The following is a 206,281-nucleotide window of genomic DNA, read 5'->3' on the forward strand; positions in this document are numbered from 1 at the left end:
TGAAGTACAGGTGGTTAGCGAAGCAGCTGGCTTCTTTGTGCTGGATGAGGTCCCTGACTGCGAAACACTGTGGATGCTGGCAACCGGTACAGCGATTGGCCCTTATTTATCGATTCTGCAACTGGGCAAAGATTTAGATCGCTTCAAAAATCTGGTCCTGGTTCACGCCGCACGTTATGCCGCCGACTTAAGCTATTTGCCACTGATGCAAGAACTGGAAAAACGCTACGAAGGGAAACTGCGCATTCAGACGGTTGTCAGTCGGGAAACAGCAGCGGGTTCGCTCACCGGACGGATACCGGCATTAATTGAAAGCGGTGAACTGGAAAAGGCAGTTGGCTTGCCGATGGATAAAGAAACCAGCCATGTGATGCTGTGTGGTAATCCGCAAATGGTGCGCGATACACAACAGCTGCTGAAAGAGACCCGGCAGATGACGAAACATTTACGTCGTCGACCGGGCCATATGACAGCGGAGCATTACTGGTAAGCGGTTACTTGTCGATAAACGGCACGATCAGCAGGTCTGCCGTCGACTTGTTGATCACACCGCGATAGGCAGGCATCAGACGATTGATAAACGAGTGGTGATGACCACAAATCAACAAGTCACATTGCTCATGCTGAATAACCTTCACCAGTGATTCCGGCATCTCACCCTGCTCAATTCTGAGTTTTGTCTTAGGCCACTGTATATTTTTCGTCAATTTATACAGTTTGTTATCAGTATTATTTTTCAATAGCAGAAGGATATCTTCTGTCTCAGGGAAATATACGCCGGGATACAATTCGCTAAGACCATCATCAATGTGAATTAAGGTCAGGTGGGCATCATTATGTCTGGCGATCTCCAGGGCTTTGTTCACCAGTATTGCGTCTTCTTCATTCCCGGAAACAGCAACAGCAATATGTTTATAAGCCATGATTTACTCCTTCAAAAATTGATTCCATCAAGACACTGAACGCAGTGATAATTCAAAGATAATCATCTCAGCCTGGCACGAGAAAGTGAAGGAAGCGTCCAGCTCTACCTGCTTATCAACATCTTTGATCTGGTAAGCCACGCTGACCCCGTCATCTGCAGAAGACGCGGCAGTGGCACGCTCTCTCAATTTTGCCATAAAGGATTCTGCTTCTTCGCGGTTGGCAAACAAGCGTGACACTTTACTGGTACAGTTGTCATTATCGATAACAGTACCAATATCAATTGCGCATCCTTTAGTACTGCATTTATCCACGACATCTTTCATAGTGTACCTCTGAATATTCGCCTCTCTATCGAGTTCCTTTAAAGAATAATGCGTCGCCATGGGAATAACAAACAAGTAATGAATTTATCATTTACCATTTTTTTTGATATCGATTAAGGTATTTTGTGGAGGCGTTTTTTCCGGGATTGTTGCTGTGTTGAAAATAACAATCCCGGCTATAAAATAATAATATGAGATATATTATCGCTTAGCGGCTTGATTCTTGATCAGCTTTAAACTTCACTTCCTGGGTATCTTTACCGAATTTATTTTCCCCTTGTGTACCCACAAAAGCGCCAAGATCGATAAGCATCATCACCAGAATCAGTGTCGGGATAAATCGTCCAACTGCCCATTGCCAGACGCCCGGCAACATCGCCCAGTTTCCAGCCAGAAGCATCCACGCCACAATCATTAAAAAAGCCCATGCGCCGGAACGCCCACGATCATGCAAGCGCTTCACAGTTACTGCAGCTGTTGGCCAAAGCAGGCACACTAGGCAAAACGCCGCCGTCTGAATATCGAGTAAATTTTTACTCGCCAGCGAGAACAGAACCAGCATGCCAACAAACCACAGGCCAATCCAGATCCAGAAATCACGGCGTCCAATACGCCCTTTAAATGAGAATAACCACTGCTGTAGGGTCATGTAAGTTCCTTGATGATAGTCTTTTCCAGGATTTTACCCTTTTGACAAGGCCGACAGATATCGATTTAATCGAACACAGACAAAACGAAAGGTATGACAGATGAAGCCCGGATGTGCGCTATTTTTACTTTTTTTCTCCACCATAACCGCAAGCGTTGCGGCACTGGCGGATACGCCATCCCAGTCGAAAGCTGCACCTTACCTGCTTGCAGGCGCTCCGACTTTCGATCTCTCCATCAGTCAGTTTCGTGAAAATTTTAATCGTCAGAATCCCCCCCTTCCCCTGAATGAATTCCGTGCCATCGACAGCAGTCGCGACAAAGCCAATCTGACACGAGCAGCCAGTAAAATTAACGAAAATTTGTATGCGTCCACGGCACTGGAGCACGGCACGTTAAAAATTAAAAGTATGCAAATTACCTGGTTACCGATTCAGGGGCCGGATCAAAAATCGGCAAAAGCGAAAGCCCTGGAATACATGGCTGCGTTAATTCGCAGTGTTGCACCACTAATGACTAAAGAACAGAGTCAGAAAAAACTGCAACAATTGCTAAGCGCAGGCAAAAGTAAACGTTACTACGCCGAAACCGAAGGTGCGATCCGCTATGTTGTAGCAGATAACGGCGAAAAGGGGCTGACCTTCGCTGTTGAACCGATTAAGCTGGCGCTATCTGAATCGCTTGAAGGTTTGAATAAATGACAAAAAGCAAAGCCTTTGTGCCGATGAATCTCTATACTGTTTCACAGACCTGCTGCCCTGCGGGGTGGCCATCTTCCTTTATTCGCTTATAAGCGTGGAGAATTAAAATGCGACATCCTTTAGTGATGGGTAACTGGAAACTGAACGGCAGCCGCCACATGGTTCACGAGCTGGTTTCTAACCTGCGTAAAGAGCTGGCAGGTGTTGCTGGCTGTGCGGTTGCAATCGCACCACCGGAAATGTACATCGATATGGCGAAGCGCGAAGCTGAAGGCAGTCACATCATGTTGGGTGCGCAGAACGTGGATCTGAACCTGTCTGGTGCGTTCACCGGTGAAACCTCTGCTGCAATGCTGAAAGACATTGGCGCACAGTACATCATTATCGGTCACTCTGAACGTCGTACTTACCACAAAGAATCCGACGAACTGATCGCAAAAAAATTTGCTGTACTGAAAGAACAGGGTCTGACTCCGGTACTGTGCATCGGTGAAACCGAAGCGGAAAATGAAGCGGGCAAAACTGAAGAAGTTTGTGCACGCCAGATCGACGCGGTACTGAAAACGCAGGGTGCTGCCGCATTCGAAGGCGCGGTAATCGCTTACGAACCAGTATGGGCAATCGGTACTGGCAAATCTGCAACTCCGGCGCAGGCACAGGCTGTTCACAAATTCATCCGTGACCACATCGCTAAAGTTGACGCTAACATCGCTGAACAAGTGATTATCCAGTACGGCGGTTCTGTAAATGCGTCTAATGCTGCAGAACTGTTCGCTCAGCCGGATATCGACGGCGCGCTGGTGGGTGGTGCTTCTCTGAAAGCTGACGCCTTCGCAGTGATCGTTAAAGCTGCCGAGGCGGCTAAACAGGCTTAAGCCTGACAAGTGCCGGATATCATATCCGGCACTTAACTCTCCTCAACGCCTCGCGTTAACGCAAAATCTCACACTGATGATCCTGAATTTCTTCGGACGAAGCACGATTCAGCACCAGTAAATTTCGTCGTGTTGCCAGTAGAACAAACGAATTATCACTCTGGCGGGCCATCGCCAGTGCGTAGCTTCCCATATGTTTCCGGGCCTCCGGGACTTCTTCCGCCAGCATCATAAACGGACTACGTTGTACCAGTTCGCTTTCTGTTACCCGACGCGCCAGGTATTCATGTCCACGCAACCCACCAGGCAGCGGTAACCAGCGGCTGCTAATGTTCGCCAGATTGTTATCCAGTTGTTCGCGCACATCCGGGCGTAAACAAGAGAGATGAATATGAAAATGGTTTTGCGTACGCCCGGTACGGGAGTTAATCGCCAGTGAAACTGCGCGGTCGGGGATCGGCTTGCCGTATTTCTCGCTCATAAAACCACGCACCTGCCAGGCCAGCCAGAAGAAATTAGGCGTTCCAGGATCTGTAAGTAACGGGCTTTCCGTTCCGTTAATTCGGTACGTTGGCATCAGCAAATATTGCAACGGTCCGTTCCGGTCTTTAAAGACGACGTACCCTGCCTCCGGCTTCACTTTTGCACACGGGGCCGGATTTTGATTCTGCAATTGATTTGGTACACATTGCTCAAGAACAATCTTACGTAACGCGTCCGATTCTCCTGTGAATTGCCAGTAATAAACACCAGCAGCTGTGGCAATAGCTATCATCACCAAAAAAAGAAAGCGTGCTTTTTTCATCACTTTTTCCGTGTATCTCAAAGAGATGCAAGGGTAGCGCAAAATCGTGTCAAATAAAAAACCCGGTGCACAGGGCTACCGGGCTTTGGTCTTTTCAGCAAAATTAACGCTTACTGATTTGGTCAAACGTGCCACCGTTAGAGAAATGCTCTTTTTGCGCTTTCGTCCAGCCGCCGAACTCTTCATCAATGGTGAATAACTTCAGCTTTGGAAACGCATTTTCGTACTTTTTCGCCACCTCAGAATCACGCGGACGATAGTAATTTTTGGCGGCAATTTCCTGGCCTTCTGGCGAGTAGAGATATTTCAAATAGGCTTCCGCGACTTCTTTGGTGCCTTTTTTCTCCACCACTTTATCGACAACCGACACCGTTGGCTCTGCGAGGATCGACTCACTCGGCGTAACGATTTCGAATTTATCTTTCCCCAGTTCATTCGCCGCCAGCAGAGCTTCGTTTTCCCAGGCAATCAGCACGTCGCCAATACCACGTTCTACGAAGGTGTTAGTAGAGCCACGTGCGCCAGAGTCCAGTACTTCGACGTTTTTATACAGTGCCCGGACAAAATCCTGCGCTTTGGCCTGATCGTTGTTATTGTGGTGCAGAGCGTATCCCCACGCCGCCAGGTAGTTCCAGCGTGCGCCACCAGAACTCTTCGGATTAGGCGTGATCACCGAGACTCCGGGTTTGATCAGATCATTCCAGTCATGAATTTGTTTGGGATTACCTTTACGTACCAGAAAGACGATGGTGGAGGTGTACGGCGCGGAGTTATCCGGTAAGCGTTTAATCCAGTTTTGATCAATACGACCACGTTCCGCGATGGCGTCCACGTCGTAAGCCAGCGCCAGTGTGACGACATCAGCCTCGATACCATTAATCACTGACGTCGCTTGCTTGCCTGAACCACCATGGGACTGGCGGATCACCACATTGTCGCCGGTTTGCTGTTTCCAGTGGGCGCTAAATGCTTTGTTGTACTGTTCGTACAGTTCACGCGTCGGATCATACGAAACGTTAAGTAATTGAATATCCTTTGCCAGAACACTGCTCGCTGCCAGTAATAAAGTTAACCCTACGACCCACTTGTTCATCACCCGGCTCTCTTATGTTGTGTTGTGATGAGCCAAGCGTGCCAGAAAGAGATTCAAACATTAAAGAATAAAAAAAGATTGGCTATAACGAATATGAATATAAAGAGCTATTAAAAAAGGCGGAATAAAATCCGCCTTTTCCATGCCAAAAAACGTTTAGTACAGTTTTTTCGCACACTCCAGCCAGTCACCTTTGAACGGACGCTTCATGTTTTCGATAGCATCAATGATGTCATGGTGAACCAGTTGTTCGTTCTGAATACCTACGCAGCGACCACCGTAGCCAGCCAGCAGCAGCTCGATAGCGTAAGCGCCCATACGGGAAGCCAGAATACGGTCGTAAGGTACCGGAGAACCGCCACGCTGAATGTGGCCCAACACGGTTGCGCGAGTTTCACGACCGGTTTCTTTTTCAATGAAGTGTGCCAGTTCGTCCACATCGCACATGTGCTCAGTGATCGCCACAATTGCGTGTTTTTTACCTTTGGCGATACCGGCTTTAATTTCGTTTACCAGATCTTCACGGCTGAACTCAACTTCCGGTACAACAACGAATTCACAACCACCAGCAATAGCAGCTGCCAGAGTCAGATCGCCACAATAACGGCCCATCACTTCCACCACGGAAATACGCTGGTGAGAAGAGGAAGTGTCACGCAGGCGGTCGATAGCTTCTACAACCGTACTCAGGGCAGTGAAGAAGCCGATAGTGTAGTCAGTACCTTTGATATCGTTGTCGATGGTGCCAGGCAGACCGATGCACGGGAAGCCCATTTCAGTCAGACGCATTGCCCCCATGTAAGAACCGTCACCACCGATAACAACCAGCGCGTCGATACCACGTTTTTTCAGGTTTTCGATAGCCACCGCACGGATGTTTTCGTCGCGGAATTCCGGGAAGCGCGCGGAGCCCAGGAAAGTACCACCGCGGTTGATCATGTCGGACACACTGTAACGGTCAAGCTGAACCATACGGTCTTCATACAGACCCAGATAGCCGTCATAAATCCCCATGACTTCCAGACCTTCCGAAAGCGCCGCACGCACGACACCACGGATTGCTGCGTTCATGCCAGGCGCATCACCGCCGCTTGTCAACACACCGATTTTCTTAATCATGACTACCTCTGAACTTTGGAATGCAAAATGAAATCTGTTGCCGGAAGTCGATTCTGCACATCGAACACCTAACGAATATGCAGATAGTATAACAACCACTCCTTGCTGAATTGATTCAGGTCAGGCCAAATGGCGGTAATTTATACACAAAATGCGGGTCTGGCTCTCTTTTCGCATGCATTATGACAGCTCAAACCGTTTACCCTCCCTGGGTACGACGGAACAAGGATCCTGATGAATAATGACATCTGAGCCTGGGAAACGCCGTAAAATAGCCTGCTCCACCTGATCCGCCACCATATGTGCCTGAACCAAAGGCAGAGAGTCTTCCATTTCCAAATGAATCTGAATAAAGCGGGTCGGCCCTGACTGCCGCGTGCGAAGATCGTGAGCGCCGCTGACACCCGGCCAGGAAGTCACGATATCAATAATTTCTTGTCGTTCGTCATCGGGCAAAGCACGATCCAGCAATGACTGTACCGCCTCGTATCCCATACGTAACGCACTATATAAAATATAGATGCCAATACCCAAAGCAAACAGGGCATCTGCGCTATGCCAGCCATACCAGGACAGGGCAAGTGCCAGCAAAATCGCGCCATTCATCATAACATCAGACTGATAATGAAGCATATCCGCCCGTACCGCCTGACTTTGTGTCCGGCGAACCACCCAACGCTGAAACGAGACAAGGAGGATGGTGCAAACTAACGCGACGATTGTGACAATAATACCAACGCCAGGATCATTCATCGGTGTTGGCGAAATCAGATGCTGGATCCCGGTTAAAAACAGAAACAACGCTGAACCAGAGATAAACATACTTTGTGCCAACGCCGCCAAAGATTCCGCTTTACCATGTCCAAATGAGTGATTGTCATCGGCTGGTTGCAGTGAGTAACGCACGACCAATAAGTTAGTTAATGACGCGCCGATATCCACCAGCGAGTCCACCAGCGCGGCAAGAATACTCACCGAACCGGTATACCACCACGCAAAAATTTTAATCAGCAATAGCAGCGAAGCCATCGCTGTCGCAGCTATTGCTGCCCGACTGACTAGTCGTCCATAAGATTGATTCATAACTACTCCCGCTATCGACTGACGGTAGTATAACGGATACAAATCATCCGCAATGCATCAAACATCGGGTAAATTGGAGTCAAAAAAAACCCCCACATCATGTGGGGGAAGACAGGGATGGTGTCTATGGCAAGGAAAACAGGGTTTACTACTGGGAACGTGAGTTGCTACTACTCAATAACTTCAACGATGAATCTTTTTTAAATTGCGTCACGTCACGCAGTTGTTCAATTCGTTGTTGATGCTTTTCATTTAAAACCGCTTGCTGCTCAGGCGTTAACAGGTGATACATCTGATTGCGAACCTTTGCCATTTCAACCTGGCGGGCAACCTGTTGTTGTGCCATCTTTTCAGCCTGAGCACGTACAGCGTTTTCATCAAATTTTTCTGCGGTGACAAGGCGGTGCATTGTCTCCACTTCGCTAACATTTACAGGAGGCTGGTCGTGCCGGGCACGTTGCATCAGATCTCGCATCTGTTGACGCTGATGTTCGGTTAAACTTATGCCGTCGAACATATGGCTCTGCGTACTGCGCTGTGCAAGTTCTTCACCCGGATGCCAGTTATCGCCTGTAACGACTTCAGCAGCGTGGCTTAAAGAACTGAGTGCCAGCGTTGAGGCCATGACGGCAGCGGTAACTATGCGCATCATTTGCTCCCAAAATCTTTTCTGTCGCGATTCAACGATAGAGAGTTTACGATTCAGGCTGCAAACATGCGTCAGGGGGTGTAAAACAACGTAAAGTCATGGATTAGCGTCGTCTGATGACGTAATTTCTGCCTCGGAGGTACTTAAACAATGAATAAAATTCTGTTAGTTGATGATGACCGAGAGCTGACTTCCCTGTTAAAGGAACTGCTCGAAATGGAAGGCTTCAATGTGGTTGTTGCCCATGACGGGGAACAAGCACTCGAACTTCTGGACGACAGCATTGATTTACTTTTGCTTGACGTGATGATGCCGAAGAAAAATGGCATTGATACCCTTAAAGCACTTCGCCAGACACACCAGACTCCCGTCATTATGCTGACCGCTCGTGGCAGCGAACTTGATCGCGTCCTCGGCCTTGAGCTGGGCGCAGATGACTATCTCCCGAAACCGTTCAATGATCGTGAACTGGTTGCGCGGATCCGCGCGATCCTGCGTCGTTCGCACTGGAGCGAACAACAACAAAACAATGACAATAGTTCCCCAACCCTGGAAGTAGACGCCTTAAGTCTCAACCCTGGTCGCCAGGAGGCCAGCTTCGACGGGCAAACGCTGGAGTTGACTGGCACTGAATTTACCCTGCTCTACTTACTGGCACAGCATCTGGGTCAGGTGGTTTCCCGTGAACATTTAAGCCAGGAAGTGCTGGGCAAGCGCCTGACGCCTTTCGACCGCGCTATCGATATGCATATCTCTAACCTGCGTCGTAAGCTGCCGGATCGTAAAGACGGTCACCCGTGGTTTAAAACCTTGCGTGGTCGCGGCTATCTGATGGTTTCTGCTTCATGATAGGCAGCTTAACCGCGCGCATCTTCGCCATCTTCTGGCTGACGCTGGCGCTGGTGTTGATGTTGGTTTTGATGTTACCCAAGCTCGATTCACGCCAGATGACCGAGCTTCTGGATAGCGAACAGCGTCAGGGGCTGATGATTGAGCAGCATGTCGAAGCAGAACTGGCGAACGATCCACCGAACGATTTAATGTGGTGGCGGCGTCTCTTCCGGGCCATTGATAAGTGGGCACCGCCAGGCCAGCGTTTGTTACTGGTAACTACGGAAGGCCGCGTGATCGGCGCTGAACGCAGCGAAATGCAGATCATTCGCAACTTTATTGGCCAGGCCGATAACGCTGATCACCCGCAAAAGAAAAAGTATGGCCGCGTGGAACTGGTCGGTCCGTTCTCCGTGCGTGATGGCGAAGATAATTACCAACTGTATCTGATTCGTCCGGCCAGCAGTTCTCAATCCGATTTCATTAACTTACTGTTTGACCGCCCGCTATTACTGCTGATTGTTACTATGTTGGTCAGTACACCGTTGCTGTTGTGGTTGGCCTGGAGTCTGGCAAAACCGGCGCGTAAGCTGAAAAACGCTGCCGATGAAGTTGCCCAGGGGAACTTACGCCAGCACCCGGAACTGGAAGCGGGGCCACAGGAATTCCTTGCCGCAGGTGCCAGTTTTAACCAGATGGTCACCGCGCTGGAGCGCATGATGACCTCTCAGCAGCGTCTGCTTTCTGATATCTCTCACGAGCTACGCACCCCGCTGACGCGTCTGCAACTGGGTACGGCGTTACTGCGCCGTCGTAGTGGTGAAAGCAAGGAACTGGAGCGTATTGAAACCGAAGCCCAGCGTCTGGACAGCATGATCAACGACCTGTTGGTGATGTCACGTAATCAGCAGAAAAACGCGCTGGTGAGCGAGACATTGAAAGCTAACCAGTTGTGGGGTGAAGTGCTGGATAACGCGGCGTTCGAAGCGGAACAAATGGGCAAGTCGTTTACGGTTAACTTCCCGCCTGGGCCGTGGCCTCTGTATGGCAACCCGAACGCTCTGGAAAGTGCGCTGGAAAACATTGTTCGTAATGCTCTGCGTTATTCCCATACGAAGATTGAAGTGGGCTTTGCGGTAGATAAAGATGGCATCACCATTACGGTGGACGACGATGGTCCTGGCGTTAGCCCGGAAGATCGCGAGCAGATTTTCCGTCCGTTCTATCGCACCGATGAAGCGCGCGATCGTGAATCTGGCGGTACAGGTCTTGGGCTGGCGATTGTCGAAACCGCCATCCAGCAGCATCGTGGCTGGGTTAAAGCGGAAGACAGCCCGCTGGGTGGTTTACGACTGGTGATTTGGTTGCCGCTGTATAAGCGGAGTTAACCGCACAGGGCAGCTTTTGTAGCCGGATAAGGCGTTTACGCCGCATCCGGCATCATGTCTTATTTTCCCCACAACCGCCGTGAAAAATCTTCGATTTTGCCGCTCAGTCGGCGCTTCTGCATCGTCCGCGTCCAGCTTTTCGATAACCCGGCAGCGGAGAGTAAACGGTGATACTGCTCGTCATCAAACGGCATATGCCATGCGATAGCAGCAGCCTCCTGCACGGTCACATCGCTGACACGGGAAACCAACTCCAGCGGCGCGTCCGCAGACACTTTCCCCGGTGCAATCACACTATACAACCAGCCCACTTTACCCGTATTTTGCATCAACTGTGCTATGTCACTGATATCAAAATGGTAATTGAGTTTATAGCAAGGCGAACGCGGCTGGCTGACCTGAATTAATGCCTCTCCCCAGCGGAAAATATCGCCAATATAAACATTGCTTTCCGTCAGACCGTCGGTTGAGAGGTTTTCACCAAACGCAGGCGCAACAAACAAATCTGCCTGTTCAGGAAATTCCCGCGCCCAGTAGAGATAATGCTCGCGAGGATAATGACACAGCGCCCTGTCTGGCCCACCGTGAACGATTTTCTCTGCCTGCTCGTCACCTTCCAGCCCCAGCTCTGTAAGCATCAATTCGCCATCAACCTGGATTTTGGCAATTGCGCTGGGTTTGCCTTCGGGATAAGCCTGAATCTTGCCTGTGTACACATCAACCGGATAATGCATCTGTTTTCTCCTTCGCAGATACAAAAAAGCGAGCCATCAGACTCGCTTCTCACAGGCGTTTATGCAACCTTATTTTTTAGCAGCGAAACGCGTCGCAGCTTCGTCCCAGTTCACCACGTTCCAGAATTCTTTGATGTAGTCCGGGCGGCGGTTCTGGAATTTCAGGTAGTAAGCGTGTTCCCACACATCCAGGCCCAGGATCGGGAAGCCGGAAGCGCCAGAAATAGCTTCGCCCATCAGCGGGGAGTCCTGGTTAGCAGTAGAAACCACCGCCAGCTTATCGCCTTTCAGCACCAGCCATGCCCAGCCGGAACCAAAGCGGGAAGCTGCCGCTTTTTCAAATTCTGCTTTGAAGTTATCTACGGAACCGAAATCACGTTCGATAGCCGCTTTCAGGTCGCCCTGCAGAGTGGTGCCTTTTTTCAGACCTTTCCAGAACAGGCTGTGGTTAGCGTGACCGCCAGCGTTGTTGCGCAGCACGGTTTTTTTGTCTGCTGGCAGCTGGTCCAGTTTGGTGATCAGCTCTTCAACCGGCAGGTTGGCAAATTCTGGCAGGCTTTCCAGCGCCGCATTGGCGTTGTTGACGTAGGTCTGATGGTGTTTGGTGTGGTGGATTTCCATGGTCTGCTTATCGAAATGCGGTTCCAGGGCATCGTAAGCATACGGCAGGGATGGCAGGGTATAGCTCATATTCTTCTCCAGTTGTGTCGGGCGGTCGATTGTTAACGCCGCGTAAGCAGTTGGTTCATTATAGTTAATTAAATGGTATTGAAAATGATTATCAATGCCGTACTTTTCGTAAGGATATGGTTTTGCAGGAAAATGCCTGAGATGTGAGCCAAATCACCCACTTAATGCGCTGATTGCCAGCAAATCATCATCAGCGGCAACAGGCGAAAGGTTAAAGGTATGCGCGATTTTTACACTCATCACGTCGGAAGGGTGACACGACGATAAAAATGATGAGGATTTCAAAATGAGCAACGCGATTACGATGGGGATATTGTGGCATTTGATTGGTGCGGCCAGCGCAGCCTGTTTTTACGCCCCGTTCAAACAAGTAAAAAAGTGGTCATGGGAAACCATGTGGTCGGTAGGTGGTGTGGTTTCATGGATTATCCTGCCGTGGCTGATCAGCGCCCTGTTACTACCTGATTTCTGGGCGTATTACAGCTCGTTTAGCCTCTCAACCCTGCTGCCTGTCTTTCTGTTCGGCGCAATGTGGGGGATTGGCAATATCAATTACGGCCTAACCATGCGCTATCTCGGCATGTCGATGGGGATTGGTATTGCCATTGGTATCACGTTGATTGTTGGTACGCTGATGACGCCAATTATCAACGGCAATTTCGATGTTTTGATCAATACCGAAGGCGGACGCATGACATTGCTCGGCGTTCTGGTGGCGCTGATTGGCGTAGGAATTGTGACTCGCGCCGGGCAGTTGAAAGAGCGCAAAATGGGCATTAAAGCCGAAGAGTTCAACCTGAAAAAAGGGCTGGTACTGGCGGTGATGTGCGGCATTTTCTCTGCCGGGATGTCCTTTGCGATGAACGCCGCAAAACCGATGCATGAAGCCGCTGCCGCACTAGGCGTCGATCCACTGTATGTCGCTCTGCCAAGCTATGTTGTCATCATGGGCGGTGGCGCAATTATCAACCTCGGTTTCTGTTTTATTCGTCTGGCGAAAGTGAAAGATTTGTCGCTAAAAGCCGACTTTTCGCTGGCAAAACCGCTCATCATTCAAAACGTATTGCTATCGGCGCTTGGCGGTTTGATGTGGTATCTGCAATTCTTTTTCTATGCCTGGGGACACGCGCGCATTCCGGCACAATATGACTATATCAGTTGGATGCTGCATATGAGTTTCTACGTGCTGTGCGGTGGAATTGTGGGTCTGGTATTGAAAGAGTGGAAAGATGCCGGACGTCGCCCGATTAGCGTACTGAGCCTCGGTTGCGTGGTGATTATCATCGCCGCCAATATCGTGGGTATGGGGATGGCGAGCTAAACTTTTTGCGCACTGAGATGACGCCACTGGCTGGGCGTCATCCCGGTTTCGCGAGTAAATACCACTGAAAAGTAGTTACTGTCTTCAAACCCACACTGCATTGCAATCTCACCAATCAGTAACCGACTATGTTGCAAAAGATACTGAGCATGGCAAATCCGTACCTGTCGTAAATACTGGTTAATTGTCATCCCCGTCTGCTGGCGAAATTGTTGTCTGAGTACCCGCTCGCTGCATGATTCTTGCTGACAAAACCTCTCCAGCACAAAAGGACGTTCAAGGCTTGCTGCCAGCACGGTTATCAATTTATCCAGCAACGTTTCATGGGCGCTGATTGGCAGATTGTCGCTGGCATAACGATATCGTTGCAGGGTCATCACCAGTTGCCCAAAAAGCAGTTCCGCCATGTTGTTGGCGTGTGCGTCGCGGTGCGTGCTCTCATGTTCCAGTTGGCTGATAACCTGTCGCGCCTGCCCCATGCCAAGGCTTCCCAGCCGCCAGTGAGGGCAATGTTTCGTACCAGAAAAGCCCGGAATAGCGCTTTGCCAGTCGAGATTTAGTGTTAGCCGCTCCGGGCAGTAGATGATGTTTTGTAAAACCAGGTCGTTGACGGAAGTATAGGAGTGGCGATCATCAGCATGAATATAAAACAAATCACCACGGGTAATGCGGTAAGGCCGACCATTCAGCACATGCAAGCCGTTTCCGCGCCATACCAGCACCAGTTCACAAAATTCATGAGTATGTTCTGCAAAAACATCCTGCGGATAGCGATCAGCCACAGCAACAGCTTGTTCGTCATCAGCAAAAAAGTCTTTTTTCAGCAAAGTTAATTGAGTCGCCACCGTTTCTCCCTGGTCTGGTTCCTTGTGCATTATTCGCAATCAGGTGGCGAAATACGTTGATTCTATTCGCGTTACTGCAGAGAAGCGTCGCGCCCCTGGCGAATCTCACGCGGTGACCAGCCAAACTCTCGGCGAAACAGCGTCGAAAAGTGATTACTGTCAGCAAATCCGCAACTAAAGGCGATGTGGGTAACGCTGTCATCACTGTGGCGCAGCAAATGCCGGGCCTTCACCAGACGCAGACGATTAAGATAGCGTTGCGGGGTCAGTCCGGTGTGCTGTTTAAGCTGGCGATGCAACGTGCGTAACGAAAGCGCAAAGCGATCAGCAATTGCTTCCCAACTAACCGCTTCTGCAAAGTGATCTTCAAGCCAGGCAATCAAATGATTAAGGCGTGCATCGGTATTCTCATCACCTTCCAGCAGACTGTTTTTGCGTAGCGCCACCAGCAGCTGCATAAATAAGATTTCGCGATTTGCCACGGTCGATAAATCCTGCCCGGCACTGACTTGTTCCAGCCGGGTAATCAACTGACGCACCTGTTGTAACGTGTGCTGATCAATACGCCAGTGTGAGGGGTAATGCCCATTGCACTCCTGCGGCAATAACTGATGTAGCCCTGCCAGAAAGCGGAATTTATCTGGCGAACGGTATAGCACATTTGTCAGATTTAGATTATCGGTGTGTTCGTACATATGTCTGTCACTATCGCGAATAAAACAGACCATACCGCCACTGATGGTATAGGGCTGCCCGTTCAACACATGAATACCGGTGCCATGTTCAACAATCACAATTTCATGAAAATCATGGTGATGTTCAGGAAAAGCACCTTGCGGTAACCGTGGTTCGATCGCCACTGATACCTCTTGTGCCGGGAAAAAATCAACGCTATGTAATTTCGTCATAATGATTTCCTGATGTGACTATCTCTGCCTGAATGGTAATCAAGCACCGATAACCCCACCTTAAATTTTCGACATAAAAGCGCGTAAATCCGGTCAATTTTTGAAGATATATCAGGAAAATTCGCGAATTGCGGCGAGCGTCACATCCGCTAAAAACGGCAAAATGTGAGAAGTATCACCCTTACCTTTGCCATGTTGCCAATGGCACATTTTCCTGTCAGTAACGAGAAGGTAGCGAATTCAGGCGCTTTTTAGACTGGGCGTAATGAAATTCAGCAGGATCACATTATGACCTTTCGCAATTGTGTCGCCGTCGATCTCGGCGCATCCAGTGGGCGCGTGATGCTGGCGCGTTACGAGCGTGAATCCCGCAGTCTGATGCTGCGTGAAATTCATCGTTTTAACAATGGGCTGCATAGCCAGAACGGTTATGTCACCTGGGATGTGGATAGCCTGGAAAGTGCCATTCGCCTTGGATTAAACAAGGTGTGCGAGGAAGGGATTCGTATCGATAGCATTGGGATTGATACCTGGGGCGTGGACTTTGTGCTGCTTGACCAACGGGGGCAGCGCGTGGGCCTGCCCGTTGCTTATCGCGATAGCCGCACCCATGGTCTGATGGCGCTGGCACAACAGCAACCCGGCAAACGCGATATTTATCAACGTAGCGGTATCCAGTTTTTGCCTTTCAATACGCTTTATCAACTGCGTGCGCTGACGGAGCAACAACCTGAACTTATTCCACACATTGCCCACGCTCTGCTGATGCCGGATTACTTCAGTTATCGACTGACCGGCAAGATGAACTGGGAATACACCAACGCCACAACCACACAACTGGTCAATATCAACAGCGACGACTGGGACGAAACGCTACTGGCGTGGAGCGGGGCCAACAAAGCCTGGTTTGGTCGCCCGACGCATCCGGGTAATGTCATTGGTCACTGGATTTGCCCGCAAGGTAATGCAATTCCTGTCGTCGCCGTTGCCAGCCATGATACCGCCAGCGCGGTTATCGCCTCGCCGTTAAACGGTTCCCGCGCTGCGTATCTCTCTTCTGGCACCTGGTCATTGATGGGCTTCGAAAGCCAGACACCATTCACCAATGACACGGCGCTGGCAGCCAACATCACCAATGAAGGTGGGGCGGAAGGTCGCTATCGGGTGCTGAAAAATATTATGGGGCTTTGGCTGCTTCAACGAGTGCTTCAGGAGCGGCAAATCAACGATCTTCCGGCGCTTATCGCCGCGACACAGGCACTCCCGGCCTGCCGTTTTATCATCAATCCCAATGACGATCGCTTTATTAATCCTGACGAGATGTGCAGCGAAATTCAGGCTGCGTGTCGGGAAACGGCGCAACCGATCCCGGAAAGTGATGCTGATCTGGCGCGCTGTATTTTCGACAGTCTGGCGCTGCTATATGCCGATGTGTTGCATGAGCTGGCGCAGCTGCGCGGTGAAGATTTCTCGCAACTGCATATTGTCGGCGGCGGCTGCCAGAACACGCTACTCAATCAGTTATGTGCCGATGCCTGCGGTATTCGGGTGATTGCCGGGCCTGTTGAAGCCTCGACGCTCGGCAATATCGGCATCCAGTTAATGACGCTGGATGAACTCAACAATGTGGATGATTTCCGTCAGGTCGTCAGCACCACCGCGAATCTGACCACCTTTACCCCTAATCCTGACAGTGAAATTGCCCACTATGTGGCGCGGATTCACTCTACACGACAGACAAAGGAGCTTTGCGCATGACCACTCAACTGGAACAGGCCTGGGAGCTGGCGAAACAGCGTTTCGCGGCGGTGGGGATTGATGTCGAGGAGGCGCTGCGCCAACTTGATCGTTTACCCGTTTCAATGCACTGCTGGCAAGGCGATGATGTTTCCGGTTTTGAAAACCCGGAAGGTTCGCTGACCGGGGGGATTCAGGCCACAGGTAATTATCCGGGCAAAGCGCGTAATGCCAGTGAGCTACGTGCCGATCTGGAACAGGCTATGCGGCTGATTCCGGGGCCGAAACGGCTGAATTTACATGCCATCTATCTGGAATCAGACACGCCAGTCGCGCGCGACCAAATCAAACCAGAGCACTTCAAAAACTGGGTTGAATGGGCGAAAGCCAATCAGCTCGGTCTGGATTTTAACCCCTCCTGTTTTTCGCATCCGCTAAGCGCCGATGGCTTTACGCTTTCCCATGCCGACGACAGCATTCGCCAGTTCTGGATTGATCACTGCAAGGCCAGCCGCCGTGTTTCAGCCTATTTTGGCGAGCAACTCGGCACACCGTCGGTGATGAACATCTGGATCCCGGATGGCATGAAAGATATCACCGTTGACCGTCTCGCCCCGCGCCAGCGTTTACTGGCAGCACTGGATGAAGTGATCAGCGAGAAGCTGGATCCTGCGCACCATATCGACGCCGTTGAGAGCAAATTGTTTGGTATTGGCGCGGAGAGCTACACGGTTGGCTCCAATGAGTTTTACATGGGGTATGCCACCAGCCGCCAGACGGCGCTGTGCCTGGATGCCGGACATTTCCACCCAACTGAAGTGATTTCCGACAAGATTTCCGCCGCCATGCTGTATGTGCCGCAGTTGCTGCTGCACGTCAGCCGTCCGGTTCGCTGGGACAGCGATCACGTAGTGCTACTGGATGATGAAACTCAGGCGATTGCCAGTGAGATTGTTCGTCACGATCTGTTCGACCGGGTACATATCGGCCTGGATTTCTTTGATGCCTCTATCAACCGCATTGCCGCGTGGGTTATTGGTACGCGCAATATGAAAAAAGCCCTGCTACGTGCGTTGCTGGAACCTACCACTGAACTGCGCAAGCTGGAAGCAGCGGGTGATTACACTGCGCGTCTGGCGCTACTGGAAGAACAAAAATCATTGCCATGGCAGGCAGTCTGGGAAATGTATTGCCAACGTCACGATACCCCAGTGGGTAGCGAATGGCTGGAAAGCGTGCGGGCTTATGAGAAAGCGATTTTGAGCCAGCGTGGGTAAACACTGCCGGATGCGGCGCGAGCGCCTTATCCGGCCTACGGGTCGTGCATCCGACAACACCGAATTTACAGGAACACAGAACATGCAAAACATTACCCAGTCCTGGTTTGTCCAGGGAATGATCAAAGCCACCACCGACGCCTGGCTGAAAGGCTGGGACGAGCGCAACGGCGGCAATCTGACGCTGCGCCTGGATGACGCCGATATCGCACCGTATCACGACAACTTTCATGCACAACCGCGCTATATCCCGCTCAGCCAGCCCATGCCTTTACTGGCAAATACACCGTTTATTGTCACCGGCTCCGGCAAATTCTTCCGCAACGTCCAGCTTGATCCTGCGGCTAACTTAGGCGTCGTAAAAGTCGACAGCGACGGCGCGGGCTACCACATTCTCTGGGGGCTAACTCACGAAGCCGTTCCAACCTCTGAACTTCCCGCTCACTTCCTTTCCCACTGCGAACGCATCAAAGCCACCAACGGTAAAGATCGGGTGATCATGCACTGCCATGCCACCAACCTGATCGCCCTCACCTATGTGCTGGAAAACGACACCGCGGTCTTCACCCGCCAACTGTGGGAAGGCAGCACCGAGTGTCTGGTAGTGTTCCCGGATGGCGTCGGCATTTTGCCGTGGATGGTGCCCGGCACGGACGAAATCGGCCAGGCGACCGCACAGGAAATGCAAAAACATTCACTGGTGTTGTGGCCCTTCCACGGTGTGTTCGGTTCCGGACCGACGCTGGATGAAGCCTTTGGTTTGATAGATACCGCAGAGAAATCAGCGGAGGTGTTAGTCAAAATTTACTCGATGGGCGGTATGAAGCAGACCATTACCCGCGAAGAGCTGATTGCACTCGGTGAGCGTTTTGGCGTTACGCCACTGGCCAGTGCGCTGGCACTTTAATATCCCGACAGATATCCGGCGGTGTGGGAAACGTCGCCGGACAGATGGATTTGAACTTAAGGAGAGTCCTTATGAGTTTTATGTTGGCATTACCGAAAATTAGCCTGCATGGTGCTGGGGCAATTGGCGATATGGTAAATCTGGTTGCAAATAAACAGTGGGGAAAAGCACTGATCGTTACCGATGGGCAACTGGTTAAGTTGGGATTACTGGACAGCCTGTTTGCCGCACTGGATCAACACGAAATGTCTTATCACTTATTTGATGAGGTATTTCCTAACCCCACCGAAGAACTGGTGCAAAAAGGCTACGCTGCATTTCAGGATGCCGCATGTGACTACATTATTGCTTTCGGTGGCGGTAGCCCAATTGATACTGCAAAAGCCGTAAAAATCCTTACCGCTAATCCCGCGCCTTCTACGGCGTACTCTGGTGTGGGTAAAGTGACAAACCCCGGCGTACCGCTGGTGGCAATCAATACGACTGCCGGAACAGCTGCTGAGATGACCAGCAATGCAGTGATCATCGACACCGCGCGGCAGGTAAAAGAGGTCATTATTGACCCGAATATCATTCCAGATATTGCGGTGGATGATGCCAGTGTAATGCTGGAGATCCCGACCTCTGTTACCGCCGCCACGGGTATGGATGCACTGACTCACGCAGTTGAAGCCTATGTTTCTGTTGGTGCACATCCATTAACCGACGCTAACGCACTGGAAGCTATCCGTTTGATTACGCTGTGGCTGCCAAAAGCGGTAGATAATGGTCATAATCTGGAAGCCCGTGAACAAATGGCATTCGCCCAGTACCTGGCAGGTATGGCATTTAACAGTGCGGGTCTGGGCCTTGTTCACGCACTGGCGCATCAACCTGGCGCTACCCACAACCTGCCGCATGGTGTGTGCAATGCTATCTTGTTGCCAGTTATTGAAAACTTTAACCGCCCGAATGCCATTGCACGCTTTGCTCGCATTGCTCAGGCGATGGGTGTCGATACGCGTGATATGAGTGAAGAAGCGGCAAGTATTGAAGTAATTAATGCTATCCGCACATTAAGCCATCGCGTGGGTATTCCGGCAGGATTCAGCCAACTTGGCATCACCAAAGAAGATATTGAAGGCTGGTTAGATAAAGCCCTGGCTGACCCGTGCGCGCCATGTAACCCGCGTACCGCCAGCCGCAACGAGGTGCGCGAGCTGTATCTGGAGGCATTATGATCCGTAAGGCATTTGTGATGCAGGTTAACCCCGATGCTCACGAAGAGTATCAGCATCGGCATAATCCTATCTGGCCAGAACTGGAAGCAGTGTTGAAATCTCACGGCGCGCATAACTACGCCATCTACCTCGACAAAGCGCGTAATCTGCTGTTTGCCACAGTAGAAATTGAATCTGAAGAGCGCTGGAATGCGGTTGCCAGTACTGATGTTTGCCAACGTTGGTGGAAATACATGACCGACGTCATGCCCGCTAACCCGAATAACAGCCCGGTGAGTAGCGAACTGCAAGAAGTGTTTTATCTGCCGTAATTGCCTAATGTGCCGGAGACGCCTTCGGCACAATATTTTTAATTTCGATTTGAAAAATTAAACATATTACATCTCCCGGTAAGTTATATTTCCCTGATACATTGTGAGTAAATCATAAAAAATAATGAATAACCCATTAATAATTCATGTGGTTTATTTAAATAACCATTATGTGCATTACTCCGCAAATTTGACCTTACACTCTGTCTCAAATTGTCATTGTTTACCGACATATCGCCTCTCATCACTTAATCGCTCCACCATTACAATTGATTAAAATATATTTTATGGAGTTCGATTAATGGCTGCTCTTACTGCAAGCTGTATTGACCTGAATATTCAGGGCAATGACACTTATTCCATTCTGAAGCAGTTGGCGACAATGGCGTTACAAAACGGTTTTATCACCGACTCACACCAGTTCCTGCAAACCCTGCTGCTGCGCGAAAAAATGCACTCCACCGGTTTTGGTTCTGGTGTCGCCGTGCCGCACGGTAAAAGCGTCTGCGTTAAACAACCGTTCGTGTTATTCGCCCGCAAAGCGCAGGCCATTGACTGGAAAGCCAGCGATGGCGAAGACGTCAATTGCTGGATCTGCCTCGGCGTACCGCAAAGTGGCGAAGAGGATCAGGTCAAAATCATCGGCACACTGTGTCGCAAAATTATCCACCAGGATTTTATCAACCAACTGCGACAGGGCGACGCCGACCAGGTGCTTGCTTTGTTAAATCAAACCCTCAGCTCATAAGGAAGTGGCTATGGAGTCATCCTTACGTATTGTCGCGATCACCAACTGCCCCGCCGGGATCGCTCACACCTACATGGTGGCGGAAGCCCTGGAACAGAAAGCCCGTTCTCTCGGCCATACCATTAAAGTGGAAACTCAAGGGTCAAGCGGCGTTGAAAACCGCTTATCCTGCGAAGAGATTGCCGCTGCCGATTATGTCATTCTCGCTACCGGGCGTGGCCTGAGCGGCGACGATCGCGCACGGTTTGCCGGGAAAAAAGTTTATGAGATTGCCATCTCCCAGGCGCTGAAAAATATCGACCATATTTTCAGTGAGTTACCGACAAACTCGCAGCTTTTTGCCGCAGATAGCGGCGTGAAGCTCGGCAAACAGGAAGGGCAAAGTGGCAGCGTGATGAGCCACCTGATGGCGGGCGTCTCTGCGGCGCTGCCGTTTGTCATCGGTGGTGGTATCCTGGTGGCGCTTGCCAACATGCTGGTGCAGTTCGGTTTGCCGTATACCGATATGTCGAAAGGCGCGCCGTCGTTTACCTGGGTGGTTGAATCCATCGGTTATCTCGGCTTCACCTTTATGATCCCCATCATGGGCGCTTATATTGCCTCGTCGATTGCCGATAAACCGGCTTTCGCTCCGGCTTTTCTGGTTTGTTATCTGGCAAACGACAAAGCCCTACTCGGCACCCAGTCGGGTGCGGGATTCCTCGGCGCGGTGGTGCTGGGGCTGGCGATTGGCTATTTCGTCTTCTGGTTCCGTAAAGTCCGTCTCGGCAAAGCGTTACAACCGCTGCTCGGTTCCATGCTTATCCCGTTCGTTACTCTGCTGGTTTTTGGCGTACTGACTTACTACGTTATCGGACCGGTGATGTCCGACCTCATGGGCGGGCTGCTGCACTTCCTGAACACCATTCCTCCGTCAATGAAGTTTGCGGCGGCGTTTCTGGTCGGTGCGATGCTGGCGTTCGATATGGGCGGCCCCATTAACAAAACCGCCTGGTTCTTCTGCTTCTCACTGCTGGAAAAACACATTTACGACTGGTACGCCATCGTCGGCGTTGTCGCGCAACAGGAGCTTGTCCATGAACATTGAGTTACTGCAACAGTTGTGCGAAGTCAGCGGCGATGAACAAGAAGTTCGCGACATTCTGATAAACACGCTGGAACCCTGCGTGAATGAAATCACCTTTGATGGTCTGGGCAGCTTTGTTGCCCGTAAGGGGAATAAAGGGCCGAAAGTTGCCGTTGTCGGGCATATGGATGAAGTCGGCTTTATGGTCACCCACATCGACAAGAGCGGTTTTCTGCGTTTTACCACCATTGGCGGCTGGTGGAATCAGTCGATGCTCAACCACCGGGTAACCATACGTACACACAAGGGAGTGAAAATCCCTGGTGTGATTGGTTCCGTCGCGCCTCATGCGTTAACCGAAAAGCAAAAGCAACAACCGCTGTCATTTGATGAGATGTTCATTGATATTGGCGCAAACAGTCGCGAAGAAGCGGAAAAACGTGGCGTGGAAATTGGCGATTTTATTAGCCCGGAAGCCAATTTTGCCTGCTGGGGCGAAGATAAAGTGGTCGGCAAGGCGTTGGATAACCGCATCGGCTGCGCAATGATGGCCGAGCTACTACAGACAGTAAATAACCCCGAAATTACGCTGTATGGCGTTGGCAGTGTGGAAGAAGAAGTTGGGCTACGCGGGGCACAAACCTCGGCTGAACACATTAAACCGGATGTGGTGATCGTGCTGGATACCGCTGTCTCCGAGGTTATGTTTGACCTGAAGATTGATAACAGTCCCAGGCCTACCTCATTTCTGACATTCTGTAATAATGGTGATCGTTTATGTAGCTGGGTGAGGGTAGAGAAGGTGGCATTTGGTGGTCAGGTGACTTTTACCGGACAACCCACTACAGCGACCAGGGAGGTTACAATTGAGGCTCACACAGAGAATTATATATATACCTACACCTTTACCCTCAACAGATGGTTCGTTAATAAAAAGGTTACGCAGAATTGGGAAGACGCTAAAACAACATGTAATGGCGACGGTTCGTTGCCTCTTATTAAGGATTTAACTTCTGCTACTGAGCCTGGAAGGGACGGAGAGAGAATGATTGGTAATTTGTTCGGTGAGTGGGGGAGTACAATGGTTATTTGGGGGGATATTCGTACACCTGTATGGACCAGTGAAATAATGCCAAATTCATTCAGTGATAACATTGCATCAGAGCATTTGGGTAATGGAAGGTTGCTAGAACGAAATAAAAATAATTTTGGAGATGTGGTTTGCCGTATTGACTTGTAAGGTCATTCAGGTTAAGCCGCATACGCGGCTTAACCAACACAATCCCAAAAACCAACATCAAAAACACTTAACGCAGGTTATTATAATCACTCACCAATTCATTGTATTGGTTCAATGCTGCCGGATAAGAGTCCTCCACCATCCAACCTGATGCTGGGTCCTGAAGCAGATCTTTATCGCTATCAGAGTACGGGACGTTATCTCTGACGCGGCGAACATATTTTTTAGCTGCCAGTTGGAACTCACCCGCTGAATTAATAAAGGAGAATTCCATACCGCCTTTATCCGCTTCTTTAGCCTGAGACACCAACGTTTCCAGATCTACAACTTTCTTCATTACGGTATCAGTATCAAATTTATCTTGCGAAATTGTACGGTTAATCTGTTTTGCTGAAGTCATGACGGCCAGAGAATAGTAGTTAAATGTTTTACCTTCTCTTTGTTCGATGTTTTTCAGTTGGGCAAGCTGACGTCGGTCATTACTTTCTTCAATCGCTTCACGGTAAAATTCAGCAACCGGCTGGAAGGTTTCAATATTCTTTAACAGTGTCTGGTGTAGCGCTTTTCCTTTCACAAACGCATCGTCTTTATAATTTTCCTGGGTATAATATTTATCCATTTCATTAATGGTATTACCCAGCGCGACAGCGGCAGTAATATAATTCGTAGCAATGCCATCAATCGGCTCCAGCGCCGGTGTTAATGCCGCAACACGTTTCATCCCTTTTTCACAGCCAGCAATGTTCAGTTCCTGAATGCCATAAATGCCGTAAACAATGCTCTCTTTCCCTGTCGGACCCTGTTTGAAATCTTTCAGCCAGTCAGCGTAACGCGCCAGACTCCGCTGAACGGGGATCTGTAAATCATTAAAGCATTTGATATAGACATTCATTTTTTCACTGTAGACCGCTTCTACATCCACCACCGGTTGCGCAGGCATTTCCACTTTAGCCTCGACTTTTACGGCAGGCACGGCATCAGATTTGGCATCAGGCGCGGGGGCGGCGGGTTGGCTTTTAGCGGGAGGTGGGGTTTCTGTTTCGGCTTTTTTATCATCGCATCCGGAAAGACCAAGAGCCATGATGGCGACAACGATAGCTGAAGATAACAAATTCCTTTTCATTTATTTGCCTTAGAAATAATTAATAGAGCGGTTATTTTAAAGATAAAACGCCATTATCACCATAAACAATTCAGTGATATAAATAGCGATTATATTTATTGAATAAATAATATTATTAAATTAATTTTGTTCATCGCTGGATGAATTTTTATCTTCGTCCAGCGATTTAACACGTTAAATGTTTTCCCTCACAATGGATAATTAAGCGCTTTTATAAATACACTACATTCCATAACGCTCAGCAATAGCAGCATGTTTCTCTTCATTCGCCCCGGCTTCTTTGGCAAGACGCCACCAGCACAACGGATGTTCCCAGTCAGCGGTCAATTCGTGCAAGGTCTTATCGATATCACCTTTAGAAACTGAACGTGGCGCACTGATAACAAAATAGAATGCGGGAAGTGGCTGCGCATCTTCACCCTGATGACTGTCCGTTAACGTATAGTCGTCATTACTGTTGCTCCAGTAGTACCAGTTTCGTTCACGGAGCGCCTCACGGAAAGTATTAAACTCTTCTTCACCAGGCATAACGCCTTCGCAGAACCAGGACTCGCCGTACTCGGTCGGGATAATGGTTTTCAGGCACCCATAAAGTGGCGTGAAATTCTTCTGCTCTTCTTCGTCTTCGGGGCGGGTGTTCAACATTTCTGCATCGAATACCACAACCTCATCAACATGTTGCGGATAATCGGTGCGGTAAGTCGGCTCAATGATCCTTGCTGTTACTGGCCCAATACGTTGAGCATAGTAATAGCGGTATTCATAATTTTCCCGGAAGCGGATGTTTAACAGCCCCCATTTTTCGTCAATAAAACCTTCGCCTTCCGTGAACTCGATTTCCAGTTCAGCGGCAATAGCACGAACCAGATCCCATTGTTGCAGGATGCTGGCGGTCGCCATGATATCCCACTGGAGATTGCGAATATCGTCTTCACGACTAATCATAAGCTGCTGCAATTGCTGTAAATAATCCAGCTTCCGCTCCCAGGCTTCCTGTTTTTGTGCCGCCCAGCCGCACATGTGATAAACGCCAACCCACTCGCGCCCTTTTTCGTTTTGCAGCAACTGTTGCCCAATTGCCTCCAGTGCAACCCAGTCTTCCTGCTGGTTAATCACCCGCGCACGGAACCACAGCGCCATATGTAGCAGACCCGCCTGTTCATACAGCTTCGCCAGGTGCTCGATCGCCTGCTGATCGCCACGGTTAAGCAAGAGATCCAGTAGATCAAAGCACAGGCCGTTATCTTCCTGAAGATGGCTTTCAACATGGCGTTGCAGAAGTTCAATCGACTCATTAAGCGCATTGCAGGCGTTTAACGCATTGACCAGTTTACCCAGCAATTCCGCATCATCTGGCGTGTTCAGATAAGCGCGACGGAATATCTCGACGTCTTTTTCGGGATCTGGCTGTGTTTCTTCATCGCTGTTTTCAGGTACTTCTACAACCGGACGAGCAAGCAACTCCGCTTCTTTGGCGGCAATTTTTTCGCTAAGTTCGAGAAACTCGCGATCAACGCCCAGTAATGCGCGTAATTTTGGCATGTGCTGCTGGGCCAGTTTCATCGCCATTTTGGCCACCCAGACGGATTCGCGCTCCAGCGCCAGAGTGATTTGCAGTTTTGCCAGATTCACCACTTTGCGGTGCGCCCCGGCCTGCGAACGTTGCTCCAGCATTTTTTGGATGATGCGTGCCAGCTGCCAGTGATTTCTCTGCGGATGGCGAGGAAGCAGTACGGTAATAATCTTCACCCACATACCCCACGAATAGGGGGTCAGATCTGTCCAACGAGGCAGTTCCTCCCAGACCTCTTCGTCCTGCCCACATAACGCCATGATGTACAGTTTTTTGAGGTGATAACTGATGCGGTCACGGCCCCAGTAATCGTTCTCTTTTGCCAGTTCATCAATCACTTCACGAGCCTCATCGTAGCGCTGAAGGGCAACCAAAATATCGGCGCGTGTTGCCAGCAGCGCTTCTAAATATTCACTCCCCGATGCTTTCACCGCCTCGATTTGCCTGTCGATATAAACCAACGCCTCTTCTGTTTTGTTGGAATCCACCATTGCACTGGCATATTCGCAGGATAAACACATAAAACAGCTCCAGGTCGGATCAATGCGCGCGATGGTTTCCTCACATACTGCCATGCGTTCATTCGCCCAGCCTGGTGCGTCAATATTTTCGTAGCAGGCTGATAAATCCTGGGTAACGCAGATAGATTGCGGGCAATCTTTCGCCTCTTCCCGATGCGCTTTTTCAAACAGCGCTACCACGTCTGGCAGCACCTTTTCACCTTCTTCATAGTTAGTCAGGCGATGACGCATTTCCCAGTGACCAATAAATATTTTCAGCCACGGATTTTTGGCGACTTGATTCAGTGCTTTCATTTCCGGCAATAGCGAATCGCATTTTTCTATTTGTAGGTGCAAAACACTTTCTGAAAAATCATCAATAAGCTGCGGAATATATTCTTGCCCGGCATCACGCAACTCTTGACTATATTTGTTGTACCACTCCCATGTATCCATTTTATTTTCCTTGATTAATTAAGACAGGAATAACCTGAGTAAAATCTTCCAGTGCCTGGTGTAAATCCCACTGCTGTTCTTTATTACCGCTGGAGCACAAAATCACTTTCAGCGATTTTAATAAGCGTAATGCCGCTGCGGGCTGTTGCTGGTGTTGTAATGCCGTCACCAGTTGCATGATGCAAGGGTTATTAAGGTTGATGTATAAACTTGAGGTTTTCGTTTTTTGGATTTGTGAAGTAAATTGCCGCGCCAGCATTAACGCTGCAGTGCTGATGCGTTTATCTGCGTCATCCTGTTCGAGAATTTGTTTTAATTCTGCTTCGCGGTCTGGCGTGACCACTAACGGTAAAACGGCGGGTTCGAAGCGGGAGATAATTAATTGCTCGCCATCGCAGAGATGCTCTTCCAGATAAGCCACCTGCTCTTCGGGTAATTCTGCCAGGCTGAACAACTGCTCATTGCCCGTTTGCGTACCGACTTCGATAATCCGGCAGTGATATAACAGCGCCCAGCGACGTAAAAATGGCACGACGGCATAGCGATCGCCACGGGCAACGGGCCGTTGCAGAATGTGGAACAACATCTCTTCAAAACCGCCGTCGCGGCTTAACAGAATATGAATGCTGTTATTAACGCGTAAATCCTTCGCCAGCAGCGCACCTTTTGACGTTGGCACCTGCAGGCGGTCTTTGAGTAAATCAAACAGACGATCATCACACAAGGCCGCACCCAGCAACGCTTCGTTGTGGCGCATTAATACACGCCGCCAGATTTCTGGCTGGTTTTGCGCGAGATCGGACAAACCTGAAATCAGCGCCTCTTTTAGCGCCTCCTGTACCGCAACCCAGGTTTCATCCCGCTGGAGATCTTCCCGGCTCGCCGTCGGCGTTAGTTTCGATGACTCAATCACGCCGCCCATAAATCCGGCCCAGGGAGGTAACAACTCACGCGCTTCATCATCCAGTAACATACCGCGCAAAAACAGCGACAGGTTGCGGTTATCGCTGGTGCCGTAGGTTGCGCCATCCTGAATCCATAAAATCCCAACCGCGTCGCTCATCCCCACGGGCACCACCGGAATGGTGCAAATCGGTTCGAAGGAGGATTCAAACTGTGCGGCAAAGGCGAGATTTTTACGCTGTACCAGCGCGCGGTGCATGGTTACGCCTTCGGGGGCAACTTCACGCCACGGTGGTTGCAGTTTATTCACCGGCTCGCTGGCATCACCGACATAGACTGGTTCGTGCAGCAATATGCAGTAGCGGGAAAGAACGCGGTTCAGCAGATTATTACTCGCCAGATGGCTGTACTCTTCTTTGAGCGTCAGAATCACCTGCGTTCCCGGCGCCGAAGACTGATGCGGCGTAACGGTGTATTTTTGCCCGTCGGTAGAGTGGTATTTCCAGCTCTGATCCGGCGTTTGCCAGGATGTGGTCAACACCGTGACCTCTTTCGCCAACACAAAGGCCGACAAAAAACCGAGGCCGAACATACCAATTAAACCGGTGTTGTCATCCTGCTGGCGCAACATTCGGGTATAACCGACGCCAACCGTGGCAAGAAAGCCATGAATTTCACTTTCAGTGAGGCCAGCGCCAGTATCGCTAATGATGATAGTGGACTTCGCCACGTCTGCCACTACACGAATTTGGTTATCCTTTGGCGCATCGGGCTGCTCAATCCTGCGGCGCACGATCGCATCATGGCCGTTCTGCACCAGCTCGCGCACGGCAACCACGGGAGTGGAGTAAAGATGCTTACTGAGCACCTCAATTAAGCCGTTTAAATTAACTTCTGTAGAATATGAACTGCCAGGTAACTGTAATGTACTCATTTTTCAATACTCATAATCCATCACCTACTATTGAAAATACATTGCTGTTTTTTACAACCGGTGCAAGGTTTGTTATTTCATTCACTCATCGAAAACATTTATTTATTGACGCGATGATTAAAACAAAATGTCTTATATAAATAATGATTAATTCTTAAAGGATTAATGCGACTGGAGTATATCGATATAAACCGGAGTTAACGAGATAATTTCTTGTGGTGAAATTATTATTTAAATGCTGAATAATATATTGAGGATTATTTAATAGAAAAATAAAACCGCAATCCAGAATCAGAATTGCGGTATTTCTTTAATTATGAATCAATCGCTGCGGATGAGTATAAACCGTTGCCCGACCCGGCTTACAAAAGCCCACCAGCGTCAAATTACAGCGCTCAGCCACTTCTACGGCAAGTGTGGTCGCGGCAGACACCGCAAACAAAATCTCTACGCCACACATCGCCGACTTTTGCACCATTTCATAACTGGCACGGCTGGAAACCAGCACCGCACCTTGCTGCCAGCTTTCCCCTTCTTGCGCCCGGCGGCCTAACAGTTTGTCCAGCGCCACATGGCGACCCACGTCTTCATGCCCGCCGACCAGTTCGCCAGATGGCAACATCCATGCAGCGGCGTGAGTACAACCAGTCAGTTGCCCCACTGGCTGGAAATCATTGAGATGACGTAATGCATCATCCAGTTTGTTGAGATCAAACGTCTGGGTGAATGGCAGCGGCTGCACCGGTTTACCGATGTCATTAAGTTGCTCCACGCCGCATACGCCACAGCCCGTACGCCCCGCCAGCGCCCGGCGACGTTCCTTCAACCCCATAAAGCGGCGGCTGGAAAGCTCAATTTGCACTTCCAGACCATTACAGGAAGGAACAACATCCATGCCGAAGATATCGCGTGGACTTTCGATAATCCCCTCGGAAAGCGAAAAACCGAGCGCAAAGTATTCAAGGTCTTTGGGCGACGCCATCATCACCACATGCGAAATACCGTTGTAGACCAGCGCAACGGGAACTTCTTCCGCCACCTCATCTAACCGTGGATGTTGTAAATCGTCACGCCGCCATAACTCAATTTGACGAACACCTGTGATATTTGTCACATTTTTGATTTCTTTTTGCTGTGTTTTTTTCACTTTCTCTTAACCAGATAAGAACACACACACCAACATTATGGTATTCTGTTACAAACCCTTCCTGGATGGAGGGAAATTGAGCCAATTCTGGACCTTTGCGGCCCCTTCCGCAAAGAAAAATAACTCCCACTCCCTGCACACTCAGCAAGCGAATGTAAATGGGACGTGACAATGTCGAAACAAGGAGCAATCCATGCAGGTCAGCAGAAGGCAGTTCTTTAAGATCTGCGCTGGCGGTATGGCAGGCACCACGGCAGCGGCACTGGGTTTTGCACCCAGCGTAGCACTCGCGGAAACCCGGCAGTATAAACTGCTGCGCACCCGCGAAACCCGTAATACCTGCACCTATTGTTCCGTAGGCTGTGGGCTGTTGATGTACAGCCTCGGTGACGGAGCAAAAAACGCCAAAGCATCTATCTTCCATATCGAAGGTGACCCGGATCACCCGGTCAACCGCGGTGCACTTTGTCCGAAAGGCGCTGGCCTGGTGGATTTCATCCACTCCGAAAGCCGTCTGAAGTTCCCGGAATACCGTGCGCCAGGTTCTGATAAATGGCAGCAAATCAGTTGGGAAGAGGCGTTTGATCGCATTGCCAAACTGATGAAAGAAGACCGCGATGCTAACTACATTGCGCAAAACGCCGAAGGCGTGACTGTTAACCGCTGGCTCTCCACCGGGATGCTGTGTGCTTCCGCGTCGAGTAACGAAACCGGCTATTTAACGCAAAAATTCTCCCGCGCGCTGGGTATGCTCGCGGTCGACAACCAGGCGCGTGTCTGACACGGACCAACGGTAGCAAGTCTTGCTCCAACATTTGGTCGCGGTGCGATGACCAACCACTGGGTCGACATCAAGAACGCCAACCTCGTCGTGGTGATGGGCGGTAACGCCGCTGAAGCTCACCCGGTCGGGTTCCGCTGGGCGATGGAAGCCAAAATTCACAACGGCGCGAAGCTGATTGTGATCGATCCTCGCTTTACGCGTACGGCGGCGGTGGCTGACTACTATGCCCCTATTCGTTCCGGTACTGACATTGCTTTCCTGTCAGGCGTATTGCTGTACCTGCTGAACAATGAAAAATTCAACCGCGAATACACCGAAGCCTATACCAACGCCAGCCTGATCGTGCGTGAGGATTACGGCTTTGAAGATGGCCTGTTCACCGGCTACGACGCGGAAAAACGCAAGTACGATAAATCCTCCTGGACCTACGAGCTGGACGAAAACGGCTTCGCCAAACGCGATACCACGCTGCAACATCCGCGCTGCGTGTGGAACTTGCTGAAACAGCACGTTTCCCGTTATACGCCAGATGTGGTTGAAAACATCTGTGGTACGCCGAAAGACGCGTTCCTGAAAGTCTGCGAATACATCGCCGAAACCAGTGCTCACGATAAAACTGCCTCGTTCCTTTACGCGCTCGGCTGGACGCAACACTCCGTTGGTGCGCAAAACATTCGAACGATGGCGATGATCCAGCTGCTGCTCGGCAATATGGGGATGGCAGGCGGCGGCGTTAACGCCCTGCGCGGTCACTCCAACATTCAGGGGCTGACGGACCTGGGGCTGCTGTCGCAGAGCCTGCCAGGTTACATGACGCTGCCAAGCGAGAAGCAGACCGATCTGCAAACCTACCTTGCCGCCAACACGCCGAAACCGCTGCTGGAAGGCCAGGTTAACTACTGGGGCAATTACCCGAAATTCTTCGTCTCCATGATGAAGGCCTTCTTTGGTGATAAAGCGACGGCAGAAAACAGCTGGGGCTTTGACTGGTTGCCGAAGTGGGATAAAGGCTACGACGTCCTGCAATACTTCGAGATGATGAAAGAGGGCAAGGTCAATGGCTATATCTGCCAGGGCTTTAACCCGGTTGCCTCATTCCCGAACAAAAACAAAGTGATCGGTTGTCTGTCGAAACTGAAGTTCCTCGTGACCATCGACCCGCTGAACACTGAAACCTCCAACTTCTGGCAGAACCACGGTGAGCTGAACGAAGTGGACTCGTCGAAGATCCAGACCGAAGTGTTCCGTCTGCCATCGACCTGCTTCGCGGAAGAGAACGGTTCAATCGTTAACTCCGGTCGCTGGTTGCAGTGGCACTGGAAAGGTGCGGACGCCCCGGGGATTGCGCTGACTGATGGCGAGATCCTCTCCGGTATCTTCCTGCGCTTGCGCAAGATGTACGCCGAACAGGGTGGCGCGAACCCGGACCAGGTGCTGAACATGACCTGGAACTACGCCATTCCGCATGAGCCATCTTCAGAAGAAGTGGCGATGGAGAGCAACGGCAAAGCGCTGGCCGATATTACCGATCCGGCAACCGGTGCGGTTATCGTCAAGAAAGGCCAACAACTCAGCTCGTTCGCTCAACTGCGCGATGACGGCACCACCTCCTGTGGCTGCTGGATTTTCGCCGGTAGCTGGACGCCAGAAGGTAACCAGATGGCACGCCGTGATAACGCCGATCCGTCTGGCCTCGGTAACACGCTGGGCTGGGCATGGGCATGGCCGCTTAACCGCCGCATTCTGTATAACCGCGCCTCCGCAGATCCGCAGGGTAACCCGTGGGATCCGAAGCGTCAGTTGCTGAAATGGGACGGCACCAAATGGACCGGCTGGGATATTCCGGACTACAGCGCAGCGCCTCCGGGCAGTGGCGTCGGGCCGTTTATCATGCAGCAGGAAGGCATGGGGCGTCTGTTTGCCCTCGATAAGATGGCGGAAGGTCCGTTCCCGGAACACTACGAGCCGTTTGAAACGCCGCTGGGAACTAACCCGCTGCATCCAAACGTTATCTCGAACCCGGCTGCACGTATCTTTAAAGACGACGCCGAAGCATTGGGTAAAGCCGATAAGTTCCCGTATGTCGGAACCACCTATCGTCTGACCGAGCACTTCCACTACTGGACCAAACACGCGCTGTTGAACGCGATTTTGCAACCAGAGCAGTTTGTGGAAATCGGGGAGTCGCTGGCGAATAAACTTGGCATTGCCCAGGGCGATACCGTGAAAGTCTCCTCCAACCGTGGCTATATCAAAGCCAAAGCGGTGGTGACCAAACGTATTCGCACGCTGAAAGCGAACGGCAAAGATATCGATACCATCGGTATTCCGATTCACTGGGGCTATGAAGGTGTTGCGAAAAAAGGCTTTATTGCCAACACGTTAACGCCATTCGTCGGTGATGCGAACACGCAGACGCCGGAGTTTAAGTCCTTCCTTGTGAATGTGGAAAAGGTGTAACGGAGACGACATATGGCTTATCAATCTCAAGATATCATTCGTCGTTCCGCGACTAACGGTCTGACCCCCGCGCCTCAGGCGCGGGACTTCCAGGAAGAAGTGGCGAAACTCATCGACGTCACCACCTGTATCGGCTGTAAAGCCTGTCAGGTGGCGTGTTCAGAGTGGAACGACATTCGCGATACCGTCGGCAATAACCTTGGGGTGTACGACAACCCCAATGATTTAAGCGCCAAATCGTGGACGGTGATGCGCTTCTCGGAAGTGGAGCAGAACGACAAACTGGAATGGCTGATCCGTAAAGACGGCTGTATGCACTGTTCCGATCCAGGCTGCCTGAAAGCGTGTCCGGCGGAAGGGGCAATTATTCAGTATGCCAACGGTATCGTCGACTTCCAGTCTGAGCAGTGCATTGGTTGCGGTTATTGCATTGCGGGCTGTCCGTTCGACATTCCGCGCCTCAACCCGGAAGACAACCGCGTTTACAAATGTACGCTGTGCGTTGACCGCGTGGTGGTTGGGCAAGAACCGGCCTGTGTGAAAACCTGCCCGACGGGTGCGATTCACTTCGGTACGAAAGAGTCGATGAAAACGCTGGCGAGCGAGCGCGTGGCTGAGCTGAAAACCCGTGGTTACGACAATGCGGGTCTGTACGATCCGGCAGGCGTGGGTGGTACACACGTTATGTACGTGCTGCACCATGCTGACAAGCCGAATCTGTATCATGGCTTGCCGGAGAACCCGGAAATCAGCGAAACCGTGAAATTCTGGAAAGGCATCTGGAAACCGCTCGCAGCTGTTGGCTTTGCGGCTACCTTCGCAGCCAGTATCTTCCACTACGTGGGTGTCGGTCCGAACCGTGCGGATGAGGAAGAGAATAATCTGCACGAAGAGAAAGACGAGGAGCGCAAATGAAACGACGTGACACCATCGTGCGCTACACCGCGCCGGAACGTATCAACCACTGGATCACCGCCTTCTGCTTCATCCTGGCGGCGGTGAGCGGGCTGGGCTTTTTGTTCCCTTCCTTCAACTGGTTGATGCAAATCATGGGCACACCGCAGCTGGCGCGAATTCTGCACCCGTTTGTCGGCGTGGTTATGTTTGCCTCGTTCATCATCATGTTTTTCCGTTACTGGCATCACAACCTAATCAATCGGGATGATATCTTTTGGGCGAAGAATATTCGTAAGATCGTCGTCAACGAGGAAGTAGGTGACACCGGGCGTTATAACTTCGGTCAGAAATGCGTTTTCTGGGCGGCGATTATTTTCCTGGTTCTGCTGCTGGTGAGCGGCGTGATTATCTGGCGTCCTTATTTTGCGCCTGCTTTCTCAATCCCGGTGATCCGATTCGCGTTAATGCTGCATTCATTTGCCGCAGTGGCGTTAATTGTGGTTATCATGGTGCATATCTACGCCGCCCTTTGGGTGAAAGGCACGATTACCGCCATGGTGGAAGGATGGGTTACCAGCGCCTGGGCGAAGAAACATCACCCGCGCTGGTACCGTGAGGTCCGCAAGACAACGGAAAAGAAAGCTGAATGAGTATTCGCATAATCCCGCAAGATGAGCTGGGTTCGAGCGAGAAACGTACGGCGGATATGATTCCGCCGTTATTGTTCCCTCGGCTCAAGAATTTATACAACCGCCGCGCCGAACGTCTGCGCGAGCTGGCAGAAAATAATCCGCTGGGTGATTACCTGCGCTTTGCTGCGCTTATCGCCCACGCCCAGGAAGTGGTGCTGTACGACCATCCGCTGGAGATGGATCTGACCGCGCGCATTAAAGAAGCCAGCGCACAAGGCAAGCCACCGCTGGATATTCACGTTTTGCCGCGTGATAAGCACTGGCAAAAGCTGCTGATGGCAATGATTGCTGAGCTGAAACCTGAAATGAGCGGCCCGGCGCTGGCAGTGATTGAGAATCTGGAGAAGGCATCAAGCCAGGAGCTGGAAGATATGGCCAGCGCGCTGTTCGCCTCTGATTTCTCGTCCGTCAGCAGCGATAAAGCGCCATTTATCTGGGCTGCACTGTCACTCTACTGGGCGCAGATGGCCAATCTGATCCCGGGCAAAGCCCGCGCTGAATACGGCGAGCAACGTCAATATTGCCCGGTTTGTGGTTCTATGCCGGTGTCCAGCATGGTGCAAATTGGCACTACTCAGGGTCTGCGTTACCTGCACTGCAACCTGTGTGAAACTGAATGGCACGTAGTGCGCGTAAAATGCAGCAACTGTGAACAGAGCGGCAAACTGCATTACTGGTCGCTGGATGACGAACAGGCTGCGATTAAAGCCGAAAGCTGCGATGACTGTGGCACTTACCTGAAGATTCTTTATCAGGAAAAAGAGCCGAAAGTTGAAGCCGTGGCAGATGACCTCGCCTCTCTGGTACTGGATGCGCGAATGGAGCAAGAAGGCTACGCCCGCAGTTCCATTAACCCGTTCCTGTTTCCGGGTGAAGGGGAGTAATCTCTGACGTTTTCCGGGTGACGCAGGTCGCCCGGATTACAGTTCATAGGGTGTGATTACACCTGCTATTCCCGCAAAATCTCTCGTATTTCGCGTTACCAATTCAAGACCATGCCGCCAGTGCCTGTTTGACCTCGTTTTTCCCTCCAACACAGCGATAAAGTTATTGGTATGTCACTGATGACAAGCGTAGGATTGCCTGATGCGCTACGCTTATCAGGCCTACCAATAAACTGCAATATATTAAATTTTCACGACTTTGTAGGACGGATAAGGCGTTCACGCCGCATCCGGCATGTACAACGCGCACTTTGTCAGTAATCTGATTGGTATCATTTTTGCCATTACCATTCTTCGCGCAGTTTACGCTGATATTCGACACCATCTTCCTCACACCCTTGCCAGATGCCAGGAACACTGGTTCTTGCTGTTTGCGATTGATTTACCAAGTATTGATCTACCGCTTCCCGTAATAGCTCCGCACGAGGAAGATTACGCTGCACCTCGAGATCATCTAGTTGCTTAATCAACTCATTCGATAAATCGAGTAAAATTCTGCTCATATCCATACCTGCCAGAGGGTTCATAAATATTTAACCAATATCATTTTTGAATCTATGGAGAGAAAAGTACCCTTGTCGAATCTTTAAAGAAAGCGCATTTACGCATCACTTTTTATTTTTGTGAGGCGTTTTCCAGATACAATGTAATAGTTGCAGTTATTATAAGTTCAAATAAAACAATCTTGTATTAATACCAGAATAAGGGCATCTGGTTTTTATATTCATGAATATAAAAATTTTTGTCATTCCTTATGCTCCTTACACTGATCATCAACACCAACTACCTCCCCCTTTTGCCTGCCTCCCTTTGCCTTACACACCGGAAATTGCTGCCTCTCCAGATATTGCTCTACCGCTTCGCGTAAAATTGCGGACCGTGAAACCTTACGCCAGCCCCGAAGCTTGTTCAGCCGTTTAATTGCCTCTTCTGATAAATGAAGAAAAACCGTATTCATCGCCATTGCCACCACCTTACATATATTACGCATTAATGTATGTGCGAAAATTACGCCGAAAAATTAATTAACGAAAGCGGATTTTTGCATGTTGTTTCACTTTTGCGAGACGATATCCAAAGATAATGTAACAGTTGCAGTTATTTCAATTGTTACTCAAAAATGGTTTAGTTATAGTCCAGGATTGTTTATTACTTTTAATTAAGCGGGGGCACATCTACAGAAAAGAAACAACAAATAATAAGGATGAATTATGGGTGCTATAAATATTTTATATTCAAGAATATTTTTTTGATTGGGTCTTCATTTGCTTCATCAGGATGGTGTACCCGAAAAAAGTCAGCAGCTTTACCGCACCCGGGTTTAAGGTGAAATCTACCATTCATAACTGACCGGTCAGTGCCGCACCAACCGGTCTTTAATTGTTAGTAGTAGTAAATTTGTGGATAACAGTCCGGGAACCAGACGATTCCTTCCGGATCATCCCCCTGCATTACCCGATGACATTGGCGTCGATCATCAGCGCGACGGCGAAGCATAGTATAGAGTCGCTTCCATTCATGATCTCCCGGTGTACTGTAGTTTACCCGACACTCCATTGAAGGATGACGCCATTTACCTGTGTGTTGGGATCCCTGAATGCTTATGCGGCTTCGCTTTACCATTACGACCCCGGTCTTTACGCGTATTAAATGTGGACATTTTTAGTCTCCTGTTAAGAGTTCTAAAAATGTGCTTCCTTAAAATAGTTCATCATTTCCCCTTAATTCGCATAGCGTGCTTTTGCACGAATTTCCGATACGCGGGGACCATTATGATAGCGTCGATGCCCACACATCCAACAAGAACACATACAGGGAGTACGAAAGCAAACACCTGATGCTTTTTTGCTTCCGTCGCCTGCTGTGCGATAACGACGGCGGATTTTTTTTAATCGCGCCATATGATGGCGACGTTCAGCACGATTTCGGGTCATAACAAAACTCCTGAACAGGCGGCACTATGCCGCTTTCATAGGAGTTCTGAATGCTGGTGCTTTCTGTGTGGCATAACCATGCCTCTAACGGTTAAGTGCTTGCAGCACATGTTGCGGATCATTGGCAATCGCTCGCAGCAAAGCCTTTGCAGTCAAGTAAAACGCCCCTTACTCCTCTTCGTTCCCGCCCTCTTCATACGGGCCAAATGGCTTCGCGGGCAAAACGATATACGTCCCTTCAAACACCGCGCCCGGCGTATCGTTGCCAAAGATTTCGACCTGCATCTGCACCCGTGCTTTTCGTCCGCGCGCCAGACGGTCGAGATCGCCGCTTAAGGCACCGAGGTCGGCTACCGCATGAGGTTTGCCGCTAATCGGCTTGCTGTAGCGGATATGCGCATCCGCCAGAATAATCGTTCCGCCGAGGTGGCGTTCGCGCAGCATCAGCCAGATAAGTCCCCAACCAGTGAGTGTTGCCAGCGAGAATAAACTCCCGGCAAACAGCGTGTGGTGTGGATTCTGATTGCCGGTTTCCGGCATGGTGGTGATAAATTTTTGCCCGGTATATTGCTGAATGCGCACGCCCATTTTTTCACTAAGCGGGATGTGTTCATACCACGCCTGTTGCAGCTGCGCGCACCAGTCGCCGCGATGCAGAATATCATCCAGAGTGGCGACGGGTTTAATCATCAAAAAATGACGAATCGGCGTGGTGGTTGGTGTGGTGATTTCTCCCTGATTAACGAACCCCAGCTTGGCGAAAAACTCCACCGCGTCTTCACGGGCGCTACAGGTCACGCGCTTAACGCCTTCCTGACGCGCCACCGACTCCAGGGTCATCGCCATCAGCGTTCCTAACCCTTTGTCCTGCACGTCGGGATGAACGGCCATAAAACGGATGGACGCTTCATTATCGGCATTAATATAGAGCCGCCCTACCGCCACCAGATTACCCTGCTCGTCGACGACCATCTGGTGATGCGCCATCGCATCCCACGCGTCGCGTTCCGAACCTTTTGGTTGATGCAGGGGCTTACGCAACATTTCCCAGCGAAACTGATAGTAACGCTCTAATTCTTCTTCTGTTTGTGGAACCCGAAGGTGATACATAGCGATACTCTCTCTTGTTTCCCGTGACAACCCTGGAAGCTGGCTCATACCTGCAACCAGAATGTCACGGGGCCATCATTGACCAGCGATACCTGCATATCGGCAGCGAAGCGTCCTGTTTGCGTGTTCATCTCTTGCTGACGGCAGCGTTCGACGAAATAGTCATATAACGCCTCTGCGCGATCCGGTGATGCGCCTTTTGAGAAGCTTGGGCGCATCCCCCGTTCGGTATCTGCGGCGAGGGTAAACTGGGAAACCACCAGCACACTGCCGCCCGCCTGTTGCACGTTGAGGTTCATCTTGCCTTCGGCATCGCTAAAGATGCGATAGCCGAGCACACGCTCGCACAGACGGTTTGCTTTCTGTTCGTCGTCATCCTTTTCGACACCCAATAATACCAAAAGTCCCGCGCCAATTTCGCCCGTCACTTCTCCCTCCACGGTGACGCTGGCACGGGTTACGCGTTGAATTAATGCAATCATGGTTCGTCGTCTTCTTCTTGTTCAGCTGCTTGTTTTAGTTTGCGGTATTCCCCGAGAGTGACAGTAATTTCCGCGCCAAGCAAGACGATACACCATGTCCAGTAGACCCAGACAAAGAGAATGGGGATCACCGCCAGCACACCATAAATGAGCTGATATGACGGGAACATGGTGATATAAAGCGCGAAACCTTTCTTTCCTGCTTCGAACAGGAGTGCGGCGACAAACGCGCCGACAATCGCGTCGCGGTTAGGTACGCGGATGGTAGGAACAATGCTGTACAGCAACCAGAAGGAGATCCACGACAACAGCAGCGGAAAAATGCGCAGCACATTGTCGATGACCGTATTGAGATCGCTCGCCCAACGCAGGGAGAGCAGATAGGAACTGATCGCCAGACTGGCCCCCGCCAACAGCGGCCCTAACGTCAGGATCATCCAGTACACAGCAAAAGAGTAAATTTTTGGCCGTACCCGTTTACTTCGCCAGATGGCATTCAATGCGCTATCAATGGAATACATCAACAATAACGCCGTGACGATCAGGCCACATGCCCCGACGGCGGTCATCTTGTTGGAATTGGCAACAAACTGTTCGATATATTGCTGGATAACGTCGCCAGTGGCAGGGAGAAAGTTGGCAAAAATAAAGTGACGTAGCTGGATACTAACGTCTGAGAACATGGGAAAAGCGGCGAAAAGCGCAAAAACAACGGCAACCAGCGGCACTAATGAGAGTAACGACACATAGGCAAGATTACCTGCCAGGGTTGTCATGTTGTCCTCATCAATGCGTTGCCAGAGTAGTTTCAGCCAGGCCCATAGCGGACGGGTATGATGCCTGGCTTTTTCATGGATGGTTTTTAGCATAACAACTTCGCGAAATAGTCCGGGATGGTGGTTTTATCTTTCACCAGAATGCTGGTAATGCCCAGCTGATTAGCTCCTTCTATATTATCGGCGTTGTCATCAAAAAAGACCGTATCGCTGGGGGAAAAACCTTCCAGCTGCAATACATGCTGGTAAATTCGCGCTTCAGGTTTGCGCATCCCCAGATCTTGCGACAGATAGATATGGTCAGCAGCAGCACGGATTTCCGGGTATTCTTCCGGCCAGAAGGTGGTATGCAGGCGGTTGGTATTGGAAAGCACCACCACACGATGACCCTGCTCACGCAGTTTATGCATGATGGCGATCACTTCCGGGCGCAGCGCGACAAACACCGCCTGCCAGCCGTGGGAAAACTGCTCATAGCTTAGCGGTAGAGCCATCTCATGACACAGCGCCTCTGCGAACGCTTCGTCGCTAATTTCCCCACGCTCATGCTGATGAAACGCCTCACCCATGTGGAAACTCTTCTTAAGCGTAGCCAGTGGAACACGCGTTAAATCGCTCCAGGTTCCCAGCACACGGTTGAAGTCGATATCGACAATGACATTACCTAAATCAAAGATATAGAGCATTTTTGCCTCCTTTCACACCATAAGAAATTAACTGTAGCGGGAAAGGCGAAGTTTGGCTATGCAGTCAGGCATGAAGGCTTGCAAGTGGTCACAGAAAATTAATGGTTGCCGTTTCACTATATTCTCAATAATTCGTGTCGCAGCACATGCAACTTGAAGGATGACGAGTATCAGTGATGGCTTTATATATAATGCTGTCATTAAGAGTTCTTTTTAAGAAATCACATATTTACTTCATGAATTAATATTATTAATACATTCAAATAGAAAATACATCCAAAAAAATAAATTCTCAATGAAATTAAAAAATATTCAGCGTATTATTTCTCCACCATAAAATAAGGATACATACCATGGAAAAGAAATTTTATATTGACTGGGATAATGAAATATCCCGGGAAGAATTTATTAAAAATATATTATCCGATGAAGATCTGCCCAAAATCCGCTCTCTGATTATTGGCCGTTGGGGAGAGTGCTGGGATGAGGAAAGTTGCCAACCGATAATCGACATGTTTGTTGAACACGCTGAACGCTTTGCTCATCTTGAGTCCCTGTATATCGGCGATATGGAAAGTGATGAGTGTGAGATTTCGTGGATAAAACAAGGCGATTATTCTCGTCTGTATGCCGCACTGCCGAACCTCAAAAAGCTGACGATTAAAGGTACTCAAGACCTGGAACTGGGAGAAATCGCCCACGACAAACTGGAGCACCTGGAAATCATCTCTGGCGGTGCGCCATGTGGCGTGTTCGCGCCATTGCAAAACTCTCAGCTGCCTGCGTTAAAAACACTTATCGTTTATATTGGCATTGAGAATTATGGTTTTGATGCGTCTCTGGATAGCGTGATGAATCTGGCGTCGAAATCACTTTTCCCGAGCCTGACGCATCTTGGTCTGGTGAACAGCGAAGAGCAAAACGAAATCGTCCGCCGCGTGCTGGAGAGCGACATTCTGCCACAACTGGAAGTGCTGGCACTTTCCTGCGGTACACTCACCGATGAAGGCGCGGAGCATCTTCTCAAACATGCCGATCGCCTTAGCCATCTGAAACTGCTGGATTTGTATCATCATTACCTGACAACAGAGATGCAGAAAAAACTGCAAAAAACACTGACATGTACTGTTGAATTATCAGAAGCGCTAACGCCTGAAGTCTATGATGACGAAGTTTATATGCACCCGATGTTTACCGAATAAATGAAATTTATTGGGAGAGAGTCATCTCTCCCATTATTTATCACAGAAAAGGAATTCTTCGTGATTACGCTAATTGGTCATCCTGAAAGCAAACGCACATTTTATTTTTGCCAGGCAGCGTCACGCTTACAGGAACATATCAACGTGGTGAACTATGATCAAGCGCTTACCCTGCCGCTAAATAAAGGCATGGTAAAAATCGATCCCCCCTTACATCAGGAAACAGATATTCGCTTAATTAATACGGTTAGCCAAAACTATATTACTTTTTTACAAAAAATGGCTAACCGAAGGGAAATCCGTTTTATTAACTCACCAGAAAGTATTATTCATCTTCTGGATAAACGCCACTGTAAACAACGATTAATCGAGCACGCGATCCCGACACCGCCGATATTCGCGGATGGTGTCCGTAGCTACGATCAACTGATCGCCTGTATGCGCAGCGAAAAGGTTTATCGCGTGTTTATTAAGCCGAATTTCGGATCAGGGGCCGCTGGGGTGCTGGCATTGAGTTTACATCCCGGCGATAACCGTCAGGTGCTTTATTGCGCCATCCAGGTTGCAGGTAACAGACTGGTGAACAGTAAACACATTATCCGCTATGAAAACAGCGATGATATTACGTTGATTGTGAATACTATTTTGCAACAAGACAATATTATCGAACGCTGGCTGGCAAAAGCCAGGGTGGGCAATAAAAGCTACGATTTACGCATAGTGTACGTTAATGGCGAAATCGTCTGGCGGGTTGTCAGAACATCATCACAGCCGATCACCAATTTACATTTACAAAATGAAGCTATCCGTTTTGCCGATCTTAATTTACCCGCAAAAAAAGTGGCTGAAATTGACACCCTTTGTCTCAACGCAATGAAACTCTACCCGGACGTACACATTGCCGGGCTTGACGTATTACTCACGCAAAAGTTAACACCCTATATTATCGAAATTAACGGCCAGGGCGATCTTATTTATCAGGACACCTGCGAACAAAACAAAATTTATCAACGCCAGATTCAGGTAATGAGAGAACACCATGTATAACGTAACAGACGAAGTACCGGAAAATACCCGCACGGCAATCCATTCCTGCGATGGCGAAATCAATTTAAATGATCTGATTGTCAGGGGAGCCAATGTCTTGTTTGTGGTGATTGACTCCCTGCGTTTTGATATTGCGTTTCAGGAACAAGAGGCGGGAAATACACCAAATATTAACCGCTATGGTCGCTGGATAAAGTGTGAAGCCGCTGGCAATTTTACCTGGCCTTCGCATCATTCGATGTTCTCTGGTTTTATGCCTAAGCCGCTGGAAGCTGCACCTGGTCATTCAATGCTCTTTTTCCCCAAAGATATTGGTTTAGGTCGTTTAGGGCCAAAAAATGCGTTCGCGTTCAGCGAAGAGACGTGGATTAAAGGGCTGGAAAACAAAGGTTACCGCACTATATGCGTTGGTGGCGTCTCCTTTTTTAATAACCGTTCAGGGATGGGGAAAGTGTTCCCGGCGATGTTTAAAGAGAGTTACTGGTATCCTAATTTCTCCTGCACGGTGAAAGAGAGCATGGATAATCAGCTCACCTTAATTAACAAAAAGGTGAACGCTGAACAGCCGCTGATGATGTATATCAATATCGACACCATTCATTATCCGAATCATTTTTATATTGAAAATGCCAAACCTGGCGATACGGTAGAAACTCACGCCGCTGCCCTGCATTATATTGATGCGAGAATCGAAAAACTTTTCGACACCTTCCGGCAAACCGGAAGAGAGACGTTAGTTATTCTCTGTTCCGATCATGGCACCTGCTACGGGGAAGACGGTAAATATTTCCACAGTTTTAACCATCCGATTGTGAATACCGTACCCTATTTTCACTTTGTGTTAGATGGCAAAACCCATGAATAATGAATCGATTTATCAGCAATATATGTACAGTTACCCGCATAAGACCGCTTATCGGGAATTAAACAATATTGCTTTTGCAGATATGAAGTCGCGTATTTACGAGCACAAAACACATCTCTATATTCATATGCCTTTTTGCCAGAGCCGCTGCGGGTTTTGTAATCTTTTTACCTGCACGGGAGCAAACAATGCCTTTATCGACAACTACATAGAGGCGATTATTGTCCAGGCCCGGCAAATGCAACTTGCGCCTGTAGACTGGGCCAGTTTTACCATTGGCGGCGGTACGCCACTGCTGCTTAATGTCGGGCAGCTGTGGCGGTTGTTTTGCGGGGTGTTTGACGAATTACAGGTCGATACGCAGATTTTTAAGGCCATTGAAACATCGCCTTCCGATACCACCGCCGAAAAGGTCGCGTTATTGCGCCAGCTTGCGGTAAGACGCGTCAGTATTGGTGTTCAGAGTTTTAACGATCTGGAACTTGCCACATTACACCGCCGCCATAGCGCGGTAAATGCCCATCGGGCGCTGGAGCTACTGCGCAGGGGTAATTTCCCGATAATCAATATTGATATTATTTACGGTATTCCTGGTCAAACAGCTGCAAGTTTAATGGCGTCGCTTAATCAGGCATTAGATTATCAGCCTGACGAACTTTTTTTGTACCCGCTGTATAACATGCCGCGTCAGCCGGAAATGTATAGCCTCTATATTGAAGCCCGCGATCGCTTATTGCATGAAGGTTATACGCAAACGTCAATGCGCCGTTTTGTGCGGGTGAATAATGAGTCGACGGCTGAAAGTTGTGGCTTTGAAAATTCGCTGGCACTTGGCGCGGGCGGGCGCAGTTATCTTGGCAATTTACATTACTGCACGCCGTGGTCGCAAAACCAGTCCGCATCGCGACAAATTGTCGCGGATTTTATCGCCCGGCCAGATAAAACCCAAATTCACCACGGCTATGTCCTTTCACAAGCAGAAATGAAGCGGCGTTTTATTATCAAGAATCTCTTTTTCTATAAAGGACTTTCGTTAAGCGATTATCAGCACCAGTTCTTCTCTGAGGTATTAAGCGATTTTCCCCTGCTGGGAGATTTCATCAAACAAGATTACTGCCACCAGCAGGATAACCGCATTCTGCTCACCGTGCAGGGTTTAGCGCTTTCGGACCAGCTTGGCCCGCAGTTTATTTCCCCGGAAGTTCACAGTCTGGAGACGCATAAACGATGACGCTCAAGCAGATCCAGACGCTGATTTATCGCGGCGAGATAAAGTCGTGTAATTATCGCTGTGGTTATTGCCCTTTTCATAAACAAGACCGCAATGATAAACAGCAGGATGAAGCGGCATTATGGCACATGGTTGAACATTTACCGACGCTGGGTTCACCGTTAAATGTATTTATTACGCCCTACGGCGAAGCATTGCGTTATCGATATTATATGGCGGCGATGGCACAAATAAGCCGTTATTCCCATGTACAGGCGGTGGGTATTCAGACCAACGCCTCTTTTAATTTATCTGCGTTAATTGCGGCTTTTCAGCAGCATCAGGGCGATTTGGCAAAGCTGCGGCTGTGGTGTTCATTTCATCCTTCCCAGGTCAGTAAAGACGTTTTCCTTAAACAGATACTGGCAATTAAGGACGCGGGCATTACCTGTTCTGTGGGGGCCGTCGCCAGCGTAACCGACTATGACGCATTGCAGTGGTTACGCGCGCATCTTCTTCCCGATATCTATTTCTGGCTAAACGCCAATGAGCGCGATAAAAGGCCCACCAGCGACGAAAGAAATAGCCAGTTTCAGTTGCTGGACCCGCTTTATCATCTGGAAACCAGCCTCTGGCCTGCGAATGTCGAGTTTTGTCTCGGCGGTAAACAGAGCGTATTTATGAATGCTGATGGCGATCTCTTCGCCTGTAATATCAGTAAAATTAAGATTGGCAATTTATATCAGCAGCAACTTTCAACTCCGGCTTGTATGTCCAGGCACTGTCACTGTTATCTGGCTTATCATCTGCGTGAGGATATTCCGGCCCTCTCACAATTAGACGCTGAACGCTGCTTTCGGATCTTCTCGTTATGATCTGCCGGTTAATTGCGCTCGATTTAGACGGCACATTGCTGAACAGCAAAAAGATGATTTCCCCTGCGTCTATTTCGGCACTGCAAAGCGCCCAACAGACAGGTGTGAAGATTATCCTCGCCACCGGGCGTTCGCACAGCGAAGCCCTGCCTTATTACCAACAATTGCAGTTAACCGAGCCGATGATTTGCTGTAACGGCAGCTATCTTTATCATCCGCGCCAGCAGCAAATATTACGTCCGCTGGCGCTTGATATCCACAAGGTGGAACAACTACGACTCTGGTTTTCACAACAAATATTGCAGCCACATATTTATACGTACGATGATTTTGTTTTGCAGATTAGCCTGATACACCGCAAGACTTCGTTATTGCGCCAGACAGAGGAGTTTGCCCGGCAAGAACTATCGCTGAACTGTAGTTGGTCCTGGCATCACCAACTGGATATTACTCAGGCGGGGTGCGATAAAGGCAAAAGTCTGCTCTGGTATGCCCAGCAGCAAAATATCGCGCTGGATGAAATTATTGCCTTTGGCGACAACGATAATGATGCGGGAATGTTGCAGATGGTTGGGAAAGGTATTGCGATGGGCAATGGCAGCGTTCTGGCAAAAGCCTGCGCTGACTGCGTTATCGGTCACAACAACACAGATGCTATTGCGGATTTTCTTGATGCACAGGGTTTCAGATGACGCCTGATAAGATGCTTGCGCATCTTATCAGGCCTACAAAAGCAAAAAACCTGCCATCGCTGGCAGGTTTTTTATGACTTATAAACGAAATTAATCGTCTTTCGGTGCGCGGTTGGCGCGACGACGATCGTTTTCCGTCAGGTGACGTTTACGAATACGGATAGAGGTCGGCGTCACTTCTACCAGTTCATCATCATCGATGAACTCCAGCGCTTGTTCCAGCGTCATGCGGATAGGCGGAACCAGAACAACGGCTTCGTCAGTACCGGAAGCACGCATGTTGGTCAGTTTCTTACCGGTCAGACAGTTTACAGTCAGGTCGTTAGAACGGCTGTGAATACCGATAATCTGACCTTCGTAAACTTCGGCACCGTGACCGAGGAACAGCTTACCGCGATCCTGCAGACCGAACAGCGCGAACGCTACCGCTTTACCCTGACCGTTAGAGATCAGCACGCCGTTCTGACGCTGACCCACTTCACCCGGACGTACGTCGTCATAGTGGCTGAAGGTGGAGTACAACAGACCCGTACCAGAGGTCATGGTCATGAACTCAGAACGGAAGCCAATCAGACCACGGCTTGGGATCACGTAGTCGAGACGTACGCGGCCTTTACCGTCTGGATTCATGTTTTTCAGGTCGCCTTTACGTTCGCCCAGCGCCTGCATCACAGAACCCTGATGCTGTTCTTCAACGTCCAGAGTCACGTTTTCATACGGCTCTTGTTTACGACCGTCGATTTCACGGAAGATAACTTTCGGACGGGATACCGCCAGTTCGAAACCTTCACGACGCATGTTTTCGATCAGAACAGACAGGTGCAGTTCGCCACGACCAGAAACGCGGAACGCATCGGCGTCTTCAGTTTCTTCTACGCGCAGCGCAACGTTGTGTACCAGTTCTTTGTTCAGACGATCCAGGATCTGACGAGACGTTACGAACTTACCTTCTTTACCGCAGAACGGCGAGGTGTTAACGCAGAAGAACATAGAAACGGTCGGCTCATCAACGGAGAGTGCCGGCAGCGCTTCAACGTTTTGCGTGTCGCAAACGGTGTCAGAAATGTTCAGTTCGCCCAGGCCCGTGATCGCCACGATATCGCCAGCTTCCGCCAGATCGGTTTCGATACGTTCCAGACCGAGGTGGCCCAGCACTTTACCGACTTTCGCGTTGCGGGTTTTGCCTTCGCTATCGATGATAGTAACTTGCTGGTTCGGCTTCACTTTACCGCGCTTGATGCGGCCAATGCCGATAACGCCAACATAGCTGTTGTAATCGAGCTGAGAAATCTGCATCTGGAACGGACCGTCAAGGTCAACGTCCGGCGCAGGAACGTGGTCAACAATTGCCTGATACAGCGGGGTCATGTCTTCCGCCATATCTTCGTGGTCCAGACCCGCGATACCGTTCAGCGCAGAAGCGTAAACGATCGGGAAGTCCAGCTGCTCGTCGGTCGCGTCGAGGTTAACGAACAGGTCGAATACCTGATCCACAACCCAGTCAGGACGCGCGCCAGGGCGGTCAACTTTGTTGATAACAACAATTGGCTTCAGGCCGTAAGCAAACGCTTTTTTGGTTACGAAGCGCGTTTGCGGCATCGGGCCGTCAAATGCGTCAACCACCAGCAGCACTGAGTCTACCATGGACATTACACGTTCAACTTCACCACCGAAGTCGGCGTGCCCCGGAGTATCAACGATGTTGATACGGTAATCATTCCATTTGATAGCGGTGTTTTTCGCGAGGATGGTAATCCCACGCTCTTTCTCCAAATCGTTGGAGTCCATCACGCGCTCTTGGGTTTCGGCACGAGAGTCGAACGTACCAGATTGTTGGAGCAGCTTGTCTACCAGGGTGGTTTTACCATGGTCTACGTGCGCGATGATGGCGATATTACGCAATTTTTCGATCACAACTTTGCCTCAGGCATTAGAAATAGCGCGTTATTGTACACGGATTAATCGCACTACAAAACAGGATCACAAACATCCTCCGCAAACAAGTATTGCAGAGTCCCTTTGTGATCGCTTTCACGGAGCATAAAAAGGGTTATCCAAAGGTCATTGCACCAATATGGTGCTTAATGTTTCCATTGAAGCACTATATTGGTGCAACATTCACATCGTGGTGCAGCCCTTTTGCACGATGGTGCGCATGATAACGCCTTTTAGGGGCAATTTAAAAGTTGGCACAGATTTCGCTTTATCTTTTTTACGGCGACACGGCCAAAATAATTGCAGATTTCGTTACCACGACGACCATGACCAATCCAGGAGAGTTAAAGTATGTCCGCTGAACACGTACTGACGATGCTGAACGAGCACGAAGTGAAGTTTGTTGATTTGCGCTTCACCGATACCAAAGGTAAAGAACAGCACGTCACTATCCCTGCTCATCAGGTGAATGCTGAATTCTTCGAAGAAGGCAAAATGTTTGACGGCTCCTCGATTGGCGGCTGGAAAGGCATTAACGAATCCGACATGGTGCTGATGCCAGACGCATCCACCGCAGTGATTGACCCGTTCTTCGCGGACTCTACCCTGATTATCCGTTGCGATATCCTTGAACCAGGCACCCTGCAAGGCTATGACCGTGACCCGCGTTCTATCGCGAAGCGCGCTGAAGATTACCTGCGCTCTACTGGTATTGCCGACACCGTACTGTTCGGGCCAGAACCTGAATTCTTCCTGTTCGATGACATCCGTTTCGGCGCGTCTATCTCCGGTTCTCATGTTGCCATCGACGATATCGAAGGTGCATGGAACTCCTCCACCAAATATGAAGGTGGTAACAAAGGTCACCGTCCGGCAGTGAAAGGCGGTTACTTCCCGGTTCCGCCAGTAGACTCGGCTCAGGATATCCGTTCTGAAATGTGTCTGGTGATGGAACAGATGGGTCTGGTGGTCGAAGCCCATCACCACGAAGTAGCGACTGCTGGTCAGAACGAAGTGGCAACCCGCTTCAATACCATGACCAAAAAAGCTGACGAAATTCAGATCTACAAATATGTTGTGCACAACGTGGCGCACCGCTTCGGTAAAACCGCGACCTTTATGCCAAAACCGATGTTCGGTGATAACGGCTCCGGTATGCACTGCCACATGTCACTGTCTAAAAACGGCGTCAACCTGTTTGCGGGCGACAAATATGCAGGTCTGTCTGAGCAGGCGCTGTACTACATTGGCGGCGTAATCAAACACGCTAAAGCGATTAACGCCCTGGCAAACCCGACCACCAACTCTTACAAGCGTCTGGTCCCGGGCTACGAAGCACCAGTAATGCTGGCTTACTCTGCGCGTAACCGTTCTGCATCTATCCGTATTCCAGTGGTTTCTTCTCCGAAAGCACGTCGTATCGAAGTCCGTTTCCCGGATCCGGCGGCTAACCCGTACCTGTGCTTTGCTGCCCTGCTGATGGCCGGTCTTGATGGTATCAAGAACAAGATCCACCCAGGCGAAGCCATGGACAAAAACCTGTATGACCTGCCGCCAGAAGAAGCGAAAGAGATCCCACAGGTTGCAGGCTCTCTGGAAGAAGCACTGAACGAACTGGATCTGGACCGCGAGTTCCTGAAAGCCGGTGGCGTGTTCACTGACGAAGCCATTGATGCGTACATCGCTCTGCGTCGCGAAGAAAATGACCGCGTGCGTATGACTCCGCATCCGGTAGAGTTTGAGCTGTACTACAGCGTCTAATAGTTGAAGTTGTACTACCCGGCGCAACAACGCCGGGATTGAGTTGCCGTGGAAACTTTCAGCCCATCTCTGCATGGGCTTTTTTCTCCATAACTTCTTTGATGCTTCGCGCTTTTTATCCGTAAAAAGCTATAATGCACTAAAATGGTGCAACCTGTTCAGGAGACTGCTTTATGGCAACAGGCACGCAGCCCGATGCTGGGCAGATCCTCAACTCGCTGATTAACAGTATTTTGTTAATTGATGACAACCTGGCGATCCATTACGCCAACCCCGCCGCGCAACAACTGCTCGCCCAAAGCTCCCGCAAATTGTTTGGTACGCCGTTACCGGAACTGTTGAGCTACTTCTCATTAAATATCGAGCTGATGCAAGAAAGTCTGGAGGCGGGGCAAGGTTTTACCGATAACGAAGTGACGCTGGTGATCGACGGTCGCTCGCATATCCTTTCTGTGACGGCCCAGCGTATGCCGGACGGCATGATCCTGCTGGAGATGGCACCGATGGATAACCAGCGCCGCTTAAGTCAGGAACAGCTACAGCACGCCCAGCAGGTTGCTGCCCGTGATTTAGTGCGCGGCCTGGCGCATGAGATTAAAAATCCGCTTGGCGGTTTACGTGGTGCAGCGCAGTTGCTCAGCAAAGCATTACCTGACCCGTCACTGCTGGAATATACCAAAGTGATTATTGAACAGGCGGATCGGCTGCGAAATCTGGTCGACCGTCTGTTGGGGCCGCAACTGCCCGGTACGCGTGTCACCGAAAGTATTCACAAAGTGGCTGAACGCGTGGTGACGCTGGTGTCGATGGAACTGCCGGACAATGTGCGGTTGATTCGTGATTACGACCCCAGCCTACCGGAACTGGCGCACGACCCGGATCAAATTGAACAGGTATTGCTGAATATTGTGCGCAATGCACTACAGGCGCTGGGGCCAGAAGGTGGTGAAATCATTCTGCGTACCCGCACCGCGTTTCAACTGACCTTACACGGCGAGCGCTATCGGCTGGCGGCGCGGATTGATGTGGAAGATAACGGGCCAGGCATTCCGCCTCATTTGCAGGATACGCTGTTTTACCCGATGGTCAGCGGTCGCGAAGGTGGCACTGGGCTTGGCTTATCCATCGCCCGTAATTTGATTGATCAGCATTCAGGCAAAATTGAATTTACCAGTTGGCCAGGTCATACCGAGTTCTCGGTTTACCTGCCTATCAGGAAATAAAGGTGACGTTTATGCAACGAGGGATAGTCTGGGTAGTCGATGACGATAGTTCCATCCGTTGGGTGCTTGAACGTGCGCTCGCTGGAGCGGGTTTAACCTGTACGACATTTGAGAACGGCGCGGAAGTACTGGAGGCGCTGGCGAGCAAAACACCGGATGTACTGCTGTCGGATATCCGTATGCCGGGAATGGACGGGCTGGCGCTGCTCAAGCAGATTAAACAGCGCCATCCGATGCTTCCGGTCATCATTATGACCGCACATTCCGATCTGGATGCTGCCGTCAGCGCCTATCAACAAGGGGCGTTTGATTATCTGCCCAAACCGTTTGATATCGACGAAGCCGTGGCGCTGGTTGAGCGCGCCATCAGCCATTATCAGGAACAGCAGCAACCGCGTAATGTTCAGCTTAACGGCCCGACGACCGATATCATCGGCGAAGCGCCAGCCATGCAGGACGTGTTCCGGATTATCGGTCGGCTTTCACGTTCTTCTATTAGCGTGCTGATTAACGGCGAATCCGGCACCGGTAAAGAACTGGTCGCTCATGCCCTGCATCGCCACAGTCCTCGAGCCAAAGCGCCGTTTATCGCGCTGAATATGGCGGCTATCCCGAAGGATTTGATCGAATCAGAACTGTTCGGTCACGAGAAAGGCGCGTTTACCGGCGCGAATACTATTCGTCAGGGGCGTTTTGAACAGGCCGATGGCGGCACGTTATTCCTCGATGAAATTGGCGATATGCCGCTGGATGTGCAGACGCGTTTGCTGCGCGTACTGGCAGATGGTCAGTTTTATCGCGTTGGCGGCTATGCGCCGGTGAAAGTAGATGTGCGGATTATCGCTGCCACTCACCAGAATCTTGAACAGCGGGTGCAGGAAGGCAAGTTCCGTGAGGATCTGTTCCACCGCCTGAACGTCATCCGCGTTCATCTGCCGCCGCTGCGCGAACGTCGGGAAGATATTCCCCGTCTGGCACGCCATTTTTTACAGGTTGCCGCGCGAGAGCTGGGCGTAGAAGCGAAGTTGCTGCATCCGGAAACCGAAGCCGCGCTGACGCGTCTGGCGTGGCCAGGCAACGTGCGCCAGCTGGAAAACACCTGTCGCTGGCTAACGGTGATGGCTGCCGGACAGGAAGTGTTGATTCAGGATTTGCCTGGCGAACTGTTTGAATCAAACGTACCGGAAAGCACTTCACACATGCAGCCGGACAGTTGGGCAACGCTGTTAGCACAGTGGGCAGACAGAGCGCTGCGTTCCGGTCATCAAAACCTGCTTTCCGAAGCACAGCCAGAGCTGGAACGGACGTTACTGACGACCGCGTTGCGACATACGCAGGGGCATAAACAGGAAGCTGCGCGGCTACTTGGCTGGGGACGTAACACCCTGACGCGGAAGTTAAAAGAGCTGGGGATGGAGTGATTCACAGCTTGTGTGTAAAGATTGATTATTGAGCGCAAATTGCTGGTATTTTGCACTTTACTGTTCCGATAAGTTCAGTATGATCTTGCCCGGAAAACGGGGAGAGTCATTATGCTGGAATCAATAATTAATCTCGTATCGAGTGGCGCAGTTGACAGCCACACACCACAAACTGCTGTTGCTGCCGTGCTGTGTGCCGCGATGATTGGGCTGTTTAGCTAAAACCGGATGCGGCGTGAACGCCTTATCCGGCCTGTAAATCGTGCAAATTCAAAATATTGCAACTTCCGTTCAGGCCTGATAAGCGTGGCGCATCAGCTTCAAGGGCTGGGATTCCAGCCCTTGTTCGTGTTAATCCCAGCTCAGAATAACTTTCCCTGACTGACCTGAACGCATAGCGTCAAAACCCTTCTGGAAATCATCGATGGAGAAACGATGGGTAATGATCGGCGAGAGATCGAGGCCAGACTGAATCAGCGCCGCCATCTTGTACCAGGTTTCAAACATCTCACGCCCGTAAATGCCTTTGATGAACAAGCCCTTAAAGATCACTTTTGTCCAGTCGATAGACATATCAGACGGCGGAATACCCAGCATTGCAATACGACCGCCGTGGTTCATGGTGTCCAGCATAGTGCGGAACGCCGCTGGCGCACCAGACATCTCCAGACCGACATCAAAGCCTTCGGTCATGCCCAGTTCTGCCATCACATCTTTGAGGTTTTCTTTAGCGACGTTAACCGCGCGAGTAATGCCCATTTTGCGCGCCAGCTCAAGGCGATATTCGTTAACGTCAGTGATCACTACGTTACGTGCGCCAACGTGTTTCGCCACCGCCGCAGCCATAATACCTATCGGACCTGCACCAGAAACCAGTACATCCTCACCAACCAGATCGAACGACAGCGCCGTGTGCACGGCATTACCGAACGGATCAAAAATGGATGCTAAATCGTCGGAGATATTGTCAGGGATTTTGAAGGCGTTGAATGCCGGGATCACCAGATATTCAGCGAAACAGCCCGGACGGTTTACACCCACACCAATGGTGTTACGGCACAGATGAGTACGACCAGCACGACAGTTACGGCAATGGCCACAGGTGATATGGCCTTCGCCGGATACACGATCGCCAATCTTAAAGCCTTTCACTTCCTGACCGATGCCGACTACTTCACCGACATATTCATGACCAACAACCATCGGTACCGGGATAGTTTTTTGCGACCACTCATCCCAGTTGTAGATGTGAACGTCGGTCCCGCAGATGGCTGTTTTACGGATTTTAATTAGCAGATCGTTATGACCCAGTTCCGGCTCAGGAACGTCGGTCATCCAGATACCTTCTTCCGCTTTCAGTTTGGATAACGCTTTCATCTCACATCCTCAGGCGATAACGCCCAGTTGTTTACCAATGCGCGTGAACGCCGCAACAGCACGCGTGATTTGCTCAGGGGTATGCGCCGCAGACATCTGGGTACGAATACGCGCCTGACCTTTCGGAACGACCGGATAGAAGAAACCGGTGACGTAAATGCCCTCTTTTTGCAGCTCTCGGGCAAATTTCTGCGCCACTACTGCATCACCAAGCATGACCGGAATAATGGCGTGATCGGCTCCCGCCAGGGTAAAGCCCGCTGCCGACATTTGCTCACGGAACTGACGCGCATTCGCCCACAGGCGATCACGCAGTTCACTGCCCGCTTCAACCATCTCCAGCACTTTAATGGATGCGGCGACAATAGCCGGTGCCAGTGAGTTAGAGAACAAATACGGACGAGAACGCTGGCGCAGCCACTCAACCACTTCTTTACGCGCCGCAGTATAACCACCAGAAGCCCCGCCCAGTGCTTTACCCAGCGTACCGGTGATAATATCGACACGGCCCATCACATCGCAGTATTCATGGGAGCCACGTCCGTTTTCACCGACAAAACCAACGGCGTGCGAGTCATCAACCATCACCAGTGCATCGTATTTATCTGCCAGATCACACACACCTTTCAGGTTGGCAATCACACCATCCATCGAGAACACGCCATCGGTAGCAATCAGTACATGACGGGCACCGGCTTCACGCGCTTCTTTCAGGCATGCTTCCAGCTCTTGCATATTGTTGTTGGCGTAGCGATAGCGTTTAGCTTTGCACAGACGCACACCGTCAATAATAGAAGCGTGGTTCAGCGCGTCGGAAATAATGGCGTCTTCCGCGCCCAGTAACGTTTCAAAAAGACCGCCATTAGCATCGAAACAGGAAGAGTAGAGAATCGCATCTTCCATACCGAGGAATGCAGCCAGCTTCTGCTCCAGTTCTTTGTGGCTGTCCTGAGTACCACAAATAAATCGCACCGAAGCCATACCAAAACCATGAGAATCCATTCCCGCTTTTGCTGCCGCAATCAGTTCCGGGTGGTTTGCCAGCCCCAGGTAGTTATTGGCACAAAAGTTAATGACGTGGCTACCATCCGCCACAGTGATATCCGCTTGTTGAGCGGATGTGATAATGCGCTCTTCTTTAAACAATCCTTCCGCACGAGCGGTTTCCAGATCGTTGGCTAACTGATGATAAAAATCTCCACGCATCGCGATTCTCCAGACTGGGCAAATTTCAGCACATATTACCGAAAGCCATAGGTTGATACGAGATGAAGCATTTGTACTTGTCAAAAAATAAGCATAAATCACGCTCAGGCATACCACTTTCGGTGAATGGCTGTAGCCAGCGCCGTGTAGTGATATGATAGAAGTATTCGTGTCTGAGATTGTCTCTGACTCCACAATTCGAAGGTTACAGTTATGATCATCGTTACCGGCGGCGCGGGCTTTATCGGCAGCAACATCGTTAAAGCCCTGAATGACAAAGGCATCACCGATATTCTGGTGGTGGACAACCTGAAAGATGGCACCAAGTTTGTGAACCTGGTGGATCTGAATATCGCGGACTATATGGATAAGGAAGACTTCCTGATCCAGATTATGGCTGGCGAAGAGTTCGGCGATGTCGAAGCGATTTTCCACGAAGGCGCGTGCTCTTCCACCACCGAGTGGGACGGCAAGTATATGATGGATAACAACTATCAATACTCCAAAGAGCTGCTGCACTACTGCCTGGAGCGAGAAATCCCGTTCCTGTACGCTTCTTCCGCAGCCACTTACGGCGGACGCACCTCCGACTTTATTGAATCCCGTGAATACGAAAAACCGCTGAACGTCTACGGTTATTCGAAGTTCCTGTTTGATGAATATGTTCGCCAAATCCTGCCAGAAGCAAACTCACAGATTGTTGGCTTCCGCTATTTCAACGTTTATGGGCCGCGTGAAGGCCATAAAGGCAGCATGGCGAGCGTCGCTTTCCATCTCAACACCCAGCTCAACAACGGTGAATCGCCGAAACTGTTCGAAGGTAGCGAGAACTTTAAACGCGACTTCGTCTACGTGGGTGATGTGGCCGATGTGAATCTGTGGTTCCTGGAAAATGGCGTATCCGGCATCTTCAACCTCGGTACCGGTCGTGCAGAATCCTTCCAGGCAGTAGCGGATGCTACGCTTGCTTATCACAAGAAAGGCCAGATCGAATACATTCCGTTCCCGGATAAACTTAAAGGTCGCTATCAGGCGTTCACGCAGGCAGATCTGACGAATCTGCGCGCGGCGGGTTACGATAAACCGTTCAAAACCGTTGCCGAAGGCGTAACGGAATATATGGCCTGGCTGAATCGCGACGCATAAGAGCTCTGCATGAAAATACTGGTGATCGGCCCGTCTTGGGTTGGCGACATGATGATGTCGCAAAGTCTCTATCGCACGCTCCAGGCGCGCTATCCCCAGGCGATAATCGACGTGATGGCACCGGCATGGTGCCGTCCGTTATTATCGCGGATGCCGGAAGTTAACGAAGCTATCCCTATGCCTCTCGGTCACGGTTCGCTGGAAATCGGCGAACGCCGCAAACTGGGTCTTAGTCTTCGTGAAAAGCGCTATGACCGCGCCTATGTCTTACCCAACTCCTTCAAATCCGCATTAGTGCCTTTCTTCGCGGGGATTCCTCATCGCACCGGCTGGCGCGGCGAGATGCGCTACGGTTTACTCAACGATGTACGCGTGCTCGATAAAGAAGCCTGGCCGCTAATGGTGGAACGCTATGTGGCGCTGGCCTATGACAAAGGCATTATGCGTACAGCGCAAGATCTGCCGCAGCCATTGTTATGGCCGCAGTTGCAGGTGAGCGAAGGCGAGAAATCGTATACCTGCAATCAATTTTCGCTCTCATCAGAACGTCCGATGATTGGCTTTTGCCCGGGCGCGGAGTTTGGTCCGGCGAAACGCTGGCCACACTACCACTATGCAGAGCTGGCAAAGCAGCTCATTGATGAAGGCTATCAGGTAGTTCTGTTTGGCTCGGCGAAAGATCATGAGGCGGGCAATGAGATTCTTGCCGCTCTGAATAACGAGCAGCAGGCGTGGTGTCGGAATCTGGCGGGGGAAACACAGCTTGATCAAGCGGTTATCCTGATTGCAGCCTGTAAGGCCATTGTCACTAACGATTCTGGTCTGATGCACGTTGCGGCGGCGCTTAATCGTCCGCTGGTCGCCCTGTATGGTCCGAGTAGCCCGGATTTCACACCGCCGCTATCCCATAAAGCGCGCGTGATCCGCCTGATTACCGGCTATCACAAAGTCCGTAAAGGTGACGCTGAGGAGGGTTATCACCAGAGCTTGATCGATATTACTCCCCAGCGCGTACTGGAAGAACTCAACGCGCTATTGTTACAAGAGGAAGCCTGACGAATGCGGGTTCTGATCGTTAAAACATCGTCGATGGGCGATGTTCTCCATACGCTGCCCGCACTCACTGATGCCCAGCAGGTAATCCCGGGGATTAAGTTTGACTGGGTGGTGGAAGAAGGATTTGCACAAATTCCTTCCTGGCACGCCGCCGTTGAGCGGGTTATTCCTGTGGCAATACGCCGCTGGCGTAAAGCGTGGTTCTCGGCTCCCATAAAAACAGAACGGAAAGCGTTTCGTGAGGCACTACAAGCAGAAAACTATGACGCAGTTATCGACGCCCAGGGGTTGGTAAAAAGCGCGGCGCTGGTGACGCGTCTGGCGCATGGCGTAAAGCATGGAATGGACTGGCAAACCGCTCGCGAACCACTGGCAAGCTTGTTTTACAATCGTAAGCATCATATTGCAAAACAGCAGCACGCCGTAGAGCGAACCCGGGAGTTGTTCGCCAAAAGTCTGGGCTATAGCAAACCGCAGACTCAGGGCGATTATGCCATTGCGCAGCATTTCCTGGCTAACCCGCCAACGGACGCTGGGGAATATGCCGTATTTCTTCATGCAACAACCCGTGATGATAAACACTGGCCGGAGGAACACTGGCGAGAGTTGATTAGTTTGCTGGCTGATTCAGGGATTCGCATTAAACTTCCGTGGGGCGCGCCGCATGAAGAAGAGCGGGCAAAAAGACTGGCGGAAGGATTTGATTATGTCGACGTATTGCCGAAGATGAGTCTGGAAGGCGTTGCTCGTGTGCTGGCTGGGGCTAAATTTGTTGTGTCAGTCGATACAGGGTTAAGCCATTTAACTGCAGCACTGGATAGACCGAATATCACGGTTTATGGACCAACCGATCCGGGATTAATTGGCGGATATGGGAAGAATCAGGTGGTATGTAGGGCGCCAGATAAAGATCTTGCTTATCTGACTGCAGAAACGGTATTTAATAAAATCAATTCCTGATTAATACGTTATATATTATTTAAGATGGTGGAGAAGCAATGTTAACAGCCTCGCTGGCGCTACGTAATAAAGAAAACTGGAAACCGCACTGGAATAAAGCGTTGGTATTCCTCTTTATTGCAACCTTTTTCCTTGATGGTATAACCCGTTATAAACACATCATATCTATACTAATGATTATTACGGTAATCTATCAAGTTTCCCGTGCTCCAGGAACATTTAAAGTACTCTATAAAAATAATCTTTTTTATAGTATCCTGGTACTATCACTCATTCTTTTATATGCTACTTTCATATCACCTGATCTGAAAATTAGTTTTAAAGAATTCAGTAATACGGTGCTTAAAGGATTTTTGGCATATAGTTTACTTATACCCGCATTATTAAAAGATGAAGATAATGAAAACATCGGTAAAATTGTACTATACTCATTAGTTACCGGACTTGGGTTACGTTGTCTTGTTGAACTTATTCTTTATATTCAGGATTATAATAAAGGAATAATGCCATTTTCCACCTATGAACACCGTAGTATTTCCGATTCAATGGTGTTTCTGTTTCCAGCATTATTAAACCTTTGGCTTATCAAGAAAACCTCTTATAAAATAGCATTCGTAATTTTTAGTGGAGTTTTCTTATTTCTGCTATTAGGAACGCTGTCTCGTGGTGCATGGCTGGCAGTATTCATAGTGACTCTGCTATGGTTAATCTTAAATCGTCAGTGGAAATTATTGATGCTGACTTCCATCGTTATTTCTGTTGCCGCAGCAGGTGTATTTACCTATAAAGGTGGTCATGCCGGTAAAGACAGGCTTATTTATAAACTTCAACAGACCGACAGTTCGTCTCGCTATACTAATGGTACTCAAGGTACGGCGTGGACATTAATTATGGAAAATCCGCTTAATGGATATGGCTACGGCGATGATATTTACCATGCAATATATAATAAGCGTGTCGTAGATTTTCCGTCATGGAAGTTCAGGCAATCCATTGGACCACACAACGTTGTTTTGTCAATTTGGTTTGCAGCAGGTTTAGCTGGACTACTCGCTTTACTTTATCTGTATGGCTCTATTATCAAAGAAACAGCTAATGCAACATTTAAAAAAGTTGTGGTCACTCCTTATAATGGTCAATTGCTACTATTCTTAACGTTCATCGGTTTTTATATTATTCGAGGTAACTTCGAAGAAGTTGATCTTAAACCAATTGGTTTGATTGTTGGTTTACTGTTAGCAATGCGGAATAAATAAAAAAAGCCTGCCTGACATTAAATTCAGGCAGGCTCTTCAAATCCAATAATTTTTAACCAAACCAGTCTTGTATTTGTGCTTCAAAACGCTGAGTAACATGTTCCCAGCTATATTTTGAGAAAACAAAATTTCTGGCATTTTTAGCAATTTGAGCTCTGTCAACATCAGCCAAAACTCGCTTAATATCCGCGAGAATACTTTCAGATGTCATAGGCTCTGCAAGGTGATAGCCTGTAATTCCTTCCAGAACAAACTCACTGATACCACCTTTTTGACTGGCAAGTACAGGTTTACCTGCCGCCATCGCTTCAACAGCTACCATACAAAAAGCTTCTTCTACCTGAGAAGGCACAACAACTAAATCTGCTAAACGGTAATAGTTATGCATCTGCTCTGGTGGCTGTCCACCCGCCATAATGCATTGCGCTCCAATAGCTTTCGCTGCATCCAGAACTTTTTTCTGATATTCAGCTTTTTCGCCTTTTTTACTGGCAAATGGATCTCCGACAATCACCAGTTTGAGGTTATCTTGTATCTTATTCAGCTGATTAAAAGCCTCCATAAGCATCAGGCAACCTTTATCTGGTGATATTCTTCCTGCAAATAATAACACGGTATCATTCGCATCAATGTTAAGTTTCTGTCTCAAATCTTCAGTATTATTTTGTTCATACGATTCAGAACAAAAACCATTAGGCACAATAGCAATATTTGCATCAGGCATTTTTTCCGAATAGAAATCGAACAGAAACTGGCTAGGAACAATTATCTTTGTATTTTTGTCTAACTGACCAGGCTCGAAAGCATTATGAAGATGCATAACTAGCTGCGCTTGAGGACTTCTGCTACGAATCTGTTTATACAGCTTCATGCTATTGTGGATAACAATAACAGAGTCTTTCGGATCAGTGTTTTTAGGTTGGGTATTTAAAATGCGCTGAGAATATGGCACAGGATCAAGTCGAGTCCACTTTTGGAAAAGACGTTTATAGACTCGACTAAAACCAATGTAGTGAATATCACAATGATCATTTACTTTTGTGTAGGTTGGGTAACCTTCGTTTCGAATGCAGGCGATAGTTACTGGAATAGAAAGTCTTTTTGCGACCTGATAAATCCATGTTTCAACCGCTGCAGCTCCTTTTGGCGGTATAGAAAATATTGGTGTGACGGTAAATATTATTTTTTTAATCATTATTAGCCAACTCCAATATAATTTATAACACGTAATAAATACATATAAAGTATTAGCTTATTTTTTCATAAACACACGGCTCTTCAATTTCGGATATTTTCATATAGGGAATAATATCATATTGAATTGCAGTATCATCAGATAAGTTATAAATATTGATATCTTCTATATTTTCACGCATAAAACGGAAGAATGGTAAAATCTTGAATAAATCCCGACTCAACTCAGAGGGCATAGGATTCTTATCTTCATCATAGAAACGCGAACAGCTACCCGTTAAATCAAGGCCTGAACAGATAATACGAGCATACTTCAGCGAATAGGCTATTTGGATTGCAGCAAAAGCAACGGTATGGCATGAACAATAACCAAGGTTAATATCCTTGCAAAAGCCAACAAGACGACCTTTTTTAGAAAAAGGTACAGAGATCAGGAGCTCTTTATGAATTCGGCTCAAAATATTAAACTTAATCTTCTTTATCAATCCACCTTTTTCTCTGCGGTAAAATGAACGTAGTACCAGACAGTTTTGAAGGATGTACCGTTTATCTTCTTCAGAAGCATGTTCATAAACGTCAACATTTACGATGGTATTACGACTTCTCTGGCTAAATTTATAAAAATCATCACGTCGTTGATGTAAAAAGCGAACATCAGTAAGTACATAAATATAGGGAATAATATTATGACTTAATAGATATTGCGCAGAACCATTGACAGCAATAACATCCCTTGTCTGCAGCACTGACAATGGTGTTTTTTGCGATGTGGGGCCGGAAAGAAAAATAATAACATCATCAGACGTTTTACTTTCTATCAGGTTTTCAACATCTTTTTTGTCAATGTATCTAATATTCTTCATGATAAACCTGTGAAATAAGAACTCCGCATAGAAATGTCCTGACGAAGACGTTTAAATGTAAGACTTTTACTTTATCGTGCTGGCTTTCCTTTCAAACGCCGCATAAGATTACGTATTTTTTTACGATAAACTAAAAGATAATAACCGAGATCTTTAATCTCATTCTTAATATCATAATGTCGTTCTAAATCAATACGATCTTTCGCTTTACGTTGTGCAGATGCACGTTTTCCTGAGAGATCAATAATGCGTACTTCACCATTTTCAATAATAAAATTACCACGGTGAGGATCACCAGATACCATACCGTGTTCGTGCAATGAACGGATTGATTGTTGAATTTTATTTTTTAACGTTTCATCAATATCGGGGATATCACACAACTCTACGCCATCGATATATTCGATAATCATGATATAAGTATGGACAAAACGTAATGTTTTCCGTTCTGCTAACAAATAGAAATCATTGAGAGAATGTAGCCCCTCGTTACGCACTTTTTGAGTTTGCTCAAAAAGGCGTTCATAATAATCTCCCTTTAAAAGAGATTTAAAGAAACGTTCGTTGCGTTTAACTTTAGGAGAAAAAACTTTAAGTATCAATTTACCGTAATCGGTATCAATAAGCATGACTTTTGTATCATCTATAGAACGAAAAACTTTGATGATATTAATATCATAAGAAAGAAAGTCATTTAATACATTGAGATACTTTGAATTATTTTCATCGGTAAAAACAACTAAATCTTTGATTTTATTCTTCTGAATCATGTTAAACCAGTTAAATGTTATTTACGGTAATATTTTCGGTAAAGATAACACACTCCTGCAATGAGTCCTGAGATATAATGATGTTGCACTAACAGATGTTTATATCTTTTTTTGAATTCAATAATTGATTTTGCATCTCGTGGTGAGTCATCTTTCCAGGGGGATCTTTCTAAAGCTATTTTATAGTATTTTACCGATGGATAAATTGCCCATTTGTGCCACGGCTTGGTGGCCCCAGTATAGTGAATAAGAAGAGTATTCTCTTTTATCAACTCTTTATACTTTTGATGCGTTTTATCTTTTAACTCACTTTTTATTGTATAAATAGTGTTAAATTTACGTGGCAGGAATATTGTCATCCCTTTTAGTAGGACATTCATAACGTCCTGGTCAGGATACTTATAAATGCTATCTTTACTCATAAGAATAGACAGTGCTTTTTCGGTTAGTTTTGCTTCTGTCCATTTTTTTAGGTCTAAGTAAACGACACCAGAATTAAAATACTGCCCCCGAAGTTCAGGATCAGATAATCTGACTACCGCCTTTTCCTGCATTGGGTCAACATCCCTGACGACTGCAGCCACAGCTCCATTAAACTCTAAATGCAATAGTTGACTAATATCTCCCTTACAAACTACATCGGCATCAAGATAAAGCAAACGATTAAGTGTTATTCCCAATAATTGAAAAGCAAATAAACGGAAGTACATTGCTCTTGACCAGACTTGTGTACAAGGCAAGCACTGAAGATTATCAGTATTTATTCTATAAAGTGTGATTCTTAATTGGTATTGCTCAGCAAGTTTCTCGACTTTTTGAAAGAAATCGTCGCTATAAACATCAGCAATAATATAAAAATCAAGATTAACATGTCGATTATTGATGACAATTGAAGTAATGGATACACCTACAGCATCAAGATAATTTGCATCGACACCATAGGCAACATTTAAACTTTCAGCAGTATTTTCATCAATAAGCCTAAAATCCCAAGCTTTAACTTTATCTATCTCTATGGCAGGAAATGAGTCCACAAGGCTATCCTTATATCATTACTTTATAGTTTCCCAGTTTTAATGCTTTATCTTTTCAATAAAATAAAAAAGATAGTTGCTAAATCCTTTTAGATATCTATGCTTTTTAAGCATATGTTTTGCGCTATATCTTAATTGATTGCTATTATTCGGTTTCAGCAATGCCGTATTCTTCCATGGCGAAGCATTTTTTGCCTCCATAAAGGCTTGTGATACAGGATAATCCCAGGCCCAATCATGCCAGGGCTTGGTTGGCCCGATATAATGGATAAAAATAGTGTCGTTGGTTACTGGGTTTATAAAGCTTTCTTTTAGTTGATAATTTAAGCTAAACTGGGTGTTATATTTAATATCAGCAAAAATAAGTTTATCTGCCAGCAACATATTTAATACATCCTGATCAGGATGTGTTATTTTTTTGATTATTTCTGACTCATTTAGCATTGCAATGGCTCGTGCAGAAACCTGCTGAGCCGCCCATTGGGCAGTATTAATCAATAAAAAACCGGAGTTAAAGTAACCTTTAGCAATTCCCGCAACACCTAACGAATGGGCGCGTTTTTCCCACCAGTCAGCTTGCCCTTCTGTAACAACCATTGCAACTTTATCGTCAGGAAATGAGAATTTAATTAGTGGCTCAATAGTCCCCTGACAAATAATATCTGCATCCAGATAAAGAACTTTGGGTGCTTTATTAAAAAAGTAATCTGCGATAACAAAACGAAAATAAATAGCGTGAGTCCAGTTCTTGGTGCAGGGTAATGAACGGAGTCGATCGCCATTAATTAAATATATCTTAATTCTTGTTTTATATTGTCTTGCAAGAGCATCGAAATATTTGCGATCGTCATCACCGAAATAATCAGTAAAAATATGAAAGCATAATCGATTTCCTTCATTATACTTTAATATTGAAGCAATCGAAATTCCGCATCCAAAAAGAAAATTTTTGTCAGTCCCATAAGCGATATCCAGACAAAAATTTTCTGCTTCTATTTTATGATTATAATCAATAACCGAATTGAGAAATTCAGTTTCCTGGAAAAAAACCTGCTGCATTATTTCCTCCGGGAAATAACAGAAATAATTATCTTTTGCAATCTGTCGTAATATTTCGTCTGATAAAATTTATCAATCGACGCCGGAATTTTTTCATGTGAGATGTGAATTTCACCGGCTATGTATTTATTGAGAAGAGCGACAAAACCGGTCATATCACCCGGATGATATAAATGACCATTAACATCAGGCTGAATGATATCAGCAGGCCCGGAGACACAATCTGCACTGATACAAGGGATCCCCCACGACAAAGCTTCAAGTAGGGTCATTGGGAAACCTTCAAAAGATGACGTGAGTAATAATGCACTCACTTTTTTAATATCTTGCTGAACTAATTTCCAGGGATGTTGTTGCCAACCATACCAGACAATTCGATCATCAATATTTAATTCTCTACCATAAGCCTGGCATTTTTCGAAATCGGAGCCATCTCCTAATACATGAAGCTTCCAGTCACCTTGCACTTGTGATAAGCCATCAAGCAGATCTTTTACGCGCTTTTGGCCTTCAAATTTCATGCGCCCAACATATATGAATGTTGCCGTTTCGCCTTCCCCGGGTGCAGGAATGACTGAATTTTTCGCCTCGACGGGATTAAAAATAACGTTTATTGTCGATTCTGGTACACCCCGGCTAATCATTTGCTGTTTAATACCAGAGCTGATGGCTAAATGATAGTCGGCACAGGTGATATATTCAGCATGTTTTTTATGATCTAAAGAAAAATGCGGCCATGAAAATACAGGTACATCAATCCCCGATTTTTTACGAGCTTTAGCCGCATACAAACACGAGATCACGTCAATACAAATAACAACATCTGGCTGATAATCCTGAAGCCATTTGCTTAAAGCATGAATATGTTTCGCGCGACGCAAAAAACCTAAGCGAATATTGGAAAATGAACACGAGTACTTAATACCTTCCAGCCATCCCTTATCCATTTTGTCATTACGACAAAAGAAAAACATTTCACTTTGGATATGTTGTTGCCTGAAGGTAGTAATAACATCACGAATGACTGTTTCCATGCCGCCAAATCCAGAAACAGCTTCGCCAATAAATGCTATTTTCATTGAAACTCTCATGAATTGAGTAAAACTTACTGTTTTAACGGTTTTATTTTTCTATAAAATCAGAAACAATTGTTGACATCATTTTATCAGGGCTGAATTTATATAAACTATCATAATCCATTGGTTTAACAGGTGAGTTAATAAAATACTCTAACTTATCCCAATCATCATGACCCATTATAAAAAAGCGAGATTCACTATAGATTTCTGAACTAAGTATATTTATATTATTAGTAATTAATTTTTTATTGAAAAATAGTGCCTCAAGTATACGAAGAGTCCAGCCAGATTGGTTTTCTTTAGTTATATCAATAATGATATTAGCATTTAAAGTTCTTTTAATATTCTCTTCATAAGGTAATTGTTTTTCAATCAAATACTTTGAAGTCGGAGATGATGTCTTATCTTTGACAACATTAAAATCTAGCTTACATCCTAGTGTTGTTAATCTATCGGCTAATTCATTAATTATTTGAAGACGTCCTTTATCACGACCAAGAAAAAAACATATTGGTTGACTGTTATTTTTGTCAGATAAACTATAATTTCTAATTTCATCCATTCCTATAGGAAAAAATTGTTCTATTGCCTTGATCTTTTCATTCCCTATAAACCTATGTTCAAAATCATATATAACATCGAAATAAGTAGCGTTATCAAAAATAAAATCTTCACTAACAGTATTTCTTAGAAGCAAAACTTTATGACAGTTAATATTTTTTAATATTTGTTTGTTGATACCTTTATTAACAACGCTGTCATTAATGATAATTATGTCATCTTTTTTAATATCATTGAGGTAACGCTTGATGAATAATCGTCCAAGCCATGTATTGTCCATCCCTATTTTTGAGATTTTCTTATTAATCCAGTTGTATTTTTTTGGAGTTGTTATGTTTTTTATCTTGTACTTTTTTTTCAAGTACTGGATCATCTTTAATTCATAATCTGCAACCCAATTTATAAAATAAATAGTCATAATAAAGTTAGTTCCAGTACATACTGATAAATATTTTTATAATCCTTTGCGTTGTGTTCGCTCTTTAATATGCTCGGCCTTAACACTTGCCATGTTCAATAAATTCTGTTCAAGAGACAATATGTTACGTAAACGCATCCCAAAATAAACCTTCATAAATCGCCAGATATCTCTCTGCGTCAGACCAATATTCATTGATGAGAAATATAAACCAATCAAATCTTTATCCCGCCAACGACGTGGTACTTTTGCCCGTATCTGCGCGCGATGCAGGTCTATTACCGAAATTTTTAACTCATCTTCCCGGCCAGTAAATGGCAAATGGAGTAAAAAGTGGCAGATATAACAATCACGGTGATTAATCCCTGCTGCATGCATTTTGCGCACCATGGTTGCCACACGCGCGATCAGTATACGCTTAATATGTACATCAGGCGGGTTGACCGCCCAATCTGCACAATAATCTTCAAGGCTAATCGTGGGAGTGAGATCTTCGGTGATAATAAATGATGTGCGAGTTAATGGATTTAACCCTTTTTCACCAAACCCTATTCCGTGCATCGTATCAACACCGACATCATGCAGTCGATGAATAGCGTGCCACTCTCTGTCTGCGCCTAAAACGGGCATCCGCAATGAGAGCAGGTTTTTTATAATTTCTTTTAAAGTCGTCCCTTTGTGCCACTTGAGGAAATAGCTTTTCCCGGCCAGTTCAAAGCGTAATGTGCGACGCGTCTCGAGTTCACGAAAGACCTCGCCATTCAGTTTTTTAACTTCTGCAAAGGCATCTTTACCACGCCAGAGTGTGGCAAGTGGCTCTTTTAATTCAACCATCTAAACCACCTGTAATGATATCTGCCGCTTTCTCCGGCAAGCTATACAAATCCTGAGTATCGGCGTAATACCGAGCATTCTCCGCCCAGGCCATGCGCAATGGAGATTGAGTTAACGCTTTACGTAAAACGTCATTTAATTGTTCCTGGGAGAAAGGTTCAGCGATGACCGTTCCACAATTAGCATCCGCAATATAATGTGCGTACCCACATACCGCTGTTGTTAAAACAGGTAATCCAGCAGTGATCGCTTCAAGAAGAACGATACCCGCGGCTTCCTGATAAGCGGGATGCAGTAATAAATCAGCGGCTGCCATTAATTCTGACACATCATTGCGACCGGAGAAGAAATGCACATTACTACGCACACCGAGTTTTTCTGCCAGCGCTTCAAATTTACGTGGTTTATCCTGGCCAACAACAAACAACAACGTATTATGGCGTAACGATTCTGGTAACGATGCCAAAGCTTCAATTGAGCGATCCACACCTTTACGGCCAAAATCTGATCCAACCTGTAGCAATAAGTTTTGTTGTTCAGTTATGCCATTTTTCTGGCGATATATTTCACGACTGTTTGGGATTTGCGCGCTGTATTTTCTGTCCGGGTAGATACCAGGTGGAAGAATTTGAAAACGTTCAGATTCAGTTTGGTAATGCTTCTGGAAATCGGCAATTTGCTTATCCGTCAGCATCATGAGTTTTGTCGGTTTACCATGTTCGAACGTCGCTCGCTCAAATGCAGCATAATGGCGATAGCGTGATGTTAAACGATAGAAAAAACCTTTTTCTTGCGCAACTTTCTCGGCGTAACAAACATCAGCGGCAAAATAAACATCCAACCCTGGCATCTTATTAAATCCAACAACGCGATCAGCGGGATGTGCCTTCAGATGGTTTTGAACCCAGGCATAATATTCTGCATTACGTCCATGGTTAGTATGGGATTTAACCGGTACGCGAATAAGCTCAAATGCTTCCGGGCAATCGCCTTCCCACGACTGTGTATATACCCGAACATGGTGGCCCCGTGCGGCAACTGTTGACGCTATACGCATAAAGTCACGCTGTAGCCCACCAAATGGAAAATATTTATATAAGCAAAATGCCACGATCATAATTGTGCATTCCTGTCAGCTGAAGGTGCATCTTCTGGCAACAGCTTTTCCGTAGCGGCAATGACATCCTCCGCTGGAATAACAGAAAGATATTTTTTGTTGCGGTCAAGTTCGTGCCGGGTCGGCATTTTCTGATAATTCCCCGCCCAGAACTGAATAATATTATCGGTCCATGGACGCCAGAATACATGATCAGTGGCCCCAAACAGGCTAATAACTGGCGTCTTCACAGCCGCCGCAATATGCCCCGGCGCAGAATCCACACCAATAAAGAGCACTGCATGATCAATTAATGCGCCCAGTTCAGGAAAACGTGTTTTACCGGCAAGGCCGGTAATAGGTTTTGTTTGGCAGCCTCGTGCAATTTCATCTACGCAAGCGAGATCATCTGCCGAAGGGCCACAAGTCAGCACAACCTGATAACCACGATGTTGCAACGCATCGATAACCATAGAAAATTTATCGTTGTCCCAGCACTTAAATATCTGTCGGGCTGTCGGCTGGATAACGACGTAATGATCTTTCACGCCCAGTGCATCTAATTCCTGGCGCATTTTCTTCCAGCAATCATCAGCATAACTCATTGTTGTTTCAGTATAAAAATCGGTAATACCTAATGGCTCAAGGACCGACAAATTACGCTCAACAATATGTGTACCGTGTATAGGCGCTAAGTGTGTAAAGCTTTTTTTCCAAATGCCATGCTGCCGATGACCATAAAGCTGCGATATTTTCATACGAGCAGGTAAACAACGTACCAGCAGGGCCACCATCCACTGATCCGTAAGATTAATGACCAGGTCGTAATTATTCGCACGCAGAGTTTTTATCAGTGAAAGTGCATTTTTAATTTTATCGAATGTTCCCGCACCTTTATTGCTTATACCATAGAGTGCATTAATTTCTGGGTTTTCAGATAAAATCGGAATTGTATCCTGGTAAAGCAGCATATCGATTTTTGCGTCGGGATAATTCTGCTTGAGTGTACTGATTACAGGAGTAGTTAATAACATATCTCCGTGATATCGCATCTTTATGACCAGGATTTTTCGAAATGGCTTTTCCACTAGCGACTCTTTTGTGTGATTGTCTGGTTAAGTTAAGCAGAAAAAAGCACGCTACCGCCCCAGGCTCAACAGCTACCCGAATACTGATAACGCACTTACTTTGACACGCTAGTGTATCATTTCTTTCGCAGCAATCCGACCCGAATGATTTTTATACACAAAATATATTTTAATTATAAAAATCATATAGATAAAATTCCGCATACAGCGAATCCAGATATTGTCGATGTAAAGTTGCAACCCTGGCTGAAATTCAATGAATCGCATAAGAATACAAAAAAACTGAAGATCTAGCGGCAGATCAGCTCAAACAGAGGCTAATTAAGTCAAAAACAGGAAAAGTAATGGCAAACCCGGTGCTAAATACATAGAATCCCCAGCACATCCATAAGTCAGCTATTTATTATGCTTGAATTGCTTTACACCGCCCTTCTCTACCTTATTCAGCCACTGATCTGGATACGGCTCTGGGTGCGCGGACGTAAGGCTCCGGCCTATCGAAAACGCTGGGGTGAACGTTACGGTTTTTACCGCCATCCGCTAAAACCAGGCGGCATTATGCTGCACTCCGTCTCCGTCGGTGAAACTCTGGCGGCGATCCCGTTGGTGCGCGCGCTGCGTCATCGTTATCCTGATTTACCGATTACCGTTACAACCATGACGCCAACCGGTTCGGAACGCGTACAATCTGCGTTCGGTAAGGATGTTCAGCACGTTTATCTGCCTTACGATCTGCCCGATGCGCTTAATCGTTTCCTGAATAAAGTCGACCCCAAACTGGTGTTGATTATGGAAACCGAGCTATGGCCTAACCTGATTGCGGCGCTACATAAACGTAAAATTCCGTTGGTGATCGCTAACGCGCGACTCTCTGCCCGCTCTGCCGCAGGTTATGCCAAATTGGGCAAATTCGTCCGTCGCTTGCTACGTCGAATTACGCTGATTGCCGCCCAAAATGAAGAAGATGGTGCACGTTTTGTGGCGCTGGGTGCAAAAAATAATCAGGTGACCATCACTGGTAGCCTGAAATTCGATATCTCTGTCACGCCGCAGTTGGCTGCCAAAGCAGTAACGCTGCGCCGCCAGTGGGCACCTCATCGCCCGGTATGGATTGCCACCAGCACTCACGAAGGTGAAGAAAGTGTGGTCATTGCCGCACATCAGGCGCTATTACAGCAATTCCCGAATTTATTGCTCATCCTGGTACCACGTCATCCGGAACGCTTCCCGGATGCGATTAACCTTGTCCGCCAGGCTGGACTAAGCTATATCACACGCTCTTCAGGGGAAGTCCCCTCCACCAGCACGCAGGTTGTGGTTGGCGATACGATGGGCGAGTTGATGTTACTGTATGGCATTGCCGATCTCGCCTTTGTTGGCGGTTCACTGGTTGAACGTGGTGGGCATAATCCGCTGGAAGCTGCCGCACACGCTATTCCGGTATTGATGGGGCCGCATACTTTTAACTTTAAAGACATTTGCGCGCGGCTGGAACAGGCAAGCGGGCTGATTACCGTCACCGATGCCACTACGCTTGCAAAAGAGGTTTCCTCTTTACTCACCGACGCCGATTACCGTAGTTTCTATGGCCGTCATGCCGTTGAAGTGCTGTATCAAAACCAGGGCGCGCTACAGCGTCTGCTTCAACTGCTGGAACCTTACCTGCCACCGAAAACGCATTGAGGTTGTTATGCAAAAACGGGCGATTTATCCGGGTACTTTCGATCCCATTACCAATGGTCATATCGATATCGTGACGCGCGCCACGCAAATGTTCGATCACGTTATTCTGGCGATTGCCGCCAGCCCCAGTAAAAAACCGATGTTTACTCTGGAAGAGCGTGTGGCGTTGGCACAGCACGCAACTGCGAATCTGGGAAACGTGGAAGTGGTCGGATTTAGTGATTTGATGGCTAACTTCGCCCGTAATCAACACGCTACGGTGCTGATTCGTGGCCTGCGTGCGGTGGCGGATTTTGAATATGAAATGCAGCTGGCGCATATGAATCGCCACTTAATGCCGGAACTGGAAAGTGTGTTTCTGATGCCTTCGAAAGAGTGGTCGTTTATCTCTTCATCGTTGGTGAAAGAGGTGGCGCGCCATCAGGGCGATGTCACCCATTTCCTGCCAGAGAATGTCCATCAGGCATTGATGGCAAAATTAGCGTAGCGTTTATGCCGGATGGTATGCCATCCGGCGCGCATCAATTACTTCTGGCACTGCCGACAATAAAACGTTGCCCGCTGCGCATGTTTCGTCGCCACAATCGGCGTACCGCACACCCGACACGGCTCGCCTTTTCGCCCGTAAACCTGCAATTCCTGAGCGAAATAGCCCGGTTTACCATCACTTTGCAGAAAATCTTTCAGCGTTGTACCGCCCTGCTCAATCGAACGCAGCAACACCGCTTTAATCACCCGAGCTAACAATTCACACTCCGCCAGCGACAGTGATGACGCCAGCCGATCCGGATGGATCCCCGCCGCAAACAGAGATTCGCTGGCATAGATATTCCCTACCCCTACCACCAGCTTGTTATCCATCAGCCACGGTTTAATCGCCGTTTTTTTCTTCGCGCACTTCTGATGCAGGTACTCACCGTTGAAATCGTCACTAAGCGGCTCCGGTCCAAGATGGGCCAGCACGTTGTGCCCTTCCAGCTCTTTGGTCCACAGCCAGGCACCAAAGCGGCGCGGATCGGTGTAGCGTAGCACTTTGCCGTTGCTCATCACCAAATCAACATGGTCATGCTTTTCAGGGGGAAGCTCTTCTGGAAGGATACGCAGGCTGCCAGACATCCCTAAATGAATGATAATCCAGCCCTCAGGCAGCTCCAGCAGCAGATATTTAGCCCGGCGCTGCACGCTAAGCACTGGTTGGTCGCTTAAACGGTAGATCTCTTCCGAAACCGGCCAGCGCAGGCGTCCGTTGCGCACCACCGCATGAAGAATGGTTGCACCAACGAGATGCGGTTCTATGCCGCGGCGGCTGGTTTCAACTTCGGGTAATTCAGGCATAGCATCTCCAGGAATCAACAGATGCAGTCAATATGGGGGCAAGCAGATAACAAAAAACCCCGCCGGAGCGAGGTTTTTCGTTACATCAAAGCGAGAATTATTTGATTTTCGCTTCTTTGTAGATCACGTGCTGGCGAACAACTGGATCGAATTTTTTCAGTTCCAGTTTTTCCGGCTTAGTACGTTTGTTCTTCGTAGTGGTATAGAAGTGACCAGTACCAGCAGAAGAAACCAGCTTGATTTTCTCACGAATACCTTTAGCCATGATTTATTTCCTCTAAGTACTTAGTACTTTTCGCCACGGGCACGCAGTTCAGCCAGAACTGTATCGATGCCTTTTTTATCGATTACACGCATACCTTTAGCAGATACGCGCAGGGTGACAAAACGCTTCTCGCTCTCAACCCAGAAACGGTGAGAGTGCAGGTTCGGCAGGAAACGGCGTTTAGTCGCGTTCAGTGCGTGGGAACGGTTGTTACCGGTCACCGGACGCTTGCCAGTAACTTGGCAGACTCGGGACATGTCTATTCTCCAAAAATCAAATTAGCTCGAGCTTCGTATGGGGTATTGGCGCCTCGTCAGGCTTTACAGCCCGGTCATCGCAGTTCTATGTGAACTCTCGATTGCCAGGCCCAAATGCCAAACCCGAGATTCTCAAAGGTGGCGTAGTATACGCTGACTCAGCGATGTGCTCAAGTCCCGAACAGACAAAGATCCCGAAGGATCGCGCATAGCGGGTTAAATCCAGCCGCGTTCGGCAAAAGAAACATACTCTCCACGCCCAATCACGATATGGTCGAGCACGCGTAAATCCATGAACTGACAACTTTTTATTATCCGTTCGGTAATGAGTTTATCCGCTTTACTGGGTTCAGCACAACCCGAAGGGTGATTATGTGCAAGGATCAGCGCCGAGGCGTTTATTTTTATCGCTTCGCGGATAATTTCCCGAGGATGGACTTCAACATGGTTTAGCGTGCCGGAAAAAAGACGGCTATGCGTTATAACCCTGTGTTGGGAGTCGAGAAAGATCACCATAAAGATCTCCCGCTCCTCGCCCGTGAGCTGGCTTTGTAAAAATTCCCTCGTCATCTCCGGGCTGAGTAAAGGGCTTTCTTCACGCATCCGCACGTTGTAGTAACGCCGCGCCAGTTCAGCAATCCCCTTTAACTGGGCAAATTTCGCCACACCAATTCCATGAACGCCACTAAACTGTTCATATTCAGAGGTTAACAAGCCATAAAGAGAGCCGAAATTCTCCAGCATCTCTTTTGCCAGGGTTAATACATCTTTACCGCGCGTTCCGGTACGCAGAAATAGCGCCAGCAGCTCGACATCCGTTAAGGCGCTAATACCAAACTTCAGCATTTTTTCGCGCGGCATCAACAGCTGTGCATTGTTTTTCACCTTCACCTCCTTTGTGGTGCTCGCATCCTGTCATAGCCGTTCCGTTAAATCGACGGCCAGTTTTCAATCCTGGAAAGCGCCTCGCAAAGTGATTCTCAGGTGAAGGCACGACAACAAAAGTATTGTGATAAAATCGCCAACTTCTGGTGTCACCCAACAGGAAAAATCATCATGAGCCTGGCCGGTAAAAAAATCGTTCTCGGCGTTAGCGGCGGCATTGCTGCCTATAAAACCCCTGAACTGGTGCGTCGTTTGCGCGATCGCGGAGCAGACGTCCGCGTAGTCATGACCGAAGCGGCAAAAGCCTTTATCACCCCACTTAGCTTGCAGGCGGTTTCTGGTTACCCCGTTTCCGATAGTCTGCTGGATCCAGCAGCCGAGGCGGCTATGGGTCATATTGAGCTGGGTAAATGGGCTGATTTAGTGATTCTCGCCCCAGCCACCGCTGATTTGATTGCCCGCGTAGCTGCCGGGATGGCGAATGATCTGGTGTCAACGATTTGCCTGGCTACGCCTGCGCCTGTTGCCGTACTGCCAGCCATGAACCAGCAGATGTACCGTGCCGCCGCCACCCAGCATAATTTAGAGGTGCTTGCCTCGCGTGGTTTGCTCATCTGGGGGCCAGACAGCGGCAGTCAGGCTTGTGGTGATATCGGCCCGGGGCGAATGCTCGATCCATTAACCATTGTGGATATGGCGGTAGCCCATTTTTCGCCCGTCAACGACCTGAAACATCTGAACATTATGATTACCGCCGGTCCGACGCGTGAACCGCTTGACCCGGTGCGTTATATCTCTAATCACAGCTCCGGCAAGATGGGGTTTGCTATCGCTGCTGCTGCTGCCCGTCGTGGCGCGAACGTCACGCTGGTATCAGGTCCGGTTTCGCTACCGACGCCACCGTTTGTTAAACGTGTTGATGTAATGACTGCGCTGGAAATGGAAGCCGCCGTAAATGCTTCTGTACAGCAGCAAAATATTTTTATCGGTTGCGCCGCCGTGGCCGATTATCGCGCCGCTACAGTGGCCCCTGAAAAAATCAAAAAGCAGGCCACGCAGGGTGATGAATTAACAATAAAAATGGTTAAAAACCCCGATATCGTCGCTGGTGTTGCCGCACTAAAAGACCATCGACCCTACGTCGTTGGATTTGCCGCCGAAACAAATAATGTGGAAGAATACGCCCGGCAAAAACGTATCCGTAAAAACCTTGATCTGATCTGTGCGAACGATGTTTCCCAGCCAACTCAAGGATTTAACAGCGACAGCAACGCATTACACCTTTTCTGGCAGGACGGAGATAAAGTTTTACCGCTTGAGCGCAAAGAGCTCCTTGGCCAATTATTACTCGACGAGATCGTGACCCGTTATGATGAAAAAAATCGACGTTAAGATTCTGGACCCGCGCGTTGGGAAGGAATTTCCACTCCCGACTTATGCCACCTCTGGCTCTGCCGGACTTGACCTGCGTGCCTGTCTCGACGACGCCGTAGAACTGGCACCGGGTGCCACTACTCTGGTTCCGACCGGGCTGGCGATTCATATTGCCGATCCTTCACTGGCGGCAATGATGCTGCCGCGTTCCGGATTGGGACATAAGCACGGTATCGTGCTCGGTAACCTGGTAGGATTGATCGATTCTGACTATCAGGGCCAGTTGATGATCTCTGTGTGGAACCGTGGTCAGGACAGCTTCACCATTCAACCTGGCGAACGTATCGCCCAAATGATTTTTGTTCCGGTAGTACAGGCTGAATTTAATCTGGTGGAAGATTTCGACGCCACCGACCGCGGTGAAGGCGGCTTTGGTCACTCTGGTCGTCAGTAACACATACGCATCCGAATAACGTCATAACATAGCCGCAAACATTTCGTTTGCGGTCATAGCGTGGGTGCCGCCTGGCAAGTGCTTATTTTCAGGGGTATTTTGTAACATGGCAGAAAAACAAACTGCGAAAAGGAACCGTCGCGAAGAAATACTTCAGTCTCTGGCGCTGATGCTGGAATCCAGCGATGGAAGCCAACGTATCACGACGGCAAAACTGGCCGCCTCTGTCGGCGTTTCCGAAGCGGCACTGTATCGCCACTTCCCCAGTAAGACCCGCATGTTCGATAGCCTGATTGAGTTTATCGAAGATAGCCTGATTACTCGCATCAATCTGATTCTGAAAGATGAGAAGGACACCACAGCGCGCCTGCGTCTGATCGTGTTGTTGCTCCTCGGTTTTGGTGAGCGTAATCCTGGCCTGACCCGAATCCTTACCGGGCATGCGCTGATGTTTGAACAAGACCGCCTGCAAGGGCGCATCAACCAACTGTTCGAGCGTATTGAAGCGCAGTTGCGTCAGGTATTGCGTGAAAAGAGAATGCGTGAGGGTGAAGGTTACACCACCGATGAAACACTGCTGGCAAGCCAGTTGCTGGCATTTTGTGAAGGTATGCTGTCACGCTTTGTCCGCAGCGAATTTAAATACCGCCCGACAGATGATTTTGACGCCCGCTGGCCGCTGATTGCCGCGCAGTTGCAGTAATTCTCCCAAACGTTCAGGCAGAAACGTCTGCCTGACGCTTTTCTTACCATACCACCAGCATTCGCTTTACACCCTCCCTCGCCTGTTTAAAACCCTCATCCTCAGGATTGATTTGCAATAACCAGTTTATTCTTCCCTGCAAAGCATAAAGATACGCCGTTGCCTGTGCATGAAGATCGCCAGAAGAATCAAGCTCACCACGACGACTAAGATGCGAAATGACGCCATATTTTTGGCACAAATGTACTTCCTGACGCAGTGCCCTCCGCGCTTCGCGGGCGAGTTGTGGTTTGTGATTAACAACAATCCCGGTTACTTGCTGGCGCTTACAGGCCGCGACCAGGCAGCTTTTGCGTTGATTGAGGTTCAGGCCCAGCTCCGCTAACAATCCGCACACTTTATTTTTAACCAGGCGGGCATTGAAGTGACCGGAAAAGGTCATGTCATCGCAGTAGCGGGTGTAGGTAATTCCCCGAGCCTGACACCATTCCCCTATGCGCTCATCAAAACGGCACATCACAAGATTGGAAATGGCAGGCGAAGTTGGTGCCCCCTGCGGTAACGCGTCGTTATAGCAACAAAGCCAGGTCAGCATGGTTACCACATTGCGTGGCAACTGGGCCTGGCGAAACACACGCCAGACCTGTAACCAGCTAATGCTATCGAAAAAGTTTTCGATATCGAGTTTCAGGATCTGCGGCTGTTGGCAGTGAGGCTGCGCATTGCTGACGATTGGGCAACCCGGCCGGTAGGCGGTAGCAAAAGAGGAAAGTGGAAATTGTGAAAGGACGTTCTTAAGAATGTTGCGCTGTACGGTTTTGAGCAAGTAATCAGGGGCTAACACCAGCCGCTGACCACCGTGGCGTTTAGAAAGAATAATGCGTCGGTAATGGCGTCCGGCATGATTACTGAGCGCATACAGCCGCTGTATTTCTTTATCGGCGCTCCAGCCCGGCGAGCCGAACAAATCGAGCGCCAGAAGGGTTATCCGGGTAGCATCCATTCCACTCTCCACATCACGGCGGCCAAAAGAGGCGCCAACAGCGGCAATACCATCAAACTATCCCGAAGGCGCGTAACTGTACTGAGCGCGTCAGCGCGACGTACGCGAAGCGTACTTAAGTACAATGAAGCGGCTTTGGGTATATAGACAAACTACTGGCGTTAAGTCGGCGACTCGCCGACCCTCCCGGCACAAAAGGCCGGAAACGCTATTGCCACTGCTGGCGAAAGCAGATTAACACGATATCTTAAAGCGCATCACGCTGTGCACAGCAAAAACCCTGCACAGCGCATATTTTTAAACGCCAAACTCTTCGCGATAGGCCTTAACCGCCGCCAGATGTTCCGCCATTTCCGGCTTCTCTTCCAGGTAAGCAATCAGGTCTTTCAGGGTGATGATAGAGATCACTTTGCAGTTGTAATCACGCTCAACTTCCTGAATCGCCGAAATCTCGCCGCGCCCTCGTTCCTGACGATCGAGCGAAATCAACACGCCAGCAAGCGTCGCGCCATTGGCCTGAATAATTTCCATCGACTCGCGAATCGCCGTTCCGGCGGTGATCACATCATCCACCAGCATTACGCGTCCTTGTAACGCGCTACCGACCAGATTGCCGCCTTCACCGTGGTCTTTTGCTTCTTTGCGGTTAAAGCAGTACGGCAGATCCAGGTCATGATGCTCCGCCAGCGCCACAGCGGTAGTGGTGGCAATTGGGATCCCTTTGTAAGCAGGGCCAAACAGCAGATCGAACTCAATGCCGGAATCCACTAACGCTTCAGCGTAAAAACGGCCTAACAGTGCCAGATCGCGCCCGGTATTAAACAGCCCGGCGTTGAAGAAATAGGGGCTTTTGCGCCCGGACTTCAGCGTAAACTCGCCAAACTTTAACACCTGCTTGCTAAGCGCAAATTCAATAAACTGGCGCTGATATGGTTTCATGCCTTCGCTCCTCATCTTACTTTTCTACAGACAAAAAAAAGGCGACTCATCAGTCGCCTTAAAAATCAGTTTGCCAGCGCCGCCTTCTGCGTCGCTACAATGGATTCGATTCCCCCTCGGGCCAGCGCCAACAAGGTGAGTAGCTCTTCATGGGTAAACGGCTCGCCTTCTGCCGTTCCCTGAACTTCAATGATGCGCCCGTCTTCGGTCATCACCACGTTCATGTCCGTTTCAGCGGCAGAGTCTTCAACGTATTCCAGATCGCAAACCGCTTCGCCGTTCACAATACCAACAGAAACCGCGGCTACCATCCCTTTCATCGGGTTGGTTTTCAGCTTGCCATTTTCAACCAGTTTATTCAGGGCATCGGCCAGTGCAACACAAGCACCGGTAATCGAAGCGGTACGCGTGCCACCATCAGCCTGAAGCACGTCGCAGTCCAGCGTAATGGTGAACTCACCCAGCGCTTTCAAATCTACTGCCGCGCGAAGAGCACGGGCGATCAGACGCTGGATTTCCATTGTGCGTCCCCCCTGCTTACCTTTCGCCGCTTCACGGGCATTACGGGTATGAGTAGAACGCGGCAGCATACCGTATTCTGCGGTGATCCAGCCCTGGCCCTGACCTTTCAGGAAGCGCGGCACGCCTTCTTCAATAGAGGCGGTACACAACACTTTGGTATCGCCAAATTCGACCAGCACCGAGCCTTCTGCATGTTTTGTATAGTTACGAGTCAGGGTAACGGGACGCACCTGATTATTGCTACGGCCTGCTGGACGCATATTGAAATCTCCGGCTTGAAACAAATGTGGCTGCGCATTATACGGACTTCCGGCGGTTATTCCTATCCTGACAAGGCATCGATGGCTATAATCCTTCCACCTCTCCTTTTATAAACAGGAACGTCTATGATCCGCAGTATGACCGCCTACGCCCGGCGTGAAATCAAGGGTGAATGGGGGAGCGCAACCTGGGAAATGCGCTCGGTAAACCAGCGTTATCTGGAAACTTACTTTCGTCTGCCGGAGCAGTTCCGTAGCCTTGAACCTGTCGTTCGCGAGCGTATCCGTTCTCGCCTGACGCGCGGTAAAGTGGAATGTACCCTGCGCTATGAGCCCGATGTCAGCGCGCAAGGTGAGCTGATCCTCAACGAAAAACTGGCTAAACAGCTGGTAACTGCCGCGAACTGGGTAAAAATGCAGAGTGACGAAGGGGAAATCAACCCGGTTGATATTCTCCGCTGGCCAGGCGTGATGGCGGCCCAGGAACAGGATCTCGACGCGATTGCCGCTGAAATTCTCGCGGCGCTGGATGGTACGCTGGACGACTTTATCATCGCGCGCGAAACCGAAGGTCAGGCGCTGAAAGCATTGATCGAGCAGCGTCTGGAAGGCGTGACCGCCGAAGTGGTCAAAGTCCGCGCCCACATGCCGGAAATCCTGCAATGGCAGCGTGAGCGTCTGGTGGCTAAGCTGGAAGACGCCCAGGTGCAACTGGAAAACAACCGTCTGGAGCAGGAGTTGGTTCTGCTGGCACAACGAATTGACGTTGCCGAAGAGTTGGACCGCCTCGAAGCGCATGTTAAAGAGACCTACAACATTCTGAAGAAAAAAGAAGCCGTTGGTCGTCGTCTGGACTTTATGATGCAGGAGTTCAACCGCGAGTCGAACACCCTGGCCTCGAAGTCTATCAATGCCGAAGTGACTAACTCCGCCATTGAGCTGAAAGTGTTGATCGAGCAGATGCGCGAGCAAATCCAGAATATTGAGTAAACAACATATCTCCGTAGGCCGTTGTAAATTACAGCGGCGCTACGCATATAGTTTCGTCCTCACGTTTAATTACTCCATACTTTTTCTAATGCATTTTACTTATCACAAAATCAGAAAAATGCATTCACACTACAGAAAATAGCAATTTCACATAACTACAAATTATCCATTCATTCTCACCTTAAAAAATCTCAATCGTGACAGTGCGCGCAAATCGTTACTCTTCCGTGCAGTAAATCAGGGGGAGTCCATGCTGTTACACATTTTGTATTTGGTCGGCATTACCGCCGAAGCGATGACGGGGGCGCTGGCGGCCGGACGGCGGCGCATGGATACATTTGGCGTAATTATTATTGCGACTGCTACCGCAATTGGCGGAGGGTCCGTGCGCGATATTCTGCTGGGCCATTATCCGCTCGGCTGGGTCAAACACCCGGAATATGTGATTATCGTCGCTACTGCTGCGGTGTTAACCACTATCTTTGCTCCCGTGATGCCTTACTTACGCAAAGTCTTTCTGGTGCTCGATGCGCTCGGGCTGGTGGTCTTTTCTATCATCGGCGCACAGGTTGCACTGGATATGGGCCATGGTCCTGTCATTGCAGTTGTCGCTGCTGTAACCACTGGTGTGTTTGGTGGTGTACTGCGCGATATGTTCTGTAAACGCATCCCGCTGGTATTCCAGAAAGAATTATATGCCGGTATTTCCTTTGCTTCTGCCGTCCTGTATATCGCGCTACAACACTATGTTGCCGACCATGATGTGGTAATTATCTCCACCCTGGTATTCGGCTTTTTTGCCCGTTTACTGGCGCTACGTCTTAAGCTGGGATTACCGGTCTTTTACTACAGCCACGAAGGTCACTAAGGTTCAAAACCTGTGATCTGCTGGGCAGCCAGCCAACTGCCCAGCTTCTTGATTTGCGCATTTTCCTTCCATTCAATAACCTGTCTGGCGCGCCCCGATCCAGTCCCCGGCAACTGCTGCCAGAACTGTTCTGTGCTAAATAAAAGTTGCGACCAGGACCGTTCATCACTGGCGTTAAGCGCCGTCCGGGTTAGTGGTATTCCCATTGCCATCAGCCAGCGGGTAAATGGCTGCTTTTTTGCCAGATGAAATTGATGCCGTAACTGTTCGCTTTTGCTTTTCGCTATCCCCGGCGTACTTTGTATTTGCTCTGGTGTTAATGAAAGCCAGGAAAAAATATGCTCAAAGTGATGGGTCTGATGCAACGTGCGCCAGCCCGCCTCACCAATTCCATCCAGCCCCAGAACCTGTTTTGACCCCAGCCAGACTAAGCGTGAAATGAACTGTTCCCGACAAACATCAGAAGCAAAGTAGCAGGTCAACGAGTTAAAGCGGTTTTCTGGTGGTGTCGGTTTTGTGCGTTCTGTACCGCGCCAGACCACATTATCAATGCGAGGAATACCCTGCCCGGCAAGGCTGACGAGGATCTGATCACCAGGCGCAATATCCCACTCCTGCCAACGTCTGACAGAACCGATATTTACCCGCTGGACCCGTTTATCATCCAGCTTGATCGGAGCCAGCGATGCCACAACAGCGATTTTGCCACTCTTGCCCACAGTAAAATGAATGGCATTTACCTCGGCAACTTGCGCAATGGGCGGATATTTCCATGCTGCCAGCCAGTCACCCTGTCCGGGCTGCCAGTGTCGGGAATCTGGTTCTTTACCAACACGTACCACCACACCATCTGTCACGAAGGGCAGTTTTGTCTTCCACCACTCACTGCGTACTTGTTCAACTTCCCTGGCACTATTTACTTCACGGGTATATTGCTGCGTCAAAATAAATCCTGCAGCAGTCAATATCTGTAAACGCTCTGGCATCGACTGTGGACCATCAGGCCACGCCCAGATAAAAACACCCAGAGAATTGAGAGTGTCGGTATTCCCATGGCGCATCATCATCCCGGCAACTTTCGAACGCGCATTCATTCCCCCCATTTGCTGCTGAATGTGCCCTTCGCGCTGTAAATATATTTCGCCCTGTAAGGTGCTGTTTGACAATGGTCCACTCACGTTTTGTGGCACTGACGGGATGAGGCGTAACCGTTGTGTCCAGTCTTCACCCTTCAAACCATTACCACGGCTAATTGCCTGGTTCAGTTTTCCATCACGATAAACCAGCGTAACCGCAACTCCATCCACTTTGGGTTGTACCCAAACGTCACGACGTGCACGCATCCATTGCTGAAGAGCATTTTTATCTGCCAGTTTACGGACACCAGTATGAGCAACAGGATGCATCACAGTGCCACTAATCGGCGGCATCATCGTTTCACTGTCAGCATTATCACCAAAGCATCGTTGCCACTGTGCCAACCGGGCACTGAGCTGGTCGTAAACGTGATCCTCTACCTTACTTTTTCCCTCTTTCCAGTAGGTATCGCTCCACTGCTTAAGTTGGAGCTGTAAGCGGGAGATCTCTTCGTTAGCACGGGCCGGAGGCCAATCCGGGCATACCGCCTGAGCTGAAGACATGCAGCATAAAATCCAAAGTAAGAGCGTTATCCATAATTTCATTTTTACCTCCGCTGTTTTGCCTGGTAGGTATACAACCTGAAGCGTTCAAAACCGAGCGGTAAAAATCCAGAGCGAGATGTTGCTTCCGAAGAATCGTCGCTGTTGCAGAAAATAGGCGGGAATTCAGGAAACAGGTTCGCAAAACGCAACAACTTTGCGCAAAAAGTGTGAGCAAGGGCTACGTCACATGGCCGCGCCGTGTATAATAAGCTCGTATGTAGGCTTTATTTCGCTAATCACATACGAAAGATACTCATGGCTCAAGGCACGCTTTATATTGTTTCTGCCCCCAGTGGCGCGGGTAAATCCAGCCTGATTCAGGCTTTATTAAAAACCCAACCGTTGTATGACACCCAGGTTTCTGTTTCACACACCACACGCCAACCGCGTCCTGGTGAAGTCCACGGTGAACATTATTTCTTTGTTAATCATGATGAATTTAAAGAAATGATTAGCAGAGATGCGTTCCTGGAACACGCAGAAGTTTTTGGTAATTACTATGGCACTTCGCGTGAGGCCATTGAGCAAGTACTGGCGACCGGTGTCGATGTTTTTCTCGATATCGACTGGCAGGGCGCGCAGCAAATTCGCCAGAAGATGCCGCACGCGCGGAGTATCTTTATTTTACCGCCGTCCAAAATTGAACTGGACCGCCGTCTACGCGGTCGCGGTCAGGACAGCGAAGAGGTCATTGCAAAGCGTATGGCGCAAGCTGTTGCAGAAATGAGCCATTACGCCGAATATGATTACCTGATTGTGAATGATGACTTCGATACCGCGTTGACCGATTTGAAGACCATTATTCGCGCCGAACGTCTGCGCATGAGCCGCCAAAAGCAGCGTCATGACGCTTTAATCAGCAAATTGTTGGCAGACTGAACCTGATTTCAGTATCATGCCCAGTCATTTCTTCACCTGTGGAGCTTTTTAAGTATGGCACGCGTAACTGTTCAGGACGCTGTAGAGAAAATTGGTAACCGTTTTGACCTGGTACTGGTCGCCGCGCGTCGCGCTCGTCAGATGCAGGTAGGCGGAAAGGATCCGCTGGTACCGGAAGAAAACGATAAAACCACAGTAATCGCGCTGCGCGAAATCGAAGAAGGTCTGATCAACAACCAGATCCTCGACGTTCGCGAACGCCAGGAACAGCAAGAGCAGGAAGCCGCTGAATTACAAGCCGTTACCGCTATTGCTGAAGGTCGTCGTTAATCACAAAGCGGGTCGCCCTTGTATCTGTTTGAAAGCCTGAATCAGCTGATTCAAAACTACCTGCCGGAAGACCAAATCAAGCGTCTGCGGCAGGCGTATCTCGTTGCACGTGATGCTCACGAGGGGCAAACACGTTCAAGCGGTGAACCCTATATCACGCACCCGGTGGCAGTTGCCTGCATTCTGGCCGAGATGAAACTCGACTATGAAACGCTAATGGCGGCACTGCTGCATGACGTGATTGAAGATACTCCCGCCACCTACCAGGACATGGAGCAGCTTTTTGGTAAAAGCGTCGCCGAACTGGTAGAGGGGGTATCAAAGCTTGATAAACTCAAGTTCCGCGATAAGAAAGAGGCGCAGGCCGAAAACTTTCGCAAGATGATTATGGCGATGGTGCAGGACATCCGCGTCATTCTCATCAAACTTGCTGACCGTACCCACAATATGCGCACGCTGGGCTCACTTCGCCCGGACAAACGTCGCCGCATCGCCCGTGAAACACTCGAAATTTACAGCCCGCTGGCACACCGTTTAGGTATCCACCACATTAAAACCGAACTCGAAGAGCTGGGTTTTGAAGCGCTGTATCCCAACCGTTACCGCGTGATTAAAGAAGTGGTGAAAGCCGCGCGTGGCAACCGTAAAGAGATGATCCAAAAAATCCTCTCGGAAATCGAAGGGCGTTTGCAGGAAGCGGGAATACCGTGCCGCGTCAGTGGTCGCGAGAAGCATCTTTATTCGATCTACTGCAAAATGGTGCTCAAAGAGCAGCGTTTTCACTCGATCATGGACATCTACGCCTTCCGCGTGATCGTCAATGATTCCGACACCTGTTATCGCGTGCTCGGGCAAATGCATAGCCTGTACAAGCCGCGTCCGGGTCGCGTGAAGGACTACATCGCCATTCCCAAAGCGAACGGCTATCAGTCTTTGCACACCTCGATGATTGGTCCGCACGGCGTGCCGGTTGAGGTCCAGATCCGTACCGAAGATATGGATCAGATGGCAGAGATGGGTGTTGCCGCGCACTGGGCTTATAAAGAGCACGGCGAAACCAGTACTACCGCACAAATTCGCGCCCAGCGCTGGATGCAAAGCCTGCTGGAGCTGCAACAGAGTGCCGGTAGCTCATTTGAATTTATCGAGAGCGTTAAATCCGATCTCTTCCCGGATGAGATTTACGTTTTCACACCGGAAGGGCGCATTGTAGAGCTGCCTGCCGGTGCAACGCCCGTCGACTTCGCTTATGCGGTGCATACCGATATCGGTCATGCCTGCGTGGGCGCTCGCGTCGACCGTCAGCCTTACCCGCTGTCGCAGCCGCTCTCCAGTGGCCAAACCGTTGAAATCATTACCGCACCGGGCGCTCGCCCGAATGCCGCATGGCTGAACTTTGTCGTTAGCTCGAAAGCTCGCGCCAAAATTCGTCAGTTGCTGAAAAACCTCAAGCGTGATGATTCTGTAAGCCTGGGCCGTCGTCTGCTCAATCACGCGTTGGGTGGCAGCCGTAAGCTCAATGAAATCCCGCAGGAAAATATTCAGCGTGAACTGGACCGTATGAAGCTGGCAACGCTTGACGATCTGCTGGCTGAAATCGGCCTTGGTAACGCAATGAGCGTGGTGGTCGCGAAAAATCTGCAGCAGGGAGACGGTTCCATTCCCCCGGCGACTCAAAGCCACGGGCATCTGCCGATTAAAGGTGCTGATGGCGTGTTGATCACCTTTGCGAAATGCTGCCGCCCTATTCCTGGCGATCCGATTATCGCCCACGTCAGCCCCGGTAAAGGTCTGGTGATCCACCATGAATCCTGCCGTAACATCCGTGGCTACCAGAAAGAGCCAGAAAAGTTTATGGCTGTGGAGTGGGATAAAGAGACGGCGCAGGAGTTCATCACCGAAATCAAGGTGGAGATGTTCAATCATCAGGGCGCATTAGCTAACCTGACGGCAGCGATCAATACGACCAACTCCAATATTCAAAGTTTGAATACAGAAGAAAAGGATGGTCGCGTTTACAGCGCCTTTATTCGTCTGACCGCCCGTGACCGTGTGCATCTGGCGAATATCATGCGCAAAATCCGCGTGATGCCAGACGTGATTAAAGTCACCCGAAACCGAAATTAATGTTTTATGAACCCAACACGTTATGCACGCATCTGCGAAATGCTCGCCAGGCGGCAGCCTGATCTGACCGTCTGCATGGAGCAGGTCCACAAACCACATAACGTTTCTGCGATTATTCGTACCGCAGATGCTGTTGGCGTACATGAAGTTCATGCCGTCTGGCCTGGCAGCCGGATGCGCACCATGGCTTCGGCTGCGGCTGGCAGCAACAGTTGGGTACAGGTAAAAACGCACCGTACCATTGGCGATGCCGTCGCTCATCTGAAAGGCCAGGGCATGCAGATTCTGGCAACCCATCTTTCTGATAACGCTGTCGATTTCCGCGAAATTGATTACACCCGCCCGACCTGTATTTTGATGGGACAGGAGAAAACGGGTATCACGCAGGAAGCGTTAGCCCTGGCGGATCAGGACATCATCATTCCGATGATCGGCATGGTGCAGTCGCTGAATGTTTCCGTTGCCTCAGCCCTTATTCTTTACGAAGCCCAGCGCCAGCGGCAAAACGCAGGCATGTATCTGCGGGAAAACAGCATGTTGCCGGAAGCGGAGCAACAACGGCTGTTGTTTGAAGGCGGCTATCCGGTGCTGGCGAAAGTCGCAAAACGCAAAGGCCTACCTTACCCCCACGTTAATCAGCAAGGCGAGATCGAAGCTGATGCCGACTGGTGGGCCACTATGCAGGCAGCAGGGTAAGCGCCATGAAAGGTCGCCTGTTAGATGCTGTTCCGCTCAGTTCGCTAACGGGCGTTGGCGCGGCGCAAAGTAATAAGCTGGCGAAAATCAATCTGCATACCGTGCAGGATTTACTCTTACACCTTCCTCTGCGCTACGAAGATCGCACCCATCTCTACCCCATCGGTGAACTACTGCCGGGCGTTTACGCCACGGTGGAAGGCGAAGTGCTGAATTGCAATATCTCCTTCGGCGGTCGGCGGATGATGACCTGCCAGATCAGCGACGGTTCCGGCATTCTCACCATGCGCTTTTTCAACTTCAACGCGGCAATGAAAAATAGCCTGGCGACGGGCCGCCGTGTGCTGGCCTATGGAGAAGCAAAGCGCGGTAAATATGGTGCGGAGATGATCCACCCGGAATACCGCGTGCAGGGCGATCTCAGTACGCCAGAGTTGCAGGAGACGCTCACGCCGGTTTATCCAACAACGGAAGGCGTAAAGCAGGCCACGCTGCGTAAATTAACCGACCAGGCGCTGGATCTGCTCGACACCTGCGCCATTGAAGAACTCCTGCCGCCGGAACTGTCACAAGGAATGATGACGCTACCGGAAGCGTTGCGCACTTTGCACCGCCCGCCGCCGACGCTACAGCTTAGCGATCTCGAAACCGGGCAGCATCCGGCACAACGCCGGCTGATTCTGGAAGAGTTGCTGGCGCACAACCTCAGCATGTTAGCCTTACGTGCCGGAGCACAGCGTTTTCATGCCCAGCCGCTGAGCGCCAATGACGCGCTGAAAAATAAACTCCTCGCAGCCTTACCGTTCAAGCCAACGGGCGCACAGGCACGCGTGGTGGCGGAGATCGAGCGCGATATGGCGCTGGATGTGCCGATGATGCGCCTGGTGCAGGGCGATGTAGGTTCCGGTAAAACGCTGGTCGCCGCCCTCGCCGCGTTGCGTGCGATTGCGCACGGCAAACAGGTGGCATTGATGGCACCAACCGAATTACTCGCCGAGCAGCACGCCAATAACTTCCGTAACTGGTTTGCTCCGCTCGGTATCGAAGTGGGCTGGCTCGCCGGTAAACAGAAAGGTAAAGCACGACTGGCACAGCAGGAAGCCATCGCCAGCGGTCAGGTGCAGATGATTGTCGGTACACACGCCATCTTCCAGGAACAGGTGCAGTTTAACGGCCTGGCGCTGGTGATTATCGACGAACAGCATCGTTTTGGCGTGCATCAGCGTCTGGCGTTATGGGAGAAAGGCCAGCAGCAGGGCTTCCATCCGCATCAGTTGATCATGACCGCCACGCCGATCCCCCGCACGCTGGCAATGACTGCATATGCCGATCTCGATACCTCGATCATTGATGAGTTACCGCCAGGTCGTACGCCTGTGACGACGGTGGCTATCCCAGATACCCGCCGCAACGACATTATCGACCGCGTGCGCCACGCCTGTATGACTGAAGGGCGTCAGGCGTACTGGGTTTGTACGTTGATTGAAGAATCAGAGTTACTGGAAGCTCAGGCAGCGGAGGCCACGTGGGAAGAGTTGAAACTGGCGCTACCAGAGTTGAATATTGGCCTGGTACACGGACGGATGAAGCCAGCCGAGAAGCAGGCCGTCATGGCATCATTTAAACAAGGCGAGTTACACCTGCTGGTTGCCACGACCGTTATTGAAGTCGGCGTTGATGTGCCTAACGCCAGCCTGATGATCATCGAAAACCCGGAGCGTCTGGGTCTGGCGCAGTTGCACCAGCTACGTGGGCGTGTAGGTCGTGGCGCCGTGGCTTCTCACTGTGTGCTTCTCTACAAAACGCCGCTCTCCAAAACCGCGCAAATCCGCCTGCAAGTGCTGCGCGACAGCAACGACGGTTTTGTGATTGCACAGAAAGATTTGGAGATACGCGGCCCTGGCGAATTGTTAGGCACGCGCCAGACGGGTAATGCTGAATTTAAAGTGGCGGATTTGCTGCGCGATCAGGCGATGATCCCGGAAGTTCAGCGCCTGGCACGCCACATTCACGAACGTTACCCACAGCAGGCAAAAGCCCTGATAGAACGCTGGATGCCAGAAACGGAACGTTACTCCAACGCATGACCAGACTCATCACAAGACAAGTCACGCAGTAAATCTTCAATCTGGATAGTGATGATATCCACTGCCTCATACGCATCCTGCGCAATTCGCGCCGCCATTGCGCCTTCCGGTTCACCACGCAGAATTTCAGCCGCTGCCTGTACGCCAGCCACAATCATTTCAGGTGTTAACATTTGGCGAAGAAAAGCGCGATTCTCAGAGGACCAGCCATCTTTATGACCTAATGGATGCCCCCAGCCTAACCATTCTTGCGACCATAACGGATTGGCTTCTATGGGATAAATAAGATGCGCGGCATACTGAATAGCACACATCGCTTTTCCCGGTGTATCCAGCGCCCACCAGCGTGACCAGAGAGAATGAATTAACGGCGCGGCCCCGCCCAGAGTATTGAACACCGCCAGCCAGCAAAGAACATTATTGAAACCACGCTCGTTATCCATACGTTGCAACGCGGTTTCCAGTAAAAATTGCCGTACCTGCTGGCGTTGGGAAGCATTCATCATCTCCTGCCAGAGATAGGGCCGACGCAATGCCTTCATTAAGGATTCTTCGAAGTGATCACCATAACCGCCAGCTAAAACGGTTTCATGCCATTGCGCCAGGCATAGCGGAAACAGATAGCGAAACAGCTCTGGTTGCATCGGTTCGTTATAAACGAGATTGAGTACATAGTAAGCACTCAAATCCCATTCGCTGATCTGCTGCCACTCTTTAGCCGCCAGCGCCTTGAGTTCGGCATCTGCGTAATCAAATTCCGTTTCCCATACACAGAGCACTGGCGGCTCATCACCAAAAATATGGCGACAGTGTTCACGTAGCGTTTCCGGTTCCTTCCGACGCTTTTTCATTTTTAACCCGCAAAAATCGGCAACATTAAATACAGCTTAATCACCAGCGCATTGACAATATCGATAAAGAACGCACCAACCATCGGCACGACCAGGAACGCCATGTGCGACGGGCCAAAACGTTCGGTGATTGCTTGCATGTTGGCGATTGCCGTTGGCGTTGCACCAAGGCCAAAACCACAGTGACCCGCTGCCAGCACTGCCGCATCGTAGTTTTTACCCATCATGCGCCAGGTGACGAAAATGGCATACAACGCCATGAAGATGGTCTGTACCACCAGAATCGCCAGCATCGGCAGCGCCAGCGAAGCCAGCTCCCACAGTTTCAGTCCCATCAGCGCCATCGCCAGGAACAACGACAGACTTACGTTACCCAGAACGGATACCGCACGCTCAAAGACGCGATAAAAGCCCATCATTGACAGACCGTTGCTCAGAATCACGCCAACAAACAGCACACAAACGAAGGTTGGCAGTTCAAAAGCGGTGCCAGCCAAAAGTTGCGCAACGATCTTCCCCACCGTCAGACAGATAGCAATCAACGCGATAGTTTCAATCAGCACCAGCGAGGTGATCATGCGGCCCACATCCGGCTTTTCGAACGCCGTCGGGACTTCCTGGTCATCCGGAATACCGTTCGGTGTGGTGGAGTGTTTCACCAGATAGCGCGCCACCGGACCGCCAATCAAGCCGCCCAGCACCAATCCGAACGTTGCACAGGCCATCGCCACTTCCGTCGCATTGGTGAAGCCATAACGTTCAATGAACAATTTACTCCAGGCAGCACCCGTACCGTGACCGCCCGAAAGAGTAATAGAACCGGCCAGCAGCCCCATCAGTGGATCAAGCCCTAACAGGCTAGCCATACCAATGCCAATGGCATTTTGCATCACCAATAGGCCAACAACCACAATCAGGAAAATACCAACCACACGCCCACCAGCGCGCAGACTGGCAAGGTTGGCGTTCAGGCCAATGGTGGCGAAGAAAGCCAGCATTAACGGATCGCGCAGGGACATATCAAAGTTGACTTCCCAGCCCATACTTTTTTTCAGCACCAGCAACGCAAGTGCAACCAGCAAACCGCCAGCAACAGGTTCCGGTATGGTGTATTTCTTCAAAAAGGAGACGGAATGGACCAACTTGCGCCCGAGCAGCAACGTCAGCGTTGCGGCAACAAGCGTTGATAAAGTGTCGAGATGAAACATAGATAGATAGCTCCTTTGTGCACGCACCACTCCTGCAGAGTCATGCTTTCCCGGTTCGATTCTCAGCTGTTAACAGAAAAATGGCATGGATTTTAAGCAGAAAAGAGGCAAAAGTTATATAAAAAAGTTCATTTATTGCATTTAAATATTTAGCGTAATCACTGGCAAACGTTTGCTTTTGGTCTATGGTCAGCTAAAATGCCCTCTTTGCTACCACGGGATTGTTTTCGATGTCTGTTTCCACCCTCGAGTCAGAAAATGCGCAACCGATTGCGCAGACTCAAAGCAGCGAGTTGATTTACCGTCTTGAAGATCGTCCGCCGCTTCCTCAAACCCTGTTTGCCGCCTGTCAGCACCTGCTGGCGATGTTCGTTGCGGTGATCACGCCAGCGCTATTAATCTGCCAGGCGCTGGGTTTACCGGCACAAGACACACAACACATTATTAGTATGTCGCTGTTTGCCTCCGGTGTGGCGTCGATTATTCAAATTAAGGCCTGGGGCCCGGTTGGCTCCGGGCTGTTGTCTATTCAGGGCACCAGCTTCAACTTTGTTGCCCCTCTGATTATGGGCGGTACGGCGCTTAAGACCGGTGGTGCTGATGTTCCTACCATGATGGCGGCTTTGTTCGGCACGTTGATGCTGGCAAGTTGCACCGAGATGGTGATCTCCCGCGTTCTGCATCTGGCGCGCCGCATTATTACGCCGCTGGTTTCTGGCGTTGTGGTGATGATTATCGGCCTGTCGCTAATTCAGGTTGGGTTAACGTCCATTGGCGGCGGTTACGCAGCCATGAGCGATAACACCTTCGGCGCACCGAAAAATCTGCTGCTGGCAGGCGTGGTCTTAGCCTTAATTATCCTGCTTAACCGTCAGCGCAACCCCTACTTACGCGTGGCCTCACTGGTGATTGCGATGGCGGCCGGATATGCGCTGGCATGGTTTATGGGCATGTTGCCAGAAAGCAACGAACCGATGACGCAAGAGCTTATTATGGTGCCAACGCCGCTCTATTACGGTCTTGGCATTGAATGGAGCCTGCTGCTGCCACTGATGCTGGTCTTTATGATCACCTCTCTGGAAACTATTGGCGATATCACAGCGACCTCTGACGTTTCGGAACAGCCGGTTTCTGGTCCGCTATACATGAAACGTCTGAAAGGCGGCGTGCTGGCGAATGGTCTGAACTCATTTGTGTCGGCGGTATTTAACACCTTCCCGAACTCCTGTTTTGGACAAAACAATGGTGTGATTCAGTTAACAGGTGTTGCCAGCCGTTATGTTGGTTTTGTTGTGGCACTGATGTTGATTTTGCTCGGCCTGTTCCCGGCAGTAAGTGGATTTGTGCAGCATATTCCTGAACCTGTGCTGGGCGGCGCGACGCTGGTAATGTTTGGTACTATCGCAGCATCAGGTGTGCGTATTGTCTCCCGTGAGCCGCTAAACCGCCGGGCAATTCTGATTATTGCGCTGTCTCTGGCGGTCGGTCTGGGTGTTTCTCAGCAGCCACTGATTTTGCAGTTTGCTCCTGACTGGCTGAAAAACCTGCTCTCCTCCGGGATCGCCGCAGGCGGTATTACTGCCATTGCGCTGAACCTGATTTTCCCGCCGGAAAAACAGTAAATTCCTTGCGGCGGTAAGATATTTCTACCGCCGCAGTCATCCTCTTTCACTATTCCCGCCTTGAGGAATGCGCACAAATCGTGCATAACTCCCTTATGTTCATTTCACGGGATGGAACACCATGAAATTTCTTGGGAAGCTGATTCTCTATGTGCTGATCGCTATTGTCGTAGTGGTTTTTGGCCTCTATTTTCTGTTGCAGACACGATGGGGCGCGGAGCAAGTCAGTGCCTGGGTATCCGAAAACAGTAGTTATCATCTTGAGTTCGATGCTATCGATCATCGTTTCTCCGCTCCATCACATGTTCTGCTGGAGAATGTGACTTTTGGACGTGATGGACAACCTGCGACGTTGGTCGCTAAACGGGTCGATATAGGGTTAAGTAGCCGTCAACTCAGCGAGCCAGGTTATGTCGATACCATTCTGTTAGAGGACGGAACGCTCAATCTCACCAGTCACACGGCACCACTGCCATTTAAGGCCGATCGTTTGCAATTACGGGATATGGCATTTAACAGCCCCGGTAGCGAGTGGAATCTGAGCGCCCAACGCGTTAGTGGTGGTGTTATTCCCTGGCAGCCTGAAGCCGGCAAGGTGCTGGGTAGCAAAGCACAATTTCAACTGAGCGCAGGCTCTTTAACGTTGAATGGTGTTCCTGCCTCCAGCGTACTGCTTGAGGGTGCTATTGATAATGAACAAGTCACTCTTAGCAATATTGGTGCTGATATCGCACAAGGAACGTTAACAGGTGTTGCTCGCCGCAAGGCAGACGGCAGTTGGCAGGTAGAAAACCTGCGTCTGAATGAAATCCGCCTGCAAAGCGATAAATCTTTACTCGATTTCTTCGCGCCTTTGCACACCATCCCTTCGCTGCAAATTGGACGTCTGGAGGTAACTGATGCCCGTCTGCAGGGCCCGGACTGGGCGGTAACTGATCTGGATCTAAGCTTGCGCAATATGACGTTCAGTAAAGATGACTGGCAAACCCAGGAAGGTAAGCTGTCGATGAACGCCAATGAGTTTATTTATGGCTCGCTGCATTTTTATGATCCCATCCTTAATGCCGAGTTTTCTCCTCAGGGAATGACACTACGCCAGTTCACTACGCGCTGGGAAGGAGGCATGGTAAGAACATCTGGTCAGTGGTTACGCGATGGTAAAGCACTCATTCTCGACGATGCAGCCTTCGCCGGGCTGGAATATACCCTGCCGGGAAACTGGAAACAGTTATGGATGCAACCACTACCATCATGGCTGAACAGTCTGATACTGAAAAAATTTAGCGCCAGCCGTAATTTGATTATTGATATTGATCCCGCCTTCCCCTGGCAGCTTACCGCGCTGGATGGCTATGGCGCGAATCTCGGACTGGTGCAAAACCATCAATGGGGTATCTGGAGCGGAAGTGCCACGCTTAACGCGGCCGCGGGCACGTTTAACCGCATAGACGTGCACAGACCGTCGTTGTCACTGGTGGCGAATGCCAGCACCGTAAATATCAGCGACCTGAGTGCTTTCACCGAAAAAGGGATTCTCGAAGCCACCGCCAGCGTATCCCAAACGCCACAACGTCAGACCCATATCAGCCTGAACGGACGCGGTGTTCCGGTGAATATTCTGCAACAGTGGGGATGGCCTGAGTTACCCATAACTGGAGATGGCAATATTCAACTGGTTGCCAGCGGTGCGATTCAGGCTAATGCCCCGCTGAAACCTACCGTTAGCGGGCAACTTCACGCCGTAAATGCTGAAAAACAGCAAGTGACTCAAACCATGAATGCGGGCGTCGTTTCCAGTAGCGAAGTTACATCGACGGAACCGGTGCAGTAAAAATCAATCTCGCCGGGTACGACTCAGACGTACCCGGCATTCATCAATAGATTACAACGTAATTGTCAGCGCATTCCCTTGAGGCGTCACCACCAGCCCCTGCTCACTTTCAGCCTGCGAACCGCCTTGCAGACCATTTACTTTCACAACATTGCGCAAGCACAGTGTCCAGTTTTTCGCCTCGCCCGCACCAGTCACAGTAATCGTGTTGCCAGAACGCGCCGCTTTCAGGGTGAAAAGAACGGAACCATCGGCAGCGGGCACTTCACAGATGGCTTCATGCCCGTCTTGCAGATTAAAGAGCTGGAATGCCGTGCCTTCGTGCCACGCGTAATCGGGACGTTGATCGTTGTTACCCAGCGCCAGTAGGGTGTTATCACGCACATAAACGGGCAGACTCAGGAAGCCGTGCTGCTGTTTATGCCAGCGACTACCATCGAGTTCATCGTTGTGCCACAGGTGTGTCCAGCGACCTTCAGGCAAGTAGAACTGCACATCGCCCGATTCAGTGAACACCGGAGCAACCATCACGTTGTCGCCTAACATGTATTGACGGTCAAGGTAATCACAAGCCGGATCGTCCGGAAACTCCATCATCATGGCTCGCATCATCGGCGTACCCCGCGCGTTCGCACGCGCAGCCTCACGATACAGATACGGCATCATGCGGCATTTCAGTTGCGTGAAGAAGCGCACCACATCACAGGACTCATCATCATAGGCCCACGGCACACGATAAGATTTGCTGCCGTGTAAACGGCTATGGCTGGAGAGCAAACCAAACGCGCACCAGCGTTTGTAAACGTGCGCCGGAGCGGTATTCTCAAAGCCGCCGATATCGTGGCTCCAGAAACCAAAACCTGAAAGGCCAATAGACAAACCACCGCGCAGGCTTTCCGCCATTGATTCGTAGTTAGCGTAACAGTCGCCGCCCCAGTGTACCGGGAATTTCTGCGCACCAACGGAGGCCGAGCGGGCAAACAGGACAGCTTCCTCCTCGCCGACGGTTTCCTTGAGCACGTTCCACACCAGTTCATTGTAGATGTACGCATAATGGTTATGCATTTTCTGCGGATCGGAACCGTCAAACCACTGAACATCGGTTGGTATACGTTCGCCAAAGTCGGTCTTAAAGCAATCAACGCCCATCGCGACCAGACCTTTCAGTTTATCGACGTACCATTTGCAAGCATCCGGATTGGTAAAGTCATAAATCGCCAGACCTGGCTGCCATTTATCCCACTGCCATAGCGAACCGTCCGGGCGTTTGAGTAAATAGCCTTTCTCTTGTAACTCTTTAAAGACAGGGGATTTTTGCCCGATATAGGGGTTAATCCAGACGCAGATTTTCAGCCCTTTCGCTTTCAGGCGGCGGATCATCCCTTCCGGGTCCGGGAAAGTCAGCGGGTCCCACTCAAAATCGCACCACTGGAAGGCTTTCATCCAGAAACAGTCAAAGTGGAAAACATGCAGTGGCAGATTGCGTTCCGCCATACCATCGATAAAGCTGTTAACCGTCGCTTCGTCGTAGTTGGTGGTAAATGAAGTGGTTAGCCACAGGCCGAAGGACCACGCGGGCGGCAGCGCCGGACGACCAGTAAAACGGGTATAACGATCAAGTACTGCTTTCGGCGTCGGGCCGTCGATAACAAAGTATTCGAGATATTCACTCTCAACGCTGAACTGCACTTTGGAGACTTTCTCCGATCCCACTTCAAAAGAGACGCATTGGGGATGATTGACCAGTACACCATAACCACGGTTAGTCATATAGAACGGGATATTTTTATACGCCTGTTCAGTACTTGTGCCGCCGTCCCGGTTCCAGGTCTCTACCGTCTGGCCATTGCGCACCAGGGCAGTAAAGCGCTCTCCCAGACCGTAAACTGTTTCGCCAACGCCAAGATCCAGCCGCTCAAACATATAATTTCGTTGATTATTCGTGTCCTGCACGTAGCCATTATTTTTCACCTGACTACCGGTAATACGTTCGCCGTTACGCAGAAAATCCAGTGACCAGAACTCACCTTTGCTGACACGCGCACTTAAGTTGCCACTTTTAAACTCAGCATAACGTTCTGTGTTTTCGATTGTGACCTTCACGTCCTGCAAAATATTGAGCGGGTAATGAGGACCGTTATTCAGCGCCCCCTGAAAATGCTCAATCCGTACACCGACAATACCTTCCTGTGGGGAGAAAAAGCGCAGCGTAAATAAAGGTGTATCAAGCTGCCAGGTACGTTCACGCACATCACGGGGGGCAGCATAGACCACCATTTCATTACCCTGCTGTTCAACCTCGAACACCTGAAGCGGGTGAATCAAATTGAGGCCAGGTTGAATCAGCCAGTTTCCGTCGCTAATTTTCATTGCCGTTCCTTAGTTCTGCACTTCTTGAGAGGTGAATTGTTGCTGACAACGGCGTTTGCCCTGCGCCAGCTGTTCCATAACGGTTTTCAGATTGTGCGTCGTGAGTGAGTAGTAGCGTTTAGCGATAATCGCGCTCAGCAAATAACAGATCGCCGGAACAATCGTGAATAGCGCGATAATGATGCTAATCGTGGCGCTGTTCTGCGCTTTTTCTGCCGCATCATATCCGCCATAAGCCAGCATCCAGCCGATAAGGGCACCGCCGAAGGCCAACCCCAGTTTGAGCACAAACAGCGTGCCCGCAAAACTGATCCCGGTCAGGCGTTTACCATTGCACCACTCGCCGTAGTCAACGGTATCGGACATCATTACCCACTGGATAGGTGTCACCAGTTGATGCAATACACCAATCACGAAGATGAAGACAAACATGGTGATGCTGGCCTGCATAGGAACAAAGAACATCGCCAGGCTAATCACTGCCAGCAGGGCGTTCGTCCACCAGAAGATAGTGACTTTACATTTCCAGTCGGTCAGCGGTTTTGCCAGTGCGGAACCAATCAGGTTACCCACGCAATAAGTGGTGAGAAAAGCGACAAACACTTCCGGCGTACCCAAAATCCATGTGACGTAATACATCATCGCCCCACCGCGTACGCACACCGCCAGGATATTGAAAATGGTTAGTAAACCGACAATCCGCCACTGGTCGTTTTGCCAGATATCACGTAAATCTTCCCGCATAGACGTCGTTGTAGGTGGTGCTTCAACGCGTTCTTTAGTGGTGAAGAAACAAAATGCCAGCATCATAAATGCCACCACGGAAAGGACCGCGATTCCGCCCTGGAAACCGAGTGGTTTATTATCACCACCAATTAAATTAACCAGTGGCATCATCAGCACAGTAGAGAGCATGCCTCCCGCGGTCGCCAGCACAAAACGCCAGGATTGCAGCGAGATACGCTGAGTCGGGTCATTGGTGATTACACCACCTAATGCGCAGTAAGGGATATTGACGATGGTATAAAGTAAGGTAAGCAGGGTGTAAGTAATTGCTGCATAAATCATTTTTCCGTTCATACTGAGATCTGGCGTGCTATAGGCCAGTACACAGACGATCCCGAATGGCAGTGCGCCAAACAGTACCCACGGACGAAATTTACCCCAGCGAGAGCGCGTTCGATCGGCCAACAATCCCATGCAAGGATCAGAAATTGCATCCAGTGCACGAGCGACCAAAAACATGGTTCCGACAAATCCGGCAGGAATGCCAAAAATATCGGTATAAAAGAACATCATATATAACATTACGTTATCGAAAATAATGTGGCTGGCGGCGTCTCCCATGCCATAACCAATTTTCTCTTTAACGGACAACACTTCACTCTTCATCTGCTTTTCCTTGATGCTATAGGGGTGCTGAGACCGATAACGCATTTTGTAAACTATCCCTGCGAGAGCGAATATTCTGATATCTGGTTATTAATTTATGATTCTTGTTTTATGTGATCGTGGTAGCGTTAACTCTGCCTATATATCATTGTAAAATATGAATTTTATATAAATTATAATGTTTACGTGATAATACGCTGCGTGTATTAGGCGGAAAAAAATGTTCTGGGGGATGTAGAAACTCAAGGAACTAGCTATAATGCGCCCCGCCTCCATGTAGCAATCGAGGCGCGGAAGATCGTCGTCTCCGGTGAGGCGGCTGGACTTCAAATCCAGTTGGGGCCGCCAGCGGTCCCGGGCAGGTTCGACTCCTGTGATCTTCCGCCAATTTGCCTCTCCTGAACTCTCCCGACGTCAACAACACTCCTTCGGAGGCGACATGTCAGACAAAGACTTAACCCAGCCCCCAGCAGGCGAATTTATTATGTTTGCCAGCGGTGACGGTGCAGTGCGCGTTGAATGTCGCTTTGAACAAGAAACACTCTGGCTCCCTCAGGCAACCATCGCAAACCTTTATCAGATCACTCCTCAGGCCGTCACTCAGCACATTAAAGCGATCTATGAAGAAGGTGAACTTGACCAAAACGCAACCTGTAAGTCTTACTTACAAGTTCAACAGGAAGGTAACCGCCAGGTAAGTCGCAATAAGCTACATTACAGCCTGCCCGTAATACTCGCTGTCGGCTATCGCGTTCGCTCGCCTCGAGGCACGCAATTCCGCCAGTGGGCAACGCAGACGCTTCAGGAATACCTGATCAAAGGTTTTGTGATGGACGATGAGCGGCTGAAGAATCCGCCTGTCGGTTCATCGGTTGTGCCCGACTATTTTGCTGAGATGCTCGAACGCATCCGCGATATTCGCGCCAGCGAGCGTCGGGTATATTTGCGGGTGCGGGAGATCTTTGCTTTAGCTGCCGACTATCAACCATCACTAAAAGAAACCACGCAATTTTTTCAAACCATCCAGAATAAACTGCATTTTGCCTGTACCGGGCATACGGCTGCGGAACTCATCCACAAACGAGCAGATGCCAGCCAGCCGCACATGGGCTTGACCAGTTATAAAGGTGAAGAGGTACGTAAGGGCGACGTGACGGTGGCAAAAAATTATCTCACCCAGGATGAGGTCAGCGAACTTAATCGCGTGGTTAATATGTGGCTGGACTTTGCCGAGGATCAGGCCCGTCGTCGTCAGCAGGTCTTTTTGCGCGACTGGCAGGATAAGCTGGATCAGTTCCTGCAATTTAACGACCGAGAGGTTCTACAAGGCGCGGGTAAAATCAGCAAGAAAATGGCCGATGAAAAAGCGCAGGTGGAGTATGTTCAGTTTGCCGAACAACAACGGCGCTTAAAAGAAGCCGAAGGTGAGAAGGATATTGAACGTTTGCTGCAGTGGGATAAAACAACCAATAATTGACCATCAGCAATCAACTACTGTATGCATACCCCCCCAAATTACATGTGCAATAATTTCACTATGACATTACAATCCATGGTGAAAATAACACTGCACAAGGATTGTCATCATCAAACTCATCGGAACGATTTTTTCTATCGCCATTGGTGTAATACTGATAGTAAGTATCCTTTCAGGAGATTACTTTTGCCGTGTGGGGCATGGCACTTGTAAAGCAGCCAAAAGCGCGAGGCATTTAATTGAAAGCAAAGAGAAAAACAGAAGTAGTCGAGTCAAGGTCTTTAGTACGCGTATTAATTTGAGTCATCCAGCGGCATCCTGGCAAGCAACTCAAACTTGCGCTAACAATATATTCAATCTGTTTCAAAACAATAATGCCCTTTATTTATTCGAAAACGATAATAAAATTGAACTGCGTATGGGGTATGATTCTTTTTTCTCTATTGAAACGATTGATAAAATTCACAAAGAAAATATCAAAGAGATAAAACTAATAAATGAGACAACATATGTTTCCCTGCCTAATCCAACCATTTTAATAACCACGACATCAACACCTGAACGACAGTTTTCTATTTCTGTTCTGGATGATGGCAACAAAGAAAATTTACCTACCGATACCGCACCTTGTTTTACAATTGATATTCCTGATGAATATACTAAAGCCATAGAACTATTGAACATTAAATAATTAAATTTCATATTGCGTTTTTAGTGAGATTTTTTAAATGCCATGTGAATAATTGTTATATGTCATTATTTCCTCCATTCACTAAAACTGAATGATTACTCTACTCCCCCACCGTCATCGGTAGTGGTATCCTTGACGTATATTGATGAAAAGACAAAACTGAATGCCGAGGAAAATATGAGTTCGAGCAGAAAAGGAATGCTGAACGTACTGATTGCTGCCGTATTGTGGGGAAGTTCAGGCGTTTGTGCGCAATATATTATGGAACAAAGCCAGATGTCGTCGCAGTTTTTAACTATGACACGTCTGATTTTCGCTGGGTTTATTCTGCTGACGCTCTCTTTTGTCCACGGTGATAAAGTTTTTTCGGTACTACAAAATCGTCATGACGCACTGCGACTGCTGATTTTTTCTATCGTGGGCGCACTCACCGTGCAACTGACCTTCTTGCTCACTATTGAGAAATCAAACGCGGCCACCGCGACAATACTGCAATTTTTATCACCTACCATTATCGTCGCCTGGTTTGCTATCGCCCGTAAGGCTCGCCCTGGGATTCTGGTATTGACCGCTATTTTTACTTCACTGATCGGCACTTTTTTGTTGGTCACTCATGGCGATCCCACTTCTTTATCCATTTCTCCCGCCGCGCTTTTCTGGGGAATAGCCTCAGCGTTTGCCGCCGCGTTTTATACCACTTACCCTTCCACGCTTATCGCCCGTTACGGGACGTTACCTATTGTCGGCTGGAGTATGTTATTAGGTGGCCTGATTCTTCTGCCTTTTTACGCCAGACAAGGCACTCACTTTATGGTGAATGGCAGTTTGATACTGGCCTTTTTCTATCTGGTGGTGATCGGTACAGCGGTAACATTTAGCCTTTATTTGAAAGGCGCACAGTTAATTGGCGGACCGAAAGCCAGTATATTGAGTTGTGCTGAACCGTTAAGCAGTGCTTTTTTGTCACTACTGCTGTTGGGTATTACCTTCACCGTACCGGACTGGTTAGGTACATTGCTGATTCTCTCATCGGTGATCTTAATTTCAATTGACTCCCGTCGTCGTATCAGAAAAGCCTGACAACCTGGCACTTCTTACTGATTGCGCCATACATATTTCGTACAGGTAGATGAGGGAAACAAAAGCTGTCTACACTTACTCTTTATACAATGTGGAGCTAAAAGGGTGAGTCCATGAAACCAACGATGCTGTTGCTTATTACTGCCTTTTTCATCTTGCCAGGCCTCGCACTGGCCGATTCACCATTCAGTTCGCTGCAATCGGCAAATGAAAAAAAGACCGTATTAGCGGATTTACGGAAAATATGTACTCCACAAGCGTCAATATCAGAGGAGGCCTGGGAAAAGATGATGTTGTCTGACGAAAGTAATCAGCAGCACATCCGTGAGGCTATTGTGGCGATGGAACGCAATAACCAGAACAATTACTGGGAAGCGTTAGGCAAGGTTGAATGCCCGGATATGTAGACGTGAAGTCGTCGCTTCACGTCACACATTTAGCACTTAACGTGAACGTACATCGGGAATAATTAAATCACCACGCAAAACATATGAACCCAGCATCGTCTGCGTTTTCTCGTTAAGCCAACTGACTATACGGGCGGCCATTTCGTCCAGCGAATATTCTATCGCCGGAATGGTCGGTATCCCCGGAAGATGAACAGTACCCGCCAGACTAAATACCATAATGTCCTCAGGAACAGATTTATTAAACGCCTGCAATTGCGGTATCACCCGCTGTGCTTGCTGTTCATCAGCAACTAATAACGCATTAAAGTTCAGTGTTGAGGCGTTATTTAGCAGCTCCTGCAAGGCCACTGAGGAAGAGATTGCTTCCATAAAAACCAGATTACGGTTAAAGGGAAGAAAGTTTTTCTCCAGCGCGTGTTTATAGCCCAGTAAAACCTGGTCAGAAAATCCCATACCGTGTGGGTGGATGAGAGCGATTTGTCGTCTGTTCTGACTTATCAGATAGTTACAAGCGGTTTCAGTCGCGAATGTGTGGTCGAACTGAATACTGTTAACATCATTACCCGTCTCAAGGCAGTCCACCAGTATCACGTTTTCCTGATGAATATTCAGTGGGAAACGCGCACCAATAATCAGCACGTCATCACACAAACCACAGCTCAGCTCATCAAGGGCGTTCTTCACCTCGGCTTTATTGCTGGCGAAGCGAAGAAGTAGATGTTTTTGATGCTGGCTGAGATGTTTTTCCAGAGCGTAAAGATAACCGGTGGTCTGATTAATGTTTTCCTGAGCACAAATTACACCGATACAGCCCGTAGATTGCGTCAGCAGTGACTGCGCAATGACATTGGGACGATAGTTTAGCTCTTCGACGGCTTTCAATACCGCGAGACGGCTGGCTTCTTTAACACCACGCGATCCGCTCAACACCCGAGATACCGTCGCTTTTGAAACGCCAGCCAAACGCGATACATCATTGATAGTAGACATCATTCTCCCCTGACAGAGCAGCCCTGGCTCCCACAATCCTGAATTCCTGTTGGCTTAAATATTAGCCACTCGCAGTATAACTGTTTCCGTTTTTTAATGGAAACCGATTTTCCATGACACATCAAAACTGAGCTAATAATGATAAAAATGTGAACAGAATCGAAATAATAACGCGACTTTATAGCGAAATCTGATAGCCGTCACAGTTTGTGTTTCCATTAATGGAAACCGGTTTCCAAATGATATCAAATCAATTGCGAAATAGATTTTTACATTCAGAGGATGTGTCAGATGGTCAGGATTATGTTGTGTTGCTCTGCGGGGATGTCAACCAGTCTGCTGGTGAAAAAAATGGTCGAGGCCGCAGAAAGTAGAGAGCTACCGGTAGAGATAGATGCCTACGGAGTTTCCGAATTTGATATTCAGTTTCCAAGATATCAGGTGGTGCTACTCGGACCGCAGGTAAAATATATGTTAAACATGCTCGCAGAAAAGGCCGCCCCCCAGGGAATACCCGTGAAAGCCATTGATATGGCGGACTACGGAATGCAACGGGGTGACAAGGTGCTGGATTACGCTCTGTCGCTTATTGCAGCGACACATTAGAAAGGTGTCATTATGAGTTCGTTATATCAATCAATGGTTGCCGTTATTGAACAATCCATCACACCGCTTGCCGGGAAGCTGGGGCAGCAAAAATATGTGATTGCCATCCGCGACGGTTTTACTGCCGCTCTACCGTTTATGATCATCGGTTCGTTTATGCTGGTGTTTATTTTCCCACCGTTTTCGGCTGAAACAACCAACAGTTTTGCCCGAGGCTGGCTGGATTTCTCCGCCACCTACCGTGAACAGCTAATGTTGCCATTTAACCTCAGCATGGGAGTGATGACTTTCTTCATCTCAGTAGGGATCGGTGCCAGTCTTGGGCGACAGTTTAATCTCGATCCGATTATGTCTGGCTTGCTGGCATTTATGGCATTTTTACTGGTCGCAGCGCCTTACGCTGACGGCAAAATATCGACTCAATATCTTTCCGGGCAAGGTATTTTCACGTCGCTGATTACTGCGATTTATGCCACTCGTGTGTACGCCTGGTTAAAACAACACAACGTGACAATCCGCTTACCCAAAGAAGTCCCTACTGGGGTGGCGCGTTCCTTTGAGATCCTTATCCCGGTTCTGGTGGTCATTGCTACGCTACACCCACTGAATCTGTTTATTGAAGCCCAGACTGGAATGATTATTCCTGAGGCGATCATGCATCTTTTAGCGCCACTGGTCTCTGCCTCTGATTCTCTGCCTGCAATTCTGCTGTCTGTTCTGATGTGTCAGATTTTCTGGTTCGCAGGTATTCATGGTTCACTGATTGTAACAGGCATCATGAATCCCTTCTGGATGGCAAACCTGTCGGCAAATCAGGCAGCTCTTGCCGCTGGCGCGGCGCTTCCTCACGTTTATCTGCAAGGTTTTTGGGATCACTACCTGTTGATTGGCGGTGTCGGCTCGACGTTACCGCTGGCGTTCTTGCTATTACGCAGCCGCGTTGCTCACTTGCGTACCATCGGAAAAATGGGCGTTGTCCCCAGTTTTTTCAACATCAATGAGCCTATTCTGTTCGGTGCGCCGATCATCATGAATCCGATGTTGTTTATCCCGTTCGTTTTCGTGCCAATTATTAACGCCATTCTGGCCTATACCGCGACCAGACTGGGCTGGCTGGCACAGGTTGTCTCATTAACGCCATGGACTACACCTGCTCCAATTGGCGCCTCCTGGGCTGCCAACTGGGCACTTAGCCCGGTAGTGATGTGCATTATCTGTATGGTGATGTCGGCGCTGATGTACCTCCCATTCTTGCGCGCCTATGAACGCTCTTTGCTGAAAAGCGAAGAACAAAAAGCGCAGGATCCCGTCTCCGTGGCCAATGCAGCCCGTAGCAACTCATAATGAATCAAGGAGTAAGAACAATGAGATACCGTTTTCCCGACAACTTCTGGTGGGGTAGTGCTTGCTCTGCGCTGCAAACCGAAGGGGATAGTCTGAACGGCGGCAAAAGCCAAACCACCTGGGATGTATGGTTCGAGCGCCAGCCCGGCCGCTTCCATCAAGGTGTTGGCCCGGCGAACACATCAACCTTTTATCAACACTGGCAACAAGATATTGCCCTGCTGAACCAGTTAAAACATAACAGTTTTCGCACCTCGTTAAGCTGGTCTCGCCTGATACCAGACGGTACTGGTGACGTAAATCCTGAAGCGGTGGCGTTCTATAACAATGTCATCGACGAGCTGCTGGCGCAGGGCATCACACCGTTTATCACCTTGTTCCACTTTGATATGCCGATGGTGATGCAGGAAAAAGGTGGCTGGGAGAGTCGTGAAGTCGTAGAAGCTTTTGGTGAATATGCCCGTACCTGTTTTGAACTGTTCGGCAACAGAGTGAAGCACTGGTTTACCTTTAACGAACCGATTGTGCCGGTAGAGGGCGGTTATTTATATGACTTCCACTATCCGAACGTTGTTGATTTTAAACGTGCTGCGACAGTGGCTTACCATACAGTTCTTGCGCACGCCACGGCAGTTCGGGCATTCCGCCGCGGTAATTTCGAAGGTGAAATTGGCGTGGTGCTCAACCTGACGCCTTCTTATCCACGCTCGCAAAATCCGGCTGATGTTAAAGCCGCACACTGCGCTGACCTTCTGTTTAACCGCAGCTTCCTCGATCCGGTGCTAAAAGGGGAATACCCGGCAGACCTTGTAGCATTACTGAAAGAGTACGATCAGTTGCCGCAATGCCAGCCTGACGATAGTCAACTAATCGCCGACGGAAAAATTGACCTGCTGGGGATAAATTATTATCAACCCCGACGCGTTAAATGCCGGGATAGCGCCGTAAACCCCAATGCCCCCTTTATGCCGGAGTGGTTATTTGACTATTACGAGATGCCTGGGCGAAAAATGAATCCTTATCGGGGATGGGAAATTTATGAACCCGGTATTTACGATATCATCTCCAATCTTCGCGATAATTATGGTAATCCTCGTTGTTTTATTTCTGAAAATGGGATGGGTGTAGAAAACGAGCAGCGCTTTATTCAGGAAGGGCAGGTCAACGATAGCTATCGTATTGAATTTGTCGCTGAACATTTAAAATGGCTGCATAAAGGAATTAGCGAAGGGTGTAATTGCCTTGGCTATCATATGTGGACGTTTATCGATAACTGGTCATGGCTTAATGCTTATAAAAATCGCTATGGTTTTGTTCAGCTTGATCTGGAAACGCAAACACGCACGATTAAAAAAAGTGGTGAGTGGTTTGCGACAGTTGCAGAAAATAACGGTTTTGATTGCGAGAAACAAAAATGATCGAACTAGAAGATGCAGTTATGGAAATAATCGTCAATGCCGGCCAGTCACGCAGCCTCTGTTTTGAAGCGTTACACGCGGCACGTGCCGGGAACTTTGATGAAGCCAAACAGCTGCTACGTGAAGCTGACGGTTATTCGTGTCAGGCTCACCATATGCAAACCAAATTGATCGAACAGGATGCTGGTGAGGCCCGACAGCCAATGACATTAATTATGGTACATGCACAAGATCATTTAATGACATCAATGCTGGCACGAGAATTAGCAGAAGAAATAATTCATCTTTATCAAAGATAATTGATTAATGCTTAGTGAGGAGCATCCATTTGATAAAATAAAACCTCTGTTTTACCAGAAAATAAAATAGATAAACCACCCTGTTTCGGTAGTTAAAAACAAACCGAAACAGGCTGCTTATTATCATAAAACAAATTAATACACACCTTATATTTATTATGCCCACCGCATAATGAATTATAACGTGTGCGTGAGATAATCATGAAAAAGATAAAAACACTTCCAGTTACCCTGGCGGTTATTGCCGCTTTGTACTCAATATCTGCCCAGGCTCAGGAATTTACTCAGGAACAAATAGACGCCATTGTGGCAAAAGCCGTCGATAAAGCATTAGCCGAAAGGCAAGAAAAAATGGATGCCGCGGCAGCAAAAAAAGTGGATGTGATTAACGAACCGGAAAGTGCTGCACAGTCTCCGGATATGGCAATTCCCTTTGGCGTGAAATTTAGTGGTTATGCCCGTTATGGGGCTCACTTTCAAAGCGGTGATCAAAAATATGTTGCTGTAGACGGCTCCTATAATGGTGCATCTGCAATTGGTCGTCTGGGGAACGAAGGTAACGGCGGAGAGTTTCAGTTATCAAAAGCCTTCAAGAGCGATAACGGCGCAATCTGGGATGTCAATGTCATGATTGATCACTGGGGCGACGAAGTTAACCTGAAAAAAGCCTACGCTGGTGTCACCAATGTTCTGGCATCCAATCCTGACGCTTATATCTGGGCTGGTCGTGACTTCCACCAGCGCCCGCAACAGGGCATTAATGACTACTTCTGGATGACTCACGATGGTCAGGGTGCCGGGGTGAAAAATTTCGACATTGGTGGCATCAAGTTTGACCTTGCTACTGTCGCAGCGGTTGAATCCTGTAATCCTGAAGTGATGGAGGATGAGACTAATCCATCACGCATTACCTGTACTGGCGGGTCAGGAACGGGCGACAAAGGCAATTATGCGGTAACGTCCAAAATTCATGGTATGAAACTGGGGCCACTGGATCTTGAGTTGTACGCTAACTACGGATTCGACTCAAAAGCAGTCGAAGGTGAAGACAAACTGAAAGCCTGGCAGGGGGCATTTGTTGTAAGCCATAGCAATGACAGCGGAGTGAATAAAGTCATTGCCCGCTACTCTGATAATTCCGATAACAGTGTTTACAATAAAACTGACGATCTCACGACAATTTACGCCAGTTTTGAAGGTAGTCATAAATTTACTCAGCAGGCGCAAATCGAGTATTTACTGGCCTTCCATGATTACGACAACAGTTCTATTAAGAGTGATAACCGCAAAAACTATGGCGTAATTGTCCGTCCTATGTATTTCTGGAATGACGTTCACTCCACCTGGCTTGAGGCGGGTTATCAACGGGTTGATTATGATAAAGGCGGAGATAATTCCGGCTGGAAGCTGACGCTGTCACAGAACATTTCTATTGCGATGGGCCCGGAATTCCGCCCAATGCTACGTTTCTACATGACGGGCGGGCAAGTTGATAATGACCGGACTGCACGCGTCAACGGTACAAAAGAGGAAACGCTTGACGACTTTAACCTTGGTGCGATGTGGGAAGCCTGGTTCTGACAGGCCACTCACATTGAGTTAATGCAACCAAAACACGCCTTCTTCTGGCTGGAAGAGGGCGTTATAGCGCATTTGGAAGGCATTAATCTCCTGCATATCTGGCTCTAACTCACGGAGAAAACCCAGCGCCAGACGGACCTGGGCATCAGTGATCGGCGCAGCAAGACGCGCTTTTTGCAACAACCGATGCCAACGTAACAAGTTCTGCTCACTACCATCGACAATCACAATTTGCCAGATAAGTAACACCTGAGCAGCATTTTGCAGATGAGATTCATCCGGGCGATGCAAATAATATAAAAACTCTTCACCAGGCATTTTACCCATCTGATCGATCATCGATTCTACAGGTACAACATCAATATTAAGTCGTTCGCTTAAACGGCGAATCGCCCGTCGGGTGCCTGACGTCAGAACCCGAAAACCAACCACAAACACCACCACGACGGTGGCAAGCATTATCCAGATCATGCGTTCTCCTGCGTATCCACTTTTGATGATATCTGGAAAAGTGCGGGGGATACTAACTCTGAGATGGATTTTAGTGCTGACAACGACAACATACCGAAATGATAAAGCGGGAGAAATAAACTTTCTCGCAAGATTCCCATCATGATAAATTCTCCATGCCGTTTCATCCTGAATATATCTCCACTACGACGGTTAACGAGTAATAGACATTTAACGCAATTCTCTCAAATAAGTTTGGCCTTTATTTTGGGTAAATTACGGTGAAATACAGCAAAAGGACAAAATATGGATCAGGCGATTAACCATAAAATCCACTACATCAGTCGCCAACAACGGCAAGAAATCTTAGCTATTGCACGTGGTGAAGCCGTTGCTGATTATCTTATTGAGAATGTTGTAATTCTTGATTTAATTAACGGTGGAGAAATCGCTGGCCCGATTGCCATTAAAGGGCGTTACATCGCGGGCATTGGTTCCGAATATAATGACGCGCCGACATTACAAAGAATTGATGCTCACGGAGCAATAGCGGTGCCAGGGTTTATTGATGCTCACCTGCATATTGAATCCAGCATGATGACGCCGGTCACCTTTGAAACCGCTACCCTGCCGCGCGGCCTGACGACCGTTATTTGCGACCCTCATGAAATCGTCAACGTGATGGGCGAAGCCGGTTTCGCCTGGTTTGCCCGCTGTGCCGAACAGGCAAGGCAAAACCAGTACTTACAGGTCAGCTCTTGCGTACCCGCTCTGGAAGGCTGCGATGTTAACGGTGCCAGTTTTACCCTTGAACAGATGCTCGCCTGGCGGGACCATCCGCAGGTTACCGGCCTTGCAGAAATGATGGACTACCCTGGCGTAATTAGCGGGCAGAATGCGCTGCTCGATAAACTGGATGCATTTCGCCACCTGACGCTGGACGGTCACTGCCCGGGTTTGGGTGGTAAAGCACTTAACGCCTATATTGCTGCGGGTATTGAAAACTGCCACGAAAGTTATCAGCTGGAAGAAGGACGCCGGAAATTACAACTCGGTATGTCGTTGATGATCCGCGAAGGGTCCGCAGCCCGCAATCTCAACGCGCTGGCACCGTTGATCAACGAATTTAACAGCCCGCAATGCATGCTCTGTACCGATGACCGTAACCCGTGGGAGATCGCCCATGAAGGACACATCGATGCCTTAATTCGCCGCCTGATCGAACAACACAATGTGCCGCTGCATGTGGCATATCGCGTCGCCAGCTGGTCGACGGCGCGCCATTTTGGTCTGAATCACCTCGGCTTACTGGCACCCGGCAAGCAGGCCGATATCGTCCTGTTGAGCGATGCGCGTAAGGTCACGGTACAACAGGTACTGGTGAAAGGCGAGCCGATTGATGCGCAAACCTTACAGGCGGAAGAGTCGGCGAGACTGGCACAATCCGCTCCGCCGTATGGCAATACCATTGCCCGCCAGCCAGTTTCCGCCAGCGACTTTGCCCTGCAATTCACGCCCGGAAAACGCTATCGGGTCATTGACGTTATCCATAACGAATTGATTACGCACTCCCGCTCCAGCGTCTACAGCGAAAATGGTTTTGATCGCGATGATGTGTGCTTTATTGCCGTACTTGAGCGTTACGGGCAACGTCTGGCTCCGGCTTGTGGTTTGCTCGGCGGCTTTGGCCTGAATGAAGGCGCGCTGGCTGCGACAGTCAGCCATGACAGCCATAATATTGTGGTGATCGGTCGCAGTGCTGAAGAGATGGCGCTGGCGGTCAATCAGGTGATTCAGGATGGCGGCGGACTATGCGTAGTACGTAACGGTCAGGTACAGAGCCATCTGCCGTTGCCCATTGCGGGGCTAATGAGCACCGACACGGCGCAGTCGCTGGCGGAGCAAATTGACGCATTGAAAGCCGCCTCCCGTGAATGTGGTCCGTTACCGGATGAGCCGTTTATTCAGATGGCGTTTCTTTCCCTGCCAGTGATCCCCGCACTGAAACTGACCAGCCAGGGGCTGTTTGATGGTGAAAAGTTTGCCTTCACCACGCTGGAAGTCACGGAATAATAAAAAAAGCCCGGCGTCATGCCGGGCAAAAGTCACCAGTTACGTTTATGCCACTGTCAACTGCTGAATCTTTTTCTCGCGGCGGATTTTGCGTTCTTCCATCACCGCCACTATCGCCATCAGGCAGATACAACCAATCGCGGCGATATCCAGTGCGGCAAAGGTGCCTGCCCAGCCGGTAAGGCCGAATACCGGCGTACCATCGGCAATCATCCCCAGCCCTAACTTGGCAAAGCTGTCGCCAATCAGGTAAGCGAAGGTGCCTTTAATACCATCGGCAGCGCCAATGGCTTTTTTAGGTACAAAACCAACAGCAGCCACACCAATCAACAATTGCGGGCCAAAGACCAGGAAACCTAACGCAAAGAGAGAAGCCAGGTAGATATATTCGTTGCTGGCATGTTGATACACACCGAGCGTGGCGATAATCAGCGCCAGCGCGATGCAGGCCACCAGGCCACGGCGACCGTTCGCCAGGTCAGAGAGCCAGCCCCACAACAGCGTCCCCACCAGCGCACCAGCTTCAAACAGCGTAAAGCCCTGAATCGCCACCGCTTTAGAGAGTTTCAGTTCCTGGAACGCATACACGGTTGACCACTGGTCGATACCAATACGCACCACATAGAGGAAAATGTTGGCGAAGCACAGCAGCCAGATCACTTTGTTTTTCAGCACATACTCAACAAAGATCTGCCACTTGGTCATATCGGTAGATTCTGTCTCTTTGTCCTCTTCGCTGATCTCTTCGCCGAACAGTTCTTCAGCTTTGCCGAGGCCATAAGATTCCGGGGAGTCGCTGCCGTAACGCAGGCCGATAAAACCGACAATCAACGCGATGATGGACGGGAAGATAAACATGCCGATCACATGGCCGTCAAACAGGTAATTTGCGCCGAACAGCGCCACACCTGCCGCGCCCGCACCGCCAAGATTGTGAGAAATATTCCAGAAACCGAGGAACGTCCCGCGCTTACGACGCGGCGTCCATTTGGTGATGGTGGAGTAACTGCACGATCCCCCGGTACTCTGGAAAAAGCCGCTTAAGGCGTAGAAGGCAATCATCAGGAACAGACTAACCGAGCCGCTGCCCATACTGGCACTGAAGCCCAACATACAAATGGCAGACAAGATCAGCATGAACGGCAGGAATTGTTTGGTGTTTTTGCCGTCGGCGTAATAGGAAACCAGTGTTTTACCCACACCATAAGTGATGGAGAAGCCCAGGCCGATCATCCCCAGCTGCGTCATGCTCAAGCCGTAGGTCGAGATCATGTCGTTCTGCGCGATGTTAAAGTTCTTGCGAATCAGGTACATCGTCAGGTAGCCGATAAAGACCACCAGGTAGGATTGCATGAACGGTTTGAACCACATTTTGCGCCGCACTTCGAGCGGAAGATCCAGGGTCGGCTTGCGAACCTGGTTTAAGAAAGCCAGCATGGGTTACTCCTGAAATGAATACCTGCGTGAGGTATGCATTGTAAAAATCAGCAGCAAATCAGGCCTGAGATAGCGTCCAGGCAAAACCTGGAAAATTTCTTAGTTTTGCCGGATATGAAGTGAAAAAGTGAGATGCATCACGCTTCGCGCGGTGTCTGGGCATTCAAAAAGGGCAGTAACAGCAGTGCGGAAATCCCGGCGGCAATGGCGATAACCACAAAAAAACCGCTCCAGTGCCAGGTATCGAGTACTTTCGCCAGCGGCCAACCAGCAAGCGACGCCCCCAGATAAGCAAACAAGCCGACAAACCCCGTTGCCGCCCCTGCCGCCTCCTTGTGGGAACACTCTGCTGCCGCCATGCCGATTAACATCTGCGGGCCAAAGACAAAAAAACCAATGGTGAAGAAGCAGCTTGCCTGCATCACGTAGCTGGCAAATGGCATCAGCCACAGCGAGCCGACGGACAGCAAAATCCCGGCGGCGAAAATTAAATTCATCGGCCCGCGGTTGCCGTTAAAGAGTTTGTCCGAGCCCCAACCCGCTACCAGCGCACCGATAAATCCGCCCAGTTCAAACATTGTCACTGCCGTATTCGCCGTGACCAGATCGACGCCCAGCGTCTCGGACATATACAAATTGCCCCAGTCGTTGATCGCCGCCCGGACCACATAGACCAGCACATAGCAAAACGAAAGCAGCCAGATATACGGATTCAGCAACACATATTTGGTGAGGATCTCTTTACGTGTCAGCCCTGCCCCTTCTTGTTGTTGAGCAATCTCCAGCGCGTCGTGCCGCCATTCACCGACCGCCGGTAAACCTAACGCCTGCGGGCGATCGCGCAGCCGCCAGCAGAGAAAAATCCCCACGACGATCGCCATACAACCGGCAATCATCATCCCGGCACGCCAGCCGTAATGCAGCGCAGCTGCTGCCATCACAATGGGAATGAGTGCGCCGCCGACGTTATGCGCCGTGTTCCATAATGCCCACCAACCCCCGCGCTCAGTACGTGAATACCAGGTGGTTAACAGACGCGCACACACCGGTGAACCCCAGCCCTGGAAAAAGGCGTTCAGCCCCCATAGCATGGCAAACGCCCACAGCGACGTCGAGAAACCAAACAGAATGTTGATAATGCCCGTAGCGATAAGCCCAATCCCCATAAAATACCGGGCATTTGAGCGGTCGCTGACAATGCCGGAGACAAACTTCGACACGCCGTAGGTAATGTAAAACAGAGTCGCTAACAGGCCGATATCGCTACGGCTGAGCACACCGTTGGCAAGAATTTCTGGTACGGCGGCGTTAAAACTTTTACGCGTAAAGTAAAACAGTGCGTAACCCAGCCAGATGGTCAGCAGAATATGGCGACGCCAGTAACGGTAACGGGCATCAATTTCTTGTTTATCGCTAATCAACGGCGCGTCAGCTGGCGCTTTCAGAAACGGCAACATCATCAAGCCTTAGACATAACGTTGAGGTAGAGAAACACTGACACGCGTGCCGTGCAAACAGGAGATGGTCAAGGTGCCACCCAGCGCCGTTACTCGCTCGCGCATTCCGGTGAGGCCAAAACCGTGTTGCCCGGAACCCGGCGGTAAACCGCTACCATCGTCTTCAATCACCAGCATCAACCGTTCGTCCTGCTGCCAGCCTTGCAACGTGACCGCACTGGCATCGGCATGTTTCACAATGTTGTTCAACCCTTCCTGGCAGACGCGAAACAGCGTCACGCGCTGGTTTTCGCTTAACGCTGATTCATCGATTCGCCATTCGAGATGGCTGACAATACCGCGCCCTTCCAGCTCCATTTCCCGCATCAGTGAGCGGATGGCCTGCTCCAGAGTGAGATCATCCAGCTGGCGCGGACGTAACCGCCCTAACAAGCGGCGCACCGCGTCGTAAACGCCCAGGGATAACTGTTCGATGAGCTGCCCGCTCTGTTTCACGCGGGCGTTATCCGCCGCGAGCCGCTGGACAATGCCCGCTTGCGTACGAATGGCGGTGATGGTCTGACCGATATCATCGTGTAATTCACGCGCCACATCACGACGCACACTCTCTTCGGTTTCTAACAAACGTTCAGCCAGATGCTGATTGCGCGCCAGTTCCTTTTGCAGCGACTGGTTAAGTTCACGCAACCGCTGGATGCCAGCGCCAAGTAACAACCCTGTCAGACTTTGCACCAGCAGTGAGAGCAATAAATCGACCGGATGGTCACGCCAGGTTTGACTGGCGATCAGCGCGATGGCGTTCATCAACGTCGCAATCAGCGCCCCTTGCCAGCCGTAGTGCCATGCCAGCGCGATAATCGGCAGCGCCAGGCAGAATGGCGTAAAGCGCGACAGTTCATCCGGCAATCCCAACTGGAGCCAGAGACTGATAACAAACAGCAGCAAGTACCAGACCAGATGCCGCCCGCGCCAGTTGATCGGTTGAGAAACCAATGACGGACCGAGCGGCAGCCAGGTGTTATTGGCGAGATAGTGCCAGAACACCAGACATATCGGGGCCAGCGTCAGGCCGCCAGTTAAAGTTAACAGCAGCGCATTCCACGACTCTTTGCCGTACCAAAGCCAGGGCAACGACTGCAACAACGCCGCCGCCGTCAGCGCTGCCCCCTGTAACAGCAGGGTGCGCCAGTCGCGTTGATGGCGATAGCGTGAGATCAGCGCCACGGGCAGTAACGTCAGCAAACTACCGATCATCAATAAGGAGAAATGGCTTAAACCAACCGCCTGCATTAACCAATAAATCAGCAGCCATTCCGCGCCCAGCAGCACTGGCCAGTATCCGCGTGGGCATTGCAACATTAGCCCAAGTCGAAGACCAAATGGAAATAACAGCACCGCCATATCAGGGCGCTCAACCAGATGCAGGCTGATACTCCACAGGCAAAACCACGCGGCAGAGAAGATAAAAAAGCAGGCAATAACAGTAATTAAGCGGGAGAACAACGTCTTCATCACCAGCCATCAAACATGCGGCGCGCCAGTTCCACGTCGTTACTGACGCCCAGTTTTTCCATCAGGTTGGCGCGATGGACGTGTACCGTTTTCGGCGACAAGCCCAGTTCGGCGGCAATCTCTTTCACCGTCATTCCTTGCGCCAGTTTTTCCGCCACCTGGCGTTCACGTTTGGTCAGCGGGTCCTGGCGACCGGATGCCAGTTTAATGGCAATATCCAGTGTCAAATAACATCCCCCCGTAGCAACCGTATGCACCGCTGCAATCAGTTCATCCGGGCTACAGCGTTTGGAGAGAAAGCCGCGCGCCCCCGCGTTAAGCGCCTGCTCAACCAGTGCCGGACTGTCATGAACGGAGAGCATAATTGTCGCCATACCTTTCGGCAGCTGGCTTAGCAGCTCCAGACCGGAGATATCGGGCATGGAGATATCGCAAATACACACCTGCACACCGCGCCCCGGCAGCCCCGCCAGTGCCTCGCGCCCCGAACCAAACTCGGCAACTACCTGCAAATCAGGTTCCAGCCCCAGCAGCTGCGCAAAGCCGGAGCGGACGATAAGGTGATCGTCTATAAGGGCAACGGTGATCATGATTGGGTCCTGGCGGATAAAAAACGCGCATACCTTAACGATAAGCGCGATGTTGTTCAAGCCTTGAGCGGTTACTGAAAAAACACCGCAATCTTGTTAAACATCGTCGGATCGGACTGATTACGTTGCACTTTTACCACATCTTCCAGCTTATCGATTTGGCTTATCATCTGCTCCAGACGCTGGTCGTCATTGACCAGTAGCCAGATATGGCTTTTGTCGCTGTTCTGAATCGGCAGGCAGAGAATGCCTTCAACGTTAAAAGCGCGGCGGGCAAAAAGGCCACAAACGTGGGTCATTACGCCCGGATGGTTGCGAACGGTGAGTTCCAGAATCACGTTGTCATGAGTTGTGTTTTGCATGGCTTATTCCCCCACCATTTCAGTATTCGCCGCACCTGGCGGCACCATCGGGTACACTTTTTCTTCGGCATCAATACGCACATGGATCAGCGCCGGGCCGGGACGATTAATGATTTCCCGCAACGCGGCCTGCGGATCGGCTTCGTTATTCAAATCACAGGTTTCGAGGCCGAATCCGGCGGCAATTTGCATAAAGTTGATTTTGCCCGGATAGGTGGCGGCAAAAACGCCCTGCTTGTAGAACAGACTCTGTTGCTGATGCACCAGCCCCAGCGCTTCGTTGTTCATCAGGATGATTTTGACATCCAGCTGGTTTTCGCTGGCGGTCGCCATCTCCTGAATATTCATCATCAGGCTGCCGTCGCCGGAGAAACACAACACTTTGCGATCCGGGTTCGCCAGCGCCGCGCCAATCGCCGCAGGCAGGCCAAAGCCCATCGTGCCCAGCCCACCGGAGGTCAGCCACTGGCGTGGGCGATTGAGCGGATAGGCTTGCGCGGTCCACATCTGATGCTGACCCACGTCGGTGGTGATAATCGCGTTGTCATCGACACAGGCGGCAACGGCGTTGATCAGGCCGTAATGGCTTAACGGATCGCACGCTTTCGGGATTGGACACGGGAATTCGCGCTGCAAATCGGCTACCAATTGGTGCCACTCTGCACGCGGTTGCGCTTCCACCAGCGGGATCAACTGCGCCAGCACGTCATCAACATCCGCCTGAATCGCTACGTGCGGCTGCTTGATTTTGCCCAGCTCTGCACGGTCGATATCGACATGAATAATTTTGGCATTTGGGCAGAACTGCTCGGTTTTGCCAATCGCCCGGTCATCAAAACGTGCGCCGAGAACAATCAGCAGATCCGCCTCCTGCAAGATATAGTTAGTGCTACGTACACCGTGCATCCCCAGCATACCCAGCGACAGCGGATGCGCTTTTGGCAATATGCCCAGCGCCATTAAAGTCATGGTGGTAGGCAGCTGCGCTTTCTCCGCCAGTTCACGCACCCGCGTGGGGGCGTTAATCACACCACCACCCAGATAGAGCACCGGGCGTTTGGCGGCGTTAATCATTGCAGCTGCGTCACAAATACTCTCCTCACTAAACGCAGGCGCGGCAGCTTTTTCTGTCATACCGGGCTGTTCTTCAATCTCAAAAACTGCCGTTTGCACATCCTTAGGAATGTCTATCCACACCGGGCCGGGGCGGCCTGATTGCGCAATACGGAAGGCATCGCTCATGACCTGCGGGAGTTCTTCGATATGTCTGACCAGATAGTTGTGTTTGGTGATGGGGATAGAGATGCCGTAGGTGTCCACTTCCTGGAAGGCGTCAGTGCCGATCATTGAGGCAGGGACCTGGCCGGTGATGCAAATCAGCGGGATGGAGTCCAGTCGCGCATCGGCAATGGCGGTCACCAGGTTAGTCGCACCCGGTCCGCTACAGGCCATACAGACCGCCGGTTTGCCGTCGGTACGCGCCATTCCCTGAGCGATAAACCCCGCGCCCTGTTCATGGCGAGCCAGAATATGGCGGATTTGCGTGCTTTGGCTCAAGGCATCGTAAACAGGCAGGATAGAACCGCCCGGAATGCCCGTCACAATCTTAATGCCCTGCTGTTCCAGGAAATGAACGATAAATTCTGCGCCGGTAAAGCGCTTACGTGTCGATGATGTGCCCGAACTTGCCATGCTCCAGTCCTTTTCTTCTGGGCCGACTTTCCGGGAGGTGCTTAAACGAAAAACCCCGCCCGGTTTGCGCCGGCGGGGTTTTGGAATCGTGTGTTGTTCCAGTCCCTACGGCGCATTGCCGACGACCACCACCACACGCACGACGACCACTGCGGCGGATGGCGCAGTTGGTAGTAGTTTTGCGTTGAACATGGAAGTAGTCATTGGGGACCTTGTCTGTTTTGTGTTTAACAAGATTTATACAAGCACAGCTTTACAGAGGAGACAATGGAAAATTGTTCAGCAAGGGAAAATTGAGGGGTTGATCACGTTTTGTACTGAATTGCAGGTAACAAAAAACCCCGCCGGAGCGAGGTTTCGTCAGCCGCCCGCGGCTGGTAACCGCAAAGCATACTGTATTATGTCAACACTGAAAGTATACGTGTTCCGCGCAAAACGCGCAATTTCGGCACGAATTTTGACGTATTTAGTGCATAGTTGAGTATCGATCACAGTTTGCGTTTTGTCCAAATATTACTGTTTATTTATACAGTAAACTTCTATAATATCACTGTACGCAATGTGTTATGCGGGGGCCGCATCGTTACCCGGCGCACTAAGTCCTGGCTGAAACGGGTGGTGCCGTCAGCGCCTTAACCCCGCGTGAGCACACTGTGTTATGTCAACAAGCACAACGTTTCTCCTTGAGATACCGCGTGCACAACAGCTGGCAACAGGCAGCGGAAAGGTACGTCAGCTGGCAGTGCTCCTGAACCACAGGAGACGCGTATGAGCCTGGTGGATATCGCCATTCTTATCCTCAAACTCATTGTTGCAGCACTGCAACTACTTGATGCTGTTCTGAAATACCTGAAGTAATTCAGATTCAAGTCGCACCAAAGGGGAGCGGGAAACCGCTCCCCTTTTATATTCAGCTTATCGATTGATGTCCGATGCGATGTTAATACATCTTATCCGGCCCACAGCTCTTTCCGGCAACATTTATTGCCGCTTTTGTTTACATATTCTGCCGTTTTGCATTTCGCCATTCCTGACACATATCTGGCTAACATTCATCAATGTGATAGATTCCTCTCCCGCATTTATTGGAATGCACAGCAACTTATTCTGAATATTTTTCTAAAAGCATCATTGAAATGAAAAGGCAAAGAAACGTCAATTTGCTATTGATGTTGATATTACTCGTAGCTGTCGGTCAGATGGCACAAACCATTTATATTCCAGCTATTGCCGATATGGCGCGTGAACTGAATGTCCGTGAGGGTGCAGTTCAAAGTGTGATGGGTGCGTATCTGCTGACTTATGGTATCTCACAGCTGTTTTATGGCCCCATTTCTGACCGGGTCGGCCGCCGCCCGGTGATCCTCATCGGAATGTCCATTTTTATGCTGGCAACACTTCTAGCCGCCACGACTCATAGCCTGACGGTGCTGATTGCCGCCAGCGCGATGCAAGGCATGGGAACCGGCGTCGGGGGAGTGATGGCGCGCACGCTACCGCGTGATTTATATGAACGGACACAACTGCGCCATGCCAATAGCTTGTTAAATATGGGGATTCTCGTAAGTCCATTATTGGCTCCCCTGATTGGTGGTGTGCTCGATACCCTATGGAACTGGCGTGCCTGTTATCTGTTTTTGCTGGTTTTATGTGCCGGCGTCACCTTTAGTATGGCCCGCTGGATGCCAGAAACACGGCCCGCTGACGCACCGCGAACCAGTTTGATCACCAGCTATAAAACACTTTTTGGCAACGGGGGTTTTGACTGCTATCTGTTGATGTTGATTGGCGGTCTGGCGGGGATTGCTGCCTTTGAAGCTTGCTCCGGCGTGCTCATGGGGGCGGTATTAGGACTCAACAGCATGACGGTGAGTATTTTGTTTATCCTGCCAATCCCGGCTGCATTTTTCGGTGCATGGTTTGCCGGACGCCCAAATAAACGTTTCTCAACCTTAATGTGGCAATCTGCAATCTGTTGTTTGCTGGCAGGCCTTTTGATGTGGCTCCCTGCCTGGTTTGGCATCATGAACATCTGGACACTTCTGACGCCTGCCGCGCTATTCTTTTTTGGGGCCGGGATGTTATTCCCACTGGCAACCAGTGGCGCAATGGAACCTTTTCCGTTCCTGGCCGGTACTGCAGGTGCATTGGTTGGCGGATTACAGAACATTGGCTCTGGTGCACTCGCTTCGCTCTCCGCCATGTTGCCGCAAACCGATCAGGGAAGCCTTGGAATGTTAATGACACTGATGGGAGTGTTGATTGTATTGTGCTGGCTTCCGTTAGCAGCTCGCATGTCACATCAGGGGCAAGCGGTTTAATTCATTATAAGGTGGCCTTCGGGCTACCTTACCTGTTCTTTTAGCCAGGTAATAAATGCCTCAATTTTTGGCCACTGCCTGCCCGGTAATGTGGTGATGTAATAATGCTGATGGCATTTCACCGTCATATCGCCAAACGGTGCAACGAGCTCACCACTGGCAAGCCTTTTTTGTACCAGGCGCTTTCTTCCCATCGCTATCCCAATATGATTCATCGCAGCGATAACAGCTAAATCAGAACGATCAAAGCCAATTCCAGAAGATGTCGGCAAATTAACTGCATAATGTTGCGCCCAACTATGCCATTCATCCGTACCGGAGTCGTTGCTCCATGCCTGTCTGTCATGGAGCAACGTACAGTGGCGCAGGTTAATTACCGTGTTGGTTAAAGCATGTCTTTGAGCGTATTCCGGGCTACATACAGGCAGGATTTCTTCATCCATCAGAAAGTGATGAGTCAGTTGCGCTGACGGCGCGTCATCAAAGTAAATCGCCAAATCGATTCCGGCACGTTGCAGATTGACATTGTCATTACCAGTGAGCACGGTGAGCGAAATAGACGGATAGCGGCGTGTAAAGTCACCTAATGCGGGCACCAACCAGCATTGAGCGATAGAGGGGCGGGAATACAGAGTTAACGTTCCCGATAATTCCTGATTTTTGATATCAAGAATTTCCTGGTTCAGGGTATCCAGCGACGATTTTAGCGCCCAATAAACGCGTTTCCCCTCGTGCGTTAATTCCACTTTGCGATGGGAACGGACAAACAACTGAATACCCAATTCTTCTTCCAGCTGATTGATACGGTGACTTACCGCACTAGGGCTCAGCGACAATTCCTCTGCCGCCAGGGCGAAGGACTGATGCCTGGCTGCCACTTCAAAAGTATGCAGTTTTGATAGTTGCCAGCCATTAAGCAGTCGATTTCTTATTTCACGAAGGGATTCCATAATCACCTCATTTTTCTCTTAAGTGTAAAAAAATAGCGGCAAAATTTTCAGCTGTAAGGTGAGCTAAAGTGAACCATATCTCAATTTACCTTCATTTTTAGACGTAAATCACTCCATTGCTGCAATTTAGCTCATGTGAAAGGCAAATTTTATCGTTTGTCAGCCTGCGTTGTTTTTTTGTCCAATATCATCAGGTTAATCACAGGGGAAGGTGAGATATGCACTCTCAAATCTGGGTTGTGAGCACGCTGCTTATCAGCATCGTGTTAATTGTACTGACCATCGTGAAGTTCAAATTCCACCCGTTTCTGGCGCTATTGCTGGCCAGCTTCTTCGTGGGAACGATGATGGGTATGGGGCCACTGGATATGGTAAACGCTATTGAAAGTGGAATTGGCGGAACACTGGGTTTCCTTGCTGCGGTTATCGGCCTTGGCACGATACTGGGAAAAATGATGGAAGTATCCGGTGCCGCAGAAAGAATTGGTCTGACACTTCAGCGCTGCCGCTGGCTTTCAGCTGATGTCATTATGGTGCTGGTTGGCCTGATTTGCGGCATCACGCTGTTTGTTGAAGTGGGCGTCGTGCTATTGATTCCTCTGGCTTTTTCAATTGCCAAAAAAACCAATACCTCATTGTTAAAGCTGGCCATTCCGCTGTGTACTGCATTGATGGCAGTGCACTGCGTGGTTCCTCCACATCCGGCTGCTTTATATGTTGCCAATAAGCTGGGCGCAGATATCGGTTCGGTGATCGTCTACGGTTTGCTGGTTGGGCTGATGGCATCACTGATCGGTGGCCCACTTTTCCTTAAATTTCTGGGGCAACGACTGCCCTTTAAACCTGTACCCACAGAGTTTGCCGATCTGCAAGTTCGCGATGAAAAAACACTACCGTCATTAGGCGCAACGTTATTGACCGTACTACTGCCCATTGCGCTGATGTTGGTGAAAACGATTGCCGAATTGAATATGGCGCGTGAGAGTGGTTTGTATAGCTTGCTTGAGTTTATTGGCAACCCTATCACTGCCATGTTTATCGCCGTGTTTGTCGCCTATTATGTGTTGGGTATACGTCAGCATATGAGCATGGGGACGATGCTCACACATACAGAAAATGGTTTCGGTTCTATTGCTAATATTTTGCTGATTATCGGGGCCGGAGGCGCATTCAACGCCATTTTAAAAAGCAGCAGTCTCGCTGATACGCTGGCAGTTATTCTCTCCAATCTGCATATGCACCCGATACTTCTGGCCTGGTTGGTGGCACTTATTCTGCATGCTGCGGTGGGCTCCGCTACCGTGGCAATGATGGGGGCAACGGCAATTGTTGCCCCCATGCTGCCGCTGTATCCCGACATCAGCCCGGAAATTATTGCGATTGCTATCGGTTCAGGTGCGATTGGCTGCACGATCGTTACGGACTCGCTTTTCTGGCTGGTGAAGCAATATTGCGGCGCTACGCTCAATGAAACATTTAAATACTATACGACAGCGACATTTATCGCTTCAGTCGTCGCTCTGGCGGGCACATTCCTGCTGTCATTTATCATCTAAGCGCAAAGAGACGTACTATGGAAAACGCTAAAATGAACTCGCTCATCGCCCAGTATCCGTTGGTAAAGGATCTGGTTGCTCTTAAAGAAACCACCTGGTTCAATCCTGGCACGACCTCATTGGCTGAAGGTTTACCTTATGTTGGCCTGACCGAACAGGATGTTCAGGACGCCCATGCGCGCTTATCTCGTTTTGCCCCCTATCTGGCAAAAGCATTTCCTGAAACTGCTGCCTCTGGGGGGATTATTGAATCAGAACTGGCTGCCATTCCGGCTATGCAAAAACGGCTGGAAAAGGAATATCAGCAACCGATCAGCGGGCAACTGTTACTGAAAAAAGATAGCCATTTGCCTATTTCCGGCTCCATAAAAGCACGCGGCGGGATTTATGAAGTCCTGGCACATGCAGAAAAACTGGCTCTGGAAGCAGGATTGCTGACGCTTGAAGATGACTACAGCAAACTGCTTTCTCCGGAGTTTAAACAGTTCTTTAGCCAATACAGCATTGCTGTGGGCTCAACCGGAAATCTGGGGTTATCAATCGGTATTATGAGCGCCCGCATTGGCTTTAAGGTGACAGTGCATATGTCTGCTGATGCCCGGGCATGGAAAAAAGCGAAACTGCGCAGCCATGGCGTTACGGTCGTGGAATATGAGCAAGATTATGGTGTTGCTGTCGAGGAAGGACGTAAAGCAGCGCAGTCTGACCCGAATTGTTTCTTTATTGATGACGAGAATTCCCGCACGTTGTTCCTTGGGTATTCCGTCGCAGGCCAGCGTCTAAAAGCGCAATTTGCTCAGCAAGGTCGTATCGTCGATGCTGATAACCCTCTGTTTGTCTATCTGCCGTGTGGTGTTGGCGGTGGTCCTGGTGGCGTCGCATTCGGTCTTAAACTGGCGTTTGGCGATCATGTTCACTGCTTTTTTGCCGAACCAACGCACTCCCCTTGTATGCTGTTAGGCGTCCATACTGGATTACACGATCAGATTTCTGTTCAGGATATTGGTATCGACAACCTTACCGCCGCGGATGGCCTTGCAGTTGGTCGCGCATCAGGCTTTGTCGGGCGGGCAATGGAGCGTCTGCTGGATGGCTTCTATACCCTTAGCGATCAAACCATGTATGACATGCTTGGCTGGCTGGCGCAGGAAGAAGGGATTCGTCTTGAACCTTCAGCACTGGCGGGTATGGCCGGGCCTCAGCGCGTGTGCGCATCAGTAAGTTACCAACAGATACACGGTTTCAGCGCCGAACAACTGCGTAATGCCACTCATCTGGTGTGGGCGACGGGAGGTGGAATGGTGCCGGAAGAAGAGATGAATCAATATCTGGCTAAAGGCCGTTAATAACGTTTCAACGCAGCATCGCCATCAGTTCCAATGGGGAGCGGTGCTGCTTGATTAGGTCCCGCAGTACTCGCATATAAGGTGAGCTATGTTCAAAAAAGGCTTTATAACCTTCGCATAGTGCGCTTTTTTCACAAACGTTCGTTACAGGGCAATTATCTTCGCATAAACGGAATACATCACAAGCCTGACAGGAAGCATTAAGTCTGGAGGATTTTTGCTTTTCGGTATCACTTTTACGCTGACACCAGCGCTTAAGCGTTGTATCAAAAAGCTGAATAGAAATTCGGTGGATATCTTCCCGTACCCAGATATTAAACACGCTAATTAAAAAACTTCCCCAAAGCTGAGGCGTGACGGAATTTTCGGTCATATTGCCGTTTTCGTCATAAGCCACAAACGGGATCAATTGAATGTTTTGGGTTTCAAGTTGCTTAATCTGCTGGTAAAAGGCGGTTGGTTGGCAGGCGTGTTCTCGCTCTACAACCAGTGGATGCCACTGCTTTTGGTTTTCCATTTTGACGTCCTGTCATGTGAGTTTTTCGATAAATACCACAAGTTGACGAACATGTATTACAGAAAACAGTATTGCGAGTGATAACACCGCGAGGGAGATCAAAAATTTGTCACGTACCGCGTGATTTTGAGAAAAATCGTAATGCGCTACATCCATCAAATTCCGTTTGCGGGTGTAACGCCAAAGAATGAGCGCCACAATAGCCAGCACGACCATTGAAATCCAGAATAACGTTCCGGCCTGATGCCAGTTATTCTTTAACGCCAGCACCATTAACGCACAGTAACCCAGCAAAGTACGAAACCATGCCAGTGATGTACGTTCAGGCTGCAAGCCAGGATCGGCAATACGACGAGCTTTACGACTATCCGGCATACAAAACCAATCCAATAACAACAACTGCGACTACCAGCAAAATCAGGCTAATTACCAGTAAGCCGCGGGTATAGGGTAAATCTTCTTTCAGTCGCATCGCCTTTTCGTTGTTCAACCAGCGTAGATAGCCATAAATCGCCAGTACACCAGAAAAGAGACACAGTAGCAGGGCCAGCACTTCCCGAATGAGTGGTGTTGCAAAATCAGGCGCCAGTTGATCAAGCCCTACACCTGCCGCCAGAAAGCCCAGTGCAGTGCGGATCCATGCGAGAAATGTACGTTCATTTGCCAGTGAGAAACGGTAATCCGGCGCTTCTCCGAGGCGGGAAATTTTCATTTTTTCTCCTGTGAAAAATGCCCCGCTGAAAATTTAAGCGAGAATTACAATAATGCCTCAGAATTTTTGTTTTTTCTTCTCCGCTTTCATGTCCTGTATCGCTAACCTGGGTCATAGTCGCATACCGCTCGGGAAGAGTGATTATCAATCAGGTTATGTCACTCTGGGGCATCATTGTGGCGGTGATACCGTTCACCGCGAGTAATTATCACTATTCGGGTTTATCGATCAGATCATTCAGGGTGTGGGAGTAAGAGGGATATGCTTCGGCTGTTTTTACATATACTGACCGGCAGCCAAAGGATGCCGGTCATTCCGCTTAATGCAGTTCTGGCCAGTACTCTTTGTTCGCTTCAATTAAATCATCAAGAATCGCTTTGGCAACAGAAGCACTTGGAACCGTTTTTGATAAGGTGATCGCTTGCCACAGACGCTGGTATGAGTGCTGCTCCCAGGCATCCACCACCAGTTTTTCTACTGCTACCTGCTGACTCATCAGCCCCTTCTGGAACTGCGGAATGTCACCCACAGTTAGCGGTTCTGGTCCGTTATGTCCTACCAGACAAGGAATTTCCACCATCGCTTCATCATCAAAGTTATGGATCGCGCCGTTGTTAGGCACAATCAATAACATCCGTTCCTGGGTGTTAAAGGCGATGGCTGTTGCCAGATCGACGATATACGAAGCATGCTCATCGATTTCCAGCTCACCGGCAGAAGAGTTACCCGCCGCAGTAATAGCACGGCAAGAGTTAAACACTTGTTTTTCACGGTGATCCATTACCTCATTGGCCCGGGTATAGTCAGGATTGGCGTGTTTAACGACATAGTCAGGAAACAGATAGTATTTCAGGTAGGTGTTCGGCATGGTGTCAGGATCAAGAGCCTGCACAGCTTTCGCTTTGGCAAAAGTATCGTTCCAGCTAGCTTCGGTATGATTATCTGCAGAAGGTGGAACATAACCATATTTCGCTACATATTCGCGTAATTTCGGCATCAAATCATTGCCCTGAAGATCTTCAATAGAAGTCCACCAACCAAAATGATTCAAACCGTAATAACGCACGCGCATCTGTTTGCGATCTTCCAGCCCAACAATTTTCGCCATCCGCCCCTCAATGCCAATGGGCATATCGCAAATATTGAGGATTTTCGCCTGCGGACGCAGTCGACGTGTAGCTTCTGCAACAATAGCTGCCGGGTTCGAGTAGTTGAGCATCCATGCTTCTGGAGAGTATTTCTCCATATAATCGACTAATTCCAGCACTCCACCAATTGAACGCATACCATATGCAATTCCACCTGGCCCACAAGTTTCCTGCCCCAGTACACCGTGGCGCAACGGAATCTTTTCGTCTTTCTCACGCATCGGATATTTGCCCACGCGAATATGCGCCATGACAAAATCAACATCACTAAACGCGGTTTGTGGATCAGTGGAATAACTAAATTCGATCTCTGGTGCTTGTTCCTTAAGAATAATTTTGCACGCCTCAGCAATTACCTGCTGACGCTCGGCATCATTGTCATAGAATTTCAGTGCACGAAGAGGAAAGCGTTGCCGGTTTGCTAATAACATCAATACAATCCCCGGCGTAAATGTACTACCACCGCCCGCGATAACCACTGAGAACTTTTTCATTATACAGCCCCTACTGTTGTTGGTGATTCACTTTGCATCAATGATTCAAGCTGATCGCGTACCTGTGGGACATTCAGACCAATAATGACCTGAATCGCATTTCCACTGCGATAAACGCCATGTGCGCCTGATGCTTTAAATACATCGTCACTTAATGTTTGCGTCATATCGTGGAGTGCAATACGTAAACGCGTCGCGCAATTATTAATACTTTCAATATTCGCTACGCCGCCTAATGCTTTGAGAATTTCTGCGGCCTGTGAAAGTTTACTTTCTGAAGCTGCAACTGTTGTTTGTCCGCGTGCCGCCTTATAATCTGCTTTGCTATACAGTTTCACTTCGCTATTTTCACGTCCTGGCGTCAAAAGATTAAAATGTAAAATAAGGGCACGGAAAACCACAAAATAGAGCAGCGTAAATACCAACCCAATACCTATTTGGGTAAACATCATTCCGGCATGATTGCTGAACATCGGTATCCAGTTTTGCGGTAATACCTGATCAAGTAATCCTCCTCCCATATTTCCAACCACACCACAGAGATACATCACAGTAGCCATAGTGGCAGCCATCAATGCATGAACAGCAAAAAGCAATGGAGAAATAAATAAGAAAGTAAATTCCAGCGGTTCAGTAATCCCTACTAACATAGCTGTTAATGTTGCCGGAACTAATAGCCCGGCGACTTTGGCTTTATTTTCTGGTGATGCTGTTACATACATTGCCAGTGCAATACCAACAGAGCCAAATATTTTTGAGTTTCCGTGCAGGGCAAAGCCGCCTTCCGGGAACAGAGATTTGAGCGGTGCAGTGCTTTGACTAAATTCCATCATATGCTGCGCCCAATAAACCTGGATTCCCCCCTCAACTGCTGCCGGGCCAAAAATAAAAGGACCATAAATAAAGTGATGCAAGCCGGTAGGAATAAGAATGCGTTCAAGAAAGGTATAGACCCAAACACCAAGAGCACCTGCAGAACGTAAAAATGCCTGCATGGATTCAATGCCCATCTGTACTTTTGGCCATCCCCACAGCGTTAACCAGGCACAGGGAATCATTACAAAGAAGGCAACCATCACTACGAAAGATGTGCCCTGAAAGATACCCAGGCATACTGGTAAGGGCTTTTCATATAAATGGTTATGAATACTGGTAACGATGCCAGAAATTATAATGGCACCAATAATACTGGTATCGAGAGTTTTAATACCAGCAATCAAAGTCAAACCACTACCAGGGGTTGGATCAATAGAAAAATCCACTCCATATGTGCTTCCCCATAACGTACCCATGGCATTAATAAAATAGTTCCATGTCAGGAAACTGATTAATACCGCAAGGCAGGCACGTCCAGGAGCTTGTTTTGCCAGACCAATTGGCAGGCCGATAGCAAACAAGAGTGCCATATTACGAAATACCGTCCAGCCACCATCTTCAATTATATGAATTATCTGAGCAAACAGAGAGTTAGGGTCAGTGAGTGCGGCACCTACAAACAAGGGATTTTGTAGCAAAATCGTGATGCCAACGACGATCCCTGCAAAAGGGAATAGTAATACTGGGGTGAACATCGCACCGCCAAAGCGTTGTATTTGACTGAGCATTTCCACTTCCTTAATTTGACGACTATTTTAAAATTCAGCACTATTTAAGCTGCTGATATCAAACTAAAGAGAGAATAAGAAGGAGAGGAAAGAACATATTGTTCAACAGACTCAAATCGTGATCACATTCATGGTTTAAATTCGGTCATTGTTGTCTGTTTTTTGGGTGTTTTGCAGATCTGTATAATAAGATTTTTCTACGTATTAAATAACATCATGAGCAACTCTTTGTTTTAACAATAAACAATTTAAAAATATAATAACATCCAAGAATAATTTTCTTAAAAAAGAGATCTACTCATGATCTATAAAACAATAGCTGAACATCTCAGGCAGCGAGTTAACAGGTCTGATTATGCAATTAATACTCCCTTACCAGGGGAAAAAAAGTTAGCGCAAGAGTATAAGGTCTCGCGTATGACGATCCGCAAGGCGATTGATATTTTGGTGGATTTGGGCCTGGTGGTACGTCGGCATGGCAGCGGCACATTCATTGTGGCGAAAGATATTCACCATGAATGCGAGCAATTATCAGGATTAGTGGAAATCTTGAAACGTCAGGGAAAGAATGTAGTCAGTAACGTACTCACTTTTGAAGTGATGCCTGCCCCACCTTCAATTGCCAGCCAGTTACGCCTGCAAATAAATGAACGTATCTACTATTCTCGTCGTGTACGCTTCGTTGATAACAAATTACTGATGCTGGAAGACAGTTACATGCCAGTAAAACTGTTTCCAAAACTTTCGTTAGCCCATCTGGAAGGTTCAAAATTCGACTATATCGAAAAGGAATGTGGGATCCTGATTGGTGGTAATTATGAAAGCCTGGCCCCCGTGCTCGCTGATAAGCAGTTGGCATTGCTGATGAACGTTCCGCCACAAACGCCGTTATTGCGAATCACTTCATTGTGTTACAGCAATAGTGGCGAGTACCTGAACTATTCGGTGATGTATCGAAACGCCAGTGAATATCAGGTGGATTACCATATTCGGCGCATCCACCCGATGACGATTTAACTCATTCCCCAGAACAAAACCGCCAGCAGCTGTGGCGTGATAATTCGCAAGAACATCACCAACGGATAAACGGTAGCATAGGAGAGCGCCGCCGCACCGCTGGTTGCATGTAAGTTATTGGCAAATGCCAGTGCCGGTGGATCGGTCATCGACCCGGCCAGCATCCCACAAAGAGTCAAATAATTCATTTTGGCGAAAACGCGTGCCAGTACACCCGCCGTAATCAGAGGAATCGCGGTGATAAAAATACCGTACCCAACCCAGCTCAACCCATCGCCTTGAGTCAATGTTTCAATAAAATCGCCCCCGGATTTCAAGCCGACGACCGCAAGAAAGAGCACAATACCCAGTTCGCGGAGTGCCAGGTTAGCGCTCGGCGGCATAAACCAGTACAGTTTGCCGATGCTGCCGATACGCCCCAAAATCAGTGCCATGATCAAAGGGCCACCCGCCAGCCCCAGCTTTAACGCCACCGGAAAGCCCGGTACGAACAACGGGATTGATCCCAGTAAGACTCCAAGCCCGATACCAATAAAAACAGGCAGCATTTGTACTTGTTGCAGTTTTTGTTGAGCATTGCCAAGTACATCCGCCACTGCGTCGATGGCAGAAGGACGGCCCACCAGATTGAGAATATCGCCAAACTGTAAACTTGCCCCGCTGCTGGCAACCAGCTCGACACCCGCCCGGTTAAGTCGAGAGATCACTACGTCGTAGCGCTCTTTAAAATGCAAATCGCGAATACGCTTGCCCAGTACTTTCTCGTTTGTTACTACAACCCGTTCAACACGCAGATCGGTGCCACGCGTAGACAATGACGTATCGACTTCCTGGCCTATGACCAGTTGTGCATTGTGTAGATCTTCTGGTTGTCCAACCAGATGCAGTAAATCACCCTGCTGAATTATGGTGATCGGTGAGGGTACCATCAGTAATTCGTCACGTTTCAGGCGTGAGCAGATAATTTTGTCGCTATTAAGAATGGGAACATCCTGAATCGCCAGATTATTGAGATTCGGGTTTTCGACACGAATATTGATAGTACTAATAAGTGAATGACCGTTCGCCATCGACTGTTCATGCAGCTCTGCTTCTTTATCGACATTGATACGAAAAAACAGGCGAATAAGCCACATAGTCAGCAAAATACCGCAAATACCAAAAGGATACGCCATTGCATAGCTCATCCCCATTTGGTCTACCAGATCGAACGGCATTCCTAAATCACGCAGAATTTGCTGCCCTGCCCCCAGTGCTGGCGTGTTGGTGACTGCTCCCGAAAAAATCCCCAGCACCACCGGCAGTGGAATATCAAATAATTTGTGTAGTAATGCAGTAACCAGTCCGCCAAGAATAACTATCAGAATGGCAAATAAATTAAGTCGTAAGCCAGAAACGCGTAGCGAGGCGAAAAAACCAGGCCCCACCTGAATGCCGATTGTATAAACGAAGAGGATCAGGCCAAATTCCTGAATAAAATGCAGCATATCACTGCTTAATGTTATTCCGGCTTGCTCGACAAAGTGACCAACAATGATGCCGCCAAATAGCACGCCGCCAATACCTAAACCGACACCTCTTACTTTGATATTGCCGATCCACAATCCGACGACCGCCACCAACGCCAGAACACTGACCGTTAATGCTATGCCACTCATCTTCATTTCCCTGAGAATAATACACCTGTATTTAAGGATTTTCTCAGAGTACCAGGCATAAGTATGGGGGGTAAAGCACAAAAAAGCCCCGACACGGTGTCGGGGCAAAGAGAATAGCTAATTAGCTATTTAACGCGGGACGTTCGCTGATAGCGATACGTTGTGGTGCGATAACTTCAGGCTCGTTGCGAGTTAAATCGATATGCAGTAAGCCATTAACAAAGGTCGCACCGGATACTTCCATGTTGTCAGCAAGGGTAAAGCTGAGGCTAAAGGGCTGGTTCACAAGCCCCTGATGCAGCCATTTTGTCTCTTTCTCCGGTTGCTGCGGCGTACCTTTCACGGTAAGGCGTGTATCTTCCTGTTGAATATCCAGATCTTCCTGACGAAAACCTGCCAGCGCGAGGGTAATGCGATAGTGGTTATCGTCACTCTTTTCGATGTTATATGGCGGGAATTTCTGGCCTTCACCGGTATTCTGTAACGCATTCGCCAATTTATCGAAACCGATCCATTGACGCAGCAGCGGGGATAAATCGTAATTAGGCATAGTCATTTCTCCTTCTAAGAAGCGAGTAAGTACCTGCAAATCCGAAGATTCGCATATGCTCCCTGACGGCGAGCATGGAGATGTCAGGCCGCGCCAGGCGGCCTTAGGGAATTAGTTGATTTCGATACGGCGCGGTTTTTTCGCTTCCGGAATCACGCGTTCGAGATCGATATACAGCAGACCATTCACCAGGTTAGCGCCACGAACATGAATGTTCTCAGCTAACTGGAATTTACGTTCAAAGTTGCGTTCAGCGATGCCCTGGTACAGATAGGTGCGCTCTTTTTGTTCGTCGGCATGAGCACCTTTCACCACCAGCAGATTATCCTGGGCGGTAATTTCCAGTTCGCTCTCAGCAAAACCAGCCACTGCGATAGCAATGCGGTAATGGTTTTCGTCTACCAGTTCAACGTTATACGGAGGGTAGCCGCCATTACTCTGGCTCTGGTTGTTTTCTAAGTGGTTAAACAAACGGTCAAATCCAATAGCAGAACGGTAAAGCGGGGATAAATCAAAGTTACGCATAATAAATAGCTCCTGAAATCAGCGAGAATGTAAGACCTTCCACAATGGACAGGTCAGGTAGCCAGAACACCCATCAGGCGCGTCCTCATCGGCTACGATGTAAAAATGGGTCTGGAAATGCACTTTTCAAGCCTTATCAGCGGACTTTTTTTTGCAGTTTATGGTCTATTGCATAGACTGAGGGGGCAGCACGAAACGTTAAAGTGCGATAGCCGCCACAGTGCGACGTAATGATGATGTTATTTTCAGCAAGGGATCGCTATAACTCATCAGGCCAACACCCACGATCAACAGATGAATTTATTATGATAAGAAATGTGTTGTTAGCGTTCATGATATGCAGCGGAATGACATTACTCGGAGGATGCTCCAGCGTGATGTCCCATACCGGGGGGAAAGAAGGAACGTATCCCGGCACCCGCGCCAGCGCCACCATGATTGGCGACGATGAAACCAACTGGGGCACTAAGTCGTTGGCGATCCTCGATATGCCGTTTACCGCTGTGATGGACACGCTTTTACTGCCGTGGGATGTGTTCCGCAAAGACAGCTCGGTGCGCTCACGCGTTGAAAAAAGCGAAGCCAACGCGCAAGCCACCAATGCGGTTATTCCACCGGCCAGAATGCCTGATAACTGATTTAGCGATCAGTTTCGGTGATCCACAGCTGGCCACCTTCCATCCACGCCAGCCATCGACCATCCGGCGAGAAGACCACGGCGTCCGCAGAAGGGGGGTTGACGTGGTTTTCGGTTAAATACTCAACCTCGCCGCTTTGCGCATGGGCGCAAGCAATTCGATTATCCAGCACAAAACCCAACCATTCTCCTGACGGATGCCAGTTAAATGCAGACTGAATATCCGTTTTGTTATGGGTTAACTGGCGTGGCTCGCCGCCCTGTGGCGAGATAAGCCACAGTTGCACAATGCCGTTATCATCACGCATTAAAAACGCGATTTGCGTACCCTGCGGATTACAGCGCACCCAGTGGCGCGGGACGTTGACTAACCCCGGATAAGCCCGATGGTGGGTAAAGGTTAAACGTCGCTGCACGACGCCACGCGGTGGCGCGGGCAGGGTTGTTTCCGTTCCACTTAACGGCGCATCACCTGCTGCTTTCCAGCCAGCTTCATCTTGCGGTAACTCAACGATGAACAGCTCCGGCACTTTCTCGCCCTTTGGCGAAAGTGTGTCGCCAATAAACGCCAGCGCGTGATTTCCTACCCATCCTTCTTCATAAGCACGATTGATTTCATCACTGCCAGGCTGCGGCGTGGGCGTTGTTTTACTTACCAGTACGCACCAGTGGCTGCCGCTGTATTCACGCGGATGCTGCTTTTGTACGTTGACCGGGCCAAACGGTACGGCAACACCGACGTTTCGCAAATCCAGCGCCGGATCGCGTTCATGCATTACATGGTCGTTATAGGTAAAGCTCACCATTTCACCGTTCGGGCTAAAGACATGTACATGGCTGCCGCCGCGCAGCGCTCCTGGCGTATACGGCGTGGTAATATCCATCGCATCGAGATTGCTCACCTTGCCGCTTTCAGCAATCACTCCGCGTCGATGATGGAAATCGTAATGCCATGTTTCATCAGGATTTTCAGGGCCGTGAATAAAGACATATTTCTCTGACTTCGGATGAACGGTCACCACGCCGACGTGTGCGCCCTGTGACGCACGGTAGATAACCTCGACCTCACCGGTATGAATATTCACGCGCTCAATGGTCTCACCGGTAAACGACGCCCCAGAAGGACGCACGTCAAATACCAGCCACTGGCTGTCGGGCGTCCAGGTATTGGTATTGGTGAGCAGGTGATTACGGGGAGCAAAGGTTATCTGTTTCATGGCGCGGTCCTGATACAAAACGGTTCCCGCCATCATACTTCACAAGGACTTCACTTTCAGACAATAGTCTTTTGCCATCGTGATGAATGTGAGTGAAAAGATGGAACATTTCGACGTGGCGATTATTGGCCTCGGCCCGGCAGGGTCGGCGTTGGCGCGAAAGTTAGCAGGCAAAATGCAGGTGATCGCGCTGGATAAAAAGCACCAGTGCGGTACTGAAGGTTTCAACAAGCCTTGCGGCGGTCTGCTGGCACCGGACGCTCAGCGATCTTTTATTCGCGATGGACTGACGCTTCCTGTCGATGTGATCGCCAATCCGCAGATTTTCAGCGTCAAAACCGTCGACGTAGCCGCATCGCTCACGCGTAACTACCAGCGAAGCTATATCAATATTAATCGCCATGCTTTCGACTTATGGATGAAATCGCTGATCCCCGCCAGCGTTGAGGTTTACCACGACAGCCTGTGCCGGAAAATCTGGCATGAGGATGATAAATGGCATGTCATTTTTCGCGCAGACGGCTGGGAGCAACACATTACCGCCCGCTATCTGGTCGGTGCCGATGGTGCAAACTCGATGGTGCGGCGACATCTCTACCCGGATCATCAGATTCGTAAATATGTTGCTATCCAGCAGTGGTTCGCAGAGAAACATCCGGTGCCGTTCTACTCCTGCATCTTTGATAATGCAATAACTGACTGTTATTCATGGAGTATCAGCAAAGACGGTTATTTTATCTTTGGCGGTGCCTATCCAATGAAAGACGGCCAGGCGCGTTTCGCGGCGCTGAAAGAGAAAATGAACGCCTTTCAGTTCCAGTTTGGTAAGGCGGTAAAAAGCGAAAAATGCACGGTGCTGTTTCCCTCACGCTGGCAGGATTTTGTCTGCGGTAAGGACAACGCCTTTCTGATTGGTGAAGCGGCGGGATTAATTAGCGCCAGTTCGCTGGAGGGGATTAGCTATGCGCTGGATAGTGCAGAGATTCTGCGTTCGGTGTTACTGAAGCAGCCGGAGAAGAGCAACGCCGCTTACTGGCGCGCCACCCGCAAACTGCGTCTAAAACTCTTTGGCAAGATAGTAAAAAGCCGATGCCTGACCGCACCGGCTTTAAGAAAGTGGATTATGCGCAGTGGTGTGGCGCATATTCCACAGTTGAAAGATTATCCAACGCGCTTCACATCGCCCACCAGCAGGATGTAAGAGAGCGCGCCAATCAACGCGACGGCGGAGATATAAACCAGTGCAGGCGCGAAACCGTAACCCTGCGCCAGGTACCCCACCACCAGCGGAACGGTGATGCCGCCCAGACCACCGGCGAAGTTAAACACGCCGCCGGTTAAACCAATCAGCCGCATCGGTGCCAGAGAAGAGACTAACGACCAGGTAATCGAAGCAAAACCGTTGCCGAAGAATGCCAGCGCCATCAGGCACATAATCATCATCGGATCGTTGGTGTAGTTAGCACCCATAATGCAGGTGGAGATCAGCAAACCGCAGATAATCGGCGTTTTACGCGCAAAGCCCAGTGAAAAGCCCTTACGTACCAGCAGATCCGCGACCCTGCCTGAGAGCAGGACGCCAACAAACGCCGCAAGGAATGGCACCGTGGTCATAAAGCCCGCTTTCAGCGCCGTGATTCCTTTTTCTTGAGTTAAATAGTTCGGGAACCAGGTTAAGAAGAACCACAGTGTAGAAGCCACCGCAAATTGCCCAAGATAGACGCCGATCAGTTTACGATGGAACACCAGTTTCCAGTCTTTGGCGGTTAGCGGCTGACGCGCCTCTTTTTTCACTGGCGCATCGCCATCCACCAGACCGCCGCCGTCACGAATGTAATCCAGTTCAGCTTTGCTAATGCCTTTGGTCAGGCGCGGCGGCTGATAAACCTTAAACCAAATCAGCGACCAGATAATGCCGATACCTCCGGTGACAATGAACACCCAGTGCCAGCTCAACATTTCCTGAATCCAGATCAGCAGCGGAGTCAGAAACGCCAGACCGACAAACTGACCAGACGTATAAAAACCCACGGCAGAAGCGCGTTCATGTTCCGGGAACCAGCTGGTCACCATCCGGTTATTAGTCGGGAACGCGGGCGCTTCGAAAATACCGGTTATCGCGCGCAGACCAATTAATGACATTAAGCCCGTGGCAAAGCCCTGGAATAACGTCGCCACTGACCAGCCAAATATCGCAATAAAATAAGTCACGCGAGAACCTACGCGATCTAAAAACCAACCGCCGGGGATCTGACATAAGGTATAAAGCCAGGCGAAGGCCGAAAAGACATAGCCCATTTGCGCTTTGGTAATGCCGAACTCTTCCTGAATATGGGCGGAAGCCACGGCAAGGTTAGCGCGGTCAACATAACAAATGACCACCGTAATAAAGATCATCACCAGCGTCAGATAACGCCGACGCCCCGGTTTTGCTGCATTAACGGGAATATCCATAGCGAGCTTTCTCCAGATTTTGGGCATAGCGAAGCCGCTCACCATGCCCTGTAATTTACAGAGGGTTATATTTTTGTATTGCTGTTTTAGTGCCCGATGAGGGGCTTACGTGGCAGGAATTACCACTCTGCTACGCTGTTATCTTCATGACGCCAGAGCGGATTACGCCAGTCCGGGGCATTTTTACTGAACTCAATGACTTTGGCTTCGTCGATTTCCACGCCTAAGCCCGGTTTCGTTAATGGTTTAAAGAAGCCGCCGACCATGCTGAAGTCTTCTTTATTTTTCACAAAGTCGAGTAACTCCGCGCCTTTGTTGTAATGAATGCCCATACTTTGTTCCTGAAGTACCGCGTTATAGGAAACAAAGTCGATATGCAGGCAAGCCGCCAGTGCAATCGGGCCGAGCGGACAGTGCGGCGCAAGGGTCACGTCATAGGCTTCCGCCATTCCGGCAATTTTGTAGCATTCGGTAATACCGCCTGCGTGGGAGAGATCCGGTTGCAGAATCGAAATACCGCCAGCTTCCAGCACACGTTTAAAATCGAAACGTGAGAACATGCGCTCACCCGCCGCCAGTGGGATGTGAGTTTGTGCTGCCAGTTTCGGGTAGTATTCGGCTTGTTCCGCCAGCACCGGCTCTTCAATAAACAGAGGGCGATACGGTTCCAGTTCTTTAATCAGCACTTTCGCCATCGGCGCGCTGACGCGACCGTGGAAATCAAGACCAAACTCAATCTGATTGCCAAAAGCTTCACGAATTTGTGCCACGGTGTTGACCGCCGCATCTACCGCGCGGGAGTTATCAATCAATCCCAGTTCTTCACAACCGTTCAGTTTGAAGGTATCGAAGCCGATTTCGCGTAGCGTTTTAATGCCGTCGATAACATCCGCCGGACGATCGCCGCCGACCCAACTGTAGGCTTTAATTTTGTCGCGAACCAGGCCGCCCATCAGTTGCCAGACCGGCGCATTCAGCACTTTACCTTTGATATCCCATAACGCCTGGTCGATCCCGGCGATGGCGCTCATCAGAATCGGACCGCCACGATAAAATCCGGCGCGATACATCACTTGCCATAAGTCATTGATGCGCGATGGATCCTGACCAATCAAATAGTCACCCAGCTCGTGAACTGCCGCTTCCACCGTGCGGGCGCGGCCTTCGATCACGGGCTCGCCCCAACCGACCACGCCTTCATCAGTTTCAATTTTCAGGAACATCCAGCGGGGAGGTAAACGATACGTAGTAATGTTGGTGATTTTCATTGCACTGCCTCTCGATACGCCTTAACAAATGCTGCTGCCTGCTGCGCGGTGCGTTCTACTGATTGCCCGGCGCGATAGAGATCGCTGCCTAAGCCCGCCCCTGCACAACCTGCGTCTATCCACTGCGCCAGGTTTTCTGGCGTCACACCGCCTACGGCAAAGACCGGGATGTCCTGCGGTAATACCGCTTTTAACGCTTTGATGTATTGCGGCCCAAAAGCCGATGACGGGAATATTTTCAGCGCCTGCGCGCCCGCGTCGATCGCGGTAAAGGCTTCTGTCGCCGTCGCGCAGCCGGGGCAAACGGTCATGCCATAGCCCCCCGCGCGGCGGATCACTTCACTATGGATATTGGGCGTAACGATGAGCTGACAGCCCATCCTGGCGAGCGCATCGACCTGTTCAGGTTTCAGTACCGTACCTGCGCCAATCAACGCTTTATCGCCATACGCATCAACGATGGCGGGAATGCTTTGTTCCCATAGTGGAGAGTTCAGCGGGATTTCTATCGCGTCGAACCCAGCGTCAATCACCGCGCCAACATGCGCCAGCGCCTCGTCGGGCGTAATACCGCGCAAAATGGCGATCAGCGGGAGTTTAGTTTGCCACTGCATGAGCGATGCTCCTTATACCAGCCTGAAATGCCGTGTCGCCCGCCACCGCCGTCACCTCGCAACCCATCGACTGAAAGGCTTGCTGGTAGCGTGCAGTCAGCGATGTTCCGGCGACAAGGGTGATGGCGTGTTGATGGGCCACGTAGTCGCGCATACTGGCGACCTCTGCGCCAATCAACAATCCAGAGAGAAATTCGCTGACCTGTTCACGGGGAAGTGTTCCCAGCACATGCGAGGCACGAACTTCAAAAAGCTGCGGCAATATGGCGGGCGCATTGAGACCACGCTCAAGGCCAGCCGCGAAGGCATCGGCAGAGTTTTCCTGCGGCGGTAAACCTGCGCCAATCAATGAGTGATTTAACAGTAAATGATGTAATTCACCGGTCATCACGGTGCGAAAATCGTTGATTTGCTGGCTATCGGCCTGCACCCATTTGCAATGCGTACCGGGCATGACATAAAGAGAGGAAGGAGCCAAAGCACGCGCGCCGATCAATTGTGTTTCTTCGCCGCGCATCACATTGTGGTTATCATCATGAGAAACGCATAATCCGGGAATAATCCAGATATTGTCGCCAACAGACGTTAATTGTTCGCCAATAGACGCAAAACGGGCAGGAACAGATAAATACGGCGCAACTTTCCAGCCGACATTGCTGCCAACCATTCCTGCCATCACCACTGGCGTATTCTCTTCACGCCAGTCGGTCGTCACTTCTGCTAACACCGCAGCCGGAGATTTTCCGTTCAGACGCGTAACGCCTGCTGTCCAGGCAGTGGTCGCCCTGATAAAGCCAGGCGCGCAGATTGGTCGATCCCCAGTCAATTGCGATGTAGCGAGCTGTCATGTGATTTCCTTTAACCTTCGTGTCGAGCTGGCGATCATGGTAAGCGCCGCCTGCTCTGCCGCATCGCCGTCCTGATGCCGTATCGCATCGAACAGCGCCTTATGTTCCTGGAGCGTTTGCGGCATGTTGGCCTCATCGCCCATCCAGGTTCGTTCAAAAACCGCCCGCTGTAATGAACTAATCGCAATGCTAAGTTGCTGTAACACCGGGTTATGCACTGATTGCAGTACCGCCTCGTGATAGCGAATATCCGCTTCGTTAAACGCTTCGCGGTCCTGATTGTTGGCGATCATCTCGTTCAGCGCTGATTCAATCTGCGCCAGATCGCTGGAAGTCGCGCGCTCTGCCGCCCAACGGGCAATCGCCGGTTCCACCAGATTTCGCACTTCGCTCATTGCACTGATAAGCCGTGGGTCGTAGTCGTTTTCCAGCACCCATTGCAGTACGTCAGTATCGAGGTAATTCCACTGATTACGCGGTGCCACAAACGCCCCGCGATAACGTTTCATTTCAATCAGCCGCTTCGCCATCAGCGAACGAAAAACCTCACGGATGATGTTGCGCGAGGTTGCAAACTCCTCACAAAGTTCCGCTTCGGCCGGAAGCGGCGAGCCTGGCACGTATTTGCCGTGAACGATCTGTTTACCCAGCGTAATGACGATGCGATCGGTTTTATTGAGAGTCATGGAGAGTCCTTGTGCTCTGTATGTACTTCTCTACTTTACCCCGATCGATGCATAACGCGGCAATTTTGTAGTACCAGCGTGATGACGTTCGCGTTTGCCGCGTGTGTAATGTAGTACAAATTTATATTGTTGTACTACAATTTAGATCACAAAAAGAACAATGCATAAAAAAATGACATGCGTCGGGCAGAAATCTGAAAAGGGATATCAGGCGCTAAACAGGAGGGAAAGAAGAGTATGCTTTCAACGGCTTAGCTACTCGTTTAAAGGATTAGTCATGAGGTTGAATTTTAAGGGATTTTTTAAGGCTGCCAGTTTATTCCCACTGGCGCTGATGCTTTCAGGCTGTATCTCGTATGCTCTGGTTTCCCATACCGCAAAGGGTACTTCAGGAAAGTATCAATCGCAGTCAGACACCATCACGGGGCTATCGCAGGCAAAAGATAGTAATGGAATAAAAGGCTATGTTTTTGTAGGGGAATCGCTGGATTACCTTATCACTGATGGTGCCGATGACATCGTTAAGATGCTCAATGATCCAGCACTTAACCGGCACAATATTCAGGTTGCCGATGACGCAAGATTTGTTTTAAATGCGGGGAAAAAGAAATTTACCGGCACAATATCGCTTTACTACTACTGGAATAACGAAGAAGAAAAGGCACTGGCAACGCATTATGGTTTTGCCTGTGGTGTTCAACACTGTACCAGGTCACTGGAAAACCTAAAAGGCACAATCCATGAGAAAAATAAAAACATGGATTACTCAAAGATGATGGCGTTCTACCATCCATTTAAAGTGCGATTTTATGAATACTATTCACCCAGAGGCATTCCGGATGGTGTTTCCGCAGCATTACTGCCAGTGACTGTTACGCTGGACATCATTACTGCACCGCTGCAATTTCTGGTTGTATATGCAGTAAACCAATAATCAGTAAGCGGGCAAACGCGTTTATGCTGTTTGCCCGTCCACTGATTAATTCAGCACATACTTTTCAATAGCAAATGCCACGCCATCTTCAAGGTTGGATTTGGTGACAAAGTTCGCCACTTCTTTCACCGAAGGAATAGCGTTATCCATTGCCACACCAACACCTGCGTATTCAATCATTGCGATGTCGTTTTCCTGATCGCCAATCGCCATGACCTCTTCCGGCTTAATGCCTAACACGTCGGCCAGTGATTTCACACCCGTACCTTTGTTAACGCGTTTATCGAGGATTTCGAGGAAGTACGGCGCACTTTTCAGCACAGTGTATTTTTCTTTCACTTCCTGCGGAATACGCGCAATGGCCTGGTCGAGGATGGCGGGTTCATCAATCATCATCACTTTCAGGAACTGAGTATTGGGGTCCATTTTCTCCGCTTCGCAGAACACCAGCGGAATAGTGGCAACGAAAGATTCATGCACCGTGTAGTAGCTGATATCACGGTTGGCGGTGTACAGCGTGGTGCGGTCCAGGGCGTGGAAATGAGAACCCACTTCGCGAGAGAGTTTTTCCAGGAAACGGTAGTCTTCATAGCTCAGAGCGGTTTGCGCCACGGTGCTACCATCGGCGGCCTTCTGTACCAGCGCGCCGTTATAAGTAATGCAGTAATCGCCCGGCTGTTCCATATGCAGCTCTTTCAGGTAGTTGTGAACACCTGCATAAGGGCGACCCGTCGTTAGCACGACATTCACGTCACGGGCACGAGCTGCGGCAATCGCGTTTTTAACAGCGGGTGAAATGGTGTGATCGGGCAGCAGAAGGGTGCCATCCATATCGATAGCAATGAGTTTGATAGCCATGAGTTCCCCAGATAGATTGGTTCCTGACCCATGCTAACGCGATTCCGCTCAAAAATCAGTACAACACCTGAGGGAAAAGGGGGATGCAACGCGCGTTGCATGCTCCCCTTTTGCTTAGCGGAAGAGTTTCCCTTTCAGCAGTTCCATGCCTGCGGAAAGCAGATCGTTATTGGCTTGCGAAGACACTTCACCCTGCGGTGAGAGAGCATCAATAATCTTTGGCAGTTGCTCTGCCAGCAAGCTGGAAGCCGTACTGGTATCTACACCCAGTTTTTGCCCGAGATCGGACACCGCATTTGTGCCGAGCGCCGACTCCAGTTGCTCGCCACTCACCGGCTGATTGCCCTGTTGATTACTCAACCAGGTTGAGAGAATGGCACCTAAGCCGCCACTTTGCAGTTTTTCCAACAGCACCTGAATGCCGCCCTGTTCCTCAACCCAACTCAAAATAGCCTGATATTTCCCCGCATCGCCTTTCAGAAAGGCGCCGACAACATCATCAAAAAGCCCCATGATAATCACCTGTAAAGCGTTACGTGTTGACTCAAAAAGTATAGTTCTGCGGGATGATAATTGCGGATTGCAGAAATAAAAAGGGCGGAGATGATCTCCGCCCTTTCTTATAACTTCATGCCTGATAAGCGTAGCGCATCATGCACGCTCGCATTGTTAACGCCATTAAATATCGATATTCGCCGCTTTCAGGGCATTCTCTTCGATAAACGCACGACGCGGTTCAACGGCGTCGCCCATCAGCGTGGTGAACAACTGATCGGCAGCAATCGCATCTTTAACGGTAACGCGCAGCATACGACGGCTTTCCGGGTCCATGGTGGTTTCCCACAGCTGTTCCGGGTTCATCTCACCCAGACCTTTATAACGCTGGATGGAGAGGCCGCGACGGGACTCTTTCACCAGCCAGTCCAGCGCCTGTTCGAAGCTGGCTACCGGCTGACGACGCTCACCACGTTCGATAAACGCATCTTCTTCCAGCAGACCACGCAATTTCTCGCCCAGCGTGCAGATACGACGATATTCGCCGCCGGTGATAAACTCGTGATCCAGCGGATAGTCAGTATCCACACCGTGGGTACGCACGCGAACAATCGGTTCAAACAGGTTTTGATCAGCATTGGTGTGGACATCAAACTTCCACTGGCTGCCGTGCTGTTCTTTGTCGTTCAGTTCGCTGACCAGCGCGTTCACCCAACGGGTAACGGTCTGCTCATCAGAGAGGTCGGCTTCCGTCAGCGTCGGCTGATAGATAAGCTCTTTCAGCATTGCTTTCGGATAACGACGCTCCATGCGGTTGATCATTTTCTGCGTCGCGTTGTACTCAGACACCAGTTTCTCTAACGCTTCGCCAGCCAATGCCGGTGCACTGGCGTTGGTGTGCAGCGTTGCGCCATCCAGCGCGATAGAGATCTGGTACTGATCCATCGCTTCGTCGTCTTTAATGTACTGTTCCTGCTTACCTTTCTTCACTTTGTACAGCGGCGGCTGAGCGATGTAGACGTGACCGCGTTCAACGATTTCCGGCATCTGACGATAGAAGAAGGTCAACAGCAGCGTACGAATGTGCGAGCCGTCGACGTCCGCATCGGTCATGATGATGATGCTGTGGTAACGCAGTTTGTCCGGGTTGTACTCGTCACGACCGATACCACAACCAAGCGCGGTGATCAGCGTCGCCACTTCCTGGGAAGAGAGCATCTTATCGAAGCGCGCTTTCTCGACGTTGAGGATTTTACCCTTCAGCGGCAGAATCGCCTGGTTCTTGCGGTTACGCCCCTGTTTTGCAGAGCCGCCCGCGGAGTCCCCTTCCACAAGGTACAGTTCAGAGAGCGCCGGGTCGCGTTCCTGACAGTCCGCCAGTTTGCCCGGCAGGCCGGCTAAATCCAGCGCACCTTTACGACGGGTCATTTCACGAGCGCGACGCGCAGCTTCACGGGCACGAGCAGCATCGATAATTTTGCCAACCACGATTTTCGCGTCGGTTGGGTTTTCCAGCAGGTATTCCGCCAGCAGTTCGTTCATCTGCTGTTCAACCGCCGATTTCACCTCAGAAGAAACCAGTTTGTCTTTGGTCTGAGAGGAGAATTTCGGGTCCGGCACTTTTACGGAAACGACGGCAATCAGGCCTTCACGCGCATCGTCACCAGTGGCGCTGACTTTGGCTTTTTTGCTGTAGCCTTCTTTATCCATGTAGGCGTTCAGAGTACGGGTCATCGCCGCACGGAAGCCTGCCAGGTGAGTACCGCCATCACGCTGCGGAATGTTGTTGGTAAAGCAGTAGATGTTTTCCTGGAAGCCATCATTCCACTGCAATGCAACTTCAACGCCGATACCGTCTTTTTCGGTGGAGAAGTAGAAGATATTCGGGTGGATCGGCGTTTTGTTTTTGTTCAGATACTCAACGAACGCCTTGATACCGCCTTCATAGTGGAAGTGGTCTTCTTTGCCGTCGCGCTTGTCGCGCAGACGAATGGAAACGCCAGAGTTGAGGAACGACAACTCACGCAGGCGTTTCGCCAGAATGTCATATTCGAATTCGGTCACATTGGTGAAGGTTTCGAGGCTTGGCCAGAAACGCACCATGGTGCCGGTTTTTTCAGTCTCGCCGGTAACCGCCAGCGGAGCCTGCGGTACACCGTGTTCGTAGATCTGACGGTGAATTTTACCCTCGCGCTGGATAACCAGCTCCAGTTTTTGCGACAGGGCGTTTACTACCGAAACACCAACGCCGTGCAGACCGCCGGACACTTTATAGGAGTTATCGTCAAATTTACCGCCTGCGTGCAGGACGGTCATGATCACTTCCGCCGCCGATACGCCCTCTTCCGGGTGAATACCGGTCGGAATGCCGCGCCCGTCATCCTGTACAGAGACAGAGTTATCGGCGTGAATGGTGACGATAATTTCTTTACAGTGACCCGCGAGCGCTTCGTCGATAGCGTTATCTACCACCTCGAATACCATGTGGTGCAGACCGGTGCCGTCATCCGTGTCGCCGATATACATACCCGGGCGCTTACGCACCGCATCCAGCCCTTTCAGGACTTTGATACTGGAGGAGTCATAAGAATTCGACATCAACGTTTCTCGCTCATTTATTCTTGGGTTAATCCGTTATTTTACCCTTTTCCACGGTAAACATCTTCGAATTTTCGTCCGACATGTCTATTACGTGTTCAGCACTGATCGCGCTGACAAAGACCTGTGATTGCGTCGCTTTTAAGCGGCTGGCAAGCAGCCCGCGACGCTCATCATCAAGCTCAGAGGCAAAATCATCTATCAGGTAGAGACACCGCCGCCCGCTTTCACGGGTGAGGAACTCTCCTTGCGCCAGACGTAAGGCGCACATCAACAGCTTAAGCTGCCCACGCGATAAGGTATCTTCCACCGGCGCACCGTCGGCGCGAATGCGTAAGTCCGCTTTATGCGGACCGTGCGCGGTGTAGGTTAGCTGGCGATCGCGTTCAAAATTACGTTCCAGCACCTCAGCATATTCTGTCTCTTTCTCCCAGCCGCGCTGAAAAGAGAAAGTCAGAGTAAACTCCGGGAGAAATTGCTTACAGGTATCGGCCATATCAGCGGCGATACCGGCGCTGTACTCGGCGCGCCAGGTACTGATTTGTTCTGCCAGCGGGATCAGTTCTTTGTCCCACGGGCGTAGCTGTTCATAACGAGTCACCTGGCGCAGTGCCGCATTGCGCTGCTTGAGCAATCGCTTGAGATTGCTCCAGGCGGTGAAAAATCCGGGTTCGTTGTGAAAGCATCCCCAGTCGAGGAAGGCTCTTCTGTATTTGGGGCCGCCGTTGAGTAAAGTAAACCCTTCTGGCGTTATCAGTTGCATCGGCATCAGATGCGCCAGCTCGGCGACCTTATGCCCGTCAGTACCGTCGATGCGGACTTTGCTGTCGCCCTGTTTATCTTTGGTTAGGCCAATCGCCGTCTCGCGCTCTTCGCCCTGTAAACGCCCATGGAGAATAAACGCCTCCTGCTCGTGGCGAATAACACGACCAATCTGCAAACTGCGAAACGCCCGACCGTGGCCGAGCGTATAGATGGCTTCCAGCACGCTGGTTTTGCCACTGCCGTTGGCACCTACCAGAAAGTTAAAGCCGGGAGATAAAGCGAGATCCGCGGTTTCAATGTTGCGGAAATCGCGGATCAACAAGCGGGTGAGGGACATTACAGTCTCATTGGCATGACAACATAGGCAGCCGACTGTGATGCGGCATCTTCAATCTGCACACTGGAAACCGAATCGGTCAGCATCATGCGCACGTTTTCGCATTTCAGCGCGTTCAGAACATCCAGTACATAGCTGACGTTGAAGCCAATTTCCATCTCCGCACCGCTATAGGTAACGTCGAGGATCTCTTCCGCTTCTTCCTGTTCCGGGTTGTTGGCGGTGATCTTCAGTTGGTTTTCGCTGACATACAGACGCACGCCGCGGAATTTCTCGTTGGAGAGGATCGCTGCACGGGCAAACGCCTGCTTGAGCAGATCGCAGCCTGCTTCCAGATGTTTGTCCGGGTTCTTCGGCAGAACGCGGCGATAATCCGGGAAGCGACCATCCACCAGTTTGGAGGTGAAGATAAAGTCGCCAACGTGGGCGCGAATGTTGTTGCTGCCAATCTGCACGCGCAGCGGATTGTCGCCGCCGTCGAGCATACGCATCAGTTCAATCACGCCTTTACGCGGCACGATCACCGAATGGCTTGGCAAAGATTGACCAATTGGCATTGAACAGACCGCCAGACGGTGACCGTCGGTCGCCACGGTGCGCAGTTCTTCACCTTCGGTTTCGAACAGCATACCGTTTAAGTAATAGCGAACATCCTGATGCGCCATCGAAAACTGAGTCGCTTCAATCAGACGCTTCATCGTCGCCTGCGGCAGGGTAAATTCGACTTCGCTCTGCCAGTCATCGAGGTTCGGGAAATCCGCCGCTGGCAGGGTAGAAAGCGAAAAACGGCTACGCCCGGAGCGCACCAGCATCCGCTCACCTTCCAGCTGCACGGCAATTTCGGCGCCTTCAGGCAGACCACGGCAGATATCAAAGAATTTGCGCGCCGGAACGGTCGTCGCTCCTGGTTCATGCGGATGAACCAGCGCAACACGTGCCACCATTTCCATCTCGAGATCAGTACCGGTCAGCGACAACGTACCGTCAGCAACCTGTAACAGCAGATTACCGAGAATCGGTAGCGTAGGACGACCACCTAACGGACCGCTCACCTGTTGTAGCGGTTTTAATAAATGCTCACGTTCTACGGTAAATTTCATAGGTTTACGATGACAATGTTCTGATTAAATTAGAGAAATCTTCTTTGATATCGTGGCTCTCTTCACGCAACTGCTCGATCTTCCGGCAGGCATGAAGCACCGTTGTGTGGTCACGACCACCAAACGCATCGCCAATCTCCGGCAGACTGTGGTTAGTCAGCTCTTTCGCCAGCGCCATCGCCATCTGGCGTGGACGCGCCACCGAGCGAGATCGACGCTTAGAAAGGAGATCCGCAACTTTGATCTTGTAGTACTCTGCCACCGTCTTCTGAATATTGTCGATGGTGACCAGTTTTTCCTGCAATGCCAGCAAGTCGCGCAGCGCCTCACGCACGAAGTCGATGGTGATCGCCCGTCCGGTAAAGTTAGCGTTAGCAATGACGCGGTTCAACGCCCCTTCCAGCTCACGTACGTTAGAGCGTAGACGCTTGGCGATAAAAAACGCCACTTCGCCCGGCAAACGAATATCGTTTTCGTCGGCCTTTTTCATCAGGATCGCCACGCGGGTTTCTAACTCTGGCGGTTCGATCGCCACAGTCAGTCCCCAACCGAAGCGGGATTTCAGACGATCCTCAACGCCATTGATCTCTTTCGGATAGCGATCCGAGGTGAGAATGATCTGCTGGTTACCTTCCAGCAGGGCGTTAAAGGTGTGGAAAAACTCTTCCTGAGATCGTTCTTTATTAGCAAAAAACTGAATATCGTCGATCAGCAGTGCATCTACGGAACGGTAGTAGCGTTTAAACTCTTCGATCGCGTTGTTTTGCAGGGCTTTAACCATGTCCTGAACAAAGCGCTCGGAGTGCATATAAACCACTTTGGCATTCGGCTTGCGCGCCATAATGCCGTTACCCACCGCATGCAGCAGGTGAGTTTTACCCAGACCCGTGCCGCCATAAAGGAACAACGGGTTATAGGCACCGCCAGGGTTATCAGCCACCTGGCGAGCCGCCGCGCGCGCCAGTTGGTTAGATTTACCTTCAACGAAATTATCAAACGTGTGTTTGACGTTTACGTTAGAACGATAGGTCGGTTCTGCCGGAGCCGGGACGTTATCCCAACCGGAACGCGTAGAAGGCGCAGCACGTTGCGGCTGCACCTGAGCTGCCTGAGCAGGTGCAACTGTATTGCTGGCTGCAGCTTTCAGTGTTTGTGTTACGGGCTTTGTGCCCACTTCAAAACGCAGCTGTGGGGCATCCGCTCCGCAGAAACTGGTTAGCAGTCCATTGATATTATTAAGGTACTTGTCCCGTACCCAATCGAGGACAAAACGGTTTGGCGCGTACAGGGCCAGCGTGTTATCGCTCAGTTCCGCCTGCAATGGGCGTATCCACATACTGAATTCGGTGGCTGGTAACTCATCCTGCAATCGGGCAAGACACTGCTGCCAAAGCGAAAGTGACACGGCGGACTCCACTCGAACAAAAGTCGATAATGACTAAGGCTGAAACATTCATGATTGTTGACGTACGTCGAAAAGACCCTGCTTGAGGGTGACGCACGAACCGCTGTCTGCGGTTATATGCCCGATCAAGATCCTGCTAAACGATCGGGACCGCGGATCATAGCCTAAACTGCGCAAGAGATCTTCTGTTTCTCACAGATTTTCCCGATTTATCCACAGGATGATCCAGAACTCGCTAAGTGTAAACGATCCTGCCGCGAGGCGGGCACGATTTACGCCGCATATTGGAAAATTTAATGACCATAGACAAAAATTGGCTTAATCGATCTAATAAAGATCCAGTACGATCCTTGCGCTTTACCCGTCAGCCCGTATAATCCTCCACCCGGCGCGCCATGCTGGTTTTCACTGGTGTGAGGCCGTACGTTTTCCCTGCGAAAAGGTGCGGAAAAGCGCGGTAAATAAGGAAAGAGAATTGACTCCGGAGTGTACAATTATTACAATCCGGCCTCTTTAATCACCCATGGCTTCGGTGTCCATCGTTTCATTTTTCGGCGGATATCCAATAAAGCCATTGAATTTATTCAAGTTTAGGTAGAAATCGCCATGAAACGCACTTTTCAACCGTCTGTACTGAAGCGCAACCGTTCTCACGGCTTCCGTGCTCGTATGGCTACTAAAAATGGTCGTCAGGTTCTGGCACGTCGTCGTGCTAAAGGCCGCGCTCGTCTGACCGTTTCTAAGTAATAAAGCTAACCCCTGAGTGGTTAAGCTCGCATTTCCCAGGGAGTTACGCTTGTTAACTCCCAGTCAATTCACATTCGTCTTCCAGCAGCCACAACGGGCTGGCACGCCGCAAATTACTATTCTCGGCCGCCTGAATTCGCTGGGGCATCCCCGTATCGGTCTTACAGTCGCCAAGAAAAACGTTCGACGCGCCCATGAACGCAATCGGATTAAACGTCTGACGCGTGAAAGCTTCCGTCTGCGCCAACATGAACTCCCGGCTATGGATTTCGTGGTGGTGGCGAAAAAAGGGGTTGCCGACCTCGATAACCGTGCTCTCTCGGAAGCGTTGGAAAAATTATGGCGCCGCCACTGTCGCCTGGCTCGCGGGTCCTGATAGCCCTCATTCGGGTCTATCAACGCCTGATTAGTCCGCTACTCGGGCCGCATTGTCGTTTCACTCCAACCTGTTCAAGCTACGGAATTGAGGCATTGCGCAGGTTTGGAGTGATAAAAGGCAGTTGGTTGACGGTGAAACGCGTATTAAAATGCCACCCTTTACACCCTGGTGGTGACGATCCCGTCCCGCCCGGACCATTTGATACCAGAGAACACTAACGATGGATTCGCAACGCAATCTTTTAGTCATCGCTTTGCTGTTCGTGTCTTTCATGATCTGGCAAGCCTGGGAGCAGGATAAAAACCCGCAACCTCAGGCCCAACAGACCACGCAGACAACGACCACCGCAGCGGGTAGCGCCGCCGACCAGGGCGTACCGGCCAGTGGCCAGGGGAAACTGATCTCGGTTAAGACCGACGTGCTTGATCTGACCATCAACACCCGTGGTGGTGATGTTGAGCAAGCTCTGCTGCCTGCTTACCCGAAAGAGCTGAACTCTACCCAGCCGTTCCAGCTGCTGGAAACTTCACCGCAGTTTATTTATCAGGCACAGAGCGGTCTGACCGGTCGTGATGGCCCGGATAATCCGGCTAACGGCCCGCGTCCGCTGTATAACGTTGAAAAAGACGCTTATGTGCTGGCTGAAGGTCAAAATGAACTGCAGGTGCCGATGACGTATACCGACGCGGCAGGCAACACGTTTACCAAAACGTTTGTCCTGAAACGTGGTGATTACGCTGTCAACGTCAACTACAACGTGCAGAACGCTGGCGAGAAACCGCTGGAGATCTCCACCTTTGGTCAGTTGAAGCAATCCATTACACTGCCACCGCATCTCGACACCGGAAGCAGCAACTTCGCACTGCACACCTTCCGTGGCGCGGCGTACTCCACGCCTGACGAGAAGTACGAGAAATATAAGTTTGATACCATTGCCGATAACGAAAACCTGAACATCTCTTCGAAAGGTGGTTGGGTAGCGATGCTGCAACAGTATTTCGCGACTGCGTGGATCCCGCATAACGACGGTACCAACAACTTCTACACCGCTAATCTGGGTAACGGCATCGCCGCTATCGGCTATAAATCTCAGCCGGTACTGGTTCAGCCTGGTCAGACTGGCGCAATGAACAGCACCCTGTGGGTTGGCCCGGAAATCCAGGACAAAATGGCAGCAGTTGCTCCGCACCTGGATCTGACCGTTGATTACGGTTGGTTGTGGTTCATCTCTCAGCCGCTGTTCAAACTGCTGAAATGGATCCATAGCTTTGTGGGTAACTGGGGCTTCTCCATTATCATCATCACCTTTATCGTTCGTGGCATCATGTACCCGCTGACCAAAGCGCAGTACACCTCCATGGCGAAGATGCGTATGCTGCAGCCGAAGATTCAGGCAATGCGTGAGCGTCTGGGCGATGACAAACAGCGTATCAGCCAGGAAATGATGGCGCTGTACAAAGCTGAGAAGGTTAACCCGCTGGGCGGCTGCTTCCCGCTGCTGATCCAGATGCCAATCTTCCTGGCGTTGTACTACATGCTGATGGGTTCCGTTGAACTGCGTCAGGCACCGTTTGCACTGTGGATCCACGACCTGTCAGCACAGGACCCGTACTACATCCTGCCGATCCTGATGGGCGTAACGATGTTCTTCATTCAGAAGATGTCGCCGACCACTGTGACCGACCCGATGCAGCAGAAGATCATGACCTTTATGCCGGTCATCTTCACGGTGTTCTTCCTGTGGTTCCCATCAGGTCTGGTGCTGTACTATATCGTCAGCAACCTGGTTACCATTATTCAGCAGCAGCTGATTTACCGTGGTCTGGAAAAACGTGGCCTGCATAGCCGCGAGAAGAAAAAATCCTGATTCGGTGAGTTTTCGCTAAAATAAGGGCGGTCAGTTGACCGCCTTTTTTCTTTTCGTAGGGCGGATAAGCACCGCGCATCCGCCACACAAAGCAACAGGAACATCATGAGCGATAATGACACTATCGTAGCCCAGGCCACGCCTCCGGGACGTGGCGGCGTTGGCATCCTGCGCATCTCCGGCCTCAAAGCCCGTGAGGTTGCCGAAACCGTGCTGGGTAAACTGCCTAAGCCACGCTACGCCGATTATCTTCCGTTTAAAGACGCCGATGGCAGCGTGCTCGATCAGGGGATTGCGCTATGGTTCCCTGGCCCGAACTCGTTCACCGGCGAAGATGTGCTGGAACTGCAAGGTCATGGCGGTCCGGTGATCCTCGACCTGCTGTTAAAACGCATTCTGACTATTCCCGGCCTGCGGATTGCCCGCCCTGGTGAGTTTTCCGAACGCGCATTTCTGAACGATAAACTCGATTTAGCCCAGGCCGAAGCGATTGCAGACCTTATCGACGCCAGCTCGGAACAGGCGGCGCGCTCAGCGCTAAACTCGCTGCAAGGTGCGTTCTCCGCACGGGTTAACCATCTGGTGGAAGCCCTCACCCACTTGCGCATTTACGTCGAAGCGGCAATTGATTTCCCCGATGAAGAGATCGATTTCCTCTCCGACGGCAAAATTGAAGCCCAGCTCAATGACGTGATTGCCGATCTCGACGCAGTACGCGCCGAGGCTCGTCAGGGCAGCTTGTTGCGCGAAGGGATGAAAGTCGTCATTGCCGGGCGTCCAAACGCCGGTAAATCAAGCCTACTGAACGCGCTGGCGGGCCGTGAAGCGGCAATCGTGACTGATATCGCCGGAACCACGCGTGACGTACTGCGTGAGCATATCCACATTGACGGAATGCCGCTGCATATCATCGATACCGCCGGATTACGCGAAGCCAGTGACGAAGTGGAACGTATTGGTATCGAGCGCGCATGGCAGGAAATTGAACAGGCCGACCGTGTGCTGTTTATGGTTGATGGCACCACCACGGATGCCGTTGATCCAGCAGAGATCTGGCCGGAGTTTATCGCCCGTCTGCCAGCGAAACTGCCGATCACCGTGGTACGCAATAAAGCCGATATCACCGGCGAAACGTTGGGGATGAGCGAAGTGAACGGTCACGCGTTAATTCGTCTCTCTGCAAGGACTGGTGAAGGTGTGGACGTGCTGCGTAACCATCTCAAACAGAGCATGGGCTTTGACACCAACATGGAAGGCGGCTTCCTGGCGCGTCGTCGTCACCTACAGGCACTGGAACAGGCGGCAGAGCACCTGCAACAGGGTAAAGCGCAACTGTTAGGTGCCTGGGCGGGTGAACTGCTGGCGGAAGAGTTGCGCCTGGCGCAGCAGAACTTAAGCGAGATCACCGGGGAATTTACCTCAGACGACCTACTGGGGCGGATTTTCTCCAGCTTCTGTATTGGTAAGTAATCGCACTTACGAAGCCGCATTCTGACTGTCAGATGCGGCTTCGCTTCATTGTTAACACTCCTGTTATGCCTCAACCCTTTTTTTAAACATTAAAATTCTTACGTAATTTATAATCTTTAAAAAAAGCATTTAATATTGCTTCCCGAACGATTGTGATTCGATTCACATTTAAACAATTTCAGAATAGACAAAAATTCTGAGTGTAATAATGTAGCGGCGTGTCTTTCGAGGATAAGTGCATTATGAATATCTTACATATATGTGTGACCTCAAAATGGTTTAATATCGACAATAAGATTGTCGATCACCGCCCTTAATTTACCCTTCTGTAGCCATCACCAGAGCCAAACCGATTAGATTCAATGTGATCGATTAGTTTGTTATATCTTAATTTTGCCTTTTGCAAAGGCTGTCTCTCATTTATTTACTTGTTTTAGTAAATGATGGCCCTTGCATATATATCTGGCGAATTAATGGATATTGCAAATGTAATATTCACAGGGATCATTGTAATTAAAATAAATGAAGGATTATGTAATGGAAAACTTTAAACATCTCCCTGAACCGTTCCGCATTCGTGTTATTGAACCAGTAAAACGTACCACTCGCGCTTATCGTGAAGAAGCAATTATTAAATCCGGTATGAATCCGTTCCTGCTGGATAGCGAAGATGTGTTTATCGATTTACTGACTGACAGCGGCACCGGGGCGGTGACGCAGAGTATGCAGGCCGCGATGATGCGCGGCGACGAAGCCTACAGCGGCAGCCGCAGCTACTATGCGTTAGCCGAATCAGTGAAAAATATCTTTGGTTATCAATACACTATTCCGACTCACCAGGGCCGTGGCGCAGAGCAAATCTATATTCCAGTTCTGATTAAAAAACGCGAGCAGGAAAAGGGCCTGGATCGCAGCAAAATGGTGGCGTTCTCTAACTATTTCTTTGATACCACGCAGGGCCATAGCCAGATCAACGGCTGTACCGTGCGTAACGTCTATATCAAAGAAGCCTTCGATACGGGCGTGCGTTACGACTTTAAAGGCAACTTTGACCTTGAGGGATTAGAACGCGGTATTGAAGAAGTTGGCCCGAATAACGTGCCGTATATCGTTGCAACCATCACCAGTAACTCTGCAGGTGGTCAGCCGGTTTCACTGGCAAACTTAAAAGCGATGTACAGCATCGCGAAGAAATACGATATTCCGGTGGTCATGGACTCCGCACGCTTTGCCGAAAACGCCTATTTCATCAAGCAACGTGAAGCAGAATACAAAGACTGGACCATCGAGCAGATCACCCGCGAAACCTACAAATATGCCGATATGCTGGCGATGTCCGCCAAGAAAGATGCGATGGTGCCGATGGGCGGTCTGCTGTGCGTGAAAGACGACAGCTTGTTTGATGTGTACACCGAGTGCAGAACCCTTTGCGTGGTACAGGAAGGCTTCCCGACATATGGCGGCCTGGAAGGCGGCGCGATGGAGCGTCTGGCGGTAGGTCTGTATGACGGCATGAATCTGGACTGGCTGGCTTATCGTATTGCGCAGGTACAGTATCTGGTCGATGGTCTGGAAGAGATTGGCGTTGTCTGCCAGCAGGCAGGCGGTCACGCGGCATTCGTTGATGCAGGTAAACTGTTGCCGCATATCCCGGCAGACCAGTTCCCGGCACAGGCACTGGCCTGCGAGCTGTATAAAGTCGCTGGCATCCGTGCGGTAGAAATTGGCTCTTTCCTGTTAGGCCGCGATCCGAAAACCGGTAAACAACTGCCGTGCCCGGCTGAACTGCTGCGTTTAACCATTCCGCGCGCAACCTATACTCAAACACATATGGACTTCATTATTGAAGCCTTCAAACATGTGAAAGAGAACGCGGCGAATATTAAAGGTTTAACCTTTACCTACGAACCGAAAGTATTGCGTCACTTCACCGCAAAACTGAAAGAAGTTTAATTAAAACATTCAGAGTGGCTATAAGGATGTTAGCCACTCTAGCTCCCTACATCTTCAATAACAAAAATAGCCTTCCTCTAAAGGTGGCATCATGACTGATCAAGCTGAAAAAAAGCACTCTGCATTTTGGGGTGTTATGGTTATAGCAGGTACAGTAATCGGTGGAGGTATGTTTGCTTTACCTGTTGATCTTGCCGGCGCCTGGTTTTTCTGGGGTGCCTTTATCCTTATCATTGCCTGGTTTTCAATGCTTCATTCCGGGTTGTTGTTATTAGAAGCAAATTTAAATTATCCCGTCGGCTCCAGTTTTAACACCATCACCAAAGATTTAATCGGTAACACCTGGAACATTATCAGCGGTATTACCGTTGCCTTCGTTCTCTATATCCTCACTTATGCCTATATCTCTGCTAATGGTGCGATCATTAGTGAAACGATATCAATGAATTTGGGTTATCACGCTAATCCACGTATTGTCGGGATCTGCACAGCCATTTTCGTTGCCAGCGTATTGTGGATAAGCTCGTTAGCCGCCAGCCGTATTACCTCGTTGTTCCTCGGGCTGAAGATTATCTCCTTTGTGATCGTGTTTGGTTCTTTCTTCTTCCAGGTCGATTACTCCATTCTGCGCGATGCCACCAGCACCACTGCGGGAACGTCTTACTTCCCGTATATCTTTATGGCTTTGCCGGTGTGTCTGGCGTCATTTGGTTTCCACGGCAATATTCCCAGCCTGATTATTTGCTATGGCAAACGCAAAGATAAGCTAATCAAAAGCGTGGTTTTCGGTTCGCTGTTGGCGCTGGTGATTTATCTCTTCTGGCTCTATTGCACGATGGGGAACATTCCGCGAGAAAGCTTTAAGGCGATTATCTCCTCAGGCGGCAACGTTGATTCGCTGGTGAAATCGTTCCTCGGCACCAAACAGCACGGCATTATCGAGTTTTGCCTGCTGGTGTTCTCTAACTTAGCTGTCGCCAGCTCGTTCTTTGGTGTCACGCTGGGGTTGTTCGATTATCTGGCGGATCTGTTTAAGATTGATAACTCCCACGCCGGGCGTTTCAAAACCGTGCTGTTAACCTTCCTGCCACCCGCGTTGTTGTATCTGATCTTCCCGAACGGCTTTATTTACGGGATCGGCGGTGCCGGACTATGCGCCACCATCTGGGCGGTCATTATCCCCGCGGTGCTGGCAATCAAAGCTCGCAAGAAGTTTCCCAATCAGATGTTCACGGTCTGGGGCGGCAATCTTATTCCGGCGATTGTCATTCTCTTTGGTATAACCGTAATTTTATGCTGGTTCGGTAACGTCTTTAATGTGTTACCTAAATTTGGCTAATCCGTTCAAGAAGCCAGCGAAATAGCTGGCTTCTTGCCTGTCAGGAAATCACTTATGTCCAAATGGCAACTCGCCTGATTCTGCTTCACCACGTATGCTTTGCGTCACCTTACTATCAGGACGCTTTAGCCCATGTCCCGCTTTTTGATTTGTAGTTTTGCCCTGGTTTTACTTTATCCCGCCGGGATTGATATGTACCTCGTTGGTTTACCGCGCATCGCCGCCGATCTCAATGCCAGCGAAGCGCAGTTGCATATTGCGTTCTCCGTTTATCTGGCAGGTATGGCAGCAGCGATGTTATTTGCCGGTAAAGTGGCCGATTGTTCAGGGAGAAAGCCTGTCGCCATACCTGGCGCGGCGCTATTTATTATCGCCTCGGTGTTCTGTTCACTGGCTGAAACCAGCACGTTATTTCTTGCAGGACGATTTCTACAGGGGTTGGGCGCAGGCTGTTGTTACGTGGTGGCGTTCGCCATTTTACGTGACACACTGAACGATCGACGTCGGGCAAAAGTGCTGTCATTACTCAACGGCATTACCTGCATCATTCCGGTGTTAGCCCCGGTACTCGGACACCTGATTATGCTTAAATTCCCGTGGCAAAGTCTGTTCTGGGCGATGGCAATAATGGGCGTCGCAGTACTGATGTTGTCTTTGTTTATTTTAAAAGAAACGCGCCCTGCCGCCCCCGCCGCTTCGGACAAACCACGAGAGAATAGGGAGTCGCTGCTTAACCGGTTTTTCCTCAGCCGTGTTGTTATCACCACCCTCAGCGTTTCGGTGATCCTCACCTTCGTGAATACGTCGCCGGTATTGCTGATGGAAATCATGGGCTTTGAGCGCGGAGAATACGCCACCATAATGGCGTTGACCGCAGGTGTCAGCATGACCGTTTCATTCTCCACGCCATTTGCACTGGGGATCTTTAAGCCACGTACGTTGATGATCACCTCACAGGTGTTATTTCTGGCGGCGGGTATCACTCTTGCCGTTTCGCCTTCCCATGCGATCTCTTTGTTTGGTATCACGCTGATTTGCGCTGGGTTCTCGATAGGTTTTGGCGTGGCGATGAGTCAGGCGTTAGGGCCGTTTTCATTACGTGCGGGTGTTGCCAGCTCGACCTTAGGTATTGCACAGGTTTGCGGATCGTCACTGTGGATTTGGCTGGCGGCGGTGGTTGGTATCGGCGCATGGAATATGCTGATCGGGATTCTGATTGCCTGTAGCATAGTGAGCCTGTTGCTGATTATGTTCGTCACGCCTGGACGCCCCGTTGCCGCTCATGAAGAAATCCATCACCACGCTTGATCTCAATTTGCTGCTCTGCCTGCAACTGCTGATGCAGGAACGCAGCGTGACTAAAGCGGCGAAGCGGATGAACGTGACCCCTTCGGCGGTGAGTAAGTCGCTGGCAAAGTTAAGAGCGTGGTTTGACGACCCGCTCTTTGTGAACTCACCGCTGGGCCTGTCACCCACACCGCTAATGGTCAGCATGGAGCAAAATCTGGCGGAGTGGATGCAAATGAGCAATTTGCTGCTGGATAAACCACACCACGAAACGCCGCGCGGTCTTAAGTTTGAACTGGCGGCGGAATCGCCGCTGATGATGATTATGTTCAATACGCTGGCTAAGCAGATCTACCAGCGTTACCCCCAGGCGACGATCAAATTGCGCAACTGGGATTACGATTCACTGGATGCGATTACCCGTGGCGAAGTAGATATCGGCTTTACCGGACGCGAAAGTCATCCTCGCTCGCGGGAACTGCTCAGCCAGTTGCCGTTATCTATTGACTATGAAGTGTTATTTACTGACTTGCCTTGTGTCTGGTTGCGAGAAGATCATCCGGCATTGCGCGAAGAGTGGGATCTGGAAACCTTTCTACGTTATCCACATATCAGCATTTGCTGGGAACAGAGTGACACCTGGGCGCTGGACGATGTCCTTCATGAATTGGGGCGCGAACGCACCATTGCGTTGAGTTTACCGGGCTTTGAAGCATCCTTATTTATGGCTGCACAACCGGAACAGCGGCTGATCGCAACTGCTCCCCGCTATTGCCAGCACTATATTGAACAGCATCAATTGCCATTAGTTGCCCTTCCGCTACCTTTCGCTATTGCGCAGCTGGAAAAACTTAAAGTCCCCTTCACGTTGCTTTGGCACAAACGCAACAGCCACAACTCAAAAATTCTCTGGTTGCGCAAAACAATAAAAGCGCTCTATGCCCCTCTTTTTTGAGGAAAAACAGCCAACAGAAGATAAAGAGCAGTAGAGATCGGCGGATTAACGCTGTTTACAGTGAACTTACGTATCATTTAACCTGTCCATAAGTCAGGTAAATGTTACTCACGAATTAATAACGGACAATTAAGCACGGAGCGAATCATGGCGACACATTTTGCCAGAGGGATTCTTACGGAGGGGCATCTCATTTCTGTCCGTCTGCCTTCCCGATGTCATCTCGAAGCACAAAATCTTCCCGCCCATCGGCAAACCCGGTTTCTGGCATCTCGAGGCTTGCTTGCCGAATTAATGTTTATGCTGTATGGCATCAGCGAACTACCTGAAATAGTGACTCAGGCGAAGGGAAAACCCGCTTTTCGTGACAAAAATCTCCCCGTATTTTCCATTGCTTATGCGGGAAATATGGTGGGTGTAGCACTCACCACAGAAGGCGAGTGTGGGCTGGATATGGAATTACAGCGTGCCACCAGCGGTTTTCATAGCTCGCAATTAGCGGAAAACACAACATTTACCCGTAATGAAACGCTGTGGATCAGTAAACAGAACGATCCCAACGAGGCCCGTGCGCAACTGATTACTTTGCGGCAAAGCATACTGAAGTTGACGGGGGATGTGCAGAATGATGATCCGCAAACGCTTCAGTTATTACCCAGTGCGGGCCGCCTGAAATGCGCTCATGTAGAGAATATTGAAGCGGTTTGTGATGCTGAAGATATTCTGGTGTGGTCGGTTGCAGTCACGCCTGCAATAGAAAAACTTAATGTTTGGCAGTTTGAAGGTAAGCAAGGGTGGAGAAGTCTGCCCGATATTCCGACTCGCGCTAATGACCCATCTGGCTGTCTGATGCGGTTTAGTCAGATGACTGCAGTGAAGTCATACTCGCTTAACTGATGGAGACATTATGTCTGAAACACTGAATGTTGTTACGTTACTGGGGAGCCTGCGTAAAGGTTCGTTTAATGGCATGGTTGCTCGTACACTCCCGAAAGTCGCCCCCGCAGGTATGAATATTACGCCACTGCCATCGATTGCTGATATCCCATTGTATGATGCCGACCAACAGCAGGAAGTGGGTTTTCCGGCAACAATAGAAGCAATGGCGGAGCAAATTCGCAATGCCGATGGCGTGGTGATCGTCACACCTGAATATAACTACTCAGTACCCGGCGGATTGAAAAACGCCATCGACTGGCTTTCACGTCTGCCGGATCAACCACTGGCGGGCAAACCGGTACTGATTCAAACCAGCTCAATGGGTGTGATTGGCGGCGCGCGCTGTCAGTATCATCTGCGCCAGATTCTGGTCTTCCTTGATGCGATGGTAATGAACAAACCGGAATTTATGGGCGGCGTGATTCAAAACAAAGTCGATCCGCAGACAGGAGAAGTGGTGGATCAGGGAACGCGGGATCATCTGACGGGTCAGTTAACTGCGTTTGGTGAGTTTATTCAGCGGGTGAAAATCTGAGGATTATCAGCGTAGTAAATATGCGTGTTTTTTTAGTAAAGCACGCATATCCGATGTGATGTAAAAAGCATCTTCCAGCTCTTCATCCTCATAGTCAGTACATGACCAATACCACACTGTATAGATATGTCTGGTGATATGTGTATCCAGTAAGTCATAGATTACTGACCAGGAAGGATGCTTATAGTACTGCTCACCAAAGCTATCTATGCATTCAAGAAGTATTATCATTAACGCAAAGCATTCATCATCGTTACATTCACTATAAGCCGATAAAAACTCATCCAACCGCTGTTTATCCGCAACCTCGATTGGCCAATCTTGCATGGAAGGGTCATTAGGCAGGCTGAAACGCTGAGCCAGGGAATCGATAGCCTGGCCTGTTTCATAACGAATTAAATATTTGGGGAGATGAATAAATATTTCGTCCATGTTTCTATACGTTAATGGGCGATTTGACCGCCCATTTCGTTATTCTTAGTGGCCGTCAATAAATACTATTTTCAGTAAAAACAGTAATGCAACCACAATCACACATGGACTGAGATCACGCAGACGTCCGGTGCCAATCTTCATCACGCAGTAAGAGATAAAGCCCAGCGCAATACCTTCAGTAATCGAGAAGCTGAACGGCATCATCACCGCGGTAATAAACGCCGGAACGGATTCAGTAAGATCCTGCCAATTCACGCGAGCAAGACTTGAGGTCATCAACACGCCAACGTAAATCAGCGCGCCAGCTGCGGCATATCCCGGCACCATTTCCGCCAGCGGCGACAGGAAGATAACCAGCAGGAACAGAAGGCCAACAACCACTGCCGTCAGTCCGGTACGACCGCCAACCGATACACCGGAAGAGGACTCAATATACGCTGTAACCGAAGAAGTACCGATAAACGAACCGGTAACAGAAGAGATACTGTCGACATACAGTGCCTGCTTCATGCGCGGGAATTTACCTTTCTCATCCGCCAGCCCGGCTTTATCGGTCACACCAATCAGCGTACCGGAGGAGTCAAACAGGTTGACCAGCATAAAGGAGAAAATGACGCCAGCCAGCCCAAGGTTAAAAGAACCTGCCAAATCCACCTGACCGACAACACTTGTCACACTCGGCGGTGCGGAAACAATGCCACTATAGTGCACATCACCCAGCATCCAGCCAAGCAGTGTGGTAACCACAATGGAAACCAGAACCGCCGCGTGAATATTGCGTGACGCCAGAATGGCAATAATGAAGAAGCCCAGCATTCCCAGCAGCACGCTGTGAGAAGTCAGATTACCGATGCTGACTAATGTTTCCGGGTTAGCGACGATGACACCTGCATTTTTCAGCCCCATCATGCCGATAAACAGACCAATACCGCTGGTAATACCCACACGCAGACTTACCGGAATGTTAGCAATCATCCAGTAACGAACGCGGAAAATGGTCAAAAGAAGCAGTCCGACAGCGCCCCAGAAGATTGCGCCCATACCGATCTGCCACGGCAGCCCCATCGCCTGGACAACCACAAAAGCGAAAAAGGCGTTAAGTCCCATCGCAGGAGCCAGCGCCACCGGAAGGTTTGCAAACAATCCCATCATAATGCTACCGAAAGCGGCAATCAGACAGGTTGTTACGAAGACGGCACTGGTGTCCATGCCAGCAACGCCCAGAATTTGTGGGTTAACAAATACGATGTAGACCATCGTCAGGAAGGTGGTGAACCCGGCAATCACTTCAGTTCGTGCCGTAGTACCATGTTCGCGCAGTTTAAAAACGCGTTCCAGCATCCCCTGACCAGAAGTCTGGGTGGTATGTTGATGACTCATTATCTATTTCCGAACAAGGAGGGAAAATCCGTCGCTATCGTATACCAAAATGCGACAATAGGCGCGTTTGTGAGAAACTTTTTTTATTGAATTTACTTATACGGCAACGATTGCGTTGCGCAAATCTGCTCTACGAAAACGTTAAACTGGTTGAAAAGGAAAGGCATGTCCCGGATAGAAGCGGTATTTTTCGACTGCGACGGTACGCTGGCCGACAGTGAAGTCATTTGCTCCCGCGCATATGTGACGATGTTTCAGGAATTTGGTATTACGCTCGATCCTGAAGAGGTATTCAAACGTTTCAAAGGTGTAAAACTGTACGAAATTATCGATATTGTTTCCCTTGAACATGGTGTTACGTTAGCGAAAACAGAAGCTGAACATGTTTACCGTGCAGAAGTCGCTCGACTGTTCGATTCAGAACTGGAAGCCATCGAAGGGGCCGGAGCACTCCTGTCAGCGATCACTGCGCCAATGTGTGTGGTATCTAACGGCCCAAATAACAAAATGCAGCATTCTCTGGGCAAGCTGAATATGTTGCACTACTTCCCGGAAAAACTGTTCAGCGGCTATGACATTCAGCGCTGGAAGCCTGACCCGGCGTTAATGTTCCATGCAGCAAAAGCGATGAATGTAAATGTAGAAAACTGCATTCTGGTTGATGACTCAGTTGCCGGTGCACAATCTGGTATCGATGCAGGTATGGAAGTGTTTTACTTCTGCGCCGATCAGCACAATAAACCGATCGTTCACCCGAAAGTCACCACCTTTACCCATCTTTCGCAGTTACCGGAACTGTGGAAAGCGCGAGGTTGGGATATTACGGCATAGTTCTTCACACTCCCTTCACTTACCCCACTTAAATTGACGCGCAAAGGTAAGTAAAGGGAGTTTGAGATGTCTGTTTCACGTCGGGTAATACTTCACGGACTGTATTTTGCGGTTTTAGGACCGTTAATTGGTGTTCTGTTTCTTGTCCTCTACATATTCTTCGCAAAAGAACCGCTGATTCTTTTGGTAATAATACAGGTACTTCCATTGTTTCTCTTATTGTCGATAACTACGGGAGCTATTCCTGCGTTGTTAACCGGCGTAATGGTCGCCTGTCTACCGGAAAAGATCGGGTCACAGAAACGTTATCGTTGTCTGGCTGGTGGCATAGGTGGAGTCGTTATCACCGAGATCTATTGCGCTGTTATCGTACATATTAAGGGCATGGCTTCCTCAGCGTTGTTTGAAAACATTCTTTCTGGTGACAGTCTCGTTTTCCGCATCATCCCTGCATTGCTGGCAGGCGTAGTGATGAGCAGAATCATTACCCGTCTACCCGGATTGGATATTTCATGTCCTGAAACAGACTCTTTAAGCTAAGCAGGATGCTTTATCTTTGGGCTACTCAAAAGCAGACAGGATGCTTCTATGACTCAAAATATCAGGCCGTTACCCCTATTCAAATATCATCCCAAGCCACTGGAAACAGGCGCATTTGAGCAGGATAAAATCGTAGAGTGCGACTGCTGTGAACAGCCGACATCGGTCTATTACACGGGTCCATTTTTCAGCGTTGATGATATTGAATATCTCTGTCCGTGGTGTATTGCGGATGGTTCTGCGGCTAAAAAGTTTGCAGGTAGTTTTCAGGATAAAGCCTCCATTGAGGGCGTCGGGACAACTTATTACGACAATGATGGAACCGCCACAACGCATTCTCTCTCGAATGATGCCCTTGAAGAATTGCTGACCCGGACACCTGGCTATTGCGGGTGGCAACAGGAGCATTGGCTCACGCATTGTGGGGAACTCTGCGCTTTTGTTGGTTACGTCGGCTGGGATGAAATAAAAGATCGTCTCGATGAATTTGCACATCTTGAAGATGACTGTGATTCATTCATACGTTACGAACACCAGCAAGAATGCCTGAAAAACGGTGGTTATTGTCAGGGTTATCTCTTCCGCTGTCTCCACTGCGGCAAGCTGAGACTGTGGGGGGATTTTTCGTAGTTATTTAAATAAAAAAAACAGGCCGGAGCGTAATTCACACATCCGGCCTTATATTTTAAGCTAATTCTGCGGTAGCGGCTTTATCAGCGATAACCATCAGCGAAGGGTGCAACTGCAACACGGAAGCTGGAACATCTTCGGTAACCGGACCTTGCAGAACATTTCTCAGTGCCTGCGCTTTACCCGCGCCACTGACAATTATCAGCAAGTTTTTCGCTGCCATGATGCTTTTCGGCCCCATCGTCACGTAGCTGTCAGGCACTAACGAAAAGTCACCGCCCAACTCCCCATGCGCCACAATATCCACCATCTCTCCCTGGATCGGGAACTCCACGGTTTGCTCATGGAAATGGGTCGTATTTGGCAAATTGCCACAAAAATGACCATCTGCACCTAATCCCAGCACCACCAAATCCAGGCCGCCTTCACGCGCCAGTTTCTGATCATGCTCGCTGTAGTTATCAATACTGAGTTTCTGGATATTCTCTTCTTTGATCCCCGCAGGGGTGAAAAACAGATTACGCAGATTGGTGATCGTTACGCCTTCTCCCTCTTTGCCGCGAAAGGGAATTTCATCGAAATTGTAGAAATAGCAGTTATCGTACCAGGGCTTACCTTTTACCAGAGTGGTGAGATATTCGTACATGCCTTTGGGCGTGCTCCCGGCGGTAATTGCCAGGTTAACACGACGCGTCTTCGACATATAACCAAGCAGATGGTGTGCCGCGACACGGCTCATTTCCTGGTAATCTTCAGTGATGATTAATTTCATCTTAATGCCTTATCTTATTTAAATAGTTTCTGTACGAAGGCTGCATAGGCAGGCCGCCAGACATCCATTTCATGGTTCAGGCCGGGATATTCCTGGTAATCAAACTTAATTTTTTTCTGCTCAAGCTCTGTTTTCAGCCCGGCGATATCCTTGCCGGTTACAACATCTTTATCCCCCACAACCACAGTAAAATTACGTAGTTGCTGGTTGATAGCTGCCGGATCGTTCAGCCGGGCCGCGACCCCTTCATCCGGTACGGTTGTCGTGGTAACACCACTGAAAGTCGCCAGCCAGCCAAAGCTTTCCAGATGATTCATCCCCGATACCAGCGCCTGATACCCACCTTGTGAAAGCCCTGCCAGTGCACGACCTTCGGCGTCTTTACGGACATTAAAACGCTTGCTAATCAGCGGGATAATATCGTTCATCAGTTCGCGATCTGCCGCTTTGGCATTCAGCGGATAAAAGACTTTACGTCTTTCCTGAGGCACGAACTCTTCGGGAATAATGCCCTTCGCATCGGTTTCGGTATCCGGGATCACCACCAGCATCGGTTTAATTTTCCCTTCAGCCAGCAGGTTATCCATGATTTGCGGGAGACGCCCCTGATCGATAGCAGAACGTCCGGTATCACCAAAGCCATGATAGAAATAGAGCACTGGCAAAGGCTCGCCCATGCCGGTATATCCTGGCGGGGTCCAGACATACATCTGACGTTCGGATTGCAATGCGCTGGAGTGGTAAGTTATGGCGATCAAATCACCATGCGCAACAGAACGCGTATCCAGATAACTGCCTGGTACCAGAATCATACTGGAGTTAACCTGACGCTGAGGTTTAGTCATTGATGTACCTGTATCAATGCTGCGTACACCATCAACATTGAAAAAATACTCGTACAGGTTGCCTTTCATGACAGGCGTGCGCCACGACCAGACTCCCGCTTCGTCTTTAGTCATCGGATGAATATTATCCGGAACCGGAACACCGACCACTACGGAGACATTTTTTGCCCCTGGGGCAAAGTAGCGAAAGGTCACGCTGTTATCGGTATTGACCTGAGTAACATACTGTTTAACCGGAATAGTGGGTGCCGGGCTGGCTGGCATATCCGCTGCTATGGCCCACTGAGCAGAAATACCGCTGGCAATAGCCAGTGTTAAAGCAGCAATTTTTATATTCATTGTAATATTCCTTTCATTAAGTTCCATTACCACCAGATTTCAGCCTGAGCACCGACAGCAAACTGGTCGTCTTTATTGTCTTCAAAGGTGAAACCATCCAGTTCGTTTTCCAGGGCTTTGATATACGTAGCGTAGAAACGAATTTCCGGGCGCGAGGTCAACATACTGGTATTGACTTTAAAGGTATGGAAGAGCGTGGTTTTATAGCCAGACTCATTATATTTATTACTATTCGCATCTTTGTTTTGCTGGGTGAAATAACCCAGTTCAACACCTGTCTGGTTATATTGGTCCCAAATATAGGCCGGGCGAACAACCGCACGAATAGATTCAAAATCAGAGTGTGCGCCTGTTTCGTAGCTATAAATATCGTTACCGAAGGAGTAAACAATCGCGTTAGCTACAATAAAATGATCGCCGATATAGGCTTCGCCCTGCGAAGTCATACGAACTGCTGTTCCGCCGGTGTGATCACCATAATAACGACCATTAAATGTAGTAAATGGACTTGCGCCAGCATAACGACCAAAGTTACTGGCGATAGAGTTATTCGCGACCAGGAAGGAGAATTCGTTGAAGCCACCTTTATCAAATTTCTGCGTTAAAGATGTGCCAAACATCCAGGTATCTTTCCAGTCATAATACCCGTTATTATCCTGATTATCTTTTTCCGATGCGCTTTCGTTTGCCGTGACATAACGACCACTCACCATTAAGGTGGCTTTATCCCATAACGGGATATCTTTATAACGTAAATCAATGGTATTGGTATTAATCTGCTGTTTGTTTTGCAGGCTGCGATCGTAATCGTCGACATCTTCGCGAACCAGCGCGATATCAATTTTACCCGGACCGACTTTCCAGTTTTCCAGACCTACACCTGCGGCAGCATCGGTACGCTGCGTTTTCCAGTCAAGCATCTGGATTTCAATTTTCGGCGCACCGTGTTTACCCACCCAGAAATCAGCCTCTGGCGCAAAGGGCAGGAAACCTTTGGTGGTAACGTACATATCAGAGAACTGCATAAAGTTCTCGCCACCGGCGTTATCGCCAAACCAGCCAGTAGAGTACTGCTGACCAACGTTACCATCCATCATCACGATGGCATCAACCCGTTTGCCGTTTTCGTTGTAGACACGTTGTTTTAACTGCAAATCAAACCAGCCGGAGTATTCGTTACCAAAACGGCCCAGAGAACCAATCGCCCATGATTTAGGTGAACCATGAGAGGCTGTACCCCAACCAGAACGATAGTAGCCGTTGTAACTAAAGCCAATTTCATCTTTCACATACTTACTGAAATCTTTCAGAGTCATGGAAGAATAAATCGAGCCTGTCTCACTGGCATTTTTCTCTTCATTTTTGACCAGTACAGCATCAGGTTTTGTGGCACTACTGGTTGGGAACGGATTGGCGGCATACCCTTGCTCATTCGAACTTACGCTACGATTCACCGTCGCTGGCGTATACTTTTTCTTCTCTTCATCTTTATATTTTTTGAGTTCGCTTTGCGTTTCTCTTAACGCCTTTTCTAATAACTCAAGGCGTTGTTCCACCGTTAATGATTCAGCTAATGATTGTGCGGAAAAGGCTAACGGTGCCATTAATAAAATGGCAGAAGTAATAAGATTTCGTCTAAACATAATATCCCTTTATGGTGCAAGAAAGAATTAACGCATCGCATCCAGACTGTTCTGAATGCGACGATAATTAAGGTGCTTTATTGGTTATTTTTTTAATGACAGCCCCTGCGTTTTGATCACTTCTGCATACCATCCGAAGCTTTTCTTGCGCGTTCTTGTGAGGCTTCCTTCGCCATTATCATCACGATCCACATAAATAAAGCCGTAGCGCTTAGACATTTGTGAATAAGATGCACTGACTAAATCAATTGGCCCCCAACTGGTGTACCCCATAATATCCACACCATCGGCAATCGCTTCATTTACCTGTACCAGGTGATCGTTTAAATAGGCAATTCGATAATCGTCCTGTATCGAACCATCCGCTTCAACACTGTCTTTTGCGCCTAATCCGTTCTCGACAATAAATAACGGTTTTTGATAACGATCCCAAAGCGTATTTAACAGAACCCGTAATCCAACCGGATCAATTTGCCACCCCCACTCTGAACTTTTCAGATGTGGATTGGGGATCATATTCAGTATGTTGCCCTGCGCATTTTTATTAATGCTTTCGTCGTGGGAAACACAACCGGTCATGTAATAACTAAAAGAGATGAAATCTACGGTATGTTTTAAATCTTCTGCGTCACTTTCAGTCATCTCAATGGTGATATTGTGGTCGCGGAAGAAACGCTGCATATAGCCGGGATACTGACCACGCGCCTGAACATCACCAAAGAACATCCAGCGCCGGTTCTCTTCCATGGCCTGCAACATATCCTGTGGCTGGCAGGTGAGGGGGTAAACCAGCCCACCGAGAAGCATATTGCCGATTTTCGCTTCGGGGATCAGGCTATGACAGGCTTTAACTGCCCGCGCACTGGCAACCAGTTGATGGTGGATCGCCTGATAAACTTCCACCTCGCCACTCTCTTCTGCCAGCCCCACGCCCGTGAATGGCGTGTGTAACGACATGTTGATTTCATTAAACGTCAGCCATAACGCCACTTTATGTTGGTAGCGGGTAAAGACCGTGCGGGCGTAATGCTCGAAGTGATCGATGACCGCCCGATTAGCCCAACCGCCGTAGTTTTTCACCAGTCCATATGGCATTTCGTAATGGGATAACGTTACCAGCGGTTTGATCCCCGCCTGCGCCATTTCATCAAACAGCCGATCGTAAAACGCTAACCCCACTTCATTCGGTTCGGCTTCGTCGCCCTGAGGAAAAATTCGCGCCCAGGCAATGGAAATACGCAGACAGGTGAAGCCCATCTCGGCAAATAACGCGATATCTTCCGGGTAACGGTGATAAAAATCGATGGCGACATCTTTGATATTTTCTTTCCCCAGGATGCGCGGTTCCATTTTTCCCATTACGCCATGAGGCTGTAAATCTGAGGTCGTGATCCCTTTGCCATCTTCCTGCCAGGCGCCTTCCACCTGATTAGCAGCTGTTGCGCCACCCCAAAGAAATGTTTCTGGAAATGCTTTCATAATTAACTCCTTTTATCGTTAGCGAATGATGGATAACAGCGGCTCACCAGCGCTTATCTGCGCCGTGCCGTGAGGTAATACGTCCGTAAAATCATCGCTATTACTGATTAATACCGGCGTCGTCAGATCAAATCCGGCCTCGCGAATAGCAGGGATATCAAAAGAAATCAGCCGATCGCCTGTATTGACCTTGTCACCCACGTTGACGTGAGCGGAAAAGAATTTGCCGTCCAGTTTTACGGTATCGATACCGACATGAATCAGGATCTCCACGCCATCATCTGACTCAATGCCGATAGCGTGTAATGTGGCGAACAACGAAGCAATTCGACCCGTAACTGGAGAACGTACTTCACCAACAGAGGGCAGAATGGCAATACCTTTACCCAACAGGCCGCTGGCAAACGTGGTATCAGCGACGTGAATGAGCGGCACAATCTCTCCCGTCATCGGTGAACAGATACCGCCCTGCTCAGGTGTAATAACCTCTGGTGCTTTCTCTTCCGGGGCTACTTGCGCTGGCTGACGTTTAGCAGTGATGAAATGAAGCATCACCGTACCGACAAATGCGCAACCGATGGCAACGACACCGCCAATAACACTGGCCCAGACAGTGAAATCAATCCCCGTTGATGGGATGGTTTGCATGAAGGTGAAAATACTTGGCAAACCAAAGGAGTAGACTTTCGTTTGCGCGTAGCCAATGATGGTGGCCCCTAATGCTCCACTGATGCAGGCGATAAAGAAGGGATACTTACGTGGCAGGTTGACGCCATATACCGCTGGTTCGGTGATACCAAACAGACCCGTCAACGCCGCTGATCCCGCCACCACTTTTTTCTGCGCATCGCGTTCGCAGAGGAAGACGCCGAGCGCCGCCCCGACCTGCGCCATAATGGCAGGCATTAACAGCGGGATCATGGTGTCGTAGCCCAGCACGGTGAAGTTATTGATAATTAAAGGTATCAAACCCCAATGCAGACCGAACATCACAAAGATTTGCCAGAAGCCGCCCATTACCGCACCCGCAAATGCAGGAACCGCCTGATAAAGCCAGAGATAACCGGCGGCAATCAGTTCGCTTATCCAGGTTGATAGCGGCCCCACCAGCAAAAAGGTGACGGGCGTGATAACCATCAGACATAGCAAGGGTGTGAAGAAATTTTTGATTGCCGACGGTAACCACGCATTAAGTCGGCGTTCCAGAATGCTGCACAACCAGGCAGAAAAAATAATGGGAATAACCGATGACGAGTAATTCAACAATGTGACCGGAATACCCAGGAAATCCAGCCCCAGCGCATCCGCTTTTTGCCCATTCTCGAAGGCAGTCAGAATTAATGGATGCACTAACGCTCCACCAATCACCATGGCAGTAAATGGATTACCGCCGAAGCGTTTCCCTGCGGTGTATCCCAGGATTATCGGGAAGAACCAAAACAAGGCATCACTGGCACTGAATAAAATTAAATAAGTACCACTTTGTTCGGTCATCCACTGAAAAGTGAGCGCCAGAGCCAGCATACCTTTCAGGATCCCGGTTGCCGCCATCAAACCGATCAGAGGCGTAAAAATACCTGAAATAACATAAACAAAGCGGTTTAACAGATTACCTTTATCATCATTTTCCGGTGCCTGCTGCGCTTTTTCGCCAAGGCCTGCCACGCTGTTAACCGCCTGGAAGACATCGGCCACATGGTTACCTATGACAACCTGAAACTGGCCACCGCTTTCCACCACCATAATAATACCGGGGGTCTTTTTCAGTACCTCAGCTTGCGCTTTGCTTTCATCCTTTAACTTAAAACGTAATCGCGTTGCGCAATGCATCAGACTCACAATGTTATCTGCGCCCCCGACTCCTGCGACTATTGTTCTGGCTAACTCCGTCATAACTTTCCCTCTACCGCTTTGCGGCAAAACTCCAAAAAAAAAACCTGAAAAAAACGGCCTGACGTGAATCAAGCAATTTTTTTCAGGTTTTGCCCGCTTAGTGCGGTAACAATCCTTTACTCAGTAATAATGTTTCAGTGTTCTTTGCGCACGCGCTCTATATTTATGGCTAAAAACATAATCTCTGCAGGTGAGATTTTACGTTGATACTGCAAACCAATAAAAATGGCGATCCGTTCCGCACATTGCCATGCCTGTGGATAATTTTGTTTTACTGCTTGCTGTAATGATTCATCACTATCGTTAATCGATGCATGTTCAAGAATACGCCAGGATAAAAATTTCAGATGCGTAACCAGTCGCTGATAACTCAAGCTTTCTTCCTGGTAATTAAGGCTGAACTGAAATTTTATTAATTGCAGTATTTCTCGCATTAATTGCGTGACACCTGCAACATCCTCCATATTCCCGCTCATTTGGGCACTGACCAGATGCATGGCAATAAAGCCCACTTCATCTTTCGGTAACTGCACGCCCAACCGTTTATCAATAATGGTTAATGCTTCTTCCCCTAGCTGGAACTCTTTCGGGTAAAGCCGCTGGATATCCCACAGCAGCGGGTTGGGCAGTAACACGTTTTGCTGAAAGCGTTTAATCGCAAACTGGCAATGATCAGTTAGCGAGATATAAATACTGTCCTGTAACTTTCCAAGGCGCTCCTGCGCCAGAGAGATAATACGATCACAGGTTGCCATCACCTCAATAGGCATATGACTTAAGAGTTCGCTTAATCGCCCGTTCAGTTCGTGACTGCTCAAGGCATACTCTTTTTCTATTCCACTTGAGTTAATTCTTTCGCCAGGGCGTTTTTGAAAGCCAATTCCGCGCCCCATGACGACTTTTTCCCGCTGTTGATCATCAATAACCACCACAACATTATTGTTGAGAATTTTGGTGATTTGCATGTTTATAGCAAGGACCTTTTTTATAAACAAAAAAACCCGACTTCACCAGTATTCTCTGGTTATGTCAGGTTTTGCCTGCGAATGCAGTAACAATCCAGTCATTTATTAATGGTTTTTATAACGAACATCCAGGTTCGAAAATTAATTTAGTTGCGTGCAGAGAAAATAGCAATGCTCTATTTATAAAAGTATGACCATGCTCGCAGTTATTAATTTTGTGTAATTTTAGGAATTTATAAAGTTATATATAACAAATCCCAATAATTAAATTATTGGGATTTGTTTGGTGAATTATTTATCGCTATCTTTTTCTGCAAGCAGTTTATCGAGCTCGTCACCACCGACGTGACGGAAATCCTGCCCCTTCACGTAGTAGAAGATAAACTCACAAATATTCTGGCAACGGTCGCCGATACGTTCGATTGAACGCGCACAGAACAGCGCGGTAAGGACGCTCGGAATGGTGCGCGAATCTTCCATCATGTAGGTCATCAGTTGACGAACAATACCTTCGTACTCCTGATCGACTTTTTTATCTTCCCGATAAATTCGCACCGCTTCGTCAATATCCATCCGCGCGAACGCGTCCAGCACGTCGTGCAGCATCTGGATGGTATGACGGCCCAGCGACTCCAGACTTACCAGCAACGGCTGATGCTGCTGGGAGAATTTCTCCAGCGCAGTACGGCAGATTTTGTCCGCCACGTCGCCAATACGCTCCAGCTCGGCAATGGTTTTACTGATCACCATCACCAGACGCAGGTCGCTCGCCGTCGGCTGACGTTTGGCGATAATGCGCACGCAGGCTTCATCGATCGCCACTTCCATCATGTTGACGTTCTTGTCGCCTTCGATGACGCGCTTCGCCAGATCGCTGTCCTGGTTATGCATCGCGGTGATTGCATCAGAAAGCTGCTGCTCCACCATGCCGCCCATGGTCATCACCTGCGTGCGGATGCTTTCCAGTTCGGCGTTGAACTGGCCGGAAATATGTTTATTAAGATTGAGACTGTCCATAACGCACTCCTGAATCAACCGTAACGACCGGTGATGTAGTCTTCTGTTTGTTTCTTCGCTGGCTTGGTGAACAGATCGTCCGTGTTGCTGAACTCAATCAATTCGCCCAGGTACATAAATGCCGTGTGGTCGGAACAACGCGCAGCCTGCTGCATGTTGTGGGTGACGATCACTACGGTGTAATCCTGCTTCAGTTCGGTGATCAGCTCTTCAATACGCCCGGTAGAGATAGGGTCGAGCGCCGAACACGGTTCGTCGAGCAGCAGCACTTCCGGGCGAATGGCGATACCACGCGCAATGCACAGACGCTGTTGCTGACCACCAGAGAGAGAGTAACCGCTCTGGTGCAATTTATCTTTGGTTTCGTTCCACAATGCGGCTTTGGTCAATGCCCACTGCACGCGCTCGTCCATATCCGCACGGGAGAGCTTCTCAAACAGACGAACACCAAAGGCGATGTTGTCGTAAATGGACATCGGGAACGGCGTCGGTTTCTGGAACACCATGCCCACTTTCGCACGCAGCAGGGCGATATCCTGAGTGTTAGTCAGGATGTTGTCGCCATCGAGCAGAATCTCACCTTCCGCACGCTGCTCCGGATACAGTTCAAACATTTTGTTGAAAGTACGCAGCAGCGTCGATTTACCGCAGCCGGACGGCCCGATAAACGCCGTAACCTGGTTTTTGGCGATATCCAGGTTGATGTTTTTCAGGGCATGGAATTTGCCGTAGTAGAAGTTCAAATTACGAACCTGAATTTTACTCGGGGCAGTTTCAACCATACTCATTGCAATCTTTTCCTCATCGTGCCTGATGCACTTCGCTAATCAGGCTTACCGTAGGCCGGATAAGGCGTTCACACCGCATCCGGCAAAGTGTTAACCGTGTTTATTCTTCGCAAAAACAACGCGCGCCAGAATGTTCAGCAGCAGGACGCACAGGGTAATAATCAACACCCCGGCCCAGGCCAATTGCTGCCATTCTGCAAATGGGCTCATCGCAAACTTAAAGATCGTTACCGGCAGGTTGGCGATCGGCTGCATCATGTCCGTGCTCCAGAACTGGTTGGAGAGCGCGGTAAACAGCAGCGGCGCGGTTTCACCAGCAATACGGGCAATCGCCAGCAGGATACCGGTCATGATCCCGGACACCGACGCTTTCAGCGTAATCGCGGAGATCATCTTCCATTTCGGCGTACCCAGCGCATAAGCCGCTTCACGCAGGCTGTCCGGCACCAGTTTCAGCATGTTCTCGGTGGTGCGGATAACAATCGGCACCTGCAACAGCGCCAGGGCAATCACGCCAGCCCAGCCAGAGAAGTGCTCCATCTGTGCCACCACGATGGTGTAAACAAACAGACCAACGACAATCGACGGCGCGGAGAGCAGAATGTCGTTAATGAAGCGAATCACTTCTGCCAGCCAGGACTTACGGCCATATTCCGCCAGATAAATCCCCGCCATAATGCCCAGTGGCGTACCGAATACCGTAGCCCACAAAATTAACAGGCCGCTACCCGCCAGGGCGTTTGCCAGACCACCGCCTTCCGTATTTGGCGGCGGCGTCATTTCGGTGAACAGCGCCAGCGACATACCATCGATACCGCGAGTGATGGTGGACATTAAAATCCAGATCAGCCAAAACAAACCGAAAGCCATCGTCGCCATTGAGAGCGTCAGTGCAATACGGTTTTTGAGGCGGCGACGCGCCTGCATTTTGCGGCGGGATTCTGCCAGCGCCGCAGTGGTTTGCGTTTCAACCATAGCCATTAGCGTGCCCCCTCATTCTTAGCCAGGCGCATAATCATAAACTTCGATGCGGCGAGGACGATGAAGGTAATCACAAACAGGATCAGGCCCAGTTCCATCAGTGCAGCAACGTGCAGACCGGATTCCGCTTCCGCAAATTCGTTCGCCAGCGCAGAGGTGATACTGTTGCCCGGCATGTACAGCGAGGCGCTGTCGAGCTGGTAGGTGTTACCGATGATAAAGGTCACCGCCATGGTTTCACCGAGCGCGCGCCCCAGACCCAGCATGATGCCGCCGATAACCCCATTTTTGGTGAACGGAAGAACGATACGCCAGATAACTTCCCAAGTGGTGCAGCCGATACCGTAGGCTGACTCTTTCATCATCACCGGGGTTTGTTCGAATACATCGCGCATTACCGCTGCAATGTACGGAATAATCATGATGGCGAGGATCACGCCTGCCGCGAGGATACCGATACCAAAGGCCGGGCCGGAGAACAGCGCGCCAACAATCGGGATATTCGACATGATATTGCCGACCGGCTCCTGGAAGTAAACGGCGAACAGCGGCGCAAAGATAAACAGGCCCCACATGCCGTACACGATACTTGGAATGGCTGCCAGCAACTCAATGGCTATACCCAGCGGGCGCTTCAGCCAGCCAGGCGCAAGCTCGGTCAGGAACAGGGCGATACCGAAACTCACCGGGACGGCGATCAGCAGCGCGATAAACGAGGTCACCAACGTACCGTAGATCGGCACCAGCGCCCCGTAGATATCGTTCGGCGCATCCCACTCTTTGGTCCACAGGAAAGCCAGACCAAATTTCTGAATGCTCGGCCAGGAGGAGATGATCAGAGAGACAATAATGCCACCCAACATCAATAGCACAATCAGCGCCGCCAGTTTTACCAGCACGCTGAAAATTATGTCGCCCTTTTTACCCGGTGGGTTAAAAGCAGGCTTGGTTGCAGCCATAAGTTACTCTTCAGTTAAACGCGTTTACAAAGTCATTTTGTAATGCCGGATGCGGCGTAAAACACCGCACCCGGCCTGGAGTTTTATTAGTACAGCGGCTTACCGCTACTGTCTTTAATATTGGTCTTCCACGCAGCGCGAACCTGTTCAACCACGCTATCCGGCAGGCTGGCGTAATCCAGATCATTTGCCTGTTTAGCCCCGGTTTTATACGCCCAGTCGAAGAACTTCAGCACTTCTACGCCCTGCTCTGGTTTCTTCTGATCTTTGTGGACCAGAATGAACGTGGTAGAGGTAATAGGCCACGCATCTTCGCCTTTCTGGTTGGTCAGATCCTGAGCGAATGTTTTGCTCCAGTCTGCGCCTTTTGCCGCATTGGCAAAGTTTTCTTCGGTCGGCGAAACAGGTTTACCATCAGCGGAGATCAGTTTGGTGTACGCCAGGTTGTTCTGCTTAGCGTAAGCATATTCAACATAACCAATTGCACCCGGCAGACGCTGAACGAACGCGGCGATACCGTCGTTTCCTTTACCACCCAGACCAATCGGCCATTTTACGGTAGAGCCAGTACCGACGTTGTTTTTCCACTCTTCGTTCACTTTCGCCAGATAGCTGGTGAAGACAAAGGATGTCCCGGAGCCATCTGCACGGCGCACTACAGCAATGTTCTGTGAAGGCAGTTTCAGACCCGGATTCAGTTTGGCGATGGCTTCATCATCCCACTTTTTGATTTTGCCCAGGTAGATGTCGCCGAGGGTTTTACCATCCAGCACCAGTTCGCCAGATTTTAGCCCCGGAATGTTAACCGCCAGCACCACGCCGCCAATTACAGTCGGGAACTGAAACAGACCTTCCTGAGCCAGTTTTTCGTCAGACAGCGGCGCGTCAGAGGCACCAAAATCAACGGTATTGGCGATAATCTGTTTTACGCCGCCGGAAGAACCGATACCCTGGTAGTTAACTTTATTACCGGTTTCTTTCTGGTAAGTGTCAGCCCATTTGGCATACACCGGCGCAGGGAAGGTTGCACCTGCACCTGTCAGGCTTGCTTCTGCAAACACAGAGAAAGCGCTCATCGATAAGGTCGCGGCGACAACAGTTGCGACGGTGGTACGCATAACTTTCATAATGTCTCCTGGGAGGATTCATAAAGCATTGTTTGTTGGCTACGAGAAGCAAAATAGGACAAACAGGTGACAGTTATATGTAAGGTTTATGACAGTTTTATGACAGAGAAGAAAAGTCTTTTTATACAGCTAAAAATCAATAAGTTAGCAGCGATAGTGACAGCAATTTGGCAGAAAAATTTTCTTTCTGTGACAGTTAAAAAATAGCTAAAGATGAGACGATAAGTGAGGGAATAGAAAAATGCCCTGCGAAAGCAGGGCATCTGTGTATTACTCAACCGTAACCGATTTTGCCAGGTTACGTGGCTGGTCAACGTCAGTGCCTTTGATCAGCGCGACGTGGTACGCCAGTAACTGCAACGGAACGGTGTAGAAGATCGGTGCAATCACCTCTTCCACATGCGGCATCTCGATGATGTGCATATTATCGCTACCGACAAAACCAGCATCCTGATCGGCAAAGACATACAACTGACCGCCACGCGCACGAACTTCTTCAATGTTGGATTTCAGTTTTTCCAGCAATTCGTTGTTCGGTGCAACGACGATAACTGGCATATCGGCATCAATCAGCGCCAGCGGACCGTGTTTCAGTTCGCCTGCAGCGTAGGCTTCAGCGTGAATGTAAGAGATCTCTTTCAGCTTCAATGCGCCTTCCAGCGCGATTGGGTACTGATCGCCACGGCCCAGGAACAGCGCGTGATGTTTGTCAGAGAAATCTTCTGCCAGTGCTTCAATGCGTTTGTCCTGAGACAGCATCTGCTCAATACGGCTCGGCAGCGCCTGCAGACCATGCACGATGTCATGCTCAATGGAGGCATCCAGACCTTTCAGGCGAGACAGCTTCGCCACCAGCATCAACAGCACAGTTAACTGGGTGGTGAATGCTTTAGTAGACGCCACGCCGATTTCCGTACCGGCGTTGGTCATCAGCGCCAGATCGGATTCGCGTACCAGAGAAGAACCCGGAACGTTACAGATAGCCAGCGAACCAAGGTAACCCAGATCTTTCGATAGACGCAGGCCCGCCAGGGTATCCGCGGTTTCGCCAGACTGCGACAGAGTGATCATCAAGCTATTGCGACGCACAGCAGATTTGCGATAGCGGAATTCAGAGGCGATTTCAACGTCGCACGGAATGCCTGCCAGCGATTCAAACCAGTAACGGGAAACCATACCGGAGTTGTAAGAAGTACCGCAGGCGAGGATCTGAATATGCTCAACCTTCGACAGCAGTTCGTCAGCGTTCGGCCCCAGCTCGCTTAGGTCCACCTGGCCGTGGCTGATACGCCCGGTAAGGGTGTTTTTGATCGCGTTCGGCTGTTCATAAATCTCTTTCTGCATGTAGTGGCGGTAAATACCTTTATCGCCCGCGTCATATTGCAGATTGGATTCGATATCCTGACGTTTTACTTCCGCACCAGTTTTATCGAAGATGGTTACCGAACGGCGAGTCACTTCGGCAATATCGCCCTCTTCGAGGAAGATAAAGCGACGGGTCACTGGCAACAGCGCCAACTGGTCAGAAGCGATAAAGTTTTCGCCCATACCCAGGCCAATCACCAGCGGGCTACCAGAACGTGCCGCCAGCAGAGTATCCGGGTGACGGGTATCCATAATTACCGTGCCATAAGCGCCACGCAGCTGCGGAATAGCGCGCAGAACAGCCTCACGCAGAGTACCGCCTTGTTTCAGCTCCCAGTTCACCAGATGTGCAATCACTTCGGTGTCGGTTTCAGAAACGAAGGTATAGCCACGCGCTTTTAACTCTTCACGCAGCGGTTCATGGTTTTCGATGATGCCGTTATGCACCACCACAATGTGTTCAGAAACATGCGGATGCGCATTCACTTCTGAAGGTTCGCCGTGCGTCGCCCAGCGAGTGTGAGCAATCCCGGTGCCGCCATGCAGAGGATGTTCTTCCGCTGCCTGGGCCAGCATCTGGACTTTACCGAGGCGACGCAGGCGGGTCATATGACCTTCTGCATCTACAACCGCCAGACCGGCAGAGTCATATCCGCGGTATTCCAGACGACGTAAACCTTCAAGAAGGATTTCTGCTACATCACGTTGCGCGATCGCGCCAACAATTCCACACATAGTTTTTGATTCCGATTTATATCGTTGTCGGTCAACCTGTATGCCCGTTTTTCGGGCGCCCCGAGCCTTTGTAGAGAGTGGGGTTATTTTTATAGTTACTGCTTGTGGGCGGGAGATTATGTTATCTCCTCACCCCATATGGCCGGATTACCCGGCCAGAATTACTTTTTCTTTACCGGACGACGCCAGCCTTCTTTTTGAGTCTGCGGCACACGGCTGATCGCCAGGGCATTTTCACCGACATTACGCGTCACAGTTGTACCCGCAGCAATGGTCGCGCCTTTGCCTACTGTTACCGGGGCCACCAGCTGAGTGTCGGAACCGACAAACACATCGTCGCCTATAATGGTCTTAAATTTATTCGCACCGTCGTAGTTGCAGGTAATGGTTCCTGCACCAATGTTAACGTTATCGCCAATTTCCGCATCGCCCAGGTAAGTCAGATGACCAGCTTTCGAGCCTTTACCCAGACGCGCTTTTTTCATCTCAACGAAGTTACCGACGTGTGCACCTTCCAGCAACTCAGCACCAGGACGCAGACGGGCAAACGGGCCAATGGTACAGGCCGCTGCCAGATTCGCATCTTCCACAACGGTATACGGGCTAATTTCGCAATCATCGCCAATCACGCTGTTTTTAATCACGCAACCGGTGCCGATTTTCACGCGATGACCGAGAGTCACGTTGCCCTCGATGATAACGTTAGTATCAATTTCAACATCGCGCCCGTGAGTTAGCGTACCGCGTAGATCAAAACGCGCCGGATCACGCAGCATAACGCCTGCTAAAAGCAGTTTTTCAGCCTGTTCGGACTGGTAAACGCGCTCCAGACGAGAGAGTTGCAGGCGGTTATTCACGCCTTCTACTTCGCTTAAACGTTGCGGATGAACGGCAACGATTTCACGCCCTTCCTGATACGCCAGCGCAATAATGTCGGTGATGTAGTATTCGCCCTGCGCATTATTGTTGGTCAGTTTAGCCAGCCAGCGTTTCATATCTGCGCCGTTGGCGATCAGAATGCCGGTGTTGATCTCCTGAATCTGACGCTGCTCGTCGGTGGCATCTTTATGCTCAACAATGCCAGTAACTTTGCCGTTTTCGCGGGTAATACGACCATAACCGGTGGGATCATCCAGTTTCACTGTCAGCAGGCCAATGCCGCCCTGCGGTTTAGCATCACGCAGGCGCTGGAGTGTTTCGACAGAGATCAGCGGCACGTCGCCGTAGAGCATTAAAATGTCTTCATCATCGGCAAAGAAAGGTGCGGCCTGCTGCATTGCATGACCCGTACCCAGCTGTTCTGCCTGAAGCACCCAGTTCAGGTTGTCGTCTTTCAGCGCCTGTTTAAGCAGATCACCGCCGTGACCGTAAACCAGGTGAACGTGCGCTGCGCCTAATTCATTCGCAGCATCAATGACATGCTGAACCATCGCTTTCCCGGCAAGGGTATGCAGCACTTTCGGAAGATCGGAATACATGCGCGTGCCTTTACCTGCGGCAAGGATCACTACGCTCATAGCATTATTCAACATACGCGTCCTGACTGTAATTTGAGAACGAATTTAAACCGCTTCACCTTGAAAAAACTACATTTTTTTCATCGTGAAATGGACAGAGGATAAATTGTTCAATAACGGATTATCCCCGCTGACGAAAGTGCCATTTTCGACCATCGTCACGCCTTTTGTCTGCAGAAAATTAAGGCAGTACCTTCATTTAAGCGTCAGGTGGATGTTTTTGCTCTTATTTCGATCAATGAATAAACGGGAAAACCAGCGAATAATTTCGCTGGTTTATACAAGCAGGGTTAATCGCGGGACATGAAAATGCGCAGAACATACCAGAACATGGTAGCGATAGAGGCGAAGAGATGTAGCGCCGCGCCTGCCGGACGATCGGTAGGATAATGATGAATAATATTAGACGTGTCGTACAGCACGAAGCCAGCACACAAAAGCACCATTGCCGCCGAGAACCAGACGCCCAGTGAGAATCCCATAAAAATGCTCGCGATAATGGCACCGAAAGCGATAAAGCCCGCCATGGTTAAAAACGAACGCATGAAAGAGAAATCTTTTTTGGTCGTGAAGGCCGTGAATGTCAGACCACCCACCAGCAATGCTGTGGTGATGCCCGCCGCGCCAATAATTGCTGGATTAATATACGCTGCCAGTGTCAGTAAAGGCGCAAAAATTAACGCTTCTGCCAGTACATATATCCCCAGTCCAATCAGTTGGGTCTGATTAGATTCCACGTTATCTGCCAGACGAGTCGCCAGCATGCTGACCAGAATAAAAGCACCCAGCACCACCAGCCAACCAAATTGACCACTGTTCATCAGTACCCTAAGCATCATTTTGCCAAGCCCACTAAAGATAAACAGCGCGCTGAGAATGATGAACCCGACAACAGCCCCAGCCAGATGCATATAAGCACGGCGGATAAAGGTGGCGCGATCGGTCATCACAACCGGTTGGACACCTTCAAAAGACGTTTTAAAAGACATAGATATGATCCCTCATATAATTACAGAAATAATAATAACAACAGGGACGATATCACTATGGAGAAAAGGAGACAATTAACGACTTAGCAAGATACTAACTTTTTGATGAGTAATAAAATTTATGTATATATCAGCGAAATACATATAAAAAAGCCAGCCTGTTTCCAGACTGGCTTTTGTGCTTTTCAAGCCGGTGTTACATCGCTTTTTTGGTCAACTCGATAACGCGCAGCTGCGCGATCGCTTTGGCCAGTTCCGCAGACGCCTGAGCGTAATCTACGTCGCCGTGAGAGCTGCTAATGTGCTCTTCAGCCTTACGTTTCGCTTCCATGGCTCGCGCTTCGTCGAGATCCTGGCCGCGAATTGCGGTGTCGGCCAGAACGGTCACGTTGCCAGGCTGCACTTCAAGAATGCCGCCAGACAGATAGATAAACTCTTCGTGACCGTGCTGTTTCACGATGCGAATCATACCAGGCTTAATGGCGGTGAGCAGCGGTGCGTGGCCAGGGTAGATCCCCAGTTCACCTTCGCTACCCGTTACCTGGATTTTCTCGACCAGACCAGAGAACATTTGTTGCTCTGCGCTGACGACGTCCAGGTGGTAAGTCATTGCCATATCACCCTCCGATTAAGGCGTTAAAGTTTTTTGGCTTTTTCCACAGCTTCTTCGATGGAACCGACCATGTAGAACGCCTGCTCCGGCAGGTGATCGTATTCGCCTTCCATGATGCCTTTAAAGCCACGGATGGTGTCTTTCAGGGAGACGTATTTACCCGGAGAACCGGTGAATACTTCTGCCACGAAGAACGGCTGGGACAGGAAGCGCTGGATCTTACGAGCGCGCGCTACCACCAGTTTGTCTTCTTCAGACAGTTCATCCATACCCAGGATGGCGATGATGTCTTTCAGTTCCTGATAACGTTGCAGGATGGACTGAACGCCACGCGCGGTGTCGTAGTGTTCCTGACCAACCACCAGCGGGTCCAACTGACGGCTGGTAGAGTCCAGCGGGTCAACGGCCGGGTAGATACCCAGAGACGCGATCTGACGGCTCAGTACCACGGTTGCGTCAAGGTGCGCAAAGGTGGTTGCCGGAGACGGGTCAGTCAAGTCATCCGCAGGTACGTATACCGCCTGTACGGAGGTGATAGAACCAGTTTTGGTGGAGGTGATACGTTCCTGAAGAACGCCCATCTCTTCCGCCAGAGTCGGCTGATAACCTACCGCTGAAGGCATACGGCCCAGCAGTGCGGATACTTCCGTACCGGCCAGGGTGTAACGATAGATGTTGTCAACGAACAGCAGAACGTCACGACCTTCGTCACGGAATTTCTCAGCCATGGTCAGGCCGGTCAGTGCAACGCGCAGACGGTTTCCCGGCGGCTCGTTCATCTGGCCATATACCAGGGATACTTTGTCGATAACGTTGGAGTCGGTCATTTCGTGGTAGAAGTCGTTACCCTCACGAGTACGTTCACCTACGCCCGCAAACACAGAGTAACCGGAGTGCTCGATCGCGATGTTACGAATAAGCTCCATCATGTTTACGGTTTTACCTACACCCGCACCACCGAACAGACCGACTTTACCGCCCTTAGCGAACGGACACATCAGGTCGATAACTTTGATACCGGTTTCCAGCAGTTCCTGAGAGTTTGACAGCTCTTCGTAGGAAGGTGCTGCGCGGTGAATCGCCCAACGCTCTTCTTCACCGATCTCGCCTTTCATGTCGACCGGTTCACCCAGTACGTTCATGATACGGCCCAGAGTCGCTTTACCTACCGGGACTTCGATCGGGTGTTCGAGGTCTTTTACATCCAGACCGCGACGCAGACCGTCGGAGGAACCCATTGCGATGGTACGCACGATACCACCGCCGAGCTGCTGCTGAACTTCCAGCACCAGACGCTCATTACCATTTTGCACCTCAAGAGCATCGTACACGCGCGGTACGGCATCCTGAGGGAATTCGACGTCAACTACGGCGCCGATTACCTGGACAATCTTTCCAGTAGCCATCTTAAATCCTCTACGAAATAACCTGTTTAAACCGCGGCGGCCCCCGAGACGATCTCGGTGAGTTCCTGAGTAATGCTGGCCTGACGAGCTTTGTTGTATACCAACTGCAGCTCTTTAATCAGGCTGCCGCCATTGTCGGTCGCGGCTTTCATCGCCACCATACGGGCGGCCTGCTCGCTGGCCAGGTTTTCAACCACGCCCTGATAAACCTGAGATTCGACATAACGACGCAGCAGGGTATCCAGCAACGCCTTCGGATCGGGTTCGTACAGGTAATCCCAGGATTTATGTTTCAGATCATCATCATCTGATGCCGGTAACGGCAGCAGCTGGCTGATGGTCGGAACCTGAGACATGGTGTTAATAAATTTGTTGCTGACAATGTAAAGCTTGTCCAGACGGCCTTCGTCGTAGGCCTGCAACATCACTTTTACCGGACCGATCAGTTCGGACAGGGAAGGGTTGTCCCCCATGCCGGTGACCTGGGCAACAACATTGCCGCCCACGGAGTTGAAGAACGACACGCCTTTTGAGCCGATCATTGCGAGGTCGCATTGAACGCCTTTGTCGGTCCAGGTCTTCATTTCCGCCAGCAGTTTTTTGAACAGGTTAATGTTCAAACCACCGCACAAACCACGGTCGGTCGACACCACCAGGTAGCCCACGCGTTTAACGTCGCGGTCTTCCAGGTATGGGTGCTTATATTCCAGATTACCGTGTGCAAGGTGACCAATCACTTTGCGCATGGTTTCTGCATAAGGACGGCTGGCCGCCATGCGATCCTGCGATTTACGCATTTTGGAAGCGGCGACCATCTCCATCGCTTTAGTGATCTTTTGCGTGTTCTGGACGCTTGCGATCTTACTACGTATCTCTTTTGCGCCGGCCATGAGCTTCTCCTCAATGCCTTGCGGCCTGCCCTAAGGCAAGCCGCCAGACGTTACCAGGATTGGGTTGCTTTGAAGGAATCGAGGATGCCTTTCAGCTTGCCTTCGATTTCGTCGTTGTAGCCACCGGTCTGGTTGATCTCTTGCATCAACGGAGCGTGATCACGGTCGACGTAAGCCAGCAGAGCGGCTTCGAAGCTGCCGATTTTCGACAGTTCAACATCCGCCAGGTAACCACGTTCTGCTGCGAACAGAACCAGAGACTGCTGCGCAACGGACATCGGCGCATACTGTTTCTGTTTCAGCAGTTCGGTCACTTTCTGACCGTGGTCAAGCTGCTTACGAGTTGCATCGTCAAGGTCGGATGCAAACTGAGAGAACGCTGCCAGTTCACGATACTGTGCCAGAGCGGTACGGATACCACCGGACAGTTTTTTCATGATCTTGGTCTGTGCTGCACCACCAACACGGGATACGGAGATACCCGGGTTAACCGCAGGACGAATACCGGCGTTGAACAGGTTGGTTTCCAGGAAGATCTGACCATCGGTAATGGAGATTACGTTGGTCGGAACGAACGCAGAAACGTCACCAGCCTGAGTTTCGATAATCGGCAGCGCAGTCAGAGAACCGGTTTTCCCTTTCACTTCACCTTTGGTGAAGGCTTCAACGTATTCGGCGTTAACACGCGCAGCACGCTCCAGCAGACGAGAGTGGAGGTAGAATACGTCACCCGGGAATGCTTCACGTCCTGGCGGACGACGGAGCAGCAGGGAGATCTGACGGTAAGCAACAGCCTGTTTAGACAGGTCATCGTAAATGATCAGCGCATCTTCACCGCGGTCACGGAAGTATTCGCCCATTGCGCAACCGGCATACGGCGCCAGGTATTGCAGTGCAGCGGATTCAGACGCGGTTGCTACCACAACGATGGTGTTAGCCAGTGCGCCGTGCTCTTCCAGTTTACGTACCACGTTAGAAATAGTGGACGCTTTCTGGCCGATAGCGACATAGATACATTTGATACCGGAATCGCGCTGGTTAATGATGGCATCGATTGCCAGTGCGGTTTTACCGGTCTGACGGTCACCGATGATCAATTCACGCTGACCACGACCGATTGGGATCATGGAGTCAACGGCTTTATAACCGGTCTGTACCGGCTGGTCTACGGACTGACGTTCGATAACGCCCGGGGCGATAGCTTCTACAGCAGAGAAGCCGTCGTGATCCAGCGGACCTTTACCGTCGATTGGTGCACCCAGAGTGTTAACCACACGGCCCAGCAGGCCACGGCCAACCGGAACTTCCAGGATACGGCCAGTACACTTAACTTTCATGCCTTCGGCAAGGTCAGCGTACGGACCCATAACAACCGCACCTACAGAGTCACGCTCGAGGTTCAGTGCGATAGCGTAACGGTTACCCGGCAGGGAGATCATTTCACCCTGCATACAATCGGCCAGGCCGTGGATGCGGATAACACCGTCACTTACAGAAACAATAGTACCTTCGTTGTGAGCTTCACTCACAACATTGAACTGAGCAATGCGCTGCTTGATCAGTTCGCTGATTTCGGTGGAATTCAGTTGCATGCTCCAGTCCCCTTAAGACTGCAAGACGTCTGCAAGGCGCTCAAGACGACCGCGTACGCTGCCATCAATGACCATATCACCCGCTCGGATGATAACGCCTGCCATTACAGACTTATCGATTTTGCAATTCAGCTTAACTTTGCGTGACAGACGTTTTTCCATCGCAGCAGAAATTTTCGCGAGCTGTTGTTCACTCAACGCGGCAGCGGAAATGACGTCTACCTCAGCGGTAGCCTCACTCACAGCACGCAGGTGAATAAACTGCTCCAGAACATCCGGGAGCGCGTTAAGACGACCATTTTCAGCCATAACCCGAATCAGGTTCTGACCGTTTTCGTCCAGTTGCTCACCACAAACTGCGATAAACGACTCGGCGAGCGTTTCTGGCGCAAGCGCGCCAGAGAGAAGCTCTGCCATTTGTTCGTTTTTGGTTACCTCGGCGGCAAACGCCAGCATGTCCTGCCAGCGTTCTACACTTTGGTGTTCGACGGCAAAGTCAAAAGCTGCTTTGGCGTAGGGGCGAGCTACCGTAATAAATTCAGACATCAGCCCCTCCCTCCTTACAGTTCAGCGACAAGTTTATCCACGATGTCGCTGTTAGCAGCTTCATCCACGGAACGTTCGATGATCTTCTCGGCGCCAGCAACAGCCAGGATAGCAACTTGCTTACGCAGCTCTTCACGGGCACGTTTACGCTCGGCTTCAATTTCCGCCTGCGCCTGGGCCACGATTTTAGTACGTTCCTGCTCTGCTTCAGCTTTAGCTTCGTCCAGAATCTGCGAGCGGCGTTTGTTCGCCTGCTCGATGATTACCTGGGCTTCCGCTTTCGCTTTTTTCAGCTGGTCGGTCGCGCTGGCCTTTGCAAGGTCAAGGTCCTTATGTGCTCGTTCTGCGGAAGCAAGGCCGTCAGCAATTTCTTTTTGACGTTTTTCGATGGCTGCCATTAATGGCGGCCATACGTACTTCATGCAGAACAGAACGAACAGGACAAACGCGATGGCCTGGCCGAGGATTGTTGCGTTAAGATTCACAGCACAATGCCTCTATTTAGTTAACGTTCTGATATTGCTCTTTAAATAAAAGCAACGCTTACTACGCGACAGCGAACATCACGTACAGACCCAGACCTACAGCGATCATCGGGATAGCATCCACCAGACCCATAACGATAAAGAACTGAGTACGCAGCAGAGGAATCAGATCAGGTTGACGCGCTGCGCCTTCCAGGAATTTACCCCCGAGGATGCCGATACCGATCGCAGCACCGATTGCCGCCAGACCCATCATCACAGCGGCAGCCATGTACAGCAGATCCATATTCAGGTTTTCCATGACAGTCTCCAGTTTGTTTCAGTTAAAACGTAGTAGTGTTGGTAAATTAATGTTCTTCAGACGCCATCGACAGATAGACGATCGTCAGAACCATGAAGATGAAGGCTTGCAGCGTAATGATCAGGATGTGGAAAATGGCCCACGGCACATTCAGAATCCACTGTGACCACCACGGCAACAGACCAGCAATCAGAATGAAAATCAGCTCACCGGCGTACATGTTACCGAACAGTCGCAAACCGAGTGAAACTGGTTTGGACAGCAGGCTTACCCCTTCAAGGATTAAGTTGACAGGAATGAACGCCCAGTGATTGAACGGCTGCAGCGTCAACTCTTTCGTGAAGCCGCCGATGCCTTTCATTTTGATGCTGTAGAACAGAATCAGGATAAATACGCCCAGTGCCATAGACAGCGTTACGTTCACGTCCGCAGACGGAACCACACGCAGTGCCGGCAGACCCAGTACATGTTCAGCGATGTACGGCAGCAGGTCGATAGGCAGTAAGTCCATCAAGTTCATCAGGAATACCCAGACGAAAATCGTCAGGGCCAGCGGAGCAATCAGCTTGCTCTTGCCATGGTACATGTCTTTCACGCTACCATTAACAAAGCCGATCACCAGCTCAATCGCGGTCTGAAACTTACCTGGCACGCCGCTGGTCGCCTTTTTGGCTACACTACGGAATAAAACCAGGAACAACAGACCCAGCACCACCGAGAAGAACATGGAGTCAATATTGATTGTCCAGAAGGTGGCTGGGGGGTTATGCGGATCCACCAGCGAGAATGTACGCAGGTCCAGCTGAAGGTTATTCAGGTGGTGTCCTATGTAATCCTGCGGCGTCATATTTTCTGAAGCCATGATGCCTTTTACCCTTTGTTGTTAATTACAGCCGGTGCCAGTATCTGAACCACCAGCACCAAAACCCACGTAACGATCAGCGGCAAGAATACCGCCTTTAAAACCGCCAACGCCACCACCAGTAACACCAACATCGCCAGAACTTTGAAAGCTTCGCCAAATGCGAATGTCCAGGCCACCCGGCCTTTCGCTGGTGTATGTGCCTGGTGACGCCAGGCAAATATCATAAACAAAACGTTAGGCAGAAAGACTGCCAGGCCTCCACTTAATGCAGAGACGCCCCAGAAGGGATCTTTGAGGCTGAACAGCAATCCACTTGCTATCACCACCAGTAACTGAACGAGCAGAAGCTTCCGAGCAACGTTTCGACTCACGAGCGACACAGACATCACGTTTTTCACTCCTGCTCCCTTCGAGGTATGCCGCGTGTCGTATAAAACTTTCTTTAAGGCTTAGAGTCAAGCATCAAAAAGCGGTCAAATTATACGGTGCGTCCCCGTGATTTCAAACAATAAGTAGCCAAAACGTGAATAAATGTTTAAATATTTTTCTCCAGCCCACATTTCTTAGTTTTTAAGAAACTGTGAGCGATCATGCAAATCTGCAAAAGGTGCGTAAACACTGGTGATAAAGCGTGCTTCAGATCACAATTTACGCATCTTCGTCTTTGTCCTGATTATTTACTTAGCTAATGATGCCTTTTCAACTTTTTGATATTTAACCTTAAAAAAGCATTCAGCTTTAAAAACGACTATTACAACCCAAAAACTAAATATTGACTTTTATAATTAATTTTTAACAAAAAAACTGGTTTTCTTAAATGATTTTTAGCCGTCTGATATTTTCGTTACTGACAGAATAAATCTTTGGTAAAAAAAGCCACGTTGTGTTGTTGCAAACAAACAGTGAACATGGCGTTAAGTGTAACGACTTATATCGTCCTGGCATGGGTGTTTTTTTAACAGTTTTGAAACCTGTTTTTCGTCCATATTTTTGATAAAAATTAAATTCTGTTTGGCTTAATCACCACCAGATGACGTTCTCCCTCCAGCCCAGGAACATGTAATTTAACTACCGATTCGACCTGAAATTCTTTTGGTAATGAAGCAATTTCATCTTCTGGTAATTGCCCTTTCAATGCGTAATAACGACCGGATGGCCCAGGAAGGTGGTGACACCAGTTCAGCATATCATCGAGCGAAGCAAATGCACGGCTGATCACGCCATCAAAAGGAGGTTCAGCTGGAAACTCCTCTACCCTACTTTGCACTGGAGTGATGTTATCCAGTTTCAGCTCATGCTGAACCTGACGCAGAAAGCGCACGCGCTTACCGAGGCTATCCAGCAGCGTGAAGTGGGCTTCAGGACGCACGATAGAAAGCGGTATTCCCGGCAGTCCCGGTCCGGTGCCAACATCGATAAAGCGCTCACCTTGCAGATAAGGAGCTACCACGATGCTATCAAGAATATGACGAACCAGCATTTCGTTGGGATCACGAACTGAAGTCAGGTTATAGGCCTTATTCCATTTATGCAGCATATTAACGTAGGCAATAAGCTGATTTTTCTGGTGATCGGTAAGCGAAATTCCTGCATCTTTCAGCAGAGAGGAGAGTTTGTTGAGCACGGTGATTACCTGTTCTGAATGCAGTGGCGGGTAAACAGGTGCTCACCCGCCATTTTTAATGCGTTATGCGCTACGACGGAGCATACCTTGTTTTTTCAACCACACCAGCAGAATGGAGATAGCCGCAGGTGTGACACCAGAAATACGCGAAGCCTGGCCGATAGATGCCGGTTTGTGATCGTTGAGTTTGGCGATCACCTCGTTAGAAAGACCGGATACCTGGCGGTAATCCAGCGTCGCTGGTAGCAGGGTATTCTCGTTACGCTGCTGCTTTTCGATCTCATCTTGCTGACGCGCGATATAACCTTCGTACTTAACCTGAATCTCAACCTGCTCTGCGGCTTGTTCATCAGTCAGCGCTGGTGCGAAAGGTGCCAACGAGGTTAATGTTTCGTAGGTCATTTCCGGGCGACGCAACAGATCCTCACCACTGGCTTCGCGAGAAAGCGGCGAAGTCAGGTGAGCATTCACTTCGGCTACACCTTCTGTCGATGGTGTCACCCATGTTGATTTCAGGCGTTGACGCTCACGTTCGATGTTTTCTAACTTCTCGTTAAAGCGCGCCCAACGTTCGTCATCCACCAGACCCAGCTCACGGCCCATTTCGGTCAAACGCAGGTCAGCGTTATCTTCGCGCAGCATCAGACGATATTCCGCGCGCGAGGTAAACATACGGTACGGTTCTTTGGTACCCAGTGTGCACAGATCGTCGACCAGCACACCGAGATATGCCTGGGAACGCGCCGGTGCCCAGCCTTCTTTGTCGGCGGACAGACGAGCGGCATTCAGGCCTGCCAGCAAACCTTGTGCAGCGGCTTCTTCATAACCGGTAGTGCCGTTAATCTGACCAGCAAAGAACAGCCCCTGAATAAATTTGCTTTCCAGCGTCGGTTTCAGATCGCGCGGATCGAAGAAGTCATACTCAATGGCATAACCCGGACGCACAATTTTCGCGTTTTCCATTCCCTTCATGGAACGGACAATTTGCATCTGTACATCGAACGGTAGGCTGGTGGAGATACCGTTCGGATAAATTTCGTTGGAGGTCAATCCTTCCGGCTCAAGGAAGATCTGATGCTGATTTCTGTCGGCGAAGCGCATGACTTTATCTTCGATCGACGGGCAGTAGCGTGGACCGACACCTTCGATCACCCCAGCATACATCGGACTACGATCGAGGTTACTGCGGATCACGTCATGGGTTTTTTCATTGGTATAAGTGAGATAACACGGTACTTGTTGCGGGTGTTGTGCCGCATTACCCATAAACGAGAATACCGGCATTGGGTTATCGCCATGCTGTTGCGCCAGCACGCTAAAGTCGATGGTTCGAGCATCAATACGCGGCGGAGTCCCGGTTTTCAGACGACCAACACGCAGCGGCAGTTCACGCAAACGGCGAGAAAGCGGAATAGACGGCGGATCACCAGCACGGCCACCGCTGTAATTATCCAGACCGATATGAATTTTACCGTCCAGGAAAGTCCCAACGGTGAGCACCACAGCTTTAGCACGGAACTTCAGTCCCATTTGGGTAACAGCACCGACCACGCGATCGTTTTCGACAATAAGATCCTCAACCGCCTGCTGGAAGATCATCAGGTTCGGTTGGTTCTCCAGCGCTGTACGTACCGCCTGACGGTAGAGCACACGATCCGCCTGAGCTCGGGTAGCGCGAACCGCTGGCCCCTTGCTTGCGTTTAGTATCCTAAACTGGATACCCGCCTGATCGATCGCTTTCGCCATCAGACCGCCGAGTGCATCCACTTCTTTAACCAGATGTCCCTTCCCAATACCGCCGATCGCCGGGTTGCAGCTCATCTGTCCCAGAGTGTCGATATTGTGTGTCAAAAGCAGAGTCTGTTGACCCATACGCGCCGCAGCCATCGCGGCCTCGGTGCCTGCATGACCCCCGCCAATGATGATGACGTCAAAAGGATCCGGATAAAACATGGTGATTGCCTCGCATAACGCGGTATGAAAATGGATTGAAGCCCGGGCCGTGGATTCTACTCAACTTTGTCGGCTTGAGAAAGACCTGGGATCCTGGGTATTAAAAAGAAGATCTATTTATTTAGAGATCTGTTCTATTGTGATCTCTTATTAGGATCGCACTGCCCTGTGGATAACAAGGATCCGGCTTTTAAGATCAACAACCTGGAAAGGATCATTAACTGTGAATGATCGGTGATCCTGGACCGTATAAGCTGGGATCAGAATGAGAGGTTATACACAACTCAAAAACTGAACAACGGTTGTTCTTTGGATAACTACCGGTTGATCCAAGCTTCCTGACAGAGTTATCCACAGTAGGTCGCACGATCTGTATACTTATTTGAGTAAATTAATCCACGATCCCAGCCATTCTTCTGCCGGATCTTCCGGAATGTCGTGATCAAGAATGTTGATCTTCAGTGTTTCGCCTGTCTGTTTTGCACCGGAATTTTTGAGTTCAGCCTCGAGTTTATCGATAGCCCCACAAAAGGTGTCATATTCACGACTACCAATACCGATTGCGCCAAAGCGGACCGCAGAAAGATCGGGCTTCTGTTTCTGCAATGCTTCATAGAAAGGAGAAAGGTTGTCCGGAATATCTCCGGCACCGTGGGTTGAGCTGATAACCAGCCAGATCCCAGAGGCTGATAAATCTTCCAACAGCGGACCGTGCAGCGTTTCGGTGGTAAAACCCGCCTCTTCCAGTTTTTCAGCCAGGTGTTCTGCTACATATTCGGCACCGCCGAGGGTGCTGCCGCTGATAAGAGTGATATCTGCCATAAACCGCCACCTTTATTAAGAGTGGCGTATTGTACGCTGTGAACGCGCTGGGATCTACCTGTGGAAAAGTATGGGATTAAAAAAGCCACTCATGGTTTGATGGTACGCATGATCGGGTTCTGCAGGACGATCAGAGTCTCAGTGGACTGAATTTCATCAATTGTTTGGATCTTGTTGATAAGTACATGCTGAAGGGCGTCGATCGAACGGCACATCACTTTGATAAAGATGCTGTAGTGGCCGGTGGTGTAATAGGCTTCAGTGACTTCCTCAAGGCTTTCCAGCTTTGCCAGCGCGGAAGGATAGTCTTTGGCGCTCTTTAATATAATGCCGATAAAGCAGCCTACGTCATAACCGAGCTGCTTCGGACTGACGTCGATGCGTGCCCCAGTGATGATCCCCGCCTGCTTCATTTTCTCTACACGAACGTGAATCGTCCCTGGACTGACGCCAAATTGTTTTGCCAGTTCGGCGTAAGCGGTACGCGCATTACCCATTAATGCTTCCAGGATGCCGCGGTCCAGATTGTCGATCAGATAATTTTCCATAGGATTTTCTTATGCAGATTGAAGAATAATTCTATTTTAGACTTCTTTTTTAATGAATCAAAAGTGTGTGAGGCTTTTTATTGAATGATTATTGCATGTGTGTCGGTTTTTGTTGCTTAATCATAAGCAACAGGACGCAGGAGTATAAATAATGAAAACCGCTTACATTGCCAAACAACGTCAAATTAGCTTCGTGAAATCTCACTTTTCTCGTCAACTGGAAGAACGTCTGGGGCTGATCGAAGTCCAGGCGCCGATTCTTAGCCGTGTGGGGGATGGCACGCAGGATAACTTGTCGGGCTGTGAAAAAGCGGTGCAGGTAAAAGTGAAAGCTCTGCCTGATGCCCAGTTCGAAGTGGTTCATTCACTGGCGAAGTGGAAACGTCAGACCTTAGGGCAACATGACTTCAGCGTGGGCGAAGGGCTGTACACGCACATGAAAGCCCTTCGCCCTGATGAAGACCGTCTTTCCCCGCTGCACTCGGTCTATGTAGACCAGTGGGACTGGGAGCGCGTAATGGGCGATGGCGAGCGTCAATTCTCGACTCTGAAAAGCACGGTAGAGGCGATCTGGGCGGGAATTAAAGCAACCGAAGCTGCGGTTAGCGAAGAGTTTGGCCTGGCACCGTTCCTGCCGGATCAGATCCACTTCGTACATAGCCAGGAGTTACTGTCTCGTTATCCGGATCTCGATGCCAAAGGGCGTGAGCGGGCGATTGCTAAAGATCTTGGCGCGGTTTTCCTCGTTGGGATTGGCGGTAAGTTGAGTGATGGTCATCGCCACGACGTGCGCGCACCGGATTATGATGACTGGAGCACCCCGTCAGAGCTGGGCCATGCGGGTTTGAACGGCGATATTCTGGTGTGGAACCCGGTACTGGAAGATGCGTTTGAGCTTTCTTCCATGGGGATTCGCGTGGATGCCGAAACGCTGAAGCATCAGCTGACGCTGACCGGTGACGAAGATCGCCTGCAGCTGGATTGGCATCAGGCGCTGCTGCGCGGTGAAATGCCGCAGACCATCGGCGGCGGTATCGGCCAGTCTCGTTTGACCATGCTGCTGCTGCAACTGCCGCATATCGGTCAGGTTCAGTGTGGTGTATGGCCAGCTGCTGTTCGCGAGAGTGTCCCTTCTCTGCTGTAATAATTTATCGCCGCCAGCGTCTGAGCAGGCGGCTTCGCATCCCGGTATCAAAGCGCCAGATATGATCGAAAATGCGCATGATGCCGGGTTTGCCATGTGCCGACATCGCCACGGCATGAAAGCGATGCTGATGTTCCTTCTGCAACGTTTTAACCTTATTTACCACATCATCGGGTAATCGTTGGGCGATAAAATCTGAAATCACTACCGCATCAGCATCAAACCATTCCCCCCCCTGCATACGTTCGATAATGGTGCGAAAACAGCTAGCAAGATCAGTACCACCACGAAAACGCTGGCTTAAAAAACGGATCGCCTGTTCGATCCCTTGTGGACAGGAGAGTTCGTAGCTCACTATTTCGGTGGAAAACAGCATAATGAAACAACGGCGATTATCAGCTAACGCAATACGCATTAGTGCCAGGCAGAATGCTTTCGCACACTGTTCATTAAAACCGCCCATCGAACCCGAAGTATCTACGCAGACGATAAATGGTCCGCGTGGCTGCTCCTCAAAATCTTGATGAGTGACCGGACGTTCGGTGATTTTTTCACGCCAGGCTTCACCCTGTAAGCGGTAGGTTAGTAACTGTTTTTCCACCAAACGACGATAAAACTCATACTCCAGTTCGGAAATGCCCAGAGTTGCTAGTTCGGGGGGAAGAAGGCGAAGTATGTCGTCGCTTTGGTGTAGCCCCTCGACTTGTTCTGGCACGGTGGCTGGTTCCCGAACCAGCATACGAAAGGCTTCCATTGGTGCATCTTTTCGTGGAACAGATTTCGCTTCTCTGGAACGCCCTAATTGCTCAGCCAGTTGCCGCAGTTCTGGTTGTTGTGCCAGAAAATCGCCATATTTTACGATCAGTTGATAATCGCCGCGTTTGAGCTGCCCTGCACTCATATCCCATAAATGACCTGCTGCGTTATCATTGTCGACCAGTACTGGCTCCAGTTGCCCACTCAGGGTCATACGCTCCTGGACTTCACTTAGCAATTGCTCCCGCTCTTCTTCCAGTAATTGTTGGTTAAACGTTGTTGCCTGTACAACCAGGCTTAGTCGCCAACGCTGGAGAAACAAGGTATGTAATGCCGGAGTAAAACGACTATTGCCATCAACCAGTTGCTGAGCCTGGTCTGCATAAGGAGAGTGCAGGCGATAAAGTAATGCCAGGATTTGGGGGAGTTGAACAATAAACTGTGGCGTGGAAAGCAGTTGGCTCTGCTGATAACACATCACCTCTTCGGTTAATTCTGGCGGAACATGAACATCTTTTAAGCGTGTACGTAAAGCTTCTCGCCAGCGTGGCAGATCATTGGTAATCGCTTTTTTTAAACGAGGCGATTTTTCGAATATCACGGCCAACACCGGTGAAGAGAGCAAAGCGAGGATCATCTCCTCGATCATTCCCTCTTCACTTACCGCGAGCATGACATTCAATGTATCCAGCGTCAGCATTGGTGCGCCTGGCGGATTTGTGTGGCGACGCCCTGTAGGCTGGCTTCAATGCGACCTAACCAGTCGCTGTTAATAAACAAACATTTCTGTTGTTCGCTAAATAGGGTGTGCTGTTCTCGCCATTGTGTTTCCAGAGCTTCCAGTTGCTGCTTAATTTCGCCTGGCATACTTTCTGCTGAAGAACCGGGTAATGCCAGCGTAGATCCCTGTAAACTGACATCGCGAACAACCAGGTGTTGGACGCTATCCACTTCCATATTGAGCGGTTGCGCATAGCCAATCCCGTTTAGCTTGCCACGAATTTCCCCACCTTTAGCAAGCCACTGCTCAAGGACCGTTCGTTCAAAGGTAATGTGGATCACTTCCATATCATGGAGTTTTAACGGTTTTTGCAGGATCAACGTCAGTGTGTTTGTGGTGATCTCTGGCGGCAACTGATATTGCTGTCGACGGCTGAACATCCCTCCCTGACGTATCACTGTCAGCGCGGTTTTATCACTTTGTAGCTGCTGTAACTGAATACGCCGTTGCACAATACTTCCCAGACGGGTAAGCATAGATTGTTGCTGCCATGCGTGTCCGGTCATCAATATTTCAAGTTGTTGTTGCATCAAATTGAGGCTTTGGGCGTCATACCAAAGGCAATCTTTAAGCAAAATAAGATCAATAGGTGCTACGGCATCACGGCCACTAAAGAAGGCACTGGCTTGTAACAGGCGAATCGCCTTTTTCCAGCGACGGTCAGAAACATAAGGTGCGTTTGGTAAATTATCCAGTTGTTGGCGCAGGGTAAAAATAAGTTCAAATACATGATCCGGCAGAACAATATTACCGATATCGCGTTGCCACTGCTGATATTCATCATCGCTGACCTGCAGTGCCGCCGGAACCGGATTTTCGTTTTCATCCTGCTGGCTGGTAAGCATTGAGCGAAAATTTGCTTTATCCTGCACTTTATCTAACCACAGACGAATCAGCATGCGGTCATATAATGCTTCCAGGCTGCTATCTTCTTCTGGTAATTCGTTAGATGCAGCCACCAGCAGGCGCATGGGAATTTTTTCTTCGTGGGCACCATTACGGAAATGACGTTCGTTAATGGCGGTGAGCAGTGTGTTTAGAATAGCCGGTCCCGCTTTCCAGATCTCATCAAGAAAGACGATTTCTGCTTCCGGCAGGTAGCCGCTGGTTAAACGCTCATAGCGCCCTTCATCTTTTAGCGCCTGAATAGAAAGAGGACCAAATACTTCTTCCGGTGTGGAAAAGCGAGTCATCAGATATTCAAAAGCCCGGGCATTCTGAAAGGCGAATTTTAACCGACGCGCGATCAGACTTTTAGCAATACCGGGCGGACCGAGCAAAAATACACTTTCGCCACTTAATGCGGCCAGCAGACACAACCGAATGGCGTGACTACGTTCAAAAAGCCCCTTTTCCAGCGCATTGCTCAGACGCGAAATTCTTTCCGCTAATAAATGTGGGTGAGCCATAATGAAGTGGCGTCCTTTCGCCAAACGTAATGTATTAACAGCGAGTATAGACGTTTCGTAAGGCTGACTGTAAGAGTCTTAAGGTGCGGTAATTGTTCTTTGAGCCAGGTTAATATGGATTCATTTAGGGGTACGATTTTGCGATTAATCGTGCATACTGTGCGCTTTTTGTGGGCCAAGGGACTACGCACACATTTCTTATATCGACGAAAAATTTGTCTATGAGCACTGAGAATAAACAATCATTACCTGCGATTACCCTCGCAGCAATTGGGGTTGTCTACGGTGATATTGGTACCAGCCCGCTATATACACTTCGTGAATGTTTGTCCGGTCAGTTTGGTTTTGGCGTTGAACGCGATGCTGTGTTTGGCTTTTTATCACTGATCTTCTGGCTGCTAATCTTTGTGGTTTCCATTAAATATCTCACCTTCGTAATGCGGGCAGATAACGCCGGTGAAGGGGGAATCCTGACGTTGATGTCGCTTGCCGGGCGTAATACGTCGGCGCGAACGACATCAATGCTGGTGATTATGGGGCTAATCGGCGGCAGCTTTTTCTATGGTGAAGTCGTCATAACACCCGCTATTTCGGTGATGTCTGCCATTGAAGGTCTGGAAATCGTCGCCCCGCAGCTGGATACCTGGATAGTTCCCCTCTCAATCATCGTTCTGACTTTACTGTTTATGATTCAAAAACATGGCACTGCTATGGTCGGTAAGCTGTTTGCGCCTATCATGCTGACCTGGTTTTTGATTCTGGCGGGACTGGGGTTGCGTAGCATTATTGCTAACCCAGAAGTGCTGCATGCTCTGAATCCGATGTGGGCGGTGCATTTCTTCCTTGAATACAAAACGGTTTCGTTTATTGCGTTAGGGGCAGTGGTGCTGTCGATAACGGGGGTCGAGGCGCTGTACGCTGATATGGGGCACTTTGGTAAGTTCCCGATTCGTCTGGCGTGGTTCACCGTCGTATTGCCTTCCTTAACCCTTAATTACTTCGGCCAGGGAGCGCTGTTGTTAAAGAACCCGGAAGCAATTAAGAACCCGTTCTTCCTGTTGGCACCGGACTGGGCGCTGATCCCGCTTCTGATCATCGCCGCGCTGGCGACGGTAATTGCCTCGCAGGCGGTTATCTCTGGCGTCTTCTCATTGACGCGTCAGGCGGTACGTTTGGGATATTTGTCGCCGATGCGCATTATTCACACCTCCGAAATGGAGTCAGGGCAAATCTACATTCCGTTTGTGAACTGGATGCTTTATGTCGCGGTCGTGATTGTGATTGTCAGCTTTGAGCACTCCAGCAACCTGGCGGCGGCGTACGGGATTGCGGTGACCGGAACCATGGTGCTGACGTCTATTCTCTCGACTACCGTGGCACGTCAGAACTGGCACTGGAATAAGTATTTTGTTGCGCTGATCCTGATTGCTTTCCTTTGTGTCGATATTCCATTGTTCACCGCTAACCTCGATAAACTGCTCTCCGGCGGCTGGTTGCCATTGAGCCTCGGTACGGTGATGTTTATCGTGATGACCACCTGGAAGAGCGAACGTTTCCGCTTGCTGCGGCGGATGCATGAACATGGTAACTCTCTGGAAGCGATGATTGCTTCGCTGGAGAAATCTCCGCCCGTTCGCGTGCCCGGGACCGCGGTGTATATGTCGCGTGCAATCAACGTTATTCCCTTTGCGTTGATGCATAACCTTAAACATAACAAGGTATTGCATGAGAGGGTGATTCTGTTAACTCTGCGCACCGAAGACGCGCCATATGTCCATAACGTCCGTCGCGTACAGATTGAACAATTGTCGCCTACTTTCTGGCGCGTGGTGGCAAGTTATGGTTGGCGAGAAACGCCAAATGTGGAAGAAGTTTTCCACCGCTGCGGTCTGGAAGGATTAAGTTGCCGGATGATGGAAACCTCTTTCTTTATGTCGCATGAATCACTGATCCTCGGCAAACGCCCGTGGTATTTGCGTCTGCGTGGCAAGCTGTACTTGCTGTTGCAACGTAATGCTCTGCGAGCACCGGATCAATTTGAAATCCCGCCAAACAGGGTTATCGAACTGGGTACTCAGGTCGAAATCTAACGCCAGACGCCTCCTTTCTCCATAAGGGGGCGTTTTTGTTTTCATTTTTAATCATTATGTAAAACGTTTCGAGGTTGATCACATTTCCGTAACGTCACGATGGTTTTCCCAACTCAGTCAGGATTAAACTGCGGGTCAGCGAAACGTTTCGCTGATGGAGAAAAAAATGAAAAAAGGCACCGTTCTTAATTCTGATATTTCATCGGTGATCTCCCGTCTGGGACATACCGATACGCTGGTGGTGTGTGATGCTGGTTTACCCATCCCCAAAAGTACAACGCGTATCGATATGGCATTAACCCAGGGTGTACCTTCTTTTATGCAGGTGCTGGGCGTCGTCACAAATGAAATGCAGGTCGAGGCTGCCATTATCGCGGAAGAGATCAAACAACATAATCCGCAACTCCACGAAACGTTGCTCACCCACCTCGAGCAGCTGCAAAAACACCAGGGAAATACCATTGAAATTCGTTACACCACGCATGAACAATTCAAACAACAAACCGCAGAAAGTCAGGCGGTAATTCGCAGCGGAGAATGTTCTCCGTATGCGAATATCATTCTCTGTGCTGGCGTGACGTTCTGAGGCCGTCATGGAAGCATTACTACAGCTTAAAGGCATTGATAAAGCCTTTCCGGGCGTAAAAGCCCTCTCGGGCGCCGCGTTAAATGTCTATCCGGGGCGTGTAATGGCGCTGGTGGGTGAAAACGGCGCGGGTAAATCCACCATGATGAAAGTGCTTACTGGTATCTATACGCGTGATGCAGGTACGCTTTTATGGCTGGGGAAAGAAACAACGTTTACCGGGCCGAAATCTTCCCAGGAAGCCGGCATTGGAATCATCCATCAGGAACTGAACCTGATCCCGCAGTTGACCATTGCAGAAAACATTTTCCTCGGTCGTGAGTTTGTTAATCGCTTTGGCAAAATTGACTGGAAAACCATGTATGCCGAAGCGGATAAATTGCTGACTAAACTGAACCTGCGCTTTAAAAGCGACAAGTTGGTAGGCGATCTTTCCATCGGTGACCAGCAAATGGTTGAAATAGCCAAAGTTCTGAGCTTTGAGTCGAAAGTCATCATTATGGATGAACCGACCGATGCGCTGACCGATACCGAAACCGAATCCCTGTTCCGCGTCATCCGCGAGCTGAAATCGCAAGGTCGCGGTATTGTCTATATCTCCCACCGCATGAAAGAAATCTTCGAAATTTGCGATGACGTTACTGTTTTTCGTGACGGGCAATTTATTGCTGAGCGCGAAGTGGCATCACTGACCGAAGATTCGCTGATTGAGATGATGGTGGGCCGCAAGCTGGAAGATCAATATCCACACCTGGACAAAGCGCCGGGCGATATCCGCCTGAAAGTCGATAATCTCTGCGGACCTGGCGTTAATGATGTTTCATTTACCTTACGCAAAGGTGAAATTCTTGGCGTCTCTGGTTTGATGGGCGCGGGGCGTACCGAACTGATGAAAGTGCTCTACGGCGCACTGCCGCGCACCAGCGGTTACGTCACTCTGGATGGGCATGAAGTCGTTACCCGTTCACCGCAGGATGGCCTGGCAAACGGCATTGTGTATATCTCCGAAGACCGCAAACGTGACGGTTTAGTGCTGGGTATGTCAGTCAAAGAGAATATGTCGCTGACTGCGCTGCGTTACTTTAGCCGTACTGGCGGCAGTTTGAAGCATGCCGATGAACAGCAGGCAGTGAGTGATTTTATTCGTCTGTTTAATGTGAAAACGCCGTCGATGGAACAGGCAATTGGTTTGCTCTCCGGTGGCAATCAGCAAAAAGTGGCGATTGCCCGTGGACTGATGACACGCCCCAAAGTGTTGATTCTTGATGAACCTACCCGTGGCGTAGATGTTGGTGCGAAAAAAGAGATCTATCAACTGATTAACCAGTTCAAAGCCGATGGCTTGAGCATCATTCTGGTGTCATCGGAGATGCCAGAAGTATTAGGCATGAGCGATCGCATCATTGTCATGCATGAAGGGCATCTCAGCGGGGAATTTACTCGTGAGCAGGCCACCCAGGAAGTGTTAATGGCTGCCGCTGTGGGCAAGCTTAATCGCGTGAATCAGGAGTAAAAAAATGACAACCCAGACTGTCTCTGGTCGCCGTTATTTCACGAAAGCGTGGCTGATGGAGCAGAAATCGCTTATCGCTCTGCTGGTGCTGATCGCGATTGTCTCGACGTTAAGCCCGAACTTTTTCACCATCAATAACTTATTCAATATTCTCCAGCAAACCTCGGTGAACGCCATTATGGCGGTCGGGATGACGCTGGTGATCCTGACGTCGGGTATCGACTTGTCGGTAGGTTCTCTGTTGGCGCTGACTGGCGCAGTGGCTGCATCTATCGTCGGCATTGAAGTCAATGCGCTGGTGGCTGTCGCTGCCGCTCTCGCGTTAGGTGCCGCTATTGGTGCGGTAACCGGGGTGATTGTAGCGAAAGGTCGCGTCCAGGCGTTTATCGCTACGCTGGTTATGATGCTTTTACTGCGCGGCGTGACCATGGTTTATACCAACGGTAGCCCAGTGAATACCGGCTTTACTGAGAACGCCGATCTGTTCGGCTGGTTTGGTATTGGTCGTCCGCTGGGCGTACCGACGCCAGTCTGGATCATGGGGATTGTGTTCCTCGCGGCCTGGTACATGCTGCATCACACACGTTTGGGGCGTTACATCTACGCGCTGGGCGGCAACGAAGCGGCTACGCGTCTTTCTGGTATCAACGTCAATAAAATCAAAATCATCGTCTATTCTCTTTGTGGTCTGCTGGCATCGCTGGCCGGGATCATTGAAGTGGCGCGTCTCTCCTCCGCACAACCCACTGCGGGAACTGGCTATGAGCTGGATGCTATTGCTGCGGTGGTTCTGGGCGGTACGAGTCTGGCGGGCGGAAAAGGTCGCATTGTTGGGACGTTGATCGGCGCATTAATTCTTGGCTTCCTTAATAATGGATTGAATTTGTTAGGTGTTTCCTCCTATTACCAGATGATCGTCAAAGCGGTGGTGATTTTGCTGGCGGTGCTGGTAGACAACAAAAAACAGTAATAACGACTACAGGACATCTTGAATATGAACATGAAAAAACTGGCTACCCTGGTTTCCGCTGTTGCGCTAAGCGCCACCGTCAGTGCGAATGCGATGGCAAAAGACACCATCGCGCTGGTGGTTTCCACGCTTAACAACCCGTTCTTTGTATCGCTGAAAGATGGCGCGCAGAAAGAGGCGGATAAACTCGGCTATAACCTGGTGGTGCTGGACTCCCAGAATAACCCGGCGAAAGAGCTGGCGAACGTGCAGGACTTAACCGTTCGCGGCACCAAAATTCTGCTAATTAACCCGACCGACTCCGACGCAGTGGGTAATGCTGTGAAGATGGCTAACCAGGCGAACATCCCGGTTATCACTCTTGACCGCCAGGCAACGAAAGGTGAAGTAGTGAGCCATATTGCTTCTGATAACGTACTGGGCGGCAAAATCGCCGGTGATTACATCGCGAAGAAAGCGGGCGAAGGAGCCAAAGTTATCGAGCTGCAAGGCATTGCCGGTACCTCCGCAGCCCGTGAGCGTGGCGAAGGTTTCCAGCAGGCCGTTGCTGCTCACAAGTTTAATGTTCTTGCCAGCCAGCCAGCGGACTTTGACCGCACCAAAGGTTTGAACGTAATGCAGAACCTGTTGACCGCTCATCCGGATGTTCAGGCTGTGTTCGCGCAGAATGATGAAATGGCGCTGGGCGCGCTGCGCGCACTGCAAACTGCTGGTAAATCGGATGTGATGGTCGTCGGATTTGACGGTACACCGGATGGCGAAAAAGCGGTGAATGATGGCAAACTAGCAGCGACTATCGCTCAGCTACCCGATCAGATTGGCGCGAAAGGCGTCGAAACCGCCGATAAAGTGCTGAAAGGCGAGAAAGTTCAGGCTAAGTATCCGGTTGATCTGAAACTGGTTGTTAAGCAGTAGTTTTAATCAGGTTGTATGACCTGATGGTGACATAAATACGTCATCGACAGATGAACGTGTAAAATAAAGAAAAGCAGGGCACGCGCCACCCTAACACGGTGGCGCATTTTATGGACATCCCGAATATGCAAAACGCAGGCAGCCTCGTTGTTCTTGGCAGCATTAATGCTGACCACATTCTTAATCTTCAATCTTTTCCTACTCCAGGCGAAACCGTAACCGGTAACCACTATCAGGTTGCATTTGGCGGCAAAGGCGCGAATCAGGCAGTGGCTGCTGGGCGTAGCGGTGCGAATATCGCGTTTATTGCCTGTACGGGTGATGACAGCATTGGTGAAAGCGTTCGTCAGCAGCTCGCCACTGATAACATCGATATTTCTCCGGTGAGCGTGATCAAAGGCGAATCAACAGGTGTGGCGCTGATTTTTGTTAATGGCGAAGGTGAGAATGTCATTGGTATTCATGCCGGCGCTAACGCAGCCCTTTCCCCTGCGCTGGTGGAGGCGCAACGTGAACGTATTGCTAACGCATCGGCATTATTAATGCAGCTGGAATCACCACTCGAAAGTGTGATGGCAGCGGCGAAAATCGCCCATCAAAATAAGACTATCGTTGCGCTTAACCCTGCTCCGGCTCGCGAACTTCCTGACGAACTGCTGGCGCTGGTGGACATTATTACGCCAAACGAAACGGAAGCAGAAAAGCTCACCGGTATCCGTGTTGAAAATGATGAAGATGCAGCGAAGGCGGCGCAGGTACTGCATGAAAAAGGTATCCGTACCGTACTGATCACCTTAGGAAGTCGTGGTGTGTGGGCTAGCGTGAATGGTGAAGGTCAGCGCGTTCCTGGATTCCGGGTTCAGGCTGTCGATACCATTGCTGCCGGAGATACCTTTAACGGCGCGTTAATCACGGCGTTGCTGGAAGAAAAACCGTTGCCGGAGGCGATTCGTTTTGCTCATGCCGCCGCAGCGATTGCTGTAACGCGCAAAGGCGCACAACCTTCCGTTCCATGGCGTGAAGAGATCGACGCATTTTTAGACAGGCAGAGGTGACGCTTGGCTACAATGAAAGATGTTGCCCGCCTGGCGGGCGTTTCTACCTCAACAGTTTCTCACGTCATCAATAAAGATCGCTTCGTCAGTGAAGCGATTACTGCCAAAGTTGAAGCGGCAATTAAAGAACTCAATTACGCGCCATCAGCTCTGGCGCGTAGCCTCAAGCTCAATCAAACACATACCATTGGCATGCTGATTACTGCCAGTACCAATCCTTTTTATTCTGAACTGGTGCGTGGCGTTGAACGCAGCTGCTTCGAGCGCGGCTATAGTCTTGTTCTTTGCAATACCGAAGGCGATGAGCAGCGGATGAATCGTAATCTGGAAACGCTGATGCAAAAGCGCGTTGATGGCTTGCTGTTACTGTGCACAGAAACACATCAGCCTTCGCGTGAAATCATGCAACGTTATCCGACAGTGCCTACCGTGATGATGGACTGGGCACCGTTCGATGGCGACAGCGATCTCATTCAGGATAATTCGTTGCTGGGCGGAGATTTAGCGACGCAACATCTTATTGATAATGGTTTTACGCGAATCGCCTGTATAACGGGGCCGCTGGATAAAACACCAGCTCGATTGCGTCTGGAAGGGTATCGTACGGCAATGCAGCGTGCAGGCTTAACTATTCCTGCAGGCTATGAAATTACGGGGAATTTTGAGTTTGGTGGTGGTTTTGAAGCGATGCAAACGCTGCTTATGCATAAAGAAAGACCACAGGCGGTATTTGCCGGAAACGATGCGATGGCTGTCGGCGCTTATCAGGCACTCTATCAGGCAGGGCTACAAATTCCTCGGGATATCGCCGTCGTCGGTTACGATGATATTGAACTTGCGCGTTATATGACTCCACCATTGACCACAATTCATCAACCAAAAGATGAACTGGGTGAACTGGCGATTGATGTGCTGATACATCGAATGGCGAAACCTGAAATGCAACAGCAGCGTCTACAACTGACACCCGTTTTAATGGCCCGTGGTTCGGTTTAAATCAAACGATATGGACAGATCCATATCCATACCGCTCTGTTTATTTATCCGGACGCTCGTTAGGAGCCGCAAGTAAATCCTGACACGCTTTAAATGCGCGTGCACCGTCACTCTGAGCAATGGCATCAACAATAGCCTGATGCAAATCCAGTTTTACCACACCATTATAGGTAATCGATGTAAAGTAAGTTTGATATACCGAATGAAATAATGATGCAAAGGAGGTCAGAAATGGATTCGCACTCATTTCATAGATATGTTCGTGCCAGGCCATATCGACTTCAATCCAACGTTCGCGCTTAAAGTTCTTTTTCAGCGCTACCATTTCTGCCATTAACGTATTCAGATGAGCTTTTTGTTCTGCTGTACCAATTGTTGCCGCAAGGGAACATGCTTGTGGCTCAAGACAAATACGCATTACCAGAAAATGCTCGATAACATGTTGGAAATTATCTTCCGTCATCCACCATGAGAGTAATTCTTGATCGAGAAAATTCCAGTTCGTTTGTGGCATTACACGCGTACCAATACGTGGACGTGGTAATACCATCCCTTTTGCAGTTAACGTTTTAACGGCTTCTCTTACTGCTGTACGACTAACGCCGAATTGCTCACCCAGTTCAATTTCACCAGGCAGAATAGTACCAGGGGCATATTCGCCTTTTAAAATTCGCTGCGCCAGCTTCTCTGCCAGAACATAAGATAAGTTTTTCTGTGCGGCTAACTGTTGTGCACTTAAAGGCATTCTTCGTCTTCCTTCCTTCCTTTCTTAATGATTAGTATGCCACCTTGACGTGTAATTGCGGTTGTAAAAACAGCAAATTGTCTGTTTTATAGCAAGTTATGACCAGTTTTGATGGAAAAATACGCGGTCAGAAAATTATTTTAAATTTCCTCTTGTCAGGCCGGAATAACTCCCTATAATGCGCCACCACTGACACGGAACAAC

196 protein-coding genes, 1 tRNA gene, 4 pseudogenes and 1 other annotated feature (1 of these 202 running past the window's edge) are annotated in these 206,281 nt (G+C 49.6%); of the genes and pseudogenes, 89 read left to right on the forward strand and 112 right to left on the reverse strand.

Features of this window, described 5'->3' with window-relative positions; genetic code table 11:
• A protein-coding gene (fpr, locus tag K0335_RS11565; protein WP_000796318.1) for a ferredoxin--NADP(+) reductase crosses the window boundary here: on the forward strand, positions 1-490 show its 3' portion. The gene continues 257 nt to the left of window position 1, outside the view; only the last 490 of its 747 coding nucleotides appear in the window; its start codon lies off the left edge, out of view; the stop codon is at positions 488-490.
• Between the two features lie 4 nt (positions 491-494).
• On the opposite strand, the gene uspD is transcribed toward fpr, so the two are convergent.
• The 3 genes from uspD to K0335_RS11580 all read right to left on the reverse strand — a co-directional run bounded on the left by uspD (position 495) and on the right by K0335_RS11580 (position 1,899).
• Positions 495-923, reverse strand: coding sequence for a universal stress protein UspD (uspD, locus tag K0335_RS11570; protein WP_000323545.1), 429 nt, complete (start codon positions 921-923; stop codon positions 495-497).
• 27 nt (positions 924-950) lie between these two features.
• Positions 951-1,250, reverse strand: coding sequence for a DUF406 domain-containing protein (locus K0335_RS11575; RefSeq protein WP_000655996.1), 300 nt, complete (start codon positions 1,248-1,250; stop codon positions 951-953).
• A gap of 208 nt (positions 1,251-1,458) precedes the next feature.
• The gene (locus K0335_RS11580; RefSeq protein ID WP_000175060.1) at positions 1,459-1,899 is read right to left on the reverse strand and encodes a DUF805 domain-containing protein; all 441 of its coding nucleotides are present in this window, start codon (positions 1,897-1,899) and stop codon (positions 1,459-1,461) included.
• Between the two features lie 100 nt (positions 1,900-1,999).
• Between K0335_RS11580 and K0335_RS11585 the strand changes: the two genes are divergently transcribed.
• Together K0335_RS11585 and tpiA are read left to right on the forward strand one after the other, a co-directional pair.
• Positions 2,000-2,599: a YiiQ family protein gene (locus tag K0335_RS11585; protein ID WP_219393835.1), complete on the forward strand. Its 600-nt coding sequence runs from the start codon at positions 2,000-2,002 to the stop codon at positions 2,597-2,599.
• Between the two features lie 107 nt (positions 2,600-2,706).
• Positions 2,707-3,474, forward strand: coding sequence for a triose-phosphate isomerase (gene tpiA / locus K0335_RS11590; RefSeq protein WP_001216325.1), 768 nt, complete (start codon positions 2,707-2,709; stop codon positions 3,472-3,474).
• A 55-nt stretch (positions 3,475-3,529) separates the two neighbouring features.
• Here the strand turns inward: tpiA and K0335_RS11595 are convergent, their stop codons facing one another.
• From K0335_RS11595 to cpxP, 5 genes are all read right to left on the reverse strand, one after another.
• Positions 3,530-4,279, reverse strand: coding sequence for a CDP-diacylglycerol diphosphatase (locus K0335_RS11595; protein ID WP_046077277.1), 750 nt, complete (start codon positions 4,277-4,279; stop codon positions 3,530-3,532).
• Positions 4,280-4,382: 103 nt separating this feature from the next.
• Positions 4,383-5,372, reverse strand: coding sequence for a sulfate/thiosulfate ABC transporter substrate-binding protein Sbp (gene sbp, locus K0335_RS11600; protein ID WP_001045973.1), 990 nt, complete (start codon positions 5,370-5,372; stop codon positions 4,383-4,385).
• Between the two features lie 156 nt (positions 5,373-5,528).
• Positions 5,529-6,491 carry a 6-phosphofructokinase gene (gene pfkA / locus K0335_RS11605; RefSeq protein WP_002431815.1) on the reverse strand — a complete coding sequence of 321 codons (963 nt, stop codon included), beginning with the start codon at positions 6,489-6,491 and terminating at the stop codon, positions 5,529-5,531.
• A 180-nt stretch (positions 6,492-6,671) separates the two neighbouring features.
• Complete coding sequence (fieF, locus tag K0335_RS11610; RefSeq protein ID WP_001076736.1) at positions 6,672-7,574, reverse strand: CDF family cation-efflux transporter FieF; 903 nt, start codon at positions 7,572-7,574, stop codon at positions 6,672-6,674.
• A 148-nt stretch (positions 7,575-7,722) separates the two neighbouring features.
• Positions 7,723-8,223, reverse strand: coding sequence for a cell-envelope stress modulator CpxP (cpxP, locus tag K0335_RS11615; RefSeq protein WP_002431816.1), 501 nt, complete (start codon positions 8,221-8,223; stop codon positions 7,723-7,725).
• A 150-nt stretch (positions 8,224-8,373) separates the two neighbouring features.
• Here cpxP and cpxR point away from each other — a divergent pair, with 150 nt between their 5' ends.
• Positions 8,374-9,072, forward strand: a complete 699-nt coding sequence (gene cpxR, locus K0335_RS11620; RefSeq protein ID WP_001033732.1) for an envelope stress response regulator transcription factor CpxR — start codon at positions 8,374-8,376, stop codon at positions 9,070-9,072.
• Entirely contained in the window at positions 9,069-10,442 is a 1,374-nt protein-coding gene (gene cpxA / locus K0335_RS11625) for an envelope stress sensor histidine kinase CpxA (protein WP_000580426.1), read from the forward strand. Before cpxR ends, cpxA begins: the two co-directional genes overlap by 4 nt.
• Before the next feature lie 59 nt (positions 10,443-10,501).
• On the opposite strand, the gene yiiM is transcribed toward cpxA, so the two are convergent.
• A complete protein-coding gene (yiiM, locus tag K0335_RS11630; protein WP_104920033.1) occupies positions 10,502-11,176 on the reverse strand; it encodes a 6-hydroxyaminopurine reductase in 675 nt (224 codons plus the stop codon).
• A gap of 69 nt (positions 11,177-11,245) precedes the next feature.
• A complete protein-coding gene (sodA, locus tag K0335_RS11635) occupies positions 11,246-11,866 on the reverse strand; it encodes a superoxide dismutase [Mn] (RefSeq protein ID WP_000122640.1) in 621 nt (206 codons plus the stop codon).
• Between the two features lie 286 nt (positions 11,867-12,152).
• Here sodA and rhaT point away from each other — a divergent pair, with 286 nt between their 5' ends.
• On the forward strand, positions 12,153-13,187 hold the full coding sequence (rhaT, locus tag K0335_RS11640; RefSeq protein WP_000063544.1) for an L-rhamnose/proton symporter RhaT: 1,035 nt from the start codon (positions 12,153-12,155) through the stop codon (positions 13,185-13,187).
• Here rhaT and rhaR read toward each other — a convergent pair.
• Together rhaR and rhaS are read right to left on the reverse strand one after the other, a co-directional pair.
• Positions 13,184-14,032 (reverse strand): HTH-type transcriptional activator RhaR, encoded by an 849-nt coding sequence (gene rhaR / locus K0335_RS11645; RefSeq protein WP_000235336.1) that lies wholly within the window; start codon positions 14,030-14,032, stop codon positions 13,184-13,186. The genes rhaT and rhaR overlap by 4 nt on opposite strands.
• Positions 14,033-14,103: 71 nt before the next feature.
• Positions 14,104-14,940, reverse strand: coding sequence for an HTH-type transcriptional activator RhaS (gene rhaS / locus K0335_RS11650; RefSeq protein ID WP_000163649.1), 837 nt, complete (start codon positions 14,938-14,940; stop codon positions 14,104-14,106).
• Positions 14,941-15,228: 288 nt separating this feature from the next.
• Between rhaS and rhaB the strand changes: the two genes are divergently transcribed.
• From rhaB to K0335_RS11690, 8 genes and pseudogenes are all read left to right on the forward strand, one after another.
• Positions 15,229-16,698: a rhamnulokinase gene (gene rhaB, locus K0335_RS11655; protein ID WP_104920032.1), complete on the forward strand. Its 1,470-nt coding sequence runs from the start codon at positions 15,229-15,231 to the stop codon at positions 16,696-16,698.
• Positions 16,695-17,954, forward strand: coding sequence for an L-rhamnose isomerase (rhaA, locus tag K0335_RS11660; RefSeq protein WP_104920031.1), 1,260 nt, complete (start codon positions 16,695-16,697; stop codon positions 17,952-17,954). Before rhaB ends, rhaA begins: the two co-directional genes overlap by 4 nt.
• 82 nt (positions 17,955-18,036) lie before the next feature.
• Positions 18,037-18,861 (forward strand): rhamnulose-1-phosphate aldolase, encoded by an 825-nt coding sequence (gene rhaD / locus K0335_RS11665; protein WP_001179731.1) that lies wholly within the window; start codon positions 18,037-18,039, stop codon positions 18,859-18,861.
• A 71-nt stretch (positions 18,862-18,932) separates the two neighbouring features.
• Positions 18,933-20,081: a lactaldehyde reductase gene (gene fucO / locus K0335_RS11670; protein ID WP_104920030.1), complete on the forward strand. Its 1,149-nt coding sequence runs from the start codon at positions 18,933-18,935 to the stop codon at positions 20,079-20,081.
• Positions 20,078-20,392, forward strand: coding sequence for an L-rhamnose mutarotase (rhaM, locus tag K0335_RS11675; protein WP_046077270.1), 315 nt, complete (start codon positions 20,078-20,080; stop codon positions 20,390-20,392). The genes fucO and rhaM overlap by 4 nt, the downstream gene beginning before the upstream one ends.
• Before the next feature lie 301 nt (positions 20,393-20,693).
• Positions 20,694-21,140, forward strand: coding sequence for a PTS fructose transporter subunit IIA (locus K0335_RS11680; protein ID WP_046077269.1), 447 nt, complete (start codon positions 20,694-20,696; stop codon positions 21,138-21,140).
• A gap of 10 nt (positions 21,141-21,150) precedes the next feature.
• Positions 21,151-22,200 (forward strand): annotated as a pseudogene (locus tag K0335_RS11685) (fructose PTS transporter subunit IIB); the annotation flags it as partial.
• Between the two features lie 16 nt (positions 22,201-22,216).
• A pseudogene (locus K0335_RS11690) lies at positions 22,217-22,939 on the forward strand (peptidase); the annotation flags it as partial.
• A 574-nt stretch (positions 22,940-23,513) separates the two neighbouring features.
• Here K0335_RS11690 and K0335_RS11695 read toward each other — a convergent pair.
• The 4 genes from K0335_RS11695 to fdhD form a co-directional block, all read right to left on the reverse strand.
• Positions 23,514-24,569 carry a YiiG family protein gene (locus K0335_RS11695; protein ID WP_046077265.1) on the reverse strand — a complete coding sequence of 352 codons (1,056 nt, stop codon included), beginning with the start codon at positions 24,567-24,569 and terminating at the stop codon, positions 23,514-23,516.
• Between the two features lie 222 nt (positions 24,570-24,791).
• Positions 24,792-27,098 (reverse strand): hypothetical protein, encoded by a 2,307-nt coding sequence (locus K0335_RS11700; RefSeq protein ID WP_104920028.1) that lies wholly within the window; start codon positions 27,096-27,098, stop codon positions 24,792-24,794.
• 1 nt (position 27,099) lies between these two features.
• Positions 27,100-28,935 (reverse strand): ATP-binding protein, encoded by a 1,836-nt coding sequence (locus tag K0335_RS11705; protein ID WP_046077263.1) that lies wholly within the window; start codon positions 28,933-28,935, stop codon positions 27,100-27,102.
• Positions 28,936-29,245: 310 nt separating this feature from the next.
• Positions 29,246-30,082 (reverse strand): formate dehydrogenase accessory sulfurtransferase FdhD, encoded by an 837-nt coding sequence (fdhD, locus tag K0335_RS11710; RefSeq protein ID WP_000753608.1) that lies wholly within the window; start codon positions 30,080-30,082, stop codon positions 29,246-29,248.
• Between the two features lie 193 nt (positions 30,083-30,275).
• Between fdhD and fdnG the strand changes: the two genes are divergently transcribed.
• The 4 genes from fdnG to fdhE are packed head-to-tail and all read left to right on the forward strand — an operon-like array spanning position 30,276 to position 35,799.
• Positions 30,276-33,326 (forward strand): formate dehydrogenase-N subunit alpha, encoded by a 3,051-nt coding sequence (fdnG, locus tag K0335_RS11715; RefSeq protein ID WP_104920027.1) that lies wholly within the window; start codon positions 30,276-30,278, stop codon positions 33,324-33,326.
• Positions 33,327-33,338: 12 nt separating this feature from the next.
• The gene (fdoH, locus tag K0335_RS11720; protein WP_219393836.1) at positions 33,339-34,241 is read left to right on the forward strand and encodes a formate dehydrogenase O subunit beta; all 903 of its coding nucleotides are present in this window, start codon (positions 33,339-33,341) and stop codon (positions 34,239-34,241) included.
• Entirely contained in the window at positions 34,238-34,873 is a 636-nt protein-coding gene (fdoI, locus tag K0335_RS11725) for a formate dehydrogenase cytochrome b556 subunit (RefSeq protein ID WP_000829013.1), read from the forward strand. Before fdoH ends, fdoI begins: the two co-directional genes overlap by 4 nt.
• The gene (gene fdhE, locus K0335_RS11730; protein ID WP_000027715.1) at positions 34,870-35,799 is read left to right on the forward strand and encodes a formate dehydrogenase accessory protein FdhE; all 930 of its coding nucleotides are present in this window, start codon (positions 34,870-34,872) and stop codon (positions 35,797-35,799) included. The genes fdoI and fdhE overlap by 4 nt, the downstream gene beginning before the upstream one ends.
• A 344-nt stretch (positions 35,800-36,143) precedes the next feature.
• Here fdhE and K0335_RS11735 read toward each other — a convergent pair whose 3' ends face one another.
• The 9 genes and pseudogenes from K0335_RS11735 to yihX all read right to left on the reverse strand — a co-directional run bounded on the left by K0335_RS11735 (position 36,144) and on the right by yihX (position 40,847).
• Complete coding sequence (locus tag K0335_RS11735; RefSeq protein ID WP_141095960.1) at positions 36,144-36,386, reverse strand: CopG family transcriptional regulator; 243 nt, start codon at positions 36,384-36,386, stop codon at positions 36,144-36,146.
• Between the two features lie 218 nt (positions 36,387-36,604).
• Positions 36,605-36,823, reverse strand: a complete 219-nt coding sequence (locus tag K0335_RS11740) for a CopG family transcriptional regulator (RefSeq protein WP_125075111.1) — start codon at positions 36,821-36,823, stop codon at positions 36,605-36,607.
• 419 nt (positions 36,824-37,242) lie between these two features.
• The gene (locus tag K0335_RS11745) at positions 37,243-37,482 is read right to left on the reverse strand and encodes a hypothetical protein (RefSeq protein ID WP_231825818.1); all 240 of its coding nucleotides are present in this window, start codon (positions 37,480-37,482) and stop codon (positions 37,243-37,245) included.
• A 98-nt stretch (positions 37,483-37,580) separates the two neighbouring features.
• Positions 37,581-37,793 carry a hypothetical protein gene (locus K0335_RS11750; RefSeq protein WP_046077261.1) on the reverse strand — a complete coding sequence of 71 codons (213 nt, stop codon included), beginning with the start codon at positions 37,791-37,793 and terminating at the stop codon, positions 37,581-37,583.
• 84 nt (positions 37,794-37,877) lie between these two features.
• Positions 37,878-37,943 (reverse strand): annotated as a pseudogene (locus K0335_RS11755) (transcriptional regulator); the annotation flags it as partial.
• An 18-nt stretch (positions 37,944-37,961) separates the two neighbouring features.
• Complete coding sequence (gene fabY / locus K0335_RS11760; protein WP_059268161.1) at positions 37,962-38,903, reverse strand: fatty acid biosynthesis protein FabY; 942 nt, start codon at positions 38,901-38,903, stop codon at positions 37,962-37,964.
• A 44-nt stretch (positions 38,904-38,947) separates the two neighbouring features.
• Positions 38,948-39,385 (reverse strand): D-aminoacyl-tRNA deacylase, encoded by a 438-nt coding sequence (gene dtd, locus K0335_RS11765; protein ID WP_000560983.1) that lies wholly within the window; start codon positions 39,383-39,385, stop codon positions 38,948-38,950.
• Positions 39,382-40,254 carry a virulence factor BrkB family protein gene (locus K0335_RS11770; RefSeq protein ID WP_000920719.1) on the reverse strand — a complete coding sequence of 291 codons (873 nt, stop codon included), beginning with the start codon at positions 40,252-40,254 and terminating at the stop codon, positions 39,382-39,384. Before K0335_RS11770 ends, dtd begins: the two co-directional genes overlap by 4 nt.
• On the reverse strand, positions 40,248-40,847 hold the full coding sequence (gene yihX, locus K0335_RS11775) for a glucose-1-phosphatase (protein WP_000965693.1): 600 nt from the start codon (positions 40,845-40,847) through the stop codon (positions 40,248-40,250). Before yihX ends, K0335_RS11770 begins: the two co-directional genes overlap by 7 nt.
• 353 nt (positions 40,848-41,200) lie before the next feature.
• Between yihX and K0335_RS11780 the strand changes: the two genes are divergently transcribed.
• Genes K0335_RS11780 through K0335_RS11805 form a run of 6 tightly spaced genes read left to right on the forward strand, consistent with a single transcriptional unit; the run spans position 41,201 to position 46,738 of the window.
• Positions 41,201-42,049: an STM4015 family protein gene (locus K0335_RS11780; RefSeq protein ID WP_104920024.1), complete on the forward strand. Its 849-nt coding sequence runs from the start codon at positions 41,201-41,203 to the stop codon at positions 42,047-42,049.
• Positions 42,050-42,109: 60 nt separating this feature from the next.
• On the forward strand, positions 42,110-43,096 hold the full coding sequence (locus K0335_RS11785; protein WP_104920023.1) for an STM4014 family protein: 987 nt from the start codon (positions 42,110-42,112) through the stop codon (positions 43,094-43,096).
• The gene (locus tag K0335_RS11790; RefSeq protein ID WP_160193784.1) at positions 43,089-43,961 is read left to right on the forward strand and encodes an STM4013/SEN3800 family hydrolase; all 873 of its coding nucleotides are present in this window, start codon (positions 43,089-43,091) and stop codon (positions 43,959-43,961) included. Before K0335_RS11785 ends, K0335_RS11790 begins: the two co-directional genes overlap by 8 nt.
• Positions 43,954-45,192 (forward strand): STM4012 family radical SAM protein, encoded by a 1,239-nt coding sequence (locus tag K0335_RS11795; protein WP_219393837.1) that lies wholly within the window; start codon positions 43,954-43,956, stop codon positions 45,190-45,192. Before K0335_RS11790 ends, K0335_RS11795 begins: the two co-directional genes overlap by 8 nt.
• The gene (locus K0335_RS11800) at positions 45,189-46,046 is read left to right on the forward strand and encodes an STM4011 family radical SAM protein (protein WP_104920020.1); all 858 of its coding nucleotides are present in this window, start codon (positions 45,189-45,191) and stop codon (positions 46,044-46,046) included. Before K0335_RS11795 ends, K0335_RS11800 begins: the two co-directional genes overlap by 4 nt.
• On the forward strand, positions 46,043-46,738 hold the full coding sequence (locus K0335_RS11805; RefSeq protein WP_104920019.1) for a Cof-type HAD-IIB family hydrolase: 696 nt from the start codon (positions 46,043-46,045) through the stop codon (positions 46,736-46,738). The genes K0335_RS11800 and K0335_RS11805 overlap by 4 nt, the downstream gene beginning before the upstream one ends.
• Positions 46,739-46,828: 90 nt before the next feature.
• Here the strand turns inward: K0335_RS11805 and typA are convergent, their stop codons facing one another.
• Positions 46,829-48,652 (reverse strand): ribosome-dependent GTPase TypA, encoded by a 1,824-nt coding sequence (typA, locus tag K0335_RS11810; RefSeq protein ID WP_000570668.1) that lies wholly within the window; start codon positions 48,650-48,652, stop codon positions 46,829-46,831.
• A gap of 372 nt (positions 48,653-49,024) precedes the next feature.
• On the opposite strand from typA, the gene glnA reads away from it, so the two are divergent.
• From glnA to K0335_RS11830, 4 genes are all read left to right on the forward strand, one after another.
• Positions 49,025-50,434, forward strand: coding sequence for a glutamate--ammonia ligase (glnA, locus tag K0335_RS11815; protein WP_001271704.1), 1,410 nt, complete (start codon positions 49,025-49,027; stop codon positions 50,432-50,434).
• 173 nt (positions 50,435-50,607) lie between these two features.
• On the forward strand, positions 50,608-51,657 hold the full coding sequence (glnL, locus tag K0335_RS11820; RefSeq protein WP_000190577.1) for a nitrogen regulation protein NR(II): 1,050 nt from the start codon (positions 50,608-50,610) through the stop codon (positions 51,655-51,657).
• Positions 51,658-51,668: 11 nt separating this feature from the next.
• The gene (gene glnG, locus K0335_RS11825) at positions 51,669-53,078 is read left to right on the forward strand and encodes a nitrogen regulation protein NR(I) (protein WP_001315107.1); all 1,410 of its coding nucleotides are present in this window, start codon (positions 51,669-51,671) and stop codon (positions 53,076-53,078) included.
• A 111-nt stretch (positions 53,079-53,189) separates the two neighbouring features.
• Positions 53,190-53,300: a YshB family small membrane protein gene (locus tag K0335_RS11830; RefSeq protein WP_000893994.1), complete on the forward strand. Its 111-nt coding sequence runs from the start codon at positions 53,190-53,192 to the stop codon at positions 53,298-53,300.
• 129 nt (positions 53,301-53,429) lie between these two features.
• On the opposite strand, the gene tdh is transcribed toward K0335_RS11830, so the two are convergent.
• Both tdh and kbl read right to left on the reverse strand, forming a co-directional pair.
• Entirely contained in the window at positions 53,430-54,455 is a 1,026-nt protein-coding gene (tdh, locus tag K0335_RS11835) for an L-threonine 3-dehydrogenase (RefSeq protein ID WP_000645980.1), read from the reverse strand.
• A 9-nt stretch (positions 54,456-54,464) separates the two neighbouring features.
• Positions 54,465-55,661: a glycine C-acetyltransferase gene (kbl, locus tag K0335_RS11840; protein WP_001213787.1), complete on the reverse strand. Its 1,197-nt coding sequence runs from the start codon at positions 55,659-55,661 to the stop codon at positions 54,465-54,467.
• A gap of 213 nt (positions 55,662-55,874) precedes the next feature.
• On the opposite strand from kbl, the gene rfaD reads away from it, so the two are divergent.
• From rfaD to rfaL, 4 genes are read left to right on the forward strand one after another with little or no spacing between them, the layout of a single operon-like run.
• Positions 55,875-56,807 carry an ADP-glyceromanno-heptose 6-epimerase gene (gene rfaD / locus K0335_RS11845; protein WP_000587764.1) on the forward strand — a complete coding sequence of 311 codons (933 nt, stop codon included), beginning with the start codon at positions 55,875-55,877 and terminating at the stop codon, positions 56,805-56,807.
• A 9-nt stretch (positions 56,808-56,816) separates the two neighbouring features.
• On the forward strand, positions 56,817-57,863 hold the full coding sequence (gene rfaF, locus K0335_RS11850) for an ADP-heptose--LPS heptosyltransferase RfaF (RefSeq protein ID WP_000699260.1): 1,047 nt from the start codon (positions 56,817-56,819) through the stop codon (positions 57,861-57,863).
• 3 nt (positions 57,864-57,866) lie between these two features.
• Positions 57,867-58,823 (forward strand): lipopolysaccharide heptosyltransferase RfaC, encoded by a 957-nt coding sequence (gene rfaC, locus K0335_RS11855; RefSeq protein WP_104920018.1) that lies wholly within the window; start codon positions 57,867-57,869, stop codon positions 58,821-58,823.
• A 38-nt stretch (positions 58,824-58,861) separates the two neighbouring features.
• A complete protein-coding gene (rfaL, locus tag K0335_RS11860; RefSeq protein WP_219393838.1) occupies positions 58,862-60,079 on the forward strand; it encodes an O-antigen ligase RfaL in 1,218 nt (405 codons plus the stop codon).
• Positions 60,080-60,131: 52 nt separating this feature from the next.
• Here the strand turns inward: rfaL and K0335_RS11865 are convergent, their stop codons facing one another.
• The 10 genes from K0335_RS11865 to rfaQ all read right to left on the reverse strand — a co-directional run bounded on the left by K0335_RS11865 (position 60,132) and on the right by rfaQ (position 70,075).
• On the reverse strand, positions 60,132-61,274 hold the full coding sequence (locus tag K0335_RS11865) for a lipopolysaccharide N-acetylglucosaminyltransferase (protein WP_046082763.1): 1,143 nt from the start codon (positions 61,272-61,274) through the stop codon (positions 60,132-60,134).
• A gap of 52 nt (positions 61,275-61,326) precedes the next feature.
• Entirely contained in the window at positions 61,327-62,136 is an 810-nt protein-coding gene (gene waaZ / locus K0335_RS11870; RefSeq protein ID WP_104920016.1) for a 3-deoxy-D-manno-oct-2-ulosonate III transferase WaaZ, read from the reverse strand.
• Between the two features lie 71 nt (positions 62,137-62,207).
• Positions 62,208-62,906 (reverse strand): lipopolysaccharide core heptose(II) kinase RfaY, encoded by a 699-nt coding sequence (gene rfaY, locus K0335_RS11875; protein WP_000615161.1) that lies wholly within the window; start codon positions 62,904-62,906, stop codon positions 62,208-62,210.
• A gap of 17 nt (positions 62,907-62,923) precedes the next feature.
• A complete protein-coding gene (gene rfaJ / locus K0335_RS11880; RefSeq protein ID WP_000376845.1) occupies positions 62,924-63,940 on the reverse strand; it encodes a lipopolysaccharide 1,2-glucosyltransferase RfaJ in 1,017 nt (338 codons plus the stop codon).
• 39 nt (positions 63,941-63,979) lie between these two features.
• Positions 63,980-64,999, reverse strand: coding sequence for a lipopolysaccharide 3-alpha-galactosyltransferase (gene waaO / locus K0335_RS11885; RefSeq protein WP_001188015.1), 1,020 nt, complete (start codon positions 64,997-64,999; stop codon positions 63,980-63,982).
• A complete protein-coding gene (gene waaB / locus K0335_RS11890; RefSeq protein WP_000683963.1) occupies positions 64,999-66,078 on the reverse strand; it encodes a lipopolysaccharide 1,6-galactosyltransferase in 1,080 nt (359 codons plus the stop codon). Before waaB ends, waaO begins: the two co-directional genes overlap by 1 nt.
• A gap of 43 nt (positions 66,079-66,121) precedes the next feature.
• Positions 66,122-67,057, reverse strand: coding sequence for an LPS core biosynthesis protein RfaS (gene rfaS, locus K0335_RS11895; protein WP_000158226.1), 936 nt, complete (start codon positions 67,055-67,057; stop codon positions 66,122-66,124).
• Between the two features lie 36 nt (positions 67,058-67,093).
• A complete protein-coding gene (gene rfaP / locus K0335_RS11900) occupies positions 67,094-67,891 on the reverse strand; it encodes a lipopolysaccharide core heptose(I) kinase RfaP (RefSeq protein ID WP_104920015.1) in 798 nt (265 codons plus the stop codon).
• The gene (gene rfaG / locus K0335_RS11905; RefSeq protein ID WP_000634276.1) at positions 67,884-69,008 is read right to left on the reverse strand and encodes a lipopolysaccharide glucosyltransferase I; all 1,125 of its coding nucleotides are present in this window, start codon (positions 69,006-69,008) and stop codon (positions 67,884-67,886) included. The genes rfaP and rfaG overlap by 8 nt, the downstream gene beginning before the upstream one ends.
• Positions 69,005-70,075 (reverse strand): lipopolysaccharide core heptosyltransferase RfaQ, encoded by a 1,071-nt coding sequence (gene rfaQ, locus K0335_RS11910; protein WP_024256562.1) that lies wholly within the window; start codon positions 70,073-70,075, stop codon positions 69,005-69,007. Before rfaQ ends, rfaG begins: the two co-directional genes overlap by 4 nt.
• A gap of 405 nt (positions 70,076-70,480) precedes the next feature.
• Here rfaQ and waaA point away from each other — a divergent pair, with 405 nt between their 5' ends.
• Together waaA and coaD are read left to right on the forward strand one after the other, a co-directional pair.
• Positions 70,481-71,758: a lipid IV(A) 3-deoxy-D-manno-octulosonic acid transferase gene (waaA, locus tag K0335_RS11915; protein ID WP_000891553.1), complete on the forward strand. Its 1,278-nt coding sequence runs from the start codon at positions 70,481-70,483 to the stop codon at positions 71,756-71,758.
• A 7-nt stretch (positions 71,759-71,765) separates the two neighbouring features.
• Positions 71,766-72,245, forward strand: a complete 480-nt coding sequence (gene coaD, locus K0335_RS11920; protein ID WP_001171863.1) for a pantetheine-phosphate adenylyltransferase — start codon at positions 71,766-71,768, stop codon at positions 72,243-72,245.
• A gap of 38 nt (positions 72,246-72,283) precedes the next feature.
• Here the strand turns inward: coaD and mutM are convergent, their stop codons facing one another.
• The 4 genes from mutM to radC all read right to left on the reverse strand — a co-directional run bounded on the left by mutM (position 72,284) and on the right by radC (position 74,500).
• A complete protein-coding gene (gene mutM / locus K0335_RS11925) occupies positions 72,284-73,093 on the reverse strand; it encodes a bifunctional DNA-formamidopyrimidine glycosylase/DNA-(apurinic or apyrimidinic site) lyase (protein WP_001114533.1) in 810 nt (269 codons plus the stop codon).
• A gap of 97 nt (positions 73,094-73,190) precedes the next feature.
• The gene (gene rpmG, locus K0335_RS11930; RefSeq protein ID WP_001051798.1) at positions 73,191-73,358 is read right to left on the reverse strand and encodes a 50S ribosomal protein L33; all 168 of its coding nucleotides are present in this window, start codon (positions 73,356-73,358) and stop codon (positions 73,191-73,193) included.
• Positions 73,359-73,378: 20 nt separating this feature from the next.
• A complete protein-coding gene (gene rpmB, locus K0335_RS11935) occupies positions 73,379-73,615 on the reverse strand; it encodes a 50S ribosomal protein L28 (protein WP_000091955.1) in 237 nt (78 codons plus the stop codon).
• 216 nt (positions 73,616-73,831) lie between these two features.
• Positions 73,832-74,500, reverse strand: coding sequence for a DNA repair protein RadC (gene radC, locus K0335_RS11940; protein WP_001297375.1), 669 nt, complete (start codon positions 74,498-74,500; stop codon positions 73,832-73,834).
• Positions 74,501-74,671: 171 nt separating this feature from the next.
• On the opposite strand from radC, the gene coaBC reads away from it, so the two are divergent.
• The 3 genes from coaBC (at position 74,672) to slmA (ending at position 77,031) form a co-directional block, all read left to right on the forward strand.
• Positions 74,672-75,892 carry a bifunctional phosphopantothenoylcysteine decarboxylase/phosphopantothenate--cysteine ligase CoaBC gene (gene coaBC, locus K0335_RS11945; RefSeq protein ID WP_104920014.1) on the forward strand — a complete coding sequence of 407 codons (1,221 nt, stop codon included), beginning with the start codon at positions 74,672-74,674 and terminating at the stop codon, positions 75,890-75,892.
• Positions 75,870-76,328, forward strand: coding sequence for a dUTP diphosphatase (gene dut, locus K0335_RS11950; protein ID WP_000976064.1), 459 nt, complete (start codon positions 75,870-75,872; stop codon positions 76,326-76,328). Before coaBC ends, dut begins: the two co-directional genes overlap by 23 nt.
• A 106-nt stretch (positions 76,329-76,434) precedes the next feature.
• Positions 76,435-77,031 (forward strand): nucleoid occlusion factor SlmA, encoded by a 597-nt coding sequence (slmA, locus tag K0335_RS11955; protein ID WP_000818603.1) that lies wholly within the window; start codon positions 76,435-76,437, stop codon positions 77,029-77,031.
• Between the two features lie 43 nt (positions 77,032-77,074).
• Here the strand turns inward: slmA and K0335_RS11960 are convergent, their stop codons facing one another.
• The 3 genes from K0335_RS11960 to rph all read right to left on the reverse strand — a co-directional run bounded on the left by K0335_RS11960 (position 77,075) and on the right by rph (position 79,755).
• Entirely contained in the window at positions 77,075-78,034 is a 960-nt protein-coding gene (locus K0335_RS11960) for a reverse transcriptase family protein (protein ID WP_104920013.1), read from the reverse strand.
• Between the two features lie 297 nt (positions 78,035-78,331).
• Positions 78,332-78,973, reverse strand: coding sequence for an orotate phosphoribosyltransferase (gene pyrE, locus K0335_RS11965; RefSeq protein ID WP_000806177.1), 642 nt, complete (start codon positions 78,971-78,973; stop codon positions 78,332-78,334).
• A 65-nt stretch (positions 78,974-79,038) separates the two neighbouring features.
• Positions 79,039-79,755 (reverse strand): ribonuclease PH, encoded by a 717-nt coding sequence (rph, locus tag K0335_RS11970; protein WP_001247087.1) that lies wholly within the window; start codon positions 79,753-79,755, stop codon positions 79,039-79,041.
• A gap of 126 nt (positions 79,756-79,881) precedes the next feature.
• On the opposite strand from rph, the gene K0335_RS11975 reads away from it, so the two are divergent.
• Both K0335_RS11975 and K0335_RS11980 read left to right on the forward strand, forming a co-directional pair.
• Positions 79,882-80,745, forward strand: coding sequence for a YicC/YloC family endoribonuclease (locus K0335_RS11975; RefSeq protein ID WP_000621326.1), 864 nt, complete (start codon positions 79,882-79,884; stop codon positions 80,743-80,745).
• 250 nt (positions 80,746-80,995) lie between these two features.
• Entirely contained in the window at positions 80,996-81,613 is a 618-nt protein-coding gene (locus K0335_RS11980) for a trimeric intracellular cation channel family protein (protein ID WP_104920012.1), read from the forward strand.
• Here the strand turns inward: K0335_RS11980 and ligB are convergent.
• Positions 81,610-83,295 carry an NAD-dependent DNA ligase LigB gene (ligB, locus tag K0335_RS11985; protein WP_104920011.1) on the reverse strand — a complete coding sequence of 562 codons (1,686 nt, stop codon included), beginning with the start codon at positions 83,293-83,295 and terminating at the stop codon, positions 81,610-81,612. The genes K0335_RS11980 and ligB overlap by 4 nt on opposite strands.
• A gap of 255 nt (positions 83,296-83,550) precedes the next feature.
• On the opposite strand from ligB, the gene gmk reads away from it, so the two are divergent.
• Genes gmk through recG form a run of 5 tightly spaced genes read left to right on the forward strand, consistent with a single transcriptional unit; the run spans position 83,551 to position 89,414 of the window.
• Positions 83,551-84,174 carry a guanylate kinase gene (gmk, locus tag K0335_RS11990; protein WP_001295237.1) on the forward strand — a complete coding sequence of 208 codons (624 nt, stop codon included), beginning with the start codon at positions 83,551-83,553 and terminating at the stop codon, positions 84,172-84,174.
• Positions 84,175-84,228: 54 nt separating this feature from the next.
• On the forward strand, positions 84,229-84,504 hold the full coding sequence (gene rpoZ / locus K0335_RS11995; protein WP_000135058.1) for a DNA-directed RNA polymerase subunit omega: 276 nt from the start codon (positions 84,229-84,231) through the stop codon (positions 84,502-84,504).
• 18 nt (positions 84,505-84,522) lie between these two features.
• Positions 84,523-86,631, forward strand: coding sequence for a bifunctional GTP diphosphokinase/guanosine-3',5'-bis pyrophosphate 3'-pyrophosphohydrolase (gene spoT / locus K0335_RS12000; protein ID WP_000280472.1), 2,109 nt, complete (start codon positions 84,523-84,525; stop codon positions 86,629-86,631).
• Positions 86,632-86,637: 6 nt separating this feature from the next.
• Positions 86,638-87,327: a tRNA (guanosine(18)-2'-O)-methyltransferase TrmH gene (trmH, locus tag K0335_RS12005; RefSeq protein WP_001070177.1), complete on the forward strand. Its 690-nt coding sequence runs from the start codon at positions 86,638-86,640 to the stop codon at positions 87,325-87,327.
• A 5-nt stretch (positions 87,328-87,332) separates the two neighbouring features.
• The gene (gene recG, locus K0335_RS12010; protein ID WP_160193780.1) at positions 87,333-89,414 is read left to right on the forward strand and encodes an ATP-dependent DNA helicase RecG; all 2,082 of its coding nucleotides are present in this window, start codon (positions 87,333-87,335) and stop codon (positions 89,412-89,414) included.
• Here the strand turns inward: recG and K0335_RS12015 are convergent.
• The gene (locus K0335_RS12015) at positions 89,399-90,265 is read right to left on the reverse strand and encodes a hypothetical protein (protein WP_104920009.1); all 867 of its coding nucleotides are present in this window, start codon (positions 90,263-90,265) and stop codon (positions 89,399-89,401) included. The genes recG and K0335_RS12015 overlap by 16 nt on opposite strands.
• A 2-nt stretch (positions 90,266-90,267) precedes the next feature.
• Entirely contained in the window at positions 90,268-91,473 is a 1,206-nt protein-coding gene (gltS, locus tag K0335_RS12020; RefSeq protein ID WP_000468842.1) for a sodium/glutamate symporter, read from the reverse strand.
• A 230-nt stretch (positions 91,474-91,703) separates the two neighbouring features.
• On the opposite strand from gltS, the gene xanP reads away from it, so the two are divergent.
• Positions 91,704-93,095 carry a xanthine/proton symporter XanP gene (gene xanP, locus K0335_RS12025; protein ID WP_002431825.1) on the forward strand — a complete coding sequence of 464 codons (1,392 nt, stop codon included), beginning with the start codon at positions 91,704-91,706 and terminating at the stop codon, positions 93,093-93,095.
• 121 nt (positions 93,096-93,216) lie between these two features.
• The gene (locus tag K0335_RS12030) at positions 93,217-94,926 is read left to right on the forward strand and encodes an AsmA family protein (RefSeq protein WP_219393839.1); all 1,710 of its coding nucleotides are present in this window, start codon (positions 93,217-93,219) and stop codon (positions 94,924-94,926) included.
• Between the two features lie 51 nt (positions 94,927-94,977).
• On the opposite strand, the gene yicI is transcribed toward K0335_RS12030, so the two are convergent.
• Together yicI and K0335_RS12040 are read right to left on the reverse strand one after the other, a co-directional pair.
• Complete coding sequence (yicI, locus tag K0335_RS12035; RefSeq protein WP_104920008.1) at positions 94,978-97,296, reverse strand: alpha-xylosidase; 2,319 nt, start codon at positions 97,294-97,296, stop codon at positions 94,978-94,980.
• Positions 97,297-97,305: 9 nt separating this feature from the next.
• A complete protein-coding gene (locus tag K0335_RS12040; RefSeq protein WP_000834422.1) occupies positions 97,306-98,688 on the reverse strand; it encodes a glycoside-pentoside-hexuronide family transporter in 1,383 nt (460 codons plus the stop codon).
• A 292-nt stretch (positions 98,689-98,980) separates the two neighbouring features.
• On the opposite strand from K0335_RS12040, the gene K0335_RS12045 reads away from it, so the two are divergent.
• The 5 genes from K0335_RS12045 to K0335_RS12065 all read left to right on the forward strand — a co-directional run bounded on the left by K0335_RS12045 (position 98,981) and on the right by K0335_RS12065 (position 102,343).
• Positions 98,981-99,075 (forward strand) — tRNA-Sec (locus tag K0335_RS12045).
• 52 nt (positions 99,076-99,127) lie between these two features.
• Complete coding sequence (locus K0335_RS12050) at positions 99,128-100,165, forward strand: virulence RhuM family protein (RefSeq protein ID WP_001280583.1); 1,038 nt, start codon at positions 99,128-99,130, stop codon at positions 100,163-100,165.
• Between the two features lie 193 nt (positions 100,166-100,358).
• On the forward strand, positions 100,359-100,856 hold the full coding sequence (locus K0335_RS12055) for a hypothetical protein (protein WP_104920006.1): 498 nt from the start codon (positions 100,359-100,361) through the stop codon (positions 100,854-100,856).
• Between the two features lie 177 nt (positions 100,857-101,033).
• Positions 101,034-101,936, forward strand: a complete 903-nt coding sequence (locus K0335_RS12060; protein WP_219393840.1) for a carboxylate/amino acid/amine transporter — start codon at positions 101,034-101,036, stop codon at positions 101,934-101,936.
• 113 nt (positions 101,937-102,049) lie between these two features.
• Positions 102,050-102,343 carry a YicS family protein gene (locus tag K0335_RS12065; protein ID WP_000805248.1) on the forward strand — a complete coding sequence of 98 codons (294 nt, stop codon included), beginning with the start codon at positions 102,050-102,052 and terminating at the stop codon, positions 102,341-102,343.
• 36 nt (positions 102,344-102,379) lie between these two features.
• Here K0335_RS12065 and K0335_RS12070 read toward each other — a convergent pair whose 3' ends face one another.
• Positions 102,380-103,336 (reverse strand): LacI family DNA-binding transcriptional regulator, encoded by a 957-nt coding sequence (locus K0335_RS12070; protein WP_000104282.1) that lies wholly within the window; start codon positions 103,334-103,336, stop codon positions 102,380-102,382.
• A gap of 291 nt (positions 103,337-103,627) precedes the next feature.
• Between K0335_RS12070 and K0335_RS12075 the strand changes: the two genes are divergently transcribed.
• The 5 genes from K0335_RS12075 to K0335_RS12095 all read left to right on the forward strand — a co-directional run bounded on the left by K0335_RS12075 (position 103,628) and on the right by K0335_RS12095 (position 108,584).
• Positions 103,628-103,942, forward strand: a complete 315-nt coding sequence (locus tag K0335_RS12075) for a PTS sugar transporter subunit IIB (RefSeq protein ID WP_104918100.1) — start codon at positions 103,628-103,630, stop codon at positions 103,940-103,942.
• Between the two features lie 12 nt (positions 103,943-103,954).
• A complete protein-coding gene (locus K0335_RS12080) occupies positions 103,955-105,286 on the forward strand; it encodes a PTS cellobiose transporter subunit IIC (protein WP_000097183.1) in 1,332 nt (443 codons plus the stop codon).
• A 20-nt stretch (positions 105,287-105,306) separates the two neighbouring features.
• Positions 105,307-106,704, forward strand: coding sequence for a glycoside hydrolase family 1 protein (locus K0335_RS12085; RefSeq protein WP_219393841.1), 1,398 nt, complete (start codon positions 105,307-105,309; stop codon positions 106,702-106,704).
• Positions 106,701-107,003, forward strand: coding sequence for a PTS lactose/cellobiose transporter subunit IIA (locus K0335_RS12090; RefSeq protein ID WP_104920003.1), 303 nt, complete (start codon positions 106,701-106,703; stop codon positions 107,001-107,003). The genes K0335_RS12085 and K0335_RS12090 overlap by 4 nt, the downstream gene beginning before the upstream one ends.
• Before the next feature lie 201 nt (positions 107,004-107,204).
• Positions 107,205-108,584, forward strand: coding sequence for a carbohydrate porin (locus tag K0335_RS12095; protein ID WP_096266556.1), 1,380 nt, complete (start codon positions 107,205-107,207; stop codon positions 108,582-108,584).
• A gap of 18 nt (positions 108,585-108,602) precedes the next feature.
• On the opposite strand, the gene K0335_RS12100 is transcribed toward K0335_RS12095, so the two are convergent.
• Positions 108,603-109,055, reverse strand: a complete 453-nt coding sequence (locus tag K0335_RS12100; RefSeq protein WP_000637827.1) for a DUF1198 family protein — start codon at positions 109,053-109,055, stop codon at positions 108,603-108,605.
• A 285-nt stretch (positions 109,056-109,340) separates the two neighbouring features.
• On the opposite strand from K0335_RS12100, the gene adeD reads away from it, so the two are divergent.
• Positions 109,341-111,107 carry an adenine deaminase gene (gene adeD, locus K0335_RS12105; protein ID WP_104920002.1) on the forward strand — a complete coding sequence of 589 codons (1,767 nt, stop codon included), beginning with the start codon at positions 109,341-109,343 and terminating at the stop codon, positions 111,105-111,107.
• A gap of 45 nt (positions 111,108-111,152) precedes the next feature.
• Here the strand turns inward: adeD and uhpT are convergent, their stop codons facing one another.
• The 7 genes from uhpT to ivbL form a co-directional block, all read right to left on the reverse strand.
• Complete coding sequence (uhpT, locus tag K0335_RS12110; protein ID WP_000879194.1) at positions 111,153-112,544, reverse strand: hexose-6-phosphate:phosphate antiporter; 1,392 nt, start codon at positions 112,542-112,544, stop codon at positions 111,153-111,155.
• Positions 112,545-112,681: 137 nt separating this feature from the next.
• Positions 112,682-114,001 (reverse strand): MFS transporter family glucose-6-phosphate receptor UhpC, encoded by a 1,320-nt coding sequence (gene uhpC, locus K0335_RS12115; RefSeq protein WP_104920001.1) that lies wholly within the window; start codon positions 113,999-114,001, stop codon positions 112,682-112,684.
• Between the two features lie 9 nt (positions 114,002-114,010).
• Positions 114,011-115,513 carry a signal transduction histidine-protein kinase/phosphatase UhpB gene (gene uhpB / locus K0335_RS12120; RefSeq protein WP_001355057.1) on the reverse strand — a complete coding sequence of 501 codons (1,503 nt, stop codon included), beginning with the start codon at positions 115,511-115,513 and terminating at the stop codon, positions 114,011-114,013.
• On the reverse strand, positions 115,513-116,103 hold the full coding sequence (gene uhpA / locus K0335_RS12125; protein ID WP_219393842.1) for a transcriptional regulator UhpA: 591 nt from the start codon (positions 116,101-116,103) through the stop codon (positions 115,513-115,515). The genes uhpB and uhpA overlap by 1 nt, the downstream gene beginning before the upstream one ends.
• A 71-nt stretch (positions 116,104-116,174) precedes the next feature.
• Positions 116,175-116,465, reverse strand: a complete 291-nt coding sequence (gene ilvN / locus K0335_RS12130; RefSeq protein WP_104920000.1) for an acetolactate synthase small subunit — start codon at positions 116,463-116,465, stop codon at positions 116,175-116,177.
• A gap of 3 nt (positions 116,466-116,468) precedes the next feature.
• Entirely contained in the window at positions 116,469-118,157 is a 1,689-nt protein-coding gene (ilvB, locus tag K0335_RS12135; protein ID WP_104918103.1) for an acetolactate synthase large subunit, read from the reverse strand.
• Between the two features lie 105 nt (positions 118,158-118,262).
• Positions 118,263-118,361, reverse strand: a complete 99-nt coding sequence (gene ivbL / locus K0335_RS12140) for an ilvB operon leader peptide IvbL (RefSeq protein WP_001312198.1) — start codon at positions 118,359-118,361, stop codon at positions 118,263-118,265.
• A gap of 564 nt (positions 118,362-118,925) precedes the next feature.
• Between ivbL and tisB the strand changes: the two genes are divergently transcribed.
• Positions 118,926-119,015 (forward strand): type I toxin-antitoxin system toxin TisB, encoded by a 90-nt coding sequence (tisB, locus tag K0335_RS12145; RefSeq protein WP_000060506.1) that lies wholly within the window; start codon positions 118,926-118,928, stop codon positions 119,013-119,015.
• Positions 119,016-119,293: 278 nt separating this feature from the next.
• Positions 119,294-120,478, forward strand: a complete 1,185-nt coding sequence (emrD, locus tag K0335_RS12150; RefSeq protein ID WP_000828733.1) for a multidrug efflux MFS transporter EmrD — start codon at positions 119,294-119,296, stop codon at positions 120,476-120,478.
• Positions 120,479-120,501: 23 nt separating this feature from the next.
• Here emrD and dsdC read toward each other — a convergent pair whose 3' ends face one another.
• The gene (dsdC, locus tag K0335_RS12155) at positions 120,502-121,428 is read right to left on the reverse strand and encodes a DNA-binding transcriptional regulator DsdC (RefSeq protein ID WP_104919997.1); all 927 of its coding nucleotides are present in this window, start codon (positions 121,426-121,428) and stop codon (positions 120,502-120,504) included.
• 218 nt (positions 121,429-121,646) lie between these two features.
• Between dsdC and dsdX the strand changes: the two genes are divergently transcribed.
• On the forward strand, positions 121,647-122,984 hold the full coding sequence (dsdX, locus tag K0335_RS12160; protein ID WP_104919996.1) for a D-serine transporter DsdX: 1,338 nt from the start codon (positions 121,647-121,649) through the stop codon (positions 122,982-122,984).
• 17 nt (positions 122,985-123,001) lie between these two features.
• Complete coding sequence (dsdA, locus tag K0335_RS12165) at positions 123,002-124,330, forward strand: D-serine ammonia-lyase (RefSeq protein ID WP_000426409.1); 1,329 nt, start codon at positions 123,002-123,004, stop codon at positions 124,328-124,330.
• Positions 124,331-124,337: 7 nt separating this feature from the next.
• Here the strand turns inward: dsdA and K0335_RS12170 are convergent, their stop codons facing one another.
• The 5 genes from K0335_RS12170 to K0335_RS12190 all read right to left on the reverse strand — a co-directional run bounded on the left by K0335_RS12170 (position 124,338) and on the right by K0335_RS12190 (position 128,805).
• Positions 124,338-124,847: a radical SAM protein gene (locus tag K0335_RS12170; RefSeq protein ID WP_000431308.1), complete on the reverse strand. Its 510-nt coding sequence runs from the start codon at positions 124,845-124,847 to the stop codon at positions 124,338-124,340.
• 12 nt (positions 124,848-124,859) lie between these two features.
• Complete coding sequence (locus tag K0335_RS12175) at positions 124,860-125,222, reverse strand: DUF202 domain-containing protein (protein WP_001113422.1); 363 nt, start codon at positions 125,220-125,222, stop codon at positions 124,860-124,862.
• Complete coding sequence (locus tag K0335_RS12180) at positions 125,212-125,559, reverse strand: YidH family protein (protein WP_000703953.1); 348 nt, start codon at positions 125,557-125,559, stop codon at positions 125,212-125,214. Before K0335_RS12180 ends, K0335_RS12175 begins: the two co-directional genes overlap by 11 nt.
• A gap of 319 nt (positions 125,560-125,878) precedes the next feature.
• Entirely contained in the window at positions 125,879-127,201 is a 1,323-nt protein-coding gene (locus tag K0335_RS12185; RefSeq protein ID WP_181198593.1) for a 6-phospho-alpha-glucosidase, read from the reverse strand.
• Positions 127,201-128,805 carry an alpha-glucoside-specific PTS transporter subunit IIBC gene (locus K0335_RS12190; RefSeq protein WP_000951100.1) on the reverse strand — a complete coding sequence of 535 codons (1,605 nt, stop codon included), beginning with the start codon at positions 128,803-128,805 and terminating at the stop codon, positions 127,201-127,203. The genes K0335_RS12185 and K0335_RS12190 overlap by 1 nt, the downstream gene beginning before the upstream one ends.
• 300 nt (positions 128,806-129,105) lie before the next feature.
• Between K0335_RS12190 and K0335_RS12195 the strand changes: the two genes are divergently transcribed.
• Complete coding sequence (locus K0335_RS12195; RefSeq protein WP_015953895.1) at positions 129,106-129,822, forward strand: GntR family transcriptional regulator; 717 nt, start codon at positions 129,106-129,108, stop codon at positions 129,820-129,822.
• Here K0335_RS12195 and K0335_RS12200 read toward each other — a convergent pair.
• From K0335_RS12200 to ibpA, 3 genes are all read right to left on the reverse strand, one after another.
• Complete coding sequence (locus tag K0335_RS12200) at positions 129,819-131,480, reverse strand: putative transporter (protein ID WP_000014149.1); 1,662 nt, start codon at positions 131,478-131,480, stop codon at positions 129,819-129,821. The genes K0335_RS12195 and K0335_RS12200 overlap by 4 nt on opposite strands.
• Before the next feature lie 121 nt (positions 131,481-131,601).
• On the reverse strand, positions 131,602-132,030 hold the full coding sequence (ibpB, locus tag K0335_RS12205) for a small heat shock chaperone IbpB (RefSeq protein WP_001134430.1): 429 nt from the start codon (positions 132,028-132,030) through the stop codon (positions 131,602-131,604).
• A 111-nt stretch (positions 132,031-132,141) separates the two neighbouring features.
• Positions 132,142-132,555: a small heat shock chaperone IbpA gene (gene ibpA, locus K0335_RS12210; RefSeq protein ID WP_001243437.1), complete on the reverse strand. Its 414-nt coding sequence runs from the start codon at positions 132,553-132,555 to the stop codon at positions 132,142-132,144.
• Positions 132,549-132,621, reverse strand: a sequence feature (ROSE (Repression Of Heat Shock gene Expression) occurs in the 5'-region of heat shock genes and acts as an RNA thermometer to modulate expression.). Its footprint overlaps the gene before it by 7 nt.
• 239 nt (positions 132,622-132,860) lie before the next feature.
• On the opposite strand from ibpA, the gene K0335_RS12215 reads away from it, so the two are divergent.
• On the forward strand, positions 132,861-133,193 hold the full coding sequence (locus tag K0335_RS12215) for a YceK/YidQ family lipoprotein (protein ID WP_000620888.1): 333 nt from the start codon (positions 132,861-132,863) through the stop codon (positions 133,191-133,193).
• A gap of 1 nt (position 133,194) precedes the next feature.
• On the opposite strand, the gene K0335_RS12220 is transcribed toward K0335_RS12215, so the two are convergent.
• A complete protein-coding gene (locus K0335_RS12220; RefSeq protein WP_204162582.1) occupies positions 133,195-134,409 on the reverse strand; it encodes a DUF3748 domain-containing protein in 1,215 nt (404 codons plus the stop codon).
• Between the two features lie 100 nt (positions 134,410-134,509).
• Here K0335_RS12220 and cbrA point away from each other — a divergent pair, with 100 nt between their 5' ends.
• Complete coding sequence (cbrA, locus tag K0335_RS12225; protein ID WP_104918126.1) at positions 134,510-135,610, forward strand: colicin M resistance lipid reductase CbrA; 1,101 nt, start codon at positions 134,510-134,512, stop codon at positions 135,608-135,610.
• On the opposite strand, the gene K0335_RS12230 is transcribed toward cbrA, so the two are convergent.
• The 5 genes and pseudogenes from K0335_RS12230 to dgoR form a co-directional block, all read right to left on the reverse strand.
• Positions 135,571-136,908, reverse strand: coding sequence for an MFS transporter (locus K0335_RS12230; protein WP_219393843.1), 1,338 nt, complete (start codon positions 136,906-136,908; stop codon positions 135,571-135,573). The genes cbrA and K0335_RS12230 overlap by 40 nt on opposite strands.
• 74 nt (positions 136,909-136,982) lie before the next feature.
• On the reverse strand, positions 136,983-138,131 hold the full coding sequence (gene dgoD / locus K0335_RS12235; RefSeq protein ID WP_000705257.1) for a galactonate dehydratase: 1,149 nt from the start codon (positions 138,129-138,131) through the stop codon (positions 136,983-136,985).
• Positions 138,128-138,745: a 2-dehydro-3-deoxy-6-phosphogalactonate aldolase gene (gene dgoA, locus K0335_RS12240; RefSeq protein ID WP_104919993.1), complete on the reverse strand. Its 618-nt coding sequence runs from the start codon at positions 138,743-138,745 to the stop codon at positions 138,128-138,130. Before dgoA ends, dgoD begins: the two co-directional genes overlap by 4 nt.
• A pseudogene (gene dgoK / locus K0335_RS12245) lies at positions 138,729-139,593 on the reverse strand (2-dehydro-3-deoxygalactonokinase). The gene dgoA and the pseudogene dgoK overlap by 17 nt, the downstream one beginning before the upstream one ends.
• Positions 139,590-140,279, reverse strand: a complete 690-nt coding sequence (gene dgoR, locus K0335_RS12250) for a D-galactonate utilization transcriptional regulator DgoR (protein ID WP_000174305.1) — start codon at positions 140,277-140,279, stop codon at positions 139,590-139,592. The pseudogene dgoK and the gene dgoR overlap by 4 nt, the downstream one beginning before the upstream one ends.
• Positions 140,280-140,556: 277 nt before the next feature.
• On the opposite strand from dgoR, the gene yidX reads away from it, so the two are divergent.
• Complete coding sequence (yidX, locus tag K0335_RS12255) at positions 140,557-141,213, forward strand: protein YidX (RefSeq protein WP_104920049.1); 657 nt, start codon at positions 140,557-140,559, stop codon at positions 141,211-141,213.
• Between the two features lie 45 nt (positions 141,214-141,258).
• On the opposite strand, the gene yidA is transcribed toward yidX, so the two are convergent.
• The 6 genes from yidA to dnaA form a co-directional block, all read right to left on the reverse strand.
• On the reverse strand, positions 141,259-142,071 hold the full coding sequence (gene yidA / locus K0335_RS12260; RefSeq protein WP_104919992.1) for a sugar-phosphatase: 813 nt from the start codon (positions 142,069-142,071) through the stop codon (positions 141,259-141,261).
• A 114-nt stretch (positions 142,072-142,185) separates the two neighbouring features.
• Positions 142,186-142,584, reverse strand: a complete 399-nt coding sequence (locus K0335_RS12265) for a YidB family protein (protein WP_001355061.1) — start codon at positions 142,582-142,584, stop codon at positions 142,186-142,188.
• 165 nt (positions 142,585-142,749) lie between these two features.
• Positions 142,750-145,164, reverse strand: coding sequence for a DNA topoisomerase (ATP-hydrolyzing) subunit B (gene gyrB / locus K0335_RS12270; protein ID WP_001353554.1), 2,415 nt, complete (start codon positions 145,162-145,164; stop codon positions 142,750-142,752).
• A 28-nt stretch (positions 145,165-145,192) separates the two neighbouring features.
• On the reverse strand, positions 145,193-146,266 hold the full coding sequence (recF, locus tag K0335_RS12275) for a DNA replication/repair protein RecF (protein ID WP_000060098.1): 1,074 nt from the start codon (positions 146,264-146,266) through the stop codon (positions 145,193-145,195).
• Positions 146,266-147,366, reverse strand: a complete 1,101-nt coding sequence (gene dnaN / locus K0335_RS12280; protein WP_000673458.1) for a DNA polymerase III subunit beta — start codon at positions 147,364-147,366, stop codon at positions 146,266-146,268. Before dnaN ends, recF begins: the two co-directional genes overlap by 1 nt.
• A 4-nt stretch (positions 147,367-147,370) precedes the next feature.
• Positions 147,371-148,771 (reverse strand): chromosomal replication initiator protein DnaA, encoded by a 1,401-nt coding sequence (dnaA, locus tag K0335_RS12285; protein WP_000059097.1) that lies wholly within the window; start codon positions 148,769-148,771, stop codon positions 147,371-147,373.
• 296 nt (positions 148,772-149,067) lie between these two features.
• Here dnaA and K0335_RS12290 point away from each other — a divergent pair, with 296 nt between their 5' ends.
• The 13 genes from K0335_RS12290 to K0335_RS12350 all read left to right on the forward strand — a co-directional run bounded on the left by K0335_RS12290 (position 149,068) and on the right by K0335_RS12350 (position 160,242).
• Positions 149,068-149,148 carry a hypothetical protein gene (locus K0335_RS12290; RefSeq protein WP_123057255.1) on the forward strand — a complete coding sequence of 27 codons (81 nt, stop codon included), beginning with the start codon at positions 149,068-149,070 and terminating at the stop codon, positions 149,146-149,148.
• A 229-nt stretch (positions 149,149-149,377) separates the two neighbouring features.
• Positions 149,378-149,518 (forward strand): 50S ribosomal protein L34, encoded by a 141-nt coding sequence (gene rpmH, locus K0335_RS12295; protein ID WP_000831330.1) that lies wholly within the window; start codon positions 149,378-149,380, stop codon positions 149,516-149,518.
• Positions 149,519-149,534: 16 nt separating this feature from the next.
• A complete protein-coding gene (gene rnpA, locus K0335_RS12300; RefSeq protein WP_000239730.1) occupies positions 149,535-149,894 on the forward strand; it encodes a ribonuclease P protein component in 360 nt (119 codons plus the stop codon).
• On the forward strand, positions 149,858-150,115 hold the full coding sequence (yidD, locus tag K0335_RS12305) for a membrane protein insertion efficiency factor YidD (RefSeq protein ID WP_001307474.1): 258 nt from the start codon (positions 149,858-149,860) through the stop codon (positions 150,113-150,115). The genes rnpA and yidD overlap by 37 nt, the downstream gene beginning before the upstream one ends.
• Positions 150,116-150,117: 2 nt before the next feature.
• The gene (gene yidC, locus K0335_RS12310) at positions 150,118-151,764 is read left to right on the forward strand and encodes a membrane protein insertase YidC (RefSeq protein ID WP_000378258.1); all 1,647 of its coding nucleotides are present in this window, start codon (positions 150,118-150,120) and stop codon (positions 151,762-151,764) included.
• Positions 151,765-151,869: 105 nt separating this feature from the next.
• Positions 151,870-153,234, forward strand: a complete 1,365-nt coding sequence (gene mnmE, locus K0335_RS12315; RefSeq protein ID WP_001282361.1) for a tRNA uridine-5-carboxymethylaminomethyl(34) synthesis GTPase MnmE — start codon at positions 151,870-151,872, stop codon at positions 153,232-153,234.
• A 242-nt stretch (positions 153,235-153,476) separates the two neighbouring features.
• Positions 153,477-153,551, forward strand: a complete 75-nt coding sequence (tnaC, locus tag K0335_RS12320) for a tryptophanase leader peptide (protein ID WP_001364348.1) — start codon at positions 153,477-153,479, stop codon at positions 153,549-153,551.
• A gap of 220 nt (positions 153,552-153,771) precedes the next feature.
• The gene (tnaA, locus tag K0335_RS12325) at positions 153,772-155,187 is read left to right on the forward strand and encodes a tryptophanase (RefSeq protein WP_015953902.1); all 1,416 of its coding nucleotides are present in this window, start codon (positions 153,772-153,774) and stop codon (positions 155,185-155,187) included.
• A 91-nt stretch (positions 155,188-155,278) separates the two neighbouring features.
• The gene (gene tnaB / locus K0335_RS12330) at positions 155,279-156,526 is read left to right on the forward strand and encodes a low affinity tryptophan permease TnaB (RefSeq protein WP_000131908.1); all 1,248 of its coding nucleotides are present in this window, start codon (positions 155,279-155,281) and stop codon (positions 156,524-156,526) included.
• A gap of 132 nt (positions 156,527-156,658) precedes the next feature.
• Entirely contained in the window at positions 156,659-157,834 is a 1,176-nt protein-coding gene (gene mdtL / locus K0335_RS12335; RefSeq protein ID WP_104919990.1) for a multidrug efflux MFS transporter MdtL, read from the forward strand.
• Positions 157,809-158,768, forward strand: coding sequence for an HTH-type transcriptional regulator YidZ (yidZ, locus tag K0335_RS12340; protein WP_046081383.1), 960 nt, complete (start codon positions 157,809-157,811; stop codon positions 158,766-158,768). The genes mdtL and yidZ overlap by 26 nt, the downstream gene beginning before the upstream one ends.
• A gap of 147 nt (positions 158,769-158,915) precedes the next feature.
• Complete coding sequence (locus K0335_RS12345) at positions 158,916-159,665, forward strand: 4'-phosphopantetheinyl transferase superfamily protein (protein WP_000190672.1); 750 nt, start codon at positions 158,916-158,918, stop codon at positions 159,663-159,665.
• 10 nt (positions 159,666-159,675) lie between these two features.
• On the forward strand, positions 159,676-160,242 hold the full coding sequence (locus K0335_RS12350) for an NADPH-dependent FMN reductase (protein WP_000005222.1): 567 nt from the start codon (positions 159,676-159,678) through the stop codon (positions 160,240-160,242).
• Between the two features lie 6 nt (positions 160,243-160,248).
• On the opposite strand, the gene K0335_RS12355 is transcribed toward K0335_RS12350, so the two are convergent.
• On the reverse strand, positions 160,249-160,674 hold the full coding sequence (locus K0335_RS12355; protein ID WP_219393844.1) for a hypothetical protein: 426 nt from the start codon (positions 160,672-160,674) through the stop codon (positions 160,249-160,251).
• A 45-nt stretch (positions 160,675-160,719) separates the two neighbouring features.
• Positions 160,720-162,057 carry an adenine permease AdeP gene (gene adeP, locus K0335_RS12360; RefSeq protein WP_000019344.1) on the reverse strand — a complete coding sequence of 446 codons (1,338 nt, stop codon included), beginning with the start codon at positions 162,055-162,057 and terminating at the stop codon, positions 160,720-160,722.
• Positions 162,058-162,222: 165 nt separating this feature from the next.
• Between adeP and yieH the strand changes: the two genes are divergently transcribed.
• The 3 genes from yieH to cbrC all read left to right on the forward strand — a co-directional run bounded on the left by yieH (position 162,223) and on the right by cbrC (position 164,058).
• Positions 162,223-162,888 (forward strand): 6-phosphogluconate phosphatase, encoded by a 666-nt coding sequence (yieH, locus tag K0335_RS12365; RefSeq protein WP_219393845.1) that lies wholly within the window; start codon positions 162,223-162,225, stop codon positions 162,886-162,888.
• 66 nt (positions 162,889-162,954) lie between these two features.
• Positions 162,955-163,428 carry a hypothetical protein gene (locus K0335_RS12370; protein ID WP_000116782.1) on the forward strand — a complete coding sequence of 158 codons (474 nt, stop codon included), beginning with the start codon at positions 162,955-162,957 and terminating at the stop codon, positions 163,426-163,428.
• A gap of 48 nt (positions 163,429-163,476) precedes the next feature.
• Entirely contained in the window at positions 163,477-164,058 is a 582-nt protein-coding gene (gene cbrC / locus K0335_RS12375; protein WP_104919988.1) for a PF03691 family colicin E2 tolerance protein CbrC, read from the forward strand.
• Between the two features lie 55 nt (positions 164,059-164,113).
• Here the strand turns inward: cbrC and K0335_RS12380 are convergent, their stop codons facing one another.
• The 27 genes from K0335_RS12380 to asnC all read right to left on the reverse strand — a co-directional run bounded on the left by K0335_RS12380 (position 164,114) and on the right by asnC (position 193,117).
• On the reverse strand, positions 164,114-164,830 hold the full coding sequence (locus tag K0335_RS12380) for a glucosamine-6-phosphate deaminase (protein ID WP_046082726.1): 717 nt from the start codon (positions 164,828-164,830) through the stop codon (positions 164,114-164,116).
• Positions 164,831-164,844: 14 nt separating this feature from the next.
• Positions 164,845-166,014 carry an esterase gene (locus K0335_RS12385; RefSeq protein ID WP_104919987.1) on the reverse strand — a complete coding sequence of 390 codons (1,170 nt, stop codon included), beginning with the start codon at positions 166,012-166,014 and terminating at the stop codon, positions 164,845-164,847.
• A 26-nt stretch (positions 166,015-166,040) separates the two neighbouring features.
• The gene (gene bglH / locus K0335_RS12390; RefSeq protein WP_104919986.1) at positions 166,041-167,657 is read right to left on the reverse strand and encodes a carbohydrate-specific porin BglH; all 1,617 of its coding nucleotides are present in this window, start codon (positions 167,655-167,657) and stop codon (positions 166,041-166,043) included.
• A gap of 84 nt (positions 167,658-167,741) precedes the next feature.
• The gene (gene bglB, locus K0335_RS12395; protein ID WP_219393846.1) at positions 167,742-169,136 is read right to left on the reverse strand and encodes a 6-phospho-beta-glucosidase BglB; all 1,395 of its coding nucleotides are present in this window, start codon (positions 169,134-169,136) and stop codon (positions 167,742-167,744) included.
• A gap of 18 nt (positions 169,137-169,154) precedes the next feature.
• Complete coding sequence (gene bglF, locus K0335_RS12400) at positions 169,155-171,029, reverse strand: PTS beta-glucoside transporter subunit IIABC (protein ID WP_002431839.1); 1,875 nt, start codon at positions 171,027-171,029, stop codon at positions 169,155-169,157.
• Positions 171,030-171,163: 134 nt separating this feature from the next.
• Positions 171,164-172,000, reverse strand: a complete 837-nt coding sequence (bglG, locus tag K0335_RS12405; protein WP_002433015.1) for a transcriptional antiterminator BglG — start codon at positions 171,998-172,000, stop codon at positions 171,164-171,166.
• A gap of 285 nt (positions 172,001-172,285) precedes the next feature.
• Entirely contained in the window at positions 172,286-173,011 is a 726-nt protein-coding gene (gene phoU, locus K0335_RS12410; RefSeq protein ID WP_000377784.1) for a phosphate signaling complex protein PhoU, read from the reverse strand.
• A gap of 14 nt (positions 173,012-173,025) precedes the next feature.
• Positions 173,026-173,799 carry a phosphate ABC transporter ATP-binding protein PstB gene (gene pstB / locus K0335_RS12415; RefSeq protein WP_000063126.1) on the reverse strand — a complete coding sequence of 258 codons (774 nt, stop codon included), beginning with the start codon at positions 173,797-173,799 and terminating at the stop codon, positions 173,026-173,028.
• Positions 173,800-173,889: 90 nt separating this feature from the next.
• On the reverse strand, positions 173,890-174,780 hold the full coding sequence (gene pstA, locus K0335_RS12420) for a phosphate ABC transporter permease PstA (protein WP_001252002.1): 891 nt from the start codon (positions 174,778-174,780) through the stop codon (positions 173,890-173,892).
• Positions 174,780-175,739, reverse strand: coding sequence for a phosphate ABC transporter permease PstC (gene pstC, locus K0335_RS12425; protein ID WP_000741620.1), 960 nt, complete (start codon positions 175,737-175,739; stop codon positions 174,780-174,782). Before pstC ends, pstA begins: the two co-directional genes overlap by 1 nt.
• An 86-nt stretch (positions 175,740-175,825) precedes the next feature.
• Entirely contained in the window at positions 175,826-176,866 is a 1,041-nt protein-coding gene (pstS, locus tag K0335_RS12430; RefSeq protein ID WP_000867152.1) for a phosphate ABC transporter substrate-binding protein PstS, read from the reverse strand.
• A 270-nt stretch (positions 176,867-177,136) separates the two neighbouring features.
• Entirely contained in the window at positions 177,137-178,966 is a 1,830-nt protein-coding gene (glmS, locus tag K0335_RS12435) for a glutamine--fructose-6-phosphate transaminase (isomerizing) (RefSeq protein ID WP_000334107.1), read from the reverse strand.
• A 161-nt stretch (positions 178,967-179,127) separates the two neighbouring features.
• Positions 179,128-180,498, reverse strand: coding sequence for a bifunctional UDP-N-acetylglucosamine diphosphorylase/glucosamine-1-phosphate N-acetyltransferase GlmU (gene glmU / locus K0335_RS12440; protein ID WP_000933736.1), 1,371 nt, complete (start codon positions 180,496-180,498; stop codon positions 179,128-179,130).
• Positions 180,499-180,773: 275 nt separating this feature from the next.
• Positions 180,774-181,472 (reverse strand): Bax inhibitor-1 family protein, encoded by a 699-nt coding sequence (locus K0335_RS12445; RefSeq protein ID WP_000008757.1) that lies wholly within the window; start codon positions 181,470-181,472, stop codon positions 180,774-180,776.
• Between the two features lie 196 nt (positions 181,473-181,668).
• Positions 181,669-182,088: a F0F1 ATP synthase subunit epsilon gene (locus K0335_RS12450; protein ID WP_001251965.1), complete on the reverse strand. Its 420-nt coding sequence runs from the start codon at positions 182,086-182,088 to the stop codon at positions 181,669-181,671.
• A 20-nt stretch (positions 182,089-182,108) separates the two neighbouring features.
• On the reverse strand, positions 182,109-183,491 hold the full coding sequence (gene atpD, locus K0335_RS12455; protein WP_000190506.1) for a F0F1 ATP synthase subunit beta: 1,383 nt from the start codon (positions 183,489-183,491) through the stop codon (positions 182,109-182,111).
• Positions 183,492-183,517: 26 nt separating this feature from the next.
• Entirely contained in the window at positions 183,518-184,381 is an 864-nt protein-coding gene (atpG, locus tag K0335_RS12460) for a F0F1 ATP synthase subunit gamma (RefSeq protein ID WP_000896498.1), read from the reverse strand.
• A 50-nt stretch (positions 184,382-184,431) separates the two neighbouring features.
• Positions 184,432-185,973 carry a F0F1 ATP synthase subunit alpha gene (gene atpA / locus K0335_RS12465; RefSeq protein ID WP_001176745.1) on the reverse strand — a complete coding sequence of 514 codons (1,542 nt, stop codon included), beginning with the start codon at positions 185,971-185,973 and terminating at the stop codon, positions 184,432-184,434.
• 12 nt (positions 185,974-185,985) lie between these two features.
• Complete coding sequence (gene atpH, locus K0335_RS12470; RefSeq protein ID WP_001288587.1) at positions 185,986-186,519, reverse strand: F0F1 ATP synthase subunit delta; 534 nt, start codon at positions 186,517-186,519, stop codon at positions 185,986-185,988.
• Between the two features lie 14 nt (positions 186,520-186,533).
• Complete coding sequence (atpF, locus tag K0335_RS12475; RefSeq protein ID WP_001052219.1) at positions 186,534-187,004, reverse strand: F0F1 ATP synthase subunit B; 471 nt, start codon at positions 187,002-187,004, stop codon at positions 186,534-186,536.
• Between the two features lie 61 nt (positions 187,005-187,065).
• Positions 187,066-187,305, reverse strand: a complete 240-nt coding sequence (gene atpE, locus K0335_RS12480; RefSeq protein ID WP_000429386.1) for a F0F1 ATP synthase subunit C — start codon at positions 187,303-187,305, stop codon at positions 187,066-187,068.
• A 46-nt stretch (positions 187,306-187,351) separates the two neighbouring features.
• Entirely contained in the window at positions 187,352-188,167 is an 816-nt protein-coding gene (gene atpB / locus K0335_RS12485) for a F0F1 ATP synthase subunit A (RefSeq protein ID WP_000135618.1), read from the reverse strand.
• Positions 188,168-188,175: 8 nt separating this feature from the next.
• Entirely contained in the window at positions 188,176-188,556 is a 381-nt protein-coding gene (atpI, locus tag K0335_RS12490) for a F0F1 ATP synthase subunit I (protein WP_000116699.1), read from the reverse strand.
• Between the two features lie 614 nt (positions 188,557-189,170).
• Positions 189,171-189,794 (reverse strand): 16S rRNA (guanine(527)-N(7))-methyltransferase RsmG, encoded by a 624-nt coding sequence (gene rsmG / locus K0335_RS12495; protein WP_000932853.1) that lies wholly within the window; start codon positions 189,792-189,794, stop codon positions 189,171-189,173.
• 63 nt (positions 189,795-189,857) lie between these two features.
• Positions 189,858-191,747 (reverse strand): tRNA uridine-5-carboxymethylaminomethyl(34) synthesis enzyme MnmG, encoded by a 1,890-nt coding sequence (gene mnmG, locus K0335_RS12500; RefSeq protein WP_000499772.1) that lies wholly within the window; start codon positions 191,745-191,747, stop codon positions 189,858-189,860.
• Positions 191,748-192,125: 378 nt separating this feature from the next.
• The gene (mioC, locus tag K0335_RS12505; RefSeq protein WP_000763745.1) at positions 192,126-192,569 is read right to left on the reverse strand and encodes an FMN-binding protein MioC; all 444 of its coding nucleotides are present in this window, start codon (positions 192,567-192,569) and stop codon (positions 192,126-192,128) included.
• A gap of 89 nt (positions 192,570-192,658) precedes the next feature.
• A complete protein-coding gene (gene asnC / locus K0335_RS12510) occupies positions 192,659-193,117 on the reverse strand; it encodes a transcriptional regulator AsnC (RefSeq protein WP_000432971.1) in 459 nt (152 codons plus the stop codon).
• Positions 193,118-193,268: 151 nt separating this feature from the next.
• Here asnC and asnA point away from each other — a divergent pair, with 151 nt between their 5' ends.
• Positions 193,269-194,261, forward strand: coding sequence for an aspartate--ammonia ligase (gene asnA, locus K0335_RS12515; RefSeq protein WP_104920573.1), 993 nt, complete (start codon positions 193,269-193,271; stop codon positions 194,259-194,261).
• Positions 194,262-194,265: 4 nt separating this feature from the next.
• On the opposite strand, the gene viaA is transcribed toward asnA, so the two are convergent.
• Together viaA and ravA are read right to left on the reverse strand one after the other, a co-directional pair.
• A complete protein-coding gene (viaA, locus tag K0335_RS12520; protein WP_104920574.1) occupies positions 194,266-195,717 on the reverse strand; it encodes an ATPase RavA stimulator ViaA in 1,452 nt (483 codons plus the stop codon).
• Positions 195,711-197,207: an ATPase RavA gene (ravA, locus tag K0335_RS12525; protein ID WP_104920575.1), complete on the reverse strand. Its 1,497-nt coding sequence runs from the start codon at positions 197,205-197,207 to the stop codon at positions 195,711-195,713. Before ravA ends, viaA begins: the two co-directional genes overlap by 7 nt.
• A 221-nt stretch (positions 197,208-197,428) precedes the next feature.
• On the opposite strand from ravA, the gene kup reads away from it, so the two are divergent.
• The 7 genes from kup (at position 197,429) to rbsR (ending at position 205,332) form a co-directional block, all read left to right on the forward strand.
• Complete coding sequence (gene kup, locus K0335_RS12530; protein WP_000102682.1) at positions 197,429-199,297, forward strand: low affinity potassium transporter Kup; 1,869 nt, start codon at positions 197,429-197,431, stop codon at positions 199,295-199,297.
• A gap of 166 nt (positions 199,298-199,463) precedes the next feature.
• Positions 199,464-199,883, forward strand: coding sequence for a D-ribose pyranase (rbsD, locus tag K0335_RS12535; protein ID WP_000715936.1), 420 nt, complete (start codon positions 199,464-199,466; stop codon positions 199,881-199,883).
• 7 nt (positions 199,884-199,890) lie between these two features.
• The gene (gene rbsA, locus K0335_RS12540; protein ID WP_000387783.1) at positions 199,891-201,396 is read left to right on the forward strand and encodes a ribose ABC transporter ATP-binding protein RbsA; all 1,506 of its coding nucleotides are present in this window, start codon (positions 199,891-199,893) and stop codon (positions 201,394-201,396) included.
• Positions 201,397-201,400: 4 nt separating this feature from the next.
• Entirely contained in the window at positions 201,401-202,366 is a 966-nt protein-coding gene (rbsC, locus tag K0335_RS12545) for a ribose ABC transporter permease (RefSeq protein WP_000211858.1), read from the forward strand.
• 24 nt (positions 202,367-202,390) lie between these two features.
• Complete coding sequence (rbsB, locus tag K0335_RS12550) at positions 202,391-203,281, forward strand: ribose ABC transporter substrate-binding protein RbsB (protein WP_001056273.1); 891 nt, start codon at positions 202,391-202,393, stop codon at positions 203,279-203,281.
• Positions 203,282-203,406: 125 nt separating this feature from the next.
• The gene (rbsK, locus tag K0335_RS12555) at positions 203,407-204,336 is read left to right on the forward strand and encodes a ribokinase (protein WP_001361088.1); all 930 of its coding nucleotides are present in this window, start codon (positions 203,407-203,409) and stop codon (positions 204,334-204,336) included.
• A 3-nt stretch (positions 204,337-204,339) separates the two neighbouring features.
• Positions 204,340-205,332 carry a ribose operon transcriptional repressor RbsR gene (rbsR, locus tag K0335_RS12560; RefSeq protein WP_077626286.1) on the forward strand — a complete coding sequence of 331 codons (993 nt, stop codon included), beginning with the start codon at positions 204,340-204,342 and terminating at the stop codon, positions 205,330-205,332.
• Between the two features lie 40 nt (positions 205,333-205,372).
• Here rbsR and K0335_RS12565 read toward each other — a convergent pair whose 3' ends face one another.
• Complete coding sequence (locus K0335_RS12565; RefSeq protein ID WP_001131158.1) at positions 205,373-206,077, reverse strand: FadR/GntR family transcriptional regulator; 705 nt, start codon at positions 206,075-206,077, stop codon at positions 205,373-205,375.
• Positions 206,078-206,281: the final 204 nt, after the last annotated feature.

This window comes from Escherichia sp. GZ89 (assembly GCF_019366485.1).
Classification (GTDB): domain Bacteria; phylum Pseudomonadota; class Gammaproteobacteria; order Enterobacterales; family Enterobacteriaceae; genus Escherichia; species Escherichia fergusonii.

Bases quoted from the DNA above. Each gene is read 5' to 3' on its own strand.
- K0335_RS12040 (WP_000834422.1), bottom strand. From the start codon at position 98,688: ATGAAGAGTGAAGTGTTGTCCGTTAAAGAGAAAATTGGTTATGGCATG.
- atpA (WP_001176745.1), bottom strand. From the start codon at position 185,973: ATGCAACTGAATTCCACCGAAATCAGCGAACTGATCAAGCAGCGCATT.
- rbsB (WP_001056273.1), top strand. From the start codon at position 202,391: ATGAACATGAAAAAACTGGCTACCCTGGTTTCCGCTGTTGCGCTAAGC.
- K0335_RS12350 (WP_000005222.1), top strand. From the start codon at position 159,676: ATGTCTGAAACACTGAATGTTGTTACGTTACTGGGGAGCCTGCGTAAA.
- uhpA (WP_219393842.1), bottom strand. From the start codon at position 116,103: ATGATCACCGTTGCCCTTATAGACGATCACCTTATCGTCCGCTCCGGC.
- cpxR (WP_001033732.1), top strand. From the start codon at position 8,374: ATGAATAAAATTCTGTTAGTTGATGATGACCGAGAGCTGACTTCCCTG.
- uspD (WP_000323545.1), bottom strand. From the start codon at position 923: ATGGCTTATAAACATATTGCTGTTGCTGTTTCCGGGAATGAAGAAGAC.
- fdoI (WP_000829013.1), top strand. From the start codon at position 34,238: ATGAAACGACGTGACACCATCGTGCGCTACACCGCGCCGGAACGTATC.
- K0335_RS12070 (WP_000104282.1), bottom strand. From the start codon at position 103,336: ATGTCTACTATCAATGATGTATCGCGTTTGGCTGGCGTTTCAAAAGCG.
- sodA (WP_000122640.1), bottom strand. From the start codon at position 11,866: ATGAGCTATACCCTGCCATCCCTGCCGTATGCTTACGATGCCCTGGAA.
- K0335_RS11575 (WP_000655996.1), bottom strand. From the start codon at position 1,250: ATGAAAGATGTCGTGGATAAATGCAGTACTAAAGGATGCGCAATTGAT.
- K0335_RS12080 (WP_000097183.1), top strand. From the start codon at position 103,955: ATGAGTTCGTTATATCAATCAATGGTTGCCGTTATTGAACAATCCATC.
- rfaP (WP_104920015.1), bottom strand. From the start codon at position 67,891: ATGGTTGAATTAAAAGAGCCACTTGCCACACTCTGGCGTGGTAAAGAT.
- ilvB (WP_104918103.1), bottom strand. From the start codon at position 118,157: ATGGCAAGTTCGGGCACATCATCGACACGTAAGCGCTTTACCGGCGCA.
- rhaB (WP_104920032.1), top strand. From the start codon at position 15,229: ATGACCTTTCGCAATTGTGTCGCCGTCGATCTCGGCGCATCCAGTGGG.
- uhpB (WP_001355057.1), bottom strand. From the start codon at position 115,513: ATGAAGACGTTGTTCTCCCGCTTAATTACTGTTATTGCCTGCTTTTTT.
- recF (WP_000060098.1), bottom strand. From the start codon at position 146,266: ATGTCCCTCACCCGCTTGTTGATCCGCGATTTCCGCAACATTGAAACC.
- rfaD (WP_000587764.1), top strand. From the start codon at position 55,875: ATGATCATCGTTACCGGCGGCGCGGGCTTTATCGGCAGCAACATCGTT.
- yieH (WP_219393845.1), top strand. From the start codon at position 162,223: ATGTCCCGGATAGAAGCGGTATTTTTCGACTGCGACGGTACGCTGGCC.
- atpH (WP_001288587.1), bottom strand. From the start codon at position 186,519: ATGTCTGAATTTATTACGGTAGCTCGCCCCTACGCCAAAGCAGCTTTT.
- rpmB (WP_000091955.1), bottom strand. From the start codon at position 73,615: ATGTCCCGAGTCTGCCAAGTTACTGGCAAGCGTCCGGTGACCGGTAAC.
- phoU (WP_000377784.1), bottom strand. From the start codon at position 173,011: ATGGACAGTCTCAATCTTAATAAACATATTTCCGGCCAGTTCAACGCC.
- K0335_RS12200 (WP_000014149.1), bottom strand. From the start codon at position 131,480: ATGAGTGGCATAGCATTAACGGTCAGTGTTCTGGCGTTGGTGGCGGTC.
- K0335_RS11805 (WP_104920019.1), top strand. From the start codon at position 46,043: ATGATCTGCCGGTTAATTGCGCTCGATTTAGACGGCACATTGCTGAAC.
- dsdC (WP_104919997.1), bottom strand. From the start codon at position 121,428: ATGGAATCCCTTCGTGAAATAAGAAATCGACTGCTTAATGGCTGGCAA.
- K0335_RS12195 (WP_015953895.1), top strand. From the start codon at position 129,106: ATGATCTATAAAACAATAGCTGAACATCTCAGGCAGCGAGTTAACAGG.
- atpG (WP_000896498.1), bottom strand. From the start codon at position 184,381: ATGGCCGGCGCAAAAGAGATACGTAGTAAGATCGCAAGCGTCCAGAAC.
- K0335_RS11705 (WP_046077263.1), bottom strand. From the start codon at position 28,935: ATGAGTACATTACAGTTACCTGGCAGTTCATATTCTACAGAAGTTAAT.
- K0335_RS12090 (WP_104920003.1), top strand. From the start codon at position 106,701: ATGATCGAACTAGAAGATGCAGTTATGGAAATAATCGTCAATGCCGGC.
- K0335_RS11830 (WP_000893994.1), top strand. From the start codon at position 53,190: ATGCTGGAATCAATAATTAATCTCGTATCGAGTGGCGCAGTTGACAGC.
- rpmG (WP_001051798.1), bottom strand. From the start codon at position 73,358: ATGGCTAAAGGTATTCGTGAGAAAATCAAGCTGGTTTCTTCTGCTGGT.
- mutM (WP_001114533.1), bottom strand. From the start codon at position 73,093: ATGCCTGAATTACCCGAAGTTGAAACCAGCCGCCGCGGCATAGAACCG.
- fieF (WP_001076736.1), bottom strand. From the start codon at position 7,574: ATGAATCAATCTTATGGACGACTAGTCAGTCGGGCAGCAATAGCTGCG.
- waaA (WP_000891553.1), top strand. From the start codon at position 70,481: ATGCTTGAATTGCTTTACACCGCCCTTCTCTACCTTATTCAGCCACTG.
- cpxA (WP_000580426.1), top strand. From the start codon at position 9,069: ATGATAGGCAGCTTAACCGCGCGCATCTTCGCCATCTTCTGGCTGACG.
- K0335_RS11780 (WP_104920024.1), top strand. From the start codon at position 41,201: ATGGAAAAGAAATTTTATATTGACTGGGATAATGAAATATCCCGGGAA.
- tisB (WP_000060506.1), top strand. From the start codon at position 118,926: ATGAGCCTGGTGGATATCGCCATTCTTATCCTCAAACTCATTGTTGCA.
- dtd (WP_000560983.1), bottom strand. From the start codon at position 39,385: ATGATTGCATTAATTCAACGCGTAACCCGTGCCAGCGTCACCGTGGAG.
- pyrE (WP_000806177.1), bottom strand. From the start codon at position 78,973: ATGAAACCATATCAGCGCCAGTTTATTGAATTTGCGCTTAGCAAGCAG.
- dsdA (WP_000426409.1), top strand. From the start codon at position 123,002: ATGGAAAACGCTAAAATGAACTCGCTCATCGCCCAGTATCCGTTGGTA.
- kbl (WP_001213787.1), bottom strand. From the start codon at position 55,661: ATGCGTGGAGATTTTTATCATCAGTTAGCCAACGATCTGGAAACCGCT.
- bglH (WP_104919986.1), bottom strand. From the start codon at position 167,657: ATGTTTAGACGAAATCTTATTACTTCTGCCATTTTATTAATGGCACCG.
- fdhE (WP_000027715.1), top strand. From the start codon at position 34,870: ATGAGTATTCGCATAATCCCGCAAGATGAGCTGGGTTCGAGCGAGAAA.
- atpB (WP_000135618.1), bottom strand. From the start codon at position 188,167: ATGGCTTCAGAAAATATGACGCCGCAGGATTACATAGGACACCACCTG.
- uhpC (WP_104920001.1), bottom strand. From the start codon at position 114,001: ATGTTGCCGTTTCTGAAAGCGCCAGCTGACGCGCCGTTGATTAGCGAT.
- K0335_RS11595 (WP_046077277.1), bottom strand. From the start codon at position 4,279: ATGAAAAAAGCACGCTTTCTTTTTTTGGTGATGATAGCTATTGCCACA.
- dgoA (WP_104919993.1), bottom strand. From the start codon at position 138,745: ATGCAGTGGCAAACTAAACTCCCGCTGATCGCCATTTTGCGCGGTATT.
- rbsA (WP_000387783.1), top strand. From the start codon at position 199,891: ATGGAAGCATTACTACAGCTTAAAGGCATTGATAAAGCCTTTCCGGGC.
- ibpA (WP_001243437.1), bottom strand. From the start codon at position 132,555: ATGCGTAACTTTGATTTATCCCCGCTTTACCGTTCTGCTATTGGATTT.
- atpD (WP_000190506.1), bottom strand. From the start codon at position 183,491: ATGGCTACTGGAAAGATTGTCCAGGTAATCGGCGCCGTAGTTGACGTC.
- K0335_RS12385 (WP_104919987.1), bottom strand. From the start codon at position 166,014: ATGAATATAAAAATTGCTGCTTTAACACTGGCTATTGCCAGCGGTATT.
- K0335_RS11980 (WP_104920012.1), top strand. From the start codon at position 80,996: ATGCTGTTACACATTTTGTATTTGGTCGGCATTACCGCCGAAGCGATG.
- mioC (WP_000763745.1), bottom strand. From the start codon at position 192,569: ATGGCAGATATCACTCTTATCAGCGGCAGCACCCTCGGCGGTGCCGAA.
- K0335_RS12185 (WP_181198593.1), bottom strand. From the start codon at position 127,201: ATGAAAAAGTTCTCAGTGGTTATCGCGGGCGGTGGTAGTACATTTACG.
- tnaA (WP_015953902.1), top strand. From the start codon at position 153,772: ATGGAAAACTTTAAACATCTCCCTGAACCGTTCCGCATTCGTGTTATT.
- mnmG (WP_000499772.1), bottom strand. From the start codon at position 191,747: ATGTTTTATCCGGATCCTTTTGACGTCATCATCATTGGCGGGGGTCAT.
- bglB (WP_219393846.1), bottom strand. From the start codon at position 169,136: ATGAAAGCATTTCCAGAAACATTTCTTTGGGGTGGCGCAACAGCTGCT.
- K0335_RS11585 (WP_219393835.1), top strand. From the start codon at position 2,000: ATGAAGCCCGGATGTGCGCTATTTTTACTTTTTTTCTCCACCATAACC.
- K0335_RS12170 (WP_000431308.1), bottom strand. From the start codon at position 124,847: ATGGAAAACCAAAAGCAGTGGCATCCACTGGTTGTAGAGCGAGAACAC.
- atpE (WP_000429386.1), bottom strand. From the start codon at position 187,305: ATGGAAAACCTGAATATGGATCTGCTGTACATGGCTGCCGCTGTGATG.
- rhaS (WP_000163649.1), bottom strand. From the start codon at position 14,940: ATGACGAAATTACATAGCGTTGATTTTTTCCCGGCACAAGAGGTATCA.
- bglF (WP_002431839.1), bottom strand. From the start codon at position 171,029: ATGACGGAGTTAGCCAGAACAATAGTCGCAGGAGTCGGGGGCGCAGAT.
- slmA (WP_000818603.1), top strand. From the start codon at position 76,435: ATGGCAGAAAAACAAACTGCGAAAAGGAACCGTCGCGAAGAAATACTT.
- K0335_RS12100 (WP_000637827.1), bottom strand. From the start codon at position 109,055: ATGATCTGGATAATGCTTGCCACCGTCGTGGTGGTGTTTGTGGTTGGT.
- K0335_RS12095 (WP_096266556.1), top strand. From the start codon at position 107,205: ATGAAAAAGATAAAAACACTTCCAGTTACCCTGGCGGTTATTGCCGCT.
- K0335_RS11680 (WP_046077269.1), top strand. From the start codon at position 20,694: ATGGCTGCTCTTACTGCAAGCTGTATTGACCTGAATATTCAGGGCAAT.
- yidX (WP_104920049.1), top strand. From the start codon at position 140,557: ATGAGGTTGAATTTTAAGGGATTTTTTAAGGCTGCCAGTTTATTCCCA.
- K0335_RS11750 (WP_046077261.1), bottom strand. From the start codon at position 37,793: ATGACCCGAAATCGTGCTGAACGTCGCCATCATATGGCGCGATTAAAA.
- K0335_RS12445 (WP_000008757.1), bottom strand. From the start codon at position 181,472: ATGTCTTTTAAAACGTCTTTTGAAGGTGTCCAACCGGTTGTGATGACC.
- fabY (WP_059268161.1), bottom strand. From the start codon at position 38,903: ATGTATCACCTTCGGGTTCCACAAACAGAAGAAGAATTAGAGCGTTAC.
- fdoH (WP_219393836.1), top strand. From the start codon at position 33,339: ATGGCTTATCAATCTCAAGATATCATTCGTCGTTCCGCGACTAACGGT.
- K0335_RS11580 (WP_000175060.1), bottom strand. From the start codon at position 1,899: ATGACCCTACAGCAGTGGTTATTCTCATTTAAAGGGCGTATTGGACGC.
- K0335_RS12220 (WP_204162582.1), bottom strand. From the start codon at position 134,409: ATGAAACAGATAACCTTTGCTCCCCGTAATCACCTGCTCACCAATACC.
- xanP (WP_002431825.1), top strand. From the start codon at position 91,704: ATGTCTGTTTCCACCCTCGAGTCAGAAAATGCGCAACCGATTGCGCAG.
- cbrC (WP_104919988.1), top strand. From the start codon at position 163,477: ATGACTCAAAATATCAGGCCGTTACCCCTATTCAAATATCATCCCAAG.
- glnG (WP_001315107.1), top strand. From the start codon at position 51,669: ATGCAACGAGGGATAGTCTGGGTAGTCGATGACGATAGTTCCATCCGT.
- emrD (WP_000828733.1), top strand. From the start codon at position 119,294: ATGAAAAGGCAAAGAAACGTCAATTTGCTATTGATGTTGATATTACTC.
- rfaL (WP_219393838.1), top strand. From the start codon at position 58,862: ATGTTAACAGCCTCGCTGGCGCTACGTAATAAAGAAAACTGGAAACCG.
- mnmE (WP_001282361.1), top strand. From the start codon at position 151,870: ATGAGCGATAATGACACTATCGTAGCCCAGGCCACGCCTCCGGGACGT.
- rhaD (WP_001179731.1), top strand. From the start codon at position 18,037: ATGCAAAACATTACCCAGTCCTGGTTTGTCCAGGGAATGATCAAAGCC.
- rfaS (WP_000158226.1), bottom strand. From the start codon at position 67,057: ATGACTATTTATTTTATAAATTGGGTTGCAGATTATGAATTAAAGATG.
- gyrB (WP_001353554.1), bottom strand. From the start codon at position 145,164: ATGTCGAATTCTTATGACTCCTCCAGTATCAAAGTCCTGAAAGGGCTG.
- K0335_RS12065 (WP_000805248.1), top strand. From the start codon at position 102,050: ATGAAACCAACGATGCTGTTGCTTATTACTGCCTTTTTCATCTTGCCA.
- K0335_RS12370 (WP_000116782.1), top strand. From the start codon at position 162,955: ATGTCTGTTTCACGTCGGGTAATACTTCACGGACTGTATTTTGCGGTT.
- rhaM (WP_046077270.1), top strand. From the start codon at position 20,078: ATGATCCGTAAGGCATTTGTGATGCAGGTTAACCCCGATGCTCACGAA.
- K0335_RS12060 (WP_219393840.1), top strand. From the start codon at position 101,034: ATGAGTTCGAGCAGAAAAGGAATGCTGAACGTACTGATTGCTGCCGTA.
- rbsD (WP_000715936.1), top strand. From the start codon at position 199,464: ATGAAAAAAGGCACCGTTCTTAATTCTGATATTTCATCGGTGATCTCC.
- rhaA (WP_104920031.1), top strand. From the start codon at position 16,695: ATGACCACTCAACTGGAACAGGCCTGGGAGCTGGCGAAACAGCGTTTC.
- K0335_RS12215 (WP_000620888.1), top strand. From the start codon at position 132,861: ATGATAAGAAATGTGTTGTTAGCGTTCATGATATGCAGCGGAATGACA.
- K0335_RS12355 (WP_219393844.1), bottom strand. From the start codon at position 160,674: ATGGACGAAATATTTATTCATCTCCCCAAATATTTAATTCGTTATGAA.
- K0335_RS12180 (WP_000703953.1), bottom strand. From the start codon at position 125,559: ATGAAAATTTCCCGCCTCGGAGAAGCGCCGGATTACCGTTTCTCACTG.
- rfaF (WP_000699260.1), top strand. From the start codon at position 56,817: ATGAAAATACTGGTGATCGGCCCGTCTTGGGTTGGCGACATGATGATG.
- gmk (WP_001295237.1), top strand. From the start codon at position 83,551: ATGGCTCAAGGCACGCTTTATATTGTTTCTGCCCCCAGTGGCGCGGGT.
- K0335_RS12230 (WP_219393843.1), bottom strand. From the start codon at position 136,908: ATGGTGAGCGGCTTCGCTATGCCCAAAATCTGGAGAAAGCTCGCTATG.
- yidA (WP_104919992.1), bottom strand. From the start codon at position 142,071: ATGGCTATCAAACTCATTGCTATCGATATGGATGGCACCCTTCTGCTG.
- tdh (WP_000645980.1), bottom strand. From the start codon at position 54,455: ATGAAAGCGTTATCCAAACTGAAAGCGGAAGAAGGTATCTGGATGACC.
- pstC (WP_000741620.1), bottom strand. From the start codon at position 175,739: ATGGCTGCAACCAAGCCTGCTTTTAACCCACCGGGTAAAAAGGGCGAC.
- K0335_RS12030 (WP_219393839.1), top strand. From the start codon at position 93,217: ATGAAATTTCTTGGGAAGCTGATTCTCTATGTGCTGATCGCTATTGTC.
- rfaC (WP_104920018.1), top strand. From the start codon at position 57,867: ATGCGGGTTCTGATCGTTAAAACATCGTCGATGGGCGATGTTCTCCAT.
- K0335_RS11960 (WP_104920013.1), bottom strand. From the start codon at position 78,034: ATGGATGCTACCCGGATAACCCTTCTGGCGCTCGATTTGTTCGGCTCG.
- yidZ (WP_046081383.1), top strand. From the start codon at position 157,809: ATGAAGAAATCCATCACCACGCTTGATCTCAATTTGCTGCTCTGCCTG.
- K0335_RS12380 (WP_046082726.1), bottom strand. From the start codon at position 164,830: ATGAAATTAATCATCACTGAAGATTACCAGGAAATGAGCCGTGTCGCG.
- ilvN (WP_104920000.1), bottom strand. From the start codon at position 116,465: ATGCAAAACACAACTCATGACAACGTGATTCTGGAACTCACCGTTCGC.
- K0335_RS12175 (WP_001113422.1), bottom strand. From the start codon at position 125,222: ATGCCGGATAGTCGTAAAGCTCGTCGTATTGCCGATCCTGGCTTGCAG.
- rhaT (WP_000063544.1), top strand. From the start codon at position 12,153: ATGAGCAACGCGATTACGATGGGGATATTGTGGCATTTGATTGGTGCG.
- K0335_RS12015 (WP_104920009.1), bottom strand. From the start codon at position 90,265: ATGAAAAAGCGTCGGAAGGAACCGGAAACGCTACGTGAACACTGTCGC.
- rpmH (WP_000831330.1), top strand. From the start codon at position 149,378: ATGAAACGCACTTTTCAACCGTCTGTACTGAAGCGCAACCGTTCTCAC.
- yidD (WP_001307474.1), top strand. From the start codon at position 149,858: ATGGCGCCGCCACTGTCGCCTGGCTCGCGGGTCCTGATAGCCCTCATT.
- K0335_RS12075 (WP_104918100.1), top strand. From the start codon at position 103,628: ATGGTCAGGATTATGTTGTGTTGCTCTGCGGGGATGTCAACCAGTCTG.
- K0335_RS11795 (WP_219393837.1), top strand. From the start codon at position 43,954: ATGAATAATGAATCGATTTATCAGCAATATATGTACAGTTACCCGCAT.
- pstA (WP_001252002.1), bottom strand. From the start codon at position 174,780: ATGGCTATGGTTGAAACGCAAACCACTGCGGCGCTGGCAGAATCCCGC.
- atpI (WP_000116699.1), bottom strand. From the start codon at position 188,556: ATGTCTGTGTCGCTCGTGAGTCGAAACGTTGCTCGGAAGCTTCTGCTC.
- glmS (WP_000334107.1), bottom strand. From the start codon at position 178,966: ATGTGTGGAATTGTTGGCGCGATCGCGCAACGTGATGTAGCAGAAATC.
- ravA (WP_104920575.1), bottom strand. From the start codon at position 197,207: ATGGCTCACCCACATTTATTAGCGGAAAGAATTTCGCGTCTGAGCAAT.
- adeP (WP_000019344.1), bottom strand. From the start codon at position 162,057: ATGAGTCATCAACATACCACCCAGACTTCTGGTCAGGGGATGCTGGAA.
- coaD (WP_001171863.1), top strand. From the start codon at position 71,766: ATGCAAAAACGGGCGATTTATCCGGGTACTTTCGATCCCATTACCAAT.
- dut (WP_000976064.1), top strand. From the start codon at position 75,870: ATGATGAAAAAAATCGACGTTAAGATTCTGGACCCGCGCGTTGGGAAG.
- waaZ (WP_104920016.1), bottom strand. From the start codon at position 62,136: ATGAAGAATATTAGATACATTGACAAAAAAGATGTTGAAAACCTGATA.
- coaBC (WP_104920014.1), top strand. From the start codon at position 74,672: ATGAGCCTGGCCGGTAAAAAAATCGTTCTCGGCGTTAGCGGCGGCATT.
- yiiM (WP_104920033.1), bottom strand. From the start codon at position 11,176: ATGCATTATCCGGTTGATGTGTACACAGGCAAGATTCAGGCTTATCCC.
- K0335_RS11700 (WP_104920028.1), bottom strand. From the start codon at position 27,098: ATGGATACATGGGAGTGGTACAACAAATATAGTCAAGAGTTGCGTGAT.
- yihX (WP_000965693.1), bottom strand. From the start codon at position 40,847: ATGCTCTATATCTTTGATTTAGGTAATGTCATTGTCGATATCGACTTC.
- tnaB (WP_000131908.1), top strand. From the start codon at position 155,279: ATGACTGATCAAGCTGAAAAAAAGCACTCTGCATTTTGGGGTGTTATG.
- waaB (WP_000683963.1), bottom strand. From the start codon at position 66,078: ATGAAAATAGCATTTATTGGCGAAGCTGTTTCTGGATTTGGCGGCATG.
- rpoZ (WP_000135058.1), top strand. From the start codon at position 84,229: ATGGCACGCGTAACTGTTCAGGACGCTGTAGAGAAAATTGGTAACCGT.
- K0335_RS12050 (WP_001280583.1), top strand. From the start codon at position 99,128: ATGTCAGACAAAGACTTAACCCAGCCCCCAGCAGGCGAATTTATTATG.
- K0335_RS11735 (WP_141095960.1), bottom strand. From the start codon at position 36,386: ATGAACCCTCTGGCAGGTATGGATATGAGCAGAATTTTACTCGATTTA.
- gltS (WP_000468842.1), bottom strand. From the start codon at position 91,473: ATGTTTCATCTCGACACTTTATCAACGCTTGTTGCCGCAACGCTGACG.
- K0335_RS12345 (WP_000190672.1), top strand. From the start codon at position 158,916: ATGGCGACACATTTTGCCAGAGGGATTCTTACGGAGGGGCATCTCATT.
- K0335_RS11800 (WP_104920020.1), top strand. From the start codon at position 45,189: ATGACGCTCAAGCAGATCCAGACGCTGATTTATCGCGGCGAGATAAAG.
- K0335_RS11865 (WP_046082763.1), bottom strand. From the start codon at position 61,274: ATGATTAAAAAAATAATATTTACCGTCACACCAATATTTTCTATACCG.
- asnA (WP_104920573.1), top strand. From the start codon at position 193,269: ATGAAAACCGCTTACATTGCCAAACAACGTCAAATTAGCTTCGTGAAA.
- mdtL (WP_104919990.1), top strand. From the start codon at position 156,659: ATGTCCCGCTTTTTGATTTGTAGTTTTGCCCTGGTTTTACTTTATCCC.
- ivbL (WP_001312198.1), bottom strand. From the start codon at position 118,361: ATGACTACTTCCATGTTCAACGCAAAACTACTACCAACTGCGCCATCC.
- dsdX (WP_104919996.1), top strand. From the start codon at position 121,647: ATGCACTCTCAAATCTGGGTTGTGAGCACGCTGCTTATCAGCATCGTG.
- K0335_RS12565 (WP_001131158.1), bottom strand. From the start codon at position 206,077: ATGCCTTTAAGTGCACAACAGTTAGCCGCACAGAAAAACTTATCTTAT.
- trmH (WP_001070177.1), top strand. From the start codon at position 86,638: ATGAACCCAACACGTTATGCACGCATCTGCGAAATGCTCGCCAGGCGG.
- viaA (WP_104920574.1), bottom strand. From the start codon at position 195,717: ATGCTGACGCTGGATACATTGAATGTCATGCTCGCGGTAAGTGAAGAG.
- uhpT (WP_000879194.1), bottom strand. From the start codon at position 112,544: ATGCTGGCTTTCTTAAACCAGGTTCGCAAGCCGACCCTGGATCTTCCG.
- asnC (WP_000432971.1), bottom strand. From the start codon at position 193,117: ATGGAAAATTATCTGATCGACAATCTGGACCGCGGCATCCTGGAAGCA.
- K0335_RS12450 (WP_001251965.1), bottom strand. From the start codon at position 182,088: ATGGCAATGACTTACCACCTGGACGTCGTCAGCGCAGAGCAACAAATG.
- K0335_RS11975 (WP_000621326.1), top strand. From the start codon at position 79,882: ATGATCCGCAGTATGACCGCCTACGCCCGGCGTGAAATCAAGGGTGAA.
- glnA (WP_001271704.1), top strand. From the start codon at position 49,025: ATGTCCGCTGAACACGTACTGACGATGCTGAACGAGCACGAAGTGAAG.
- recG (WP_160193780.1), top strand. From the start codon at position 87,333: ATGAAAGGTCGCCTGTTAGATGCTGTTCCGCTCAGTTCGCTAACGGGC.
- pfkA (WP_002431815.1), bottom strand. From the start codon at position 6,491: ATGATTAAGAAAATCGGTGTGTTGACAAGCGGCGGTGATGCGCCTGGC.
- K0335_RS12290 (WP_123057255.1), top strand. From the start codon at position 149,068: ATGACCATAGACAAAAATTGGCTTAATCGATCTAATAAAGATCCAGTA.
- glmU (WP_000933736.1), bottom strand. From the start codon at position 180,498: ATGTTGAATAATGCTATGAGCGTAGTGATCCTTGCCGCAGGTAAAGGC.
- tpiA (WP_001216325.1), top strand. From the start codon at position 2,707: ATGCGACATCCTTTAGTGATGGGTAACTGGAAACTGAACGGCAGCCGC.
- ibpB (WP_001134430.1), bottom strand. From the start codon at position 132,030: ATGCCTAATTACGATTTATCCCCGCTGCTGCGTCAATGGATCGGTTTC.
- yidC (WP_000378258.1), top strand. From the start codon at position 150,118: ATGGATTCGCAACGCAATCTTTTAGTCATCGCTTTGCTGTTCGTGTCT.
- pstS (WP_000867152.1), bottom strand. From the start codon at position 176,866: ATGAAAGTTATGCGTACCACCGTCGCAACTGTTGTCGCCGCGACCTTA.
- pstB (WP_000063126.1), bottom strand. From the start codon at position 173,799: ATGAGTATGGTTGAAACTGCCCCGAGTAAAATTCAGGTTCGTAATTTG.
- sbp (WP_001045973.1), bottom strand. From the start codon at position 5,372: ATGAACAAGTGGGTCGTAGGGTTAACTTTATTACTGGCAGCGAGCAGT.
- rfaG (WP_000634276.1), bottom strand. From the start codon at position 69,008: ATGATCGTGGCATTTTGCTTATATAAATATTTTCCATTTGGTGGGCTA.
- ligB (WP_104920011.1), bottom strand. From the start codon at position 83,295: ATGAAATTATGGATAACGCTCTTACTTTGGATTTTATGCTGCATGTCT.
- adeD (WP_104920002.1), top strand. From the start codon at position 109,341: ATGGATCAGGCGATTAACCATAAAATCCACTACATCAGTCGCCAACAA.
- K0335_RS12190 (WP_000951100.1), bottom strand. From the start codon at position 128,805: ATGCTCAGTCAAATACAACGCTTTGGCGGTGCGATGTTCACCCCAGTA.
- kup (WP_000102682.1), top strand. From the start codon at position 197,429: ATGAGCACTGAGAATAAACAATCATTACCTGCGATTACCCTCGCAGCA.
- K0335_RS12085 (WP_219393841.1), top strand. From the start codon at position 105,307: ATGAGATACCGTTTTCCCGACAACTTCTGGTGGGGTAGTGCTTGCTCT.
- dgoR (WP_000174305.1), bottom strand. From the start codon at position 140,279: ATGACTCTCAATAAAACCGATCGCATCGTCATTACGCTGGGTAAACAG.
- rfaY (WP_000615161.1), bottom strand. From the start codon at position 62,906: ATGATTCAGAAGAATAAAATCAAAGATTTAGTTGTTTTTACCGATGAA.
- cpxP (WP_002431816.1), bottom strand. From the start codon at position 8,223: ATGCGCATAGTTACCGCTGCCGTCATGGCCTCAACGCTGGCACTCAGT.
- yicI (WP_104920008.1), bottom strand. From the start codon at position 97,296: ATGAAAATTAGCGACGGAAACTGGCTGATTCAACCTGGCCTCAATTTG.
- waaO (WP_001188015.1), bottom strand. From the start codon at position 64,999: ATGCAGCAGGTTTTTTTCCAGGAAACTGAATTTCTCAATTCGGTTATT.
- fucO (WP_104920030.1), top strand. From the start codon at position 18,933: ATGAGTTTTATGTTGGCATTACCGAAAATTAGCCTGCATGGTGCTGGG.
- K0335_RS11770 (WP_000920719.1), bottom strand. From the start codon at position 40,254: ATGCTAAAAACCATCCATGAAAAAGCCAGGCATCATACCCGTCCGCTA.
- K0335_RS11745 (WP_231825818.1), bottom strand. From the start codon at position 37,482: ATGGTAAAGCGAAGCCGCATAAGCATTCAGGGATCCCAACACACAGGT.
- rph (WP_001247087.1), bottom strand. From the start codon at position 79,755: ATGCGTCCAGCAGGCCGTAGCAATAATCAGGTGCGTCCCGTTACCCTG.
- K0335_RS11790 (WP_160193784.1), top strand. From the start codon at position 43,089: ATGTATAACGTAACAGACGAAGTACCGGAAAATACCCGCACGGCAATC.
- K0335_RS12265 (WP_001355061.1), bottom strand. From the start codon at position 142,584: ATGGGGCTTTTTGATGATGTTGTCGGCGCCTTTCTGAAAGGCGATGCG.
- cbrA (WP_104918126.1), top strand. From the start codon at position 134,510: ATGGAACATTTCGACGTGGCGATTATTGGCCTCGGCCCGGCAGGGTCG.
- K0335_RS11695 (WP_046077265.1), bottom strand. From the start codon at position 24,569: ATGAAAAGGAATTTGTTATCTTCAGCTATCGTTGTCGCCATCATGGCT.
- rbsK (WP_001361088.1), top strand. From the start codon at position 203,407: ATGCAAAACGCAGGCAGCCTCGTTGTTCTTGGCAGCATTAATGCTGAC.
- dgoD (WP_000705257.1), bottom strand. From the start codon at position 138,131: ATGAAAATCACCAACATTACTACGTATCGTTTACCTCCCCGCTGGATG.
- dnaN (WP_000673458.1), bottom strand. From the start codon at position 147,366: ATGAAATTTACCGTAGAACGTGAGCATTTATTAAAACCGCTACAACAG.
- rbsC (WP_000211858.1), top strand. From the start codon at position 201,401: ATGACAACCCAGACTGTCTCTGGTCGCCGTTATTTCACGAAAGCGTGG.
- glnL (WP_000190577.1), top strand. From the start codon at position 50,608: ATGGCAACAGGCACGCAGCCCGATGCTGGGCAGATCCTCAACTCGCTG.
- K0335_RS11740 (WP_125075111.1), bottom strand. From the start codon at position 36,823: ATGGCGATGAATACGGTTTTTCTTCATTTATCAGAAGAGGCAATTAAA.